Below are 229,648 nucleotides of genomic sequence, written 5' to 3'. Positions count from 1 at the left end.
TTTCCGGAAACGAGCGCACAGCGAGACGCCGCCCGGCTAGGCTCTTCGCCTTTTGCCGGACGGCGCCAACTAGCGTGTATCCGCCATCCTTTGAACAGGTGGGGTGAGTGGGGTCAGATGTGACCGTCCTCCAGCATTTCGGTCACAAGGGCGGCAATCTGGGACCTCTCGGACCGGTTGAGGGTGACGTGCGCAAAGAGCGGATGGCCCTTCAACTTCTCCACCACGGCGACGACTCCGTCATATCGGCCGACGCGCAGATTGTCCCTTTGTGCCACGTCATGGGTGAGAACAACCCGTGAATTGGCGCCGATTCGGGACAGAACGGTCAGCAGCACATTCCTTTCCAGCGACTGTGCCTCGTCCACGATCACGAAGGCGTCATGGAGGGAGCGGCCGCGGATGTGGGTGAGCGGCAGAACCTCCAGCATGCCGCGCGCGGTGACCTCTTCGATGACCTCGCGGCTGGTGACCGCGGAGAGCGTGTCGAAGACCGCCTGCGCCCAGGGACTCATCTTCTCGGACTCGGAGCCCGGCAGATAGCCGAGCTCCTGGCCGCCCACCGCGTACAGCGGCCGGAAGACCATCACCTTCTGGTGCTGACGCCGTTCGAGCACGGCCTCCAGACCCGCACAGAGCGCGAGCGCCGACTTGCCGGTGCCGGCCCGGCCGCCCATCGACACGATCCCGATGTCGGGGTCGAGCAGCAGATCCAGCGCGATGCGCTGTTCCGCGCTGCGGCCCTTGATGCCGAAGGCCTCCCGGTCACCGCGTACGAGACGGACGTTGCCCTCGGACGTCACGCGCCCGAGCGCCTTGCCGCGCTCCGACTGGATCGTCAGGCCCGTGTGCACCGGCAGTTCGGACACCTCGGGGACATAGGCGTGGCCGACGTCGAAGAGGACGTCCACCTGCTCGCCCGAGAGGGTCAGTTCGGACATTCCGGTCCAGCCGGAGGAGCCCGTGATGGCGAGCTCGGCGCGGTACTCCTCGGCGAGGAGTCCGACCGACGAGGCCTTGATCCTGAGCGGCAGGTCCTTCGACACGACCGTGACGTCGTACCCCTCGGCCTGCAGATTGCGGGCGACCGCGAGGATGCGGGAGTCGTTGTCCCCCAGGCGGTAGCCGCTGGGCAGCACGCTGGGGTCCGAGTGATTGAGCTCGACGCGTACGGTCCCGCCGAGGTCCCCGATCGGGATGGGGGCATCGAGGCGGCCGAACCGCACCCGGAATTCGTCGAGCAGGCGCAGTGCCTGCCGGGCGAAGTAGCCGAGTTCGGGATGGTGCCGCTTGGCCTCCAGCTCCGTGACCACGACGATCGGAAGCACGACCTCGTGCTCGTCGAAGCGGTTCAGGGCATTGGGATCGGCCAGCAGGACGCTGGTGTCGAGAACATAGGTGCGCCGGTCTGGCATACGGCGCTTTGTGCTGGTCACCACGGAAGGACGTACCCCCTCGGATGAGGTCGGGGAGCGACGGAGAGGAGCTGGACCGGTTCTGGCCGCGATGCGCGGGCCGAGAACCGGCCCTCCGTCTCGTCCGTACTGACCGCACGGTCGGGCTGGTGCAAAGGGCCTCCCGGGCGGACGGCCCCGTGCCGTCCGCTGAGATCCGACGCCCGTGGTTCGGGCATCGACCTGGAAGGCTTATGCCCTCGAACACGCCACGCCATGCCACGGCATATGACGGCGCGTTCGTTAACTCCTGATGACGTACGGTCCCGGGGTGCCGGTGGGGTCAGCCACCGTAACGGCGGTGTCGCGCCGCGTAGTCGCGCAGGGCACGCAGGAAGTCGACCTTGCGGAACGCCGGCCAGAAGACTTCGCAGAAGTAGTACTCGGAGTGGGCCGTCTGCCAGAGCATGAATCCGGACAGCCGCTGCTCGCCGCTGGTGCGGATCACGAGGTCGGGGTCGGGCTGGTCGCCGGTGTAGAGGTGCTTGCCGATGAGGTCGACGTCCACGGCGTCGGCGAGGTCCTCGATCGAGGTGCCCTTCTCATGGGCGTCGAGGAGCATCGAGCGGACGGCGTCGGCGATCTCCTGGCGGCCGCCGTAGCCGATGGCGACGTTGACGAGTATCCCGTCGACGTGCGCCGTGGACTCCTCGGCCTCCTTGAGGACCGTCTGCATCTGCGCGGGCAGGATGTCCGGCGTGCCCACGTGGTGCACCCGCCAGCGGCCGTCGGCGGCGAGGGTGCGGACGACGCCCTCGATGATGCCGAGCAGCGGGACGAGCTCTTCCGCCGGGCGGTCGAAGTTGTCCGTGGACAACAGCCACAGGGTGACGACCTCGACATCGGTCTCGGAGCACCAGCCGAGGAACTCCTCGATCTTCTCGCCGCCGGCCTGGTGTCCCTGGACGGTGGTGGAACCCGCCGCCTTCGCCCAGCGCCGGTTGCCGTCCATGATGACCCCGATGTGCTTGGGCACCTGGTCGTGGTCGAGGTGGCCTTCCACCCTGCGTGCATAGAACCTGACCAGCAGACGGCGCAGGTTGTCGCGCAAGGTCACGTGTTGTCAGCCCCTCCGTGCGGATCAGACAGGTGCCGCGGAGGGCAGTTCCTGTCCGTATGGCGGTCCCCCGGAGGCGAAGCCTACCCCCGGAAAACCAGGGCGTTGCTATGGGGTGTCAGCGGCCTGTCGTAGTTTCCTGTGCATGAACGACATGCCTGTATACCGCGCCACAACGGAGCGGTACGACTCGATGGAATACCGGCGTACGGGCCGCAGCGGTCTCAAGCTGCCCGCCGTCTCGCTCGGCCTGTGGCACAACTTCGGCGACGACCGCTCGCTGGACTCCCAGCGCGCGATCCTGCGCCGCGCCTTCGACCTGGGCGTCACGCACTTCGACCTCGCGAACAACTACGGCCCGCCGGCCGGCTCCGCGGAGCTCAACTTCGGCAAGCTGCTGAAGCAGGACTTCGCGCCGTACCGGGACGAACTGCTCATCTCGACCAAGGCGGGCTACCTCATGCACCCCGGCCCGTACGGCGAGTGGGGCTCCCGCAAGTACCTGCTGTCGTCCCTGGACGCCTCGCTGAAGCGGATGGGCGTCGACTACGTGGACATCTTCTACTCGCACCGCTTCGACCCGCACACTCCGCTGGAGGAGACGATGGGCGCGCTCGCGTCCGCCGTCCAGCAGGGCAAGGCGCTGTACGTGGGTGTGTCGTCGTACAGCAGCGAGCAGACCGCCGAGGCGGCGCGGATCCTCACCGAGATGGGCGTACGTCCGCTGATCCACCAGCCCTCGTACTCGATGATCAACCGCTGGACCGAGGACGACGCCCTGCTCGACACGCTGGAGGCGGCCGGAATGGGCTGCATCTCCTTCGTGCCGCTCGCGCAGGGCCTGCTGACGGGCAAGTACCTCAAGGGCATCCCGGAGGGTTCGCGCGCCACGCAGGGCAAGTCGCTGGACCCGGACCTGCTGAGCGAGGAGGTCGTACGGCGGCTGAACGGGCTGAACGACATCGCGGCCCGCCGCGGTCAGTCCCTCGCCCAGCTCGCGCTCACCTGGGTGCTGCGCGACGAGCGGATGACCTCCGCGCTCATCGGCGCGTCCAGCGTGGCGCAGCTGGAGGAGAACGTGGCGGCGCTGGCGGCGCCGAAGCTCACGGACGAGGAGCTGGAGGAGATCGACACGTTCGCGGTGTCGACGCCGGGCACGAACATCTGGGCCGGCCGGAGCTGAGACCGGCCGGTGACCCGGCCATCACCACCGGCCGCCGGTCGGCGCTGAGTCACCGGGGCCGGTGCCGGTCGGGGCCCGTGGGGCTGGGGGCGCACGGGGGCGCCCGTCGGGCCACCGCGTGCGGGCAGAAAAAACGGGCCGGTCCGTGGGGGGGAGACGGACCGGCCCGAGGGGGGGTTTCCACCATAACCCTTCGTAAGTGATGCTGCGTGCATCGGCGTGCCACAACTACTCTCCGGAGTCGCCCGACAACGCCCCGATGGGCGTGGAAGCGCCGATTCAGGCCCTGATCATGGCTGAATCACAGCTGATTCCAAGGGAATCGCGGAGGATCTGGAGAGATCTGATGGGTTTGCGCCCGATTGAGTTTTTCCTCGCCGACCCGCCCGGACGTACTCCAGGCGGGTGACCCGCGCGCCGAACGTCCGCTTGACGCCGCCGCTAACTTCGCAGCCATGGCCACGTTCACCACCCCCGGGACGCCCGATCCGGTGCCACTGGAAGTCGCCGGCTCGGCGCGCGCCCGGCGGCGCGGACTGCTGGGCCGCGACGGAATCGAGGGCGCGCTTCTGCTGGGACCGGCGAGCTCGGTGCACACCCTGGGGATGCGGTTCGCGATCGACGTCGCCTATCTGGACCGGAAGTCGCGGGTCCTGGCGGTGCGGACGATGCGTCCGGGCCGGGTGGGGCTGCCACGCCCGCGCGCCCGCCGGGTCCTGGAGGCGGAGGCCGGGGCGATGGAGCGCTGGGGTGTGCGGCGCGGGGTGCGGGTGACCGTCCACGGCGCGTGACGCCACGTCAGAAAACGGACGCAGCACCGCGCAGCCCCCTCCACTGCGCGGTGCCACACGCGCAGCTTTGCTCACGCGAATTACCTTGGTCCGAACTTACGTGAGGTGAACAGCCCAGGCGAGTGGATCTCGATAACGATGTGGAAACCCCGTGAAGATGTGCGCCATGACATCTGGCACACGTCCGTCATACGGACGGCCATCTCACACAGAGGGCGCCCCATTGGGGTGTTTTCGGTCAATCGTTCCGTGGCTTGCTCGCCTCGATCAGGAAGCGGGTGCTGTGGGCGACGAACGGGCCCTTCGCCTCGATCCGCTCGTGCAGGGCGCGGAGCCGGGGCCGGTACTCGTCGACGGTGAAGCCGGGGACCATCCAGATCACCTTGCGCAGGAAGTGGACGACGGCTCCGATGTCGTGGAACTCGATACGGAGCCGCTCCGAGCGGAGGTCGACGACGTCGAGCCCGGCGGCTTCGGCGGCGGCGCGGGCGCGGTCGGGGTGGCGGCCGTTCCTGGCCTCCTCCGGCTGCGGGCCCAGGAAGTACTCCACGAGCTCGAAGACGCTCGCCGGACCGACCTGCTGGGAGAAGTAGCGGCCGCCCGGGCGCAGTACGCGGGCGACCTCGTGCCAGTCCGTATGGACCGGGTGCCGACTGGTGACCAGGTCGAACGCCTCGTCCGCGAACGGCAGCGGCGCGTCCTCCGGGGAGGCGACGACCACGGCGCCGCGCGGGTGGAGCAGAGCGGTGGCCCTGGCGACATTCGCCGGCCAGCCCTCCGTGGCGACGGTGAGCGGAGGCAACCGCGGGGCGGAGCCGAGGACTTCGCCGCCGCCGGTCTGGATGTCGAGCGCGGCGGACGCGCGGGCCAGCCGCTCCCCCATCGCCCGCGCGTACCCCCACGAGGGCCGCTCCTCGGTGGCCCGGCCCTCGAACCACGAGAAGTCCCAGCCGTCGACGGACACGGCCTCGGCTTCGGCGACGAGGTCTTCGAAGGTGCGGGTGGTGGCCATGGGCGGATCTTCTCAACTCCCGCCGAGGGGAGGCGAGGCATTTCCCTTCGGCCGGCATGTGCCTTCGGCGGGCATTGTCGGTGCCCGCTGCTACGTTCCGCCCATGACGACGAATCCAAGGGTTGTCCAGGTGCCGTACACCGGGAGCGAGAAGGAGATTCTGCACGCGAGCCTCCACCGGCATCGGGACGCGGTGCTGTGGAAGCTGGACGGCCTCGACGACGAACAGGTACGACGGGTGATGACCCCGTCGGGCACAAGTCTGCTGGGCCTGGTGAAGCATCTCGCGTCCGTCGAGTACAGCTGGTTCTGCTCGACCTTCGGGAGGGAGGTCGAGCCCTTGTGGTTCGACCCGTTCGCCGGGGAGGACATGAGCGCGGGGCCCGGCGAGACGACGGCCCGGATCGTCGAGTTCTACGGCCGCGCCCGCGCCGCCGCCGACCGCACCATCTCCGAACTGTCGCTCGACGACCTGGGCACGTCGTGGGACGGCAGGACGGTCTCCCTGCGCTGGGTCCTGATCCACATGATCGAGGAGACGGCGCGGCACGCGGGGCACATGGACATCGTGCGGGAGCTGATCGACGGGGGGACGGGGGATCACCGGCCCGGGTGATCGGGTCCGGGTCGCCGAGGCTGCCGGTGATCGGGGCGCTGGGGCAGATACGGGAACACCAGGCGGTACGCGGCCTCCGCCGTCGGGGCGTCGAGGAGACCGTCGACGGTCAGGCACCGCCGTGCCGGCGCGGCCGAGCCGTCACCGCCCTGGTTGCCGAGCTCGGGCGGGGAGTGGAGCGCGGCCCAGATGTTCATCAGCAGCACGCTGAACGCGGCGAGCGGGGCGTCGGCTGGGCCCTCGCGGCGGGCCCAGCGCGCGCCGATCTGCCCTCCGACGCGCGGGACGTCCTCGATGCCCGTCCAGTACGTGTCCGGGGCGGCGTACAGCACATGGCGGACGTGGGTGTGGATGAGGGCGCTGCTGCACAGCAGGCAGGGTTCGAGCGTGGTGTAGAGCCGGAGGTTCTCGTAGCGGCGGCCGGCGGGCAGCTGTGCGAGGGCGTTGATCTCGGCGTGGGCGATCGCGGTGCCGACCAGTTGGCCGGGCGGGGCGGTGGATTCCTGGCTGCGGTTGCGTCCGGTGGCGACGACCTCGCCGTCCCCGTCGAGGAGTACGGCGCCGATGGGGCGGCTGCCGGCGCCGAAGGCCTCCCAGGCGAGGTCGAAGGGGAGGCGCCAGGGGGTGGGGAGGGCAGGCGTGGTCATGAGTTGAGTACGAGCATGACGTGCTCCTCGTCCCCGTGGTGTACCGTCCCGGAGCGCTCGAAGCCGTGCCGTTCCAGGAGGCGTATCGAGGCGGTGTTGCCGGTGAACACCTCGGCGTACAGGGGCCGTTTCTTCTCGGCGGGCAGAAAGAGGGCGAGGGCCCGGGTGCCGATGCCGCGGCCCCAGTAGGGACGGCCGAACCAGTACCCGATGAAGCGCTGCCCGTCCTCCCACCAGGCGACGATGTTCCCGGCCGGTTCGCCGTCGACGGTGACCGTCTGCACGAAGCCGGTGCTGTTGCCGAGGACCCGCGTGACCCAGTGGGTCATGAAGGCCTCGCGTTCCCGGGAGGGGAACCTCGAACGCCGCACCGCCTCCGGGTCCAGCTGGTGCTGGTAGAACGGCTCCAGGTCGGCTTCGGCCACATCCCTCAGACGTACGTCCTCATCCATGCTCACCGAGTCTGGCACCGCCCACTGACACTCACCGTCCACCAGCTTCAGGGGACCAGGGGACGCACCTCTTCAGCCACGAACCGTACGAACCCCTCGGGATCCGGTTCGTCGGCGGTGGGCTGGAGGACGACGGTGTCGGCCCCGGCGTCCACGAGGCGCTGGACGGCCTTGGCGACGGCACCCGCGTCACCGGCGACGCCGTGCTCCGGGACCGGATCCTCGCCGTTGGCCTCGATCTCGGCGCGCAGCCGGGCGGCGGCGTCGGGCCCGGTGGTGGTGTGGAGGTAGACGACCACGCGATGCCGGTCGGTCCTGCCCGCCGCCTCCCGCCCCTCGTCGATGAGTTGGCGGGCCCGCCGTACGCCCTCGGGCGCGGTGGAGGCGGTGAGGATGGTGCCGTCGGCGGCTTCGCCGGACAGCCGGAGCGTACGGGGCCCGGTGGCGCCGGTGAGGACCTCGGGAGCCCCGGCCGGCGGCCAGTCGAGGGCGACCTCGTCGAGCTTCACGTACCGTCCGCTGACGGTGACCCGCTCGCCCCGCAGCAGCGCGCGCAACGCGTCGAGGTGTTCGCGCAGCAACGTCACGGGTGACTCGGCCCGCGCCCCGACCTGCCCCATCCAGTCCTGTACGCCGTGGCCCACGCCCACGGTGGCCCGCCCCGGGAACAGCCGGTGCAGCGTGGCGGCCTCCATCGCGGTGACGGCGACGTTGCGCAGCGGAACGGGCAGGAGTCCCACCCCGACCTTCAGCCGTTCGGTCCAGGCGAGCGCGGCCGCCGCGGCGGAGATCCCCCCTTCGAGGAAGCAGTCCTCCCACAGCCACAGCTCTTCGAGGCCGGAGTCCTCCGCCGCACGCGCGAGGGCGCGCAGTCGCTCGGGAGGCAGTTGGGGCCGGAACACAACGCCGAGAGCAGTCATAGGGCCTTCCTACCGACCGGCCGCCCGCCGGACAACTTCTTTACTCCTCAGCCCCGTTCACTCCTCGACCCCGTTGCCGGCACGCGCGTACCGCAGCTGCGCGACACCGTTGCCGAAGACCCGGGCCTCGACGAGCCGGAGCCGCGTCAGGGCGTCCGTCTCCGGGAAGAGCGGCTTGCCACGTCCGATCAGCACGGGATGGACGTACACCCAGAACTCATCGACGAGATCGTGCCGCATGAACTCGGCGGCGAGATCGGCCCCGCCGAGCCCCAGATCCCCGCCGGGCTGCTCCTTCAGGGCCCGGATCTCCTCGGGCACGACCTCCCGCACGATGGTGGTGTGCCCATCGGCGTGGTGCAGCGTCCGCGAGAACACCACCTTGGGGATGTTCCGCCAGATCTCGGCGAACTCGACCACCTCGGGCGTGCTCTCCGGGTCCTTGTCGGCCGTCGGCCAGTACCCGGCCAGCAGCTCGTACGTCACCCGGCCCTGTAGCAGGGCGCCCAGCTTCCGGATCTCCCTGTTGAAGTGTCCGTGCAGCTCGGCGTCGACCTGATGCCAGTCGATCTCGCGGTTCGGGCCCTCGATGTATCCGTCAAGAGACACCGACATCATCAGGATGATCTTTCGCATGACGGACCTCGCCGATGTCGTCTCGTAGGCAGGGGCACAAAAGGGTGTGCCCAGTCAACCAGGATCCGGCGAACCGGCCGACGGGATACGCTGAGGACCACTGCGCTGTTCGTGTGAAGTTCCGTGCGTGGGGGGAAAGTTGAGCGAGCACGACGTCGGGTCCGGGGGCGGGACAGCCGTGACGGACACACGGGCCGTCCCACTGGTCTCCCGGCAGTAGCCGCGGTCCGGCCCCGATGGCACGAAAGAGAGCGCTCCTGATCGGAGCGAGCGACTACGACGCGCCCGGGATCGCGCCCCTGCCCTTCATCCCGGACGACATGGCCGCACTCGGCGAGGCGCTCGAACGGCGCGGCTTCGAAGTGAGCATCCCGAGACCCAAGCGGCAGGTCGGCACCACCTTCGTCAATGTCGAGATGGGCCGTTTCCTCAGGAGGGCCCGGGCCGGCGACTCACTGCTCGCCTGCTTCAGCGGCCATGGCGTGCACGCCGAGGGACAGGACTACTTCGTTCCCGAGGACGCGCATCTGGAGCTCGAACCCTTCGAGCAGGGCTGTGTCGCCATCGACTGGAAGCGTGACCTGGAGAGATCGCTCGCCGAACACATCGTGATCCTGGTCGACGCCTGCCGGGAGGGAATCGAGCGGGACTCCCAGGGCCTCACGGGCCTCACGAGCTGGGGACGCCGCAAGGTCGACCGTGAGCTGCGGCGCAAGGTCGCGTACGTGTACGCCTGCTCCCCCGGCCAGCTGGCCCGGTTCGTGACCCCGGGCGACCAGGTCCGCGACGGAGTCGACTGCGGCACCCGGCCCGGCGAGTCCTTCAGCCTCTTCTCGCGTGCGGTGCGGGACGTACTGCTGCGCCATCCGGGCGCGCTGGACCTGGGCGGCTTCAAGGAGAACGTCCAGGACCGCATCGAGGATCTGCACCGCGGCTACGGCAAGATGAGCCATCTGCAGCAGTTGCGCGTGGTGGTGTACGCGGCCGGGGACCAGGGCGAGTTCCCGATCGTCGACCCACTGCCCGGCGTCGGGGCCGAGCCCGTGCCGCACCCCTCGCCGGGTGCCTCCGCCGGGCCCGTGGCTGCCGCTGCCGTGGTGTCCGACACCATGTCCGCCGTCGCCGAGCCCGAGGTGGAGCCGGGTGTCCGGCTCGCCCGGGCCCTCTACCGGTTCCAGCTCCACCACGAGACGGAGCCGCTGCTCGACTTCGCCGCCACGGGTCCGGCCCGTGATGTCGTGCAGCTGGCGGACGTGGTGCCCGCGCCGGTCCAGGAACAGATCTGGGACGCGTGCGCGCTGCTCCGGCCCGGGCCCGCGTGGTGCGAGCTGCGGCGGGCGCTGCACCGTGCCGGGCGCCCCGAAATCGAACAGCGCGTCCTTGAGACCGCGTTGCGGAGCCGTCTTCCGGACGAGCTGTTCCTCGGCATGGCCGCGGACGACGTGCACGACGTACTGACCCGCGCCGCGAGAACGTACGACGCACCCGCCACCGTGAAACTGGTGGAGAGCCTTCATGGCCATGGCCTCGGACAAGAGGCCGGGCAGCTTCTGTACGCGGCCGTACGGGAAGCGACCGACGCGTTGCCTCCCCTGCTGGCGGCGTTGCGGTCGGCCGGGCTGATGCGCGGTGCGGAGCGGGTGCTGACGCACTGCGGCCTGCACCATCCGGCGCGGCTGCTGCCCGGCCTGGTGGCCGCGCTGGAGGCCGCGGGAAGCGGCACGGCCGATCACGGGCGGCTGTTGACCGCGATCGCCGCCCGGCCGACGGCAAGTCTCCTGCGCTGCCTGGCGGACCTGCGGACCGACGGCCGCGGCGAGGACGCCCTCGGGGTACTGGCCCGTGCGGCGGCCCGGGGCCCGGCCGAGGTGGCCCGGCTGGTTCAGGCCCTGCTCGACAGCGGCGCCGACTCTGACGCGGCTCTCGTCCTCGACACCGCGGCCGGATGCCTCTCCGTGCCCCGGCTGACCGACCTCGTACGTCTGTTGCACCAGGACGCGTCCGACGGCGGTGCCGCCTCGCTCGTCCTGCTGCAGGCCGCCGTCCGGAGGCGCGGGTTCACGGACTTCGTCCGGCTGGTCCGCGAACTCGCCGCCCGGTGGCTGGACAGGGAGGCCAGGACGGCGCTCGCCGTGTGGACCAGACTCCGCCCGCCGGACGAACTGCCCCCGCTGGTCTCGGCGTTGTCCAGGAGCGGCCACGACGTCGAGGCGGGGCATCTGCTGGCCACGGTCGCCACACGTCGTTCACCGCGGGCGGTGGCCACCGCGTACGCGGCCCTGCGTCGCGCGGAGCTGCCCTCGCAGGCGAGGCGGCTGGTCGCGCTGGTCCTCGGCCAACGGCCGGACGACGATCTGCCCGCGGTGCTCCAGGCCCTGTGTGAAGCCGGGGCCGGGACCGAGATCCACAGCTTGGTGTCCGCCGTGGCCCTGGACCCGTACCGATCGGCCTTCGACGTGGTGCCCGTACTCCTCGCGATCTCCGCCGCCGGTCTGGACTGCCATGCGGTGACGGAGTCGGCTGCGCTGCGGCGTCCCGCGGCCGACCTGCCGCTGCTGCTGCGGGCGCTGCGCGAGGGCGGGGCGGACACCCTCCTCCGGCAACTGCGGCAGGCCGTGGCGGCAGGACGCCCGGCCGAAGCGTTCTCCGACCTCGTCCTGACCCTGCATGCCACCGGGGAAGCCGCGGAGTTGCGGGCACTGCTCGGGATCGCGGCCACCCTTCGCCCCTCCGGGGACCTTCCCGTGCTGATCAGCACGCTCTACGAGAACGAGGCGACCGAGGCCGCGCAGACCCTGCGGAACGCCGCCGCCCACAGTCTTCCCGCCGTACAGCTGAGCGCCCTCGTCGTGTCCCTGGTGCGGAACGGTCGGACCCGGGACGTGGACGCCCTGCTCCCCCTGGTGAGCGAACAACGCCCGGTCGACGTAGTGGTCTCCCTCGTCGGCGAACTGAACGCCGCCGGAATCCCGAAGACCGCCGAACACCTCACCCTGCACGCGGTCGAACTGCGTCCGCTGGCCGACATCGCGGCCCTGGTCACGTCCTTGCGCACGGCGGGGCTCGACATCGCCGCCGACCGCGCGCTCGCCGCTCTCGGAACCGGCCGCCCGTCGGCCCAGACCATCGACGCGGTACGCGCGCTGCGCGGGGGCCGGAGGGACGATATGCCGGAGCTCCTGCGCGGCGCCGTCCTGTCCAGGAAGGCCGGAGCGGTGCGCCTGCTGGTGGAGGCACTGCGCGAAGCGGGACTCGCCGACGAGGCACGGATGACCGTCGTCGTCGCCGCGGAGACCTGCGATCCGGACTCCCTGGGACGGCTCGTGGGGAAGCTGAACGGTGCCGGTCTCCGTGATGACGTCATGCTCGCCGCGGACGTGGCGGCCGAGTTCCGGCCGATCACCGACGTGACGGACATCCTGTACGTCCTGTTCGGCTTCGGTCTGCAGGACGCCGCCCACAGGTTGCTCTTCACCGCGACCCGCCGTCGTGGCGCCGCCGATCTGGTCCTCCTGCTGAGCCGGCTGGACGACGAGAGCGCTCCGCGAGGCTGGGCCCTGGACAGCGTGGGACAGCGCAGCCCGGTCGCCACCATGGCCAAGGTCGTGCAGACACTGCTCGCGCGAGGTCGTGCCGAGGACGCCAGGAGGATCCTGTTCACGGCCTTCGACGCCCGCCCACCCACCGGTCTGCCCCCACTGCTCCGCAAACTCGGTATGACGGAATACGGACCCGCCTCCACACACGGGTCCGCCTCCGAGCTGACCGCCTCCGCATGGAAGGCATTCGAGTCGGTGCTGCCGCGTCGATCCCTGACCCTGGTCATGGGGTGGGAGCACGTCCTGCACGACGCCCGTCTGGACGAGGCCGCCTCCGTGGTCCTCTCGCACGCCGCCCAGCGGCCGGCGAAGGAACTGACGAGAGTCCTCAGTGCGCCGGAGTCCGGCAAGTGGGAGGCGGGCGGGCGACGTCTGATGGAGCGGGTCGCCCAGACCGGCCGCTTGGGCCAAGTGCTGGAAGAGTGGCGCGCCGAGGCTTCCCCGTCCGACTTCCAGAACGCGCTGGACCAGGCCGCCGAGTACCTGCTCCTGGGGACGCTGGCCGTGGGCTCATCGCCGCACCGGGACCTACAGGTCTGGGCCATGCAGCGCTGCCCCGTCGAGGAGCTGGTGCCGGCCCTGGCGGAGGCCGTACGGAAGTCGTACCACCTCGAGCCGGGCGTGCTGGAGCTGCTCGCCGTGCACCGGCAGCCCGGTGACGTAGTGCGCCTGGTGGACGACCTGCTCGCCGGGGGACTCGCCGGGCAGGCGCAGAGCCTCCTCACCGACATCGGGCTCTGGTACCCGCCGGAGGCGGTGGCCGCCCTGCTGCAAGAGCTGGACACGGCGCGGGCGCGCGAAGACATCGGTCACGTCATCGCCGGAATCGCCACGCCCGAGGCAAAGGCCGGACGGACACCTGCCCAGGTGATCCTGGCTCTGCACCGCCGCGGGCTGTCCTCGTACGACGACGAGATCCTGAACGCCGTCGCCGAAGATCCCGGCAATCACGGCCGGTTGCCAGGGTATGCGCGTGACCTGTTCCTGGCGGGTCTCTCGGCCGAGGCGGATCTGACCGTGACCCGGTACCTCGAACGATGTCCCGACAGCAAGCTGGTGGCCGCCTTCAAGGAGATGGGCGCGCCCGGGCTGCCACGCCTCTGGGTTTCCCGGCACGCGCACTTCGTGGCCGCGACGCGAACATTGCCCGTCATCCGCGAGGTCCTGCTCGCCTTGTGCGCGGAGGGCCATTTCGGCTGGGCGTCCAGGCTCATGTTCTCGGTCAGGCAGCTTCGCTCCGCCCAAGAAGCGGCCGAACTCGACCTGGCCCTCGCAGCCTCCGGCCATCGCACCCACCTGGACAACGCGGGCACCCTGAACGTGGCGCCCGATGCCCCTCGCCGCCGCGCCTTCAGCAAGTTCCGGCGAGGGGACTGAGGGCGGGCTCGGCTCTGGGTCCCGGACGACTCCCCAAGGCCGGCAAGGCAGACCACTTGCTCTGACCGCAGCCCCGCGACCGCCCAACACTTGCTCCGCGTCAACCGGTCCTGCCCTCGGCAGGACCAGACAGAGGCGGGGGGCGGCGGTGGAGTTCCCCCCGTTTCTGATCCGATGGTGTTCTGGCCACCCACCGCTGGAAAGGCAGCGATCAACGGTTGATGGACTGGATCTCCTGCACGTTCATGTTCTGGGTGGTCTCGAAGGTGCCGTCCGGAAGGTCGCCCTTCGCCCCGCCGGACCCCTCCCAGGAGATCTGCCAAGTGATCGACGCCGTCAGCTGGTACGGCTTGCCGTTCGTCGCCCGCTGGTAGGTGATGCCGCACGGCGGAGTCTTGTCGGCGTCGCCCTTGGTGTACGGGGTGCCGATGGAGCCGTCGTCGTTGATCTTGCAGTCGCCGGAGGCCGGGGAGGTCTCGGCGTCGTCCGTCCCGGGATTCAGGTGCAGCGCAACCGGCTTCGCGGTGGTCTCCGCCCACACTCCCGCGTCCGCCAGCTCGGCGCGGACCTTGACCTCTTTGAAGGTGCCCTTGTCCAGCCACACCCAAGTGGGCAGGTTCACGGTGGACTTGGTCGCGGGCTTCAGCTCGACCTCGGTCTCGGGGACCTTGATCTTGTCGTAGGCGTAGGCGGCGAGGACGTCGGGCGTGGGGGCGTGCTTGTCATCGGGGAGAGTGTTGGCGTTCTGCCAGAACAGGGTGCGTTCGCAGTCGTAGGCATCGATGTCGTTCGTCATGTTCTTGTTGATCACCCCGCGCCAGAACATGCCGTCCTTGCCCAGGTTGTAGTTCTTGTAGCCGTCCCCACTGCCGGCCGAAGCCTGGCCCTTCTCGTAGTGGCTCACCATCAGCTCCTCGCCCCAGCTGAGCGAGGGAGTGACGCGCACCAGATCCCCGCCCTTCTTGAGCTGGTCCACGCCGTTCTTCAGCTGCTGGGGCGTCGCTACCGGCTCGTACCAGCACGCCGGGGGCTGCCAGTTGGGATCCACCGGGGCAAGCGCCTTGGGGGAGCTGCCGGATGTACTGCCGCTTTCCTGCGTGACCTTGATGCGGGTGGCGCCGGCTTCCGCAGTGAGCATGTTGCCCGAGGACCCGCCCGAAGGGCCCTGCGGAGGCTTGGTGGGTGCCGCGTCGTCGCCTTCGCCGTAGCCGTACGCACCGGTGGCAGACGTCAGAAGCGCGATGACCGTCGCGGGCAACAGGCAGAGGCACCTGCCTGCCCCCCTCACTGCCCGCACGCTCCCCGCTCGGTCTCCACCGACCTGGTCTGCCACACGCCCCGAGAGCTCTTCTCCAGCGTGGTGCGGTACTGAAGGTAGGGGCTCGTGCCGTCAGGCGTGCCTTCCTCCTTCCCCGTCTTACGGTTCTTGGTGGACGCCTTGCCTTCGTCCACGCAGTAGAAGAGCACGCCCAACCCGGTGCTGTTCAGGCGGACCTGGGAGTCGAAGACTCGGACCGTGCCGATCAGGCTGTCGTCGGTCTTCACATAGCCCTTGATCCACTTGCGGGAGGTTTCCAGGGCGACACCCTCGTTGTAGAAGGTCACGTAGTCGGCGTCAGCGTCGGCTTCGATGATGGCCGCGTGGTTCGCCCGCAGCTCTTCCTTGCCGTCATCCAAGATCGCCTGCAGCTTCGAGTCACTGTTCGTCCAGCCCTCGAAGTTCATCGTGAAGGTCGAAGGGAGCGAGATCTCCGGCCGCTTCACCCCGTCCGACGAGGCCGAAGCGCTGGCCGAAGCCGAAGCCTTCCCGCCTCCTTGGTCCGCCCCCTTGATCTTGTCCGAGGACGAATCGTCGCCTCCCCCCGAGCCACAGGCGGTCAGCAGTAGGGCTGCGGATGCAGTGAGCGCGGCTGTCACGAGCCGGGCGGGGCGGTTCACTCTGTGCTCCCGTTGGTGTGGGGGGTAACTCAAGCGAACCAACGCTATCCAAGGGGCGTCTGAGGACACCAGGCGGGTCTCCGACAAGATCGCACCAACCACCGCAGGGTTTAAGCGAATTAGGCCGGATTGACCCGCACGCCATGTGACGAAGCAGCACGCATCGAGCGATCGACGACCAACTCTCGGTCATCACAGACGATCGACTGCGGCTACACCGTTTGCCGTCGCATACCTCGCCCGGCGGGTTACCGCGGTCACGTCCCGTGGCGTGGTGCAGCCAACCAAGGATGACGAAGGCCCAGGGCTCGGGGACTCCAACAAGCGCCACAAGCCCAGTGATTGGCAGATTTGTTCCACGCCCAGCCCCGTCCACCTGCCGCTTTCGGCTTCCCCAGTGGAACAGATCCGCCAATCACCCCCACACCACCTGGAGGGCCTTCGGACGAGCCCGGACAGGATCGCCACACCAACCCCCAGGCCGGCCCGCACCGACGAGCCCATACGCTCCTGCCCACTTGACAAAAACGCCTACATATCAGGATCTCGCGATCCGCGGCATGGAGCGATGCGCTGACCTGCGCGGCCGCCTCCTGTCTCACGAGCCGACCTGCAAGATCAGTCTCACTTTGCTGCCAGATCCCCAGCGGCCCAGAGTGCGCTCACGGGCAGCACGTGGACCCTGTCGTCCAAGGTGCAGCTCTGCGTGCCCGGATTGAGCACGACCCGCCGACGAAGGAGCCGCTATGCGCCCGTCGCAGGCCTCCAGCACCAGATCGGCCTCGACCTTGTCGTGCGTACGGAAGTGATCCGGGATGACAGGGTCGTCGAGCCGGCCGACCTGCCGCAGCGCTTCGTCGACGATGAAGGTCAGCGGTAGCTGCCCGCGAACCCGGCGCCCCGGCGACGGTCTCAACGTCGGACTGGTGCCGCCATGCTTGCGAGTGCGTCGACGGCTTGCTGGAACTGGCGGCGCCAGCGTGAGGCGAGCATCGGCTTGGTGAGTCCGATGACTGTGCCGTCGAATACCTCGGTATTGCCGATCCGGGTTCCCCCGCCGGCTCGCGCGGTGAAGGTCCACAGATGGCAGGACCGCACGCCGTTGGCGTCGCCGGACCAGGAGGCACGGTGGGCGGACTCGGCGATGTCGACGGTGACGTGGTCGGTGGTGGTCCCGGCAGGAAAACCGAGGCGGAGAGTCTGGTCGAAGGTCGCGCCCGCTGCGAATCCGGGCGGTCCGGTCCACTCGGTGGCCTGGTGCAACGGCGACCAGGACGGCCAGTTGCCCAGGTCGCTCCAGAGTGCCCAGACGTCGTGCGGGTCGGCTGGGGTGTCGGCTGTCGCGGCGACGACAAGCGTCTTCCAGCCGGGTCGGGCTACACCGATCCCCTCCAGGCAGAACTGGACATCCTGATGGGTGGATGGGTTCTGGCTCGGCATGCTTGATTCTCCTCAGATACAGTATCCTGGAGTGCAGATACAGCATCTTGGACATGGAGGCATCGCGTTGTCAACGGATCCAGCAGAGGCGGTCAGTGCGACGTTGGCGGCGAATCTGCGGGCGGGAAGAAGAGAGCGCGGCTGGCGCTTGGAAGACCTCGCCTCCCGCAGCGGTGTGAGCCGCGGCATGCTCCAGCAGATCGAAACCGGTCAGACCAATCCCAGCATCGCGACGGTCGCCCGCATCTGCGCCACACTCGGGATCTCCATCGGAGAGCTCGTCGAGCCGCCGGAAGATCTCGGCCGGGTGACCACCGCCGCCGACATCGACGTACGGCGAGCCGGCCGTGCCAGCGAGGCGAGGCTGCTCATCAACGATGGACAAGCGCCGTTCGTCGAGCTGTGGGATTTCGTCATCGCGCCGAACGACGAGATCAGCTCGCACGCCCATCCCACCGGCACCCGCGAGTTGATCCACCTGCACGAAGGAGAACTGGTCGTGGAAGTCGGCGGGGCCGCGTTCCACGTCGCGGAAGGCGGGTCCGTACGCATCCGGGGCGACCGAGCCCACGTGTACCGAAACCCGACCGCTCAGCCGGTCCGCCTGACCATGACCGTGGTCTACTCCGGCAACCAAGACCCGCGCTACGCCCGGCCCGCCACCTGACCACGTCCCACGTCGCAACAGCCCACGCTGCCGTGCGGGCGGCATCTTGGGGCCTGGACGGCGGCAGCATAAGTGCCGCCGCCGTGCAATTCTCGCTGAGATCACGCAGCGAGTTTTGAGACCCTACCCCTGGGTCTCAGCTCTGCGTACCGCCGCTCGACGCCCCGCGAGGGAACGTCACCTCCACCCGGCGGTTCTTCCTGCGGCCCTGCTCCGAGGTGTTGTCGGCGATGGGGTAGTCCTCGCTGTAGCCGCGTACCTCGAAGGTGATGTCCGTCGAGCCGAGGGCGGAGGCCAGTTGGTCGTGGACCGCCTCCGCGCGCTTCTTGGAGAGGGTCAGGCCGTGGGCGTACGAGCCGAGGTTGTCGGTGAAGCCGAAGACTCGGACGGTCGTCGCGTTCTGGGCCTTGATCTCGTCCGCGATCGCCTGGATACGGGAACGGGCGTCCGGGTTCAGCTTCGAGCTGTCCTTGGGGAACAGCACCTCTGCTTGCAGCGCGAACGTCACATCCGAGTTGGTGTCCTCGCGGCGCTCCTCGCCGCCCAGGTCCTCCACCACCGACTTGATGTCCAGGACCTTGGCGGGGGCGAGGGTGGCGCCGTCGGCGAGTTTGAGGCCGGGGCTGGTGGCGTCGACTTCCGGGGGCGGGGATGTCGTCACGCTGCCCGGGGGTGCGCTCGGGTCGTCGTCCGCGTACGCCGGTGCGCCGGGGAAGCCGAGGGTGAGCAGTACGACTACGGCTGTGAGCGTTGTCGTGGTGGTGCGGCGGGGTTGGGCCATGGGTCAGCCCTCGGAGATTTCGATCGAGGCGGGGGGCATGGAGCCGACTTGGAAGTCGACCTTGGTGGTGTCGGAGGGCGGGGCGGGGAATTGGGCGAACCATTGGGTGGTTTGGCCCTCGCGGATGCCACCGTCGAACCTCGTGCAGAGACACCGGCCTTCGGTGTCACGGAGGACCAGGTACTTCTTCTTGCCCGTTTGGTCGACCAGGCTGGCTCCTGCCATGGAGCCGCCGTTCTTCGCCAACTCGCGCTCGTCACCCCGCCAGTTGCCCATGGCCAGCGCGGAACCCGTGCTGTTCGTCACCGTCCCCTCGACGGTGACGAAACCGCCTTCGTCGCGCTTGGCGGACGAGACCGAAAGTGTGATGCCGTTCTCCCCCTTGACCTCGGCCAGAACCGTGTTCGTTTCAGGTGCCTTTGAATCCCTCTCACCTGTTGCACTAGCACGCGCAGAAGGAGTCGAGGACGAGCCATTGCCAGAGTTGTCCTCGTCGCCCCCGCCGCAGCCGGCCACGGCGAAAAGCAACGCAGTAGTGATCGCCACTGTGGACAGCGCCCTGCGGCCCTTCATGGTGCGCCGGAGATCCATCGGTACGGCTTCCTCTCACTCGGCCAGATGCACAGAGAACAGCACGGACGCGTCAGGAAGGTCGTCCGAATTGAAATCTTCGGGATCGATGTCGACGGGATCGCCACCGCAGTTCAGCTCCACGAGCTTCTTGGGGTCCGCGTCCTGGGCAAAGGTGCAGCGCGGCTCGATGACGGCCGTGGCATGGGCCTTGGCGTGCTGGGCCTCCGTGCCAGGGATGATCGAGTCACCGACGGTGTAATTGGTTTCGATCGCCACCCGATAGCCCGGAAACCCACTCACGGTGGTGAGCTCAGCGCCGCCCTGAACCGTCGAGTCGTTCTCGGCGGCCAGCTGCTCGGCCGCCGCCGTAGCTCCCGCGCCCTTGAACAGGTCGCCATCGAGCCAGTCCAACCATTGATCGTCCTTGCCGATGGCCCCCGCCAGGCCCGTCATCAACTCGTCGCGGGAGTCCTGCGCGGCCGCCAACGCCGCAGCGTCCGCCGCGGATTGAGCTCCATTGCGGGCGGACGCTGCTTGGGCGAATGCGAAGAAGGCGAACGCGGCGAAGAGCAGGATCCCCGTCAGCCATATGTAGATGGGGAGGGTCTGCCCTCGGTCGTTCGCCAGGTGCGCGAAGGTCAGCCGCCGATCACGTCGTTCACGGCATTGAGGATCGCGTTGGAGATGAGGCCGTCCAGTCCGAGCCCGTCGATCAACGTGAAGATCCCCGCAATGATGATCATCAGCCCCGCATACTCCACGAACCCCGCCCCCGCGTCCCGCCCACGCCCCCGCATCCGAGAGACAACAGTCCGCTTCCACCCACTGAACCCGCTCATCGTCACAACCCTCCCACCCGACGCCACCACCAACCCGAGCACCGTACGTGAGAACACCCTCACTCCGGGTGGGCCCAGGGACCCAACTTCTCGTTCTCGTAGGCGGAGTCACCGGCTCCACCCCTCGCGGGTCGTGCCCAGCCAGTGGGCGATCGCTTCACTGCGTGAGGAACTGTGCAGCTTTGCGAAGATGCGGTTGATGTGGTTCTTGACGGTCTTCTCGCTGATGAAGCAGGTGGCGGCGATTTGGCGGTTGTTCATGCCGGCCGCGATGAGGTCCATCACCTCCACCTCCCTTGAACTCAGGCCGAAGTCGGGCTGGTTGGGGGTGCGGCGGTGGAGTCCCGCCGCGTGTACGGGTCGAGCCTTTGACGACTGTGCCATAAATGGTTGCAGATGCGAAGAGGTTTCGTTCGGTTCGTACGAAACTCCGAGTGAATTCATGACAGTTGGCCGCCCGTGGCGCAGGGCGCGCACCGCCGTGATCAGTTCGGCGGCCGTGAACTCGCCGTGGACCAGGTAGCCGGACGCACCTCGGCGCAGGGCCTCCGCCACGACCTCGGGTTCACGGCTGTACGTCAGCATCATCACGGGGGCCAGGCGGGCCAGTTCGGGCAAGGCGGTCAGGCCGTCGGTGCCGGGCATGCGGACGTCGAGGAGGACGACGTCCGGGGTGAGGCGGACGGCCGAGGCCACGGCTTCCTCGCCGTCCGCCGCCGCTGCGACTACCTCGATGTCCGGGTGGCCGCCGAGCAGCGCGGTCAGGCCGGCCCGGACGACCGGGTTGTCGTCGGCCACGAGTACACGCAGGGGCGGGCCGGTAAGTGCCTGGTCAGGCATGTGCGGCCTCCTCTTGGGGGGTGTGGGGAGCGTGGGGAGTGGAGGGTGCGCGGGGGTGGGCCAAGGGGACCGAGACGGCTACCTCGGCGCCGCCTTGGGGGGACGGGTTCAGGTGGATGTGTCCGCCCAAGGAGGCGGCTCGTTCCGTCATGCCCAGCAGGCCGAAGTGGCCGGTTTTCGTCGCGTCGGTCAGGGTCACTTCGGGTGGGAGGCCCACGCCGTCGTCCTGGATCCTCACCGTGAACTCGGTGTCGGAGACGTTCAGTTCCACCGTGACCTGTGTCGCGCCTGCGTGACGGTGGGCGTTCTCCAGGGCCTCGGACACGATCGCCAAGACGTGGTGGGCCGTGGTGCGGGGGACAGTGGGGTGGTCGCCCTCGTGGATCAGGGTCGTGGGGAGGTGTGTGCGGGACTCGAACTCCCCCGCACAGGCCGCCAGTTCGGAGAGCACATCCCCGTGGGGGCTCGTGAGGTCCGTGTGGCGCCGCAGGTCCGAGAGCAGGGCTCGGGACTCCGTCGCCGCTCTGCGCGCCGCGCCCGCCACCACCGTCGCCTGACGTTTGAGGGTGTGCGGGTCCTGCTCGTCCGCCGACGCGGCCAGTGCCTCCGCCGCCAGAGCCAGGCCGTGCAGCGTCTTCGCCACCGAGTCGTGCATCTCGCGGGCCAGGCGGGCCCGTTCGGACTCCACGGCCTCCGCTACGGCCAGACGGGAGTTCGCCTCGGACAGGGCCTGGCTGGCCGTGCCGAAGCGGAACATCAGGTTGCGCAGGGTTACGCCGATGATGCCGGCGCCGATGCAGAAGCCCGCGATGAGGAGGGTGTTCGCGCCTGCCCCTGGGCGGTGGTCCCATGCCCTGAACACCGTCAGGAGCACGATCAGCTGTATGCCGGTGAAGACTCCGGAGCCTCGCCAGCCGTACAGCAGGCCCGCGAGGAGGGGGGTGCAGACCGTTGCGTAGGCGAGGGGGGACGCCGGGGATGCGGTCAGGAGCAGGATCGCGCCGAAGGTCAGGTCCACCGCCATCAGGGTCGGGTGGGCGAGGAGGCGGGGGCCGAAGCGGTCCCAGTCCCTGAGCATGGCGTACGAGCCCATGACACCGAGGACGGCCGCGGCGAGGACCGCGTAGCGGGGTGGGCCGTCCGTCGCGTTCGACATCGCGAAGGGCGCGCCTACGGCGATGGCCGCGAGGCGGACCGCGAAGGCCTGGCGGCAGAGGGCCTGGAGCGCGTTGAGCTGGAGGCGGACGCTGCCGGGGGCGGGAGCGTCGTCCGCCAGGTATCCGGCGTCGCCGCCCTGGGGCCAGCCTGCGCTGGCCTGTGTTCCCGGGTGTCCGGCGCCTGCGTGACCGTCGGGGTGGTGGCGCTCGCCTGTGCTTGCAGGGTGCCGCTGTGCCCACCCGTACCGCGGCCGCTGAGGCGGGCGCCGCAGCCGTGGCGGCCGGGACAGCCACGGCCAGTGGATTCCGCGGCCTCTCATCATCGGCCCAGGATCGAGCCGAAGTTCGTTCCCGAGCCCAGGAACATTCCCGTCGCGATCAGGATCATCGTGGCCGGGAGCATGAAGACGAGGGTCACCATGGTCGCCTTGGGGATGGTCTTCGCGGCGCGGCGGCGGGCGTTCTGGGCGTCCGTTCTGCGCATGTCCGTGGCCAGTTGGATGAGGGTCTCGGCGATCGGGGAGCCGAGCTCCTCGCCCTGTTGCAGGGCCGACACGAACTGGGCCACCTGCTCGGAGGAGTTCCGCTTGCGGAGCTCGTCGAAGGCCTGGCGGCGGCTGACGCCCATGTCCATCTGGCGGAGGGTGATGCGCAGTTCGTCCGCCCAGGGGCCCTCGTACTTCTCGGCGACCCGGTCCAGGGCCTGGCGGAAGCCGAGGCCCGCCGAGACCACGACCGCCAGCACGTCCAGGAAGTCCGGCAGTGTGCGGTCGATGACCTCCTTGCGTTCCCGGACGGCCTGCCAGATGGCGGCGTCGGCGGCGAGCAGGCCGAAGGCGAACGCTAGGGCGGAGAAGAGGAGTTGGCCGTTGGAGAGGAAGATGAAGGCGAGTACGACGCCGAAGATGCCGTACACCGCTCGGCGGGCGGCGTAGCGGTTCAGCGTCAGCCCGCCCGGGTTGCCCGCCATGTCGATGCGGCGGCGTTTGGCGTCCACGTTGCGGGGGCCCATCAGGCGCAGGACCGTGGGAGCGAAGCGCATGCCTAGGCGGTCGACGGCCGAGTCCGCCTTGGAGACGCGGGAGCCGCCGACCTCCAGGGCGAGCTGGAGGTCGCTGGGGAGTTTGGCGTCGGCGCGGATCATGCGGATGCCCAGGAGGACGCCCGCGACAGCCGCGCCCATCAGGACGGCGAGCAGCAACGGCAGCAACGTAACCCCTCCCTCATACTTCGATCTTGCCGAGCCGGCGGATGACGAAGAAGCCGACGGTGTAGAGGCCGAGGGCCAGCAGGACCAGGCCCTGGCCGAGCGGGGAGCCGGTGACGCGGGCCAGGGCTCCCTCGTTCGAGGAGTTGATCAGCACCAGGGAGCCGATGCCCAGGAACGGGACTGTGAAGGCCGTCGCGTTCACCTCGGAGAGCATCGTGCGGACCTCGCGGCGGGTCTCCTTGCGGTCTTCCAGCGTCTGGGTGAGATTGCGCAGGGAACTCACGACCGAGCCGCCCGCCTTGTTGGCCAGGACGAGGGTCGTGACGAGGACGATCAGCTCGCGGGACGGGAGGCGTTCGGAGAGTTCGGAGAGGGCGTCGTCCACCGTGCGGCCCATGGTCAACTGGTCGGCCACGTGGGCCAGTTCCTCGCCCGCCGGGGCCTCCAGCTCCTCCGCCGCCATGGCCAGGGCCGTCCGTAGGGCCAGTCCCGCCGCCGTCGCGTTCGCCAGCAGGCGGGCCACGTCGGGGAGTTGGCTGATGAACGCCTCGATGCGTTTCTGGCGCTGCCAGTTGAGGAAGATGGCCGCGCTCCAGACGCCCAGGATCCCGGCGATCGGGCCGAAGAAGGGGGCCAGCGTCGCGGCCGCGATCAGCCACAGCGCCACGACCACCGCCGTGACGTAGGTGAAGAACTCCCCCGCCGTCACATCGAGTCCCGTAGCCGACAGCCGCAGATGGATCGTGCGGCCGAGGCGGGTGCGGCGCAGTCGGCGGTCGATGCCCGCGAAGCGGCGTACGCGGCCGGCCGCCGTGCGCAGGGGCCCGCCGCCGGAGAGGCGGTCGACGAGGGCCTGGCGCTGGGCGCGCCCCGAGGCGTACGCGTGGACGCCCGCGACGGCGAGTGTGCCGCCGAGGACGGTGGCGCCCAGGGCGAGGAGGGCCGGGTTGTTCATGGCTGCCTCCCTTCGGAGGTGAGGGACTCGGAGGTGAAGGACTCGGAGGTGAAGGACTCGGACGTGGGGCGCGTCGAAGTGCGGGGCTCGGAGGTGCGGGGCGTCATCCGATGGCCTGCCTCGTGTCGAGTACGTCTATGGCCTCCGCGACGCCGAAGGCGGGCGGCAGCGGTTCGTTGGCGACGTACAGCTTCTCCGCGATCTGGCGGGGGACGGGAAGGTGCTCGAAGTGGCCGCGGACGACACGGTCCGGGCCGACGGGGCGGGGCACGAAGCGGGTGACGGGTGTGACGCGGAACTGTTCGCGGCCGTGCGAGACGAGCAGCGCGATCTCCGTGACCTTGCGGGATCCGTCGGCGTGCCGGGAGAGCTGGACGACGACGTCGACCGCGGAGTTGATCTGGTCCTTGAGGGCCTCGAAGGGGATCTGGACCTCGGACATCGAGCCGAGGGTCTGGAGCCGCATCAGGGCGTCCTCGGCGGAGTTCGAGTGGACGGTGGCCAGGGAGCCGTCGTGGCCGGTCGACATGGCCTGGAGCATGTCGAGGGTCTCGCCGCCGCGGACCTCGCCGACGATGATGCGGTCGGGGCGCATGCGCAGGGAGTTGCGGACCAGGTCGCGGATGGTGATCTGGCCCTTGCCCTCCACGTTCGGGGGGCGGGATTCCAGGCGGATGACGTGCTCCTGCTGGAGCTGGAGTTCGGCCGAGTCCTCGATGGTGATGATGCGTTCGTGGGACGGGATGAGCCCGGAGAGGGCGTTGAGGAGCGTCGTTTTGCCAGAGCCCGTTCCGCCGCTGACGATGACGTTGAAGCGGGCCCGGACGAAGGCGGCGAGGAGCATGAGCATCTGCTCGTCGAGGGAGCCGAGGCCGATGAGCTCGGGGAGCGTGTACGCGCGGGGGAAGCGGCGGATCGTGAGCGTCGGGCCGGTGAGTGCGAGCGGCGGGATGATGACGTTGACGCGCTCGCCGGTGGGGAGGCGGGCGTCGACCATCGGGTTCGACTCGTCGACGCGACGGTTGACCGTCGAGACGATGCGTTCGATGGTCTGCATGAGCTGTTCGTTGGAGGCGAAGCGCAGGGGGAGCTGTTCCACGCGGCCGGCTCGCTCCACGAAGATCGAGTCCGGCCCGTTGACCATGATCTCGGTGATCGACGCGTCGGCGAGGAGGGGTTCGAGGACGCCGAGCCCGAGGGCTTCGTCCACGACCCGGCGGATCAGCTGGGAGCGTTCCGCGGAGGAGAGGACCGGGCCCTCGCGGCTGATGATGTGGCCGAGGACGCGCTCCAGGCGTACGCGGCGTTCGGCTGCCGCCAGGCTCGACATCTCGGCGAGGTCGATCTCTTCGAGGAGCTTGGCCCGGTAGACGGCGACGAGGTGTCCGTCCTCACGGGCCGGTCCCCCCTCGTCGGGGGCGGCGATACGGGAACGCAGGCTCATGGCTTCGGCTCCTCCCGGTCAGTCGTCGGTGGGCATGGTGGCGTGGCGGACTACGGTCACGGCGCCGAAGAGGGGGATGACGGAGGGGACTTTGACGGTGACGGTCGCGGTGGTGACGTCCGCGCCCTCGGGCGCCGACACGGCCGGGTCGAGCCAGCCGCTCACCGCCGCCTGTCCGGCCGCCGCGCCGTCGCCGCCCTGCGAGGCGACCCGTGCGGCGGCTCGCGCTCCGGAGCCCGCCTGATTGATGCCGTAGCCCACCAGGCCGAGCTGGATCGCGGCCATTCCGATGACCAGGAGGATGGGCAGGAATCCGGCGAACTCCAGGATGGAGACGCCGCGGTCGTCCCAGCGGCGGTTTCGCGGCGGCCGGGGCTCGCGGGTCGGCTTCGGCGACCGGGTCATCCGCCGTCCCCCTCCAGCGCCGCCCCCGCTTCCCCGCTCACATGCCACCCCGCGTCGAACCCCGGGAAGAACAGCGGTACGTCCACCTCGACGCTGGCCTTCATCACGGAACCCGCGGCGCCGCAGTTGATCGTGGCGCCCTTCCAGGCGCCGGGCAGGTGCTTGTCCCCCGCCGACGCGCACGCTCCCGCGACGTCGCCGTCGACGGCGTACGCCGCTGTGGCCGCGCGGGCCGCCTCGTCCGCCGCGTTTCCGGCCAACGAGTACGTGTAGCCGTACAGCACGCACTGCCAGAGGATCGACATCACGACCAGGAGGAGCGGGAACATGCCCGCGAATTCGAGGGTCACCGCTCCCCGGTCGCCGCCCCGGCGACGCAACGCCAGCGCTCCCCGGTCCGACGATGCCTTGCGACGGCGGCCGCCGCCCCCGCCTTCCTGGGCGACCACGAGTCCCAGCTCGCCCGCCAGCGCCCACAACGCCTGTTTCACCGTCGAGCGGGTGTCGAGGTCCTGGAGGCGGCCCGCGTCGACGACCGACTGGAGTTCCTTGAAGGCGGCGGGGACCGCGGAGCGGGCGACCTTGGTGCCGGTGACGCGTTCGACGAGGGAGGGCTGGATCTCCGTACCCCGCGCGAAACGGTTCACGACCGTCGTCGTCTCCTCCGCCTTGCGGATCTGGAGGCGGTCCCACATACGGACCATGCGCTTGGCGGCGCGGACGGCGACGACGTCCGGGGTGACCAGGAGCAGCGCCTGGTCGGCCATCTCCACGGCGGCGGCGGTCGCGGAGTTCATCTGGGAGCCGCAGTCGACGACCACCACGTCGTGGCGGGAGCGCAGGGCGGACAGCACCTGGCGGGCCACCCGGTCGGTGACCTCCTCGCCGCGTTCGCCCTCGCCGGGGGCCAGCAGCAGGCCGATGCCGCTGTCGTGGGTGTAGACGGCGTCCTGGAGCACCCGGGGGTTGATGTCGCTGATGCCCGCGAGGTCGGCGATCGACCTGCGGAACTGCACGTCGAGGTACGACGCGACGTCCCCGGACTGGAGATCGAGGTCCACCAGCGCCACCGAGCGGCCCGACGCCCCGGCCGCCAGGGCGAGTTGGACCGCCGTCACCGTCGCGCCGACGCCGCCCTTCGCGCCGGTCACCGTGACGACGGTGCCGCCGGGGCCCGCGTACAGCTCGGTCGTGCCGCTGACGAGGTGGCGGCGCATGCCGAGGGACCACGCGGCGGCGGCCTGGACGCGTTCGGCGAGGGCGTCGTAGCCCAGGGGCAGGCCGATGATGCCGCGGGCGCCGGAGTCCATGGCGCCGGTGAGGACGCCGGTGCTGGTGTCGGCGGTGATGAGGACGACACCGACCGCCGGGAAGCGCATGACCAGGTCGCGGATCAGGTCCAACGCCGGTACCGGGCCTATGCGTTCATGGACCAGGACCACCTCGGGCAGTTCGTCCAGGGACTCGGCGGCCAGCCTCGCCAGCGTGTCCAGCAGTGCCGTCGAGTCGGGAACGGGCGGGGCCGGTTCGGCGTCGGCGAGCTGGCTCAGCAGGGTGGTGAGCGCGCGGGCCGAGTCGATGTCGCCGACGGCGGGGAGGATGCGGATGGTCATCGGCACAGCCCCGTACGCGTCGGCCCCGTACGCGGCCATCGGCACCGCCCCGTAGGCGTGGACCTCATGCGCGGCCTCCTACTTGTCCTCGTCGAGGGTGTACGTACGGTCGCCGGGTGCGACGGCCGTGTCGGAGCCGCCCGCGACCAGGGCGAGCCGGACGTGTTCGGCGAACGACTCGGCGTACGCCACGCGTTGGGCGTCGGCGGTGTCGAGCGCGAAGGTGATGGGGACGGCCTGGGTGGCGCTGTTGCGTCGGTCGGAGCTGGACTGGCCGGGGTCGAGCGCGGTGAGCTTGCCGACGTCGATGACGCGGGCGTTCTCGACGATGACCTTGGACTGGTCGACGCCCTTGTTGTTCTCGGCCTTGAAGGTGGCGTAGATGTTGACCCGCGAACCGGGGTTGATCTTGCCCGCGACGCCCGTCGCCGCGTCGATCATGATCGCGATCTCCTGCTGCCCCGCGGCCAGTTCGGGCCGGTCCACGATCATGTCGGTCTGCAGCAGGGAGCCCTTCTCCAGCTGGGTGACGGCGATCTTGCCGCGGATCTGGGAGAGGCTGGTGACGGCGGTGGACGACAGCCAGCGCTTGGGCATCGAGATCTTCTCGAACTGGTCGGCCGACAGCTCCTTGTAGGGCGCGATGTCGCCCTTCAGACGGTACGCCGCCACCTCCGGGCCGACCTTGGAGTTCACGTCACGGATCACCGAGAGCACTCCGGCGAAGGCGCCCAGGGCGCACAGGGCCGAGAGGACCAGCAGGATGACGCCGCGGCGCTGGCGTGAGTTCATGACGCGGACAACCTCGTTCGTGGGGCGGGGACGGCGGGGTCGAGCGGTCGTGCCTGGTGTTGTTCAGCCGGCTGTTCAGCTTGTTGTGCTGCTTGTTGTTCAGCTGCGCGTAGGTGGCCTATGTGGCGCCCCGGGGCAGGGCGCGTACTGAGGAGACTGCCCGGGTGACGGTGGTCGGAAGCTCGTTCGACGACGGTGGTGGCGGAAGTGGCGCGGCGCAGAACCCGCAGCGGTCCCCGATGAGTTCGAGGCCGCACCAGTGGCACTCCTCCCGGCGTACGGACGAGACGAGCTGGTAGAGCACCGAGACGTCGTACAGCCCCGCGGCGAACTCGGCGAGCCGCGACGTGCCCCACCAGCGGGCCGACTCCTCCGGGAGCGGGACGGTCGCGACGCCCTGGGCCCGCCAGGCGGGCGCGAGCTCGGCGGTGACCCAGTCGGAGGGCGGCTGGCCCGCGGCGACGAGCAGCCGGGTGCCGAACTCGGGCCCGGGCAGCTCCTCCTGGCCGACCTTGATGAGCTGAGGTCGCGGATTGGCCAGTACGGCGAACTGGGCGCCCGGCACCCAGGACTTGGCGTGGGACTTCAGGGACACCGGGACCCGGTCGAGCTTGGCGACCGAGCCGAGCAGGGCGCCGGCGTAGATGTAGTGGGCGAGCAGCCGGGCGGAGGACGCGAGCACCCCGGGGCTGAAGTCGCAGACCGACAGCTGCCGCAACTGCTGGGCGAGCAGGGCGAGTCCGAGCGGCGGGAGGTCGATGCCGAGCAGGGCGATGCGGTCGCTCTCCAGAACGGAGCGGACGGTGTGCAGCCGCCGTGTCACGTCACCGGAGACGGAGGACGGATAGAGCGAGATGACATAGCCGTGCTGCTCGATGAGCGCGTGCATCCCGGTGAGGGAGCTTTCAAGGGTGTCGAGCGGCTGGACGACCGCCGGCGGGGTCTGCCGGTCATGCGGTGGGAGCACCAGGTCGGGACTGGTGACGGCTATCGCGGTCGGCACGCTGCACACACCCCGTTCGCTGCGGCGGGGTGGTCAACCACCGCCTCAGATCGTCCCTGTTTCGCCATGGACCGTCACAGATGGCCACAGATCGTCACTGTGACGTCCTCTTGCATCAGCACCATATCCACGGCATGCCCCGCTCAACACCGAATCTCCGAGATCAACTCACGGAAGGTGGGGGCGTGATCAACGGAGAGTGAGGCGAATATGCCACAACTCGACACCCCGGCAAGGAGGTTGAGTGCTCCAGAGGTCTTGACAACCGAATTGGTCTGGACCAACTTGTACATCCAACGGTGGCCACCGTTCCGCATCCCTCCCCTCCCTCCCTCACCTCTCCCACCCCTCCCGGAGGACCAGTGGACCGCGTCACACGTATGCCCAAACGGAGATGGGCCGGAGCCCTCGCCGCCATCGTCACCGCATCCGTCCTCTCCCTCACCGGCCTGGCGGGCCAGGCCCAGGCCGCGGACATCAACAACGCCAAGAACGGCGGCTACGAGTCGGGCCTGAGCAACTGGACGTGTTCCGCGAGCAGCGGTACGACCGTCTCCTCACCGGTGCACGGCGGCTCGGCCGCGCTGAAGGCCACGCCCGCCGGGCAGGACAACGCCCAGTGCACCCAGTCCGTCGCGGTCAAGCCCAGCTCGACGTACACGCTGAGCGCCTGGGTGCAGGGCGGGTACGCCTACCTCGGTGCGACGGGCACGGGCACGACGGACGTGTCGACCTGGACGCCCGACTCGTCCTCCTGGAAGCAGCTGACGACCACCTTCACCACGGGCGCGTCGACGACCTCGGTGACGGTGTACACGCACGGCTGGTACGCGCAGGCCGCCTACTACGCGGACGACCTGTCGGTGTACGGCCCCGACGGCGGCGGTGGCACCGACCCGGCCCCGACCGTCCCCGCGACCCCGGCCGGTCTGGCCGTCTCCTCCACGACGTCGTCGTCCGTCTCGCTCTCCTGGAACACGGTCTCGGGTGCGACCGGCTACAACGTCTACCAGGGCGGCACCAAGGTCCAGTCGGTGACGGGGACTTCGGCGACGGTCACCGGTCTGACCGCCTCGACCTCGTACTCCTTCCAGGTCACGGCGACCAACTCGGCCGGTGAGTCGGCGAAGTCGACGGCGGTCACCGGGACGACGACCGCGTCAAGCGGTGGTGGGGGCGGCGGGACGGTTCCCGCGCACGCCGTGACCGGCTACTGGCAGAACTTCAACAACGGCGCGACGGTCCAGACGATCGCCGCCGTGCAGTCCCAGTACGACATCATCGCGGTGGCCTTCGCGGACGCGACCTCAACACCCGGCGCGGTGAGCTTCACCCTCGACTCGGCCGGGCTCGGCGGCTACACCGTCGACCAGTTCAAGGCGGACATCAAGGCCAAGCAGGCCGCCGGCAAGAAGGTCATCATCTCCATCGGCGGCCAGAACGGCACGGTGTCGGTGAGCGACTCGGCGTCCGCGACCAACTTCGCCAACTCCGTCTACTCCCTGATGCAGACGTACGGCTTCGACGGCGTCGACATCGACCTGGAGAACGGCCTCAACGCGACGTACATGTCACAGGCCCTGCGGTCCCTCTCGTCGAAGGCCGGGTCGTCCCTCGTCATCACGATGGCCCCGCAGACCATCGACATGCAGTCCACGTCGAACACGTACTTCCAGACGGCCCTGAACATCAAGGACATCCTCACCGTCGTCAACATGCAGTACTACAACAGCGGTTCGATGCTCGGCTGCGACGGCAAGGTGTACTCGCAGGGCTCGGTCGACTTCCTGACCGCCCTCGCCTGCATCCAGCTGGAGGGCGGCCTCGACCCGTCCCAGGTGGGCCTCGGCCTCCCCGCCTCCACCAGCGGCGCGGGCAGCGGCTACGTCTCCCCGACGATCGTCAACAACGCCCTCGACTGCCTCGCCAAGGGCACCAACTGCGGCTCCTTCAAGCCGTCCAAGACCTACCCGACCCTGCGCGGCGCGATGACCTGGTCGACCAACTGGGACGCGTCGGCGGGCAACGCCTGGTCGAACTCGGTGGGTCCGCACGTGCACGCGCTGTAGGACGGCTCAGCTCCTCCTTCACCCCGCTTGCCGCATCCGCGGCGAGCGGGGTGAAACATTTCCGGGGGTCCAGTGCATCAATGAAGTGACGACGTCGGGAAGGCCGGGGGCAGCACATGAGACAGATCCGTGTGGACGGCTACGCGGAGTTCGCGGCGGCCCGCGCGGGACATCTGTACCGCTCGGCCTGTCTGCTCACCGGCGGCGACACCCATCTCGCCGAGGACCTCGTACAGGAGGCGCTCGGCAGGATGTACGTCAGCTGGGGACGGGTGTCCCGGAGTGACAACCCGGTGGCGTACGCGCAGACCGTGCTCACCCGTACGTTCCTCGCCCATCAGCGGCTGCGCAGCAGCAAGGAGCGGGCGACCGACGTGCTCCCGGAGGTCCCCGACCCGGGCAGCGCCGCCCGTGACACGCCCCTGCGGCTCACCCTGGTCGAGGCGCTGCGCCGGCTGCCCGCCAAGGACCGGGCCGTGGTCGTCCTGCGCTACTGGGAGGACCGCAGCATCGAGGAGACGGCCGACGTGCTGCACACCAGCTCGGCCGCCGTCCGCACCCGCTGCGTCCGCGCGCTGGCCAAGCTGCGGGCCCTGCTGGGCGACAGCCTCAGCGAACACGCGACGCCCTGATCGCTTCCGCTCTGCTTCCCGTCTTCTCCTTGCCTTCTTCCCGCTCCCCCTTCCGGCCTTCTGAAACGGTGGTTTGCCATGCATGTCGACGACTCCCCCGCCGAGGACTCCCGCTTCGAGGACCAGCTCGGCGAAGCCCTGCGGCACGCGGGCGGCGGCTTCGAGACCGACCGGCGGGCGCTGGCCGCCGCTGGGGAGGCGCGCGGCCGAAGGCTCCGGCTGCGCCGCCGGATGGCGGTCACCGGAAGCGTGGCCGGGCTCGCCCTGGTGGGTGTGGGCGGGGCGCTGCTGGTGCCCGGGGCGGACGGCGGGGAAGGGCAGGCTGCCGCGGGCCCGCCGAAGGTACGGTCCGGCGTCGACGCCGGCACTGACGCCGACGCCGACACGAACGGGGTGTCGGGTCCGGAGCTCCTCAAGATCCTCAAAGGGCTGCTCCCCGAGGGTGAGTTCAGCAAGGAGGAGGCCCGCCCGACCGACGCCCCCGTCGGCCCGTACGTCCATCTCGTCTACGACGACGGCCACGGAAAGGCTGCCGTCGAGGTCGGGATGGGCCGGATCGACCTGAGCGGCAAGGCCGATGAGTTGACCACCTGCCCGGACAAGAACCTGGTGGCGTACGACTCCTGCACGACGGCCCGACTTACCGACGGCTCCACGCTCATGATCTACCAGGGGTACGAGTACCCGGACCACCGCGAGGACACCAAGACCTGGTACGCGCAGCTCGTCACCCCGCAGGGGCAGCAGATCAGCGTGAACGAGTGGAACGCCGCCGCGGAGAAGGGCTCGCCCGTCACCAGGGCCAACCCCCCGCTGTCTCCGGCCCAGTTGAAGAACGTGGTCACGGCCAAGGCATGGCGCACGGCCGTCGACACCATCCCCGAGAGCCCGAAGGACACCCGGATGCCGAACGAGCGCCCTCAAGCCGACGGCAAGGCGGTCGAGTCCGCTCTCGTCGCGCTGCTCCCCAAGAGCGTCCAGGTGAAGGCGAAGGGCAGCCAGGAGAGCGAGTACGCGTACGTGGTCGTCGACGACGGCAAGGGCCGAAGCATGGTCCAGATCAATGTGCAGTCCGACATGTCCGACGTCGAGGACCAGCTCTTCGGCTCCGACGCGGAGACCCTGGCCGACGGCACCAAGGTCACGACACGCCAGGAGCCCGGCGAGAAGGGCGGCTCGGGGGTCGTGATGTGGACCGTCGACACCATCAGGACCGACGGTATGCGAGTGGTCGTCAGCGCCTTCAACTCCGGCAGCCAGGAGACCGACGCGACCCGCACCACCCCCGCGCTGACCATGAAGGAGCTGAGGACGATCGCGGTCAGCGGGAAGTGGCGGACGCTGTTGAAGTGACCGGTGACTGCCGCCGGATCTGGAAGAACTCCGACCACGGCTGGTCCCAGATCTGTTTCACGCACAGGACCAGGAAGAGCAGTCCGGCGATGGCAAGCATGGCGTTGCTCAGGAGGCCGTTTCGCCATTCCCTCGGGGTGCGGGAGGAGTTGAGGAGCCAGATCAGGGTGAGGGCGAGGAAGGGGAGGAAGGCCGCGCCCAGGACGCCGTACAGGATGACCAGGCGGAACGGCTGGCCCTGGAAGAGGAGCACGATGGGCGGGAAGGTCAGCCAGAGGAGGTAGGCGCGGAAGGGCCAGGACTTCTCGCGCGCACCCGAGGCGACCTCCTCGCCCGTGGCCCGGCCCCGCGACCGATAGCGCTCCACGAAGTCGGCGAACATCAGGCTCACGCCGTGCCAGACGCCGATGAGTGAGGTGAAGGAGGTCGCGAAGAAGCCGATCAGGAAGAACTTGGCGGTCGCCGTGCCGTACTCCGCCTCCAGGATGTCGCCGAGCTGGATGAGGCCCTGGTCGCCGCTCGCGATCGCCACATTCGCGGAGTGGAGCAGCTCCGCGCCGACGAAGAGCATGGCGATGACGAAGATGCCGGTGGTGGCGTACGCGACCCGGTTGTCGAGCCGCATCACCTTCATCCAGCCGGTGTTCGTCCAGCCCTTCGCGTTGACCCAATAGCCATACGCGGCAAGGGTGATGGTGCCGCCGACCCCGCCGATCAGGCCGAGCGTGTTGAGGACCGCGTCCTTCTCGTCGGGGAGGACGGGAAGCAGACCCGCGAAGGCGTGGCCGAGGTTCGGGGTGACGCGGATCGCCAGATAGACCGTGACCACGAACATCACGCCCACCAGCACGGTCATGACCTTCTCGAAGACCTCGTACTTGTTGAACCAGACGAAGACGAGGCCGACCAGCCCGCAGATGACCGCCCATGGCTTGATCGACCAGTCGGCCGGGAAGACGTCGGGGAACAGCGCCTGGAGCGGCAGCGCGCTCGACGACATCGCCGCCGCGCCGTAGACGAAGCCCCAGACGACCACGTAGACGACGAAGAAGTACGTGGTCCACCGGCCCAGACTCGCCCAGCCGTCGAAGAGGGTGCGGCCGGTGGACAGATGCCAGCGGCCGGCTGCCTCGGCCAGCGAGATCTTGACGACGCAGCCGATGACGGCGGCCCAGAGCAGGGTGTATCCGAAGTTGCTGCCCGCGATGAGGGTGGCGACGAGGTCACCGGCGCCGACGCCGGTCGCGGCGACGACGATGCCGGGGCCGATGTACTTCCAACTGGACTTGTGGGGGCGGGAGACGGCCTCCCCTGACACTGACTGCCCGGACTTCCCAGTGGTCTCCGTCATGCGGTTCAAGAAAGCGTAAAGGGAAGAGCGGCACAAGCGCGCATGCCGCCGCCCGGCCGATTTTCGGCCGGATCCCGCCATCGGCTCTTTGTCGTGTCTTGACCTGCTCATGCCATGGCCTCACGATGAGCGCCACACCCGCACCAGGCACGTCGCCATGAACCACCCCCCGCTCCACTCCCCACATTCCGGAGATCCCGGAATTCCTGGAGAAACAAGGAGACTTCATGCGACTTCGCATACGCGGCAGCGGCGCCGGCAGCCCGGACGGCAAAGGCAGAAGCGGGCGGCGCACCGCCGCTCTCGCCGTCCTCGCGGCCCTCGCCCTCGCGGCTCCCCTCACCGCCACGGCCACCGACGCCACGGCGAGCGGAGTGAAGGCCCCCGCGCCCTCGTCCGACGACATCAAGCAGTACGAGATCCACCAGAGCACAACTCCACTGACCCGTACGGCGATCCAGCAGGCCGGGGTCACCGTGGACGAGGCCGACGAGGAGACCGTCGTCGTATCCGGCCGCGCGGACCAGATCAAGAAGCTGCGCCAACAGGGCTATGACGTCTCACTGTTGGGCTCGGCACCGAACCGGGCGAGCAGCGCCGACGACGTACGGATCCTCGACTTCCCGACGGCGGACTCGAAGTACCACAACTACGCCGAGATGAACACGGAGATCGACCAGCGTCTCGCGGCGTACCCGAGCATCATGAGCAAGAAGGTGATCGGCAAGTCGTACCAGGGCCGGGACATCGTCGCCATCAAGGTCAGCGACAACGTCGCGACCGATGAGGCCGAGCCCGAGGTCCTCCTCACCTTCCACCAGCACGCCCGTGAGCACCTGACCGTCGAGATGGCGCTGTACCTGCTGCGCGAACTCGGCGCGGGCTACGGCTCCGACTCCCGCGTCACCAGCATGGTGAACAACCGCGAGATCTGGATCGTCCCGGACCTCAACCCCGACGGCGGCGAGTACGACATCGCGACGGGCTCGTACCGCTCGTGGCGCAAGAACCGTCAGCCCAACTCCGGTTCCTCGTACGTCGGTACGGACCTCAACCGGAACTGGAACTACAAGTGGGGCTGCTGCGGCGGTTCCTCGGGCTCCACGTCCTCCGAGACCTACCGCGGTACGTCCGCCGAGTCGGCGCCCGAGGTCAAGGTGGTCGCGGACTTCGTGCGCAGCCGGGTCGTCGGCGGCGCGCAGCAGATCAAGGCCGGGATCGACTTCCACACCTACAGCGAGCTCGTGCTGTGGCCCTTCGGGTACACCACCGCCGACACCGCGACCGGCATGACCGCGGACGACGCCGCCGCGTTCAAGGCCGTCGGCCAGAAGATGGCCGCCAGCAACGGGTACACCGCCGAGCAGTCCAGCGACCTGTACATCACCGACGGCTCGATCGACGACTATCTCTGGGGCTCCCAGAAGATCTTCGACTACACCTTCGAGATGTACCCGACGTCCAGCTCCGGCGGCGGCTTCTACCCGCCCGACGAGGTCATCGAGCGGGAGACCTCACGGAACCGGGATGCCGTGCTGCAGCTGCTGGAGAACGCGGACTGTATGTACCGGTCCATTGGTAAGGCGGCCCAGTACTGCAGTTAGGACTGGGGTGAATCGGTAGTCGGGGAACTGCGGGCCGGTTGTGGCTGGTCGCGCAGTTCCCCGCGCCCCTTACGGGGCGCTTTCCTCCGCGTCTTCGTCGAAGTAGGCGTCCAGTACCGCGTCCAGCTGGTTCTCCCACTCCTGGAAGCGGGAGCGGGACTTGGCCTCGATCTCGATCGGGTACCAGCGGCGGTCCGGCGTGTGCACCGTGATGGTGATCCGCTTCCCGAAGCGCGGGGACTCCGTCTCGACGGCGCCGATCTCCTCCCAGCGGAACTCCGCCGCCTGGTCGTCCAGACGCAGGTGTACGCCGCTGTGGTCGGCCTTGATCGAGGCGCGCCGGTCGGAGGCCTCGAAGACCGGACCGTCGGGGTCGGCCTCCGGTTCGGCTTCGGCCTCGGCTTCAGCTTCTGCCTCGACCTCGGTGTCACCCCCGGTCTCGTCCTCGGTCTCGGTCTCCTCCTGCTCGGAAGCCGTCTCCTCGGAGACGGCTTCCTCGACGTCGGCGTCCTCGACCACCGCGCCTTGCGGCTCCGCGCCTTCCGGCTCCGCGGGCACGGGTGACGTGAGCCCGGGGATGTATGCCGGGTTGACCGCGGCGGCGTCCAGGGGCTGACTCTTCGAACCTATGCGCTGCTCCACAGCGCGAAGTATGGTCGACGATCCTGTGTCAGCGACAGCCAGCCCCGGTTGCGGTTCGAAAACCGTGCAGTGGGACGGCTGAATACCGGTGTGCCTAAACGAAGAGGCTCAGCACCGCCGCGACCGCGAAGCCCACCACCGACAGCACCGTCTCCAGGACGGTCCAGGTCTTGAGGGTGTCGCGCTCGCTGATGCCGAAGTACTTGGCGACCATCCAGCTGCATCCATTGGCGCGCTCCGCGCGCGGGCGCCGTCGTTGACGTGCGAGGCGAAGACAGAGCCTCGAAGTAGGTGTTTTGGAGCTCTCTCCCGCGCAGGGCGAGAGATTCTCCCCTGGATCACTCCGGGAAGTTCGACAGCGCTCAGGTCTGCCTGACGACTGCCCTCCCGGCAGCCGCGGCGAGTACGAGACCCGCCTGGTCGATGTTGCGACTCGCGTTGAAGTCGGCGTTACCAGACCAGCCGCACTCGGGGTTTCGGCATGCGAACCGTGCCTGAGACTCGCGGCTACCAGGCGTGACAGCCCCGCACTCGGAACAGCGCAATGACGTTCCGGGCGCGGGCACCCTGACCAGAACACTGCCACGATCGTCGAGCTTGTACGCCAGCAGTTCGACGGTACGCCCCCACGCCTCGCCCGCGATCCTGCGGTTGAGCCCCGGCTTCTGTGCCACCTTGGCACCCGGCGAGTCGGGGTTTCCCCTTGCGGACTTGACCATGTTCACAACGCTGAGCTGTTCCACTGATACCAGCGCGTATTCCTCGGCGATAGCAGTCGTGGTCTTGTGCTGCCAGTCGAGCACCCGCCGCTTGGCTCTCGCACGCAGGTCCTTGATCCGGTCGTACACAGCGCGCAGCCTCTTCGAGACCCTCACGCCGGGCTTCCTGTACTGCTTTCGGTGCGCGGCCTCCCGCTGAACGCGCAGCAGCCGAGCATCTTCCTCCTTGGTCAGCCACGGCCCGTGCTCGTAAGCCCTGCCGTCGGAGAGAGCGAGGGGAACGGCTATACCCCGGTCGATGCCGACGTGCGAGTCGGCCCCGTTCCTGGATGCGGGCACCCGCCCCTCGCTCTCGGTGCGGAACGCGATGTGCCAGCCAAGCGCGTCCTTGACCAGACGCGCCCCGGTGATCCGGCCTGCAGGGCCGCCCCTGGTCACCCCGGGCAGGTCCCTCGTCCAGCGGAACCGCACTCGCCCGAGCTTCGGAATGTTCACCATCCCCCACCGCCTGTGCACGCGCGTCACGTGCAGATCCCGTCCCTGCGGGATGTCCACCGCCAGCACCGCACGGGAGCGGGACTTGTAGGACGGCGCTTCCGTCCTGCTCTCCCAGCAGTTCACCCACGCACGGTGGTACGCCTTCAATACAGCCTGCGCCGCTTGAGCCGGAAGCGCCGAAAGCCAGTCAACATTGGCTCGCGCCCAACGGATCTCACCGTCCATGTAGGCGAGAGGCGGGCGCCGGAAACGGTGAACAGCTCGTGCAGCAGGTTCCACAACGCCCTCGCGGCGTGGGCCTGCTCATCGAGGCAGGCCTCCTGCGCAGGCGTCAGAGCAAGACGCGTATGGCTGCCACGGTGGCGTGTCGCCCTCTCGCCCATGCTCCCCTCCAAGTGGTTCCGCTGATCAGATCAACGGAACAACCGCGGAAAGGTCACGGGTTCGAGCCCCGATCAGTCAGTCGAGCACTGCCAGGGCATCGATCTCGACCAACAGGCCCTTGGGCAGACCGACATACACCGTTGTCCGCGCGGCGGGAACTTGCGTGAGGCCCTGCTCCTCGAAGTATCGGTCATAAATCTCATTCAACTCGGCGAAGTGCCCGGTATCGGTCAGGTAAACGCGGATCATCATCGCGTCGTCCCAGGTGGCGCCGCCCTCTTCGAGGATCGCCCGGACGTTGGCGAGGGTCTGGAGGGTCTGCTCGCGCAGCGTCGGACCGGCGGGCGTGGGCGGCTTGCCCTCCTCCGCGGGCAGGAAGCCGACCTGTCCCGCGACCTGGAGGATGTTCCCCTTCTTCACGCCGTGCGAGAACTTGGCGGGCGGCGTGGTGTGGGTCTTGGGCGTGAGCGCGATCTTGTCCGTCATGGAGTGCTCATTTCTTCGGGTCTTCCTTCGTGGGGGACTTGCCGGAGTAGTCGCGGCTGATGGCGTCCGCCGTGCGGCGCACCAGCGGGAGCAGCGTGAGGAGTTCGTCGGCGGTGACGACGACGTTGGGCGCGGAGACCGACATGGCGGCGGCGACGCGTCCGTCGGCGCCACGGATGGGGGCGGCGACGCAGTTGATGGACTCCTCGTGGCCACCGAGGTCGGTGGCCCAGCCCTGTTCGCGCACCGTCGCCAGCTCCTTGAGGAAGGCGGGGGCGCTCGGGATCGAACGGGCCGTGTACATGGGGTAGTCGAGCTTCTCGGCGAGCACGCGGCGCTCGGCCTCGGGCAGATCGGCGAGCAGCAGCTTCGCCACCGCCGCGACGGTGATGGCGACCGGCTTCCCGATCCGCGAGTACATCCGCACCGGATACCGGCTCTCCACCTTGTCGATGTAGAGGACCTCGTTCTCCTCGTACACGGCGAGGTGGACGGTGTGCCCGCACTGCTCGTTGAGGCGTACGAGGTGGGGGTGGGCGATCTCCCGGACGTCCAGGTTCTCGACGGCCTCCTGGGCGAGGGCGAAGAGGCGGGCGCCGAGGCGGTAACGCTGGTCGGACTGGCGGTAGACGAGGCCGTGCTCGTGGAGCGTGCGCAGGAGGCGGAGCGCCGTGGACTTGTGGACGCCGAGGCGGTCGGCGACCTGCCCGAGGTCGGCGGGCCCCTCGGCGAGCAGCGGCAGGATGCTCAGCGCTCGGTCGACGGTCTGGCTCATGGCGTACGTACCTCCTCGTCGGCCCGCGTGACGGCTTCGGTCCAGCCGGGGCCGAGTCGAAGTCTCCCCCACGCGTCCTCGTCCAGGGCGGCCAGCCGGTCGGCGTGGTCGCGGGCGGGAGGTTCGGCGAGGTCACCGGGCACGGTGAGGGCGGCGGCGGCCATCAGGTGCCCGTGCCGCAGCCGGTCCCTGGCGGGCAGCCCCCGCAGGGTGGCGGAGAGGAACCCGGCGGCGAAGGCGTCGCCGGCGCCGACCGGGGCCACGACGTCGGTGTGCAGGGCGGGGGCGAAGATGACCGTGTCGCCGTCGAAGAGGGTGGCGCCCCGGGACCCCTGCTTCACGACCAGGGCCCGGGGTTCGGGCAGCGCGGCACGGAGAGCGGCCGGGCCGCCGGTGACCCCCCACGCCGCTTCGGCCTCGTCCTCGCCGACGAACACGATGTCGGCGCCGCGCGCGAGGTCGAGCAGGACGTGCGGTCCCGCGGTGTCACGCCACAGCCCCGGGCGGTGGTTGACGTCGAAGGAGACCAGCGGGCGGCCGGGCCGGCGCGCGGTGAGCTCGCGCATCAGGGCGAGACAGTCCTCGGAGAGCGCGGCGGTGATCCCGGACAGATGCAGCACGCGTCCCGCGCGGACGGTGTCCAGGTCCACGTTCTCCACCGCCATCGCGGAGGCGGCGGATCCGGCCCGGTAGTACGCGACCTCGTGGGCGTCGGTCGCCCGGTCGCCCGCCGTGCGGAAGTAGATGCCCGTCGGACGCGCCGGGTCCCGTCGCACGGCGGAGGTGTCGACGCCGTACGCGGCGATCGCCTCGACGAGGTGGTCGCCGAACCCGTCGGCGCCGACCCGGCCGACCCACCGCACGCTGTGCCCGGCCGAGGCGAGCACGCACGCCACGTTCGACTCCGCCCCGCCGATCCCCCGCTCGAACGACGGCACGTCGGCGAGGCGCCCCGGGCGGGACGGCAGGAACGTGACCATGGACTCGCCGAGCGCGACGACATCAAGCGTGCCGACATCGACAAAGTGGGGGGTCACGATGGCTGGGGCTCCTCGCTCTTGGGGCCAACGGCACCGTTGACCCTGCGTTGGCTGGGATGTTAGACAGCAGTAAGCGACATGCGCAATGACCGTTGCAGACAGTGCAACGCACGGCCAGCATGCGGGCAGCGCACCTCAACGCAACACACTTATCGCCACGCACTTCATCGCCGGCACTTCACCAAGGAGGCCCCATGGGCGCCGACACCGCCGCAGCACAGCTGGCCGCTCTCACGGCGGACCGCGTCGACCACCGCTTCAAGGGCCTCCCTCTGGACGCCGAGGGCCTCACCGTCGGCGAGCTGGCCGCCCAGCGCCGCAACCTCTTCACGGACGGCTTCACCACCCCCGTACTCGCCCTCTCCGCCGAGCGTCTGACGCACAACCTCGAACTGATGGAGACGTACGCGGCCCGCCACGGCCTCGCCTTCGCCCCGCACGGCAAGACCTCGATGGCCCCGCAGCTGTTCTGGAAGCAGATCGAGCACGGCGCCTGGGGCATCACGCTCGCGGTCCCCCACCAGGTGCGCGTGGCGAGGCGGTTCGGGATCGACCGGATCTTCCTCGCCAACGAGCTCGTCGACACGGCGGCCCTGAGCTGGATCGCCGCCGAGCTGACGGCGGACGAGAACTTCCGCTTCATCTGTTACGTCGACTCCGTACGCGGCGTCGAGCTGATGGACGCCGCGCTGCGCGGGACCTCCCGCCCCGTGGACGTCGTCGTCGAACTCGCCGCCGGTGAGGGCGCCCGCACCGGCGTCCGTACGGAGGCGGAGTGCGCGGCGGTCGCGGACGCGGTGGCCGGGGCGCAGACGCTCCGCCTGGTCGGTGTGGCGGGCTACGAGGGCGAGGTCCCGGGGGCGACCCCCGAGCGCGTCCACGACTGGCTGCGCCGGCTGACCTCCCTTGCGGCGGACTTCGACAAGGCGGGCCGGTTCACGGGCCTTGAGGAGATCGTGGTCAGCGCGGGCGGCAGCGCCTGGTTCGACGCGGTCGCCGACGTCTTCGCGGAGATCCCCGAACTCTCCGTTCCCGTACTGAAGTTGCTGCGCTCCGGCGCGTACGTCTCGCACGACGACGGCCACTACCGCAAGCTCACGCCCTTCACCCGCGTCCCTGAGGAGGGCGCCCTCCACCCCGCCTTCCGGCTCTGGGCCCAGGTCGTCTCCCGCCCCTCCCCCGAGCAGGCCTTCGCCAACGCGGGCAAGCGGGACGCGGCGTACGACCTGGACCTGCCGTTCGCCCAGGTAGTCCGCCGGGAGGGCGCCGAGCGCCCCGCGACGGGCATCAGCGTCACCGGCCTCTCCGACCAGCACGCCTGGCTCGGCACCACCGAGGAGGCGGACCTCCAGGTCGGCGACTGGCTCGGCATGGGCCTCTCCCACCCGTGCACGTCCTTCGACAAATGGCAGCTGATTCCCGTGGCCGAGGCGGACGGCACGGTCGTGGACTACATCCGCACGTTCTTCTAGGAGGCCTGGCGTGGAAGAGCTCGTCATCCGTGACGCGGACGTCGTGGACGGTTCCGGCGCACCCTCGTACCGCGCCGATGTGGTGGTCGGCGGCGGCAGGATCGTCTCGATCGTCAAGGAGGCCGCGGCGGCGGGCTGCCAGCGCCCCACCGCACGCCGGGAGCTGGACGCCGACGGGCTCGCCCTCGCCCCCGGTTTCATCGACATGCACGCGCACAGCGACCTCGCGCTGCTGAGGGACCCGGACCACAGCGCGAAGGCGGCGCAGGGGGTGACCCTCGAAGTCCTCGGCCAGGACGGCCTGTCGTACGCACCGGTGGACGACCGTACGCTCGCCGAGGTCCGCAGGGCGATCACCGGCTGGAACGGCGACGGCGACGACATCGACTTCAGCTGGCGGTCGGTCGGGGAGTACCTGGACCGCCTCGACCACGGCTTCGACGGCGAGGGCATCGCCGTGAACGCCGCGTATCTCGTCCCGCAGGGCACCGTGCGCATGCTCGCCGTCGGCTGGGAGGACCGCGAGGCGACGCCCCAGGAGCTGGACCGGATGCGGCAGTTGGTCGCGGACGGCCTGCGGGAGGGCGCCGTCGGCATGTCGTCCGGGCTGACGTACACCCCCGGGATGTACGCCAAGGACGCCGAACTCACCGAGCTGTGCAGGGTGGTCGCCGCGCACGGTGGCTACTACTGCCCGCACCACCGCTCGTACGGGGCGGGCGCCCTGGAGGCGTACGAGGAGATGGTGGCCCTCACCCGCGACGCCGGCTGCCCGCTCCACCTCGCCCACGCCACCATGAACTTCGGCGTGAACAAGGGGAAGGCCCCGGATCTGCTCGCCCTCCTGGACAAAGCGCTGGCGGAGGGCGCGGACATCACCCTCGACACCTATCCGTACACCCCTGGCTGCACGACCCTCGTGGCGATGCTGCCGAGCTGGGCGAGCGAGGGCGGTCCGGAGGCGATCCTGGCCCGCCTGGAGGACGACACGACGGCCGAGCGGATCCGGCACCACATGGAGGTCGTCGGCGCGGACGGCTGTCACGGCGTGCCCATCGAGTGGGACACGATCGAGATCTCGGGCGTCGGCGACCCGGCGCTCGCGCCCTACGTCGGCAGGACGGTCCAGGACTCCGCCGACCGGTGCGGCGAGGCCCCCTGGGTGACCGCCCGCCGTCTGCTCGTCGAGGACGGCCTGGGTCCGACGATCCTCCAGCACGTGGGCCACGAGGAGAACGTCCGGCAGATCATGCGCCACCCCGTGCACACGGGCGGCTCCGACGGCATCCTGCGGGGCGACAAACCGCACCCGCGGGCGTACGGCACCTTCCCCCGGTATCTCGGCCACTACGTACGGGAGTTGGGCGTCCTCTCGCTGGAGGAGTGCGTCGCCCATCTCACCGGCCGCCCCGCCGCCCGGCTGCGGCTGCCCGACCGCGGCCTGGTCCGTGAGGGCTACCGTGCCGATCTGGTCCTCTTCGACCCGGCCACGGTCGCCGCGGGTTCGACCTTCGAGGCGCCGCGCACGCTCCCGGCCGGTATCCCGCACGTCATCGTCGACGGCCGCTTCGTGATCGAGGACGGGCGCAGGACGGACGTACTGGCGGGGCGGGCGGTCCGCCGGACTCCGCGGTGACCGCCCGCCGCCGCACAGGAGTTACGGCTTGGGCAGGGTGCACCCGCTCGCGCTCAGGTTGAGCACGTTGCCGGTCGTGAAGCAGGCCGGGATCTGGTAGGTCTCCTCGGCGTAGTTGATGCCCTGGTGGATGGTGACGTTGCCGCTCGCGTCCACCTCGCAGGGGTTGTCCACGGTGCAGGTCTCGCCGTCCTCGTTGCCGGTGTTGTTGACGGCGACGACCTTGCCGGTGGACTGGTCGATGACGGGCGAGCCCGAGGTGCCGCCGATGGTGTTGCAGGCGGAGGTGTAGCGGATCGAGTCCTTCCAGGTCCAGTCGCCCTCCTTGAGGCGGTACACGAACCCGTCGATGTTGCAGTTGTAGAGCCGCTTCCAGTAGCCGGAGGCGACGGTGATGGCGGTGCCGGCGGTCGGGTGCGTGTCCTGCACGGTCAGCGGGCTGATGCCGTACGAGCTCTTGATCGTCGCGTAGGTGCTGGTGAGCTGGTAGATCGTGACGTCCGTGTCAGTCATCGTCGAGTACGCGACCTTGCTGGCGCGCAGCGTGGCGACCCGGGTGCCGGCCGAGTTGAGCAGGCCGAAGGTGCGGCTGGACGACTGGCCGACGATCACCTCACCGGGGTCCGGGAAGCCGGTCTCCAGGCAGTGACCGTTGGAGAGCACCAGCGCCGGGGCGGTGTCCAGGGAGTTCGGGAAGCGTATGACGGAGCCGGAGCAGTTGCTGAGCGCGACGGTCCCGGCGAGGTTGACGGCCTGGAGGGTCGGCGTCGCCGCCGCCTTGGTGTCCGCCTTGACCGCGGATGCCGACGCGGACGTCGACGCGGCTGCCGACTCGGGCGCGGGTGCCGCGACCGCGGGTGCCGCGCCCGCTCCGGCGATCACCAGAGCGAAGAGCGCGGCAACGAGAGGCTTTCTCATGTGGGGGTCCCCTCTTGCGACTTGGGTGACAGGAGATCTTCCGGTCACCTTCAGTTTTGTCATGCGCATTGTGAGGGGAGGGGGATTGGGGGGCAAGGAGTTGTTTTTGGCCTAGGGGGCGGCTTGTTCGAGTGCCCTGCCGGCGATCTGAAAGAGCGTCGGCCCGGTCGCGGGGAACCGGCGGCTACTTGGGCCGCTTTGTGGATCCCTGGCCGTGGCCGTTGGAGTTGCCGGGGCCGGCCCCGGCCTCGGCCCCGGCCGTGGTGGTGGCGGTCGCGGGAGCCGTGGACGCGGGGCCCGTCGAGGCGCTCGCGGACGCGGACGCGCCCGGGGAGGCGGAAGCGCTTCCCGCGCTCTCGGACGCGCGGGGCGACGTCGTGGGCTCGCTCGCCGAGGAGGTTCCCCCGGTCGAGGCGGAACCCTCCGTGGGTGCGGCGGCTCCCGTGGCGAGCCTCGGGGGCGGGGCCGTCCCCCCGGTCGTGCCGCCCGATCCGTTGGACGACCCGGAGTCGAACGCACCCGAGATCAGGACGGCGAGAAGGACGACGCACGCCGCCCCGCCGGCCACGGCGAGCCGGCGCAGCAGCCGGGCACGGCGCCGGCGCAGCAGCCGCTCGTGGCGGCCCTCGGGGTCGCCCGAGGGCTCGCCCGGGAGGATTTCGTACCCGCCGGGGACGGCTGCCTGCTCGATGGTGTCGTCGCCGTCACCACCCTCGGCACCGTCTTCGTAGCCCTTCTGCCAGCCATGCGCCTCAGCGGGGTCCATGTACGACTCATAGGCCGGGGGCGCCTCGCCGTCGCTCTGCGGGAGGTACACCCTCGGCCGGGCGTCGGGTTCGCCGTGCTGCCTGGACATGGGCGCGCATTGTAGAGACCGCAAGGGCTTGCGACGTAATGAGCGGACAAAACTGACGGAACCGGCACGTCTCACGTGGTGGAAAACACGCCCCGCCGAGCGTTACGCGGCCGTAAGCTCACGGACATGCAGGTGATCCAGTCCACGAAGCTCGCCAACGTCTGCTACGAGATCCGGGGTCCGGTTCTTGAGGAGGCGATGCGGCTTGAGGCGGCCGGACACCGCATCCTCAAGCTCAACACGGGCAACCCGGCCGCCTTCGGCTTCGAGTGCCCGCCCGAGATCCTTGAGGACATCCTCCGCAACGTCTCGTCGGCGCACGGCTACGGCGACGCGAAGGGCCTGCTCGCGGCCCGCCGGGCAGTGGTCATGCACAACCAGACCCTCGGCATCGAGACGGACGTCGAGCACGTCTTCATCGGCAACGGCGTCTCCGAGCTCATCGTCATGGCGATGCAGGGCCTGCTGGACGACGGCGACGAGGTGCTCGTACCGTCGCCGGACTATCCGCTGTGGACCGCCGCCGTGTCGCTCTCCGGCGGTACGGCCGTCCACTACCGCTGCGACGAGCAGTCCGACTGGATGCCCGACCTCGCGGACGTGGAGCGGAAGGTCACCGACCGCACCAAGGCCATCGTGATCATCAACCCGAACAATCCGACGGGTGCGGTGTACGACGACGCCATGCTGCGCGGGCTGACCGACATCGCCCGCCGCCACAACCTGCTGGTCTGCTCCGACGAGATCTACGACAAGATCCTTTACGACGGTGCCACCCACACGTCGACCGCCTCGATCGCCCCTGACCTGCTCACCCTCACCTTCAACGGCATGTCGAAGGCGTACCGGGTGGCGGGCTACCGGGTCGGCTGGATGGCGATCTCCGGCCCGCGCGCGCATGCGGACTCCTATATCGAGGGCCTGACGATCCTCGCGAACATGCGGCTGTGCGCGAACATGCCGGGCCAGCACGGGGTGGTCGCCGCGCTCAGCGGGCGCCAGACGATCAACGACCTGGTACTGCCGGGCGGGCGGCTGAAGGAGCAGCGGGATGTCGCCTACGAGCTGCTGACGCAGATCCCTGGCGTGAGCTGCGTGAAGCCGAAGGGGGCGCTGTACCTCTTCCCGCGCCTGGACCCGAAGGTCTTCAAGATCAAGGACGACCGGCGGATGGTCCTCGACCTGCTGCGCCGCGAGAAGATCATGGTCGTCCAGGGGACGGGCTTCAACTGGCCCGAGGCGGACCACTTCCGGGTGGTCACGCTGCCGACGGTCGGAGATCTGACCGACGCGGTGACCCGGATCGGGAACTTCCTGGACGGCTACAGCCAGCCGTGACCCTCACCCTGTGTGCGCGGGGCGGCCAGTTCTGCGACCAGGCTCAACTTTAGACGAAATCTAAGCTAGGATGGTTTCCTGTCAGCACAGGAGGCCATCCCAATGTACGAACCGATCCGCACCAAGTCGGTCCACACGATGGCCGGCACCGCCCCCTCCGACTTCCCCCACCGGTCGCGCGAGGAGGAGCTGGACATCCAGCTCGCCGGCCACCTCGCGGCACTGCTCGCCGTGACGGACGAGATCCGCTCACTCGCGCCCTCTCCCGCGCTGGACACGGCCGCAGAGCGGCTCGCGCAGCAGGTGGCCCGGCTGCGGGAGGGCGTCACCCCGGTCCGTCCCTCGGCCGCCGTCCACGAGCCGCAGCTCGTGACTCTCCACCAGCGGGCACACGCCCTCGCCGGCCGCGCCCTCGTCGTCGCGGCGTCCCGCGCGGACACGGCGGCCGCGATTCTGGCGGCCGAACAGATGGACGCCCACGCGTCCGCCGCCGGCTCCCGCGCACTCGCGTCCCACTGAGCCCCCGGGCTCCCCGAGCCCACGGCTCCCCCGTACGGCCCCGGTCCGCGCGCACCCACAGCGTCGTGCGGACCGGGTGCCACACACCGCCGGTCGACCTGGAGTGATGGGAGGCGCCGCCTCCGGTTGCGTACCGGGACCCCTCCGACACCCGCCGTTCACCCCGTGCGCCGGGGAATGTTGGAGTCCGGGAGCAAGCTCCCCGCTGTGAGACGCATCGCAGGGATCGTCCTGGCGGTCCTGCTGATCGGCGGCGTGGTAGCAGCCGTTGTCGCAGGCCGCGATGGTCAGGACAAGGGCACGGCAACGAAGACCGTGCAAGGAGTGATCGGATCGGAGAAGGCGGAGTTCTTCGCCGATCCCGACGTGGTGAAGGCCCTCGCTGCCAAGGGCTACACCGTGAAGACGGAGACCTCCGGGTCCTGGGCCATGGAGGGGCTCGACCTCAAGGGCTACGACTTCGCCTTCCCGTCCAGCCAGGCGCCGGCCGACGAGCTCGCCGACAAGTACCACGTACGGCAGCCCCTCCCCCGGCCCTTCTACTCGCCGCTCGTTGTCGTGGCTCATCGCAGCGCGGCCCAGGTACTCGCCGCCAACGGCCTCGCCACCGTCGACAGGAACACCGGCACGCTGAAGATGGCCGCCTACCTCGACGCGGCCCGGCACGACCGGACGTGGCAGCAGCTCAAGGGGGCCGACCAGCACGGCGAGTTGACCGGCACCCTCTACATCGCCACCACCGACCCGGACACCTCCAACTCGGGCGCCCTCTACCTCGCCGCCGCCTCGTACGTCGCCGACGGCGGACGCGTGGCCGCCGACACCGCCGCCGTCGAGCGCACCGCGCCCCTCATGCGCAAGCTCGTCAGCGTCCAGGGGGCCCAGCAGACCAGCACGGACGCGGAGTTCCGCGACTTCATCAGCGGGGCGGGCAACCCGCTCGTCCTCGTCTACGAGTCGCAGGTCGCCGCGCTGCTCGCCGAGGGCCAGGACACCGGCGACCTCACCGTCCTCTACCCGGACACCACGGCCAACAGCGACCACACCGTCGTACCGCTCACGCCTCAGGGCCGCGCGCTGGGTGAACTCCTCAGCAGCGACCCGACGTTGCGCAGGCTCGCCGTCCGGCACGGGTTCCGGCCGCAGGGTGCGACCGCCGAGTTCACGGCGGCGACCACCGGCCACACCGCCTATCTCAACCAGAAGCTGACCGGCGTCCGGCAGGCGCCCGTGCCCGCCTCCAAGGTGCTGCACGAGATGGCGCGCCGGGCCGGGAACTAGGGGGAACAGCACGTGACAACCGAAGACACCTTCACCCTCACGCCGCCCGAGGCCGTCGCCGCCGTGCCCCGTGAGAAGGCCGGCGGGCTCGTCCCGGTCGACCCGGCCGTGCGGGACGACATGGCGCGGCGCGCCGCCGAGTACGTCGGCGGGCTCGCCGCCCTCGACGCCCGCTCGCCCGAATTCGCCGGCAAGGTCGGGGAGATCGCCGGTCTGGGCGCGAGCGAGATGCGAGGCGCCGCCGCCCAGTCCAACCGCATGCTGGAGCGGACGATCCGCAGCCTGCCCGCCAAGGGCGACGACGCCCAGTCGCAGGTCGCGGGCTCGCTCGTCGAACTCCGCCGTGTGGTCGAGGACCTGGACCCGCGCGACCTGCCCGCGAGCAAGGGCCGGAAGTTCCTGTCCAGGCTGCCCGGCGGCAACAAGCTGCGCGACCACGTCGCCAAGTACGCCTCGGCGCAAGGCACGTTGAACAAGATCGTGGGCTCCCTGCGCGGCGGCCAGGACGAGCTCCGCCGGGACAACGCGGCGCTCCAGACCGAGCGCGTCCGACTCTGGGAGACGATGGGCAAGCTCCAGGAGTACGTCGTCCTGACCCAGGCCCTGGACACGGCGGTCGAGGAGCACATCGCCACGACGGAGGCGGCCGATGCCTCCCAGGCCGACACCCTCCGCGCCGACGTCCTCTTCCCCGTCCGCCAGAAGCACCAGGACCTGCTCACCCAGCTCGCCGTCTGCGCCCAGGGTTACCTGGCCATGGACGTGGTCCGGCGCAACAACGAAGAGCTCATCAAGGGCGTCGACCGCGCCGCCACCACCACGGTCTCGGCCCTGCGCATCTCGGTCATGCTCGCCTCCGCCCTCGACAACCAGCGCAAGGTCGTCGACCAGGTCAACGCCCTGCGCGGCACCACGGAGGACCTCATTCGCGGCAACGCCGAGATGCTCGCCACGCAGAGCGGCGAGATCCAGCGCATCGCCGCCGACCCGGCCGTCGGCGCCGAGACCCTCCGCACCGCCTTCCAGCAGATCTACCGCACCCTCGACGCGATCGACACGTACAAGGTCCAGGCGACCGAGGTCATGGCGACCACGGTGGAGTCCCTGACCGCGGAACTCCAGCACGCGAGCGCGTACTTGGAGCGCAGCCGGTCGCAGGGCGCCCTGGAAGGCGGGCTCGCATGAGACGACCTACGGCATGCGCCGTCGTGGCGCTGCTCGCCGTCACGGCGTGCACGGCACAGGAGGAGAAGAAGCCCGAGGGCAACGCCGCCCCCGAACCCGGCACCCTCCGCATCCTCGCCTCCAGCGAACTCAGCGACATGAAGCCGGTGCTGGACCGGATTCGCCAGGACACCGGCATCACCGTGAAGCCCACCTACATCGGCACCCTCGCCGCCGTCGACCTGGTCGCGCGGGGCAAGGCCGACGGCGCGTACGACGCGCTGTGGCTGTCGTCCAACGACTACCTGCATCTGCGCCCCGAAGCGGCGAAGAAGGTCGTGTCCGAGACCCCGGTAATGTCGAGCCCGGTGGCCATCGGGGTCAAGCGGGCGACCGTGGGCGCACTGGGATGGAAGCCGGACGACGTCACCTGGTCCCAGGTGGAGCAGGCGGTCGCGGACGGGAAACTGACGTACGGCATGACCGATCCGGCCCGTTCCAACTCCGGTTTCTCCACGCTGGTCTCGGTCGCCTCGGGTCTGTCCGGCGCCCAGTCGGCGCTCACCGACGCGGACGTGGACAAGGCGACACCGAAGCTGCGGGAGTTCTTCAAGGGACAGAAGCTGACGTCGGGGTCCTCGGGCTGGCTGGCGACGGCGTACGAGCGCCGCGGCACGGTGGACGCGCTGCTCAACTACGAGTCGGTCCTCAAGGGCATGAAGGGCCTGACGGTGATCCGGCCCCGCGACGGTGTCGTGACCGCCGACTATCCGCTCTCCTCTCTCGCGTCGACGTCGAAGGACACCCGCGAGACCGTCCGCCGCCTCACCGAGGCTCTGCGGACGCCGAAGGTGCAGGGCGAGATCACCCGTGACACGCATCGCCGTCCGGTCGTCGCCTCGGTGCCTCCGGCGGCGGGCCTCGACACGGGAAGGCGCCGCGAACTCCCCTTCCCCGGCAGCCGGTCCGTCGCCGACCGGCTCCTCGACTCGTACGAGAACAAGCTCCGCCGGCCGTCCAGGACCGTATACGTTCTCGACACCTCGGGCTCGATGGGCGGCGACCGTCTCAGCCGGCTGAAGAAGGCGCTCACCGATCTGACGGGCGACTTCCGCGACCGCGAGGAGGTGACGCTGATGCCGTTCGGATCGGCGGTCAAGAGCGTCCGCACGCATGTGGTGCGGCCCGAGGACCCGAAGGCCGGACTGGACGGCATCCGCGAGGACACCCGCGCGCTGAGCGCCGAGGGCCACACCGCGATCTATACGTCGCTGGAGAAGGCGTACGAGCATCTGGGCGCCGACGACGACACGTTCACGTCGATCGTGCTGATGACGGACGGCGAGAACACCTCGGGTGCGAGTCCGGCCGCCTTCGACGGCTTCTACGACCGGCTGCCGGGCGGGCAGCGGCAGATACCCGTCTTCCCGATCCTGTTCGGCGACTCCGACCGCGGCGAGCTCCAGCACATCGCCGACCTGACCGGCGGCCGTCTCTTCGACGCCCAGAAGGGCTCGCTCGACGGCGCCTTCGAGGAGATCCGTGGCTACCAGTAAGAGCCCGCTGAGGTATCTCGAATCCCGCAAGAACCTCACCGGCAGCGCCTGCGGGCTCGTCGGCCTCGCGCTGACCTTCACGGGGGTCGCGGGCGCGTACTGGCCCGTCGTCGTCGCCGGACTGTACGGCGCGGGCGCCCTGATCGCCCCGCCGGAGCGCCCGCCGCTGCCGGACTTCCCGGACCCGTCGGCCCAACTGGAGGAACTACGCGTCGACTTCGGCAAGCTGCGGGAGTATCTGGGCGGCGTCGAACTGCCCCCGGCGGCCGGCGGCCGGCTCACCGAGCTGACCGAACTCGTCGCCGCCCTGCTGGATCCCGGCTGGGTCGCCGAGGTGCTCGCCCAGGACCCGGAGGGCGTGCACACGCTGTCCCGTGCCGTACGGCAGGACATTCCGGAGGCCGTCGACACCTTCGTACGGACCAGGTGGTGGACCCGGCTGACCCCTGGCACCGAACCGCCGGAGCGCCATCTGGAGCGCCAACTCACCCTGCTGCACGAGGAGTCGGACCGGCTGGCCGTCTCGCTGCGGGAGACCGAGGCGCGGCGGCAGGAGTCGCACACGCGGTATCTGGAGGACCGGGGACGGTCGCACTAGCAGCTCAGCCGCCCCCGCTCCCCTGGACCGCGATGATCACCAGGATCACCAGCACCGCGATCACCAGGGCTATCTTCAGCGCCTTGGACCACGCCCCGCCCGTCGTCCCCTGCGGCGGCACGTCCGGCACGGGCACCGGTACCGGCCCGTTGAACACGTCGTGCCCCGTCACCGCCGCCCGTGTGCACCACGGGCAGGACGTCAGATGGGAGCCGTACGCGTGCAGCGGGCGGTTCTGGCAGACCCGTACGAGGGAGCGCTCCTTGTTGAGGGCGCGCAGCCAGGCCTCCGCCGGGGGGCGGGCGGCGGGGGCGTGCACACCGGGGCCGAAGGCGGCGCGGGCCAGGGTGAGGAGTTCGGGGGGCAGCACGGAGGGGTCGATGGTGCCGCGCGGGATGACGACCCGCTCGGGGCGGACGACGTAGGAACAGCTGGCGGCGATGTTGTCCTTGACGGTCGACTCGGAGGCGCTGTCGTGCGGGACGCCGCCGAAGGGGTGGTTGCCCGCGGTCAGCAGCTGGTAGACGAGGACGGCGAGGGCGAAGTCGTCGGTGGCGCGGGTGGCGGGGCCGCCGGCCTGGCGCTCGGGGGACGAGTAGTCGGTGGTGTGCATCAGACAGGGGAAGAGTTCCCCGGACACCGGATCGTTGAAGGCGATCGAGTCGCAGTCGAGGAAGGTGACGAAGCCGTTGGCGTCGACCACCACGTTGCTGCTGGAGAAGTCGCCGATGACGAGGTTGTCGTAGTGCATACGGGCGGTCATGAACGCGAGGTTCCAGGCGACGCCGAGCAGGAAGCGCCAGTCGGCCCGGTCGGCGAAGAGCTTGAGGCGCTGGGCGCGGGTGAACAGGCCGATCAGCTGGACGTGGTCGGGTTCGCCGAAGCGGCGCATGGCGTAGCCGAGGAACTCCCCCTGCGGGCCGCGGGCGATGGCGGTGGGCCAGGCCAGTTCGGGCGGCTGGGAGACGTCGGTGGGGCGGGCGGCCAGCGGTGACATGGTCAGCATCCGCATCAGCCGCCGCTCCTGTTCGAGGCCGGGCGGTTCGCGGTAGAGCTTGACGACGATCGTCTCGTCGCCGACGACCGGGAAGACGGCCGCCTGGCCGCCGCCCTTGAGCGGAAGCTCCGCGAGGGTGACGGGCTTGCCGTCCAGGAACACCGTGAGGCCGCTCATGGCCGCGCCTTGCGCACGGCCCGCAGCAGCGTCTTGTCGTCGGCGTTCAGAGCGGTGAGGCGGTCCGACCTCAGCAGGGTCGCGAGACCCTCGTGGGCGTTGTCGCTCACGGGCCCGGGAGCGTCGAGGGAGCGGAACACTGCGTCGACGAACGAGGTGTTCGGGGACGGCGCGCCGCTTCCGGCACGGTTGAGCGCGGCCTGCACGAGTCCGTCGGTGGACAGCAGCACCCCGTCGATCCCGTCGTCGGACACACAGTCGGTGTGCACCCAGCGGGACGCGTCCGCCGAGGTGAGGAAGACCGTCTCGTTGCTGTACTCGCTGGCCGCCCGCGTCTGCGGCAGCAGATGGAACTGCCGCTCCCCGTCCTCCACACCCGCCCGGAGTACGACGAAGCCGTCGCCCACGGTGAGATGGCCCAGCCAGCCCGGGGCGAGCACTACGACGGTGAGCGTGGTCGCGAAGTCCGCGGCGTCGGCCCCGGTCCGGTCCAGGAACACCTTGCTCACGTCGTGGAAGGCGTCTTCGAGCAGCTCGTGCACGGCCTCACCGGGATGGCAGTCCGCCGCGGCGGCTGCCCGGCGGGCGAAGTGCTCCGCGGCCAGTTCCACGGCGAGCCGCGAACCCTCCTCGGAACGCGGCCTGCTGCCCGCCCCGTCCGCCACCGCGAGGACCGCCACGGACGGCGACGCCGTGTACGCGCAGGCGTCCTGGCAGGGCAGTCCCTGGCGGCGGTGGCGATAGCCCTCGACGCTCATGCCGTGGATCCGCCACGGTGACTCCAGCTTCTCCACTCCGGCCATCGGTCAGGATTCCCAGGCCGGGCGCTGGGTCTTGAACTGGCTGAAGATCTTCTCGAAGACCTCGTCACCCGCGCCCTTCTGCTCGGCGTTCGCGCTCGCGGACATCATCTGGAGCAGCTCGCGGAACGGGAATCCCTGCAACCGGGCGTTGAACTTCGGCGCGAACGCCTGGAGCACCTGTTCGCCCATGTCGGTGATGCCGCCGACGCCTATCGCGTACAGCCGGAAGCGGCGGGCGCGCTGCTCGTCGGCGAGGACCGGGATCAACCGGTGCCAGGAGTCGGTGAGATGGCCGGTTCCGTCGGTCGGCAGACCATCCGTGACCAGGCAGATCTGCGGCCGGTAGTACTGGAGTCCGGAGGCCCGCAGCTCGGCCTTGCGGGCCGCGACGATGTGCATCGACAGCTCCAGCGCCTCCGTCATCAGCGTCACGCCGGCGGCGGTCAACTGCGGCGGCTGGAAGGTGTGCGCGGGCACGAAGGGGCTCACCGGGGCGCGCGGTGCGAGGAGTTGGGGTCCGCGCCAGGCGACGACGCCCTGGCCGCCGAAGGTGACCACGGCGACCTCGACGCTGTAGCTGAGGCTGACGTCGTCGTGCAGCTCCCGGGTCCACTCCATCAGCGCGTTGTTGAGCGCCTGGATGGGCTGTCCCGCCATGGAGCTCGACGTGTCGAGACAGAGCACGAGCGGCAGCCGCTGTGCGTTGTTCTCGAACTCGATGTCGGCGTACTCCGCCGGCATCGTGGGCGGGTATTCGCTGTGCATCTCTGTTTCTCCTGGTCTCAGGGCAGTTCAGGGCGTCTCGGAGCGTCTCGGGGCTCAGGGCCGGGTGCCTTTGGCGTGCCGTCCGGTGGTCGGCGGGAACGCGTACAGGACGTCGGAGTCCCGCTCGCGCGCGTCGGTGACGTCGACGAGTCCGCCGGGAGCCGGTGGCGGCCGCCCAGGCTCCGCCCACACCGCCCGGTACAGCACGCGGTCCAGCTCGACATAGCCCTGCGGGTGCAGTTCGGTGCGTACGACGGCGGAGCGCGCCGGCCCCGGTACGTTGCCGACCCGCCGCCCGTACCGGGGTGTCGGCGTCACCCTGAGGCGGGTGGTCGTCTCGTCGGGCGCGTGGGTGCGCGCGGCGGTGACGGGCACGGCGCCGACGCCCGGCGCGGCGAGCGCGCGGCGGGACAGGGTGCCCGCCGCGCTGGAGGAACGGCGGATCAGGAACAGGAGGACGGCGAGCAGGACGACGAGCACGACGCACAGGCCGGCGAGGAGCTGGGTCAGACCGTCCCAGCCCTTGCCGGAGGAACCTTCGTGGGATGGCTTGGAGGAGTGAGGCTTGATGGACGTCGGGGGCGAGGAGGGGGTGTTGCCATTGCCGTTGCCCTTGCCGTCTTTGGCCGCGACGGAGTACGCGTGGAGGGGCCGGTAGGCGCCCGGGTTCGCGGCGATCAGCTCACGGCCCGGCAGCGGGCCGGTGGCGAGCCGGGTGCACAGGTCCTTGGGATTCTTCAGGGCCTTGGGGCAGGCGTTGACGCTCTGCAGATCCTTCACGGCCTCGGGCGGCAGCTTGGCGATCTGTGCGTTCTCGGCCACCCAGCCGGTCTTCGCCAGCAGGAGCAGCACCGTTCCGCCCTCACCGGTCTGCGCGCCCGCCGGCACCTCGACGACGAGGTTGTCGCGCTTGTTCCATACGGTGCGCTCGACGTCCCTGCGGTTCTGACGGTCCCGCGCATCGCTGTCGAACTGCACCTGGCCGTCGAGCGTGACATGGACGGCACCCTTGTCGATCGTCTGGGACCAGCATTGGAGCCGCTCCTTGAAGGTGTCGCCGCACAAATCGTCGGCCGACGCCACCGCCCCCGCGGAAGCCGGCGCGACCGCCATTCCGAAAAGCACCGTGAGAAACAGCGAACGCCGCATGGGCAACCCCCCGTGACCTAAAGGCACACCCCCGTGGCCCTGAAAGGCACTCGCCCATAGTGGGGGCAACCGGCGTGCGCCCGGAAGGGGTTCGGGGCACACGACGGGTTTCACTTCTACAACTTGAATACCTGGTGGCAGCGGATGAACATCTGTCGCGCCCGTTCCACCCAATCACTGGCCAAAGCATCGAAATCCGCTTGTGTCATACGGCAGGTCAGCGGGAGATCGCAGACCCCGGCGAGACAGGGCCGTGGTCCTCGTACATCCCAGACGGACAACATGGGATTCAGTTGTTCGGTATTCCATGCGTTCGACGCCGCCGCGGCGACGGCCAGTTGATCCTGGCGCAGATAATGGCCGTCGGTCGCAAAGGCGACAAGAAGCCGTTTGGTGGTCATGAATCTCACCGTGACCATCCGTCCCGTTTCCTCCAGATCGAATTGCATGGACACGGAAACGGTGTCGGTCACGGTGTGGTAATTCCGCCGGCCGACCCAGTTCTGCACCAACTGCCGCCAGTGCGTGCCTACTTCGAGGATCTCGTGGCCCCGCCCACCGAGGGACCCCCGGCTGGGAACGGACTCAGGCGTCGCCACGGCCCACCGCCTCGGCGACCATCGCGTCGGTCAGCCCCGCGTCCAGCAGCGCCTGGGCGTGCAGCAGCAGACAGGAGGGCACGGACTCGCTGATGCCCTGCTTGCGGCGGTTCGCCAGCTCATGGGTGCGCACCTTGATGCTGTGGGCCACGGTGGGTGGCGGCCAGGACGCCGACTTGGGGGTCTGCTCCAGCAACTCGGCCAGCAGTTCGCCCAGTTGGGGCCGGTCCTCGGGACGCTTGGCCAGACAGTGGGCGATCAGCTCCCGCATGGCCTCGGGTACGCCGTCGAGTTCGGGTGCGGCGAGGACGACCCGGTAGCGCACGGCCTCCCCGCTGCCGTGCGGCGCGCGGCCCGTGAGGGCGTACACCAGGACTCCGCCGAGGGAGAAGACGTCGCTCGGCGGGCCCGCCTGTGCTCCCTTGATCTGCTCGGGGGACATGAACGGCGGGGTGCCGACCACGATGCCGGCCTGGGTGAGTCCGGGGGCGCCGTCGACGCGGGAGATCCCGAAGTCGATGACGCGGGGTCCGTCGGAGGCGAGGAGCACGTTCGCCGGTTTCAGGTCCCGGTGCACCACGCGGGCCGCGTGGATGGCCTGGAGCGCCTCGACCAGGCCCGCGCCGAGCCGTCGTACCTGCGGCTCGGGGAGCGGGCCGTCCGTGCGGACGGCTTCGGCGAGCGACGGTCCGGGCACGTACATGGTGGCCAGCCAGGGCAGGTCGGCCTCGGTGTCGGCGTCTATCACGGCCGCGGTGTACGCACCGCTGACCACCCGCGCCGCCGCGACCTCGCGCGCGAAGCGCTCTCTGAACTCGCCCTCCGCCGCGAGCTCGGGTCGCACCACCTTCACCGCGACCTCGCGCCCGGCCGGCGAACGGCCGAGATACACCCATCCCATGCCACCGGAGCCCAGCCGCCCCACGATGCGGTACGGGCCGATCTTCATGGGGTCACTGACGGGTGTCCGCACCCCGCTCACCTCGTTTCGGGGGTTCGTTGCAGGATGTCCCGAGTGTCCCGCGAAATGCCGCGCGCGGCAGAGGTGATGACGGAAATGAGGAGCGGGATTACGTACGTCCGCGCAGTTCCCCGCGCCCCTGAAGGGACGCGGGGAACTGCGCGAGCGACCAGTTGACCGTCACGCCCTACGCATCCGGGTCCCAGGCTATGAGCAGGTCGAAGTGGCGTCGGTCGCCGTCGAGCTTCAGGGAGTCCACCGGAAGACGGCCGTACAAGGCCAGAACCAGCTCGCTTGCTGTGCCCCGGAGGCAGGCGTCGGCCCCGTCCGGGTCCTCGCCGGCAGCGGTGGCGGGCAGCGTGGTGGCCCGCACGCCGTCGGCGGAGAGCGAGAGGCGCCAGGTTCGGCCCTCGGCGGCGTGGTAGTCGACGGCACAGGGCTCGTACGGCCAGGTGTACGGCCCTGCGCAGCAGGTGGACAGGAACTCGTCGACACCGTCGAGTGCCGCCTCGTCCGGCAGCGGCTGCGCGGAACCCAGGGCGGTCTGGGCGTCGTAGGTGTGCACCGCGGCCTCCTGGACCTGGTGCCGGGCGACGGCACCGCTGGTCTGCGGCGACTGCGACCCACCCCACCACGTCCAGCAGCCGCGATCCGGGCCGGACTCCCGCAGCGCGCTCAGCAATTGCTCCGTGGACTCGGCCGACCAGGCCAGCAGGGCCTCGCGCTCCCGGGGCGCGGCCGAGGCGTGCTCCGAAGAGGTCCCGGCCGGGGGAGCGTCGGCAGGCCCCGCGGCGACGGTGGCGGCCCATTTACGGTGCACCCCGCCCAGGTGCTGCACCAGATCCAGCAGCGTCCACTCGGGGCAGGTCGGCACCCGCACCTCAAGGCTGGGCGCGGCGGCGACCACGGCCCGGAACGCGACCGACCGTTCGTCGATCAGCCGCAGCAGGGCAGGGAACTCCAGAGCCTTTTCCACGCCGAGTGTCTATCACCGTGCTCCGACAACCGGACAGCGATTTTCACAGCCGCCGCGGCACCGGCCGTCAAGGGGCGCGGGGAACGGCGCAATCTTTTCAGCGGAGGTCTGGGGGCGCAGCCCCCAGGGATGGGACGGGTAGGGGCGGCGGGGGCGAGAAGCCTCCCGGCACCCGGGCCACCGCGGCCGGTCGTGATGACATCGCAGGTCAGGGCAAGTCGGACCGGCCGCGGAGTTTGGTTGGGGCTAGCCCAGGCGCTGCACCAGCGCGCGGTACTCGTCCCACAGCTCCGTCGGCGTGTGATCGCCGAAGGTGTTGAGGTGCTCGGGCACCAGCGCGGCCTCCTCCCGCCACACGTCCTTGTCGACCGTGAGGAGGAAGTCCAGGTCGGACTCGGACAGTTCGAGACCCTTGGTGTCGAGGGCGCCCTTGGCCGGCAGGATGCCGATCGGGGTCTCGACGCCCTCGGCACGGCCGTCCAGGCGGTCCACGATCCACTTCAGGACACGGCTGTTCTCACCGAAGCCCGGCCACACGAACTTGCCCGCGTCGTTCTTGCGGAACCAGTTCACGTAGTAGATCTTCGGGAGCTTCGCCTGGTCCTTGTCCTTGGCGACGTCGATCCAGTGACCCATGTAGTCGCCCATGTTGTAGCCGCAGAACGGCAGCATGGCGAACGGGTCGCGGCGCAGCTCGCCGACCTTGCCCTCGGCGGCGGCGGTCTTCTCGGAGGCGACGTTCGCCCCGAGGAAGACACCGTGGTTCCAGTCGAAGGACTCGGTCACCAGCGGGACCGCGGTGGCACGACGGCCGCCGAAGAGGATCGCCGAGATCGGCACGCCCTTGGGGTCCTCCCACTCGGGCGCGATGATCGGGCACTGCGAGGCGGGCACGGTGAAGCGGGCGTTGGGGTGCGCGGCGGGCGTACCGGACTCCGGCGTCCAGTCGTTGCCCTTCCAGTCGGTCAGGTGGGCCGGAGTCTCCTCCGTCATGCCCTCCCACCAGATGTCGTTGTCGTCGGTCAGCGCGACGTTGGTGAAGACGGAGTTGCCCCACAGCGTCTTCATCGCGTTGGCGTTGGTGTGCTCACCGGTGCCGGGCGCTACGCCGAAGAAACCGGCCTCGGGGTTGATCGCGTACAGCTGGCCGTCCTCGCCGAACCGCATCCACGCGATGTCGTCACCGATCGTCTCGACGGTCCAGCCGGAGACGGTGGGCTCCAGCATGGCGAGGTTCGTCTTGCCGCAGGCGCTCGGGAAGGCGGCGGCGACGTACTTCGACCCACCCTGCGGCGGCGTGAGCTTGAGGATCAGCATGTGCTCGGCGAGCCAGCCCTCGTCGCGCGCCATGACGGAGGCGATGCGCAGGGCGTAGCACTTCTTGCCGAGCAGCGCGTTGCCGCCGTAGCCCGAGCCGTACGACCAGATCTCGCGGGTCTCGGGGAAGTGCGAGATGTACTTCGTGGAGTTGCACGGCCACGGCACATCCGCCTCGCCCTCGGCCAGCGGCGCTCCGAGCGTGTGCACGGCACGCACGAAGAAGCCGTCGGTGCCGAGCTCGTCGAGGACGGGCTGTCCCATGCGGGTCATGGTGCGCATGGACACGGCGACGTAGGCGGAGTCGGTGATCTCGACGCCTATCGCGGAGAGGTCCGAGCCGAGGGGGCCCATGCAGAACGGGACGACGTACATCGTCCGGCCCTTCATCGAGCCACGGAAGACGCCCTGCTCACCGGTGAAGATCTCCCGCATCTCGGCGGGGGCCTTCCAGTGGTTGGTCGGGCCCGCGTCCTCCTCCTTCTCGGAGCAGATGAACGTCCGGTCCTCGACCCGCGCGACATCGGTCGGGTCGGAAGCGGCGTAGTACGAGTTGGGGCGCTTGATCGGATCGAGCTTCTTGAAGGTGCCCTTGAGGACGAGCTCCTCGCTCAGTCGCTCGTATTCGGCCTCGGATCCGTCACACCAGACCACGCTGTCCGGCTGGGTCAGTTCGACGATCTCGTTGACCCACGAGATCAGTTCCTTGTGCTGGGTGGGGACCGTGATGGGAGCCGCGATGTCGCGCGCCACGATTGCTCCTAAATGAAGGGTTTTGTTGTTGTGCCCCGTGGGGGCCGTGACCCGGATGCTTCACGAAGGTGGATCTCTGGCGCTCATCCGGTGCCAACCGCACTCATATGATCATCCGACGGGTCCGCCCATATGTCCAGAGGGCTTCACAGCTGAGCGGAGTGAGCATCACCACGTGTATCCGTGATTCTTTGCGTCCACGTTGGGTTCAGCTGAAGGATTCTTTGCGCTAGCGCCGCCTTGCGCGACACTCGTGAGAGCATGGCCACTCTTGGCTGTTCAGTGCGCCGTACTGACACGTAACTTACGGTTCCGTAGGTAGGATTCCGCCTATGACTGCGTCCGTCCCCGACGCGCCCCCGGACGAGCCGGCCGCCGGCCGCGGTCCCGGCGCGCTCCCCCAGCCGCATCCGGTCAAGCCCAAGCTGCGCGGCTGGCTGCATCTCGGCATGTTTCCGGCCGTGCTCATCTCCGGCCTGGTGCTCACCGCGCTCGCGTCCTCGACCCGCGGCCGCATCGCGTGCGGGATCTTCGCCCTGACGGCCTGCCTGCTGTTCGGGGTGAGCGCGCTCTACCACCGCGGCAACTGGAGCCCGCGCATGGACGGCGTACTGCGCAGACTCGACCACGCGAACATCTTCCTGATCATCGCGGGCACCTACACCCCGCTGACGATGCTGCTGCTCCCGGGGGCCAAGGGACAGTGGCTCCTGTGGAGCATCTGGGCCGCGGCGGCGGCCGGCATCGCCTTCCGGGTGTTCTGGGTCGGCGCCCCGCGCTGGCTCTACACCCCCTGCTACATAGCGATGGGCTGGGCGGCGGTCTTCTTCCTCCCGGACTTCATGCGCACGGGCGGCATCGCCGTCCTCGTCCTGGTGATCGTCGGCGGTCTGCTCTACAGCGCGGGCGGCGTGATCTACGGGATCAAGCGCCCCAACCCGTCACCGCACTGGTTCGGCTTCCACGAGGTCTTCCACTCGCTCACCCTCGCGGCGTTCGTCGTGCACTACGTCGGGATCTCGCTGGTGGCCTACCAGCACGGATAACCCCCTCCCACCAGCTTCTTTCCAGGGCCGCGGCTTACGAGCCGCGGCCCTTTGCCATGTCTTGAAAGCGCCTCCCCATTGACAGACACCATCTTTTGAGAGCTACTCTCATTTCATGGTTACTGTCACTCAGGACGATGCCGTACGGCGCGACCCCCGCCGCTGGTGGGCCCTCGGGGCCCTGGTCGCGAGCATGCTCACGCTCGGCTTCGACACAACGATCCTCAACGTGGCCCTGCCGACGATGGCGGGCCGGCTCGGCGCCACCACCGGCCAGCAGCAGTGGATGGCGGACGCGTATGTGATCGTCTTCGCGGCCCTCATGCTCCCGGCGGGACTGCTCGGCGACCGGTTCGGGCGGCGGCGGATGCTGGTCGTCGGACTCGGCATCTTCCTCGCCGGTTCCGTGATGGGCTCCCTGGCCGGCGACGTGAACTGGGTCATCGCGGCCCGCACGGTGATGGGCGTCGGCGCCGCGCTGGTCATGCCGCTCGCCCTGTCCGTGCTGCCCTCGCTCTTCGGACCCGACGAGCGCACCAAGGCCGTCGGCATCATCTCGGCCGCCTCGTCGCTCGGTCTGCCGCTCGGCCCGATCATCGGCGGCTGGCTGCTCAACCACTTCTGGTGGGGCTCGGTCTTCCTGGTCAACGTCCCGATGGCCGCGATCGGCATCGCCGCCTGCGTGTTCCTGCTGCCCGAGACCCGCGACCCCGCCTCCCCCAAGGTCGACACCCTCTCCACCGCGCTCACCGCGGCCGGGCTCGGCGCCCTCATCTACGCGATCATCGAGGCACCCGGCCGCGGCTGGGGCGACCCGCTGATCGTGGGCATGCTCGGCGCGGCCGTGGTCCTGATCGCCGCCCTGGTGCTGCGCGAGCGTCGCGTGGAACGCCCCATGCTCGACATGACACTGCTCAGCCACCGCGGGTTCCTGTTCAACACCCTCGCGGCGACCCTGGTGATGTTCGTCCTGTCCGGCCTGCTGTTCGTGCTGCCGCCGTACCTCCAGGCGGTGCTCGGCCACGACGCCCTCGGCACCGGCGTCCGGCTGCTGCCGATGATGGGCGGTCTGATCGTCGCGGCCCGGGCCGCCCAACCCGTCGTCGCCCGGTTCGGTTCCCGTGCGGTGGTCAGCGCGGGACTGGTGGTGCTGGCCTTCGCCGCACTGCTCGGCAGCCGTACGACGGTCGACTCGGGCTACGGCTTCACCGCGCTGTGGCTGTCGATCACCGGCTTCGGCTTCGGTTTCTCGGTCGTCCCCGCGATGGACGGCGCCCTCGGCGCCCTGCCCCGCGACCGGGCGGGCAGCGGCTCCGGGCTCCTCATGACGATGCGCCAGGTCGGCAGCGCGATCGGCATCGCCCTCCTCGGCAGCCTGCTGGCGAGCACCTTCCGCGACCGCCTCGACGTCACCGGTCTGCCCGCGAAGGCGGCCGACACCGCCGGGCAGTCCGTGGTCGCGGCGCACATCGTCGCCCAGAAGGCGGGCTCGGCCGATCTCGTGGCCTCCGCGAACAGCGCGTACGTCCACGGCATGAGCCTGGTCCTGGTGGTGTGCGGCATCGCGGCCCTCGTCACCGCCCTGCTGGCCGCCGCGTTCCTCCCCAACACTCCGGTCGCGCACGCCACTGAGGAGGACGAGGACCCGGCCATGGCCACGGTTCCGGCGGATGCCGGAGAATAAGCATCATGACGGCCGCACGAACCTCCACCCCCGCCGACCGCCCCCAGCTGGGACTCCGCGAGCGGAAGAAGATCAAGACCCGCGAGGCCATCCGCACCGCGACCTACGGACTGGTCATGGAGCAGGGGTACGACGCGACGACGATCGAGCAGATCGCCGAGCGCGCCGAGGTGTCGCCGTCGACCGTCTTCCGCTACTTCCCCACCAAGGAGGACATCGTCCTCACGGACGAGTTCGACCCGCTCATCATGGAGGAGGTGCGGGCCCGGCCCGCCGACGAGCCCTGGCCGGACACCATCCGGTATGTGATGCGGAAGGCCGCCCAGGTCGGCATCGAGGAGGACGCCGAGGTGGCCCGGCTGCGGACCCATCTGCTGGCCCAGGTCCCGGCGGTGCGCTCTCGGATGATGGAGAGCATGTCGGTCACCGGCAGCATGCTCTGCCAGGCCATCGGCGAGCGCACCGGCCGGGACCCGGAGAGCCTGGAGGTGCGGGTCTACGCGATGTCCTTCATCGGCGGCCTGATGGAGACCTCCCTGTACTGGGCCGAGAACGGCCACCAGGACGACTTCCTGAACCTCATCGACCGCACCATGGACGTCCTGGAACACGGCCTCCCCACCGAAAAGCCCTGAGGCAGGGGCCCTGCCCCGTGGCATCCTGACCCGGTGAACGGACCCGAGATCCACGTCGACTTCGCCCCCGAGCTGACGGTGTTCGTCCCGAACGACCGCCGCCGGGGCGCCACCGCCCTCGTCACCGACGGCGTCTCGACCCTCGGCCATGTCGTCGAGTCGCTCGGCGTCCCGCTGACGGAGGCCGGCGCCCTGGTCGTGGACGGCCGTCAGGTGCCGTTCTCGCACATCCCGGCGGCCGGCGAGTCGGTGGAGGTGCGCGCGGTCGAGCGCCCTCAGCAGGTCCCCGGCGCCCCGCTCCGCTTCCTCCTCGACGTCCACCTCGGCACCCTCGCCCGCCGGCTGCGGCTGCTGGGCGTCGACACGGCGTACGAGTCGACGGACATCGGCGACCCGGCCCTCGCCGCCCGCTCGGCGGCCGAGCGGCGCGTCATGCTCAGCCGCGACCGCGGACTGCTGCGCCGCCGCGAGCTGTGGGCGGGCGCGTTCGTCTACAGCACCCGGCCCGACGACCAACTCCGTGACGTACTGGGCCGGTTCGCGCCCGAGCTGAAGCCCTGGACGCGCTGTACGGCGTGCAACGGCCTGCTCGGGGAGGCCACGAAGGAACAGGTCGCGCACCAGTTGGAGGGCGGCACACAGCGGTCGTACGACGTGTTCGCCCAGTGCGGGGACTGCGGGCGCGCGTACTGGAAGGGCGCGCACCACGACCGCCTTGAGGCCATCGTGGAGCACGCCCTCGCCGAGTTCGGGAGCTGACTCAGGTCCAGGCCGTACCCGCACCAGTCAGCAGCCCCTTGAAGGTCACTTACGCTTCACCAGATCCTTCGCCCCGCAGGCCAGTCCGTCCTTGCTGGGGTCGAGACCCAGGGGATCGTCCTTGCCGTTGACCTTCAGGCGCCCGTAGTCGTTCTTCTTCAGCCAGGCGCAGCGGGAGGCCGTCGTCTTCTTCACGCCGTCCGGGAAGACGGTCGGCACGCAGACGTTGACCGTCCCGTAGTGGCGGTCGCAGCCGGAGATCGTGGTGCTCACCTTCTGCCCGGCGCGCTTCTTGCCCGCCTTCGTGACCGTGCCCTCCAGGGAGTCGGCGAAGGAGTGGACATGCGCCGACGCGGTGTCCGTGGCCAGCGCGGACGGGCCCTGGAGGTGCACCCACTTGGCCACCGACGGCACGCCGTTGGCGTCGACCGCGAAGAGCATGTACCAGCCGGGCGGTGCCAGGTTGGGGTTGCTCGTCACGTTCAGGTCGACGTTGTTGCCGTCGACGGACAGCGGCAGATCGACGTACCGCTGGTTCGGGTCGGAGGAGTGCGTCACCGCGGCGGGCCGGATCAGCTCCGCCTTCACGATGGGCCGGTCCACCGTGATCCGCTGCGTGTCCCCGTACACCCACTCGTTGTCGATCACCGAAGTGATCGCCGGGCGGGTGCCCTTGAGCAGGTAGGGCGGGGTGTAGATGGACACGTTGTGGTTCCAGGTGCCGTTGCCCGGGTTGTCGCCGGTCGCCATCACCCGGCCGTCGGGCAGCAGGAACGCGGAGGAGTGGTAGCCGCGGGCCTCCGGGTCGGCGGCCACCGGGTCGAACGTCGAGGACGCCGGGTCGAAGATCGACGCCTCGTAGACGGGGTTGGCACGGTTGTGCAGACCGCCGCCCGTCTCCAGGACCTTGCCGTCGGGCAGCAGTACGGCGGAGACGTACATCTTGCCCTGGTTGCCGGTCTCGGCCACCTTGCCGTTGCCCAGGTCCACCGTGCCCTGCGGGATCTGCGGGCCGACGGTGTACGCCGGGTTGGCGGCCTTGAGGTCGATGATGTCGGTCAGCCGGTTGGCGTCCGGGTTGGAGTCGATGTTGCCGCCGCCGAGCGTCAGCACCTTCTGGTCCTGGGCCGGGGGCAGCAGCACGCTGGCGGACTGGTCGCGTTCGTCCTTGTTCTGGAGTCCCGGGATCGCCGTCGTCGTGTTGGCGTCGTAGTCGTAGATCGCGGAACCGGTGCCCGGGGTGCCGTTGCCGAAGACATGGCTGCCCGAGTAGAAGAGGCGGCCGTCCTGCATCAGGATCATCGACGGGTACAGACCCCAGAACGACCAGGTCTGGTTGACCTTCCACAGCGGCAGCCACTGCTGCTCCGAGGCCGACCAGCGCTCGGCGGTCACCGAGCCGGAGGAGTCCTCGCGCAGCCCGCCGAACGAGATGATGTCACCGTTGCCCAGCTCGGTGGCGGACGGATACCAGTGGCCGTCGTTCAGGTCGTTGGTCTTGCTGTACGTCTCGGTGACCGGGTCGAAGATGTACGAGTCCTTGTACCCCTCGTACCCGTGCCCGCCCGCGACCGGGAACGCCTTGTTGCCGCTCATCACCAGCACCCGCCCGTCGGCGAGCTGGACGTGACCGGAGCAGAACATGTCCTTGGGCGTGGGGATCGTCTTGTACGTGCCGTTCACCGGGTCGTAGACCGCGCTGGTGAACGTGCCCGCGTCGAAGTTCTCCTCGCTGTTGCCGGACCCGGCGATCAGCAGGACCTTGCCGTTGTTGAGGACGACGGAGTGCATGGAGCGGACCGGGTTCTGCGTGGGCAGCACCGTCCACTTGCCGTTGGCGCACTCGTCGGCCGTGCCGGTGCAGGTGGCCGGCGGGATCGGGTCGGAGACCTGTTCCATCGTGTAGTCGTCGGTGGTCGCGGAGCCCGTGCCGTACACCGAGACACCCCAGGTGATGCGGTCCGTGCCCGCCGGAACGGCAGGGGTCCGGACGCTCGCCTGGGTGTAACTGCCCGCCATGTCCAGGGTCTTGAGGTCGGTCCAGTACTGCCAGCCGGCCGTCGTGTCGTGCCGGAAGAGCGTGATGGCGGCGTCGGGAGTCGTCGTCTTGTACCAGAGCCCGAGGTCGTACTGCTTGCCCGCGGTGACCGTCGGCGCGCAGGTGGCGGACTCCGTGATCAGCGCCTTGCGGTCGCCGTCGGCGCGCCGGGTCAGCGAGACCTTCATGGCCTTGCTGCCGGAGTGGGCGTCGGCGACGGTCGAGAAGGTGAAGTCGTTGTCGCCCCAGCCCGACTTCTCCCAGCAGTACGGCATGTCGTCGCTGCCGGCGGTCTCGAAGCCGGGGTTGGTGACGAGGTTGGCGGCGGACGCGGGCTGCGGCGAGACGAGCAGCAGTCCGGCGGCCAGGCCCGCCACGGCCAGTAGTGAGGTTCTCCGCCTTGGTCGTACCCGGTAGGTCACAGGGTTCTCCTTGTTGTGCGGCCGCGGCTCCCGCCCGCGTGCTTGCCGCTGCGGCGCGGCAGATAGACCAGCGCTTCGGTCCCCGCGAAGCGCAGGACGAAGGTCGTCACCAGGGCCAGTGCGGTGGCGGAGAGTGCGCCCATCCCGAAGCGGTCGACGAAGAGCGCGATCAGCGGAATGCGCAGCACCAGATCGGCGTTGGCGAGCAGCGCGAACCGGCCGGCACGGTCCCACCAGTGCCGGTGCCCCCGGCGTTCGCGGAAGAGGAGATGCTCGATGAGCAGGAAGTTCCAGGCCACCCCGAGCTGGTTGGCGAGGATCTCCGCCGGTACGTAGTGCATGCCGGCGGCGGTGAGCGCGTACAGGCCGAGCAGGTTCGGTACGAAGCCGGTGGCGCCGATCAGTCCGAAGACCACCATGCGGGCGACCGGCGAGGCGGTGCGCAGCCCGACGAGGTGGCGCAGGAACCGGAAGCCCTCCTGCGCGGTCGACTTGGACTCGCCCGCGAACCGGTCCTGGAAGACGAAGGGCACCTCGGTGACCTGACGGGGGCGGCTGCGCACGGCGAGTTCGAGGAGGATCTTGTAGCCGAGCGGCTGGAGGACGTCCGCGGTGACCGCGCTGCGGCGGATCGCGAAGAACCCGCTCATCGGGTCGCTGATGCCGCGCAGCTTGCGCGGGAAGAGCGTCTTGGTCAGCCAGGTCGCGCCGCGCGAGACGGCGATGCGGTAGCCGCCCGCGAGCCCTTCGCGGCTGCCGCCCTTGATGTAACGGCTGGCGACGACGAGCCCGGCGTGCGCGCGCTCACCGGAGGCGACCAACTCCGGTACCAGGGACGGCGGATGCTGGCAGTCGCCGTCCATGACGACGATCCAGTCGGAGCTCGCCGCCTTCAGCCCCTCCACGACCGCGCCGCCGAGCCCGCCCACGGGTTCGTCGCGGTGCAGCACGGTGACGGGGAACGGGCAGTCCTGCGCGGCCTGGGAGATCACCTGAGGGGTGTCGTCCGTGGAGTCGTCCACGAAGACGACCTCGCAGGGCAGGTGGGACGGCACCGCCTCCGTGATCTGGTGCAGCAGCTCGCGGATGTTCGCGGACTCGTTGAACGTCGGGACGACGATGGTGACGGCGCCCGGCTCCGGCACTGTATTTTCGCGCTCGGTTCGCCTCCGGGGCGTTCCAGCCGGTGTCGAGAGGGCGATCGTGCTCAACCCTTCGGGCCTCCGCGCGTTCGCCCTCTCGACACCGGCGCACCCCTTCGGCTCACTCGCGGTGGCGGCGCGTATGGCCGGATCGCCCAGCTCGTCCGGGACAGTGCTTTCGAAGCTTTCGAAGCTGGTCATCGACTGCCTCCGGAACTGGCCGTGGTGGTGGTGTCGTTGATGTGCCGGATCTCGATGCGGTCCGCGCCCTTGCCGAAGGTGGCGACCGGCGTCGAGTGCTCGATCGCGGCCTTGACGTTGGGCAGGTCGACCGCGTCGCGCCGTACCGTCGGGGAGGCGACGACGTAGTCGAGGTCGCGCCAGCCGCGCGGCATCGTCTTGGTCACCGCGGGGTCGAGGTCGGCCTTGTAGAACCAGATGACGCCGAGGCCGGGCTGGTATCCGTCGTGGACGAGGTCGAGCCAGAGCGCGTCGTCGACGAGGACCCGGGTGCTCCTGGGATCCTTCACCTCGGTCTTCAGCCACGCGGAGGCCGCCCGGTAGGGGGCGTTGGCGTCGGTGGTCATGGCGGTGTGGTCGCCGTCGTACCAGCGGGGCACGACATAGGCGCCCGCCGCCACCACGAGCACGGCCGCCAGCCCGCGGCGCGACCAGGTGACGTACGGCTTCTCCTCCTCGCTGCGCCACCTGCGCAGCACCGCGTGCGCGACGCTGGCGGTGCCGCCGGCGAGGACGAGGGCGAGGAACGGCAGCGCCTGGATGACGTACATCGCGGGCAGATAGCCGCTCGGCCGCAGCGCCACCAGGGCGAGGATCGCCACGGTGAACGCGGGTCCGGCGAGAGCGCGCGCGGTCACCGACCAGCGCCAGGTGACCAGGAGCAGCAGGGCGCCGACGAGGCCGCCGAGGGGCAGCACGCGGTCGTAGTACAGCCAGGAGTGCAGGACGCCGTACGAGCCGGTGCCCTGGTCGAGGATGAAGCCGGAGCCGGGGCGGCTCATCTGGTAGGCGATGCCGTCCCACAGCGACACATGGCCGGAGCCCGGGAACAACTCGCCCTTGAGCAGGGCGAAGAGCGGATACGCCATGCCGATCAGGGCACAGGCTGTGATGGCTCCGGTGAGCGCGAACTTGCGGGTGTCACGGTGGCCGTGGCGCCACATGGTGACCAGCAGTGCGGGCAGGATGACGAGCATCGTCTCCTTGGTGAGCACGGCCGCGGCGGCCGCGATGCCCGCACCGAAGTGGTGCCAGAGATGACGGCTCGGCGAGGCCGCCAGGCAGAACGCCAGCAGCATCCACATCACCGCGATGTTGTCCAGGAAGATCTCGCGCTGGAGGACGACCGACAGCGGCGAGAGCCCGAAGAGCAGCATCGCGAGCCCGGCCGCCCACTGCGGCAGCGAGAGACGGCGTGCGAGGACGTAGACGAGGACCGCGCTGATGGCACTGATCAGCAGCATCGCGACCCGCATCGAGCCGACGGTCATCAGCGACGGGCTGAGGTGCGCGGGGATCCAGGTCAGCGCGGCTATCTGGATCCAGCCGAGCGGCGGGTGGTCGTACCAGTACGTGTAGTGGGCCATGCCCTTGCCCTGCTGCACGGCCCACGCCTGGGCGAGATAGGTGCCCTCGTCGTCGCTGAGGGTGGGGTAGTCGGCGATGTTCCAGCCCTGGACGACGAGGATCGCCGCGAGGAGCACCGCGCACAGGATCAGATCCGAGCGCGAGCTGCGAAAACGCAGCACCGGAGTGGGGTTGGGGACGATTTTGGGCGCACGGGGCCGCTGCGCGGGGACCGTGGTGGTGGTCGCCGCGGGAAGAGTGGAGGTCACGCAGGAACGTCCTCTCGGATCACTTCGGTGAGATGCGCGCCGACATGACTGGTCAACTCCCAGTCATTGCGGCCCCGTTGCTCGCGCCATACGGCACGCACGGCCGCGCCCGCCAGCAGCACCTGGTAGAAGGGACCGCCGGCAATGAGCTTCAGGTAGTGGATGAAGCGGACTCGAAGCCCGTACTGCTTGCCGAAGTCATGCAGTCCGACGAGCTCGAAGACGAAGGTGACCAGGGCGGTCACGGCCGGCAGGAAGGTGATGAACGCGACGCCGACGGGCACGTCGAGGAAGAGCGCGATGGCCACGTTGAGCGGGATGACCACACCGGAGATGGCCTGGAGGTACGGCGTCATCAGTGTGTAGCGGGCGAGCAACCGCTGCCCGAAGCCGGGGAGTTGCTTCCAGTCCTTCTTCCGGTAGACCTGGAGGAAGCCCTGGTTCCACCGGGTGCGCTGCTTCATCAGCGACATCAGCGAGCCCGGGGTCTCCTCCCGGGTCACCATGTCGGAGTCGTACGCGACGACGACTTTCTTGCCGACACTGGAGAGCCGCACACCCAGGTCGCAGTCCTCGGCAAGGCAGTTGGGGTCCCAGCCGTCGGCTTCCCGCAGGACGTTCGTCCGCACGAAGACGGTGTTGCCGCCGAGCGGGATGAATCCCTTCTGCGCGTGCAGATGCAGCCGGGAGCGGAACCAGAAGAAGTACTCCAGGCAGTTGCGCAGGCTGTACCAGCTGGAGTTGAAGTTGATGAGCTGGACACCGCCCTGGACGACATCGGCGTCCGTGGTGCGGAACGCGTGGTCGACGTGGGCGAGCAGCTCGGGATGGACCTGGTCCTCGGCGTCGAAGACCCCGACCACATCGCCGCGACAGTGCGGCAGAGCCGTGTTCATGGCCTTCGGCTTGTTCTTCTTCTCGTGATGGTCGACGACGACACGGACGCGCGGGTCGCGCTCCTCGGCGCTCCGGGCCACCGCGGTGGTCTCCGGGTCGTCGTGGCCGACGATCACGATGATCTCGAAGTCGGTGTGGCTGGATTCCAGCAGCCGCTGGATGGTGTGGTCGAGCACGGCCTGCTCGTGCCGCGCGGGCAGCAGCAGCGAGAAGGACAGGCTCTCACCGCCGTCCGGACTGCTGAACCGGGTGGAAGCAAGCACCTCGGGCGTACGCCACGCGTGCATCTGCCACCACAAAGTGAAGGCTGCCATCCAGAACAAGGCCAGCGAAACGGCAGCGATGAAGACAGACGTGAGCACAGATCCCCCCAGATCCCCAAAAGCCCCCAGTCACGACGGTGAGTCACACCTGTCGCGTCAGGTTGCAGAGACTATGGGTGAACTGTGAAGCACGCGGGTTGCTCTGGTGAAGAGCGTGTTTCATCACGCTCGGTCGACTAACTGAACAATCTGAACACTGGTGGCGTTTGGGCCGGTTGGGGAACGGCCGTTTCAGCCGCTCAGCGCCGTGCCGAGCCGGTCGGGATCGGTCGTCGGGGTGTCACAAGTGAAGTTACGGCAGACATACGCGGCCGGTTTCCCGTTCACCAACGGTCGACCGGAAAGCAGCGGCAGCTCATCGCTCTCCGGCGCTCCCACGGCGACGACAGCACCCGGCGCGGTGGCCAGAAGTGCCGTACGGTGCAGGGCCTTTGTGGCCGGATCGTCGCCCGGCCCCACGATCGCGACCTCACGCGGCCCGTCCAGGAGCGCCTCGGCCACCGCCAGACCCCAGCCGATGAAGCGGGGCGCGCGCGGCCCGAGCGCCTTCACCACGCCCAACGCCCGCTCGGCGGCTGTGCGATGGGGTTGGGCGCCGGTCTGTGCGGCATAGCTCAGCAGCGCCCCGGCCGCCGCACTCCAGCCGGAGGGCGTGGCGTTGTCCGTCGGATCCTGCGGTCGGCGGATCAACTGCTCGGCGTCGCCCGCCGTGTCGTACAGCGCGCCCGACTCGGCATCCGTGAACTGCACGATCACGTGGTCGAGCAGGAACCCGGCGAATTCCAGCCAGACCCCTTCCCCCGTGACGGACGCGAGTGCGAGGAACCCCTCGGCGACATCCGCGTAGTCCTCCAACACCCCTGCGTTCGACCCGACTTGACCGTCCTTGCTGGTGCGGGACAGCCGTGCGCGATCGTCCATGTGCAGCCGTACGAGGAGGTCGGCGGCGCCGATCGCGGCGTCCACGAGGTCGGGGCGCTCGAAGTAGGCGCCGGTCTCCGCGAGGGCGGCGACGGCGAGCCCGTTCCAGGCGGCGACCACCTTGTCGTCGCGGCCGGGGGCGGGCCGCTCGGCACGCGCGGCGAGCAGCCGTGTGTGGATCGAGGCGATCCGGTCGGCGTCGAAAACGCCCTCGTGCTGCGGAAGCTGGAGGACGGAGGCCCCCTCTTCGAAGGTGCCCTTCTCCGTCACCCCGAAGTAATGGGCGGCGAGCCCGGCGTCCTCCTCGCCGAGCACTTCGCGGAGCTGCGCCGGCGTCCACACGTAGTACGCGCCCTCGACGTGCCTGCCGGTCCCGTCGTCGCTGTCGGCGTCGAGGGCGGAGGCGAACCCGCCCTCGTTGGTACGGAGTTCACGCACCATGAAGTCCGCGGTTTCGAGGGCGACACGGCGGGCGAGCTCGGAGCCGGTGGCACGCCAGAGGTGGGCGTACACCCTGCACAGCAGGGCGTTGTCGTACAGCATCTTCTCGAAGTGGGGTACCAGAGGTCCACCAGCCCTCGGCGTCAGTACGTACCGGTGGAACCCGCCTCCCACCTGGTCGTACAGGCTCGAACGGGCCATCGCGCCGCACAGCCCTTCTGCCATCTCCAGCGCGGCCACGGAGCCGGCCCGCGCGTGGTGGCGCAACAGGAACTCGATCACCATCGACGGCGGGAACTTGGTGTCTCCCTTGAACCAGCCGCTCGCGGGATCGATGTCCCGGGTCAGTTGGAGGAGGGCCAGGGCCTGGGTCTCCTCGGTGGGCGTCCCGGCGTCCCCGGTGCTCAGCTCCCGCCCGGCGAGGTCCCGCGTGATCTTCCCCGCGACTTCTCCCACCTCGTCCCGTCGGCTCGTCCAGGCGTTGTGCACGCCTTCGAGCACCTGGCGGAAGGACGGCATGCCATGGCGAGCCTCGGGCGGGAAGTACGTGCCGAAGTAGAAGGGCTCCCCGTCCGGCGTCATGAACACGGACATAGGCCAGCCGCCCTGCCCGGTGGCGGCTTGAACCGCCTCCATGTACACAGCGTCCACATCGGGACGCTCTTCACGGTCCACCTTGACGGACACGAAGTGCTCGTTCATGTACGCAGCCGTGTCGTGGTCCTCGAAGGACTCGTGCGCCATCACGTGACACCAGTGGCACGCGCTGTAGCCGACACTCAAGAACACGGGGACGTCGCGCCGCCGGGCCTTTTCGAACGCGTCGGTCTCCCATGGCCACCAGTCAACGGGGTTGTCCGCGTGCTGAAGGAGATACGGGGACGTGGCCTGCGCGAGTCGGTTGGGCATACCCCCATCCTTGCGCACCCACCTCCGCCCCGCCCATGCGCCACAGGGGCAGCGCACGAACGGGGCGGAGGGGTGCCGGCTCAGTGCTCGCGCGGCCGGACCGGCTGACGAATGTCGGCACTGCGCCACCACCACAGACCCCGGCAGGCGGGGAGGGTGAGCCCGAAGAACGCCCCGCACCGGGCGCACCACGGCAACCCGTTCTCCGGATCCGTGGGGCACTCGGCATCACAGCGGGGGCACTTCGGCACAGGACCTACTCTCAGGCGATCACGTCGTACTCTCCGGCCTTCACAGCGGCCGTCAGCCCACTGCGCGGCTGACATCGTGACGATGGTGTCCGGCCGGTCGCTGTCGCGCAACGCGACAATGCCGGGAACGTCTTCCATGACACAGGCCGGGCCTCACGGCGACGAATGATGAGCCGCGAACGGAGCACGTCCTTACGCAGCGTGGACGGGAACTCATACAAGGGCCGGAAAGGATTTCCTACGAGTCGGAACGGGCCACGGGCGAAACCGGACCGCACAACGACAGGGCCGCTATCTCCCTGCATGTAGCGGGCGGCATCCCAGTCCGCGAACGCCTGGGCGACAGCGGGGGGGAATGTGCTCCGTGAGTTCGTCCGGGGTTCCGACGAGCGCGGCTATCTCGCCTGCCACGAGGTCGGTGGAGTGGTAGTACACGGCGGGCCTCCCAGTCACAAAGAAGCCCCGAACAGACAGCCGGGGCAGCGGGTGAGCGGCAGGAAGCGCGAGCGGTGACGAAGTGACGAGGTGACCTTGAATCCGGGTTAGCCCTTATAGATAGTGTTTTTAGTTCTATGCATGGAACAGAACTAAACGTCATTCCGTCGCTTCGTCACCACGTAGAGGGGCAGCAGGCCCATCCGCGCAGTCCCAGCACGATCACGCCGGGCGTGTAGACGCCCTCACTCGGAGACTGGTGAGCAGATTGCCCATCGGGGCAATGCAAAAGGCCGGGCCCGAAGGCCCGGCCTTGCGCTTCGAACTCACTTCTTGATGGTTGTGTCCTTCTTCGACAGCCAGTCGAACTCAAGCCGTTCCAAGATCGGGGTGTGATCCCCCTGCCGTGCGGCGGGCTTGACCGTGATGCCCTTCTTTCCGAGGGCGCACTTCAGGAGCATCCGTTTGTCCGCCATGTCCGCCGCTTCCCATGCCTCACGCAGGGTGTCGATCTGGACGAGGGGCGAGAGGTCTGCCTCCGCGTCCAACGCCTCAAGGGTCGCGGCGGTGCTCTCGATAACGGCGCGCTGCCCTTCGCTCAGCTCCTCGAAGCGCTCTTCGTCCATCTTCCCGTACACGTAGAAGTCGTCTTCGAGCTTCCTCACACGCCGCTGGGCGGCCTCAAGGGCCTTCTGGGCCTCTTCCTTCTTCGCCTGCGTTTCGGGGTCCGCGAAGGCGAGCCACCGGCGGGCTATCTCGATGACCACCGGGTCACCCGGCTCAAGGGCCGTGATGTGGTGGATCCAAGCCTGTCCAACCGCGTGGTCGATGCGGTCGGCGAGGGTCACCACTCCCTCGCAGATCGACTTGCCCCGCGTCTGCCGGACCTCACACCGGTAGCGTCCGCCACGGTGGCTCATCGAGCCACCACACGGTTCAAGCTCCCCCGTGCCCTTCTTGTCCCGCATCCGCCCGCATCGGTAGCTCCCCGTCCCCAGGTACTTCGCTTCCGGCTTCCCCTTCGCCCACCGTTCATCGGTCCGTTCGGCGATGAGGGCCTTGATCTTGAACCACTCGCCCGGCGTCACAACCCCCTTGCCGCACATGACGACTTCGCCCTTCTCGTCGCGCAGGGGCTCGCCGTACCCCTCCCAACTGTCCAAGGGGTTACCGTGCTCGTCTGTCTTGCGCCGCCGGACCGGGACCATGCCCGCGAAGAGCGGGGACTGAGCCAGCTTGCTCACCGCCGTGGGCGACCAGGTGGCACCGCTCCGGGTGCGGTACCCCTCCTCATTGAGTTGGTGGGCCGTGTCCTTCGTCGTCTTCTTGTCGAGCAAGAGATCCGCCAGCCTGCGAGCTGTGCCGTACTCGTCGGGATGGGGTTCGACCTTGCCGCTTCCGGGGGCGCTGTAGAGGCCGAACGGGGGCCTGCCCGTTCCCCTGCGGCCTTCCGCCTTGTGCGAGTCATGGCCGATCTTCACGCGCTTCGCTATGTCCTTCGCTTCCTCCCTGGCGCGTTCGCTCAGGATCGCGAAGACCATGCGGCCGCCCTGTGATGAGTCCAGCCCTTCGGAAACGGAGACGAGCCGCGATTGCCGGCGGTCGAACTCGTCGAGCATCCGGCCCACCGCCCCCATGCCGCGCCGGTCGAAGCGGTCCGTCTTCCACACACCAAGCGTCTTGGACTTGCCGTCCATGATCGCTTGTGTGGCCTTCTCGAACTCCCTGCGCCGTACGTAGGTCTTGGAAGCCGAGAGTTGTTCAAACCAGACGTGCCGGATCTGAAGCCCGTTCGCTTGCGCCCAGCGCACCACGTCTCGCAGATGCCCCCGCAGCGTGGCCAGGTCTTCCTTCTTGTTGCTGCGTCGCAGGTAGGCATCCATGAGGCCGGACGGGTCCGCCGTCGCAGGCTTGTCCAATCCCAGGGTTTCCAGCTCCTCAGGGCTGAGCCCCAACCCGACGAGCGTCGCGTGATCCTCGCGCACCACAACCCCCTCTGTTCTCAGGGGAAATGGTACGGAAGTGATGGACCTTAGACAGGTACTTTCTTGAAGTGCGGCACGATCCACTCGCGGTCGACGGAGTAGCGGGCGAAGCCACCGCCGAGCTGGTCGTAGATGCCGCCGCGCGCCATCCGCTCGCAGGTGTCGGCGGCCATCTGGAGGGCACCCTCGGAGCCGGTCCGCGCGTGGTGGCACAGCAGGAACTCGATGACCATGGACGGCGGGAACTTGGGCGCCCCGCCGAATCCGCCGCGCGAGGCGTCGTACTCCCGGGTGAGCCCGAGCAGCGCTCCGGCGAGCTCCTCCTCGCCCGGTACCTGGTCGTCCCCGAAACTCATCTCCCGCTCGGCGAGATCCCGCACGATCTTCCCCGCGACCTCGGCGACCTCGTCCCGCCGGCCGGTCCAGGCGCTGTGCACGCCCTCCAGGACCTGCGGGAAGGAGGGCATGCCGTGGCGGGGCTCGGGCGGGAAGTACGTACCGAAGTAGAAGGGCTCGGCGTCCGGCGTGAGGAACACGGTCATGGGCCAGCCGCCCTGCCCGGTCGCCGCCTGCACGGCCTCCATGTAGACGGCGTCGACGTCCGGGCGTTCCTCGCGGTCGACCTTGACGTTGACGAAGTGCTCGTTCAGATACACGGCGGTCGCCTCGTCCTCGAAGGACTCGTGCGCCATGACGTGGCACCAGTGACAGCTGCTGTAGCCGACGCTGAGCAGGACCGGTTTATTGCTCTTGCGGGCCTCGTCGAAGGCCTCGGCCGACCAGGGCCACCAGTCGACGGGGTTGTCGGCGTGCTGGAGCAGATACGGGGACGTCTCATGGGCCGGTCGGTTCGCTCTTCCACTCCCCCACGGCGTCCGGGACGGCGTAGAAGCGCAGGTACACCTGGCGTGCCCCTTCGGGGGCATCTTCACGACGGTGGCCGTACCGGTCCAGGAGCGCGCGGTACTCGCGTACGAAGTCGACGAGTTCGTCCCTGGTCATCCAGTTGCCGGAGCGCTGGACCTGGGACCAGCCCTCGGGCCCCGCGTACTCCTTGTGGGCCCGGAGATAGAGCTCGGTGTCCATCTCGATCTTCAGGCGTGCCACGCCCTCGGCGGCGGCGTACTCCTCGGGGCGCATCGTGGCCGGATCGGGTGCGGTGTGGCTGAACGGGAGGGCCCGCCACCAGCGTTCACGGCCGCCCGACTTCTCCGGGATCTCCTCGATGAGGTGCTGCTCGGCGAGCTTGCGCAGGTGGTAGCTGGTCGTGCCGGAGCTCTCGCCGAGCTCCCTGGCGAGCACGGTGGAGTTCGCCTCGCCGTGCCGGCCCAGGTAGTCGAGGATGCGGCGGCGCAGGGGGTTGCCGAGGGACTTGTACAGGGCGGTGCGTTCGAGGCTGGTCAGCTCGGGGTCGGGCATGCGACCAGTATCCCCGGCACGCTTCATTCCACAGAGTGAGTTCTGCAAAATTTCCTTTGCAGAATTTCCTCTGCGGTTCTATCGTGGAGGCATGCGAACGAATCGTGCCGGAACGCATCGCGCCGGGATGCGGACCAAGTGGGCTCTCGTGCTGCTCGGCGCCACCGCCGTGGCGCTCGTGCCGTGGATGGTGCTCCTCGTGCGTACACTCCCGGCGAGCGCCGAGGTCCGGAACTGGCAGGTGGCCTGGGTGGGACTCGACGTGCTGATGGCGGCGGGCTGCGCGGCCACCGCCGCGCTGGGCCTGCGCGGCAGCCCGCACGCCCGGCTGACCGCGTCGGCGACGGCCTCGGTCGCGGTGCTCGACGCCTGGTTCGACATAACCACCGCGCAGCCGGGCGCCCCTCTCGTCCAGGCCCTGGCCTGCGCGGTGGCGGAGGCGGCGCTCGCCTGCGCGTGCGTGTTCCTCGCGCTGTCCAAGGGGCACGCGGTGCGTGAATGACCGGGGCGGCCCTGCCCGAATGATCGCCGGGCCTCTCGCCTTCACGACCCGCACGAAGGACACTCATAAGCAAGGGAGTTGCTGCCGGAGGGGGACGTGACATGCGGGACAGCCATCGGGCGGAGGCCGAGCGGCTGTTGGCCCGGGCCGTGGAGGAAGAGGTACGGCGCTCGGGGGGACGCCTCGACGGGGCTGTGCTGCTGTCGAGGGCACGGGCCGCGCTCGACGCCATGGGAGAGACGGCCGCCGAGGAGTACGGGGCCTATACGCGGGCCCTCGACGAGGCGGATGCGGAACGGCTGACGTTCGGACAGCGCTACGCCAAGGAGGGCGCCGGAACGTCCTTACTGGTCACGGCCGTTGCGGCGGTCGCGGCCGTCGCCGCGGACCTGGTGCTCGGTACGGGCGCGGGGACGGCGTTCGGCGCGGGCGCCACGGTGGCGGTGGTGGGCGCGGCGGCCACCGTGCTCAAGGTGACGGCCTCGCACCTGCCGGCCGCGAGCCGCCGCGCCGGCGCCCTGGGCCAGCCCGGCGGCGCCGAGCAGTTGCGCCTGCAGTGGCTGACGGCGCTGGAGGTGCGCGGCATCCGTCCGTTCCTCGACCAGCAGCGGGTGCTCAGCGCCTCCACGGGCGCGAAGCAGGGCGCACCCCAGCTGCGGCGCACCGACAAGAGCGCGGCGGCGCGGCGGCGCAGTGTCCTGGAGCAGTCCTTCGGCCAACTTCCCGAGCCGGAAGGCCCGTTCACGGGCCGCCGGGCCGAGATGTCGCGGGTCACGCAGTGGGTGCACGCGGCACGGGCGAGCACGGAGACGAAGCCGACAGTCGTGGTACTGCACGGCGCGCCCGGCTCCGGCCGCAGCACGCTGGCGATCCGGGCGGCGCACGATCTCAAGGACCAGTTCCGGGGCGCGTGCGTGGTGGACCTGCGCGGCGACAGCCCGGACGACCCGCCGCTGACCACCCGCGACGCACTGCTCCACCTCCTCAACCGCCTCGGCGCACCCCGCGAACAGCTCCTCTTCCGCGAGCGTTCCTCCCAGGACCAGCAGGTCAGGCGGCTGAGCGAGCTGTACCACCAGCATCTGACCGGGCTGCCGGTCACGATCGTCCTCGACGACGCGTCGGACGCCGAGCAGGTGCGGGTGCTCGTCCCCGAGCGCTCCGAGAGCCTGGTCCTGGTCACCGCCCGCAAACCGCTCGACCTGCCCGCCGACCTCCCCGCCTGGGTGCACCAGATGGCCGTCGAGGCGCTGGACGCGGGCGGCGCCGAGGAGCTGCTGAACGCGTCGGCGCAGGACGCCTCGGGCCCCTACGACGCCGAATCCTCCGACCGTGTACGGGAGTTGTGCGGCGGACTGCCCCTGGCCCTGCGCATCGCGGGTTCCTCCCTCGGCCCCCGTACCCCGCGCCAACTGGCCTCCGACCTGGCGGCTTACGGCCCGGTGGAACCGGTCGAGCGAGTCCTCTGGCTGCGCTACACGGACCAGTCGGACATGGCACGACGGCTCCTGCGCCGCCTGGCCCTCGCGGGCCGCGCCTCGCTGGGTACGGCCGCGGCGGCGTCCTTGCTGGCCACGGACGAGCCGGAGGCCACCCGCCACCTGACCGCCCTCTCCCGGGCGGGCCTCATCGACCACGTCCGCGGCAGCCGCTACCGCCTGCACGATCTCGTACGGGCCTTCGCCGGGGCCCGCCTCCTGGACGAGGAGGAGCCGTCCGAGCGTACGGCGGCACAGGAACGCCTGATCGTGAACTACGCGGAGCTGGCGGACTCGGTGATCCGCCTGGTGGACGGCAAGACGTCGACACGCGCGGATACGTCTTTTCAATCAAGCACAGTCGGGCCGCACGGCTTCACGTCTCTGGATGCCGCGCTCCGCTGGCTGGACGACGAGTCGAGCTTCATCACGGCGGCACTGCGGCAGGCGGAGGGCGTCAACCAGGCAGCCGTACTGAACCTGCTGGGCGCCCTGTGCGACTACTGCCTCCTGCGCGGCGACCTCTACCGCCTGGGCGAGATCAGCGAATTGACACAGGCCGTCGACCAGGGCCTGCTGGTCCGCTCGGTCCAGTGGCGCACGGGCATCGCGGCCCGCCAGCTGGGCGAACTGGACAAGGCCCGCACGACCCTCACCTCGGTGGTGGACCTCTACTTCGAGGCCCACCACGACGCGGGCGCCGCAAGGGCTCTCTGCTCCCTCGGCATCACCCTCCACCACCAGGGAAACCTCACCGAGGCGGCGGCCAAGCTCCAGGAGGCCATGGACCTCCAGGCCTCCCCCGACCTGGCGGCCGACCGCGCCTGGACGATGCACGCGCTCGCGGCGGTCGAGCGCGACCGGTCCCGGCTCGCCCGGGCCCTGGAACTCCTCACCCAGGCCCTGGTCCTGCACCGCGAGGGCGAGTCCGTGCACGGCGAGGCCTGGGCCCACTTCCAGCTCGGCCAGCTGGGCCTGCGCATGGGCGACGTACCGCGCGCGGAACGCGAGCTGCGCGAGGCCCTCGACCTGTACGGCCGCACCCGCGACGCCCGCGGCGAGGCCTGGGCCCTCACCCAGCTGGCCCGCGCCCGCCTCGTCGACGGCGACCCGTCCACCGCCGTCGCCGGCCTGCGCCAGGCGGCCTCCCGCCACCGCGAGAACGAGGACGCGCGCGGGGAGGCATGGACGGTCTACTACCTGGGCCAGGCCTTGGAGGAGACGGGCAACCTGGACCAGGCGGTGCGCGAACTGGAACGGTCGAGGACGATGTTCTCGCGGATGCGCGACGTGTACGGCTTGGCGTGCGCCCGCCACCACTCGGCCCGCGTCACCCGCGACCAGCGCGCGGCCCAGACCGGCTCCTTGCGCAACTCCGGCTTCGCCCGCCAGCTCCTGGTCGACGCCCGCGCCGACTTCCAGCGCATCGGCGTCGCCCACGGCGAGGCATGGACCTGCCTGGAGCTCGCGGTCGTGGACGCCGGAAACGCCCGTACCCAACAGGCCCTGACCCTCTGCGAGGAGGCGATCGCCCTCTTCACGTCGTACGGCGACCACCGGGGCGAGGACTGGGCCAAGTTCCTGAGGTGCACGCTCCTGCCGTACGCCGCCCCGGGCGGCTACGAGGTCGGCGCGGCGGTGGCCCAGGAGGAACTCGCCCAGCTCTCCCGCACCGGCCATGCGTCCCGGGACGCGAAGCTGGACGACTACATCGAGGCGTATCAGCTGTTGCTGGAGCGGGGGGTGGACCTGGACGCGGGGTGGCAGGCCTGGCGGTTGGGGATGGTGCCGGGGCGGCATGCCCGGGATGTGATGGGGGTGGCGGTCGGAGCCGGACGGGAGTGAAGGCCCGCGTTCCGGTGGTCGCGGGGGCGGCTACCTGGGAACGTGGAGCTGTTTCCGGTGCCGTACGGCCGCGACCGGTAACTGCCGTGCGCAGTGGGCGAATTGGGGGCTGCGATGGGTGACGTACTGCGGGGCCCTGGGCCTGTGCCGGAGCCTCCGGTGCCGTTCGTGGGGCGTGACGGGGAGGTTGCGCTCCTCGACGAACAGCTGTCTTTCGGCAGGCCTCCGACATCACGTTCAAAGGTGGTGGTCCTGCACGGGCCGGCCGGTGTCGGCAAGTCGGCGCTGGCGGCCGGGGTGGCCCGTGCGGTGGCCGGGTCCAGGGGACGACGGGTGCACTGGATCTCCGTGGGTGACACTCCCAGCGCCGAGACGGCGATACTCCGGCTCCTCGCCGAGCACGCGGCCCCTCGGCGGGAGATCGTGGCGGCGGCCCTCATGGAGGATGACCGGGCGTTCTCCGAGAGGCTGCGGCGGCAGTGCGCGGAGAACATCCGGGGCTCGGTCATCGTTCTCGACGACGTAGGACCGGAATACGGCCTCTCTCTGGTGCAGGCACTCGGCCCCGGCGGGAACCAAGTGATCATCACCTCCCGGCACCATGCACGCTGGGAAGACGCGAACACATACCAGCACGCCGTACGACCTCTCGACGCTCAGGACGCCCTACAGCTGGTCAAGCACGTGTCCCGCCCGGAACCCGAGGACGGCATCCGCTCCGCCGAAAACGAATTCGTCTCCGCCGCGCAGGGACTACCCGCCCTGCTGCGGATCGCCGGATTGATCCTGAGGCCGCCGTTCACTCCACCGCGCCTCCCCGTCAACACGCCGGCAGCACTATTCGCCCTCGCATGGGACCGACTCGACGTGGCCGAGAAGGACTTGCTGCAGCGGCTTGCGGTGTGGGGGCCCGGCGGACCCTTCACCCTCCGCAGCGTCGAGGCCCTGCTCTGGGAGAACGGCAGGCAGGCCGACGCGCAACGGATCCTGGACGGGCTGGCAAGGTACGGGCTGGTGCACGAGGTACGCGAGGGAGCATTCACCCTCCCGTCGCCGCTCGTCGACGCCGTGCCGCCGCTCATGTCGAGGTACGAGCTGTCCAGGTTGAAGGTTCGGGTGCCCGCCGACCTGCTGGCTGCTGCGCGCGACGCCGCCTGGGACACGGCGGGACTGCTCGACGGCCGGGACCAGCCGCCGCAGCACGACCAGCACGTGGTGTGGCTGACACCGGACGAACTCGCCGAGCACGTCGACGAGTTCATGGCCCTGCTGCCCAAGGGGCGCCCCGCCTCGCACGAGGAAGAGGGGCTCATCAACGCGCTGGCCACCCTGCTCGCCGTGCGCGGCGACGCCCACCGGCTCGTCGCTCTCCACCGGATCTCGGAGAGTGCCACGCGCCGCCCCCTGGGCTCGGCCGTCCGCCGTCTGGGCCTGTCCCGGCAAGCCTGGGTGCTGCTCCAGCACGACACCCCGGAGAACGTCGCGTACGAGGCAGCCGCCGCCTCGTACTGCACAGGCCAGCTGGCCGATGCTCTGGCGACGCTCGACCAGGCACCGCCTCCGGAGGGGGTCGACGCGGCGTGGCACGCGGTCGTCCGCGGCGCGTCACTGTGCGACCAGGGCAGGCCCGCGGAGTCGGAGAGGTTCCTGCTGGAGGCCGCCGAACTGCACCGAAGGGCAGGTTGCCCCCGTGGGCGCGGCTGGGCACTGCTGCACCTGGCACGCGCCTGTCTGCTGATAGGACAGACGCACCGGGCGGAGCACTCACTGGGCCAAGCCATACAGACGCTACGTTCCGCCGGGGACGAAGGCGGCGAGAACTGGGCGGCCACCGAGAGGATCCGGCTTCACCTGCTGCGCGGCCGCACCGACCTGGCTCTCGATACCGCGCAGCGCGCCCTCACCGCGCACGAAGAGACCGAGGACATCCGCGGTATGGGCTGGACCTGCCATTACTTGGGTCTGGTCCATGCCCGCAGAGGACAAGCGGATGACGCGCGCGTGGCACTGATGGCCGCCTCCGACCACTTCCGGGAGTGTGCGGACGACTTGGGCACGGCATGGACCCAGCACCGGCTGGCTCTGCTGGCCCCAGACGCACGGCCGTGGGACAAACTGTCCACATGCGTAAGCCTGTTCGAAGCGTCCGGTTGCCCACTCGGGCAGGCCTGGAGCGTCCTGGAGCTGGCCCTGCGCCGTCCGGGACTCGCCGCGGACAACTCCCTGCGTGCGGCCCAGCAGCTCTTCAACCAACTGAACGACCAAGCCGGCCTCGCCTGGACGGCCTCTATCCGTGCCTTGCAGAGGGAAGGGGTCGTCGATCCGACGGCTCCCCCGTGGCAGCTGCGGCGGGACACCAAGGGCCGTGACCTCATCGAGGAAGCCCTCGAAGAGTTCTGGCAGACGGCGTCCGCGAGCGACCATCACGCCGTTCCGCCGGTTCTGTTCCCCTGGCAAGACCCCGTCATCCCGCTCCGGGCCCGTGACATCGTCGGCGTCCGTGCCGAAGACACGAGGATGCCGCCGGTCCCGCTTCCCGTTCCAGCGAAGGCAGCCCTCCCCTCCACCCCCCACTGCCAAGTGCACCTCACCCTCCTCGACAACACCCCCTCCGTCGCCGCGACCGCCCGCCTCCTCCTGCGCGTGGTCCCGGACGACGACCACCCCTGGGCCGTGCCCGAGAGCGATCCCCCCTGGCTCACCGCCGTCGCCACCCCTCTCACCCCCGCCTCGGCCGACCCCCCCACTGCCCTCCTCCGTCCCTCCGAACACCAGGAACACGGCGCCGAGTTCGACTTCACCGCGCACCGCCCGGGCGTCCACGTCATCCGCTTCACCATCGCCCTCGAACGCACCGGAACGGTCCTCCAGCAGGTCGAGACGGAGCTGGAGATCCTCGACACGGACGCCCCGGGCGAGTTCGCGGCCCCGCACGCAGCGGCACGGCGGGGGCGGTAGGGGCACGATGAGCACAGAACTCCGGGTCCGGATCGTCCAGGACCCCAGTAACGGCTTCAGGACCCTGCCCGACGAGCTGACGCAGGGTCCCGACATCACCGTATGCCTCGATGTGCTGGCCGGTGACCGGATCAGAGCGCGGTTGTACGGGCCTGCTGTGCCGTCTCTGTACGGGACCGAGCACCGGGTGGACCTCTCCGTGCGGCCCGCCGAGGTGCGGGAGGGGGCGGCGCGGCTGTGCCGGCTGTGGAAGGAACTCCTCGTCGACCACCAGCCGTTGGCGACGGACGGCCGCCCCGCGCCCGGTGGTCCGGAACGCCCGTACGCCGCGCTCGTGGATCTGCGCGACCGGCCGACGGGCGAGTTGTACGACATCGTCGACGAACTCGCCCTCGTCGGCTCCGAGTTGCTGTTCGGCACGCTCCTCGGCGGCAACGATCCGCGCGTCGAGCGGTTCCGGGACTATCTGGCGGAAGCGCTGGCGGCCCGCGAGGGGCTGCGGGTCCGCTTCGACTCGGAGCTCCACGTGCCGTGGCCGATGGTGTGCCTGCGTCCCGAGGACGTGCCGGTGACGCGTCCGGTCTCGGGCCCGGACGCCCTGTTCCCGCTCTTCCTCGGCCACCGTCATCAGATCGAGCAGACCGGCGGCGCCTACCCCTGGCTCGGCGGCCGTCGCGAGGCGCCCGCCGTCCCCTCGGTCAGCCTCAATCACGACACCCGCGTCGACCGCAAGGGCCTCACACGGGCCGCAGAGGTGGCTGCGGTGCTGGCCAAGGACACCTCTTTCGTGGAGCGCACCACCCGCGCGGAGCTGGTGCGGGCGCTGGCGGACGGCGGCCTGTGCGAGCAGCTCATGTACTTCTGGTGCCACGGCCACTTCGTGTCCAACGGCTCCCAACCAGCCATCCTGGCCCTGAAGTTGACCGACCAGACGACCATCGACGCACAGACCGTACGGGAGCGGCGGCGCGGCTTCGGCGACGACAGCCCCTTCCAGCCGTTCGTCGTCCTCAACGCCTGCCACGCCGGAATACCCGAGGGCGGCGGCGACCTCGCCTTTCTCGGTCGCGCGCTGATCCATGCCGGTGCCCGAGGCGTGCTGGGCCCGCAGATCGAGATGCCGCAGGTTTTCGCGGCCGAGTACGCGCTGGAGTTCCTGAGCCGCTATCTGCGCGGCGCCGAGACCGCGGGCTCGGTCGCCCACGCCGTCGCCCGCCGCTTCGCGGACGAGCTGCGCAACCCGCTCGGTTTCGCCTACGCCCTGCACTGCGGCATGGACACCCGACTGGAGCGCGCCGCCCTGCCGACCGCCGACACCGGCCAGGAGGTCGCCGTATGAGCGCCCCCGCTCCCGCTGCCGCCGTACACACCGTCGACCTCGACTCCGACGGCTGGCCCCTGGAAGCGACTGCGCGCGGCCCCCGTCCCGTCCCGGCCGACCGGCTGCTCGACCACTTCGCCGAGGAGCTGGAGCCGCCGGACTGGGCCACGGATCTGCTGGTCTACGTACACGGCTGGCAGACCAGGCCGGACTCGGCGCTGTCGGCGGTGCAGCGGCTGCTGGCGCTGGCGACGAGCCAGCACGAGCGCCGCCGGGCGCTGTACCCGGAGCTCACGCCCTGGCGGCCCTGGACCGTGCTGGTCCGCTGGCCGTCCCGTTCGCTCCCGTCGCTCGGCGGCTACCGGCGCATCCGCGACCGGGCGCACGCCATGAGCACGGACGGCCACGCGGCCCGGGTCATCGGCCGGCTGCTCGGTTACCTGGACGCGCATCGCGCCGATCCGTCCGCGTCCGGCGTCCTCGCCAACCGCGACGGCCAGTATCTGCACCTCGTCGGGCACTCGTTCGGCTGCCGTTTCCTCTGCGAGGCGGTGCAGTGGGCGGCCGACGCACCGGGCGCCACGCTCGGCTGGAGCACGCCCGTACAGCCCGGCCGGCCCTTCACCGTCGACTCGATGCTGCTGTTGCAGATGGCGGCGCCGCGCGACGCGTTCACCGCCACCTTCACCGCCCTCGCCGAGGCCCCCCTGCGCGGCCCCGTCGTGGCGACCTACTCCCAGCACGACCGCGCCACCGGCTTCTGGCATCTGCGGGCCGAGAAGCGGGCGGGCATCGGGTACGCGGGGATCGGCACCGCGCCCGCGCCGGTGTCCGCCATCACGATGCGGGGCGTCGAGGAGCCGTATCCGCACGACGTCCTCGACCACCGCTTCGTCAGCGTCGACGCGAGCGAGGTGTACGTCCGTGGCAGCGGCCCGGCGGGCGCGCACTCCGACCATCTGCGGCCGGAGTCCGCGCACCTGCTGCTGTCGCTGGCGGACCACTCGCGCTGAGGCACGCCGACAGACGTGCGCACCAATGAACGGCTCGTACGGACGAGCCGTTCGTCGCGCGGTGGCTCAGCCCTTGGCGGGTGAGGCATTCCCGCCGGAGGCGGAGGCCGCGGCGGGACCGGAACCCGCACCGGCGCCCTTGCCGGAGGCCGCCGCGTCGTCCTCGGGGTCCTCCTCGAAGGTGACCTTGCCCATGTGCTTGCTCATGGACTTCATCAGGCCCCATACCGCCAGGGCCATCACCGCGAAGACGATGAAGCCGAGGACGCCGGGGGTGACCTTGTTCTGGTCGACCTCCTTGGCGAGGGGGACGAGCTGTGTCAGTGCCAGGCTTGCGCTCATGTCAGGCATTGTCGCGGATGCCCGCAAAGAGGTCGTCCTCGGGGAGGGAGGTATCGACGAGGGACTTCACGAGCTCGTACTCCTCGGTCGGCCAGACCTCCTTCTGGACCTCCATGGGGACCTTGAACCAGCCGCCCTCGGGGTCGATCTGCGTGGCGTGCGCGATCAGCGCCTTGTCGCGGATCTCGTAGAACTCGGCGCACGGGATGTGCGTGGTCAGCGTGCGCTCGGTGCGCTCGAACTCCGACCAGCGCTTCAGCCACTCCCCGTACGGCGACTCCAGGCCGCGGTCCAGCATGGCGTTGTGCAGCGCCTCGGTGCGCGGGCGGTTGAAGCCCTGGTTGTAGTAGAGCTTCTGCGGCTGGTACGCCGGGCCGAACTCCGACTCCGGGTACTTCTCGGCGTCCACCGCGCCCTCGAACGCCACCATCGAGATCTTGTGGGTCATGATGTGGTCGGGGTGCGGATAACCACCGTTCTCGTCATACGTGGTGATCACATGCGGGCGGAACGAGCGGATCTGCCTGACCAGCTCGCCGGCCGCCTTGTCCACGTCCTCAAGGGCGAAGCAGCCCTCGGGGAGCGGCGGCAGCGGGTCGCCCTCGGGCAGGCCGGAGTCCACGAAGCCGAGCCACTCCTGCTTGATGCCGAGGATCTCGCGGGCCTCGTCCATCTCCTTCTTGCGTACCTCGTGGATGTGCTCCTCGATGTACTTGTCGCCCTGAAGCTTCGGATTGAGGATGGAGCCGCGCTCCCCGCCCGTGCAGGTCACGACCAGCACGTCCACCCCCTCGGACACGTACTTCGCCATGGTGGCCGCGCCCTTGCTCGACTCGTCGTCGGGGTGGGCGTGCACGGCCATCAGTCGCAGCTGGTCAGTCAAGACTCAATCCTCAGTAAGTCGGCCATCGGCAAGTCGGCGCCCGGCGTCAATCGGCTTGATGGGCGGCTTCTATAGTGACGGAATCGGGGGGCGAATAATTCCGGGGTCCTGCCTCGTGGACCTCGCGGAGAGGACGATCATGAGTACGGTGCAACTGCCCGAGGGCCGGTACGGCCGCTCCGCGGACGAACGCGCCGACCGGAAGCTCAAGGTCGTCGGCAGTGTGCTGGGAGTGGCCCTGCTCGTGCTGGTGGGCTGGTTCGCCTACTACTACGTCGGCGGCAACAAGATCAGCGCCCAGGTCATCACCTTCAAGGCCGTCTCCGACAGCGCGGTCGAGGCGCACCTGGAGGTGCGCAAGGACACGGATGCGAGCGGTTACTGCACGGTCCGCTCCCAGAGTGCCGACGGCACCGAGGTGGGCCGCGCGGACTTCCGCTTCGACCAGCGCTCCTCTCGTATCGACAAGGTGGTTACCCTGCGTACGACGGCCCGGGGCTCCACGGCGGAGCTGCTCGGCTGCCACGCGGACTGAGCGGAATCGCGCAAACACGGAACGGGAACGGACATGGGCTGACATCACCCTCAGCACCTAGCCCCTGACCTGCATTGACGTAATTCTGATGACTTATGTCCTCCCCTCTGAGCCACTGAATTGTTAGGCTCGTGGTTTCGCCCACCTGTGGAGGAACATTCTTCTGGGTAGGGCGATGCTTTGTATTCCCAGTACCTACGAGGAGCACCTGTGACCCAGACCAGTGAGAGCGTCACCTGGCTGACCCAGGAGGCGTACAACCAGCTCAGGGCCGAGCTGGAGTACCTGTCTGGTCCTGCGCGCACGGAGATCGCCGGCAAGATCGCGGCCGCGCGCGAAGAGGGCGACCTGCGCGAGAACGGCGGGTACCACGCAGCCAAGGAAGAGCAGGGCAAGCAGGAGCTCCGTGTGCGCCAGCTGACCCAGCTCCTGGAGAACGCCAAGGTCGGCGAGGCTCCCGCGGCGGACGGCATGGTCGCGCCGGGCATGGTCGTCACCATCGCCTTCGACGGCGACGAGGACGACACCCTGGACTTCCTGCTGGCCTCGCGCGAGTACGCCAGCTCCGACATCGAGACGTACTCCCCGCAGTCCCCGCTGGGCTCCGGTGTGAACGGCAAGAAGGTCGGCGAGGACGCCCAGTACGAACTGCCCAACGGCAAGTTCGCCTCGGTGAAGATCCTCAAGGCCGAGCCGTACCAGGGCTGAGCCCAGGACCAGCGACTATGACGATGCCCCCGGCCGCGCGGCCGGGGGCATCGTCATACCCAGGTCACGATCGGCCGGTCATCGTCCTCACGCCGTCGCCGAGCGGTACTTGCGCACCGCCAGCGTCCTGAATATCAGCGTGATCAGAACCGAGTAGATCACCGAGGCCCAGATCGAGTGCTGCATGGGCCAGGCGTCCGACTTCGACTGCCCCGGGTTGCCGAAGAGCACCCGGCAGGCCTGCACCGTGGCACTGAACGGGTTCCAGTCCGCGATGTGCCGCAGCCATGGCGTCATGTTGCTGGAGTCCACGAACGCGTTCGAGATGAACGTGACCGGGAAGAGCCAGATCAGCCCGCCGGACGTGGCCGCCTCCGGCGTACGCACGGACAGGCCGATGAGCGCGCCGATCCAGGTGAACGCGTACCCGGACAGGAGCAGCAGGCCGAAGGCTCCGAGGACCTTGCCCGCGTTGGTGTCGCCGTCGGAGCCCACGCGCCAGCCGACGAGCAGGGCGACCACCGCGAGGACCAGCAGGGTCAGCGCGGTCTGTACGAGGTCCGCGAGTGTGCGCCCGGTCAGCACCGCGCCGCGCGCCATGGGCAGCGAGCGGAAGCGGTCGATGAGGCCCTTGTGCATGTCGTCGGCGATGCCCGCTCCGGCGCCCGCGGTGGCGAAGGTGACGGTCTGCGCGAAGATGCCGGCCATCAGGAAGTTGCGGTAGTCCTCGGGGCTGGTGCTGCCGCCGATCTTCATGGAGCCGCCGAAGACATAGCTGAACAGCACCACGAACATGATCGGCTGGATCAGTCCGAAGATCACCATCTCCGGGATCCGGGACATCCGGATCAGATTGCGCTTGGCGACGACCAGCGAGTCGCGGATGGACTGGCTGAACGGGTTCGAGGGCGCCGCGATCTGCACGGCATCGGTCACGGCACTCACTTGCCGGCCTCCTTCTGGCGCTTGGGACCCTTGCTGCCGCCCGCCACTCCGTTGCCCTCTTCCCGCTCCTCGGCCATGTGGCCCGTGAGCGAGAGGAAGACGTCGTCCAGGGTGGGGCGACGCAGGCCGATGTCGTCGATCTCGATGCCGCGGGTGTCCAGTTCGCGGATGACCTCCGCGAGGAGCTTGGCGCCGCCGGTGACGGGCACGGTGAGCTTGCGGGTGTGCTCCTCGACCTTGGTCTCGCCCTTGCCGAAGCCGCGCAACACCTCGGAAGCCGTCTCTATGTGCTCGCGCTCGTGCACGACGACCTCGACACGCTCGCCGCCGGTCTGCGCCTTCAGCTGGTCGGCGGTGCCGCGGGCTATGACGCGGCCGTGGTCGACGACGCAGATGTCGTGCGCGAGATGGTCGGCCTCTTCCAGGTACTGGGTGGTCAGCAGCAGCGTCGTACCGCCGGAGACCAGTTGCTTGATGACGTCCCACAACTGCTGGCGGTTGCGCGGGTCGAGGCCGGTCGTCGGCTCGTCCATGAACATCACCGGGGGCGAGACGACCAAGGCGGCCGCCAGGTCGAGCCGGCGGCGCATACCGCCCGAGTACGTCTTCGCGGTGCGGTCGGCGGCGTCGGCGAGGTGGAACTGCTCCAGGAGCTCGTCCGCCCGCACCTTCGCGGCCTTCGCCTTCATCTGGTAGAGCTGGCCGACCATTTGCAGGTTCTCGCGGCCGGTCAGGTACTCGTCGACCGCGGCGAACTGTCCGGAGAGGCCAACCCTGCGCCGGACCGCGTCGGGGTGTTTGAGTACGTCGATGCCCGCGACGACCGCCGTGCCGCTGTCGGGGCGCAGCAGGGTTGTCAGGCAGCGGACAGCGGTAGTCTTTCCCGCGCCGTTCGGCCCGAGCAGGCCCAGCACGGTGCCTTCCGGGACATCGAGATCGACGCCGTCCAGAGCCCTTACGTCACCGAAGGTCTTCACCAAGCCTTCGGCATAGATGGCGCCTGGCATGTGAGTTCTCCACGTCGTTGGGGATTTTCACGCAATGAGCAGCAAGAGACACACCGTAACGCGATGTATCGCGTTGCTCAACAGATTTTTCCACCCGGGACTGACAGTGGCCCTGACCTCAGTCGATGACCGTGTAACCCGCCTCGCGCAGCGCCAGGTTCACCTCGGCGCAGTGCTCGGGCCCCTTCGTCTCCAGGTGCAGCTCGACCTCCACCTCCGTGAGCCCGAGCCGTGGATCGGTCCGTACGTGGCTCACATCGAGGACGTTAGCGTCCGCCACTGACAACACCCCGAGAAGTGTGGCCAGGGCGCCGGGACGGTCGGTCAGCCGCAGCGTCACCGCAAGGTAGCGGCCACCCGCCGCCATGCCGTGCCGCAGGATGCGCTGCATCAGCAACGGGTCCACGTTCCCGCCCGAGAGCAGAGCCACCACCGGGCCCTCGAAGGCCCCGGGCTCGCGCAGCAGGGCCGCGACGGGGCTCGCGCCGGCCGGTTCGACGACCAGCTTGGCGCGCTCCAGACAGAGCAGCAGAGCGCTGGACAGATTGTCCTCGGAGACCGTGCGCACCTCGTCCACCAGCTCCTCGACAAGGCGGAACGGCACATCGCCGGGCCGTCCGACCTTGATGCCGTCGGCCATCGTCGCCGGGTTCTCGATCGACACCGGGCGCCCGGCCACCAGCGACGGCGGGTACGCCGCCGCCCCTTCCGCCTGCACACCGACGATCCGGACATCCGGACGCAGCGACTTCACCGCGAGCGCGACGCCCGCGGCCAGCCCGCCGCCGCCGATCCCGACGACGATGGTGCGCACCTCGGGGCACTGCTCCAGGATCTCCAGGCCGACCGTGCCCTGGCCCGCGATGATGTCGGGGTGGTCGAAGGGGTGGATGAACACCGCGCCCGTCTCGGCCGCGTACTCCTGCGCGGCGGCCAGCGTCTCGTCGACCACCTGTCCGTGCAGCCTCACCTCGGCGCCGTAGTCGCGTGTGGCCGCGATCTTCGGCAGCGGGGCGCCGGTGGGCATGAACACCGTGGAACGCACGCCGAGCAGCGCGGAGGCCAGGGCGACGCCCTGCGCGTGGTTTCCGGCGCTCGCGGCGACGACACCCGCGGCGCGCTCCTCGGGAAGCAGCCCCGCGATCCGCACATACGCGCCGCGCAGCTTGAACGAACCCGTGCGCTGGAGGTTCTCGCACTTGAAGTGGACCGGTGCGCCCACCAGCTGGGTCAGATACCTGCTGCCCTCCATCGCGGTCACCCGCGCCACACCCGTGAGCATCTTCTGCGCGCCACGTACGTCGTCGAGAGTCACGCTGGGAAAGGAGTCAGCCGTGCTGTAGCTCATGACCACCAGTCTCGCAGTTCACGCGGGTCCCCTCCTGGTGTGACCACGCTCCGAGACCGGTTTGCGCAGCGCCGGTACGACCCGCCTCCCAGCCGCGTACCCTGTCCCCCAACCCAGCTCCCCACGCATGAATTGAGCCCCCGGCCATGCCCACAACACCAGAAATGTCGATGGACATGACGACCGTCGGTGACACCGGTCTTCTCGACACGCTGCAGCACGAGGTCGCGGTGTTCGCGCGTCGTGCCGAACAGACCCGGCTCGGCGGGGTGGGGCAGGTGCGCAACTCCATGGACCGTGCCGCGTACCTGCTGCTCAACCGCCTCGACAAGGAAGGCCCGATGGGCGTCAAGGCGCTCGCCGCGAGCATGGGCATCGACTCCTCGACGGTCACCCGGCAAGTGGCCCCGCTGGTCGACACCGGGCTCGTCAAGCGCACGTCGCACCCCGAGGACGGGCGCGCGGTGGTGCTCCAGCTGTCGCCGCGCGGGCAGTCCCGGCTCGACGAAGTGCGCTCCTCCAGGCGTCAGTTGATGGCCGAGCTGACACACGACTGGGCGCCGGAGGAGCGCGAGGCGTTCTGCACGCTCCTCACGCGCTTCAACAGTGCCCTTTCCGCCCGCCAGGCCGCGCAGGGCATGCCGGTGTCGGAGCCGGAGCCGACTTCCTGAACTTCCGCGGGGCACTTCACCGTGTCCGCGGTCTCCACGCGCGCGTGGGCCACTTCCCGAGGCCCCGACCGCGCGAAGGCGGTTGCCCCGGGCTCCACGCACGGGTGGGCGATCTCCGGAGCGCGCGGGCGCCTTCCCGTGTCTCCACGCGCGGGTGGGTGATTTCCAGGATCGCGGTCCCCAGGCGCGCGGGTGACATCCCAGGACCTCCACGCGCGCGTAGGCCATCCGGCGCGGGCGGCCCATCGCGCGGGCACGGCTCGCCATGCGGCTCGCTGCCGGTTCCGCACGCGCGCGGAGATCTTTCCCCCGGCCTCCGCGTGCGACGTAAACCCTCCCCCTGTCTCCCCACGCGCGCGTGCATGTGCGCCGGACTCTTGACCGGAAGGCGGCGCCTGGCCTCATATGAGACCGGGTCCTTGTCGTACGCGGTGCGGCATGTCGTACGCGGCCGGGGCTCCGTTTCCCTCAGGGTCGCCGTCAGGCGGGAGGCGCGGTGCGAGAACGGCATGCGTCCCAAGGCGCCCGCCGGGCCCGGGAGTTCGAGGCGTTCGTCGCGGGCGCGGCCGGGCGGCTGCTGCATGCCGCCACGCTGCTCACGGCGGAGCCCCGGAACGCCAACCCGCGTGCCCGGCGCCTGCTGACGCTGGCCCTCGCCCACACGTACGCCTCCTGGGACCGGCTGCGCGGCGAGGACCCGTACGACTGCGCGCGCCAGCAGCTGGCCGTCCGCTTCGCGCGCGCGGCCTGGCACCAGTACGGGAGCTTCGGGCGGCTGCGGTTCCGCCCCTCCGCCGACACCGTCCTGGCGCGGCTCACACCCCAGGAGCGGCTGATTCTGGTCCTCAGGCTGTACGAGGGGGTCGCCGAGGAACAGACGGCGGCCCTGCTCGGGCTCCCCACGGAACGGGTCCGGGCGATCTGCGCCCGTGCGATGGCGACGCTGCTGCACCCGCCGCGGGGCCCGGCACCGACCAGGGTGGAGGTGGCACCTTCATGACTGCGCCCTCTCGGGGGACACCCCCCGGACCCCCGGCAGCGGAACCAAGCCGGACCGCTTGTCCGGCGCGCCCGGTGCTCCCGGTGCTCCCGGTGCTCCCGGTGCTCCCGGTGCTCCCGGTGCGAGGTGATCTTCCGTGAACCGGCCCGAGCGCGAGGCGGCCGTACGGCGGATGCTGGAGCAGGCGCCGCCCCCGGTGCCGCCCGACCTGTACGCGGACGTCGTACGCCGTGGCGGGCGCATGCTGCGCCGCAGGACGGTGGCGCGGCGCCTGATGTGGCTGCTGCTGTTCGCCGCGGCCGTCGCCTTCATCGTCTGGGCGTCGATGGCCCGTCCGTGGGTGGAGCCGCCGTCGGAGACGACTCCACCGCTGACGGGCTGGTAGGCCTGGCCTGCCGGGCGGCCTGCTTCCTGATGCCTAGCCGAGGGCCTGCTGGAGGTCCTGGAGCAGGTCGTCGACGTTCTCGATGCCTACGGAGAGACGTACGAGGTCGGCGGGGACCTCGAGCGCCGAACCGGCCGCCGACGCGTGTGTCATGCGTCCCGGGTGCTCGATCAGGGACTCGACACCGCCCAGAGACTCGCCGAGCGTGAACACCTTGGCGCGGTTGCAGACCTCGACGGCCGCCTCCTCGCCGCCCTCGACCTGGAAGGAGACCATGCCGCCGAACGCCTTCATCTGCTTGGCGGCGACCTCGTGACCCGGGTGCTCCGGGAGGCCCGGGTAGAGAACGCGCGTCACGCGCGCGTGACGGGTGAGCATCTCGGCGACCTTGCCGGCGTTCTCGCTGTGCCGGTCCATGCGCACGGAGAGCGTCTTGGTGCCGCGCAGCACCAGCCAGGAGTCGAAGGGCCCGGCGACCGCGCCCATCGCGTTCTGGTGGTACGCCAGCTCCTCGCCGAGCTCCTGGTCGCCGACGATCAGGGCACCGCCCACGACGTCCGAGTGGCCGCCCATGTACTTGGTCAGGGAGTGCACGACGACGTCCGCGCCGAGCGCGAGCGGCTGCTGGAGGTAGGGGGTCGCGAAGGTGTTGTCGACGACGAGCTTGGCGCCCGCCTCGCGCGCGATCTGCGCGACCGCGGCGATGTCGGTGATGCCGAGGAGGGGGTTGGAGGGCGTCTCGACCCAGACTGCCTTGGTCTTCGGGGTGAGGGCGGCTCGTACGGAGTCGGGGTCGCTGGTGTCGGCCACGGACCACTCCACGCCCCACCGGGAGACGACCTTCGCGAAGAGGCGGAACGTGCCGCCGTACGCGTCGTTGGGGATCACCACGTGGTCGCCGGGGCTGAGCAGCGTACGCAACAGGCAGTCCTCGGCCGCCAGTCCGGACGCGAACGCGAGGCCGCGGCGGCCGCCCTCAAGGGCGGCGAGGTTCTCTTCCAGGGCCGTCCTGGTGGGGTTGGCGCTGCGGCTGTACTCGTAACCGCCGCGCAGTCCGCCGACGCCGTCCTGCTTGTAGGTCGAGACCTGGTAGATCGGCGGGACGACCGCGCCGGTGAGGGGATCGGCGGTGTTGCCCGCGTGGATCGCGAGGGTCTCGAAGTGCTGACTGATGTGCCTGTCGCTCATGGGTCCCGAGCGTAGTGCGCCCGCGAGGTTGATGACGGCGTACGCCCTTCGCGAGGGCCTCCGGCCCGCCGGAACCGGCCTGAGTCCGACCGGGTTGGCCAATTGTCGGACCCGTCTGGTTCGCTTGAGGCATGGAGATTCTCTGGGTCCTGATGGCGCTGGCCATGTTCAGCCTGGTTCTGCTGCCGGTGCTGATGCGCAGGCGCGCCGGTATTCAGCAGGTCGCGCCCGGCGACCCGGACGCCGCGGACCCGGCGAACTACGGGTTTCTGCGGCAGGAGGAGCTGGACATCCGCATGCCGGGCCCGGACCACGACCTGCTGGACGTGCTGGACCTGGTGCAGCGCACACAGGACTACCGCGCCGCCTCGCAGCTGCTCGCGGGCACGGAAGTGGAGGGCGAGCGGCGCTGGCAGCGTGTGCAGGCCTTCGCGGGCGCCGCGTCGCTGGAGCTCCAGCAGCGCCCCGGCGGGGTCAGCGAGACCCCGGGCGGGCAGTGGCTGCGGGTGTGGCGGGCCGAGAAGCCCAAGGATGCGGGCAGCGCGGCGGTGCACGCGGAGTTCCTGGTGCAGCAGGCGTGGCGTACGTCGACGCCGGGGACGGACGAGTTCCGGATCATCATGGAGGAGGCGCGGGCGGCTTGCGGCGAGGCGGCCCTCCTCTCCCCCGGTGACCCGGTCCCGTACATCATCGAACTGTCGGTGGCCCGCGGACTCGCCTACCCCCAGCCGGAGTTCGAGAAGCTCTGGCTGAAGATCCTGGACCGCGCGCCGTCCCACATGGGAGCGCATCTGGCGGCCCTGCACTACTGGTGCGAGAAGTGGCACGGCTCGCGGGAGGTGGCGTACTCCTTCGCGGAGGCGGCGGCAGCGCGCGCCCCCCAAGGCTCCCTCCTCGCCGCGATGCCCCTCTTCGCGGTCTTCGAGCACCTCCCCGAGGTGAACCTGGTCCGCAGCTTCTACCAGAGCGAGGTCGTGACGAAGGCGGTCCACGGCGCGCTCTTCGCGGTCCACGCGGCCCGCCCCGACGACCCGATGCTGGCCCATGTCCGGCACCTCCTGGTCTTCTTCCTCGTCCGTAGCGAGCGCTGGTCGGAGGCGATGAACCAGCTGGTGCACGTGGACGGCCACGTGGGCGCGCTGCCCTGGACCCTCACCGCGGACCCGGCGGCCGACTACGCGATATACCGGGCGCTGGCGGTGGCGGGGTACGAGGCGAACGGTGGGAGCCCGGCGACGCTGTCGCACTGAGGCGGGGCACCGCCCGCCGCAGGCCGCTCCAGTGCGGGTCGGCCCTGCGCGGGCGCCTCCGCGCGGTTCGCCTCCGCCGTGGTGCGCCCGCATGATCAAGCCGCCGGAATTCCGGCCGGGTTTCCTACGTTGAACAGCACGGACCCCACCCCCCGGCCCCGTGCCCCCAGTAACCCCGTGGAGACCGCATGTTCCTGCACAGCCGTACACCGCAGCTCCCGACCCCCGAGCAGGCTCTGCGCGGCCGCCCCGAGCCGACCTTCACGGTCCCCGACCGCCACACGGTCCTCGGCACCCCGCTCCTCGGCCCCTACCCCGAGGGCCTGGAGATCGCCGACTTCGGCATGGGCTGCTTCTGGGGCGCCGAGCGCAAGTTCTGGCAGCTCCCGGCGGGCGTGTACACGACCCTGGTCGGCTACCAGGGCGGCTTCACCGAGCACCCCACGTACGAAGAGGCCTGCTCGGGCCTGACCGGCCACACGGAGGCGGTCCGCGTGGTCTACGACCCGTCCGTGGTGTCGTACGAGCGGCTCCTCCAGGTCTTCTGGGAGTCCCACAACCCGACCCAGGGCTTCCGCCAGGGCAACGACGTGGGCACCCAGTACCGCTCCGCCATCTACACCCACACTGCGGCCCAGGCCGCGACGGCGACCGCCTCCCGCGAGGCCTACCAGAAGGTCCTCACGGGCTCGGGCTACGGCACGATCACGACGGAGCTGCTCCCCGCTGAGGGGCGCACCTTCTATCCGGCGGAGGGGTACCACCAGCAGTACCTCGACAAGAACCCGGCGGGTTACTGCGGGATCGGCGGCACGGGCGTTTCGTGCCCGATCGGCGTGGCCAAGGCGGATGGCTGAGTCTCTCTCGCAGGACGCGACGAGGACGTTGAAGGCGCTGCTGACCGGCTCTGATCCGGTGAGCAGCGCGCTGCGCGCTCAGATCCCGCATACGCAGCCGGCGGGCACGTGCGGTTGCGGCTGCGTGACCGTCGACCTTGTGGTGGACCGTACGCAGGCGCCGTCGGCTCCGGTCCACGGCAATCCAGCTGCGGACGCCTGGTACGTCTTCCCGGAAGACGCCGGAGTGATGGTGTTCACGGAGGGCGGGTACCTCTCGCTCCTGGAGATCTACTCGGCTTCCGGCAAGCCGATCACCACATGGCCGGAGCCCCGTTTCGCGGAGCGCTGAGCGGCGGAGACCACGGCCGCGAACCCCTCACCCTGATCAAGCGAGAGCAAGCACCAGCAGTACCTTTCGGGCAGCAAAAACCCGGACGGGTACTGCGGGTTGGGACAAGCAGCCCGCGTAAGCCCAGGGAGCTGGGGAGAGCGGCCGTGGCACCGGCAACCCGCACGGTGCTGCGGCGGGCGCACTCCGTAGCCGTGAACGGCGGCCGGAAATCAGTGGCCGCCTGAACGGGCCGACCTCACGCTGTACGCCATGGAAGAACCGCAACGCAGGATCCGCGCGGCCTACGCGGAATCCACGATCACTGTCTACCAGGCGTACTCCCCGGAAATCGGCCTGCCCGCCGTCCGCGAGGGCCGTTTCCCCGCCGCGTGGAAACGGGACAGGATGACGTGGATCAAGCCGTCGTTCCTGTGGATGATGTACCGCTGCGGCTGGGGCACCAAGCCAGGGCAGGAGACCGTCCTGGCAGTCGAGATCAGCCGCGAGGGTTTCGAGTGGGCGTTGCGGCACGCGTGCCTGTCGAGCCACGTCCGCGGTGTCCATCCCGACCGAGCCACCTGGCAGCGCCAGTTGAAGCGTGCGCCCGCTCGCGTCCAGTGGGACCCCGAGCGCGACCTGCACCTGCAGCCCCTGCCGTACCGGTCCCTGCAACTCGGCCTCTCCGGCGAGGCCGTACGACGCTACGCGGACGAGTGGACGGTCTCCATCCGCGACGTGACCCCGCTCGCCCGTGAGGTGCATGCCCTCATCAGCGCCCAAGACCTGGACTCCGCCGCCCGACTGCTGCCCCAGGAACGCACATACCCGCTTGGAGACGAACTCCTTGCCCACCTACGGGGATGACGGACCGCTTCATTCAACAGCCGGCTGCGGCCGATGGGGCACATGGCAGTACAGGCCCGCCGGGTAGGGGGTCAAGCTGAGTACCCCGTTCGAAACCGACTGGGGGGCGTCCTGCGCGCCGGGCATCGCGTCGGTGCCGGAGGCATCGGAGCAGTGGCCGAACCAGCCCGAGTACAGCCCGGCCGGCCGTGGCACCGATCGTCATCGACGCGGTTCCACGGCCGGGTCGTCTTGCTGAGGCAGCGAACGTGGCCACCCCCATTCGATGCAGGCTGAGCGTCGCCATGCCACTCCTGCCGGACTGCCGGGCCGAAAGAAACGGGAGGGTCGCGAACGGAGACCGCGGGGAGGAACATCGGAGTCATGTAGGCAAGGTGGTGGCTATGGCGATGCCGTCGATGCATTTCAGCGAGAGTCCGGAGGATCCGTTCGCCCTCAGACGTGGCGCCTCGGCCGTGCTCGACGATCAAGGCACCGTGGTCGGCTGGAGCGCACGTGCACAGGAGCTGCTGGGCTATCCGGCCAAGGAAGTGATCGGACGGGCGTGGCAGGACCTCCTGGTGGACGCCCTTGACCTGCCTGTCGTGCGGTCCGTCGTCGTGGACGCCGTGAGGACGGGGGGCTGGTTCGGGGTCCTGCCCGTCCGACACCGCGACGGACGCCGGGTGGAGATGGGTTTCCGGGCCCGCGCGATCACTCGGGACGGGGACGGTCGGGAGTGGGTCCTGGTCGGAGCCCCCGCCGCGGAGGTCATTGCCTGGCAGCGGGACCGTGCGCTGCTGGACGGCCTCTACCGCCGGTCCCCGATCGGTCTGGTCACTTACGGCCCGGACAGCAGAGTGATTCGGGTCAACCGTGCGGTCGAGAAGGCAAGCGGTGTCCCGGCCGAGGCGCCGGTGGGCCGTCGCCCTCGCGAATTCATGGTCGACGAGGACGCGGGTCCGACCGAGGAGCGGGTACGGCACGTCCTGGAGACCGGCGAGCCGTTGATCTTCACGGAGCAGTCCGCCCGGGCACGCCACGATCCACGTCGGGAACGGATTGTGTCCGTCTCGGCGTTCCGGATGGAAGACCCCTCGGGCCGGATTCTCGGCGTGGCCGAGACGATCGAGGACGTGACCGACCGCCACCGGGCCCAACGCAGGCTCGCCCTGCTGAACGAGGCAAGCGCCCGGATCGGAACCTCGCTGGACGTGACACAGACCGCTCGGGAACTGGCCGAGGTGGCCGTCCACGGCCTGGCCGACTACTGCTCGGTGGATCTCCTCAAGCCAGTGACACTGGGTGACGATCCAGTTTCCGGTGCGTCGGGTCCGCTGCTCCGAGCTGCCCTCTCACCCCCAGAACCCCGCATCCCGTTCCAGGAAGGCGATGTGGTCCCGCTGCTTCCGGAATCTCCGCAGGCGCGGTGCCTGGTCGAGCGTCGCCCTATTCTTGAAGGACTGCTGTCCCTCCGCCCCGAGTGGTACGCCATGGACCGGCGGCGGGTCGAGATCGCCTTGGGTCTCGGAGTTCATTCGCTGATCGCGGCGCCTCTGGTTGCGCGCGGTCTGGTACTGGGCGTAGTGAGCCTGTGGCGATCGGGCCATTCGGAGCCTTTTGAGGACGACGATGCCGCCGTGGCCCAGGAGCTCTCCTCGCGTGCGGCCGTCTGCATAGACAACGCGCGCCGCTTCACCCAGCAGCAGAGCGCCGCCCTGACTCTGCAGCGCAGTCTGCTGCCGAGCGCGGCGTCCGACCTGCCGGCCGTCGAGGTGGCCTGCCGATACCTCCCAGCGAGCAGTGAACCGGGCATCGGCGGTGACTGGTTCGACGTGATCCCGTTGTCAGGGGCCCGGGTCGCCCTCGTTGTGGGAGACGTGGTCGGCCACGGGATCCACGCTGCGGCCTCGATGGGCCGCCTGCGCGCCGCCGTGCGCACCCTGGCCAGCCTCGACCTGGAACCGGACGAGGTGGTGGCGGGGCTGGACGATCTGGTCAGTCTGCTGGCCACCGAGCTGGAGGCGAACACCGACGGCAATGGGTCGGTGATCGAGCAGATGCTGGGGGCCACCTGCGTCTACGCGGTCTACGATCCGGTCTCCCAGCACTGCTCCCTGGCGCGCGCCGGCCACCCGGCACCGATGGTGACCACGCCGGACGGCCAGGTGACCATGCTCGACCTGCCCGCAGGCCCACCGCTCGGACTGGGCGGACTGCCGTTCGAGACGTACGACCTCGACCTCCCCGAGGGAAGCCTGCTCACGCTCTACACCAACGGTCTTCTGGAGGCGCGCAACGGCGACATCGACGCCGCGCTGGAGCACCTGCACGAATGCCTCACCCACTCCGCCGATCCCCTGGACAGCACCTGCCATGCCGTGGTCGAAGCGCTGCTGCCCAAGGAGCACCTCCCCATCGACGACATCGCGCTGCTCATCGCCCGTACCCGGGTGCTGCCCCCACAGAATGTCGCCACATGGCAGCTGCCCTTGGAAGCGACCTCCGCTGCCCGTGCCAGGGAGCTGACCACGGCGAAACTGACCGAATGGGGGCTGTCGGACCTGGCCTTCACCACCGAGCTGGTCGCCAGCGAGCTCGTCACCAACGCCTACCGGTACGCGGCCGGCCCCGTCACCCTGCGCCTCATCCGTACGCACTGCCTGATCTGTGAGGTGTCCGACACCAGCCACACTTCCCCTCACCTCCGACGGGCCCTCAGCACGGACGAGGGCGGCCGCGGGCTCTTCCTGGTCGCGCAGGTCACGGAGCGGTGGGGCACCCGCTACAGCCACGACGGCAAGACCGTTTGGACGGAGCAGCCTCTGCCGCACGCATGACCCGCGACGACGGGGCGTGTCTGTTTCACCAGGGGCTGTCGCGGCGGATCAAGTCGGCCTGCTCTGTGCGGCTGGCGTGGTCGGTGCCGCAGCGGGTACCTCTCGCTCCTGGAGATGTACTCGGCCACCACCGGACCGATCACCAGCTGGCCGGAGCCCCACTTCGCCGAGCACTGCACCGGGCGGCTCTCCCTCCCGCCGCCGAAGAGGTGACTCTCGCTCCCGTCGCCCAGGAACGCCCGCCCCGGGAGCCCCCGACCGCTCTCGCCGACACTCCCCCTCTAGGGTGCGGGAATGATCTCGCAGACCTATCTCTCCGAACTGTTCTCGCTGGACGGACGAGTCGCCGTGGTGACCGGTGGCAGTTCCGGCATCGGACGCGCCATCGCCGGGGCCCTGGCGCGTGCGGGGGCGAGTGTCGTGGTCGTGGCGCGCAAGGAGGCGGAACTGGCGGCTACGGTCGGCGAGTTGGCGGCGGACGGCTGTCGGGCGGGCTGGGTGAGCGCCGATCTGAGCACGCGGGACGGCGTGCGTGCGGCGGCCGAGGAGGCAGCCGGGGCATTCGGGGAGCCCGACATCCTCGTCAACTCCGCCGGTATCAACTTGCGTCCGCCGATGGGCGAGTTGGGCGACGAGGTGTGGGACACCACCATGGCGGTGAACCTGGAGGCGCCTTACCTGCTGGGCCAGCGGTTCGGGCCCGGTATGGCCGAACGGGGCTTCGGGCGGATCATCCACATCACCTCCCAGCAGGCGCATCGGGCGTTCGTCCAGAGCGGCGCCTACGGTGTCTCCAAGGGGGCGTTGGAGTCGCTGGCCCGTTCGCAGGCCGAGGCCTGGTCGCCGTACGGCGTCACGTGCAACACGCTGGTGCCGGGGTTCGTGATGACGCCGCTCAACGCGCGGCTGTCGTCCGATCCGGAGAAGGTGGCGGCGCTGGCCGCGCGCACGATGGTCGGGCGCAATGGTCTGGCCGAGGATTTCGAGGGCGCGGCGGTGTTCCTGGCGAGCCGCGCCTCCGCCTACGTCACCGGACAGTCGATCTTCGTCGACGGCGGCCTCTCCGTTCACTGAGCCCGCCGTCGGAGGGTTCCTTGCCTTCTGGGCCACCTCGGACGTCACCGTCTGCGCCGCCGGCCTGGTGGCCCGCACCCCGAATTACGGGCCCTGGAAACACCGAAGGCGCCGACCGGTCGTACGACCGGTCGGCGCCCGTCCACGCCAGAAGTACTGGCTGGATCGTTGCGGTGGTACTAGATCGTGGCGGTGTCGATCACGAAGCGGTAGCGGACGTCGCTCGCCAGCACCCGCTCGTACGCGTCGTTGATCTCGGACGCGCCGATCAGCTCGATCTCGGCGCCCAAGCCGTGCGCGGCGCAGAAGTCGAGCATCTCCTGGGTCTCCTGGATGCCGCCGATGCCGGAGCCCGCGAGGGTCTTGCGGCCGCCGATCACCGAGAAGAGGTTGAGGGAGACGGGCTCCTCGGGCGCGCCCACGTTCACGAACGCGCCGTCGGTCCTGAGCAGGGACAGGTAGGCGTCCAGGTCGAGCGGGGCGGACACGGTCGACAGGATCAGGTCGAAGGTGCCGCGCAGTTCCTTGAAGGTCGCCGGGTCGCTGGTGGCGTAGTAGTGGTCGGCGCCCAGCTTCAGGCCGTCCTCCTGCTTGCGCAGGGACTGGGAGAGGACGGTCACCTCGGCGCCCAGCGCGTGCGCGATCTTGACGCCCATGTGGCCGAGACCGCCCATGCCGAGGACGGCGACCTTCTTGCCGGGGCCGGCGTTCCAGTGCTTGAGCGGGGAGTACGTGGTGATGCCGGCGCAGAGCAGCGGCGCGGCCACGTCGAGGGAGAGGCCGTCGGGGATGCGGACGGTGAAGTTCTCGTCGACGACGATCTTCTCGGAGTAGCCGCCGTAGGTGGGCTCGCCGTCCTTGCCGACGGCGTTGTACGTCCCCACATTGCCGCCGGTGCAGTACTGCTCCAGGCCCGCCTTGCAGTTCTCGCACTCGCGGCAGGAGTCGACCATGCAGCCGACGCCCACGCGGTCGCCGACCTGGAACCTGGTGACGCCGGGGCCGACCTCGGAGACGATGCCGGCGATCTCGTGGCCCGGCACCATCGGGAAGATGGCCTCGCCCCAGCCCTCGCGGGCCTGGTGGATGTCGGAGTGGCAGATACCGGCGAACTTGATGTCGATCAGGACGTCGAACTCGCCGACCTCGCGACGCTCGATGGTGGTGCGCTCCAGCGGAGCCTTGGCGGCGGGAGCGGCGTACGCAGCAACAGTGGTCATGCCGGGGGTTCTCCTCAGGAGTGGTCTGTGCTGTGCCCGGCTGCCTTCGGTCGCTTCGGTCGGGCACAGCGTTCAGCCTGCCCCATGTCACAGGATTCACCCAGGCCACGGCTCTGCGTACGTCCGCTGGTCCTACTACTGACGGGGGCAGGCTTCTCTGCGTACGACCGTGAATACTGGTCGTATGGATGAACTGCCCTCCCAGGGCCCCGCGGGCGAGCCCGGGCTGCCGCTGGACCGGCGTGCCGAGCTCAGCGAGTTCCTGCGCACCCGCCGGGCCCGGCTGAAGCCGGAGGACGTGGGGCTGCCGGACTTCGGGCGGCACCGCCGGGTGCCCGGGCTGCGCCGCGAGGAGCTGGCGCAGCTGGCCGGGGTGTCCGTCGCGTACTACACGCGCCTTGAGCAGGGGAACGGGCGGAACGTGTCGGCGGAGGTGCTGGACGCGATCGCCCGCGCGCTGCGGCTCTCCGACGCCGAGCACGCGCATCTCACCCACCTCGCGAAGCCCAAGCAGCACAAGAAGAAGCAGACGTCTCGGCCGCAGCACGTACGGGGTGCCTTGCGGCAGCTGCTGGACACGTTGGACGGCGTCCCCGCATACATCACGGGGCAGCGGTCGGACATCCTCGTGTGGAACCGGATGGCCGCGGCCGTGTTCGGGGACTGGTCGGAGCTGGCTCCGCAGGAGCGGAACTGGGCGCGGATGGTGTTTCTCAAGCCCGAGTACCGCGATCTGTTTGTGGACTGGGAGCAGAAGGCGATCGACATCGTGTGTGCGTTGCGGATGGACGCGGGGTGCCATCCGGACGATCCTCGGCTGTCCGCGCTGGTGGGGGAGCTGTCCGTGAAGAGTGAGGACTTTCGGCGGTTGTGGGCGACGCATGACGTGAAGGAGAAGAGCCATGGGGTGAAGCGGTTGCGGCATCCTCTGGTGGGTGACCTTGCGCTCCAGTTCGAGTCGTTCCGGCTGACCGACGACAGCGAGCTGGCCCTGATCACGTATCACGCCGAGCCGGGCTCCGCCTCGGCGGACGCCCTCCGGCTGCTCGCCAGCTGGGGCACGGATGCGACCCGCGCCGGCGCGACGTCCCCTCAGTAGGGTTTCTTCGCCCCCGCCGCCCCTACCCGTCCCATCCTTCTGGGGCTCCGCCCCAGACCCCGTGGGCCGGTTCTTTGGCTGCGGGTGGGTGGGGGCTGGTCCACAAGATTGCGCAGTTCCCCGCGCCCCTTTTAGGGGCGCGGGGAACTGCGCAGTCTTTTAGGGGGGTCTGGGGGCGCAGCCCCCAGGGATGGGACGGGTAGGGGCGGCGGGGGCGAAAACAGCGAACGTACCCCTCACGGCTGGTACGGCGGTGCTGCCCCCCACGTCCACCTCGGTACCGGCTGCTCCCCCGGAGCCACCGCGTTCGGGCCGGAGAAGTAGACAGCCAGCCGCGTGCCCCACTCCGCGTACGCGACGAACGCGGAGCGGAACTCGGCGTCGGTGGGGAGGCCGGCGTCGTCGGCTGCGTCTTGGAGCAGGTTCACCCAGCGGCGGCGCTGGGCCTCGGTGATGCCCTTGCCCATGTGCTTGACGACCATGTGGCCGTGACCCCCCTGCGACTCGGAGTACGCGGCGGGGCCACCGAAGACCTCGCCGAGCCAGAGCGCGACATGGGCGGCATGTTCGGGGGCCAGGTCGGCGAAGAGGGGCGCGAGGAGGTCGTCCTTGAGGACCTTGTCGTAGAACGCCTCTGTGAGGCGGGTGAAGGCCTCGGCGCCGCCCGCCCAGGCGTAGAGGGTGGGGACGGACGCGCCCGTGCCACGCACCGCCGTCGGCTTGTAGTGGCGCATCTCCTCGATGCTGCCGATGTAGGGGCGGATCTCGGCGAGGAAGTCGGGGAAGAGCGGCGACTTCCGGAAGCCCTCCAGATGGTCCTCGGTCGAGGTCCACGTGATCCGCAGGGTGAAGTGCTCGAAGTCCTCCTCGCAGCGCGCGAGTTCGTAGTCGACGCACTGCGGGGCCGCGGCGAGCTGGGCGGCGGCCCGGGTGTAGGCGGCCAGGAACTCCGCCGACTGCTGCTCGGGAATCCGGTACCGGATGTATTCGACAGTCGAAACGGTCATGGCCCCAACCAAACACGGACGGCCCGCCGGAAGCTTTCCTTCCGGCGGGCCGTTCGCTATGGGCTCACTCCCTGTACTGGCTCACTTCCCGTAGTACGCGTTGTAGATCGAGATCGTCGACTTGTTCCCCTTCTTGTCGGCGATCTTGGCGTGGAACGAGATGCCCTTGCCCTTCGCCGGGTTCTTGAAGGTGATCTTGCCGTTCTTGACGTCGAGCTTGGTCCACGTCTGGCCGTAGTCGTACGACACGTACACGGCCAGGGACTTGAGGTTGGTGCCCGCGGCCGCGCCCTGGACGGTCACCGGGATGGTGACCTTCTGGTCGGCGGGGCCACGGCTGTCCAGGCCGAGGGACGCGCCGAAGCGGGCCGTGGAGATGGGCAGCTTCGCGTCGTCGACCTTCTTGGAGTGGAACGTCCAGCTCGCGTCGATCCGTGTGGAGGCCGCGGCCACCTTTACGGAACGCTTGATGGACGTGGTCAGCTTGTAGGCCGCGTCCGCGTCCGGCACCTTGAACTGGCCGCTGCCGTCCAGCGCGTCATCGTTCTCGGCGATCTTGGTGCCGTTGCGGTACAGAGTCGTCTTCACCGAGGTGTAGACGGACGAACCGGCGTGCGACTGGCCGTCGGCGAATATCGGGAGATACCCGCTGATGTACTTGCCGTTGCGGTAGACGCCGTAGAGGCTGCTGATCTTCGGGCCGAAGACACCGGTGTTGAACGTCTTCGTGTAGCTGTCGCCCGCCTTGAAGGTCTGCGGCTCGCCCAGGGTGTAGAAGGCCTCGGTGATCGGGAAGCCGTCGGCGTCCTTGCCGGCGTACTGCTCGAAGTCGAAGCTCCACTGGACCTTGTCACCGGTGGACACATGCAGCGTGCGGGTACCCGGCAGCTTCTGCTCGACGGCGAGCCCGAAGGAGAAGTCGTCGGGCAGGTAGCCGTACGCGCTCACGGCGCCCGTCTTGCCGGAGGCCGCGGCCCCCATGTTGGTCTTGACCGTGGCCAGTTCGCTCGCCTTGTAGTGCTTGACGTGCGCGCCCTGCAGCTTGGTGACCTTGCCGCCGGTGAACACGTCGTACTCGGCGTCGTCGCCCTTGGCCCACATACCCGACCAGCTCTGGGAGAGGCCGGAGGTGACCGCGGGGCCGACGTGCGCCACCCGCAGGGCCGCGAAGGAGTCCAGGCCGAGGCCCATACCGACGCCGGCGGGGTCGTACATGTACGAGACCATCGCCGACAGCGGCTTCGCCCCGGCGTCCGGCACCGTGATGTCGGCGGACTTGGCGGTGCGCTGGTCGATGGTCACCGTCTGGTTCTTGGTGACGGTCAGCTTGGGCTGGACGAGCCAGTCCACTCCGCCGTCGACCGAGGTGAGGTCCTTGACCAGCTGGGAGTTGAGGATGTAGGTGCCCTTGGGCACGCGGATGGTCTCGGTGCTCGCGGTGCCCTGCGAGAAGTAGTCCCGTCCGTTGCCGAGCCCCGCGTAGGCGTAGAGGTCGGTGAGGTGGATGGGCTGCTCACCGTCGCGCACGAGGTACTTCAGCTTGACGTCGTACGACTCCACCTCACGCTGTACCGCGGCAGCGGTCCGTACCGACTGGCCGCCGCCCGTGGCCGTCACGTACGCCGAGTACGCGCCGTCCGTGGTGCCGCCCAGCTTGGTGTTGACGGTGACGTCGACCGAGGCCTTGCCGCCTGCCGGGACCTTGACCGTCTTCGCGCCGAGCGTGAAGAAGCCCGAAGGAGCCGCCTGGCCCTTGGGGTTGGTGGCGGTCGCCGAGAGGGTCAGCGTGACGTCGGTCTTGCCGAGGTTGCGGTAGGTGAGCTGCTTGGTCGCCGGCTTGTCGTCGGTGTGCGGCCACTGCTGGATGCCGAAGCTCACCGAGTTCGGGTCGGCGATCACGGACTGCTTGATCGCCTTGTCGACGGCGATCCGGCCGGAACCCTGCTGGAACGGCGTGTACTTGCCGCCCTTGGCGGAGCCGGTCAGCGCGCCCTTGAGCTCGGCGAACGTCCAGTCCGGGTGCTCCTGCTTGAGGATCGCCGCCGCGCCCGCGACATGCGGGGTCGCCATCGACGTACCGGAGATCGTGAGATAGCCCGGGGGCTTCTCGCCGACTTCCTTGTCGATGAGGCTGCCCGGGGCCGCGGCCGCCGTGATGTCCACGCCGGGTGCGGTCACATCGGGCTTGATGGCGCCGTCGAGGCCGGGGCCGCGGCTGGAGAAGGAGGCCAGCTTGTCGTTGTCGTCGACCGCGCCGACGGTGAGCGCGTCGGCCGCGCTGCCCGGGGAGCCGATCGTCTGCTCGCCGAAGTCGCCGTCGTTGCCGGCGGCGATCGCGAAGAGGATGCCCTTCTCCTCGGAGAGCTTGTTGACCTCGGCTTCCAGCGGGTCGATCTCCGGGGTGTCACCGCCGCCCAGGCTGAGGTTGACGACGTCGGCGCCCTGGTCGGCGGCCCACTCCATGCCCGCGAGGATGGAGGAGTCGTCTCCGTAGCCGTCGTCGCTGAGGACCTTGCCGCTCAGGATCTTCGCGCCGGGCGCGACTCCCTTGTACTTGCCGCCCGACTTCGCACCCGTGCCCGCCGCGATCGAGGCGACGTGCGTGCCGTGGCCGAACTTGTCGGTCGCGTCGGCGGAGGTGGAGAAGTTCTTGGCGGCGATCACCTGGTTCTTGAGGTCCGGGTGGGTCGCGTCGACGCCGGTGTCGAGGACGGCGATCTTGACGCCCTTGCCGTCGTAACCGGCCGCCCACGCCTTGGGAGCACCGATCTGCGGCACCGACTTGTCGAGGCTCGCCTTGCGGACGCCGTCCAGCCAGACGTGCGCGATGCCGGAGGCCGTACTGCCGCCGTTGGTGACCGCCGACCAGAGCTCCGCCGCGTCCTGCTTCGGCGTGAGCACCGCGTCCGCGTTCAGCGACTTCAGGGTCCGGCGGAGTGTGCCCGCCTCGCGGACGTCGGCCTTGGCGGCCGTCGCGGCTCCCTTGTAACCGACGATCAGCTTCAGGCCCTGCTTCTGGGCCTTGCGGGTCGCCGCCTTGTTCAGCTCGGTGACGTCGAACAGCCGCTGGTCGAGCTTGCCGGTGGCTATCAGGCGCTGGGCGTCGGCCGGCACCACGAGGGTGTGGCCGTCCGCCTTGCGGACCATCACGGGTATGTGGGCGCGGCCCTTGGCGCGCTCGATGCCGACGACGCGGCCCTTCGCGTCGACGGCCACCCGGTCACCGGTGATCAGCGTGATGTGGTGCCGGGCCGTGAGCCCCGCCGCCTTGGCCGCGGAAGCGCTGCTCGCGTGCTCTGCCTTCGCGGACGCCGGGCTGGTCATTCCCGCCGCCAGTGCCACGGCAGCCGCCGTGGCGATGGTCGCCGCGCACGCTCTTTTCACTTGTTTGCGCAAGTCTCCCCCTGGAGATGAGGTCCGGGCGAATTCCCCATTCGTCCGGCCAGGGGACGTCCCGTACGCATGCGCGCACACCCCCCGGAATACGCAAGTATGCCCGGGGGGTGATCGACCGCTCAATAGAGAGGTGGCAGTGAAGAGTTGACGGAGTTGTTCCGCTACGCTCCCGCGCTCCCCCTTTTATGCTCCTTTATGCGCCCGCGTTCTCCTTGACGGTGATCTTGCCCTTGCGGATCGTCGCAAGCCTCGGGGCCTTCTTCGCGATCGCGGAATCGTGCGTGACCATGATGAAAGTGAGCCCGTGCTCCTTCCACATGGCTTCCAGTACGTCCATGATCTCGTCGCGCATGGATTCGTCGAGGTTGCCGGTCGGCTCGTCGGCGAGCAGCACCTTCGGCTGCTTGACCAGGGCGCGGGCGATGGCGACGCGCTGCTGCTGGCCGCCGGAGAGCTCGGCGGGCAGATGCCCGAGCCGCTCGGCCAGGCCCACCGACTCCAGTGCGGCGGCGGCCCGTTCGCGCCGTTCCTTCGCCTTCACCTTGAGGGGTACGAGGGCGGTCTCCACGTTCTCCTGCGCGGTGAGCGTGGGAATCAGGTTGAAGCTCTGAAAGACGAAACCGATGTTCTCACTGCGCACTTTGGTGAGCTTGGCCTCGGAAAGCTTCGCCATGTCCGTGCCGTCGAGTTCGACACTGCCCGCGGTGGGACGGTCGAGCCCGCCGAGCATCTGGAGAAGGGTCGATTTTCCGCCACCGGTGGGGCCCTGGATGACGAGCCGGTCGCCGTCCCCGATGGTCAGATCGATACCGGCGAGCGCATCGACCGTATCCTTGCCCCGCGTATAGCGCTTGGTGACGCCTCTGAGTTCGTACATCGTGCAACTCCTGTTTTGCGGAAGGGGGCTGGGCTTATTCGACGCGGCGCAGGGCGTCCGCGGGCCGCAGCCGGGAGGCACGCCAGCCGCCGAAGGCACCGGCGATCAGACCGCCCGCGACGGCGAGGGCGACCGCGACGGCGATGGTGTTGAGGCTGACGGGCGCGGTGAGCGCGACGTCGAGGGCCTTGGACGCGGTCTGCCGTGCGGGACCGCCGAAGCCGCCCCCGCCGGGACCGCCGGCCGCGCCACCGCCCGAACTCCCCACCTGGGCCGACAGGGTGGGGCTGATCTCGGTGACGATGTAGGCGCCCGCGAGGCCGAGCCCGATACCGAGCGCGCCGCCGACCAGACCGTTGACGATGGCCTCACCGACGACCTGGCGGGTCACCCGGCCCGACTTCCAGCCGAGCGCCTTGAGGGTGCCGAACTCGCGCACGCGGCGGGAGACGGCCGAGGAGGTGAGCAGACCGGCCACCAGGAACGCGGCCACGAGCACCGCGATGGAGAGCCACTTGCCCACGTTCGAGGCGAGGCTGGAGGCGGTCGACAGGGATCCGGAGACGGTGTCCGCGAGGTCCGCGGAGGTCGTCACGGTCGTACCCGAGATGTTCTTCTGGATGGTGCTCTTGACGCTGCTGATCTGCTGCGAGTCGGACGCCTTGACGTAGATCGTGGTGACCTTGTTCTTGGAGTCACTGATCGTCTGGGCCTGCTTGAGCGGGATGTAGAGGTTGGCCGCCGCGTCACCGCTGTCCGGCGTCGCGATGCCGATGACCTTGTACTTGACGCTCTTGATGGTGACGGTGCTGCCGAGCTTGAGCTTCTTCTCCTTGGCGTACGACTTGTCGGCGACGACGACCTTGGCGTTGGTCTCCGACGTCTTGAACGTACGACCGCTGGTGATCTTCGACGAGGTCAGCGGGCCGAGGGCCGGCTTGGTGACATCGGTGCCGTAGACCGAGTAGTTGTTGACGTCGAAGTTGGCGCCGCCGCCCTTGACGGTGCCCTCGGGCGAGGGCTGGACGCCGCCCTGGCGGCCCTGCTGGTCGCCGCTGCCGCTGTTCTGGTTCTGCTGGAACTGGCCCCGCGTGAACGAGCCGTTGACCTTGATGACCTGGAGGCTCAGCCCGCCGACGGAGTCCGCGACGCCCTTCTGGGTGTTGACCTTGGTGACGGTCGAGGAGGCCAGGGTCTGGAAGCCCTGGACCATGACGCGGTCGCTGCTCTGCTCCGAGTCGTCGCCGTTGTCCTGCGCGTCGAAGTTGAAGCGCGGGCGGTCGCTGCTGCTCGCGGCGGGCGCCGCGGCCTTGGTGACGGTCATGTCGGTACCCAGCCCGTACAGCGACTGAAGCACCTTGCCCTGGGCTTTCTCCATGCCCGAGGACACGGAACTGACCACGATGACCAGGGCGATGCCCAGGGCGAGCCCGGAGGCGACGACGAGGGCCGCCTTTCTGCGGCGGCGCAGTTCGCGCCTCAGGTAGGTGAAGAACATGGGCCGCAAGCTAGGTACGGCGCGTGATGATGGGATAAGGCCGAAATAAGAGAACGATGAGAAGGCTGTGGTTTACCAGTTGATTGAACTGTGCGCAGCCTCGGGTTGCTGTGCTCCGCATAGCAACCCGCACAAACGCGACGGCGGCGGCCCCCCGTGAAGGGGACCGCCGCCGTCGGAAGCGAGGCTGATGCGGAGGTGAAGCGGGGCTGATGCGAAATCAGACCGCCGAACCGGCCTTCCAGGCCGCCCAGTCCAGGTTCCAGCCGTTGAGGCCGTTGTCCGGGGCGATGGTCTTGTCGCCGGTGTTCTTGACGACCACGACGTCACCGATCAGCGAGTGGTTGTAGAACCACGCGGCAGGCGTGCTCGCGTCGTTGGCGCCCTTGGTGTCGGACAGGCCGACACAGCCGTGGCTGGTGTTCACCGCGCCGAAGATGGACTTGGCGCCCCAGTAGTTGCCGTGCACGAAGGTGCCGGAGTTCGACAGACGCATGGCGTGGGGTACGTCCTTGATGTCGTACTCGCCCTTGCCGTCGTCGTCGGTGAAGCCGACCGTCGCGCCGTTCATCCGGGTCTCCTTGAACTTCTCGGAGATCACCATCTGGCCCTCGTACGTCGTGTTCTCGGGCGAACCGGCGGAGATCGGGATGGTCTTGATGGTCTTGCCGTCCTGGGTGACCTTCATCGTCTTGGTCTTGGCGTCGACGATGGAGACCTGGTTGCGGCCGATCTTGAAAGTGACCGTCTTCTGCTGCACGCCGTAGACCCCGCTCGCGCCCTCGACGCCGTCGAGGTTGAGCTTGAGGGTGACGGTGGAGCCGCCGGTCCAGTAGTCGTCGGGGCGGAAGTCCAGGCGGTTGGCGCTGAACCAGTGGCCGACGACCTCCTGGCCGCTGGTCGAGGAGACGGTGATCCCCTTCTGCACGGCGGCCTTGTTCGTGATCGCCTTGTTGAAGTTGATCGAGACCGGCATGCCGACGCCGACGGTGGAGCCGTCCTCCGGCGTGAAGTTGCCTATGAAGCTGTTGGCCGGGGAGACCGTGGTGAACGACGCGTTCTCGTGGGCGGCGCGGCCCTCGGAGTCCTTGGCCTCGGCCGTGACCTTGTACGTGGTGGCGCGCTCGAGCTGGCCGGAGGGCTTCCAGCTCTTCTTGTCGGCGGATATCTGGCCGGCGACGGCGGTGCCGGACGCGGTCTGCATGGTGACGGACGTGAGCGTGCCCTTGCTCACGGTGACCGCCGCGGCGTTGTTGATGGAGGCGTTGTCGGAGCCGTCCTTGGGCGTGATCTTGATCAGGGCCTCGGAGGTCTTCTTGGCCGCGGCCTCGTCGACCTTGGCCTGCGACGTGCTGTCGCCGGCATCCGAGCCACTGGCCTTGTCGTCGCCTCCGCTGCACGCAGAGAGCACCAGCACCCCGCCGAGCAGTGCGGACGCGGCCATCAGGCCCTTGCGCCGCTTACTGTCCGTCATCACACGCTTCTCCATCGTCGCCGAATCCCCAAAAGACACGAGAGCCCCGTAAGAACAATCAACGCTACGACCGTTTCGTCCCGTTCCACATCCCTTGGATGTGTGGGGCACACCACGTCCAGGCAGGTGGACCGAGCGGTGCGGAGGTGGTCAGTGCGTCTCCTGAGACGACGAAACCCCGGACGGCGGTTGCCACCCGGGGTCACGATTTCCCCAAGCCGCGTCAGCCGAGTACGTCTTCCTCGTCGTCCTCGTCAGCATCATCCTCGTCGAGGTCCCAATCCGGCGAATCGGGGTCGTAGTCAATGGGCTCGCTGCTCCAGGAGGCCTGCGCGAGCTCGATCCCCGGCACCTCGCTGACCAGGTCGAACGGATCGATGAGATAGGCGAGGGCCTCGGCAGTGTCTTCCGTCACTGCGTTCTCGGCGTGCGTCCGTTCGTCGCCGGGCATGGCCGTGTCGTCGGCGATCCGGCGCAGCGCGGCCTTGGTGACGGCGTCGGCGTCGTCGACTTCCAGCACCAGTTCGACCCGAAGCCGTACAAACTGTGATGTCTCAGGAGTACTCATGGGACGGAGCGTACGACCCACAGGTTGCGCGACTTTCCCACGACCCGCGCCTTTCATTAGCATCGCCCCACACGGCCAATTCGCCAGCGCCACAAGGGGATCGATATTTCGTGTCCGCCGCACGTCGATCGTTGTTGACCGCCACCGCAGCAGGGACCCTCCTGGGGGCCCTGTGGTTCGTCCCGAGCGCCAACGCGACCCAGGACAAACCCACCCCGAGCGTCTCGGCGTCGACGTCCGCGACTACCGCGAACACCTCGACTTCCGCGACGACGACCACCAACGCGGTACAGGCGTCAACGGAGTCGAGCACGGAGTCGGGTGGCGACGACACTCAGCTCGCTGACACCGGAAGCGTCGACACGACGCCGTACGTCGTCGGCGGCACCCTCTTCCTCGGCGTGGGCGCCGGGTTCGTGACCTATTCGGTGCGCCGGGAGCGCACGATGGCCTACTGAGGTCGGTACGTCCGACCCGGCATACCCAGAATCCACGGGGAACCCATGCGTGACCTGACCGAGCTGACCGACGTCGAGGAACCTGCCTGGCCGCTGCTGTCCGAGGCACTCGCCTCCAGCGGGGTGTCCATGGAGGTACTGCCCGGCGACCCGGCCGAGGGCCGCTCGACCCTGCTCCAGCTGCAGATCACCGCGCGCTCCTGGCTGGGCGGCATGGTGCTCAACTGCGGTGGTGTGGTGCTGGACAGCGGGTGGCTGCGGATCTACGGCAGCCCGGGCGCCGGTGTGCCGACGGGGCTGCCGAGCGGGGCCACGGGCCTGCCGAGCCTCGCCGAGGTCAACGGGTTCCCCGAGCGGTTCGATCCGGCCTGGCGGCCCTTCAACGGGCTTGTGGTCGGCCATGACGTGCTCGGCGGGGTCTTCGTGCTGAACGGGCCCGACCCCGAGGCGGCGGGCCGTCCCGGACGTCCTGGCGAGATGGTGTACTTCGCGCCGGACTCGCTGCGGTGGGATGCCCTTGAGGTGGGCCATGGGGCCTGGCTCAACTGGCTTCTCACCGAGGGTACGGAGGCGTTCTACGACACCCTGCGGTGGCCCGGGTGGCGGGCCGAGTCCGGTGCGCTGACGGGGACGCAGGGGTTGTCGGTCGTGCCGTTCCTGTGGTCGGCGGAGGCTCGGCGGGACCTTCACTCGACGAGCCGGCGGGCGGTGCCGCTTGCGGAACTCCTGAGTCTGCACCGGGATTTCGCGTTGAAGCTCGACTCGGTGGATCCGGGGTTTTTCGGCCACCTGTGACGGGGCGGGGCCCTGCCGGGTTGTTGGCCGGGTGCGGGTCCGTCGTGGCTGGTCGCGCCCACGCGGCGGAGCCGCACATGTCACAGCCCCGCGCCCCTTTTCGGGGCGCGGGGCTGTGGCTGGGTCTCGCTAGGCTGCTCGGCGCCTGCGGCTCGCTGCGCCGGTGTCGCTGCGGCGGGCGTTGGTGCCGCCGGTGGTGCTGGAGCGGCGAGCGGCGGTGCCGCCGTTCGTCGTGCCGGCCGGGTTCGCGCCGCGACGGGACCGCTGCTGCTGACGGCCCTGGGACTCCGTGCCGCCGCCCGTGCCCGTACCCGAGACCGACGGGCGCCTGGCGCCGCCGCCGGTCGCGCGGCGGGGCTTGCTGGTGCGCTTCGGCTGTTCGGCGGGCTGGGGGACCTCGATGACGACCGGGACGCCGGAGGGCTCGCGGGCGCCGGTGATGCGGGTGAGTTCCTCGTCGCTGGACTTGACGCGGGCGGTGCGCGGGCTGATGCCGGCGTCCGCCATGAGGCGGGTCATCTCGCGCTTCTGCTCGGGCAGTACGAGGGTGACGACGCTGCCGGACTCACCGGCGCGGGCGGTACGGCCGCCGCGGTGCAGGTAGTCCTTGTGGTCGGTCGGCGGGTCGACGTTGACCACGAGGTCGAGGTCGTCGATGTGGATGCCGCGGGCCGCCACGTTGGTGGCCACCAGCGCGGTGACCTGACCGTTCTTGAACTGGTCGAGGGTGCGGTTGCGCTGCGGCTGGCTGCGCCCGCCGTGCAGCGCGGACGCCCGTACGCCGTTGGCGAGGAGCCGCTTGGTGAAGCGGTCGGCGCCGCGCTTGGTGTCGACGAAGAGGATGACGCGGCCGTCGCGGGCCGCGATCCGCAGGGCGACGGCCTTCTTGTCGGTCTCGTCGGCGACATGCAGCACGTGGTGCTCCATGGTGGTCACCGCGCCCGCGGAGGGGTCGACCGAGTGCACCACGGGGTCCGTCAGGAACATCCGCACGAGACGGTCGATGTTCTTGTCCAGCGTCGCCGAGAACAGCAGTCGCTGACCGCCCGGTTCGACCTGCTGGAGCAGCGCCACGACCTGCGGCATGAAGCCCATGTCGGCCATCTGGTCGGCCTCGTCGAGCACCGTGATCGCGACCTGGTCGAGGCGGCAGTCGCCCCGCTCGATGAGGTCCTTGAGCCGCCCGGGGGTGGCCACCAGCACCTCGGCGCCGCGGCGCAGCGTGCCGGACTGCCGGCTGATCGACATACCGCCGACGGCCGTGGCCACGCGCAGGTTCACGGCGGTCGCGTACGGCGTCAGCGCGTCGTTGACCTGCTGCGCGAGCTCACGCGTGGGGACCAGGACGAGGGCGAGCGGCGCCTTGGAGTCGGCGCGGCGGCCCGCGGTGCGCGCCAGCAGGGCGAGCCCGAAGGCGAGCGTCTTGCCGGAGCCGGTACGGCCCCGGCCGAGAACGTCGCGCCCGGCGAGGGAGTTGGGCAGGGTCGCGCCCTGGATCGGGAAGGGCTCGGTGACACCCTGGGCGGTGAGGGTCTTCGTCAGCGCGGCGGGCATGTCCAGCGCGTCGAAGGACTCGACGGCGGGCAGCGCGGGCGTAATGGTCTCGGGCAGCGAGAACTCCTGCGGCGGCGCGACCTTGCGGGCACCGCCCTTGCCGGCGCCCCGGCCGGTGTTCCGGCCCGCGCTCCTCGCGGAGCCGCCGGTCTTCGCGGAGCCGCCGGTCTGGGCGCCGCGCGCGTTTGCCGGCCGCTTACGGACGGGACGTTCGGATCGAGTCATGCTGGATCTGGATTTCCTTCCTGGGCCCCACGGACTGCACGCACAGCGCTCACCACATTCATGAGCAGTCACAGCACGAGCCGGGGCCCGCACCCGAAGGTGCGGGGCCCCGGCTCTGGAAAAGCGCGTCCCCGAAATCAGGCGGGGATGATGTTCTCCGCCTGCAGGCCCTTCTGGCCCTGGGCGACGTCGAACGAGACCTTCTGGCCCTCCAGCAGCTCACGGAAGCCGGAGCTGGCGATGTTGGAGTAGTGGGCGAAGACGTCGGGGCCGCCGCCGTCCTGCTCGATGAAGCCGAAGCCCTTTTCCGCGTTGAACCACTTCACGGTGCCAGTAGCCATAGTTTTTCTCCTGAATAGGTGAGGGTCCCATCCGGAGATGCACCGGGAAAGCCGGAGATGCCGGTAAAACAAAACGCGCCTGCGGAGGATTCCGATCAGGCGCACAAAGTAAATGGGTACCAAAAACGTATCAATGAGACAGTAGCACACTCCGGGCCGCCGCTGTGACAGCGGCGGCCCGGAGGTGCTCCGCTCAGGCCAGCGGTCCGGTCACCGGCTCCACCGCCGCGACCACGTGGCCGCCGCGCACGAAGGCGTCCGCCGCCTCCAGGTCCGGGGAGAGGAAGCGGTCCGGGCCGGGGCCCTGGACACCGGCCGCGCGGACGGCGTCGATGACCGCCTGCGACGCCGGGGCGGGGGTCAGACCCTCGCGCAGCTCGATCGCGCGGGTGGCGGCGTACAGCTCGATGGCGACGATCCGGGTGAGGTTGTCGACGGCGGTACGCAGCTTGCGCGCGGCCGACCACCCCATCGACACGTGGTCCTCCTGCATCGCGGAGGACGGGATGGAGTCCGCGGACGCCGGTACGGCGAGCCGCTTCATCTCGCTGACCAGCGCGGCCTGCGTGTACTGGGCGATCATCAGACCCGAGTCGACACCGGCGTCGTCCGCGAGGAACGGCGGCAGGCCGTGCGAGCGGTTCTTGTCGAGCAGCCGGTCGGTGCGGCGCTCGGCGATGGAGCCGAGGTCGGCGGCCGCGATGGCGAGGAAGTCGAGGACGTACGCGACCGGGGCGCCGTGGAAGTTGCCGTTCGACTCGACGCGGCCGTCGGGGAGGACGACCGGGTTGTCGACGGCGGAGGCGAGTTCGCGCTCGGCGACCGTGCGCGCGTGGGCGAGGGTGTCGCGGCCGGCGCCGGCGACCTGCGGGGCGCAGCGCACGGAGTAGGCGTCCTGGACGCGCGGGGCGCCGTCCTGGTGGTGCCCGGTGAGCTCCGAACCCTTCAGCACGGCCAGCATGTTGGCGGCCGCGGCGCTCTGCCCGGGGTGCGGGCGGATGGCGTGCAGCTCGGGGGCGAGGACCTTGTCCGTCCCGAGGAGGGCTTCGAGGGAGAGCGCGGCCGTCACATCGGCGGACTTGTAGAGCTGCTCCAGGTCGGCGAGGGCCATGACCAGCATGCCGAGCATGCCGTCGGTGCCGTTGAGAAGGGCGAGGCCCTCCTTCTCGCGGAGCTCGACGGGCGCGATGCCGGCCTCGGCGAGCAGCTCGCCCGCGGGCCGTACGACACCGTCCGGGCCCTCGGCGTCGCCCTCGCCCATGAGCGTGAGCGCACAGTGGGACAGCGGCGCCAGGTCCCCGGAGCAGCCGAGGGAGCCGTACTCGTGGACGACCGGGGTGATCCCGGCGTTGAGGATGTCCGCCATGGTCTGCGCGACCTCGGGCCGTACGCCCGTGTGCCCCGAGCAGACGGTCTTGAGCCGCAGGAACATCAGCGCGCGAACAACCTCGCGCTCCACGCGCGGGCCCATCCCGGCCGCGTGCGAGCGGACGATGTTGCGCTGCAGCTGGGCGCGCAGCTCCGGGCTGATGTGCCGGGTCGCGAGGGCGCCGAAACCGGTGGAGACGCCGTAGACGGGCTCCGGCTTGGCCGCCAGCGCGTCCACGATCTCGCGGGCCGCGGCGAGGGCCGCCACCGCCTCGTCGGAGAGTTCGATCCGGGCGCCGTCGCGCGCCACGGCGAGAACGTCGGACGCGGTCACCCCGGACGTCCCCACCACCACAGTGTGCATATCCATATTCAGGAGCGTACGCAGTGAATTCGATGATGTCACTAGTGGGTGGCCGGTTTACCCCTTACTTCGACGTACGTCACACAGGGCGCCCACTCCGCGTCCGTCACGGGCGGCGCGCACGGCGTCCGACGCCCCTCACGGGCTGAGCTCATGTCGTCCACGGAAGCGGCGGCGCTCCCCTTCCGTGGGCGACGGCGCGTCCGCGAGGCGTACGACCGGGTCGTCGGGGCCCTCGCGCCCGGCGACCACGGGCTTCGCCGCACGCACGGCCTTGGCCTGGTACTGCGCGGCGTCGGCCAGCCGGAACAGCCGGCGGGCGGACCGCACGGGCCCGATCGGATCCTCGGTCGAGGCGACCCCGCACGCCACGCCTTCCCCCAGCTCCAACTCGGCGGCGCGGCGACAGAGTTCATCGGCGATACGGACGACCTCGTCCGCCGCCGGGCCCACCGCCAGCAGACAGAACTCGTCACCGCCGAGACGCGCGGCGAGGGTGCCCGGAAGCATGGCCCCGCACAGGGACAGCACCGACCCGAACCGTTCGAGCAGCCGGTCGCCGACCGCGTGCCCCTGGGTGTCGTTGACGCGCTTGAGCCCGTTGAGGTCGCAGACGACGAGACTTACGACGACCGCGTCCTTCTTGTGCCGCTCGACGGCCTCGTCGAGGCGTACGTCCACGGCACGGCGGTTGGCGAGCCCGGTGAGCGCGTCGGTGAACGCGAGGCGCCGGGCCTCCTCCAGGCGCTCGGTCTGGGCGATCCCGGCCGCGACCACGGAGGCGAGGACGGTCGCGAAGTCGGCGTCGGCCCGCTCGAAGACCGGGGCACCGGTCGGCCGGGCCACATACAGCTCGCCCCACGCGCGGCCGTGCAGCACGATCGGCGCGACGACGCAGCAGCCGCGCCCTCGCCGGCGCAGCGCGGCAACACGCTGATGGCAGTACCCGGCACCGCCTCCCGCCGGGCCGTCCGCCGTCTCCACCCAGGCGTTGGGCTCACCGCCGCCCGCCCACCGCTCGTGCAGAAACTCGGTGATCTCCGGGAACTGGTGCACCGGGTAGGCCTCCCCGTCCGGGAACTCGTCCTCGTCCGGGGCCCGCTCGCCGACATTGGCGAGCACCCGCAGCCGGCCCAGTTCGCGCTCCCACACGGAGAGCGCGGCGAAGCTTCCGGCCAGCGCATGACACGCGCCGAGCGCGGCGGCCCGCCACGACTCGCGCGGGGTGCGCGCCGCCGCCATCCCCTGCGACAGCTCCACCACAGCCCTCAGCCGTCTGTCCTCACCCATCACTCCAGGCTAGGTAAAACTGTGGCATTTCGGGACATTGATGCGGCGAACAGGGGTCCGAGGCGGTGGTTCGGGTGAGGTTGCGTCTCGGCTGCGGGTGGGTGGGGGCTGGCCGCGCAGTTCCCCGCGCCCCTAAAAGATTGCGCAGTTCCCCGCGCCCCTTAAGGGGCGCGGGGAACTGCGCGAGCAACCCCCACCCACCCGCAGCCAACTGTTAAGGGGCGCGGGGAACGGCGCAATCTTTAGGGGGGTCTGGGGGCGCAGCCCCCAAGGATGGGACGGGTAGGGGCGGCGGGGGCGAAGAACGCCTACTCCCCAGGCCACCGCGGCGCACGCTTCTCGTTGAACGCCGCCACCCCCTCCGCCCGGTCCCCCGAGAAGGCCACGGAACGCCAGGCGGCATCCTCGACCTCAAGACCCGCACGCAGATCGAGCCCCTGCCCAAGCCGCAGCGCACGCTTGGCCGCCCGCAGCCCGACGGGCGAGTTCGCGGCGATGCGGGCACCGAGAGCGAGGGCCTCCGCCCGGTCCTCGCCCTCCTCCACCAGCTCGTCCACGAGACCCAACTCCCGAGCCTCGGCGGCCTCCAGACGCCGCGCCGAGAAGATGAGCTCGGCCGCGCGAGCGGCACCGACCCGGCGGGGCAGCAGCTGCGTACCACCCCCTCCCGGGATCACCCCGACGGACACCTCGGGCAACCCGACGACCGCCGTACGGTCGGCCACGATCAGGTCGCACGACAGCGCCAGCTCGAACCCGCCGCCCAGCGCGAAGCCGTGCACGGCGGCGACGGTCGGCATCGGCAGCTCCAGAACACCGGTGTACGCGGCCCGCGCCACCGGGCGCTGCCGCACCAGATCGGCGTCGGTGAAGGAGTTGCGCTCCTTCAGGTCGGCACCGACACAGAAGGCACGCTCGTGGGTGGAGGTCAGCACGACCACCCGTACGTCACGGTCGGCGGCGAGCGCCCCGCAGGCGGCGGCGATCGACCGGGCCATGTCCGTGGACACCGCGTTCATGGCCTTGGGCCGGTCGAGGGCGAGCTCCGCGACGTACTCGTGCCGCCGTACGGCGACGAACTCCCCGAACCGCCGCTCGTCCCCTTGCTCCGCCATGACACCCTCCCGATGACTGGTTAACGCGGGTTAACTTCCGACGCCTCCGATCATCGCAGCCGACGCCGCCCGACGAAACCCGTCCCCTCGCCCCGCACATCCCCGTTCGGGTGACATCCCGCCCAACTCCATTCCGCCACCCCCAAACCGCACATAACCTGCGCACCGCCGCAGCGCGTTCGGGGGGCGCGGGCACATTGGGGAGGGACGACCATGACGAACCGACAGACGACGCAGGCCACGAAGACCCGGCCGGAGCCGCGACGCACACCCCAAGGGGGCGCGTCGACGGAGCCCAAGGCGGTGGACGGCACATGGGCGGATCTCACGACGACCGGCGACGACCGACTCACCGGACCGGCCGCCAGCGGCAACGGCAGCGGCAGCGGCAGCGGCAGCGAGCGACTCGCCACTCCGACCGGCGGGGACGCAGGGGCCGGCCCGGCAACGGCGACTTCGCCGTCCGCGAGCGGGTCAGCCGCCTACGACGGGGCGGCAAGGCGCCGCACGCCGAGCAGGCCTGCACCTACGCCTATGCCCGCCACATCCGCCGAGCGCACTCCCGCAAGCGGTCCGGCGCCCGCGTGGGCCACGAGCGCCGCGGAACCGGTGCCCGCCGCGTCCGCATCACGCTCCGACGGCGCGACCCCCGCTCCCCTCTGGCAGCGCCCCGTCAGGGGGCGGCATCGCAGGCCCCGGCCGCGGCGGGTGCTGTTCGCCGTGGGTGGACTCGCGCTCGCCGCCGGGGTGTTGAGCCTCGTACGGATGACGCCGGAGTCGATGATCGGGGGTGGGGGGAGCGCGGAGGCCGAGCCGACCGGGGCGACCGTCACGGACGCGGCCGGCGACACCGTCACCACCGTCGAGGCCGTGCCCTCCGCCACACGTCCGGTGGCCGCCACGGCGACGGCGGTCATGGGCGGGGCCGGCTCGACGCCGACGCCGGGCGTGAGCCTCGCACCGACGACGCCTCCGACGACCGCGGGCCCCGCGTCGATCCCGTCGGCTCACAGAAGCGCCCCCGCGGCCCCGGCGCCGGACGCGACCGGCATTCCCACCGCTCCCATGGCCACGCCACCGCCCCCGGCCGAGACCACGCCCGCCGCGACGCATCCCGCCCCCGGCGCGACCACCCACGCCCCGGCCCCGGGACCCGGCGCACCGGGCGTGTGCGTGCCGATCGTCGGGATCTGCGTGAACGACCTGACGGCGCCGCTGGGCCTCCGCTAGACAGCTGGACGGCTGGACGGCTGGAAAGTCTGGGCAGACGACAGGAAACCTAGGCCTCGGCGTCCCTGCGGGCGAGCAGCCAGGGTTCGATCACGCCGAGGCCGCGGACCGGGCGCTGCCACATCGGCTGGAGGGCGAAGCGGTAGGAGGGCGGTTCCTCGCCCTCCTTCTCCGCGGCGGCCGCGGCTTCGGCGGCCTCCGCCTCGGAGGCGGGGGCGTCACCGGTGTGGATCAGTTCCTCCGCGAAGGCGCCGTCCACCAGGACCGCGTCGCGTGGCGCTATCGAGGTGAGGCGGCTCGCCAGGTTCACGGTCGTACCGAACACATCACCCATTCGAGTGGTGACCGTGCCGAAGGCGATGCCGACGCGCAGTTCCGGCATCGTCTCGTCGTTCGCCATGGTCTCGATCAGGCGCAGCGCGATCTCGGCGGCGATACCGGCGTCGTCCGCCGAGTACAGGACCTCGTCGCCCAGGGTCTTGATGAGACGGCCCCCGTGCGCGGCCACCAGGTCCGCGGCCGTGGTCTCGAAGGCCTCGACGAGCTCGCCGAGCTCCTCTTCCTCCATGCGGCGGGTCAGCCGCGTGAACCCGACCAGGTCCGCGAAGCCGACGGCGAGACGGCGGTCGACCATTTCGGCGTCGTCCGCCGCCTGTACGACCCGTCCGGTCGCGGCGGCGAGCTGGCGCCGCCAGACGTAGACGAGGAACTCCTCCAGCTCGGGCAGGAGCAGCTCGATCAGGGGGTACGTCACCTCGGTGCGCGTCATTCCCGGTTCCGGGGGCTCGGTCAGCCCCTCCAGGAACGAATCGATCTGCCACTCGGCCAGGCGGGCGGTGGTCTGGCCGGTGGAGCGCGCCACCTGCACGGCCATGGCCTCGCTCAGCAGGCCCGCCTCGACGAGACCGGCGAGGCGGCGCAGGGCGAGGACGTCCGCTTCCGTCAGCGCCTTGGCCTGGCCGATGTCGGCGAAGCCCATGGCGCGCCAGAAGCGGGAGGCCAGTTCCATGGAGACGCCTGCGCTGCGGGCGGCCTGGAACGGGGTGTAGCGGCGTTCGGCGCCGAGGATGAGCCCTTCCAGGCGGAGCGCCAGCGGGTCTTCTTCGGAGTCCGGGTCGGGGTGTGCGTCCAGGCGGGTGTTCGCGTCGGGGCGAGGGTCGGGGCGGCGGTCGTAGCGGCTGTCCGGGCCGGCGTCGGGGCGTGCGTCCGGGCGGGTGGGGGGCGCGTCGGTGACCGACCCGGCGGTACGGGGCGACTCGCCGTCGGGGGCGGGGTGGGAACCCGTGTCGGAGCCGGTGTCGTCGACGGTCACGCCTGCTGCCCTTCCGATCTGCCGCGGTCAGGTATCGACCGCGGTCAACTCTACGGCAGGTGTGCGCTGGCTCACTCCTGACGCCTGCGCCGAGGCAACCAGGTTTTTTCGCCCCCGCCGCCCCTGCCCGTCCCATCCTTCTGGGGCTCCGCCCCAGACCCCGTGGGCCGGTTCCTTGGCTGCGGGTGGGTGGGGGCTGGTCCACAAGATTGCGCAGTTCCCCGCGCCCCGTTCAGGGGCGCGGGGAACTGCGCGAGCAACCCCCACCGGCCCGCAGGGGCGCAGCCCCCAGGAACGGGACGGGACGGGCAGGGGCGGCGGGGGCGAAGAAACCGGGGGCTACGCCGGGCGGAGGTGGATCACGTCCCCCGCGCCCACCGGCTGCTGTACGCCCTCCTCCGTGGCGATGACCAGGCGGCCGGAACCGTCCACCGCCACCGCCTCCCCCGTGAGGGACCCCCCGCCGGGCAGCTCGGCCCGGACCGCGCGGCCGAGCGTCGCGCATCCGGCGGCGTAGGTGTCCTGGAGGCCGGACGCGGCGGGATCGCCCCCGGCGGCGCGCCAGCGCTCGTACCACTGCTCCAGGGAGCGGAGCACGGCACGCAGCACGGTGTCACGGTCAGTGGTCGCCGCCCCCGCGAGCGCCAGCGACCCCGCCCCGGGAACGGGGAGCTCGTCCTCGCGGAGCGTGACGTTGATGCCGATGCCGACCACCACCGCGTCGGTGCCCGCCCGTTCCGCGAGGATGCCGCCCGCCTTGCGTTCCTCGCCGCCCACGGTCACCAGCAGGTCATTGGGCCACTTGAGTGCCGTATCGACGCCGGCGGCCCGCGAGAGCCCCGTCGCGACGGCCACGCCGGTGAGCAGCGGCAGCCAGCCCCAGCGCTCGACGGGAACCGGGGTGGGCTTGAGCAGGACGGAGAAGAAGAGGCCGGAGCGGGCGGGCGCCGTCCACTGGCGGTCCAGGCGGCCGCGCCCGGCGTTCTGTTCCTCGGCGACGAAGACGACCCCTTCGTCGGCGTTCTGCTCCGTGGCCAGGGCGACCAGGTCGGAGTTGGTGGACCCGGTGCGCTGCACCACGTCGATATCGCGCCAGAGCCCGTCCTCACGGACCAGCGCTCTGCGCAAGGAGGCCGCGTTCAGCGGCGGACGGTCCAGGTCGGACCAGCGATTGTCGTTCGCGTCTGAAGCATCTCGCGGCGTCATGCAACCCACCCTAGGTGTGGTAAACGCCGCACTGCCGAACAGTAGGCACGCCACTACGCTACGGATGAGTAGCAAGCCCCCAGCAAGCCCCCCTTCTGAGCACCTCACCCTCACGTCCCCTTAGATCAGGCAGGGAGCCGCATCCCGATGTCCGAGCCGGAACAGCTGCAACACCCCGACATCCACACCACCGCGGGCAAGCTCGCGGACTTGCAGCGCCGCATCCAAGAAGCGACGCACGCCGGCTCGGAGCGCGCCGTCGAAAAGCAGCACGCCAAGGGCAAGTTGACGGCCCGTGAGCGCATCGAGCTGCTGATGGACGAAGGGTCCTTCGTCGAGTTCGACGAGTTCGCACAGCACCGGTCGACCGACTTCGGGCTGGAGAACAACCGCCCGTACGGCGACGGTGTCGTCACCGGCTACGGCACGGTCGACGGCCGCCCCGTCGCCGTGTTCTCGCAGGACTTCACCGTCTTCGGCGGCGCCCTCGGCGAGGTCTTCGGCCAGAAGATCATGAAGGTGATGGACTTCGCGCTGAAGACCGGCTGTCCGGTCATCGGTATCAACGACTCCGGTGGCGCCCGTATCCAGGAGGGTGTCAGCGCCCTCGGGATGTATGGGGAGATCTTCCGCCGGAACACCCATGCGTCCGGCGTGATTCCGCAGATCTCGCTCGTCGTCGGGCCCTGCGCGGGCGGCGCCGTGTACTCCCCCGCGATCACCGACTTCACGGTCATGGTCGACCAGACCTCGCACATGTTCATCACCGGCCCTGACGTCATCAAGACGGTCACCGGCGAGGACGTCGGCTTCGAGGAGCTGGGCGGCGCCCGTACGCACAACGCGGTGTCGGGCGTGGCCCATCACATGGCGGGTGACGAGAAGGACGCCATCGAGTACGTCAAGCAGTTGCTGTCGTACCTGCCGTCCAACAACCTCAGCGAGCCCCCGGTGTTCCCGGAGGAGGCGGACCTCACCCTCACCGACGAGGACCGCGAGCTGGACACGATCGTGCCGGACAGCGCGAACCAGCCGTACGACATGCACACGGTGATCGAACACGTCCTGGACGACGCCGAGTTCTTCGAGACGCAGGCACTGTTCGCGCCGAACATCCTCACCGGCTTCGGACGGGTCGAGGGTCACCCCGTCGGCATCGTCGCCAACCAGCCGATGCAGTTCGCCGGCTGCCTCGACATCGACGCCTCCGAGAAGGCCGCCCGCTTCGTGCGGACCTGCGACGCCTTCAACGTTCCCGTCATCACCTTCGTGGACGTGCCCGGCTTCCTCCCGGGCGTCGACCAGGAGCACACCGGCATCATCCGCCGCGGCGCCAAGCTGATCTACGCGTACGCCGAGGCCACCGTCCCCCTCATCACCGTCATCACCCGCAAGGCCTTCGGCGGCGCGTACGACGTCATGGGCTCCAAGCACCTCGGCGCCGACCTCAACCTGGCCTGGCCGACGGCCCAGATCGCGGTGATGGGCGCACAGGGCGCGGTGAACATCCTGCACCGCCGCACCATCGCGGCCGCCGAGGACCAGGAGGCGACCCGGGCCCGGCTGATCCAGGAGTACGAGGACACGCTGCTGAACCCGTACACGGCGGCGGAGCGCGGCTACATCGACGGCGTGATCATGCCGTCCCAGACCCGCTCCCACGTCGTCCGCGGTCTGCGTCAACTGCGTACGAAGCGGGAATCACTGCCTCCGAAGAAGCACGGCAACATCCCGCTGTAGACCCCTGTAGACCCGGATCCTGGGAGCAGACATGACGATCAAGGTCGTACGGGGCAATCCGACCCCGGAGGAGCTGGCCGCCGCACTGGCGGTGGTCAGGGCGCGCGCCGCGACGGCGGTCTCCACCCCGTCCGGCGCGCCGCACGAGCCGGACGCCTGGGCGGACCCGGCCCGGGTGGCCATGAGCCGCGTACCGGCCCCGGGCCCGAAGGCCTGGAGCCGCACGTACTGGCCCGGCTAGAGCAGTTCCGCCAGGGCTTCGGCCATCACCGCGTACCCCGCGTCGTTCGGGTGCAGGTGATCGCCGAAGTCGTACGCCGGGTGCAGCCGGTCCGGGTCTCCCGGATCGGCCAGCACGCGGTCGAGGTCCACCACGGCGTCCCACTCCCCCGAGCCGCGGATCCACTCGTTCACCTCGTGGCTCACCTTCGCCGCGTGCTCGCCCCAGTGGTCGGAGCCGCCGAAGGGCAGCAGGGTGGACCCGATCACGCGTAGCCCCCTCGCGCGCGCCTGCCGTATCAACTCCCGGTAGCCGTCGATGAGTTCATCGGCCTCCAGCACCGGCGCGGGCTTGTACGTCGGCTGTTCGTCCGTCTCGCTGAAGCCGATGTCGTTGAGGCCCTGGAGCACCACGAGGGTGTCCACGCCGGGGTGGTCGAGGACGTCGCGCCCGAGGCGGTGGACGCCCTTCTCGCCGTACCAGGCCGAGTCGTTGAGCAGCAGATTCCCGCCGATGCCCGTATTGAGCACGGGCCGCCCGGTGCGTTCGGCGAGCGCGTCGGACCAGCGGCGGTTCGCGCCCGGGGTCGAGCCGAAGCCGTCGGTGAGGGAGTCCCCGAAGAGCGCGACGGCGTCCGTACGGCCGCCCGTGTCGACCTCGACGGCCGAGAGGACGTACCAGGACTCGGTGGCCTCGCCGAAGCCCCTCCCGTCGATGTCGTCGAGGCGGTTCCCCTCCCCGCGGTAGCTGGTCGCGAAGGCCTGCGCGTGGAAGGTCGCGGGCCCGGTGGCGGTGTCGAAGTGGAGGGTGACGGTCACCGACTCCAGGGATTCCAGAGCGAGTTCGACCGGGTCGCTGACGACGAGCCCGCGTGCCGGGATCTCGGCATGGGCGACCCCCTCGAAGGTGAGCCGCCGCACCGAGTCCGCCTCGACGGCGGCCCCTTCTCCCGTACGGGCCACGGTGGCGCCCGCGATCCGCAGCGGCGAGGTGCCGTACGTGTGGGAGAGCCGGACACGGAGCCGGTCGCCGCCCGCGGTCAGGCGGGCGACCTGGCGCAGCGACTGGCGCCAGAAGCCCTCGCGCGACCAGTTGGGGGTGAAGCCTTCGCTGGGGAGCTGGGGCGATGCGGTCCAGGCGGTGGTGAACACGACAGTTCCCTCCCTAAAAGGGACCAGAGTTCCTTTAGCTGACCTCATGACCGTAGCAGGCGCGCGGACACTAAAGAAACCTCAGACCCATTTACACAGGACGTGCGCAAGTTGAGTACGCGTACTCAGGCGCGCGACCCCCTCGCCGCCGCACGATCGAAGACATGCTGTGGTCCGACCCGGAGAACGAGCCCCCCAAGGAACTCCGCGACATGCAGGACATGTTGCGGCGCCTGGGCGTTCTCATGGCCCTGGCCATGGTGCTCGCGATGATCGTGCTCGGCATCATGTGAACCGGTGGCCCGTGTCGGGTGATCCGGCGGTACGGCGGGGCCGATCGGCGCCGATACCCTGACCGCATGACCGATCAGCCGCGCCGCCGTCTCGTGCTCGCCTCGCAGTCCCCCGCCCGGCTCAACCTGCTGCGGCAGGCCGGACTCGCCCCCGAGGTGATCGTGAGCGGGGTCGACGAGGACGCCGTGACCGCGCCCACCCCCGCCGAACTCGCGCTCGCGCTGGCCGAGGCGAAAGCCTCCGTCGTGGCGGCGAAGCCCGAGGTCCAGGGCGCACTGGTGATCGGCTGCGACTCGGTGCTGGACCTGGACGGCGAGGCGCTCGGCAAGCCCGCCGACGCGGAGGAGGCCACCGCCCGTTGGAAGTCGATGCGCGGCCGGGCGGGCACACTGCAGACGGGCCACTGCGTCTACGACACGGCGGCCAAGCGCTATGTCGCCGGGGTCGCCTCCACGGTGGTCCGCTTCGGCGACCCGACCGACGCCGAGATCGCCGCGTACGTCGCCTCGGGCGAACCCCTCTACGTGGCGGGCGCGTTCACCCTCGACGGCCGCTCGGCCCCGTTCATCGAGGGCATCGACGGCGACCACGGCAATGTCATCGGGATCTCGCTGCCGCTGGTGCGCCGTCTGCTGGCCGAACTGGGGATCGGCATCACGGAGTTGTGGGCGCCGCCGGAGAAGTGATCAGGAGAACGATCAGGACGCCGACGGGGCCGGCGGAGCGGCGATCGGGGCTCCCCCTCCGGTGTCGCCGTTCTTGCCGCCCTCGGGGTCCTCGCCGTCCCCGGGCGCGGCGTCGGCGGGACCGGCGGCCTCCCGGCGGTCGTACGCCATCAGCGTGAACACGATCAGCCCGAGTACCACCATCATGAAGGCGAACGCGCCCCAGCCCACCAGGCCCACCGTGAACGCGCCGAGCATGCCGTGCACCACGGCGGCGCTGATGAGCAGGACGCGGCCGACGACACGCGGGGCGCGGTCGCGCAGGCCGACCAGCAGGGCGGCAAGGCCGCACGCCGCGAAGTAGAGGCCGAAGACCACCCCTCCGACCTTCGACGAGACGGACATCATGTCCGAGTCGAGACCTGCCAGGGACATGTCCTGACGGTCGACGACGACGCCGAGGAACCAGTTCAGCAACCCGATGCCGAGCGCCTCCACGAAGAGCACGATCGCCGCCACCCACGCCACCGGTCTGCGTACCACCGGTCCCCACCCACTTCCGAGTGCTGTTACCCCAAGTACGTTCGAGACATCCCGAACGCTACTAACGGGTAAAGCGCGGGACAAGTGTTCTGCCAAGGGCAAAGAATCATTGGGCCATTCGTAGGGACTCCACAAAGAATCGTTGTGGGGCGCAGCACGGAGGGACAGAGACCTTGACCACATCGGAGGGCTAGGGTTCAGGGAAGGATTCCTGCGTGCCGTGGTGCGACAAGGGATTTTGAGGGTCCGGCGAGCCTCGCATCACGCTCCGTGTGGGCAAGCTCACCACTGGGGACGGGTCGAAAGGTCGTGTCGGCAGTCCCTAAACTCGGCTTGTTTCAAGGAGGGAGCCATCGTGCGCAAGGTGCTCATCGCCAACCGTGGCGAAATCGCTGTCCGCGTGGCCCGGGCGTGCCGGGATGCCGGGATCGCGAGCGTTGCCGTGTATGCGGAACCGGACCGGGACGCTCTGCATGTCCGTGCGGCGGACGAGGCGTTCGCGTTGGGCGGTGACACCCCGGCCACCAGTTACCTGGACATCGCCAAGGTGCTGCAGGCCGCCAAGGATGCGGGGGCGGACGCGATCCACCCCGGGTACGGCTTCCTGTCCGAGAACGCCGACTTCGCCCAGGCCGTTCTCGACGCCGGGCTGATCTGGATCGGCCCGCCCCCGCAGGCCATCCGTGACCTGGGTGACAAGGTCGCCGCCCGGCACATCGCCCAGCGCGCCGGCGCCCCGCTGGTCGCGGGCACCCCCGACCCGGTCTCCGGCGCGGAGGAAGTCGTCGCGTTCGCCGAGCAGCACGGCCTGCCGATCGCGATCAAGGCCGCGTTCGGCGGTGGCGGGCGCGGCCTGAAGGTCGCCCGCACCCTCGAAGAAGTCCCCGAACTGTATGAGTCCGCGGTCCGCGAGGCCGTTGCCGCGTTCGGCCGGGGCGAGTGCTTCGTCGAGCGCTACCTCGACAAGCCCCGCCACGTGGAGACCCAGTGCCTGGCCGACTCCCACGGCAACGTCGTCGTCGTCTCCACCCGTGACTGCTCGCTGCAGCGCCGCCACCAGAAGCTGGTCGAGGAGGCCCCCGCCCCCTTCCTGTCCGATGCGCAGGTCGCCGAGCTGTACGCGTCCTCCAAGGCCATCCTGAAGGAGGCCGGCTACGTCGGCGCGGGCACGGTGGAGTTCCTCGTCGGCATGGACGGCACGATCTCCTTCCTGGAGGTCAACACCCGCCTGCAGGTCGAACACCCCGTCACCGAGGAAGTCGCCGGACTCGACCTGGTCCGCGAAATGTTCCGCATCGCCGACGGCGAGGAACTCGGCTACGGCGACCCCGAACTGCGCGGCCACTCCATCGAGTTCCGCATCAACGGCGAAGACCCCGGCCGCGGCTTCCTGCCCGCCCCGGGCACCGTCACCGCCTTCGCCCCGCCGTCCGGCCCGGGGGTCCGCCTGGACGCGGGTGTGGAGTCCGGCAGCGTGATCGGCCCGGCCTGGGACTCCCTGCTCGCCAAGCTGATCGTCACCGGCGCCACCCGCGAACAGGCCCTCCAGCGCGCCGCCCGCGCCCTGGCCGAGTTCCAGGTGGAGGGCATGGCCACCGCCATCCCCTTCCACCGCGCGGTCGTCACCGACCCGGCCTTCGCCCCCGAACTGGGCGGCTCGGACGCGCCGTTCACGGTCCACACCCGCTGGATCGAGACCGAGTTCGTCAACGAGATCCCCGCCTTCACGACCTCCGTGGACACCGAGGCCGAGGAGGAGCCGGGCCGCGAGACGGTGGTCGTCGAGGTCGGCGGCAAGCGTCTGGAGGTCTCGCTGCCGGTCTCGCTGGGCATGTCGCTGGCCCGTACCGGGCTTGCCGCCGGTGCCAAGCCCAAGCGCCGCGCGGCCAAGAAGTCCGGTCCGGTCGCTTCCGGCGACACCCTCGCCTCGCCGATGCAGGGCACCATCGTCAAGGTCGCCGTCGAGGAAGGTCAGGAAGTCAAGGAAGGCGACCTGATCGTCGTCCTGGAAGCCATGAAGATGGAACAGCCGCTGAACGCCCACCGTTCCGGCACCATCAAGGGCCTGTCCGCGGAGGTCGGCGCGTCCGTCACCTCCGGCGCCGCGATCTGCGAAATCAAGGACTGATCACTCAGTTCTCTGTGTGACACCCGAAGCGCCCGGCGGACTGGAGCAGTCAGTCCGCCGGGCGCTTCGTTCTTCCCCCGTCCCCCGTGGCTATGCGGTACGCACCCAGCCGATGCCCTGCCGGATGATGACCAGGCCCGCCACCCCGAAGGCGATGCCCATCATCACGAAGGAGAGGACGGTGACGGGCATGATGCCGCCCGCGTAACCGACGACGTTGAGCGGCATCGACAGGATCAGCACCCAGGCCGCCCAGGGCGCGATCACCCGGCCCCGCAGCAGCGCCACCCCGAGCAGGATCGCGCCCACGACATGCGCGAACACGAAGTAGAGGGTCGGCACACCGACCACCGGCAGCTCGAACGTGCCGTCCCCGATCTTGGCCAGCACCGACTGGCTCACGCCCTTGTGGAGCCCGCCGAGCGCGATCACGTCCAGTGACGGCGTCACGGATATCGCCAGCACTCCGGTGCCGAGCAGGAGCATCCCCCACAGCCCGAGCTTCGGCGAGTACCGCATGGCCAGCAGCCCCACGACGACCGTGCCGGCCACGAGAGCGATCGTCCCCAGTACCCAGCCCCAGACGGTGAGTTCGGTGAGCGACCGGTGGTCGGCGATCTGGTTGATCATCTCCTTGTTGGAGTCGGCGGTCCCGTACGGAATGAGCGCTATGGCGGCCGCGAACAGCAGCGGGCCGAGCGCCGCCGTGACCGCCATGATCCTGCGGCCTGTACTGGCCCCCGAAGCGGTGGCTTCGGCAACGGTGTGTGCGCGTGACGGCGTCGCGGTCATCAGGGTCCCCCTTGGCAGCCCGTCCCTGGTCGGAACGTCCTGCGTCCAGTGAAGCGACCGGACCTGGCCGATGACCATCCGTCAATTCTGACCGGTCGCGACATGTCGTGTCCTCGCGTGCCGGAGGGCGGGCCGTGTCAGGGCCGTGCCGACGGTCAGTCGTCGAGCAGCCCCAGGTCCCTGCCGCGCCGCAGCAGCGCCGCCGTGTGCCCGGCCTCCAGCTTCCGGTGCAGGGACGCGATATAGCCGCGTACGGTCGCCGCCGAGAGCCCCATCCTGTTCGCCGCCTCCGTGGCCGTACGCCCGCTGTCGAGGTGCACCAGGGTCCGGTGCTCCTGCTCGGTCACGCCGAACAGCCGGGCGGCGGCGCGCCCTTGGGCGAGGTCGCGGAGCAGCAGGAGCGTGGGGAGCCCGGGCGCGGTCGTGGGCAGCGGCCGTACCTCGACATGGCGTACGGCGAAGGGCACGGTCCCGGCCATGCGGGGGTCCTCGCGTACAAGGGGCAGCAGGGCGGCGGCCGCCGCGTTGAGGGCGTACGGGTGTCCGTGCTCGTCGAGGGCGGCGACGCCGCGGCCCTGGCTGCCGACCAGTTCCAGGGCGACGGCGGAGAGGGCGATCAGGCGCTCGCGCTCGGCCAGGTGGCGTTCCGCCGCCGCGAGTTGGAGCTGCGCGAAGCCGAGGAGGTCGCGTTCCCTCTCGTTGAAGTCGCTGCCGCTGCGGACGAGGGCGTACCCCTTGACGATCGCGGTGTCCGAGCCGCCCGAGGCGACGAGGTGCCGGCGCATCCCGAAGGGCCGGAAGTCCAGGTTGAAGCAGTGGGTGCGCTGCCACTGCCGGTCCCCGGCCACGTCGCTGACCTTCCAGGCCTCGGGGGTCGGCGTCTGGAGCATGACTTCGGTCAGCGGGTGGTCCAGGGGATGGTTGTAGATCACCATCGGGTCCTCGTGGAAGGAACCCTCGGGATGGGAGAGGGCGGCGAGGCCTGTTGTCAGGGAGTCGGCCGAGAGCCGGTACCACTGGCCCGCGTCGCAGGGGATCAGCTCCATCAGCGCCAGCAGCGCGCGCTCCCGCAACTCCTCGACGGATCCGGCCTCTTCGGCCTCCCGGACGAGCCGCAGCACGCGCAGCCCGTCCGCACCGCTGATCTCCATGCACACTCTCCCGGCGCTGCTCCCGCCAAGGGACGTACTGAGGGACGTACTGAAGAACGAACCGAGAACGAACTAAGGCACGTACGGGAAAAGGGGCGTACCAGATCAAGATACGGCTTTCCCCCTGCCCGGGAAGGCCGTTCGGCAGCCCCCGACGGCACGGTGAACCGCGGCCGCGAGGCAGAAGTGGGCAGGTGAATGCCATGGTGGGCGCGACCGCACGGGAGAGAGCGGGGGCGCCCGGGCCCCCGGAGAACCCCGGGGCGCGGCGCGCCCTACGTGCCGACGCCCGGCGCAGCCCCGCGCGGAACGCGCAGCGGCGGTTCGGACCTCGCGCGGTGTGGCGGCCCGGTGCGCGAGAGGCGGGCAGGGCGGACAGGACGGGCAGCGCCCTGCTGCCGCGTGCGCGGGAGGCGGGCGCTGTACGCCCCGGCGTGTCGACGGCAGCCTCGGCCCGGCCTCAGCTCAGCGGGTTTCCGGCCGGCGGCTCCGGCTCAGCGGCGGCGGAGGTCCGCCACCCGTGCGCGCTCGCCCTGGGGCTGTTCGCCCAGGACCGTAGCGCTGCGCAGCTGGGGCCCCGCACCCGGTACCACCTGGCCGCGGCGCGGCCCGGGGAGCGGTACGTCCCGGCGTGGCTGGCGCCCCGCCGGGACGGGATCGCCTCCCGCGCCGCCGGATGCGGATGACCCGGCCACCGCGATCTGTACGCCCTGGTCGGCCAAGGCCTGCAGTTCGGTGACCGCGCGGTCGTCGTGCGGGGGCGGCTCGTCCGTGACCAGGCGGGTGATCAAGTCGGTCGGCACCGTCTGGAACATGGTGTCCGTGCCGAGCTTGGTGTGGTCGGCGAGGACGACGACCTCCGCGGCGGCCTGCACCAACGCGCGGTCGACCGAGGCCGACAGCATGTTGGACGTGGAGAGCCCGCGCTCGGCGGTGAGCCCACTGCCCGACAGGAAGGCCCGGGAGACGCGCAGCCCCTGGAGGGACTGCTCGGCGCCGGAGCCGACCAGGGCGTAGTTGGAACCGCGCAGGGTGCCGCCGGTCATCACGACCTCGACGCGGTTGGCATGGGCCAGCGCCTGTGCCACCAGAAGGGAGTTGGTGACGACGGTCAGCCCGGGCACCCGCGCGAGCCGGCGAGCCAGCTCCTGCGTGGTGGTGCCCGCCCCCACCACAATGGCCTCGCCCTCTTCGACGAGACCCGCGGCGAGATCGGCGATGGCCGTCTTCTCGGCGGTCGCGAGATGCGATTTCTGCGGAAAGCCGGACTCCCGCGTAAACCCGCCCGGCAATACCGCACCGCCATGCCGGCGGTCGAGGAGTCCTTCTGCCTCCAGTGCGCGCACGTCCCGCCGTACGGTCACTTCGGAGGTCTGGACGACGCGGGCGAGCTCACGGAGCGACACGGCTCCATTCGCTCGCACCATTTCGAGGATCAATTGGCGACGTTCTGCAGCGAACACGAAACTGACAGTAACCCCAACGACCGTCTGCTTTCAGCAGTTTGCGCCGAATAACAGAAGTTGTTCGCATGGCAGGGCGCGAAGTGGTATACGCGCCTACTCGCGCCGCCTATGCCGTACGAATGGTCGACAACTCCCTGTGACCAGCGGAGAGTCGCCGGAAACCGTCAGCCTTCGCCCGTGGCCTTCCGGGTGTGCAACTGCCGGGCGACCTCGGCGATCGAGCCCGACAGGGAGGGATACACGGTGAACGCGTTCGCGATCTGTTCGACCGTCAGATTGTTGTCGACCGCGATCGAGATCGGATGGATCAGCTCCGAAGCGCGCGGGGAGACGACCACGCCACCCACGACGATGCCGGTGCCGGGACGGCAGAAGATCTTGACGAAGCCGTCGCGGATGCCCTGCATCTTGGCGCGCGGGTTGCGCAGCAGCGGCAGCTTGACGACCCGGGCGTCGATCTTGCCCGCGTCGACGTCGGCCTGCGAGTAGCCGACGGTGGCGATCTCGGGGTCGGTGAAGACGTTCGAGGAGACCGTCTTGAGGTTCAGCGGGGCCACCGCGTCGCCCAGGAAGTGGTACATGGCGATACGTCCCTGCATCGCCGCGACGGACGCGAGGGCGAAGACACCGGTCACGTCACCGGCCGCGTACACACCGGGAGCGGTGGTCCTGGAGACCTTGTCGGTCCAGATGTGCCCGGAGTCCCTGACCTTGACGCCGGCCTCCTCCAGACCCATCCCGCTGCTGTTCGGGATGGCGCCGACGGCCATCAGGCAGTGCGAACCGGAGATGACCCGGCCGTCGGAGAGCGTGACCTCGACGCGGTCGCCGACCCGCTTGGCGGACTCGGCGCGGGAGCGGGCCATGACGTTCATGCCGCGGCGCCGGAAGACGTCCTCCAGGACGGCGGCGGCGTCCGGGTCCTCTCCGGGCAGCACGCGGTCGCGGGACGAGACGAGGGTCACCTTCGACCCGAGCGCCTGGTAGGCACCGGCGAACTCGGCACCGGTGACACCGGAACCGACGACGATGAGTTCCTCGGGCAGCTCGTCGAGGTCGTAGACCTGGGTCCAGTTCAGGATCCGCTCGCCGTCGGGCTGCGCGTCGGGCAGCTCACGCGGGTGGCCGCCGGTCGCGATGAGCACGGCATCGGCGGTGAGCGTCTCCTCGGTGCCGTCCACGGCACGGACGACGACCTTGCGCGAGCCGTCCAGCCCCTGCATGCCTTCGAGCCGGCCGCGACCGCGCAGGACGCGCGCGCCGGCCCGGGTCACGGAGGCCGTGATGTCGTGCGACTGCGCGAGCGCGAGCCGCTTCACACGCCGGTTGACCTTGCCGAGGTCGACCCCTACCACCCGGGCGGCCTGCTCCATGGGCGGGGTGTCGTCGGCGACGATGATCCCCAGTTCCTCGTACGACGAGTCGAAGGTGGTCATCACCTCGGCCGTAGCGATAAGGGTCTTCGACGGCACGCAGTCGGTGAGCACCGACGCCCCGCCCAGACCGTCGCAGTCGACGACGGTCACCTCCGCGCCGAGCTGCGCGGCGACCAGCGCCGCCTCGTACCCGCCGGGTCCGCCACCAATGATCACGATCCGAGTCACGTACTCCATTGTCCCGCACGCTTCAAGGTGCTTCCGCCCAGGGGGGCACCGGGCGTGCATCCGAGCTCCTTCTGTTACGCAAGAGACGTACGTGTCGCTGCCGTACCCTCGACCCCATGTCGCTCTACGCCGCGTACGCCGGCAATCTCGACCCGCGGCTCATGACACGCCGCGCTCCCCACTCGCCGCTGCGCGCCACGGGCTGGCTGAACGGCTGGCGGCTGACCTTCGGGGGCGAGCACATGGGCTGGGAGGGCGCGCTCGCGACGATCGTCGAGGCACCGCGCTCCCAGGTCTTCGTGACGCTGTACGACATCGCACCCCTGGACGAGGACTCCATGGACCGCTGGGAGGGTGTGGGCCTCGACATCTACCGCCGGATGCGCGTACGCGTGCACACGCTGGAGGGAGAGGAGCCGGCGTGGGTGTACGTACTCAATGGGTACGAGGGCGGACTGCCCTCCGCGCGGTACCTCGGTGAGATCGCGGACGCGGCGGAGTCGGCGGGGGCACCGCACGACTATGTGATGGAGCTGCGCAAGCGCCCCTGCTGAACCGGACATGAACCAGGCATGAGCCAGGACGGACCCGAGGGAAAGCCGGCAAGCCGGAATGCCCCCGCCGTGGGGGCGCCCCGGGAATCCTCCGTCTCCAACCAAGGGTCCCCTTTGTTGGAAACGACAAGACAACGATCGCAAGACCGTGAGCTCTGTCATCTACGCGCGTAGGCCTGGACCAGCTACGCTCATGCGCGTGAACGCATCTCTTCTTCCGGACGACATCCAGGGCGACCCCTACGCCGCCGCCGACGCCGCCGCCTCGCGCCTGCGCGAACTCACGGGCGCCGAGACCCACGACGTCGCCCTCGTGATGGGCTCCGGCTGGGCGCCGGCCGTGGACGCTCTCGGCTCCCCCGACGCCGAGTTCCAGGTCACCGAGCTGCCCGGGTTCCCCCCGCCGGCGGTGGAGGGCCACGGCGGCAAGGTCCGCTCGTACAAGATCGGCGACAAGCGGGCCCTGGTCTTCCTGGGCCGCACCCACTACTACGAGGGCCGCGGGGTCGCCGCCGTCGCGCACGGCGTGCGTACCGCCGTCGCCGCGGGCTGCAAGACCATCGTGCTCACCAACGGCTGCGGCGGTCTGCGCGAGGGCATGCGCCCCGGGCAGCCGGTGCTGATCAGCGACCACATCAACCTGACGGCCACGTCGCCGATCGTGGGCGCGAACTTCGTGGACCTGACGGACCTCTACTCCCCTCGCCTGCGCGCCCTGTGCAAGGAGATCGACGGGACGCTGGAGGAGGGCGTGTACGCGCAGTTCCCCGGCCCGCACTACGAGACGCCGGCCGAGATCCGGATGGCCCGGGTCATCGGGGCGGACCTCGTCGGGATGTCGACCACCCTTGAGGCCATCGCCGCGCGTGAGGCCGGTGCCGAGGTGCTCGGTATCTCCCTCGTCACCAACCTCGCCGCCGGCATGACGGGCGAGCCCCTCAACCACGAGGAGGTCCTCCAGGCCGGCCGCGACTCCGCCGCCCGCATGGGCGAACTCCTGACCAAGGTCCTGGACCGCCTGTAGGACTTTCCTCGCCCCCGCCGCCCCTACCCGTCCCATCCGTTCCTGGGGGCTGCGCCCCCCAGACCCCCCTAAAAGATTGCGCAGTTCCCCGCGCCCCTTTTAGGGGCGCGGGGAACTGCGCAATCTTTTGGACCGGCCCCCACCCACCCGCAGCCAACACACAACCGAACGGGGTCGAAGGGGCAGAGCCCCTGGGGGATGGGACGGGTGGGGGCGGCGGGGGCGAGGAAAACCGGGTACACAGCAACGTACGAACGAAGAGAGAGGTGCACCCGAGGTGCAGGACGAACTCATCGCACGGGCCAAGGCGTGGCTGGCCGAGGACCCCGACGCGGAAACCCGTGACGAACTCGCCAAGCTCATCGACGCCGAGGCCCTGCCCGAGCTCGCCGCCCGCTTCAGCGGCACCCTCCAGTTCGGCACCGCCGGCCTGAGAGGCGAACTCGGCGCGGGCCCCATGCGCATGAACCGCTCCGTCGTCATCCGCGCCGCCGCCGGCCTCGCCGCGTACCTGAAGAGCAAGGGCGAGACGAACGGCCTCGTCGTCATCGGCTACGACGCCCGCCACAAGTCCGCGGACTTCGCCCGCGACACCGCGGCCGTGATGACCGGCGCCGGCCTCAGGGCAGCCGTACTCCCCCGCCCGCTCCCCACCCCCGTCCTCGCCTACGCCATAAGGCACCTCGGCGCGGCGGCCGGCGTGGAGGTCACCGCCAGCCACAACCCGCCCCGCGACAACGGCTACAAGGTCTACCTCGGCGACGGTTCGCAGATCGTGCCCCCGGCGGACGCCGAGATCGCGGCGGAGATCGACGCGGTGCGCGCACTCGCCGACGTACCGCGCCCGGACTCCGGCTGGGAAACCCTCGACGAGGGCGTCCTGGAGGCCTACCTGGCCCGTACGGACGCCGTACTGGCGCGGGGCTCCGCCCGCACCGCCCGCACCGTCTACACGGCGATGCACGGCGTCGGCAAGGACGTGCTGCTCGCGGCGTTCGCCCGGGCCGGGTTCCCCGCCCCCGTCCTCGTCGCCGAACAGGCCGAACCCGACCCGGACTTCCCCACCGTCGCGTTCCCCAACCCGGAAGAGCCCGGCGCGATGGACCTCGCCTTCGCGAAGGCCCGCGAGACCGGCCCGGACCTGATCATCGCCAACGACCCGGACGCCGACCGTTGCGCCGTGGCCGTGAAGGCCGGCGCCGACTGGCGGATGCTGCGCGGCGACGAGGTCGGCGCGCTGCTCGCCGAGCATCTGGTCCGGCGGGGCGCGCGCGGTACGTTCGCCGAGTCGATCGTGTCCTCCTCCCTGCTCGGCCGGATCGCCGGGAAGGCGGGGCTGCCGTACGAGGAGACCCTCACCGGCTTCAAGTGGATCGCCCGCGTGGAGGGGCTGCGCTACGGGTACGAGGAGGCGCTGGGCTACTGCGTCGACCCGGACGGCGTACGCGACAAGGACGGCATCACCGCCGCCCTCCTCATCACCGAGCTCGCCTCCGAACTGAAGGAGGAGGGGCGCACCCTCCTGGACCTCCTCGACGACATCGCCGTCGAGTACGGCCTGCACGCCACCGACCAGCTCTCGGTCCGCGTCGAGGACCTGTCGGTCATCGCGAACGCCATGCGGCGGCTGCGCGAACAGCCGCCCACCGAGCTCGCGGGTCTGGCGATCACGAAGTCCGAGGACCTGACCAAGGGCACGGACAAGCTCCCGCCGACGGACGGTCTGCGCTACACGCTGGACGGCGCCCGCGTCATCGTCCGCCCGAGCGGCACGGAGCCGAAGCTGAAGTGCTACCTGGAGGTCGTGGTGCCCGTGGGCACCCACGACGACCTCCCGGCGGCCCACGCGAAGGCCACCGAGCTGCTGACGGCGATCAAGCGGGACCTGTCGGCCGCGGCCGGCATCTGAAACCGCTGACACGCTGACACCGCCCGGGTGGGCCGATCGCCGTCGAGCAGACGGCGACGGGCCCACCCGGAGCGAACCCTTCTCCGCCGCCCTTACGGGTGATTTCCGCACGGCAGTTGACGCAGCGCTCCCGTGCGCGACCACGTGACCGAGGAACGGTTACCGGTAGCGCACACCGAGTCCCAGGAGCTGCCGCGTGCCCTCGACCGCTTCCCGGCCGACATCCACCCCACCCGCGAACGCCCCGAGCGGACTCGTCCCGAACATCCGGCGCCCGCCGCGGGACGCCACCCCCGCCGCCAGACTCCTGGCCCATCTGCGCCGCGCGGCCCCCGCGCTCCTGGCCTACGCGGCCGTACGCGTCACCGGCCTGCTCCTGCTCACCCTGTGGGCCCACCGGCAGCACCACGGCCTCTGGCCGATCCTGGCGACGGAGTGGGACGCGGCCTGGTACCTGGGCATCGCCGACCACGGCTACACGCACCACCTGGGCACCGCCTACGACGCGAACAACCTCGCCTTCTTCCCGCTCTACCCCCTCCTGGTCAAGACGGTCGCGGTGCTGACGCCGGGCACCCGGGCGACGACGGGCCTGATGATCGCGGTCGCGGGCTCCTTCCTCGCCGCGTGGGGGATCCACTCGGTGGGCAGCCATCTGCACGGCCGCCGTGTGGGCGTGCTGCTGACCGTCCTGTGGGCGGCGCTCCCGGTGGGCCTGGTCGAGTGGATGGGCTACACGGAGTCCCTGTTCACGGCGTTCGCCGCGTGGGCGCTGTACGCGGTGCTCACCGGCCGCTGGCTGTGGGCGGGTTCCCTGGCCGCGCTGTCGGGGCTGACCCGCCCGACGGGCATCGCGGTGGCGGCCGCGGTCACCGTGACGGCCCTGCTCTCCCTCCGCCGCGGCTTCACGGCACGCGCCCTCGCGGCCGCCGCCCTCGCCCCGGCCGGCTGGCTCGCCTACGTCGGCTGGGTGGGCCTGCGCCTGGGCCGCTGGGACGGCTACTTCGCCGTTCAGCGGCTGTGGCACAACGAGTGGGACGGCGGCGTGGAGACCGTGCGCCGGCTGCGGGAGGTCCTGGCGGACGACTCGACGCCCGAGCTGTTCCTGGTGATGGTGACCGTGACGCTGCTCGCGTCGATGGCGCTGTACGTCCTCTCCGCGTGGGACCGCCAGCCGCTCCCCCTGCTCGTCTTCACCGGGGTCCTGCTCCTGATCGTCCTGGGCAGCGGCGGCGTGTACTTCCCCCGCGCCCGCTTCCTCCTCCCCGGCTTCCCCCTGCTGCTCCCGCCGGCCCTGTACCTCGCCCGCGCCTCCCGCCGCTTCCGGACACTCGCCCTCACGGCCGCGGTACTGGGCTCGGCGTACTGCAGCGCGTACATGGTTCTGGTGTGGCCGAGCGCGCCCTGACGACGGGGGCAGGCCCCGGCCTGGCTACGGAAGCAGGACGAGCAACGCCACCCAGACGAGGCCGCCCACCACGGCCACCGGCCACAACGGCCGGCCCAGCTCCCGCTCACCGCTGTCGCCGGCCGGCCGCAGTGCCGGGTCCTGCCACATGGCGGTGATCTGGGCGGCCGCCTTCTCGTACGGGTGGATCAGGCCCATCTTCCGCTCCAGCCAGGGCCAGCGGGGGCCGAAGGCCGACCACTCCGGGAAGGTCGCGCGGTGGCTGTCGATCTTCAGGTGGTTGCGCTTGCACTGGACGATCCGTATGTGGTCCCAGGCGATGTGGTGCGTGCGGCGCAGCCCGTTGAACCACAGCCCCGCGCTGTCCGCGGTGATGCGCCAGGCGACCCATGGGGGCAGCATCCAGACGCCGAAGGCGCCGAGAGCGATGCCGATGCCGTACCGCCACAGTCCGGTCTCGCCCCAGAAGAAGTGCGCGCCCCACACGACGATGGCGACGGCGGACAGCCAGTCCGGCCAGCCCGCGCGCCACCGCCGTACCGGCTCGGCACTCTCCCGCACCGCCGCGCTCGCCGCCGCACTCCGCTCCTCGTACGCGGCATCGCGCGCCGCGAGGGCCTTCTCCTTGGCGGTACGACGGCGCACGGCCGCCTCCGAGAGGGGCCGCACGACTCCGGTCGACCACTCGACGACCGGGGGCTCGCCCGGTTCCTCGGCAGCGCTGACGACAAGGACCTCGGCGCCGTCGTAAGGGACTCCGTAGAGGAGGGCTTCGCGGAGGGGCCCGGGGGCCGGGTCGTCGTCTTCGAGCTCGTCGAGGAGTCTTTCCAGCTCCTCGTCTTCCATGTCGTCGTCATGGTCGTGATCGTGATCGTCGGTGAACTCGCGCAGCGGGACGACGAAGAGCGGTCGCCGTGCCTTCCAGTCGTCGGCGGCGTACACCTCCGTGCAGACGTCCTCGTTGTCGCGGATCCGCACACGCAGTACGGGCACGGACGTACGGCGGAGGAGCCTGGCCCTTCGGCGGCCCAGCAGGCCGGAGAGGACGACGGTCAGCCCCAGACCGAGGACGAAGCAGCCCCCCATCCGCACGCCCTGCCGGTCCTGGGCGGCGTCCGGGAGACCCGAGAGCGCGAGCACGACGGCGCCGAGCACGGCCAGCAGGAGCCCGGCCCACAGCAGGAACGTCCCGCGCTCCAGCCGCTTGGCCGCGCCCGGCAGCGGGGCGGTCACACCGTCGGCCGCGTTCAGGGCCGCGCGGCGCTGCCGCGTCCTGGCCCGCAGCCGTACGAGGGCGGACGCCCAGGACAGGGCCAGCGCCACGGCCGGCGGAATCGCCCACGGGAGCCCGGGCCGCTCGGCCGCCAGGGCGACGACCAGGGCGGGCGTCGAGACGAGAACGACCTCCGGCAGCTGCATCATCCACACCATGTGGAGTGCGAGCAGCGCGGCGAGGTACGGGGACATGTCCGCGCCGAACAGCCAGAGGAAGGCCGAGGCCAAGGCGAGGGCGGGCACGCTCAGGAGGTGAACCGACAGGACGCGTATCGGCACCCAGCGCGGCGGCAGCGCCTCCGTCCACCGCCGGGCCGACTCGCCGTCCCAGGAACGGCAGCCGTCGGGAACGGCGGAGGCGGGCAGCCGCAGCGGCCCCTCAAGACTCGTACTCATCGATGCGTCGCTTCCCGGACAGGCGGGCGGGAGGTGTGGTGCTGCCCCCGTAATTAGCCGAGAAGCCTGTGAATCGTACGAGGGCCCCGTCAGCCCACCGCGAGCAAGATGGCCAGCAGGATCGCCCCCGCGGCCGCGGGCGCCATCACCTCGTACGCCCATCGCACACTGACCTCGCCCTGCGCGCTCTCCTCGGAAGCCCTGGCCTCGGCCAGCTCACGCAGGTCGTCCATGATCTGGTCGGTCTGGGCGCGGCTCGACGCGGCGGAGCCGGGGGTCGAACGGCCGAACGAGGACGCGCGGCCACCGCCCGGGCCCGACGTGGCGCCCCGCGCCTGCTGCTTGGCCACCTTCTTGCGGGCGCGCAGCGAGACGGGGACCGCCCACAGCTGGTACTTCCTGCCGGAGGTGTCGACGACCTCGTTGGAGTAGCTCGAGCGCAGGGAGGCGACCTGGCCCCAGGGCAGCGCGATGACGCGGAACGGGTTGCGGATGCGCAGCCGGTTCTCGTTCGCGTAGACCGCGGGGCGCAGGGTGAAGGCGGAAACCAGCGGGACGATGAGGATCAGCGAAGCGAGTGCCAGCCAGGGGGTGCGGCCCTCTCCCGAGGCCAGCGCGTCGATGCCGAGCCAGCCCGCGAGGACGAGCAGCAGTGCGCCGCCCGCGATACCGGCGGGAGACCGGTAGATCCGGTCCTTCGACTCGGGTCGCGAGGCGTCCGGTACGGGTGGCTGGTGATCCGGGGTGGTCATGGCCCCGATTCTGCCGGACGCCCGCGGCGGGCTCCTTCTGGGGCTCCGCCCCAGACCCCGTGGGCCGGTTCGTCGGGTGCGGGTGGGTGGGGGCGCGCCTAAAAGATCGCGCAGTTCCCCGCGCCCCTTAAGGGGCGCCCCCACCCACCCGCAGCCAAAGAACCCACCGCACCCCCGGGGGTGTACAGCCGCTACGCGCGTAGATATGCTCGGCTGGTGACCATGCCCACCACTGCACCCGCTGCACACGCACTCACGGACGTGACCGCGTCCGACAGCACGCTGCGCCGCTTCCTTCACGGGCTCCCCGGCGTAGACGCGGTCGGCCTGGAGGCGCGCGCCGCCTCGCTCGGCACCCGTTCCATCAAGACCACCGCGAAGGCGTACGCCATCGACCTCGCCATCTCGATGGTCGACCTGACGACGCTGGAAGGCGCGGACACCCCGGGCAAGGTCCGGGCACTCGGCGCCAAGGCGGTCCACCCGGACCCGACCGACCGCACGACGCCCACCACGGCCGCAGTCTGTGTCTATCCCGACATGGTCGCCACCGCCAAGGCCGCCGTCGCCGGCTCCGGCGTGAAGGTCGCCTCCGTCGCCACCGCGTTCCCGGCCGGCCGCGCCGCGCTGGACGTGAAGCTGGCCGACGTGCGCGACGCCGTCGCCGCGGGCGCCGACGAGATCGACATGGTCATCGACCGCGGGGCGTTCCTCGCGGGCAACTACATGAAGGTGTACGACGAGATCGTCGCCGTGAAGCAGGCCTCCGGGGCGGCGCGCCTCAAGGTCATCTTCGAGACCGGCGAGTTGTCCACGTACGACAACATCCGGCGGGCCTCCTGGCTCGGCATGCTGGCCGGTGCGGACTTCATCAAGACCTCGACCGGAAAGGTCGCCGTCAACGCGACCCCGTCCAACACGCTCCTCATGCTGGAGGCGGTCCGCGACTTCCGCGCCCAGACCGGCATCCAGGTCGGCGTGAAGCCGGCCGGCGGCATCCGCACCACCAAGGACGCCATCAAGTTCCTGGTCGTGGTGAACGAGACGGCGGGCGAGGACTGGCTGGACAACCACTGGTTCCGCTTCGGCGCGTCCTCGCTCCTCAACGACCTGCTGATGCAGCGTCAGAAGCTGGCCACCGGCCGCTACTCCGGCCCCGACTACGTGACGGTGGACTGATCCATCATGGCTTCCGCATTTGAGTACGCACCGGCGCCCGAGTCCCGCTCCGTCGTCGACATCGCCCCCTCCTACGGGCTCTTCATCGACGGCGAGTTCACCGAGGCCGCCGACGGCAAGGTCTTCAAGACCGTCTCCCCCTCCACCGAAGAGGTCCTCTCCGAGGTCGCCCAGGCGGGCGCCGAGGACGTCGACCGTGCCGTCAAGGCCGCCCGCAAGGCCTTCGAGAAGTGGTCGGCGCTGCCCGGCTCCGAGCGCGCCAAGTACCTGTTCCGCATCGCCCGGATCATCCAGGAGCGCTCCCGCGAGCTCGCCGTCCTGGAGACCCTGGACAACGGCAAGCCCATCAAGGAGACGAGGGACGCCGACCTCCCCCTCGTAGCCGCGCACTTCTTCTACTACGCGGGCTGGGCGGACAAGCTCGACCACGCGGGCTTCGGCGCGAACCCGCGGCCGCTGGGCGTCGCCGGCCAGGTCATCCCCTGGAACTTCCCCCTGCTGATGCTGGCGTGGAAGATCGCCCCGGCCCTGGCCACCGGCAACACGGTCGTCCTCAAGCCCGCCGAGACGACCCCCCTCTCCGCCCTGTTCTTCGCGGACATCTGCCGCCAGGCCGGCCTCCCCAAGGGCGTCGTCAACATCCTTCCGGGATACGGCGACACGGGCGCCGCGCTCGTCGAGCACCCCGACGTCAACAAGGTGGCGTTCACCGGCTCCACCGCCGTCGGCAAGGCGATCGCCCGCCAGGTCGCGGGCACGCACAAGAAGGTCACCCTCGAACTCGGCGGCAAGGGCGCGAACATCGTCTTCGACGACGCCCCCATCGACCAGGCGGTGGAGGGGATCGTCACCGGGATCTTCTTCAACCAGGGCCAGGTCTGCTGCGCGGGCAGCCGCCTCCTCGTACAGGAGTCGATCCACGACGAGTTGCTGGACTCGCTCAAGCGGCGGCTCTCGACCCTGCGCCTCGGCGACCCGCTCGACAAGAACACGGACATCGGCGCGATCAACTCCGCCGAGCAGCTGTCCCGTATCACCTCGCTCGTCGAGGCGGGCGAGGCCGAGGGCGCCGAGCGCTGGTCCCCGGCCTGCGAACTCCCCTCCTCCGGCTACTGGTTCGCCCCGACGCTCTTCACGAACGTCACCCAGGCGCACACCATCGCCCGCGACGAGATCTTCGGCCCGGTGCTGTCCGTCCTCACCTTCCGCACCCCGGACGAGGCCGTCGCCAAGGCCAACAACAGCCAGTACGGCCTGTCCGCCGGCATCTGGACCGAGAAGGGCTCCCGGATCCTGGCCGTCGCGAGCAAGCTCCGCGCGGGCGTCATCTGGTCCAACACGTTCAACAAGTTCGACCCGACCTCGCCGTTCGGCGGTTACAAGGAGTCGGGCTTCGGCCGCGAGGGCGGTCGCCACGGCCTGGAGGCGTACCTCGATGTCTGAGCAGAATCGTCTGAGCGTCTTCAAGACCTACAAGCTGTACGTCGGGGGCAAGTTCCCCCGCAGCGAGAGCGGCCGGGTGTACGAGGTGACGGACTCCAAGGGCAAGTGGCTGGCCAACGCGCCCCTCTCCTCCCGCAAGGACGCCCGTGACGCGGTGGTCGCCGCCCGCAAGGCGTTCGGCGGCTGGTCCGGCGCGACGGCGTACAACCGCGGCCAGATCCTCTACCGCGTCGCCGAGATGCTGGAGGGCCGCAAGGACCAGTTCGTACGGGAGGTCGCCGACGCCGAGGGGCTGTCGAAGTCCAAGGCCGGCGCTGTCGTCGACGCGGCGATCGACCGCTGGGTCTGGTACGCGGGCTGGACCGACAAGATCGCCCAGGTCGTGGGCGGCGGCAATCCGGTGGCGGGCCCGTTCTTCAACCTGTCCTCCCCGGAGCCGACGGGCGTCGTCACCGTCCTCGCCCCTCAGGAGTCGTCGTTCCTGGGTCTGGTCTCGGTGATCGCCCCCGTGATCGCCACCGGCAACACGGTGATCGTGATCGCGAGCGAGAAGTCCCCGCTCCCGGCGCTGTCGCTGGGCGAGGTGCTGGCGACCTCCGACCTGCCCGGTGGAGTCGTCAACGTCCTCTCGGGCAAGACCGCCGAGATCGCGGCACCCCTCGCCGCACACCAGGACGTCAACGCGATCGACCTCGCCGGCGCCGACGACGTGCTGGCGAAGGAGCTGGAGATCGCGGCGGCCGACAACCTGAAGCGCGTTCTTCGTCCACAGCCTGTGGATTATTCGGAGACCCCCGGCATCGAGCGCCTCACGGCCTTCCTTGAGACGAAGACGGTCTGGCACCCGACGGGTTCCCTGGGCGCTTCCGGGTCGTCCTACTGAGGTTTCGGGGCCCCGATCAGTGTCCCCGGGGCCCCGTTCACGGGAGAGCCGCGCTTCCCCTCCGTCCAGGGGGAGCGCGGCTCTCTCATGTCACCGCCCGGTTCAGTGCAGCAGCCCCGCCGCCTGCCCCAGCACCGGGATGCTGCCCACCGACGGCGCCTGCGCCAGCGGACCCGTCAGGGCCTGCGAGGTGAGCGGCTTGAAGTCGGCGAGCTGGGTGCCGACGCCGTTGTCGAGCGGGTCGACCCCGGTGCCCGCCAGCGGATTGGGCTTGAGGGCCTCGATGGGACCGGTGACGTAACCCACTGTGCCGGTGAGGGCCTGGAGGCCCGCCTGCGGGTCGATGTTGCCCATCGAGGTGGGCCGGGTGCGCATGACGTCCAGGACGGGGTCCGTGTCCGCGACGGCCGGAGCGGCCGTGGCCGCACCGGCAGCGACCACACCGACCGCGGCGGCGATGCGCGCGGTCGTGCGGGCCATGGTGGTCAGCTGGGCTGCGTGTCGCGCCATCAGGTTTTCCTCTTCGGAGTCTTCGGGGAGCGGAGGGCAACTGGAGTGACACGCAGAGTAGTTGAACCGGCCCGACTTCAGGGCCGTTCGGGCGGCGGATTCGCCTGTGCGGGTCAACAGACATATCAGCGCCAGTCGCGGACAGATCAGCGCCGGCGGACCGCGTGGCCCCAGGGCAGGTCCCGAAGGAGGGGATAATGTCCTGGACGCGTCCGATGAGTGGCGAAACCTGGTCGATTCACAGAAGGTACAGAGAATTGGGTTCCCATCCCCCGATACCCACCCGCGTGGTGCTGCTCTGCGGCCCCTCCGGCTCTGGAAAGTCCCTTCTCGCGGCCGATTCCGGGCTGCCCGTGCTCCGCCTCGACGACTTCTACAAGGAGGGCACGGACCCGACGCTGCCGCAGGTGGAGGGCAGCGCGGACATCGACTGGGACCACCCGCTGTCCTGGGACGCCGACACGGCGGTCGCCGCGATCGAGGAGCTGTGCCGTACGGGGCGTACGACCATCCCCGTGTACGACATCTCGCTGAGCGCCCGTACCGGCACGGAGTCGCTGCGCATCGAGCGGACCCCGCTGTTCATCGCGGAGGGCATCTTCGCCGCCGAGATCGTCGAGCGCTGCCGCGAGTTGGGGGTGCTGGCCGACGCGCTGTGTCTGTCGCGCGGCCCGGTCACCACGTTCCGCCGCCGCTTCCTGCGGGATCTGAAGGAGGGCCGCAAGTCGGTGCCCTTCCTGCTGCGCCGCGGCTGGCGACTGATGCGCGCCGAGCGCTCCATCGTGGCCCGTCAGGCCTCCCTGGGCGCCCACCCCTGCGACAAGGACGAGGCCCTGGGCCGCCTGACCGCAGCGGCCGCCGGACGCCGCGCGGCTCCGCGCACCACGGCGGCGTAGCCGGGTAGGCAGACAACGAGAAAGGTCCAGGCGGACCCCCCGTCCGCCTGGACCTTTCTCGTTTCCCCCGTGCTCCCCCAAGGTCCCCCGTGACCCCGTTGGTTCCCCCCGGTACTGCTCCCCCGTATTAGCGGTACTGCCGGTACTGCCTGTACTGCATTCCCCTTGTTGCCCCGTTCCCCCCAGACCTTCAGGCGACAAGCTCCCCGAAGGACTCCTCCTCGTCACGTCCGAAGCTGAGGACCTCGTCCTCGCGCATCCGGCGCAACGACCGCCAGATGCTCGACTTCACCGTGCCGACACTGATGTCGAGGATCTCCGCGATCTCCGGGTCGGTGCGGCCCTCGTAGTAACGAAGGACCAGCATCGTGCGCTGGAGTTCGGGCAGCCGGGCGAGCGCCTGCCACAGCACGGCGCGCAGCTCGGTGCCGCGCATCGCGTCCGTGTCACCGGGCGTCTCCGGCAGTTCCTCGGTCGGGTACTCGTTCAGCTTGCGGCGGCGCCACGCGCTGATGTGCAGATTGGTCATGGTGCGGCGGAGGTAGCCCCCGACCGCGGCCTTGTCGCTGATCCGGTCCCACGCCTTGTACGTCGAGAACAGCGCGCTCTGCAGCAGGTCTTCGGCCTCGAAGCGGTCACCGGTCAGGTGGTAGGCGGTTGCGTACAGGGAGGCGCGGCGCTCCTGGACGTAGGCGGTGAACTCCGCCTCCGACACCGAGCGACGCTCCCCCGTGACCTCCCCGTACGCGGCTCCCCCGTGAGCCCGGTCCCCCGTACCGTTTTCCCCCGTGTGTGCGTCAACCACCGTCATGTACGCGGTGTGCTGACGCCCGGCGCCGCGAGCGCACCCCCGCCCGCTCACGGCACCGGACTTCTCCGTGCCCCGGGTGACGTCGTGGAGCCGCGTGACAACTGCAACTGCGCTAGTGCTGGTGCTGTGCAGCGTGTTCATCTCGCGCCCCCCGTCGTGGAGTCCCGGTTCTTCGGTTCGTTCTGCGTGCTGTGCTTGTTCTGCTTGTTCCGCGGTGCTTCCTTGCTTGTGTCGAAAAGCTTGCCTGGGCCACTTCATGGCCGTGTCCGCCGACTGTCACAGACCTGTCACAGGGCCCATCCGCGGGCGCGCCACAGCACGATCACAGAGAAGAGCGATACGACTACGCAGATGACCACTCGGGGCCCCACTTCCGTGCGGGAGGGGCCCTCCTTCTGTGCGAGAGATGGGTGGGAGCGCTCCAACGGTCGATACCCGGCCATGACATGGGCCAGAATGACGTCCGTGCCTTCCCTGTTGCTGATCGAGGACGACGACGCCATCCGGACGGCCCTGGAGCTCTCACTGACGCGCCAGGGACACCGCGTGGCCACCGCTGCCACCGGTGAGGACGGTCTGAAGCTGTTGCGCGAGCAGCGGCCCGATCTGATCGTCCTCGACGTGATGCTGCCCGGCATCGACGGATTCGAGGTGTGCCGGCGCATCCGGCGCACCGACCAGCTGCCGATCATTCTGCTGACCGCGCGCAGCGACGACATCGACGTCGTGGTCGGGCTCGAGTCCGGCGCCGACGACTATGTCGTCAAGCCCGTGCAGGGCCGGGTGCTCGACGCCCGGATCCGTGCCGTGCTGCGGCGCGGTGAGCGCGAGGCGAACGACTCGGCGACGTTCGGCTCGCTGGTCATCGACCGTGCCGCGATGACGGTCACCAAGAACGGCGAGGATCTGCAACTGACACCCACCGAGCTGCGGTTGCTCCTGGAGCTGAGCCGCCGGCCCGGACAGGCGCTGTCCCGCCAGCAGTTGCTGCGTCTGGTGTGGGAGCACGACTACCTCGGCGACTCGCGTCTGGTCGACGCCTGTGTGCAGCGCCTGCGCGCGAAGGTCGAGGACGTGCCGTCCTCGCCCACCCTGATCCGCACGGTGCGCGGCGTCGGCTACCGGCTGGACAATCCTCAGTGACCAAACCGCACGACAAGCTCCGCGGCTGGGCCGCGGCGCGCAAGGCGATCCTGTCCGGTCTGCGCTTCACCAGCCTGCGGCTGCGGCTGGTCGTGGTGTTCGGCCTCGTCGCCCTCACGGCCGCCGTCTCGGCGTCGGGCATCGCGTACTGGCTCAACCGCGAGGCCGTGCTGACGCGTACGCAGGACGCGGTGCTGCGCGACTTCCAGCAGGAGATGCGCAACCACGCGAGCATGCTGCCGGAGAATCCCGCGCAGGACGAACTCCAGCGCACGGCCGGTCAGATGGCCAACAGCAGCCAGCGCTTCAGCGTGCTCCTGGTCGCCCAGGACCCCAACGGCAAGACCGTCGTCGGCAACTCCGCGCTGGACACCTTCACGCTGGAGGACGTACCCAAGTCCCTCCAGAAGGCGGTGAACAGGAAGCAGCCGCTCACCTCCAACAACAAGTCGGCGTACCACCTGTACTGGCAGCGGATCACCGACCACGACAAGCCGTACCTGGTGGGCGGCGCGAAGGTGATCGGCGGCACGACGACCGGTTACATGCTCAAGTCCCTGGAGCCGGAGGCCAAAGACCTCAACTCCCTTGCCTGGTCACTCGGTATCGCGACCGGCCTCGCCCTGATCGGCTCGGCGCTGCTCGCGCAGGCCGCCGCGACCACGGTCCTCAAGCCGGTCCACCGCCTCGGCATCGCGGCCCGCCGCCTCGGCGAGGGCAAGCTGGACACCCGGCTGCGGGTATCGGGTACGGACGAACTCGCCGACCTCTCCCGTACGTTCAACCACACGGCGGAGGCCCTCGAAAAACGCGTGGCCGACATGAGCGCGAGGGACGAGGCATCCCGTCGCTTCGTCGCCGACATGTCGCACGAACTCCGTACGCCACTGACCGCGATCACCGCCGTGACGGAGATCCTGGAAGAGGAACTGGACGCGGAGACCGGCAGCGTCGACCCGATGATCGAGCCGGCCGTACGCCTGGTCGTCAGCGAGACCCGCCGCCTCAACGACCTGGTCGAGAACCTGATGGAGGTCACCCGCTTCGACGCGGGCACCGCCCGTCTCGTCCTCGACGACGTGGACATCGCCGACCAGATCACCGCATGCATCGACGCTCGCGCCTGGCTGGACGCGGTGGACCTGGACGCCGAGCGCGGCGTCATGGTGCGCCTCGACCCGCGCCGCCTGGACGTGATCCTGGCGAACCTGATCGGCAACGCGCTCAAGCACGGCGGTTCGCCGGTACGGGTCTCGGTGCGCCAGGAGGCCGACGCCCTGGTCATCGAGGTCCAGGACCACGGTCCCGGCATCCCCGAGGACGTCCTCCCGCACGTCTTCGACCGCTTCTACAAGGCGAGCGCGTCCCGCCCCCGCTCCGAGGGCAGCGGCCTCGGCCTGTCCATCGCCCTGGAGAACGCGCACATCCACGGCGGCGAGATCACGGCGGCCAACACGCCGAAGGGGGGCGCGGTCTTCACGCTGCGGCTGCCTCAGGACGCGTCGGAACTGATCGCCGACGACGCGCGCGACGAGAACGGGAACGGGAACTGCACGGGGGGCACCGCCGGATGACCATCGCACGACCTCTCCGTCCACGGGGTGTACGGCCCTGGCTGGCCGTCCCGCTGCTCGCCGTGCTGCTCGCGGGCTGCGGCATCCGTTCCACCCAGGTACCGACGGACTTCGGCCCGGCGCCCTCCCTCGTCCCCTGCGCCCTCTCGGGCCCGGACATCTCCACCCAGTCCTCCCGGGGCGTTCCCGTCCAGGTCTTCCTGCTGTGTTCCGCGCAGCTCGTGACCGTCGACCGCTCGGTGCGTATTCCGGACGGTACGGCGGAGGCGGCGCGGCGGGTTCTGGTGGCTCAGGGGCTTCTCGACGAGCTCGCCGAGACGCCCTCCGCCACGGAGCGGCAGGGTGGGTACACGACGAACGTGCGTGGCGGCATGACGGTCAGCGGGCCCAGCGACAAGGACCCCGAGGACACCCTCCGGCTGAGCACCCCGCCCGAGAACCTCACGTCCGCCGCCCTGGCCCAGATCATCTGCACCTTCTCCGACTCTGCCGCGGCCCGCGACGACGGCTCCGTCATCCTCGGCGGCCCCGCCCCGTCCCCCCTCCGCAGCTACGAGTGCACCCCCGAGGTCCGCTCCGCCCCTGCCACGAAGTCCCCGCCATCGACGTCGGTGGACGGCTCGTAGCCTTTTTCGCCCCCGCCGCCCCTACCCGTCCCATCCCAGGGGCTCTGCCCCTTCGACCCCGTGGGTTGTGTTTCGGCTGCGGGCCGGTGGGAGCCGTTCGCGCAGTTCCCCGCGCCCCTTTTAGGGGCGCGGGGAACTGCGCAATCTTTTAGCGGGGGTCTGGGGGCGCAGCCCCCAGGGATGGGACGGGTAGGGGCGGCGGGGGCGAAGAACGCTGTCAGTGGGCCAGGGCCGGGTTGCGGCGGGACTGGGCTCGGGCCGCGTGGGAGCCGAACACCGTGATGGACACGACGCCGAGGACCGCGAGCAGACCGAGCGTCACCGTGCCCGCCCAGCCCCCCGAGTGGAACGCCACCGCCCCGAGCGTGCTGCCGGCACTGGACCCGACGTAGTACGCCGACTGATACAGCGCCGACGCCTGCGCCCGCCCCTCCTGCGCCGTGTGACTCACCGAGGAAGAAGCGACCGCGTGCCCCGCGAAGAAGCCCGCGGTGATCAGGACCAGACCGAGCAGGACCAGGATCAGCGAATCGGCCAGCGAGAGCAGCAGGCCCGAGGTCGTCGTGCCGCCCGCCAGGTAGAGGGAGCCGCGGCGGCCCAGACGGGCGACCAGCCGGCCCGCCGTCGACGCCGACACCGTACCGACGAGATAGACCAGGAAGACCGAGCCGATGATGCCCTGGGGAAGTGAGAACGGAGCCTCGGTCAGCCGGTAGCCGATGACCGTGTAGACCCCGCCGAACACCATCATGAACAGCGCACCGATCGCGTACAGCCGGCACAGCAGCGGATTCGCGAGGTGGCCGCGGACCGTCCGGGCCAGCACCCGCGGCCGCAGCGAGCCCGGCGTGAAGTGCCGGGGCGCCGGGAGGAGAAGCCGGAAGGCCACCGCGCAAGCCACCGCGATCAGCCCGATCGTGCCGAGGGCCACCCGCCAGCCCCACTCCTGCGCGACCCAGCCGGTGATGACCCGACCGCTCATCCCGCCGACGCTGTTGCCCGCGACGAAGAGACCGATCGCCGTGATCAGGGCCTTGGGGCGGACCTCCTCCGCCAGATACGCCGTCGCCGACGCCGGAAGCCCGGCCAGCGCCGCGCCCTGCACCGCCCGCAGCGCGACCAGCGCGCCGATCGACGGGGCGAAGGGGACCAGCAGACCGACGGTCACGGCGATCACCAGGGACGCCGTCATCAACGTACGCCGTCCGAAACGCTCCGACAGCGCGCTCATCGGGAGGACGAAGAGCGCCAGCGCACCCGTCGCGGCCGACACCGTCCAGCTCGCCTCGCTCGCGCTGACCCCGAAGTCCGAGGAAACGAGCGGCAGGAGGGCCTGCGTGGAGTAAAGAAGCGCGAAGGTCGCGACACCCGCGAGGAAGAGGGCGAAACTCATCCGGCGGTAGCCAGGCCCGCCCGGGGTCATACGGGAGTCGGCATCGCTGATGGCGGTGGAAGCGGCGGCGGAAACGGACGGGACGGCGCCCACGGTGGTGGACGCCTCGGTACTGGCGGAAGGCATGTCTCGAACCTAAGGACCCCACCGCTCATCCGTCCAATGCATGGAATCGCCATAATCGTTCCCATGGTGCATCAGCAGAGGTCAGAAGCTCACCTGTCACCGTCCAGTGACACAGAAGACAGCGCGCGCATGTCGAGGTTGCTAGCCCCGCGCCTCGCGTACTTCGCCGGCGTCGCCCGCACCGAGCACGTCACGCGGGCCGCGCAGGAGATGCAGGTCCCGCAGTCCACGCTGTCGCGGGCCATGGTCCGCCTCGAACAGGACCTGGGCGTCGACCTGTTCGCACGCAGAGGGCGGACCGTCTCGCTCACGGCCGCGGGGCGTACGTTCCTCTCCTCCGTCGAGCGTGCCCTCGCCGAGATCGAGCGCGCCGCCGACGAGGTACGCGCCGACGCCGACCCGGCCACCGGCAAGGTCGCGTTCGGCTTTCTGCACACCATGGGTTCGGAGACCGTCCCCGGCCTGATCCGCGCCTTCCGCGCCGATCACCCCCGGGTCCGCTTCAGCCTCGTCCAGAACTACGGCGAGGCGATGCTGGAGCGGCTCCGCTCGGGCGAGTTGGACCTGTGCCTCACCTCGCCCGTGCCGGACGCACCCGACCTGGTGGGCCGCCGCCTCGACGAGCAGAAACTCCGCCTCGTCGTACCGGCCGACCACCGCCTCGCCGCCCGCAAACGCATCCGCCTGGCCGAAGCCGCCGACGAGACCTTCGTGACCCTGGAACCCGGCTACGGCATGCGCCGCATCACCGACGATCTCTGCCAGGAGGCAGGCTTCAAGCCCCGCATCGCCTTCGAGGGCGAGGAGGCCGAGACCCTACGAGGCCTCGTGGCCGCCGGCCTCGGAGTCGCCCTCCTGCCCCCGCCGGCCGTCGCCCGACCAGGAGTTGTGGAGCTCACGGTCACGGCCCCGCGAGCAGCACGCGAAATCGGCGTGGCGTGGCTGGACGGCCACCCGGACACCCCACCAGTAGCTGCCTTCAAGAGGTTCCTACTGTCCAGGAGGGGGCATCTGCTCCCGGACTGACGGTGCCAGGAGCGCCCCTTCAGGGGCGCGGGGAACTGCGCGACAAACCCCCACTCACCCGCAGACAACACACAACCTACCGACGCAAAGCTTTCCCGAACCCAGAGGCGAGCGGCATCCGCAACCCCAACGGCGGCGGAGCCGCAAGCGCATCCTCAAGCGGGCGGGACAGAGTCCTGCCAAACAACGTGCCCATCACGAAGTCCTCCGCCAGCGCATGCACTTCGCTCCGGTGCTGATACAGCCCATGTCCGTCGGAGTGAACCTCGAACCGGCAGATGTCCCGGTTCGCCTTCTTCGCCCGCGCCGCGAGCCGGAAGGACAACTCCGGGTCGGTGCGCTCGTCGTTCGTGCCGTGCACGATCAGGACCCGTCGCCCGGCCAGCTGTTTCACCGGTTCGGGTGGCGCCGCCATGTCCTCCTCGGGCAGCCAAGGGGCCAGCGCCAGTACGGAGTTGACAGCCGTGTGACCGCCCGCGCGCAGCGCCGCCCGGCCGCCCATGTCCACTCCGGCCAGGCATATCGGAACGTCTCCGTAGCGGCGTACGACCTCGTCGGCGGCCCACGACGCGTCGCGCGCCAGATGCGCCTCGCTGCCGTTCCAGCCCCGGAACCGGTAGTGCACCACGTGGGTGACCAGGCCTTCCGCGTGTCCCGCGCGGGTGAGGCGGCGCCCCAACGCGCGTACGGAGGCGGTTGCCATCATGGGGGACGGTCTTCGGGCGGAGGTCTCCTCGCCGCCCGGGAGCAGCAGAACCACTCCGTTGACCGTCGTCGGCTCCGGGCCGAGCGCCCTCCCCAGCCGGGCCCTGCGAACCGGCGTCGCTTGCTGTGCCATGACAGAACAGTGTCAGAAGCGTCGGTGTACGCCACCCGTCCGCACGGTCACCGTTACATATCGACGGATCCGTCCAACAGGAGATCTACGCGCGTAGGGCGTACAGTGCGAAAATGACGAGCCAGATCCCGAACACCCCGAGCTCGGAACAGATCCGCCGGGCACCCAAGGTCCTGCTGCACGATCACCTCGACGGGGGCCTGCGCCCCGGGACGATCGTCGAACTCGCCCAGGAAACGGGCTACTCCAGCCTCCCCGAGACAGATCCCGACAAGCTCGGCATCTGGTTCCGCGAGGCCGCGGACTCCGGTTCCCTGGAGCGGTACCTGGAGACGTTCGCCCACACCTGTGCCGTCATGCAGACCCGTGACGCCCTCGTCCGGGTCGCCGCCGAGTGCGCCGAGGACCTCGCCGAGGACGGTGTCGTCTACGCCGAGGTCCGGTACGCCCCCGAGCAGCACCTGGAAGCCGGGCTCACCCTCGAAGAGGTCGTCGAGGCGGTCAACGAGGGCTTCAGGGAAGGGGAACGGCGGGCCCGGGAGAGCGGCCACCGGATCCGGATCGGTGCACTGCTCACCGCCATGCGGCACGCGGCGCGCGCCCTGGAGATCGCGGAACTCGCCAACCGGTACCGGGACTTGGGTGTCGTCGGCTTCGACATCGCCGGTGCCGAGGCCGGCTTCCCGCCCACCCGGCACCTCGACGCGTTCGAGTACCTCAAGCGCGAGAACAACCACTTCACCATCCACGCCGGTGAGGCCTTCGGGCTGCCGTCCATCTGGCAGGCGCTCCAGTGGTGCGGCGCCGACCGGCTCGGCCACGGCGTGCGGATCATCGACGACATCCAGGTCCTCGAGGACGGCTCGGTGAAGCTCGGCCGGCTCGCCTCCTACGTGCGCGACAAGCGCATCCCGCTGGAGCTGTGCCCCAGCTCGAACCTCCAGACCGGCGCCGCCGACTCCTATGCCGCCCATCCGATCGGGCTGCTGCGGCGGCTGCATTTCCGGGCGACCGTGAATACGGATAATCGGCTCATGTCGGGGACCAGTATGAGTCGCGAATTCGAGCACCTTGTCGAGGCATTCGATTACACGCTCGACGACATGCAGTGGTTCTCGGTCAATGCTATGAAGTCAGCATTCATTCCTTTCGATGAACGACTGGCGATGATCAATGACGTCATCAAGCCTGGATATGCCGAGCTGAAGTCCGAATGGCTGTTCCAGCAGACCGCTTCCACCAGCGGCTCCATGGGGGATCACGCCTGATCGGAGGGGTCGGGAAGCGGTCGGGTCTTCACTCATTCTCCATGACTCGACCGCTTTTTGATGTTTGCGGAGGGTGGCTTTGCATGTTTACGGTTTTGGACCGCTCACCTCCCCGTCTCACGGATCCAAGGACGCATTCAAAATGAAGCAGTCTGCTGCCAAGACCCTCGGTGTCGCCGCTCTCGGTGCCGCCTTCGCCGCCGTTGGCGCGGGTGCCGCGAACGCCGCGCCGGCGGTGCCGGACACCTCCACTGCGCTGGACACCGTCACCCACACGCTGCCGGCGGAGAACGTCGCCAAGGCGCTGCCCGGTGCCGGTGAGGCGCTCGCCGCGGGCCAGGGCGCGCTCGGCACGGGTGTGGCCGCGGCCCAGCCGGCCGCCACGAAGCTGCTCGCCGACGGGCCGGCCGCGCCCGTGGCCGGGCTGCTCGGCGGGCTGCCGCTGCAGGGGCTGCCGACGCACGGTCTGCCGGTGAACGGGCTGCCGCTCGGCTGAGGCCTCTGTCCGACGAACGCCGGTGGGGCGCACCCTGGTTGGGGTGCGCCCCACCGGCGCGTTCAGCTGCGGGAGCCGGAGCCGTGCCTTACCAGGCCGTGCGGGCCTTGTCCTCGGACGGGAACAGGATCCACAGGGCTATGTACAGCAGGAACTGCGGGCCCGGGAGCAGGCAGGAGATCACGAAGATCACGCGCATCGTGGTCGCGGAGGTGCCGAAGCGCCGTGCCAGCGCTGCGCACACTCCGCCGATCATGCGGCCGTTGGTGGGGCGGGCAAGGGCGGTCATGGTGGCTCCTTCGCGAACCGTGGTTGAAGGCCGGTGAGTCCGGCTGAGTTGACTTGATCGATGCCTTCATCGCATTCGTCATCGCGTTCGTCATCGCGGTCTTCGCCGATGTCGATGTTGTCTGCGGTGTCGTCTTCGATGTCGTCTTCGATGTCTTCAACGCTACGGGGACGAAGTGGGCCAAGCGTCGCTCTACGGTGCGATCCCGACCCTGGGAATCGTCGGGGTCCGACCCTGAGCCGCGTCCTCCCGGGGGAGGGCCGCGCGGCGTCGGGTCTCGGCCCGGCGGCGTAGCCCGGCCCTGAGGGCGGGCACGATCGCCAGGTGTGCGAGGGCCACGCCGACCGTGTTGAGCAGCAGTGAGTCGACGTCCACCACCTGGCCGGGGACGCCGGTCTGCAGGAGTTCGATGCCCAGTGAGAGCAGGGCGCCCGCGGCGACCGTGCGGAGGAGGGAGCCGAGGGGGGAGGCGGCGAGCTTGCCGCCCGCCATGGGGAGCAGGACGCCCAGCGGGGCGAGGAGGCCCAGACCCTCTGCGATGCGGCGGGCCGCCTCCTGTGGGCCCAGCGCGAGGTCGGCTCTGATGCCGGCGAACGGCCGCAGGTTGGCGGCGCTCACCCAGGGGACGTCCAGGGGGCGCAGTGTGATCCAGGCGACGAGCGCGAGGTGTGCGACGAGGAGGACACCTCCTGCCACACGGACGCGGGTCACGGCGCTGCCGCCGTCTGAGCCTTGACGCTGCACGCCCCCCAAGACGCGGGCTCCGGCACGATCGGTTCCGGCTGGGAGGTTTTCGCCCCCACCGCCCCTACCCGTCCCATCCCTTCCTGGGGGCTGCGCCCCCAGACCGCCCTAAAAGATTGCGCAGTTCCCCGCGCCCCTTTTAGGGGCGCGGGGAACTGCGCGACCAGCCCCGACCCACCCGCAGTCAAAGAACCGGCCTACGGGGTCTGGGGCGGAGCCCCAGAAGGATGGGACGGGTAGGGGCGGCGGGGGCGAAGGAACTGGTCGGTGACAACCGTCTGACCTGCGGATTTTGTTACTCGGGGCGCCATTGTCAGTGGGCTGCGGTAGCTTCCGGAGTGCTGGCGTGAAGGCGGAAAGAGCCACAGGGGTGGGTTGGCTATGAGCGACGGTACGGCGACGACGACAGACCTGGATGTACGGCTGGAGAAGCACCGGGTCGAACTGACCGGGTACTGCTACCGGATGCTCGGCTCGTCCTTCGAGGCCGAGGACGCGGTGCAGGACACGATGGTCCGCGCCTGGCGCAGCTACGACAAGTTCGAGGGCCGCTCGTCCATGCGGTCCTGGCTGTACCGGATCGCGACGAACGTGTGTCTGGACATGTTGAACGCGGGAAACAAAAGGGCTCGCCCCATGGACCTCACCGCTCCCTCCCCGCTGGCCCAGGCCGCCCTCACCCCCCGCCCGGACAACACCTGGCTGGAGCCGATGCCCGACGCCCGCGTGCTGCCCACGGTCACCGACCCGGCCGAGGCGGCGGTCGCGAAGGAGTCGGTGCGCCTCGCCTTCATGGCCGCCCTGCAGCAACTGCCGCCCAAGCAGCGCGCCGTGCTCATCCTGCGCGAAGTCCTCGCCTGGAAGGCGAGCGAGGTGGCCGAGCTGCTGGGCACCTCGGTCGCGTCGGTGAACAGTGCGCTGCAGCGGGCCCGCGCCACCCTCGCGGAGAGCGACGGCACGGAGGCCGCCACCTCCGACCCGCTCGACGAGGAGCAGCAGAAGCTCCTGGAGCGCTATGTCGCCGCGTTCGAGGGGTACGACATGACGGCGCTGACCGCGCTGCTCCACGAGGACGCGATCATGACGATGCCGCCGTTCGACCTGTGGCTGCGCGGCACGGACGACATCACCGGCTTCATGACGACACTCGGCGCCGCCTGCGCGGGCTCCCGCCTGGTGCCGGTCGAGGTCAATGGTCTGCCGGGATTCGCCCAGTACAAGCCGGACGAGGAAGCGGGCGGCTACATCCCGTGGGCCGTCCAGGTGCTGGAGATCTCAAAGGGCCGCATCACCGGGTTCCACTGCTTCCTGGACACCGCCCGCTGGTTCCCGCTCTTCGGCCTGCCCCTCCGGCTCGAAGCGGAGACCGACCAGGTCCAGTAGGGCGCGCAGTGCCGGGTCCGGGTTCCGCAGGCGTATCCGGCCTCCGGCCCTCCGTGCCGCCAGCTCCAGTCTCGCCAGTACGTCGACGGCGGCGAGACCGGGCGGCCCGATCCCCGCGACATCGCAGACGACGAACCCGGCCCCGGTCGTCTCCAGCCGCGCCCGCACGTCGTCGCAGAGCCGCGGCACCTCGTCACGGGTGACGGGTCCGGGCAGTACGAGTATGTCGGGTACGTCGGGTGTCGTGGCGTCCACAGTCAGTAGACCGGCCGGGGGCGCGGAACTCATCGGGGGCGTGGCCAACGTCCGTACAGGATCACTGGTACCTCCAGAATCACCAGTCCCTCCAGGATCACCAGGATCACATTGACCTGCGCCCGGCCTTCCCGGTTGGGTTGGGTGTATGCCACACGAATCAGCACCTCCCGCGATACCTGACGGCTTCATCCGCGCCCAGGACGAGGAGGCTCCGTGCAGGGTGTGCTGACCGGATTCGCCGTCATCGCCGTCGTCATCGGGGTCGGTTACGTCATCGGGCGGCGCGGCTATCTCGGGGACAACGGGCGGGAGGTGCTGACGAAGCTCGCCTTCCATGTGGCGTCGCCCGCGCTGCTGTTCACGACGCTCGCACAGGCCGACCTGTCGGTGATCTTCTCCAGCCGGCTCCTGGTCACCGCGATGAGTACGGCCGCGGCGGCCGGGGTCTTCGTCGCGGTGGGTGTCGTACGCGGCTGGGGCGTGGGGCGGACGACGATCGGCGCGCTGTGCTCCAGTTACGTCAACTCGGGCAACCTGGGCATCCCGATCGCCGTGTATGTGCTCGGTGACGCCTCGCTGGTGGCGCCCGTGCTGCTGTTCCAGCAGATCATGGTCACGCCCATCGCCCTCACGGTCCTGGACCTGTCCACGAAGGGCGAGAGGCGCCCGCTGTGGCAGCGGCTGATTACGCCGTTGCGCAATCCCATCGCCGTCGGCTCGCTCAGCGGGGTCGCGGTGTCGGCGACCGGTCTGACCGTGCCGGGGCCGATCCTCGACCCGCTCAAGCTGATCGGGGGCATGTCGGTGCCCGCGGTGCTGCTGGCGTTCGGCATCTCGCTGTGCGGCAGCAGCCTGCCGGGGCGCGGATCCGACCGGTACCCGGTGCTGCTCTCCGTCGTGCTGAAGTCGGTGGGCCAGCCGCTGGCCGCCTGGGCGCTGGCCGTCGGCGTGTTCGGGCTGCGGGGTGCGCCCCTGCTCGACGTCGTGGTCACCTCGGCCCTGCCCGCCGCGCAGAACCTGTTCACCTACGCCTCGCGCTACCGGGTCGGCGAGACCCTGGCCCGGGAGTCGATCCTGCTGTCGACGATGCTGGCCGTGCCCGTGCTGGTGGTCATCGCTGCCGTGCTGGGCTGAACGCGTCGCCAACGCGCGAGGGACCGGCGCCGTGAAAGCGCCGGTCCCTGTCATGCGTCATGAGCCATGAGTCATGAGCCATGCGTCATGAGTCATGCGTCCTGTCCGTACGGCTCCGGATCAGGCGATCCGGTCCAGCACGATCGGGCTCGCCTTGAAGTCCGTGCCCGCGGCCGCGACGTCGTACGAACCCTCGACCGCCTGGAGGGCGTACTCGAAGCGCTCCGGGGTGTCCGTGTGGAGGGTGAGGAGGGGCTGGCCCGCCGTCACCGTGTCGCCCGGCTTGGCGTGCAGTTCGACGCCCGCTCCGGCCTGCACCGGGTCCTCCTTGCGGGCGCGTCCGGCGCCGAGGCGCCAGGCGGCGATGCCGATGTCGTACGCGTCCAGGCGGGTCAGGACACCCGACGAGGAAGCCGTCACCACGTGCTGCTCGCGCGCGGTGGGCAGTTCGGCGTCCGGGTCGCCGCCCTGCGCGGCGATCATGCGGCGCCACACGTCCATCGCGGAGCCGTCGGCGAGTGCCTTCGCCGGGTCGGCGTCCTTCACGCCCGCCGCGTCGAGCATCTCGCGCGCGAGGGCGATGGTGAGGTCGACGACGTCGGAGGGGCCGCCGCCCGCCAGCACCTCGACGGACTCCCGTACTTCGAGGGCGTTGCCGGCCGTCAGGCCCAGCGGGGTCGACATGTCGGTCAGCAGCGCGACCGTCTTCACGCCGTGGTCCGTGCCCAGGCCCACCATCGTGGAGGCCAGTTCGCGGGCGTCCTCGATGGTCTTCATGAAGGCGCCGGAGCCGACCTTCACGTCCAGGACCAGGGAGCCCGTGCCCTCGGCGATCTTCTTGGACATGATGGAGGAGGCGATCAGCGGGATCGCCTCGACCGTGCCGGTCACGTCCCGCAGCGCGTACAGCTTCTTGTCCGCGGGGGCCAGGCCGTCGCCCGCCGCGCAGATCACCGCGCCCGTGGTGTCGAGGACGTGCAGCATCTCCTCGTTCGACAGGAGCGCGCGCCAGCCGGGGATCGACTCCAGCTTGTCCAGCGTGCCGCCGGTGTGGCCGAGGCCACGGCCCGACAGCTGCGGGACCGCCGCGCCGCAGGCGGCCACGAGGGGCGCCAGCGGGAGCGTGATCTTGTCGCCGACGCCGCCCGTGGAGTGCTTGTCGGCGGTCGGGCGGGACAGGGACGAGAAGTCCATGCGCTCGCCGGAGGCGATCATGGCGGCGGTCCAGCGGGCGATCTCACGGCGGTTCATGCCGTTGAGCAGGATCGCCATGTTGAGGGCGGCCATCTGGTAGTCGGCGACCTCGCCGCGGGTGTACGCGTCGATGACCCAGTCGATCTGCTCGTCGCTGAGTTCAGCGCGGTCCCGCTTGGCGCGGATGACGGAGACAGCGTCCATGGCCATGGCTTTCCTTCCGAAAGATGAGCGGCCCCTCCCTGAACACAGTGGATCAGGAGGGGCCGCACGGCGTTACTTGGTGAGATGGTCCGGCCCGAAGGCCTGCGGCAGCATCTCGGAGAGCGGCAGGATTCCGGCCGGGGTCTCCAGGAGCAGGTCGGGGCCGCCGAACTCGAAGAGCAGCTGGCGGCAGCGCCCGCACGGGACGAGGATCTCGCCCCGTCCGTCGACGCAGGTGAAGTGCGTCAGACGGCCGCCCCCGGTGTTCTGCAGCTGGGAGACCAGGCCGCACTCGGCGCACAGCCCGAGCCCGTACGAGGCGTTCTCGACGTTGCAGCCGGAGACGGTCCGGCCGTCGTCGACGAGGGCCGCGACACCGACCGGGTACTGCGAGTAGGGGGCGTACGCGCGGGACATGGCCGCACGCGCCACCTCCCTCAGCGCCTCCCAGTCGACGGTCGCGGAACCCGCGTCGGCGGACGTCACTTGCCCTGTCCCTTCCGGTACGGCAGGCCGTCGGCCTTCGGCATCCGCAGATGCTGTGCGGACAGCGAGAGGACGAGCAGGGTCACGACGTACGGCGTGGCGCTCACGAACTGCTGCGGGACCTCGTCCGTGGTGAGGTACCAGACGAACATCAGCGCCGAGACCGCGGCCGTGATCAGCGCCGGGACGGTGCGCTTCTTCCACAGCAGGTAGGCCACGCCGAAGACCAGCAGGATCGCCAGCAGCAGGATCAGCGCGTGCACGTTGGTGGCGCCGCCGCGCAGGTTGAGGCTGTCGGTGTAGCCGAACAGGCCCGCGCCGAGGGCGAGGCCGCCCGGCATCCAGTTGCCGAAGATCATCGCGGCGAGACCGATGTAACCGCGGCCCGCGGTCTGGCCGTCCAGGTACACGTTCGACGCCACGATCGACAGGAAGGCACCGCCGAGACCGGCGAAGCCGCCCGAGATGATCACGGCGACATACTTGTACTTGTAGACGTTCACGCCGAGGGATTCGGCGGCCACCGGGTTCTCACCACAGGAGCGCAGACGCAGGCCGAAGGACGTGCGCCACAGCACCCACCAGGTGGCGGGGACCAGGGCCACCGCGACGACGGTGAGCGGCGACAGGTCGGTGACCAGTCCGCCGAGCAGACCCGCGATGTCCGAGACCAGGAACCAGTGCTTCTGGTTGAGCGTGTCGAGCCAGCTGGACAGCCCCGGGATGTCGAAGGTGCCGAGCGAATCGATCGGCGGGGACTGCTTGGAGGAGCCCTGCGGCGCGTTCTCGAAGGTGAACTTGGAGAGGTAGCGGGTGGTGCCGAGCGCCAGGATGTTGATGGCCACACCGGAGACGATGTGGTTGACGTTGAAGGTCACGGTGGCGATGGCGTGCAGGACGGCGCCCAGGGCACCGCCGATGATGCCGAAGGCGACACCGGTCCACGGGCCCCACTGGTAGCCCGCCCAGGCACCGAACCAAGTGCCGAGGATCATCATGCCCTCAAGCCCGATGTTGACGACGCCCGCGCGCTCGGACCACAGACCGCCGAGGCCCGCGAGGCCGATCGGCACCGCGAGACGCAGCGCCGTGGACATCTGTCCGGTGGAGGTGATGCCGTCGGCGCCGGTGATCAGGCGGACGATCGACGTCAGGATCAGTACACCCGCGATGATCAGCAGGAGTACCGGGAGCGAGAATCGGCGGCTGCCCTTGCCGGGCTGCTGCGCCTGCGGCTTGGCGACGGTCGCGGTGCTCATCGGGCAGCCACCTCCTTCGGGGAGTTGTTGTTGGCGGCGGCCGCGGCCAGTTCCTCACCGACCCGCTTCTGCTGTCGGCGCAGGCCCCAGACGCGTACGGCCTCGTACGAGATGACGACCGCGAAGACGATCAGGCCCTGCATGATCGTGGCGATCTCCTTGTCGTACGCCACCGGGGTCGCGTAGTCGAGGGCGGGAGACGCCTTGTCGAGGAAGGCCCACAGGAGGGCGGCGAGCGCGATGCCGCCCGGGTTGTTGCGGCCCAGCAGCGCGATGCCGATGGCGACGAAGCCGAGGCCGGCCGGGAAGCTCAGGCTGTAGGTGTGCGCGTCGCCGAGGAGCAGCGGCAGGCCCGAGAAGCCCGCGACCGCGCCGGAGATCAGCATCGCGGTGAGGATCATGCGCTTGGCGTCGACACCGGAGGCCGCGGCGGCGGACTCGGAGGCGCCGGTGGCGCGCAGGTCGAAGCCGAAGCGGGTGCGGTTGAGGGCGATCCAGAACAGGACTCCCGCGAGGATCGCGATGAAGACCATGCCGTAGAGCTCGCCGACGTCCGTGCCGAGGTTGATGCCGGGGAACCAGCCGGACTTCTTCATGATGCCGGTGGTGTTGTTGTTGCCGACCTGCTGGCCCCAGATGTTCTCGGCGGTGAGATAGCCGATGAGGCTGGTGGCGATCGCGTTGAGCATGATCGTCGAGACGACCTCGCTCACACCGCGGGTGACCTTCAGAACGCCCGCGATACCGGCCCAGAAGGCGCCGGTGGCCATCGCGACGATCATCAGCACGGGGATCTGGAGGAAGCCCGGCAGCGCGAGGTGCGCGCCGACCACCGCGGTCATCATCGCGCCGAGGCGGTACTGGCCGTCGACGCCGATGTTGAACAGGTTCATGCGGAAGCCGATGGCCACGCCGAGTGCGGCGATGTAGTACATCGACGCCTGGTTGACGATCAGCACCTGGACGTCGGAGTACGTCGCCTGCTGAAGCATCAGGGAGTACGGCTCGAACGGATTCTTCCCCGAGGCGAGCAGCACGACCGAGGTCAGTGCGATCGCCGCGACGAGGGCGATGACCGGGCCGGCCACCGCGAGGAGCACCCGCTCCTTGTCGAACTTCTTCATCGGGCCTCGTCCTCCGGGGCGGCGCTTTCCGCTACGTGCTCCAGGTGTCCGGAGGCGGCGCCGGTCATGGCCGAGCCGAGTTCCTCCGGGGTGATGGTCGCCGGGTCGGCGTCCGCCACGAGCCTGCCGTTGTAGATCACCCGGAGGGTGTCCGACAGGCCGATCAGCTCGTCCAGGTCGGCCGAGATCAGCAGAACGGCCAGGCCTTCGCGGCGGGCCTCGCGGATCTGGTCCCAGATCGCGGCCTGCGCGCCGACGTCCACACCGCGGGTGGGGTGGGCGGCGATCAGGAAGCGCGGCTTGTGGCTCATCTCGCGGCCGACGATCAGCTTCTGCTGGTTGCCGCCGGACAGGGAGGCGGCGGTGACGTCGATGCCGGGCGTGCGGACGTCGTACTGCTCGACGATCCGGCGCGTGTCCTCCTGGGCGCCCTTGATGTCGAGCCAGACGCCCTTCGCGTTGGGCTTCTCGGTGACGTGACCGAGGATGCGGTTCTCCCAGAGCGGGGCTTCCAGCAGCAGGCCGTGGCGGTGGCGGTCCTCGGGGATGTAGCCGATGCCCTGCTCGCGGCGCTTGCGGGTGGCCCAGCCGGTGATCTCCTCGCCGAGGAAGGAGATGGAGCCGGAGTCGGCGCGCTTGAGACCGATCAGCGCGTCGATGAGTTCGGTCTGGCCGTTGCCCTCGACGCCGGCGATGCCCATGACCTCGCCCGCGTGGATGGTGAAGGTGACGTCGTCGAGGACGCGCTTCACGGTGGCGGCGGTCTCGGCCGTGGTCTCCGTGAGCAGACCGGTGGATGACGGCTCGTCGAACTCGCCGAGGGAGGCGCCGCCGCTCGCGTAGGCGGTGAGGGCCTCGACCTGGATGACGGGCTTGTCCGTGACCGTCGACTCGGCGGTCTCCGGGGTGGGCAGTTCGCTGCCGACCATCATCTCGGCGAGCTGACGCGGGGTGGTCTTGGAGGGGACGGCCGTACCCACCGTCGTACCGCGTCGGATGACCGTGATCTCGTCGGCGACCGACAGGACCTCGCCCAGCTTGTGCGAGATGAAGATGACGGCGAGGCCCTCGGACTTGAGCTCGCGCAGGTTGTCGAAGAGTGCGTCGACCTCCTGCGGTACGAGTACGGCCGTGGGCTCGTCCAGGATCAGGGTGCGGGCGCCGCGGAAGAGGACCTTGAGGATCTCCACGCGCTGACGCTCGGCGACACCGAGGTTCTCGACCAGGACGTCCGGGCGGACGTTCAGCCCGTACCGGTCGGAGATCTCCTTGATCTTCTTCCGGGCGCCGCCACCGATGCCGTGCAGCTTCTCGCTGCCGAGCACCACGTTCTCCAGCACCGTGAGGTTGTCCGCGAGCATGAAGTGCTGGTGGACCATGCCGATGCCGCGCACGATGGCGTCGCCGGGCGAGGAGAAGGTGACCTGCTCGCCTTCGATGACGATCGTGCCCTCGTCCGGCTTCTGCATGCCGTAGAGGATCTTCATCAGCGTCGACTTGCCCGCACCGTTCTCGCCGACGAGGGCGTGGACGGTGCCTTTCCGGACACTGAGGTGGATGTCGTGGTTGGCCACCACACCGGGGAAACGCTTGGTGATCCCCGCCAGCTCGACCGCGGTCGACTGCGCGGTGAGCGGAGGGCTGCTGGACGCGTCGATGGCGCACTCTCCTTGGAAAAGGGGCCTATCTACGCGCGTAGCGCCCCTGCTTTAAATAGTGCTCGGCCCGACCGAGGCTGATCCGCCTCGATCCGATCCGAGCATTCTGCCGCGCGAACGGGGCGCGGGGAGTCATCCTCCCCACACCCCGTTCCGTGGCCGTAACGCTGCCATTACAGCGTTGCCCTTGGCCATGGTTTCGACGTCTGGTTATCACCTGGTGATGCACTGGGTGCCGCGCCGGGTGACATGCCCCTGACCCTGGCCGGGATCAAGGTCTCGTTCAGGAGGTCTTGACCGTGATGGAGCCGTCCTTGATGCCCGCCTCGGCCTTCTTCAGCGCGGCCTGGAGGTCGGCGTTGTTCTTGAAGACCGGGTTCGAGTCGGCCAGGCCGACACCGCCGGTGGCGAGGCTCGCGCGGACCACACCGGTCTCGGGCTTGCCGTCCTTCACGGACTTGGCGAGGTTGTAGACCGCGCCGGCGACGTCCTTGGTGGCCGAGGTCAGGATGTAGTCCTTGTACTTGGCCAGCGCGTCCTGCTTGTACTGGTCGGAGTCGACACCGATCGCCCAGATCTTGTGCTCGGCAGCCGTCTGGATGACGCCCTGGCCGGAGAGGCCCGCGGCGGCGTAGACGACGTCGGCGCCCTTCTCGATCTGACCCTCGGCGGCGTCCTTGCCCTTGTCGGGGCTGGAGAAGCCACCCTCCTGAGCCGTCTCGGTCAGGTACTGCTTCTCGATCTTGATCTTCGGGTTGACCGACTGGGCACCCTGGACGTAACCGGCCTCGAACTTGTGGATCAGCGGGATGTTAACGCCGCCGATGAAGCCGATGTGGTCCTTCTTGGTGGCCTTGGCCGCGGCCACGCCCGCCAGGTAGGAGGCCTGCTCCTCGTGGAAGACCATGTCGGCGATGTTCGACGCCTTGTCCTGCTCGTCGTCGATGACACCGAAGGTGACCTTCGGGTACTTCGCCGCGACCTCCTTGACGGCCGGCGCGTAGACGTAGCCGACGCCGATCACCGGGTTGTAGCCCGCCTTGGCAAGGTTCTCCAGGCGCTGCACCTTGTCCGCGTTCGACTCGCCGTCCTGCGGCTCGATGTCACGGCTGGTGTACTTGAACTCCGTGTCGGCCTTCTTGATACCCGCGAACGCGGCGTCGTTGAAGGACTGGTCGCCCTTGCCGCCGATGTCGTAGGCGAGGCCGATGCCCTTGGCACCGCTGCCGCTCGACGAGGTCGAGGCATCGGTGGACGAGCCGCCACAGGCGGAGAGGGCAACAGCGAGGGATGCGGTTGCAACGCCCGCAACCGCGATTCGGGACACCCGGCGCATGGAACGTGACTCCTTTGTGCAAGCGCCCAAACCAGGCGCTGGTTCCGCCGCAGCGTAACGCGCGTAGACCAGACGGAAAACCCCTTCTGTCCGGTCCGTTACCGAGCTGTGGCCACAGACTGCCCACAGCGTACGGACAGTGGCCGGGGGCTTGCGGGAGGCAAGGGGGTGTTCCTGGGGCTGCGCCCCAGACCCCGGGGTGGGTTGTTCGTCGGCTGCGGGTGGGTGGGGGCTGGTCGCGCAGTTCCCCGCGCCCCTGAAGGCTCGGGGCTGCGCCCCGTCGCCCCCGCCCCCGCCCCGCCCCTGAAGGCTCGGGGCTGCGCCCCGTCGCCGCCGGCCCGCCTCGGGTTCTTTCAGGGGCGCGGGGAACTGCGCGGCCGGCCCCCACCGGCCCGCGGACAAAGAACCGGCCTGCGGGGTCTGGGGCGGAGCCCCAGGAACGGGATGGGACGGGTAGGGGCGGCGGGGGCGAGGAACCCGGCGCAGGCGGACGCACGCGGCCGCGGGAGTGAAGCCAGAGCTTCACTCCCGCGGCCGTGTGGCTGGTGCTCAGGCGGTCACTTGGTGTTGACGGTGATCTTGCCGTCGATGATGTCCTGCTTGGCCTTGTCGACCGCGGCGACGACGTCGGTCATGGCCTTGTACTTCGGGTTGGTGTCCGCGAAGCCGACACCGTCGTTGGCGAGACCGCCGCGGACCACGCCAGTCTTCGGCTTGCCCTCGTACACGGACTTCACGAGGTCGTAGACCGCGCCACCGACGTTCTTCAGCGCCGAACCGAGGATGTAGTCCTTGTACTTGGCGAGCGCCGACTGCGAGTACTGGTCGGAGTCGACACCGATCGCCCAGACCTTCTTGCCCGCAGCCTCGGAGATCACGCCCTGGCCGGAGAGACCGGCCGCGTGGTAGAGAACGTCGGCGCCGGCCTCGATCTGACCGGCCGCCGCGTCCTTGCCCTTGTCAGGGCTGGAGAAGCCACCCTCCTGAGCCGTCTCGGTCAGGTACTGCTTCTCGATCTTGATCTTCGGGTTGACCGACTGGGCACCCTGGACGAAGCCCGCCTCGAACTTGTGGATCAGCGGAATGTTCACACCGCCGATGAAGCCGATGTGGTCCTTCTTCGTCGTCTTGGCCGCAGCGACACCCGCCAGGTAGGAGGCCTGCTCCTCGTGGAAGACCATGTCGGCGACGTTCGACGCCTTGTCCTGCTCGTCGTCGATGATGCCGAAGGTGACCTTCGGGTACTTCGCCGCAACCTCCTTGACGGCCGGCGCGTAGACGAAGCCGACACCGATCACCGGGTTGTAGCCCGCCTTGGCGAGCTGCTCCAGGCGCTGCACCTTGTCGGCGTTGGACTCGCCGTCCTGCGGCTCGATGTCACGGCCGCCGATCTTGAACTCCGTCTCAGCCTTCTGGAAACCGGCGTACGCGGCGTCGTTGAAGGACTGGTCGCCCTTGCCGCCGATGTCGTACGCGAGGCCGATGCCCTTGCCCGTGTACTTGCCGGAGCTGTCGGAGGAGGTGGAACCTCCACTGTCCTTGCTGGTGCCGCAGCCGGCCGCGGCGAGAGCGACGACCGCTGCGGTCACCGCGACTTGGGAGAACCTGGTCCTCCGAGAGATCAGACGCACAACAAGCACCCTTCATCCCCACGGCACCGTCACCGGACCGCATCCCCAATTCGCCGTCACCGCAGCGATTTCGGCGCACAGTAACGCGCGTAGACGGGGAGGGGAACGGGGTTTCTCCGGGCCGTTATCGAACCGTGCCGCCACCGGGTTACGTTTGCGCGCCACCGGTTACGGACCAGTGACGCAAGCGGACGAAGAGGTACCAATCGGGGCATCAATCAAGCCACCGATCGGTATCCTCCGGCCACCTCACGCACACGACGTGGCGTCCGGCCGCTCAGCCCGCCGCGTCCAGCAGCGCCGCCGCCGTGAACATCTCGACCCCCACCGTGATGGCGTACTCGTCCGCGTCGAAGTCACCCCGGTGCAGGTCACGGGTGGTGCGGTCGCCCGGCGTCCGTACACCGAGGCGGGCCATCGCGCCGGGCACATGCTCCAGGTACCAGGAGAAGTCCTCGCCGCCGAGGCTCTGTTCGGTGTCCTCGATGGAGTGCGCGCCGCGCCGGGCGGTCATGGCGTCGCGGAGGAGGTCCGTGACGGCCGGGTCGTTGACTACCGGCGGGACGCCCCGGATGTAGTTGATCTCGGACTTGGCGCGGTAGAGATTCGCGATCTCGTCGATCGCCGCGTGCACCAGGTCGGGTGCGGCCCGCCAGGCGTCGAGGTCCAGGCAGCGTACGGTCCCGGACAGCTCGGCGTGCTGCGGGATGACATTGCAGGCGTGCCCCGACTCGATCCGTCCCCAGGTGACCGCGAGGCCGCTGCGGGCGTCGACACGCCGGGCGACCAGCGCCGGTACGTCGGTGACGACCCGCGCGGCGGCCGTGACGAGGTCGGTGGTGAGGTGGGGGCGCGCGGTGTGACCGCCCGCGCCGTCGAGTGAGACTTCGAGCCGGTCGCACGCCGAGGTGATGGCGCCGTGCCGCAGACCGATGCGCCCAGCATCCACCTTCGGGTCGCAGTGCACGCCGACGATCCGCCCGACACCGTCGAGGACACCCGACTCGATCGCGTCGGGGGCGCCGCCCGGCAGCACCTCCTCCGCGGGCTGGAAAATCAGCCGTACGGGATGCTTCAGCTGCCCCTCGCGGTGCAGCTCGGCGAGGACGAGCCCGGCGCCGAGGACGACCGTGGTGTGGATGTCGTGGCCGCAGGCGTGGGCGCGGTCGGGCACGGTCGAGCGGTAGGCGCACTCGGTCTTCGTGTCCGGGATGGGCAGTGCGTCGATGTCGGCGCGCAGCGCGAGCATGGGCCGTGCGCCGTCCCGGTCGCCGATGTCACAGATGAGGCCGGTCCCGGTGTCCAGGACGTGCGGCTTCAGGCCCGCCTGCTCCAGGCGCGCCTTGAGCGCCGCCGTGGTGCGGAACTCCTGGTTGCCGAGCTCCGGGTGCATGTGCAAGTCACGTCGGAACGCCACGAGTTCGGCGCGCAGTGCCTCGGGCAGCGCGCCGGGGAGCGACGGTTCCCCGGGGAGATCGGCCTCGGACTCTCGGGACATCAGTTGGTTCACCCTCTGAAGGGTAGGGCGATCGGGCGGCCAACTAACCCACGATCAACAAAACTTCAGCCCGTTAGGGGAAGAAAATATGGCCGCGCGGCGCATAGGTATCTACGGGGATGGGTAAACTCGCCCGCCTTTCCGAGCGATTGGATCTTGAACCGGTCCGCCGGGGATCGCCCACGGATCACGCATCACGGATCCGCAGGGTGAACGCCCGGAATGCCCGAGCCCATTCCCGTACGTCATGTCCACCGTGTACTACTCCATGTCCACCGTCTCACAGCACACCCGCTGGATTCCGGAACCATCACCGCCATGCGGCTGTTTCGAAACGGACCGTGACCGGCGGCCGGTGGACGGGCATTCTTCGGCCATGGAGGCATGCGGATGCGGGGAGGACCAGATCCCCTGGATGCTGGCGAAGTTCGGGCTGCTCGGGACGGCTTCCCTGGTCCTCGGCGGTCTCGCGGTGATGATCCTCGCGGGCTGGGCACTGGGCACGGTGGTCTGGCTGCTGCGCCGCCGCGAGCCCACCGGACCCGGGACCGCGCCGGTTGGGGCCCCGGTCGGCGCGGCGCCGGACGAGGCCGACGGCTTCGCGGGCTTCACCTGGCGTACGGCGGACTAGGCCCGGCGCTCAGCCGAAGCGGCCCGCCACATAGTCCGCGGTGCGCTGGTCCTCGGGGGTGCCGAAGATGTGCTCGGTGGGGCCGTGCTCGACGATGCCGCCCGGGGTGCCCTGTTCGGCGAGGAAGAACGCGCACTGCTGGGAGACGCGGGCCGCCTGCTGCATGTTGTGGGTGACGATCACGACGGTCACCTGCCCCGCGAGTTCGTGGATGGTCTCCTCGACCCTCCGGGTGGACGTGGGGTCGAGCGCCGAGCAGGGTTCGTCCATCAGCAGCACCCGGGGGCGTACGGCGAGGGCGCGGGCGATGCACAGGCGCTGCTGCTGACCGCCGGAGAGCGCGCCGCCGGGCTGCCGCAGCCGGTCCCGTACCTCCTTCCACAGGCCGGCCCGGGTCAGGCTCTCCTCGACCAGCTCGTCCTTCTCGCGGCGGCTCACACGCGTGCCCGTCAGGCGCAGGCCCGCCACGACGTTGTCGTAGATCGACATGGCGGGGAACGGGTTGGGCTTCTGGAAGACCATGCCGATACGGCGCCGGGCGTCCGTCAGCCGGCGTTGCGGGGCGTAGACGTCCTCGCCGTCGAAGAGCACCTCGCCGCCCATCGCGGCCGTGGGGATCAGCTCGTGCATCCGGTTGAGCGTGCGCAGGAACGTCGACTTGCCGCAGCCGGACGGGCCGATCAGGGCGGTGACCTGCCCGGCGGGCATGGTGAGGGAGACCCGCTCCAGCACCTGGTGGCTGCCGAACCAGGCGGAGACGGCCCGGGCTTCGAGCGTGGCGGGGGCCGCGGGCGGACCGGACACCGGGGGCGCACCGGCGGGGACGGGCGGCAGGACGGCGGTGTCGGTCAGGGCGGTACCCACGCCGGCCGCCTCCGGCTCGGTCGGGGCGGTCTCTGTGGCGGCGCTGTCACGCGCGGCGGTCGCATCGGTCACGTCGGTCACGTCGGGCACCTCATGGCGGGGTCGGGTCGGTCGGTCGGTCGGTCGGGGGGTTCACGGCGGGACTCGGCCGCGGGGTCACATCAGGTTGGGCAGCAGTTCGGTGGTGCGGACGGCAACCTGGAGACCCAGGACCGCGACGACGGGGGCGAACACGATCCAGGTCTGGTGGCGGCCCCAGCGGTGCCAGGCCCACACGGCGGCGACCGCGACGGCCAGCAGCGCCTGGAGCCACATCACCAGCGGCCACGGCACGCCGGAGGGGCGGGCCAGCGGCTGCTCGGACTCCGGGAGCGTGCCCGAGCGGATGACGGCCGCCGGGGTCTGGGCGGGCGCGGAGATCAGGTCGGCGTCGACGCGCAGGACGCCGCCGGGCATGAAACCCGGGCCGGTGGCGGTGACCAGGACCAGCCGGCCCTTGTTGGCGGCCAAGGTGGCGGGCGCCGGGTCGCCGGCCCGTCGTACGCCGAAGACCTGGTACTTCGCCTTGCCCTGGCCGGTGGTCACGGTGAACGTGTCGCCCGCGGCGAGTTCGTCGAGGCGGCCGAAGGGACCGCCGTACGCCGCCGCGCGGCCCATCAGCACGCTGGTGCCGGTCTGACCGGGCAGCGGGGTGTCCCGGCGGTGGCCGGGGCCGTCGGTGAGGACGGTGGAGTCGGTGCCCTCCAGGACGACCTGGTGCACATGGACGGCGGGGATGTCGATGAGCGCGACCGGTGTGCCGGGCGCGAGCAGATCGCCCTGCTGGTCGGTCTGTGCCACCGGGGCGGTGCCCAGGGCGAGTTGGGCGCGGAGTTCGTCGAACGCGGCGTGCTGGGCGGCCCGTTCCTGGATGCCGCTGACGAGCAGCAGCTGCGCGGTGAGGCCGAGCAGCAGGGCGGCCAGGGTGAGCAGGCCGCCCCGGGCGAGGTGCCGCACGGCGGTGACACCCAGAACGCGCGGCCGCGGCGCGGGCGTTGCGAGCGTGGTCTGTACGGCGACCGTCACGGCGGCGCGTCTCCTTCAGTGATGTCAGCGATATCGGTGATGTCGGTGATGTCGGTGATGTCAGTGGTGGGGACCGTCGGGGAGACCGCCGTCGCGGCCTCCCCGACAGGTCGTGCGTCAGGTGGACTTGATGGTGAAGTTCGCGCTGCTCTTCGAGTTCACCGTCGAGGAGCCCACGTAGTACGCGTGCAGGGTGTGCGTGCCGCGGGCCAGCTTGGGGAGGGTGATGGTCACCTTCCCGCCGCTCAGGGTGCCGGTGGCGAGGATGTGGGAGCCCTCGTAGATACGGACCGTGCCGGCCGGCGTGGTGCCGGTCGCGGACACCTTGACGGTGACCTTGGCCTGGCTGGTGTGGCTGATCGTGCCGGGCGCGGTGGGGCTGACGGTCGGGGTCGCCTTGGTGATCTTCAGGCTGGCGGTGGTCTTCGACGTGAGGAGCTTGCCGTTGCCCCCGTACGACACCGAGAGGGAGTGCGTGGCGACCTTGAGGTGGGTGGACAGGCTGACGGTGGCCTTGCCGGTGCTGTCGAGCGTGCCCGTGCCGAGGGTGGTGGTGCCCTCCTTCACGGTGACCGTGCCGGTCGGGACGACGCCGTGCGTGTCGGCGACGGTGACGACGACCTTCGGGGTCTTGCCGTAGGCGGTCGTCGCGGTGGTGGCCTTCGTCGTGGTGGTGTACTTGACGATGCCGGTCCAGGAGGCGGCGGCGCCGCTGCCGTTGAGGTTGGCGGCGGAGACCGTGGCCGTGTAGGTGCCGAGGGCCAGACCGGTGAACGAGTACGACGTGCTGGTGGCCGGGACGTCCTTGGTGGCCACGACGGCGCCGTCCGAACCGGTCAGCGTCACGCGGTAGTCGGTGACCGGGAGAGCGGTGGCGGCCGGAGCGGTCCAGCTGAGCTTGACGCTCGCGTCGCCGCGGGTCGCCTTCAGGACGGGCGCGGCGGGCACCGAGGTGTCGACACCCGACTCCTCCAGGCCGCCGAGCTTGGCGTGCTTGGCCGGGTTGACCGAGCCGTTGTACGACTCGTTCATGAAGCCGAACGAGGCGATGACGGCCTCGGCGGTGTCGGAGGCGAGGGCCGCCTCATGCGTGCCGTTGGTGACGAAGACGTCGTAGAGCGCCTTGTCGAAGAAGACGCCGGTGGGGTCGATCGCCCGGCTCGGGACGACGTTGTAGACGTCGCGGCCGAAGGTGGCGTTCTCGTAGTAGCCGCCGACCGGGGTGAGCTTGCCGTTCACCGTGGTCACCGGGCTGGTGGCGCCGGTGTCGCCGGGCAGCTGCACGCTCGCCAGGTGCGCGCCGGCGGCGGCCGCGGTGGTGCTGTGGTCGGGGGCGACGTCGTTGATCTGGGCGATCCAGCTGCCCACGGAGAACGGCACGAGGGCGCCGTCCTGGGTGAGGGCGTCGTTGGCCTGGTTCTCCTGGACGGCCGGGACGTTCGGGGAGAGCGTGGCGTCGGTGAGGCCGATCGCGGCGAGGAAGAACTTGCGGGTGCCGGAGCCGCTCTGCGGGATCTGCGGGTGCACGGTCTGGCCGTTCACCTCGGTCAGCGAGCCCGAGTAGATGTCGTGCAGCTGGTCGACCGTGAGCGTGTTCAGGGCCGAGCCGCGGACCGCCACGCCGACCGCGTCCCGCGCGAACGGGATGTAGGTGAAGGCGGTGCCGGAGGTGCTCGGACCGCTGGAGGAGCGGGCGAAGTCGACCTGGCCCTTGATGGAGACACCGGAGCTGTCGGGGAACTTGTCGCCGGTCAGCGACATGCTGAGGGCGAGACGGCCCTTGCCGGAGCCGTTGGGGCGCAGGAAGGACGGGCCGCCCGTGCGGGTCTGGATGTTCGAGGTGGTGGAGCCGGTGACGGGCTCGATCGCGTCGTACGAGGCGAGGCCGGCGTCACCCGCCTTCACCGCGGTGGTGGCGTAGCTCTTGCCGTTGACCTCGTCGCCGGCGAGGGCGTTGAGCACGTCCTGGGTGGTGTCGGAACCCACGCCGACGAGCTGGCGGAAGGTCCCGGCGGGGGTGGGGTCGGCGGACGCCGGGCTCGCGAGAACCAGGGTGCCGGACACCACGGCGGCGGCGACCATGGCCGCCGTCAGGCGCGTTCTGCGCATCGAGAGTCTCCTGGGGAGTTGGTGCGTCTGGGCTCCCCCGTGCTCGGGCGAAGTCGAGAGCGCGGGGGCGGATCTGGCAGGGTGGTGCGGGCCGTCCGCCCCGACTGCCTTTCGGGGCGGGCGGCCGTCTGTGGGGAGCACCGGGCACTGGTGGCCCGCGCTCCGGCCCGGAGCGTCGGCCCGTGCGGGCGTCGGCTCCGGGAAGGGGCTCAGCCCCGGCCGGGTGGCAGCAGCCTGCGCAGCCGTTCCGGCAGGGTGAGCGCGGGGATGGTCACGCCGCGGCCGCCGGGGAGCGGGATCCGCAGCGGCAGCCTGAGACGGCGGCCGCCGGCGAAGGGCGCCCCGATGCCGGCCACGGCGCCGAGCGCGGCACCGACCGGGACCGCGTACCGCAGTGAGTTGGCCGGGTCGTCGGGCGTGGTGCCCAGCGCGGTGGTCTGTACGGCCTTGCCGCCGTCGTAGGAGGGCTTGTCGCTCGGCGTCGCGCTGGTGGCCGCGCTCGGCGTCGCACTGCTGTCGCCGCCCGTGGAGCCTCCGATCGAGCCGCCGGAGACGCTGCCGCCCGATCCTCCGCCGGAGCCGAGGGAGTCGCTGCCGCCACTGCCGCCCGTGCCGCCGCCGCTCGATCCGCCGTCGGAGCCGCCGTCCGAGCTGCCGTCGGAGGAGGAGGCGGAGGCGGAGGGCGCGGTGTAGTGGACGAGGGCGTCGGCGGCGTCGGTCGCCTTGGTGCGCAGGGCCGTGGAGAGCGGGGCGTAGCCGACCGGGAGGCGGCCCGGGTCGGCGCCGCTGGTCTGCCCGTCGCCGGCCGCGTACCGCAGCAGGGCGGCGTAGTCCTTGCGGGCGGCCGCATCGATCTTGGCGGGGCGTACGGCCGCGTAGACCAGCTCGGCGAGCGGGTAGGCGCCCTTCGCGGTGGCCTTGGCCGGGGTGATCTCGGGGGCTCCGGTGCCGGTGGCGCTCGTGGCGGCCGCGGTCAGGGACGCCGTGCTCGGTGCCACGAACTTTCCGGCGGTGTTGCGCAGCCGGGCGGTCTGCAGGCCGTACCGCTCGGCGGAGGCCGCGTCGGTCACGGTGATCACGAACCGCGAGCCGACCGTCTGCGGACCGGGGCTCTTGAAGGCGGGCGGGTTGGCGAGCGCGTCCCAGCTCGACTTCCACAGTGTGTCGGCGCGCCGGGTGTGCAGGGCGCCGGAGTGCATGTCCTCCACGTAGGGGTGGAAGTCGGTCATGCACTGCTTGATGGTGGCGTCGGTGCCCGGCGGGACCGTGCACCAGGGGTCGCTCTTGGGGTAGTCGTCGGTGGTGGCGGGGTCGAAGGCGGCGCCGGTCGGGTTCAGGTCGGCGCTGCTGCTGTAGTACGGGTTGACGCGCATGCCCCAGTCGTCGGAGACACCGGCGAGGAAGCCGCGGGCCTCCTTGTCCGCGAGGATCCACTGCCACAGTGCGCGGGCCGAGTCGCTGTGGCCGAGCGAGGTGATCAGGTCGGTGTCGGTGGCCGGGGTCTCGGAGACCGACAGATCGGCGAACTCCGGGTTGAGCGCGATGAATTCGGGGTCGCTCGCCAGGCCCGCCGGGTTGCTCTTCGCCCAGCCGTATCCGGTGGCGGTGTTGTCCCCGAGCACTGCCCCCCAGGGCGAGTTGCGGTACGACTCGGTGAGCAGCTTGGCGACCAGGCGCGGGGTGAGGTCGATGGAGTCGACCTTGGTTCCGGCGAGTTGTCGGATGGAGTCGGGGGCGCCGGCCTTGGGTCTGCGTTCGACGGTGAAGCCGATGACGGCTCCGGAGAGCGCGACGGGCGCGTACACGGTCGTGTCGGAGGGCGCCGTCGTGCCCGTGTCGGCGCCGAGCGCCCGGGTGGTGAAGGCGAGCCCGGAGGAGCCGTCGTTGGAGAGCCGGGCCCGGGTGTCGGGCTCACCGAGCTCGGTGTAGCCGTACACCGTGCCGGTCGGGCACAGGGCCGCCTGCCAGCTGGTCATGGCGTCGGCGGCGAGTTCGCTGCCGGTGGTGGCGCGCTCGTCGGCGCCGAGGGCGCAGTTGGTGCCGACCGGGTTGAAGTCGAGCTTGACGGCGATGCGGTTCTTCCAGTTGGTGGAGGAGACCGGGGAGCCCGCGTTGACCTGGCTGGTGTCCGCGTACGGCGTTCCGTCGAGGTCGAGGTGGCCCTGCGGGACGATCACCAGCCAGCAGGAGCGGGGCGCGGTGGTGCCGTTCTCGGTGACCGGGGTGCCGCAGCCCAGGTGCGGGGCCTCGTTGGCGGTCTGTACCTCGAAGAACTCCTTGCCCCTGCCGTCGGCGCCGGTGCGCGCGAAGTCGACCTCGTTGGTGGTGTTGTGGTTGAACAGGGCGTTGTTCTGGGTGCCGGTGGTGATCACCGTGCCGTCGACGGACTTGAAGGGCACCTCGCCCTGTCCGAACGCGCCGCCGGCGCCGTAGCGGTCGTCCTGCCCGTAGTTGGTGGGGGCGGCGCTGTAGGTGATTTTGCGGGTGTCGTCGTAGTCGTTTCCGGGCCAGCTGCCCCGGTCGGTGGTCGGCGAGGCACCGTACTGGCACTGGGTGCGCGAGGGGCCCGGGTTGTCCGGCACGGTGCCGTCGTCGTCGCCCCAGCACTGCATGATCTGTACGAAGTCGGTGTTGAACGACGTACCCGCGAAGGTGGTCGGGGTGCCGCCTGACCAGGAGACCGTGACCGCCTGGCTGGTGAGGCGGGTGGTCTGGCCGACCGTGAACTTCATGTCCTTGAACTCGCCGCGCCCCGAGACGGTCACGGCGGAGCCGGTGGCATCCGCGCCGCTCGCGGCGGTCGCGGGCGCCGCGGCCTGCGCCACGCCGAGACCGGCGAGCGCGCCGACAGCGGCTCCGGCGACGATACGCAGCAGCAGGCGTCGTACGCGGTTCATGGCACGCGTCCTCCCTTGGCGGTTCAACTCGCCTGCCGTTCCTGGGTGGTTCAACTCGCCTGTCGTTCCTCGGCGGTTCACCGGGAACTGCCGTCCGTGCTGTCCTTGCCGCCGTTGCCCTGGCCGCTGCCGGCGCGCCCGGCGATGGCCCGGGAGACCGCGGCGGGCAGCAGCACGAGCCCGAGCACCATGAACCCGGCGAGCAGCATCAGCGTCTGCGTACTGGTCCAGCCACTGCTGCCGGCCACGGCGACCGGCTGGGCGAGGGCGATCGTGCCGTCCGCCGCGGTGCCACTGCCGCCGCCGGAGCCTGGGGAGCCCGAGCCCGAGCCGGCCCCGCCGCCGGAGCCGGGCGACAGGGTCTGCCCGGTGTCCGGGTCGATCACGGGCTGGGCGCTGCCGCCGGTACCGCCGCCCGCGATTCCGGTGCCTCCGCCTCCCGAACTCCCGCCGCTCGTACCGCCGTTCACGGATCCGCCCGACGTGCCGCCGCTGCTCGTACCGCCCGTGGAGCCCGAACCCCCGGAGCTGCCGCCGGCCTTGGCGCCGCCGCTGCCCGTGGTGCAGGGCGGGGCGCCCTTCTTGTCGCAGGCCGCCGGGTAGGGCGCGGTCTCGGCGAGCTTGTTGCGCCCGTCGGAGGAGAAGGTCGGGTTGTTGCAGCCCTTGATGTTGATGTTCTGGGCCTGCACGCCCGGGATGCGGCGGATCTGCTCGAAGCCCGCCTTCACCAGGTTGATCGGCAGCGGCGAGTAGCCGAGCGAGGGCGCCTGCTGCTGGCCCTGGCACATGAAGTAGTACGAGAACGCGCCGAGCGTCTTGCCCTTGGCCTTGGTGAAGGTGCCCTGCACCTTCAGGGGCAGGATCATGTACGAGTAGCTGGACAGCGGGTAGTTGCGCTTGTCGCTGTCGTTGTAGACGCCGTCGAGCTTCTGGGTGAGGTAGTCCGCGGAGCTCTTGTCGGTGTTGATCCGCGCCTTGAGCAGCGAGACGGCGACGTTCTGCGGGGTCGGCTCGGTGTAGTAGCCCGCGTGGTTGAGGACCTTGGCGACCGGATAGTGGGCGTTGAGCGCGTACGAGTAGTTGACGTAACCGATCGCACCCTCGCCGTAGTTCTGGGCGACATAGCCCGCCACGCCGAGGTCGCCGGACTGGGCGATCATGCCGGACACGGTCGGGTAGTACGAGGTCTGTCCGCAGGCCCCGGAGCGGCCGACCTTGCGGCAGTACGCCTGCCACAGCGACGCGTGCTGGTTGGCCATCCACATCGTGAACTGGGCGGTGGAGCCCGAGCCGTCGGAGCGGACGACGGGGACGATGGTGCGGTGCGGCAGTTGCAGGCCCGGGTTGTCGGCCTTGATCACCGGGTCGTCCCAGGTCTTGATCGCCCCGGTGAAGATCTTGGTGACGACGTCGCCGGAGAGCCGCAGGTTGGTGACCCGCTTGCCGTTGACGGTCAGGTGGTACATGAAGACGGTGCCGCCGGCCACGATCGGCATGTAGGCGTACGACCCCGACGCGGGCCGTTCGGCGGCCGAGCCGTCGGTCGGGTGGGTCTGGAACGGGATGTCCGAGACCGCGAAGTCGACTGTGCCGCTGAGGAATTGGCGGCGGCCGTCGGAGGAGCCGGTGCCGGCGTAGCTGATCCGCATGCCGTACTGGTTGACGGCGCGGCGCCACTCGTCGACGGCGTTCTCCGCCCAGGTGGAGCCGGCCCCGGCGATCGGGGTGTAGCCGTCGGCCGCGGCGGGTGCCGCCGCGGGTCCGGCCAGCAGCCCGGCGATCACGCCGAGCAGCGCGCCGAGTGTGCCCAGGGCACGCAGGCGCCGAAGAGCGGTGGTGAGGTGGCTGCGCATCAGTCGTTCTCTCCGGTGGCGGTGGGTGCGGCTGGAGCGGTGGTGGGGGCGAACAGGGACAGCCCGGGAGCGTGCAGTTCGTCGAAGCGGGCCACGTCGCGGCGCGAGGCGCGGGCCGTGCGGCGCGCCTGGCGCTTCGTCTGGTGGCCGGGGCCGCGGCCGCCGATCACCCGGGCGATCACGAACAGCACCAGGACCAGAGCCATGAGTACGGCCGCCGCGCCGAAACCGCGGGCGATCATCGCGGGCTCCGGCGACTTGACGAAGTTGAAGACCGCGAGCGGCAGCGACACCATCGGCCCGCTCGTCGGATCGGCGTTGAGCGCGGCCGTGAAGCCGGCGGTGAGCAGCACGGGCGAGGTCTCTCCGATACCGCGCGCCGTGCCGAGGATGACGGCCGTGGCGAGTCCGGAGCGGGCGGTGGGCAGGATGACGTGCCAGACCGTGCGCCAGCGGGGCGCCCCGAGCGCTTCGGCCGCTTCGGTCAGGGTTCCCGGCACCAGCCTCAGCACCACGTCGGCGGCGCGGATCACGATCGGCAGCATCATCACGCTGATCGCGAAGCCCGCCGCGAGGCCCGACTTCTGCATGCCGAGGCCGAGGATCCAGGTGGCGTACACCATCAGGCCCGCGACGATCGACGGCAGCGCGGTCATCGCCTCGACGATGGTGCGGACGAACCGGGAGAAGCGGCCCGGGATCTGGTTCAGGTAGACCGCGCAGGCCAGGCCCAGCGGGACGGTGATCGCGAGCGCGATGGCGGTCATGGTGAGCGTGCCGAGCATCGCGTGCGCGATACCGCCGTGGGTGAGCGGGTCGAGGGGGCCCGAGGCCTGCATGTCCTGGGTGAAGAAGTTGCCGTGCGACAGGGCCTCCCGGCCGCGCCAGGCCGTGAAGCCGACGACGAGGAAGAGCGCCGAGAACAGCAGCGTGGCCGCCGTCCACAGCACGACCGTCATCACCCGGTCGCGGACGGCCTGGCCGTCCTCCTCCAGTCCGGTGAGCACCGCGTAGATCGCCAGGAAGGCGACATAGGTGGTGACCGTGAAGCCCAATCCGCCCGAGAACGGGGCGAGTTGACCGAACAGCAGGACGCTGACGCAGAATCCGGAGGCGGCGGCGCCGCACAGGGACAGCACCCCGGAGCGGCTGACGCCACCGATACGGCGCGGCCGGTCGGGCGGCAGCGCGGGCTCGGGTGCGAGGGCCTCGGCTGCCGGGGCGGCCGGGGCGGTGGTTTCTTCTACGACGGTTACGGCGGTCATCTCATGCCTCGCTCTCTGCGCCGGACCGGGAGCGGGCCACAACGGAGGAGGCGGTGAAGTTGACCGCCAGGGTGAGCAGGAACAGCGTCAGGCCCGCCGCCATCAGCGCCGACATGCCGAAGGGCGAGGCGTCGCCGTAGTGCAGGGCGATCAGCGAGGAGACCGAGTTCGAGCCGGTCTGCAGGATGTGCGGCTGGATGACGAACACCGGCGAGATGATCAGGTAGACCGCGATGGTCTCGCCGAGCGCCCGGCCGAGCCCCAGCATCGTGCCGCCGATGATGCCGCCCTTGCCGTACGGCAGGACGACCGCGCGGATCATTCCCCAGCGGGTCGCGCCGAGCGCGTACGCGCCCTCGCGTTCGCCGGCCGGGGCCTGCGAGAAGACCTCGCGCATGACCGAGCACTGGATCGGCGCCACCATCAGGGCGACGACGATTCCGGCGACGAAGGTGGAAGCCGTGTAGACGCTCTCGGAGGCCAGCGGCTCGCCCGGCTGGGCGCCGTCCACGGTGAACAGGGGGATCCAGCCGAACCAGGTGGACAGCCAGCGCGACAGGCCGATCACATGCTGCTGGAAGAAGAACAGGCCCCACAGCCCGTACACCACGGAGGGGACGGCCGCCATCAGGTCGACCATCGTCACCAGGGTGCGGCGCAGTCTGGGTGGAGCCACGTCGGTGATGAACAGGGCGGTTCCGACGGCCAGCGGCATGGAGATCGACACTGCGACGAGGGCGATCAGAACGGTGCCGGTCATGACGGCCGCGATACCGAAGTTGTGGACGTCCGGCTGCCATTCGGCGGTGGTGAGGAAGGCGAAGCCCCTGGCGCGCAGCGCCTGACCGGCCCTCAGGAGCAGGAAGAGCCCTACCCCCGCCATGACGGCGAGGACGGCGACACCGGTGGCCGTCAGCTGATACCGGAAGATCCGGTCACCGAGACCTCGGGCCGAGTTCAGCCGCCGGGGAACGGGTCTTTCGGACTCCGGCCGGTCGGCGACCGCAGTACCGGTCCCCTGTCTGCCGGACTCCGGTCTGCCGGACTCCGGTCTGTCGGACTCCTCTTGCGCGGACGCCACGTGCGGTCCCCCCGTTCCGGAAACGGAATCAGAGCGCGGCGGCCGGACGGCGCCACGCGGGGAGATTCAATGGCCGGATCATGTCGGTCCCACGCGCGATCTGTGGCCGAGTGACGAACAACGTATGTCTGTTCGGTGCGCGGCCTGTGGAGGATGCGCGAAGACCGGGGCGGAGACACACGAAGAGCCCGGCGGGCCGCCGGGCTCTTGAATGACTCGGACGATCCGGCGGTGTCTAGACCGCCGTGACCGCCGACAGCCGGGTCACGTCCCGGGCCGTTCCCGTGACGCCCGACAGGAACCCCTGCGCCCGCGGAGAGGCGTTTTCGGTCAGCCAGGTCGGGTCGATGTCGCAGACGGCGACGCGGACCTCGGTGCCGACCAGGGCCAGCGGGAGGGTGTGGACGACCGTCGACGGGAAGCTCAGGATCGTACGGCCGATGGGGCCGCGGCGGGCGATCAGCTCCAGGGGCAGGTCGGGGCGGACGATTTCGAGGCCCGTCTCGACGGCCAGCCGGTGCAGCTTGTCGGTGCTCTCGCGACGGTGGGCGAAGTAGCGGGTCGCGCCGTGCGCCCCCGCGAGGCTCTTGACCGCCGCCAGGTAGCGGTCCGGGTCGACCACGCCCGTCTCGACGAGCGAGGTGCCGACCAGGTCGGCGCCCTTGGTGATGCGGGGCGGGCCGAAGCGGGCGCGGGTCCAGGAGAAGTCGTTGGCGGTGATGCGGACGCCGTCCGGGGCCGAGTCGATCGGCATGGAGGAGAAGACCTCGACGGTACGGCGGCCGGTCGGGGTGAGACGGCGGCGGGCCGAGGCCGAGACCGGCGCGAAGAGCACGTCGCGCGCACCGGGGCGGCCACCGCGCCGGTGCCAGCGCACCAGACGCTCACCGCGGGCGAGCTGGGCGACGAACTCCATCGTCGCCGTGCCGTCGTCGACGACGACCAGGTCCTGAGCCTTGGTGATCGTCAGCAGGAGCTGTACGTAGCGGGAGAACGGGTCCCCCATGACGATGCGCCGGGCCTTGCGCAGCAGCGGGGCCAGTCCCCCGATGGTGTGGAAGGGGGCCGTGGTGCCGCCGCGCGCCTCCTCCCAGCGGACCTGGTGACCCTCGTCGCGGGCCAGCTCCGCCATACGGCGCAGCTGGCCGCGGGTCATCGGGTCGTTGGGCGAGAGGACGACGAGGGTGAACCCCGCGCCGGACGCCGGGTCATACGTCCCCGAGGACCCCGCGCCGGACGCCGGCTCGGCGGCCCCGGAGGGTCCCGCACCGGGCGCCGTCGCACTGTGGGCGTGGGTGTGCGCCCACTCCAGCACGTTGAGCAGCTGTACCGGACTCTCGACGAAGGCGAGAGTGTGGGAGCCGGCGGAACCGGCGCGGGGGCTCATCGACGTACGACCGTCCCGTCGTAAGGAATTCAGGGCGTTCAGACCGCGACCGGCTCGCCCGCGGCCGCGGCGATCTCCGCCTCGGCGACGACGCCCGTGACGCGGCGCAGCTTCTTCATGGGGCCGAGCTCGGACTCGTAGACCTTCTTGACGCCGTCACCGAGGGAGGCCTCGATGGTGCGGATGTCGCGGACCAGGCGGGTCAGGCCCTGCGGCTCGACCGAGGCGGCCTGGTCGGAGCCCCACATGGCGCGGTCGAGGGTGATGTGACGCTCGACGAAGGTGGCGCCGAGGGCGACCGCGGCGAGCGTGGTCTGCAGGCCCGTCTCGTGGCCGGAGTAGCCGATCGGAACGTTCGGGTACTCACCCTGGAGGGTGTTGATGACGCGGAGGTTCAGCTCGTCCGCCTTCGCCGGGTACGTCGAAGTGGCGTGGCAGAGCAGGATGTTGTCCGAGCCGAGGACCTCGACCGCGTGGCGGATCTGCTTCGGGGTCGACATGCCGGTGGAGAGGATGACCGTGCGGCCGGTGGCGCGGAGCGAGCGCAGGAGCTCGTCGTCCGTGAGGGACGCGGACGCGACCTTGTGGGCCGGGACGTCGAACTTCTCCAGGAAGGCGACGGCCTCGGTGTCCCACGGGGAGGCGAACCAGTCGATGCCCTTCTCCTTGGAGTACTCGTCGATCTGGCGGTACTCGTCCTCACCGAACTCCACACGGTGGCGGTAGTCGATGTAGGTCATGCGGCCCCAGGGGGTGTCGCGCTCGATGTCCCACTGGTCGCGCGGGGTGCAGATCTCCGGGGTGCGCTTCTGGAACTTGACGGCGTCGCAGCCGGCCTCGGCGGCGGCGTCGATCAGCTTGAAGGCGTTCTCGAGCTCGCCGTTGTGGTTGATGCCGATCTCGCCGACGACGTAGACGGGGTGGCCCGGGCCGGCGGTCTTCGAACCGAACGTGCGCAGACGGGAGTTGGTGCTCATGATGGAGACGTTCCTTACTTGTCGAGGGAGTCGAGAGAAGGGCCGAGGATCCAGCTGGCGATCTCTCGGATCGCGCCGTCGCCACCGGGGACGGTGGTGACCGCGCGTGCGGCGCCGCGCACGACGTCGTGGGCGCTCGCGACCGCCACGGGCCAGCCCACGAGGGCGAAGCACGGGAGGTCGTTGACGTCGTTGCCGACGTAGAGCACGCGCTCAGGCGCGATGCCCTGCTCCTCGCACCACTGCTTCAGTGCGAGGTCCTTGCGGTCGATGCCGTGCAGGACCGGGAGCTTGAGCTTCCGGGCCCGGGCGGCGACCACCGGGTTCTGTTCCGAGGACAGGATCAGCATCGTCAGCCCGCTCTTGCGGAGGGCGGCGATACCGAGTCCGTCTCCGCGGTGCACGGAGACGAACTCCCGTCCCTCGGAGTCGATCAGCACCCTGTCGTCGGTCTGGGTGCCGTCGAAGTCGAGGACGACCGCGTCGATGTCGGCGGCGGTCGGGAGGGCGCCGGGCCGGTTCGCGTCGAAGAGCGGCGCGAGGGCCCGGGCACGGGCGAGGTCGTGCGGGTCGTCGATCTCCAGCACGCGGGCCGGGTCGGTGCGCACCAGCTCCGTACGACCGAAGAAGCGGTGCTGGTGCTCGCGCAGGCCCGCCGCGTCCATGGCGTACGCGGCGCCGGTCTCCAGCAGGTCCTGGGGGCGGTCCTGGCGGCGCGGGCGGAACGACTTGTCGTGGTTGACGCCGTAACCGCCGTCCGTGGCGGTGGAGTTGGCGACCTTGGTCGAGCCCCCGACCTCGGAGGTGCGCGCGGTGTCGACGACCGCCGGGTCGTCGTCCGCGTCCCGCCAGATGAACCCGTGGAACGGCGCCACCGTCAGCGCGGTGTCGGCGCCGTTCTCCACGACCGCGCCCGCGACCCCGTCGATGTCCTCGCGGACGATGAACGGGCTGGTGCACTGGACCAGCAGGACCACGTCGACCGGGGAGCCGTGCAGCGCCTCGTGGGCGTCCATGGCATGCAGGACGGCGGCCTCGGAGGTGGCGGTGTCGCCAGCGATGGCAGCGGGGCGCAGCACGACCTCGGCGCCGGCCTCACGGGCGGCGGCGGCGATCGCCTGGTCGTCCGTGGAGACCACGACGTCCGTGACGAGCCGGGTGGCGCGGCACTCGCGCACCGCGCGGGCCACCAGCGGCACACCGCCGACGGGGAGGAGGTTCTTCGCGGGCACGCCCTTGGAGCCGCCGCGCGCGGGGATCACCGCGAGCACGCGGCGCACCGGCGCCGCTTGGCCCGCTTCCGGGTTGGTCATGCGCTGTTCTCCTTGACGAGGAAGGCGAGAAAGGCGTGGGGGGCGGGGGCTTCCGGGGGTGTCGGGACCGCCGGGGCCCTGGGCGGCGGCGCTCACAGCTCCCCCATCCGCCGGATCACCGGCGCCACGCGCTGGACGCCGTGGCGGTAGGCGCCGCGGGCCGCCCGGCGCACGATCTGCCGTACGGGGCTGGGCTCCTTGTCCGCCGCGGGCGCGCCGGGCAGCGGGCTGCCGTCCGGGCCGAGGTGGTGGCGGGCGAGGATGCCGGGCAGATAGCCGGGCGCGGTGACGGGCGTGTAGTAGGGGGCGAGGGCCGGGAGTCCGGGCGCCTCCAGCAGTTCGCTGATGCGGAACCGCGCCACGTCGAAGGCCGTCTCGTACGACCCGTCGGCGGCGACGCCCTGCCGGGCCACCCACGCCACGTCGGACACCGGCCGGTACCCGTCGTCGAGCTGGTCCCAGGAGGCGAGGCAGCCGGAGCCCACGAAGTGGTGGTTGCCGAGCGCCTCGCGCACCCCGAGGTCGCTCAGGACGACGGTGGGGATACGGCGGTGCAGGGACTCCAGGGCCGCCGTGGAGCTGATGGTGACCAGCAGGTCGGTGCGGTCGAGGACCTCGCCCATGTGCCCGTAGACCAGGCGGAAGTTGGCGGGCGGGTCGGCCTTCTGCACCAGCTTCTGGTAGGGCAGCTCCTCGATGTGCGTGGTGTGTTCGCCCGGCTTGGAGCGCAGCTTCAGCAGGACCTCGCGGTCCGGGTGCAGCCGTGCGTGCCGGATCAGCCGGTTCAGCAGATACGTGCGGTCCTTGCGGCTCTCCGGTACGGAGGGCTGGGCGGCGAAGACGACCGTGTACGGGTCGTGCCCCCCGGCGGGGTACGCCGTGCCGCCCAGGAAGGGCAGCGCGACCTCGGTCACCGACCCGGCGTCGGCGCCGACCCCCTCGTACACGGCCCGGAAACGGTCCGCGTCTTGGCGGGAGTTGGCGAGGACGAGGTCCGCGCCGTGCCGCAGCAGCAGCCCGTCGGCGAGCTTCTCGTAGACGACGCCGACATAGCCGGTGACGACCACGGGCCGCTTCGTCCGCCCGTCCCAGGCGCGGGCCAGCCCGTGCAGCATCGCCTGGACGGCGCCGCCGACGAGGGCGAGGACCAGGACGTCGTACTGCTCCTTCGCCATGTCGCGCAGGAATTCGACGGCGGTGACCTCGCGGAGGGAATCCGCGCGGACGCCGACTTCTTCGAGCTGGCGGGCGGTGGGGGTGGCACGGCCGCGCAGGAGGTATCCGTCGAGGTGGATGTCCGATTCGACAGGAGAGATACGGTTCGCGGTGAGCGAACCCCATTTCCACCGGGTATCGGAGTCCGCCAGGACGGCGACCCGCAGGGACTTCGTGGTACTTGCTGGCACGTCCAAGACGCTAGAAAGCGATGTGGAGTTGCGGCCCAACCTGAATGCAACAAAGGGTTAACAGCACGTCGACGAATGGCGAATCGGGCCGCTTACGCACAGGAAAAAAGCCTGGTTCACAGCTTCGCCACGCGCCGTTCACCTGGCATCAAGCCGCCGGTCAAGACGAATGCCGGGCCGCCGCCTAACGTCACGTGGGTGGTCAAGCTCTCCGTCATCGTGCCGTTCTACAACGTGCAGCAATACGCGCCCGACACTCTGAAGAGCCTGCGTGCGAACGCGCGGGCGGACTTCGAATTCATTCTCGTCGACGACTGTTCGCGCGACGAGACACCGGACATCCTCGCGCGCGCGGAGCGCGAGCTCCCGGGCGCGGTGTATGTCAGACATGAGAAGAATGGAGGACTGGCGACCGCGCGCAACACAGGCATCGACGCGGCACGCGGCGAGTACCTCACGTTCCTCGACGGGGACGACTGGCTCGCCCCCGGCTATTACGAGCAACTCCTGGGCTCCATCGAGGACTTGGGCTGCGACTTCGTCCGTACGGACCATGTCCAGTGCACCGCCCGCGCCCGCACCATCCACCGTGTTCCGCAGGGCCGGCGGGGTGTGGTGATGAATCCACGCGACGCGATCCTGCCCGCCGACCGGTCCACCTCCGTCGACTACGCCTACGCCTGGGCGGGCATCTACCACCGCCGGCTGGTCGACCGCGGACTCCTGCACTTCACCCATGGACTGCGTACGGCCGAGGACCGGCCGTGGATCTGGAAACTGCACCGGGAGGCGGAATCCTTCGCCACGGTGGGGCTGCTCGGCGTGTTCTACCGGCGTGGCGTAGCCTCCTCTCTCACCCAGATCGGCGACGTACGCCAGCTCGATTTCATTCGCGCGTTCGATCAGGTCGTGGCGGAAACCGCCGAGGATCGTGACGCGGAAAAACTCCTGCCCAAAGCCGTGCGCACATATTGCGCGATTATTTCCCATCACCTGGGATCCATCGAAAGGTTCGAGCCAGCGGTGGCACGGAAACTCAAGTCCATGAGCGCCGTCGCCCTGCGGCGTATGCCGCAGGACGTGCTCGACGACGCCCTCGACTCGATGGACATCCAGCGCGCCACCCGGCTGCGCCGGCTGCGCCGCCGTCCCGCCGCCACGGGGGTGGCCGCGTGACCACCCAGATCTTCCTGGCGTCCACGCTGTACGGAACGGCCACGCTCGCCGCCGCCCTGGACACCGAGTGTTTCGCGCCCGCCGACCGGCGCATCCTGCTCGTCTCCAACAACGCGGCGACACCCGAGACGACGTCCGGCGTGGACGACATGCCCGGCTTCGAGCAGCTGCGCGGCCGCTTCGACGACGTGATCTCCTGGAACGAGACCATCTCCCCCTTCCACCCCGGCGGTTGGGCCCCGCGGCTCGACGACGTACCCCTGTGGGAGCGGCATCTGCGGCTCGCCTGGAACCTCGGCGACGACGACATCGAGCTGGCCGTCGAGTCGATCCAGGTGAACCCGGCGCTCGGCGTCGCGCAGATCTTCACCGGCGCGCCCGTCACCGTCTACGCGGACGGCCTGATGAGCTACGGCCCCACCCGCAACAAGATCGACCCGCTGGTCGGCACCCGGGTGACCCGCCTGCTCCACCTGGACCTGGTCCCCGGCCTCACGCCCCTGCTCCTCACGGAGTTCGACGTCGAGCCGGAGATCGTGCCGACGGACGCGTTCGTGAAGGTGCTCGCCGAACTCGTGGACACCGGCGACACGTTGCCCGCCATCGACGAACCGGCACTTCTCCTCGGCCAGTACCTCTCCGCGCTGGACATCCTCACCGCCGAGGAGGAGGAGAACCTCCACGTACGGATGCTGAAGGGCGCCCTCGCCCTCGGCCACACCCGCGTGGTGTTCAAGCCGCACCCCTCGGCCCCGGCCCGCTGGTCGCGCCTGCTGGAGAAGGAGGCCGAGAAGCTCGGCGCCGACCTCACGGTGCTCGACACCCCGGTCCTCGCCGAGGTGCTCTACCAGCGGATGCGCCCCGCCCTGGTCGTCGGCTGCTTCTCCACCGCGCTGCTCACGGCGTCCGCGCTGTACGGCCTGCCGGTCGCCCGCATCGGCACCGGGTCGCTCCTCGACCGTCTCACGCCGTACGAGAACAGCAACCGCATCCCCGTGACGATCGTGGACGCCCTGCTGCCCGAGCTGACGGACGAGGCGGCGGTCGCCGAGCAGCGGCACGGCATGGATGTGGCGGGCCTGACCGAGCTCGTGCGCGCCGTGGGCTTCGCGATGCAGCCGAAGATCTACCCGCGGCTGCGCGGTGCCGCCGAGCGCTACCTCTCCCAGCATCTGACACAGCACAACTGGCGCTACTTCAAGCGCCGCCGCCTCACTTCGCTGGCCCTGCCCGGCGCCGTACCGGCCCAACTCGCCTTCATCCCGCGCAACGCGACCGTACGCCGCGTCGCACGCACGGCGCGTGCGCTGCGCCGGGGGGCCAAGCGCTGACGACGATCGCCGGACCGCCGTACCGCCGATCGCCGCGCCCCCGTCCCACTCCACTCCGGGACGGGGGCTTCGCGTTGCCCGGATCCCGCCGGCCGCTCGGCGCCCCCGATAGGGACTCCGAGTGCCGCCGCGGCGTCGACACGCCGGGAGGTCCTTCGTCCTGGGGACATCCGCCAGGCATGTGTAGAGAACCAGACATCTGCGGGTATGCGTCCCAGGCCCGTCGCGCCCCTGCGCCGTGACGTCGCGCCCCCCACGCCCCCAGCTGAGAAGGTCCCGCGATGAACGCGTCCGACCAGACGTTGGCAGCGACAGGCTCGCCCCTCACGCCGACCACCACGCTTCGTCCGCCGGCCACCTCTCGCACTCCTCCCGCCCCCGCCCCGGCCGGCCGCGAGGACCGGCTGCGCTCACTGGACGGACTGCGTCTGCTGGCCGCCCTGTTCGTCTGCCTCTACCACTTCGCCGGGAGGGGCGGGACGATCGCCGGCTCCTGGCACCAGTCCCCCGGCCGGCTGTTCCCGAGCCTGTCGCTCGCGGCGGTCTACGGCTGTCTCGGCGTGCAGTTCTTCTTCGTCATCAGCGGCTTCGTGATCTGCATGAGCAGTTGGGGCCGGACCCTGGGCGACTTCTTCCGCTCCCGGGTCGCCCGTCTCTACCCGGCGTACTGGACCGCGCTGATCCTGGTCACCGTGGCGGCCTGCGCGCTCCCGGTCGTCCTGCGTCCGCTCGGCCTCGACGCGTTCCTCGTCAACCTGACGCTGCTGCAACAGCCGATGGGCGTACCCCGGGTCCTGGGGGTGTGCTGGACGCTGTGGGCGGAGGTCCGCTTCTACGCGCTGTTCGCGCTGTGCGTGGTCCGGCGGGGCGTCACCTACCGCCGGGTGGTGCTGTTCTGCTGTGGGTGGACCCTGGCCTGCGCCCTCGCCCGGGTCGCCGGCAGCCCGCTGACCGACGAGCTGGTGATGCCCGGGCACGCCCCCTTCTTCATCGGCGGCCTGGCGCTCTACCTCGTGCACCGCTTCGGGAGCGACCCACTGCTGTGGGGCATCGTCGGTGTCTCCTGGCTGCTGGGACAGCACCAGGCGACGACAGCACTGTGGCACCCGGGCGCACAGGGCGACTTCCACCGCGATCCCTACGTCATCCTGCTCATCGTCACCCTCGCCTTCGCCGCCGTGGCGGCAGTGGCCATGGGCTGGACACGCTGGGCGAACTGGCACTGGCTGACGGTGGCGGGGGCGCTGACGTACCCCTTCTACCTGGTGCACGAGCACCTGGGCTGGTTCGCCATCCGCCTGCTCCACCGCGACCTCGGCCTGCCCGCGTATCCGACACTCACGCTCAGTGTGCTGAGCCTGCTGGCCCTGTCCTGGCTGATCCACCACTTCGTGGAAAGACCGTTCGGGCCACGGCTGAAGCGGGCGCTCGCGGTACGGCCGGCACGGTGACGGGCGGCCGGGGAAGTGACCCCGGGCCGCCGCGCGCGATGGATCAGATCCAGTACTGCTCGTTCTCACCGTTGCAGGTGTAGATGACGAGCTTGGTGCTGTTCGCGGTGCCGGCGGCGTAGGTGGAGAGGCACTTGCCGCTCTTGGCGTTGACGAGCTGACCGGATGAGTAGTTCCATCTCTGCTCGTCGCCGTTGTTGCAGTCGTAGATGATGACCAGCGTGTTGTTGGCCGTGCCCGCGGCGTAGGTGGAAAGGCACTTGCCGCTCTTGTCGTTGACCAGACGGCCCTGGCTGTCGTGCTCCCACAACTGCTCGAAACTGCCGTTGCAGTCGTAGACGATGGCCGCGGTGTTGTTCGTCGTCCCGGCGGCGTAGGTGGACATACAGGTATTGCTCTTGCTGTTGACCCACGTGAAGTAGTCGAGCGCCGTGGCGGAAGCCTGTGTCGAACCGAAGGAGAGGCCGGCGGCCACCGCCGCGCCGGCCACCAGAGCTGTACGGATCTTCGTCCTGCTCACACGTGCCCCCAATTTCCGTCGCAGACGGGATTTCCGTCATACGGGATTCCTGAGCAGCTCCTGCCACATGTGACACCGGAGCCACGGGGAAGATCTTGGCATGTGCAGCACCAGTGACGACTCCTGGTTATCGGCCCACGTCAGGTGAATCCAGAAGGAAGCAAAGACGAAAGTGAGGTATCCGTTCCGCGTTCCCCCGGGGGCGACGGAAGCGGCATGCCTGCACATGACATGCACGTAACCCGCGCATGCCCGAATAGCGAGACATGCGAGGTGGCCGAAAGCGGCCCGGGGTCCCCTCGATGAAGCCTCCCATGACGGACACCTGAAAACACCCGCCCATAAGACGGGAATTGGCCTGGCATTCACCTTGTCGCGGGTTTGCCATTCCTTCTCCGGGCAGGCTCCGAACAGCTCTTGACCGGCCCATAGGCATCTCATAGGTTCCTGGACCTGTCGGCCAGGCCTCGTCCGCACAAGGGAGTGCTCTCTCCTCATGACCGCCACACAAGGCGCCACCCGCCCGCCCCGCCGGCTCGACGACGTTCCCGGCTGGTTTCCCGTTCTCGACCAGATGCTCTTCGAGTGGTTCCTGGACCGCCAGGAGTCATCGGGAATGCGGGGTGATCTGCTGGAAGTCGGTGTGTACATGGGCAAGAGCGCGATATTCCTCGGCCGTCATCTCCAGGCCGCCGAGCGGTACACGGTGTGCGACCTCTTCGAGGGCTCCGCCCCGGACGACGCCAACAAGGCGGAGTCGACAAAGTCGTACGGCGCGCTCACCCGACAGGCCTTCGAGGAGAACTACCTCTCCTTCCACGATGAGCTGCCCCGCGTACTCCAGGGCCCCAGCAGCGTGGTGCCGGCGGAGGTCGCCGCCGGGACCTGCCGGTTCGTCCACATCGATGCCTCGCACCTCTACGAGCACGTGTACGGCGACATCGGCGCCGCCCGCGACGCGCTGCTGCCCGGCGGAGTCGTCGTCCTGGACGACTTCCGCTCGGAACACACGCCCGGCGTCTCCGTGGCCGCCTGGGAGGCGGTGCTCACCAGGGGTCTGCGCCCGATCTGCCTGAGCACGCAGAAGCTGTACGGGACCTGGGACGATCCCGGCCCCGTCCAGGAGGAGCTGCTGGCGGCGGTGCGCGAACGCGAGGACTGCCATCTGAGCGTCCAGCAGGCAGCCGGACACCGCATAGTCCGCCTCAAGTCCAAGAAGGGCATGCGGGCACCGGCGTTCTCGCCGTCGCGGTACGCGAACGGGGCCGAACCCACCGCGGACCGAGCCCCCACCAGGCCGGACACGTCCACCGCCCGAGGCCGCAGCCGCACCCGTCGCATCGCCGCCGACCTGCTGCCGCCCGTCCTCACCCGCGCGATCCGCGGCGCCCGCCGGTCGGCCAACCACATCGGCTGACCGACCGTACCGAGGGGCCCCGCCTGGATGCTGCCGACAGCATCTCCCGGCAGCCCCTCCGTACGGCCTTGCGGAAGAGCCTGGCCGGCTGGGGAGCGGCCGACATCGAGGATGCGGCGCTCGTCGCGCTCTCCGAGTTGATGGCCAATGCCGTACGGCACGCTCACGGCACTCGCGCCGGGACCTCGAGACCCGTTTCCTCCGGCCTGCGAACGGAGCCGTACGCATCGAAGTGCACGACACCGCGGCCGACAGGTCTGGGCCGAACCGAACACGCCCCCACAGACACCGGCGCCGTCGTCGGACTCGCCGCTCAGCCGACCCCGTACCGCCCTTCGATCCCCGCGACCACCAGAGCCAGCCCCTCCTCGAAGTGCCGGTCGTAGTCGGCGAAGATCTCCGCGCCCGCCTGGGCCGACAAGGGAAAGTCGGCCATCAGGCGGGCGCGTTGCTCGGTGTCGTACCCCTCGCGGCGCTCGCCCGGCAGGGGCTGGACGCCCTGTTCCTCGGTGACGAAGCCGAGTGTGTAGAGGTACGCGGTCGACGTGGCCCGCACCGCCTGAGCCAGCGTGAACCCGGCCTCCGTGAACAGCCGCAGGGTCCGCTCCATCTCGACGGCGTGCAGGGTGCCGGTGAAGCGTGAGCCGCTGAAGACCTTGGCGCCGTCGCGGTAGCTCAGCAGCGCGGTGCGCAGTCCGCGGGCGGACGTCAGGAGCCGTTCCTGCCAGGTGGTGTCGAGGGCGGGCTCCTGGCCCGCGACCATCCGCCGGTACATCTCCGTCGCCATCTCGTCGAGCAGCGCCTGCTTGTCCTTGAAGTGCCAGTACAGAGCCGGCGCCTTGACGTCCAGCTCCTTGGCGATGGCGCGCAGGGTCAGGCCCTCCAGGCCTGCCTCGTTCAGCAGCTTCAGGGCGGTGTCCGCGACCCGTTTGCGGTCGAGGGGCGCTCGTCGTTCCGTACTCACACTTGACACCTTAACAGCGTTAAGGGCACGCTCATGAGCGACGGCACTTAACAGCGTTAAGGAGAGAGTGAGCGATGACTGTGGACACGGACGTCCTGATCGTCGGCGCGGGCCCGACCGGCCTCGCCCTCGGCATCGACCTGGCCCGGCGCGGGGTGGCCGCGCTCGTCGTGGAGCGGGCCGACAGGCTGTTCCCCGGGTCGCGCGGCAAGGGGATCCAGCCACGCACGATGGAGGTCTTCGACGACCTCGGGGTGCTGGACGCGATCCGCGCGGCGGGCGGTGACTACCCGGTCGGGATGATCTGGCGGGACGGCGAGCGGGTCGGTGAACACCGGATGTTCGACCCGGCCGAGGCCGGCGACGACTCGCCGTACGCGCAGCCGTGGATGGTGCCGCAGTGGCGTACGCAGGAGATCCTGTTCGCGCGGCTGGCGGAGCTCGGAGGGCGGGTCGAGTTCGGGCGGGAGGTCGTCGGTCTCGCGCAGGACGAGGACGGTGTGACCGTGGAGTTCGCCTCCGGCGCGCCCGTCCGCGCCCGGTACGCCGTCGCCGCCGACGGGGGCCGCTCGGCGGTGCGCCGCGCGCTCGGGATCGGTATGGCCGGGGAGGCCGATATGACCATGGCCCCGAACCCGATGCTGGTGGCGGACGTCCGGATCACCGGGCTCGACCGCGACAACTGGCATGTCTTCCCGCCGTCCGACAGCGAGGGCTTCCTCGCGATCTGCCCACTGGCGGGGACGGCGGACTTCCAGATCGCGGCCCAGTTCGCGGAGGGTACCGACGTCGACCTCTCCCTCGACGGCATCCGCAAGGTCGTCGCCGCCCGCTCGCACCTGTCCCCCGACGCCCTGACGGAGGTGCGCTGGGCCTCGGACTTCCGGCCGCGGGCCGCGCTGGCGGACCGCTTCCGCGCCGGGCGGGTGTTCCTCGCCGGGGACGCGGCGCACGTCCACTCCCCCGCCGGGGGCCAGGGCCTCAACACCAGCGTCCAGGACGCGTACAACCTCGGCTGGAAGCTCGGCGCGGTGCTGCGCGACGGGGCTCCCGAGTCCCTCCTCGACTCCTACGAGGAGGAGCGGCTGCCCGTCGCCGCGGACATGCTCGGCCTCTCCACCCGGGTCCACCGGGGCGAGGCCCGCCGCGGCACCGCCACGCGGCAGCTCGGCCTCGGCTACCGGAGTTCCTCACTCGCGGTGGAGACCCGTACGGGCCTGTCGGAGGCCTCGCTCCGGGCGGGCGATCGCGCACCCGACGGCGCCCACGACGGCGCACGCCTCTTCGACACGTTCCGGGGGCCGCACTGGACCCTGCTGACGGTCGGCACGGGCGCGGGCGCGGGCACGGGCACAAGCTCGGGCACGAGCCTACCGTCGCTCTCCGCCGTCCGCACGCTGCGGATTCCCTCGCGGGAGGCGTACGGGAGCGGGGTCTTCCTCGTACGACCGGACGGTTACGTCGGCTGGGCGGGCGAGACGACGGAGGGGCTGACGGAGTACGCGACGGGCGTCGGCCTCCGCCACACCCAGCCCGGCTAGGCGGCGCTCGCGAGCGTGAGCTTCACGGCGAAGCCGAGGAAGAGGGCGCCCGCGGCGGTCGTGGCCCCCGCGGAGAGGCGCTTGCGCCTGCGGAAGGCCGCCGCCAGCTTCGTGCCGCTGAATATCAGCGCGGTCAGGTACAGGAAGCTCGCGAGCTGGGCGAAGGCGCCGAGGACGACGAAGGAGAGGGCCGGGTAGGCATACCCCGGGTCCACGAACTGCACGAAGAAGGCGACGAAGAACAGGATCGCCTTCGGGTTGAACAGGCTGATCACGAAGGCGCGCCGGTAGGGCCGCTCCTCGGCGGCCGCCTCGGACTCCACGGCCTCCGCGACCCGCTCCCGCCGGGTCCGCCACATCTCCCACGCCGCCCGCAGCATCCCGACCGCCAGCCACGTCAGATACCCGGCTCCGGCGTACTTCACGATCCCGAACAGCACCGCGTTCGCCTGCAACAGCGAGGCGACTCCTGCCGCGGAGAGGGTCATCAGCACGGTGTCGCCGCACCAGACTCCGGCGGCGGCCGTGTACCCGGCGCGCACACCCCGGCGGGCGGCGACCGACAGCACGTAGAGGGAGTTCGGACCGGGGAGCAGGACGATCAGGACGAGGCCTGCGAGATAGGTGGGGAGATCAATGACACCGAGCATGAAAGCGAGTGTCGCACGGGAGTACGACACTCCCTCTTGGGGTGTCGCCCGGCGAGACGGGCGATCGGCGGGTGAGCATGCGGCTCACAGATCGAAGGAGGGACCGTCGTCGAAGCCCGGGAGGTCGATCGACTCGTCAGGGAGCTCCGTCGACTTCTCGTAGAGCTCGGTTGGCGGGGCGTAGAGCCCGACATGGTCCTCGAGCGGCTCCATCGGCTCGTACGTGAGCGGCTGGTTCTTGTCGATCTCACGGTGGCGCAGCCATTCCGCGATCCCCTGCGTCTGCATGAAGTCCTTGGCCGCCTCCGCCTCCAGCTCCTTCTGCTCGGCCTTCTCGCGCATGCCCCGGACCGCGTCACTCAGCATCGTGACGGTCTTGCCGATCACCGACGTCGGCATCATGTGGATGAGGAAGCCGCCGATCACGCACCGGGCCGCGCCGGCCGCCAGGCTGTTGTCGCTCTTGAGGTCGGCGTGGACCCCCTGCAGCAAGGCTGCGTCGATGTCCCCGTGCAGGGCCGTGATGACCACCGATGCCGCGTCGTAGACGGTGGCGCCCCCGGGCTCCAGGGGACACGTCAGGGCGATGACCGAGTCCTCGCCCGCACCGATTTCATGGAACGTGATCGCGAGGTGCTTGGTCTTCTCGTTGACCCTCTCGATGGTCAGCGGAGGCTCCATGCCCTCGATCACGGCCAGCGCGTTGTCGAGGACCTGCTTCTCGTTGGCGAGCGGACCGACGTCGACGGCCAGCCCCTTGAGGTCCAGCCCTGGCTTCTCGCGCATCCCGCCCAGGAGGGGCTTCGACAGGATGATCTCGTTGTCGATGGACCGGTCGCCGGGCGGCTCCAACGGCGGACGAACCTGCTCGATCTTCCTCGTCGGGCGCTCGATCCTCCGACCCGGCCTTTCCCGTCCGAACTCCATCCGAACCTCCCCGAAGCAACGGGCCGCCATGTCTCCCTAAGACGCCTCGGCCCGCCCCCGGGTTCCCTCAAAAGCGCTGCTCAGAAGGCGTCCGACGGCACATACGTCCCCCAGACCCCCCGCAGCGCATTGCACACCTCGCCCACCGTCGCCCGGGCCCGCAGCGCGTCCTTCATCGGATACAGCACGTTGTCCGTGCCCTCCGCCGCCTTCTTCAGGTCGGCCAGCGCGGCGTCCACCGCCGACTGGTCCCGCTCCGCGCGGAGCTTCGCGAGGCGTTCGGCCTGCTGGGCCTCGATGGCCGGGTCGACGCGGAGGGGCTCGTACGGCTCCTCCTCGTCGAGCTGGAAGCGGTTGACGCCCACGACCACCCGCTCGCCGGAGTCGGTCTCCTGGGCGATGCGGTAGGCGCTGCGCTCGATCTCGGACTTCTGGAAGCCGTGCTCGATGGCGTTGACCGCGCCGCCCAACTCCTCGACCCTGTCCATGAGTTCGAGGGTCGCCGCCTCGACGTCGTCGGTCATCTTCTCGATGACGTACGAGCCCGCGAAGGGGTCCACCGTGGCGGTGACATCGGTCTCGTAGGCCAGAACCTGCTGGGTACGGAGGGCCAGGCGGGCGCTCTTGTCCGTCGGGAGCGCGATCGCCTCGTCGAAGGAGTTGGTGTGCAGGGACTGCGTGCCGCCGAGCACCGCTCCCAGGCCCTGGACGGCGACGCGCACCAGGTTCACCTCGGGCTGCTGCGCCGTCAGCTGCACGCCCGCCGTCTGCGTGTGGAAGCGCAGCATCAGCGACTTGGGGTTCTTGGCGCCGAACTCGTCCTTCATCACCCGGGCCCAGATGCGGCGGGCCGCGCGGAACTTGGCGACCTCCTCCAGGATCGTCGTACGGGCGACGAAGAAGAAGGAGAGGCGGGGGGCGAAGTCGTCGACGTCCATCCCGGCCGCTACCGCCGTCCGCACGTACTCGATGCCGTCGGCGAGCGTGAACGCGATCTCCTGTGCGGGGGACGCGCCCGCCTCCGCCATGTGGTAGCCGGAGATCGAGATCGTGTTCCACTTCGGGATCTCGGTATTGCAGTACTTGAAGATGTCCGCGATCAGCCGGAGGGAGGGCTTGGGCGGGAAGATGTACGTGCCCCGTGCGATGTACTCCTTGAGTACGTCGTTCTGGATCGTGCCCGTCAGCTGGTCCGCCGGGACGCCCTGCTCCTCGCCGACCAGTTGGTACATCAGCAGGAGCAGCGCCGCGGGCGCGTTGATCGTCATCGACGTCGAGACCTTGTCCAGCGGAATCCCGCCGAACAGGATCCGCATGTCCTCGACCGAGTCGATCGCCACGCCGACCTTGCCGACCTCACCGTGCGCGATCGCGGCATCGGAGTCGTGGCCCATCTGGGTGGGCAGGTCGAAGGCGACCGACAGACCGTGGGTGCCGTTGGCGATCAGCTGCTTGTAGCGGGCGTTCGACTCCACGGCCGTACCGAAGCCGGCGTACTGCCGCATCGTCCACGGACGGCCCGTGTACATCGACGGGTAGACGCCGCGGGTGAAGGGGTACGAGCCCGGCGCGCCCAGCTGCTCAGCCGGGTCCCAGCCCTCCAGGGTCTCCGGCCCGTAGACCGGCTCGATGGGCAGACCAGACTCGGATTCGCGCGCCATTGCTGTGCCTCCCGCTGAAGCTACTCACTAGTAGGATCCGACTCTCGCGACGGACTGTAGCGGCGGCCGTGCGCCCGGTGGAGTGGCCCATCCTGGGACCTTGCTCACAGACCGGTTCACCGACCTGTTCCGCGGACCTGTTCACTGTTTCGCTCTCCACCATGCCGCCTGGTTCGCAACCGGTCACGCCCGGGGAGCATCTCAGGTGACACAACGGCACAACGGGGGTCCGGATGCGTACGACAGGTACTACTGCAGGTATGAAGAGATCGCTGGCCGCCCTCGCGGTTCTCGCCGCGGTGAGCGGCTGTACGGCACAGGCCGTGGACGCCGACGGGAAGGCTCCGCCGGCCGTGCGGACCGACGGTTCGACCAGCCCCACGCCCACGACGACGGCCAAGGACAAGGACGACAAGCCCGCCCCCGCCGCCGCCAAGGTCCTGTGGTCCTCCGGCGACAAGGGCACGGACGTCCGCGAGGTGCAGGCCCGGCTGCACCAGGTCGCCTGGCTCATCACCGCGCCGACGGGGACGTACGACTCCGCGACGGCCTCCGCCGTAAAGGGCTTCCAGGGCAAGCGCGGGCTGCCGCAGACCGGCGAACTGGACGCCGTCACCTGGGAGCGGCTGAAGAAGATGACGCACAAGCCGGCCCAGTGGGAGCTGTACCCGTATGGCGGGCAGCCGGCCGCGCAGCCGGACCCGCGCTGTATGACGGGCCGCGTGCTGTGCGTCAGCAAGACGAGCCGCACGCTGCGCTGGATGATCGACGGGAAGACGGTCTCGACGATGGACGTGCGGTTCGGCTCGCAGTACACGCCGACCCGCGAAGGTGTGTTCAGCGTCTACTTCAAGTCGCGCTACCACGTGTCGACGATCTACCACACGTCCATGCCGTACGCGATGTTCTTCAGCGGCGGCCAGGCGGTCCACTTCTCCTCGGACTTCGCGGCCCGCGGCTACTACGGCGCCTCGCACGGCTGCGTCAACGTCCGGGACGAGGGGAAGATCGCGGCGCTGTTCGCGCAGGTCCGCACGGGTGACAAGGTCGTCGTCTACTGGTGACGGACCCGGCGCGGAGCGGAGAAGGAGAGCGGAGCGGGAGAGTGGGGCGCGGGCGGGACCGGGGGAACGTGTCCCGCCCGCGCCAATGTGCACCGAGCCATGGGTACGGGGGGAACCCCGGCTCAGCGCGACGGCCGATGACCAGTCGGCTCACCCCTTACTGCGTCACGGCGGCCGAAAACGTCACACCCGGGCCGAAGAAAGTTCCAAGAAATACGAAACCGCAGGTCAGAGCCGCGTCAGAGACAGGCCGGAGAGGTGCTGTGCGCGGTTCAGTGGCCGGTGAGCAGCGCCAGAGCGCTGTACGTCGGGGACGGCGTCGGAGTCGCGACCGTCTTCCTCGGCAGCAGCGGGCTCAGGGCCGACGCTGAGGGCGACGGGGTGAGGATGCCGCCGTTGCCGCGGTGGTCGTTGCCGCCCGGCAGTATGTGGTTGCCGTCGTCGTCACCACCCTGGCCCCCCTGATCACTTTGATCGCTCTGGTCCGAGCCCTGCCCCGACCCCTGGTTGCCGCCGTTCGTGTCCCCGTTGCCGCTCTGGCCGTCGCCGGAGCCGCCTTGGGTCTGCCCCAGGATTCCGTGGCAGTACGACTTCACCCGGCTGCCGCCGCCCGCGGCGTCCTCCAGGACGCGCCGGCGGCCGGCCGCCAGGTCCTTGCCGTCGAGGACGTCGCGGCAGTACGAGCGGGTCCTGGTCCACCACGCGGCCGAGCGATCCGCGTCCCCCGTCTTGCCCGAGCCCGGCTGCCCGCTCGCGGCGGTGCCACCGGATGCCTCGTCGCTCGCGGAGCCCTCGTCGGCCGGGCCGCTCGTGCTGCCGTCGGGCATCGGGGACTGGGAGCCGTCGGTCTTGGAGGCTCCGGGCGACGGCGAGACGAGCGGCCGTTCCGGTGTTCCGGCGGCCGTGACCGAGGCAGCGGGGCCCGGTCTGTCGTTACGGAACGGAGTCGGCAGCACTCCGGTTCCGGCCGCGACGGCGACCCCGCCGATCATCCCGGCGGCCAGCGCCGCGGCGATCCCGAAGCGCGTGGGGCGACCCCAACGGGCCCGGCGACCACCCGGCACCGGGCGTCCGAGACGTACCAGACCGGCGTCGGAGGCATGGGCGGCGGGACGCGTCAGACCGCGTCGGCCGAGCTGCGCCTGCTCGCCGTTCTTGCCCGTGCGCGCTCTGCGGAACTCGGCCAACGCGGCGGCCTCGCCGGGGAGTTCGGTGCTGGTCAGCGCCGTTTCGGCGGCCAGTGCACCAAGGGCGTCGGCGAGTCGGTCCGCCTGGTCGCGGGTGTCGGCGTCGACGGCTTCCAGCGGCTCTCCGCGCAACAAACGCTCCGCGGCATCGCGGTCCAGCCACCTGTACTGCTCGTCGGCCATCACATGTCCTTCTGCGTCCGCGAACGCGTATGCGTCACACCCGCGGACGTCACCGCGCGTATGCGCGATCCTCTTTGTGGGGGAACGGCGCCGAGCGCGCCGGCGGATTCCGGATCCTCGCCGAGCAGCTCCGCGAGCCGCTTCAGACCTCGGTGCGCCGCCGTGCGGACCGCGCCGGGGCGCTTGCCCAGGGTCTCGGCCGCGGTCTTGGCGTCGAGGCCGACGACCACACGGAGCACCACGGCCTCCGCCTGGTCCTGCGGGAGCTGGGCGATGAGCGAGAGGGTGCTGTCGGTGGCCAGCGCCTCGATCGCCTCACCCGCGGTGTCGGACTCGGCGGCCTTGCCGGTCAGTTCGGTCTCGTCGCCGCCTATCGCGGGGCGGCGCCCGCGCATCCGTATGTGGTCGAGGGCGCGATTGCGGGCGATCCGGGCGGCCCAGCCGCGGAACCGGTCCGCGTCGCCGCTGAACCGCTCCAGGTCACGGGCGATCTGCAGCCAGGCCTCGGACGTGACGTCCTCCGCGTCCGGGTCGCCGACCAGCGTCCGTACGTATCCGAGCAGCCGTGGGTGCACCGCGCGGTACACAGTCCGGAACGCGGTCTCGTCCCCGTCCTGTGCAGCAAGCACCGCGGCGGTCAGCTCCGCGTCGTCCCCCAGCACCCGCGCGCGCCTCTCCCTGCGCCTCAGCCGGCGCCGCTTTCGCGGACCGGGTCCTCGCCGCCGTGGTTCGTCAATCGATGGTTGCGGTCCCGAGACCGCAAGTGGTTGCGGTGGTCATGCATCTTCCGCACCCGGCGCGAATGGCACGTTACGACGTGAAACCGCTCCCCGTCCATGTCCGTACAACATGCAACTACCTCGTGACGGAGCGAGGTGTGACACAAAACGCAGCCGTGGCGCTGTAGAGAGTACGGGCCGCCGCGCGGCCCGTGCCGCGCGACGGCCGGGGCCTCTCCTGTGGGGGGTGGCGGCCCCGGCCGTTGCCATCGGCGAGGAGGGGCGGGCGTACGTCGGGTACGCCGAAGGGTCCCAGCGGGTACGCGGAAGGGCCCCGAAGGGCCCTCGGAACTCTCGTCGCTTCGACTTCTCTACTGCTTGCCCCTGGACTTCGTCGGCTTCGGCGTCGGTGACGACGGCGAGGTGGCCGCGGACGTGGCGGCCGGGCTCGGCGTGCTGTCCGCCTTCTTCGTGTTCGTGTCCGTGGGCTCGGTGTCCTCACCCAACTGCTCGGCGCAGTACGCCGCGACGTTGCCCTCGCCGCCCGCGGCGGTGATCAGCCGCTGCCAGGCCGTCGAGTTCAGGGCACTGCCCCGGCCCTTGACGTTCTCGTACGCGCGGCAGTGGGCCTCGGTGTCCTGAGCCTCGGAGGGGCGGGCGGAAGGGCCGGCCTGCGCGGGGGCGGAGGAACCGGAACCCGCGGGCCCCGTGGGCTCGACGGCGGACCGGTCGGGGGCGCTGCTGGACGGCTGGTTCCTGCTCCCGCCCCGGTCGTCCGTGTCGTCGTCGGACGACGAACCGATGGCCGCGACGGCGACCCCGCCCAGCGTCACGCTCGCCAGCAGCACGGCGAGCGTGGCCTTCAGCGAGCGGCCCACCCGCCGCTGCTCGCGCGGCCGCCAGTCGTCCCGCCGCCGGGTGCGCGCGGCGTGCGCGCCGCCGTCCCGCGCGGTACGGAAGGCCGCGACGGCCTGCGCCTCGGCCTCGGCGTCGTGCGCCCCGCCGCGCATCACGGCGGCGAGCAGCACCTCCAGGGCGGGCTCTTCACTCGCGGAACCCGACGGGTGCGCGACCCGACGGCCGGAGTTCCCGCCGTCGCTGTCTCGTTCACCCATGTCCGGTTCCCTCTCTGCCCGACGGCTTCCTGCCGTTCGTCGACTTCTTGCCGTTCATCTCGACTCCCCCAGCGTCTGGGGTCCTTCATCCGTCACACCCTCGGCGCGGAGCAGCCGCGCGAGGTTCTTCAGCCCGCGGTGCGAGGCGGTGCGCACCGCGCCCGGGCGCTTGCCCAGCACCCGCGCCGCCGCCGGCCCGTCGAGGCCGACCACCACCCGCAGCAGCACGGCCTCGGCCTGGTCGCGCGGCAGCCGCGCGACCAGCTCCAGGGCGTACTCCGTGGAGAGGGTCTCCAGCGCCTGGTCGTGCGTGCTGTGTCTGCCGGGCAGCTCCAGTACGTCCTGTTCGATCGCGGTCCCCCGGGGCCGTACCTTCAGCCGCCGAAGATGGTCCAGCGCCCGGTGCCGGGCGATGGTCGCGGTCCAGCCGCGGAACCCCGCCCCGTCACCCCGGAAGCGTCCGAGGTCCCGCGCGATCTCCAGCCACGCGTCGGACGCCACGTCCTCCGCGTCGTCGCCGACGATTCCGCGCAGATACCCGAGCAGTCCGGGCTGCACGATCCGGTACGCGACCGCGAAGGCGGCCTCGTCACCCTCCTGCGCCCGCGCGACGGCCACGCCCAGCTCCCCGTCGTACGCTTGCACGCGGCGGGGTTCCCCTCCCTGGCCCAACACTGTCCTCGTTCGCACCGAGTTCGCCCGAAATCAACACCGATCGACACGGTCTGCCGTGTCGCCGCCCCCATGGTCATCAGCGTCGGGCCTCACAGAAATGTCACAGTGCATCAGGAACCCTTGCCGCCTCACGCGGACCGGCTCTCACAGGCGGGCCGCGGGGCCGTTCGCCCATGCAGTTGCAGATACAAGGTCCGTACGGACTCCAGCTCGCCCGCCTCGAAGCGCTTCACGACCTTGCCGAGCGGGTTCCACGCGCGTCCGTCGGGCATCCGTACGCCGACGGGCTGGCCGAACAGCTCCCGCTGACCGGCGTCGAACTCGACCCACTGGGCCCCGGCGCGCCGCACGAGCACCTCGCCTGCGTAGGCGCCGAGCCCGAACAGCACCTGCTGGACGCTGCCGCGGTCGGGGCTTCCCTTCCGCAGGCCGTCGACGATGAAGTCGACCACCCGCAGGCTGTTCACGGAGTAGTCCAGTGGCAGCCGGTTGCGCGCGGTGGCCTGCCGCACGAACAGCTCCGCGTGCCGCCGCATCCGCAGCTCGGCCGATGCCTGTTCCGCCATGAGTCCCCACCCCCTGGTCGCCATGCGTCCGGGGCGCGGTCACGTCCCGGTCCACCAGTCCCAGCGGAACAAGGACGTGGGACATCACATGTGGCTGGAGTGACATGTGTCATGCGAAGAGTTTCTCGAGTTCGTACAACCATTCACCCAATTCAAGCGTCCGCCCGCATTTCCCGAGCGAGCGGTTTGATAGCCGATGCGGCATGTGCGAGAAATGCCATTCGAATGGAAGTGCGACAGTGCGGCGTGTTATCACCGGTGCCAACTGCCCACTCCCGCACACCATTTGGAGGTCCGCATGCCCCTGAGGCACCCGCTGGCGGTACTCGCTCTGGCCGCCGCGACCGTGATCGCCGTCGCACCCCACGCGAGCGCGTCGGCCGACACCGTCAGTGCGCGCACCGCTGTCGCCTCGAAGCCCACCCAAGCGGTCCAGTACGTGCAGGACTCGCTCTACGCCGCCGGAGACTCCGGCTGTCTGCACCGCCGCGCCAACGCCGACGGCTCGCCCGGCCCGTACACCTGGCGCGGCTACGACGGGACCGAGCGGACGCTCGACACCTACAGCGGCGCGCTTCCGGGCGAGTACGGGTACTACGGCACCGGCAGCGACACCGTCCTCGCCTCGGAGCAGTACGCCGGCGGACAGGCCCGGTTGCTGAACCCGGCGACCGGCGCGGCGATCGACGTCACCGTGCCCGACGGGCAGTACGTCGCCGCCGCCTTCGGCTCCACGCTGATCACGCAGGAGTACAACGAGGTGTGGCAGGCCGTCCGCCTGCACGTCCTGCGGGTGTCGGACACCGGAGCGATCGTCAGCGACCTTCCGGTGGACCCGCCCGGAAGCCAGTTCTTCCACAAGGAGCAGACGGTGCTCGCGGGGGACGACAACTCCGCGCTCATCCGGTTCCGGCACGCGACGGCCATCGGGGTGCTCGACCTCACCACCGGCGCGATCACCGAGGTCAGCACCCACGCCACGGACGACGACCCGCTCCGGCTCCAGGCGGCGCTCTCCCCCACGCACATCGCCGTCTACCACGAGGGCGCGGCCCAGGCCCGGGTCGTACGGCGCGACGACCCGGCCGGCGCGCAGACCGCGGTGACCGTGCCGCAGTCGTCGACCGGCACCGCGTTCGTCGGCCTGGCCGGCGAGTGGCTGCTCACGTCCTACCGGCCGCCGTACGGGACGGCTCCGGGCCCCGGCGGACCGCTGCTGGCCACTCCGCTGGAGGGTGGCGCGCCGAGCACGCTGCTGGAGTCCGCCGAGCCGCAGATCGCGCAGGTCCCGGACGGTGGGGCGGTCGTCGTGGGCCCGTCGGCCGACGGCACGTGGACCGCGCAGCGCGTCACGGTGGCGCCGAGCGGGAAGCTCGCGCTTCAGGTTCTCTGACCTGAGGCCGGTGGGCGCGCCCCCTTGGGAGTTCGGGGCGCGCCCAGGGCTCGGCACTTCGTACGCCACGCCTCACCGGGACGGTGAACGCTCTCTTCGCCGTACGCCACGGTCAACTCACGCCCGCCGGAAGGCGGATGCCCCCGTCGAACACCCCGCGGTTCTCCTCACGCACATTCTGGCTGTAGGCGATGGTCCGCCCCTGGTAAGGGATCAGGAAGCTGCACTCGAAACGGTGGGAGGTGATCCGGAAGGTCTTCGCGTCGAGGACGAGCACCTCGTCGAGACGGTTCAGCAGAATCTGTTCCTCGCCCGCAGTGACCCCGGCCTTGCGGAGCTGCGCGAGGGTGGGTTCCAGTTCCCGTGCCGCCTTCTCGACGGCGGGACGGTTCTTGACCTCGGCCAACCGCCTTGATCTGACCTGCACTTGCAGCCGCACATTGCCATCCGCCTTGACCACCTCGACGGCCCCTTCGCCCGCCTTGGCGTAACTCTCGAACGCCTCAAGGGCGTCCACAGGGTCCTCCACCTTGTTGGCGATGTCCGGGTCGGAGACGGGCCCCTTCTTCCACCCGGCGCCCGCCCCGCCCTCCCTCACATAGCCGACTCCCCCGACGACAAAGACCTCTTCGGGCTTGCCCGCCTCCTTGCTGACGATGGTCCCCGTCGAGTGAAGGGCTTCGGGATCCCGGGTCCGCCGCACCGTGGACGTATAGGAAGCGGCACTCGTCTGCCCCTGCAGTACGAGCCCCTCGTTCCCCTTCACCGCGAAGGTCCACCCGCTCTCGGCGTCCATCGCCTTCCCGGCACGCCCGAGGAATTCCCCGGGCGTCCTGGGCGCCGCGGGCAGCCGCTCCCTCTTCGCGTCAGGGGTCGCCCGGACCGCGGAATCCACCGAATCCGCGCCCTTCGCCGACTCCCCCGCCCCGCCCCCGGCGGAACAGCCGACCAGCACCACGCACAGCGGGACACCGGCCAACGCCGCGCGTCCCAAGCAAGCTCTCATGTCCTGGATCTCCCGTGCCGTATGAAGGGGCCCGGTTATACATGAGCTCGGGGCGCGGTCGCGATCGTACGGACATTCAGGGCAAACGCCATCGCCAGGCGACCCGACGCCACCACCCCGGCACGGACCGAGGCCTCAGCGCGCGCGTCCCTGCGACGCCGCAGTGCCACCGCATCCTCGCAGCTCAGAGCCGAGGGACGTCCCTCGGCGTCCCTGGGACGACGGCGGCTCTGGCACACCCCCGCCGCCCCTTCGAGAGTGGAAATCGGCCCCGGGACGGTCCCGGGTCCAAGGGGGACGAACGTGAGACGTCGAGTGTGCCAACAGGGCAACTGCGACAGGATCTACGCACGACCCGATACTCGGCTGCGGCCGGGCATCGGCAGCTATCGCGGGTTCCGGTTGACCGGTGGGGTGCCGCAGCAGCGGCTGGTGGTGCCGAGGGGGACGGTGTCCCTGCTGATCGGTTTCGGGGGTGAGCTACGGGTCGGCCACCCGGGCCGGCACGGCGACACGGCCCCGGCCGACTCCCGGCACCGCTCGGTGGTGTCCGGTCTGCACAGCCGCGCCCGCGTCATCGGGCACGCGGGCGATCTCCAGGGTGTGGAGATCACCCTCGCCCCATGGGCCGCCCACCGTCTCCTCGGCGACACCGCCCTCGGTGAACTGGCGGACACCGTGACCGACCCCGCCGAGGTGCTCGGACCGCGCTTCCGCCGTCTCGGCGAGGCCCTGGAAGCCGCGCCCGAGTGGCAGGAACGCTTCGCGATACTGGACCGCGCCCTGCTGGGCTGGACGGCCGCCGCGGGCGCGTCCCGTACGCCGTCGGCGCCCGTCCTGAACGCGTGGGACACCCTCACCCGTACCGCCGGAACGATCCGCATCAGCGAGCTGGCCGCCAGGACGGGATGGGGGCTGAAGCACCTGGAGACCCGGTTCCGCGAGCAGATCGGGCTCACCCCCAAACGGCTCGCCCGGGTGCTGCGGCTGAACCGCGCGATCCGGATGCTGAGCGCGGGCAGCAGGCCCAGCGACGCCGCCCTCGCGTGCGGGCTGTACGACCAGTCGCATCTCACCCGCGAGTTCAAGGCGATGACGGGGATGCCTCCGGGCCGGTTCCTGGCCGCCAGGGCGAACACGAGTGTGTGGATGGCCGGCTGAGCTGAACCGAACGGAAGATCACCGCTGCTCGATTTCGTCCAATACAGGGTCGCGGGGCGCATGTCAGTCTTCCGTCCGCACGGCCTGACCAGGCCGATCGCACCGCTCGCCTTCCTTCAGGAGCAACCGATGAAGAAGTCCCTGGCCGCTCTCGCGGCTGCCGGTGTCGCCACGGCCTCACTGCTCGCCGCCGCCCCGACGGCGTCCGCCTCCGGGTGCGTCTCCACCACCCTCACGACCGGCCTGTACTCGCCCTACACGGTGGCGTACAAGGCGGCCAGCGGCTGCCGGGACCTGAACCTCACCTACGCCCACGACAACGACGGCCGGGGCGCCGAGTGGTACGAGGGGTGGTACAAGAACTCCTCCGGCGCGTGGACCGAGGGCGCGTCCGGATACCACTACATCTACGACGGTTCGTACTCCCTCGGCTCGATCGTCCTGGTCTCCGACCTCACCAGCGGCCGTGCGTTCGGTGTCACCAGCTGGAACGAGAGCGGCGACACCGTCGTCATCACGCACTGACATCGCGGCTGTCCGTGGGCTCCGCACCTGGCGGCGCCCGCGGACAGTCCCTCGACATCCTGAAACGTCCTGGAGGTACCGCGAACCATGTCTCGCACCGCTCGATGCGCGCACGGCCGCGGCCGTCCGCTCCTCGCCCTGCTGGCCATCATCATTCTCCCCGCCATGAGCGGGTGTTCGAGCCCGGGGGACGCACCGGAGGCGCCGCGGGGGGCGACTTCGGTGCGTCCCGCGGCTGTGTCGTACGCCGTGCCGGCAGACGTCACCTCCATGGTGCTGCCAGTGACCGGCGAGGAGTCCCGTGGGACACAAGGCCTGGATGCCCTCGGCAGGTTGGCCGCCGCCTGGGCGATCAACGGCTGTGCACGGAAGCACGGCGAGACCGTGCCGGATGCGCCGCCTCCCCTGTTCATCCGCTCCAGCGATCTGCCCGACCTGGCATTCCTCCGGGTCCATGGCTTCGACGATGGCCACCTCGTCCCCGGTGCGCCGCCCACGGCGCACCCGGGCGACGCGCCCGCCACACCGAGCCCGGTACTCCAGGGGTGCCTGACCGAAGGACGCGCCGTCGCACGGGACTTCCAGGGGGTCTACGCCCCGCTGCAGTCCGAGTGGATGCGACAGGTCTCGTCTCTCGGCCACGAAACCGAGGTGCGGCGGGCCTACCGCGGCTTCGCGGACTGCGTCGCCGAACACGATCTGGATGCCAAGGACGAAAACGCCTTCTTCGCGCTGGTCGACAAGCGCCAGCAAGTCGGCGACTCCGCCGGAAGCCGCAAGCTGGCCGGCGTATACGCCACCTGCATGAAGCCCGTGGAAGCCGTCCGGGAACCCCTGCGCAAACAGCTCAGCCGGGAGTTCCGGGCCGCACACGCCGCGGAGATCGCGAAGGTGCGGTCGGAACTCCCGAAGAAGATCCACGAGCTGGAGAAGCGCTATCGGATCCGGATCTCGTTCCCGAAGCTGTGAGCGCCCGCCATGAGATCGGAGCCCGGGATCAGTGCTCCTCCTGGCTCGGGATGAAACGCCCCGTGCAACTGTGCGGGCCGTCCTTGGGCAGCGCCGCGCAGACCCATACGGAGCCGTGGTCGGGGGCGGCGATCAGGGGCGAGTACACGTCCCTGTCGAAGTGCACGACATCCGCGGCGGCCGCGCCGTCCGAGTTGTTGATGACGACGGTGGCACCGACCTCCGCGAAGGAGATGCGGCCCCACGCCGCCTTGCAGGCCCTGCTGTAGCGGAGTTCGATCACCAGGTCCTTGGGGATCGCTCCGGTGCGTACGGTGACCGCGTCGGCTCCGCAGTTCATCTTCTTCGGGTCCTTGCCCTCACAGGCCTTGCCCGTGCAGCCGGTTGCCGGGCCGGCGGTCTCCACCGGGCGCGCCGCGGCCTGCGGCTTCGCCTCCCCGAACGTCCCGGCGGCGAAGGCCAGGGCGACGGCGCCGAAGGCCAGGGTCAGCGCGAGTGCGGCCGGGGCCCAGAAGACGGGGCGGCGCCAGAGGGGGCGCGGAATGGTTTCTGCAACGTCCGCGTGGCCGTCGGCCGGAGTCTCCGTCGAGCTCTCGGTCGAGCTCTCGGCGGCCGGCGTCAACCGTTCCTCGTCCGCCCGGTCCCACAGGTCCAGGAACGGCTCCGGATCCGTCTCGCACAGCCGGGCGATGCTCTCCACGGCCGCCCGGGGCGGGAACTGCTTGCCGTTCACCCACCGTTCCCACGACGACTTCGCGTAATGGGTCCGCTCACTGAGCCGGGCAAAGCTGAGCCCGGAATCCTTCTTCAACGAGAGCAGCTCCGCCGCCAGCCGCTCGGCCGACGCCATGGATGCGCTGCTCACACCCCCTGCACGGTCCACTTGGTCCCGCACTCCCACGTCTACTCATGCTCATGCCAGTCATGAACGCGCTCATCCTAAGACGCCGCGAGAACCGCCTTCTGTGTGCTGCCTGCATGTTTCCTGTGGCACCTCCAGCCCTCGGTGGCCCGCCGGAACCAAGGGCTGTCCCGACGTCGCGAGTCGTTGGGCAGCTGCTCGGGATTGCCGACACCGGTGAACTCGAGGTCGACTTCGAGGCGCGACCGTGGATCGGTGCCACGACGTACGGCGCGGCCTGCGCGTGACGGGCGACGGCACGCCGGACCTCGCGCTCGGCGGCGACGGCGAGAACGCGGGCGACGGGACGGTCCTGACGCTCAACGGCGGGCCCGGCGGAGTCGTGACGGAGAGCGGCGCCTACTGCGGACCGGACGTGATCCCGCGCAACCCGGGCGTGATGTACAGCGCATCCGCCTGACGTGATGTTTTGCGTTTGCTGTGCGCTTGGTAAGCAGGCCCCCCTGTGACGGGTGGGGCTCTTGTTAACCATTTCTAGGGGTGGGGCAGTTGAGTCGCAGGACGACCCATGCGTACAAACCGCTGAGTCTGAAGCGGAGGGCGTGGATCACGGTAGGGGCGGTCGTACTCGGAGGCGCGGGCATCGTCACGTACGCCGTCGCGAATCCGTCGTCGGATCCGGCGGACAAGGCGGCCGGTTCACGCAAGGCCGCAACGCACACACTGAAACTCAAGGACGAGGGGTCGGGCCGCAAGGGGCTTCCCCAGCAGGCCACCGACCGCTTCAGCGCCGTCCTGCTGACCTGGAGCGACCCGGACGCGAAGCCGAAGGGCACGCCCGAGGTGCGCTACCGCGCGCTGGAGACCGGCAAGTGGTCGGGCTGGCAGAAGCTGCCGGACGACCCGTTCTCGGCGGATGGCAAGGAAGCCGAGCGGGCCGGAACGCGCGGCGGCACCGCGTCCGTGTGGACCGGCGACGCGGACGGCGTCCAGGTGCGCGTGATCGGCGCCGACGGCACGGCGGCGAAGGGCCAGCCGGGCGGGATGGACGTCAGGCTGCTCGACCCCGGCACCGACCCCGTCACCAAGGGGCACGGCACGGAGCCCGCCGCGTACACCCTCCCGGTGGAGGAGACGACCCCCGCGGCCACGGACACGGCGACGCCGACCGACCCGGCGACCACCGACTCGCCGGCACCGACCGACCCGGCGACCACGGACACGGCGACGCCGACCGACTCGCCGGTCCCGACCGACACCGCGTCGCCCACCGACACGGCACCGGCCACCACGGAGCCCCCGAGCCCGACGCCCTCCCCCTCGGACACCGTCCCGGCTCCCCGCCCCTCGACGGTCGTCAAGCCGCCGGTCATCACGCAGGCGGAGTGGGGCGCGTCCACCGACTACGACGGCACCCCCGAGTACGGCACCGAGATCAAGGCGGCCGTCGTCCACCACACGGGCGTCGACAGCGACAACAAGCTGTCCTGCGGTGAGTCCCGGGCCCGGCTGCGCACCATCCAGCAGGAGCACTTCTCCCGCGGCTTCTTCGACATCGGCTACAACTTCGTCGTCGACAGGTGCGGCCAGATCTTCGAGGGCCGCAGCGGCGGCATGGACCTCCCGGTGATCGGCGCGCACGACGTCGGCTTCAACACCAACACGGTCGGCATCTCGTACATAGGCAACTACGAGACCGCCAAGCCGAGCCGGGCCGGCCTGGAGGCGATATCCCGGATCGTCGCCTGGAAGTTCGGCATGTACGGCGTCGACCCGAACGGCAAGGTCACGCTGGTGTCCGGCAGCGCCAAGGGCCAGGACGGCAACCTCGTCGACAAGGGCACGTCGATCACGCTCCCGACGGTCTTCGGCCACCGCGACACCAACGCGACCGCCTGCCCCGGCGCCAACCTCTACCCGAAGCTCGCCGAGATCCGCCGGTACGCGGCGAGCGCCGGCAAGAACTCCGCGATCCCGACGGCCGACTTCAACCGTGACGGCGTCAGCGACCTCGTCGCCGGTACGCCCAAGGCATCGGGCGGCGTCGGCAGCGTGACCCTGGTCCCGGGCGGCCTGAACGGCCCGGTCCCCGCGTCGAAGGTGTCGCTCACCCAGAACAGCGCGGGCGTCCCCGGCTCCTCCGAGGCGGGCGACAACTGGGGCGCCGCCACCGCGTGGGGCGATGTCAACGGCGACGGCTACGCGGACCTCGCGGTCGGCGCACCCGGCGAGGACGACACCAGTGGCAACACGGACCGGGGTTCCGTGACGGTCCTGTACGGTCCGGCGCTCAACACCGGTTTCTCGTATGCCACTTCGACGGTCACCGCGGCCGGCGCCAAGCTCGGCTCGGCCGTCACGGCCGGCGACTTCAACGCGGACGGCAAGGCGGACGTCTTCGCCGCGGGCACCGGCAACGGCGGCAGCTGGAACGTCCGCCTGACCGGCGGCGCCACCCAGACCGGCACCCTCACCGCCTCGACGAGCGCGATCGCGTACGCCGACGCCACCACCGGCGACTTCAACCGGGACGGCTACGCGGACGTGGCCCTCAACTACCGTGACGCGGGCGGCATCGGCCGGGTCACCTGGTTCAAGGGCGGCGCGTCGGGCCTCACGAAGGTGTCCACCCTCAGCGTCAAGGGCGGCCGTTCGATCGCTGCCGGTGACGTGAACGGCAACGGCTACGACGACCTCGTCATCGGTCAGCCGTACACCTCCGAGTCCGGCGCCGTCTCCGGCGGCCAGGTCACCATGGTCCCCGGCACCGCCACCGGCTTCACGACCACCGGTATGACGACGATCCAGCAGGACACCACGGGTGTTCCGGGCAGCAACGAGTCCGGCGACGCACTGGGGTCTTCCGTCTCCGTCGGCGACTACAACCTCGACGGTTACGCGGACGTCGTCGCGGGCGCCCCGAACGAGGACATCACGCGGGACTCGGTCAATCGCTCCAACGCGGGCACCGCCCTGCTCCTGAAGGGCAGTTCCACGGGCCTCACCGGCTCCGGCGCGATCGCTGTCTCGCAGGACACCTCGGGCGTCCCCGGCAACACCGAGACCGACGACAAGCTGGGCTCGGCCGTCTCCCTGACCGACCTGTCCGGGTACGGGCGCACCGACCTGATCCTCGGCACCGAGGGCGAGGACGGCGGCGACGGCATCCTGCTGTACGTGCCCAGCAACAGCACGGGGCTCGGCCTGACCCAGGGCGCGGTCTACAGCAAGACGCAGCTCGGTACGCCGACGGGGGCGCACCTGGGGCAGACGCTGGCGCCGTAAGTGTGACAGCCCCGGCGCCGGGTGCGCTGGAGGGGTGTGGGTGGTTTCGGCCACGGCCGGAAAGCGTCCACACCCCCTCCGGCCCTCCCGCCGGGCCGCTCCGACTCCCCCCGGGACCGCTGCGGCGGGAGGGCCACACGGCCGGGACCTTGTGCGGTGGCACAAGGCCCCGGCCGTTACGCGTTTCCGGGGTCCGCGGAGTCAGCTGGTGCTCTCCACCGGCTCCGGCACCGGTGCCGCCCGCTCCTCCGGCACCGGCACCCGGTGCGCGTCCACCACGAGCGCGGCGATCAGCGCCGCCAGCAGCAGCGAGCCCATGGCCCACCAGGTGGCGACGTTGAAGCCGTGGACGGCGGCGCGGGAGGCCAGGGCGCGGCGGTCGACACCGGGCCCGGCGTGCGCGGTCGCGTAGCGGGTCGTCACGCTCGCGGCGATCGTGTTCAGCAGCGCCGTACCGATCGAACCGCCCACCTGCTGGGCGGTGTTGAAGGTGGCGGAGGCCGCGCCCGAGTCCCGCGGGGCGACGCTTCCGGTGGCCAGGGAGACGCACGTCATCATCGCGGTGCCCATGCCGAGGCCGAGCATCAGCATGCCGGGCAGGACGTGGGAGGCGTACGCGGGCTCCACGCCGACCTGCGCGATGATCGCCAGCGCGCCGGCGGCCAGCAGCAGTCCGGGGACGATCAGGGTGCGCGGCGGGACCCGGTGGAGCAGCCGGGCCGCGATCTGCGTCGAGCCGGTGATCATGCCGACGGTGATGGGGAGATAGGCGAGCCCGGTCTTCAGCGGCGAGTACCCGAGGACGCGCTGGAAGTAGTACGTGAGGAAGAGGAAGACGCCGAACATCCCGATCGTGACGAAGAGGATGGTCAGGAACGCCCCCACGCGCTGCCGGTCCTTCACCACCGACATCGGCAGCAGCGGCACCCGTGCCCGGGTCTGCCACAGCCCGAAGAGGCCGAGCAGGACGACCCCGGCGGCGAGCAGCCCGAGGACCAGAGCGTCGCCCCAACTCCGCGACTCCGCCTCGGAGAAGCCGTACACCAGCGAGAGCATTCCGGCCGAGCCGAGCAGCGCGCCCGGCACGTCGAGGCGCGCGTCCTCGCGGCGGCCGCCGCTGTCGAGCAGCACCCACGCTCCGGCGAACGCGACGATCGCGATCGGGACATTGACGTACAGGCACCAGCGCCAGTCCAGGTACTCGGTGAGGAGGCCGCCCGCGAGCAGCCCGATCGCCGCGCCCGCGCCGACGATCGCGCCGAACACACCGAAGGCCTTGCCGCGTTCCCTGGGATCGGTGAACGTCGTGGTGAGCAGCGCCAGGGCGGCGGGGGCGAGCAGCGCCGCGAACACGCCTTGGAGGGCGCGCGCCCCGAACAGCATCCCGGAGCCGGTCGCCGCACCTCCCAGCGCGGACGCGGCGGCGAATCCCAACAGCCCGGTCATGAAGGCGAGTTTGCGCCCGGCGAGGTCGCCGACCCGGCCGCCGAGCAGCAGCAGTCCGCCGAAGGCCAGCGTGTACGCCGTGATCACCCACTGCCGGTTCCCGTCCGACATGTTCAGGTCGGTCTGGGCGGACGGCAGGGCGATGTTCACGATGGTCATGTCGAGGATGACCATCAGCTGCGCGAGCGCGATGACAACCAGCGCCCACCAACGGCGGTTCTCGGCCACGAGGCCTCCCGGGTCCGGCAATTGCCCCCATGTTCACTCCGGAGCCCACCGTTTGGGAACGGTCGCGTACCTTAAGAGCCGGTAATTTCGGCCAAGAACGGTCAGCGCATGGCCTCCCGGCACAACAACCGCAGCGAACCGTCACCCGCGTAACAGCGGCGGGCCTCCTCCACCGGGTCCCACAGGCGTCCGTCGGGGGTGCGCAGCCAGTGCTCGCCGCCGGTCTCCCACCACTCCGCGCCCGTGTGCCGCGCGACGACCTCACCGGCGTACGCGCCGAAGCCGCGCAGCACGGTCCCGACGGCGTCGTACGGCGCCCCGTCCCGGCGTATCTCCTCGATCATCCGGTCGAGGCGCCACAAGCTCTGCGCCGAGTAGTCGAGGCGCAGCCGGGCGCCCTCACGCATCGTCGCGACCGCGTCCGCGGCCCAGCGCACGGGCTTGGTCGCGGCTGAGGGTCTGGTTGCTTGAGTTGCGTTCACACTCGGAAGAGCGTGCTCCGGGCGGGATTCGTCACGCGTCAGCAGGAGAGTTCGCGACACCGGCTCAGGACCGCCATCTCCCTCCCAGGACGCTCACAGGAACCCCTCAGCCCATCTGGTTTACGCCTTACCCCGCGCCCTCCGGGACACCACGGCCCTCAGCACCCGCCGCCCCTCCGTCGACAGGTCCAGGGCCGGCCTGAGTCCGCCCGCGCCGCGGCCCGCGAGCAGCTCCAGGATGGCGACCTGGCGGCGCAGTTCGGCGGCGACGAGCGGCGACATGCCGTCCGTACGGCCCTCGCGACGGGCCGTCACACAGGACTCGGCGTCGTCGGCGTGGTCGAGGTGCCGGTGGACCTGGAGGGCGGCGACGGAACAGGCGTCGGCCCAGAGGCGCAGTTCGACGGCAGTGAGCTCGGCGGGGACGGCGTCGAGCATGCGGCGGGTGAGTACGGCGGCCTTGTCCTCGTCGGTCACGGCCGGCTCGGGGACGTCGGCGTCCAGCTTGGCGCGCGCCTGCTCCAGGCGTTCGCCCCACGCGCTCCCTTCCGCCAGGCTCGCCCACAGGGGCCGCAGGATGTCGTCGTCGCCGCCCAGCAGAGGGAGGCACCGATCCAAACAAGCCAGACCGCTCGCCGCCAGACCTCGCTCGTCGGCCTGAGCGATCAGTTCCACCAGGCTCATCACGTCTCCCTAAAAATCCCTCGACAGGGCGCCTCTTCCCTAACGGAGCCCGCACTTCCCCTTACTGCGTGCAACGGTCCAGGAGTGTCACAGCGGCACCACGCCGAGCCGGTCGAGCAGCCGGAAGAAGAGGTTTTCGGCCAACGGGTCGGGGTCCGCGTTCAGTACGTCGAGGAGGGGCTGGGCGGCCACGGTGTGCCCGGCTTCGGCGGCCCAGGCGACGGCCCGGTCGGCGGCGTCGGCCGGTTCGAGGAAGTAGTCGTCGACGCCGAGTTCGTCCTCGCCGCCGACGTACCCGGCCATCGCCTCCCGCGCCAGACACGCCGTCCACACACCGCTGTGCGGCGCGGCCGCCTCGACGGCCACGCAGTCGCTGTCCATGACGTACCCGAAGAGCGCGGGCGCGCCGGTCTCCCGGGCGAGCGTGCTCATCTTCCCGATGTCGCCGTCGCCGCCCGGGCACTCCCACACCTGCCACCCGCCGGGCGCCAGGGTGCGCCGCTCCATGCCCCGGGCGCCCGCCAGCGCGTCCAGCTCCGCGAGCGGCCGCTCGCTTCTGCCCACCACGTAGTACCCCCAGTAGCCCATGCCCGTTCCCCCCGGTGTCTCGGTTCGGCGGCTCGCGCCGAATACACCACAGGGGTGCGGGAGTTGGCCAGGGAAACGGACGAATCGGTCCGCGCCAGACGGGTACGTCCATGCCGGACGGGTGCGTCCGCCTCAGACGGCCACGCGGGCGGCGGGGCCGCGCAGGGCCTTCTCGTTCTGCATGCGGGTGAGGCGCCGTACGAACATGACCGCGAGGACGGAGGACGTGATCCACAGGACCTCGGAGACCCCCATCAGGCCGAGGGCCGACCGTAGTTCGGCCGGCGCCTCGGCGCGCCGTATGGACTGGCTGGACAGCCGGTCGGTGACGGCGGCGGCCGCCCAGAGGGACCACCAGGAGTTGAGGAGGTAGTGCGGCGACGAGGGCATCCGCGACCCGTCCTCCAGGGACAGCGTCGGCAGCGGCGCGCTCGCGTCCCAGACGTCGGCGGCGATCCGGCGCGGGATCCACAGGTTCGCCACCGGCACGAACCAGCCCCAGATCGCCCAGCCGCGGCGCATCCGCTGGTCCTGCGGCCCGAACACCTCGGCGTTCACCCGCACCCGGTGGAACCAGCAGATGAAGACGACGGCGGTGGCGATCTCCAGGATGAACTGCAGCCGGCCCGCGAGGGTGAGGAGCCGGTCCGCGTCGTCCAGCTTCTCGCCGGAGGTCTCCTGGTACGCACCGTCGGAAACGGCGCTGAGGATGTCGTACGACGGGAGGATCGCGTACAGGGCGAAGAGCCCGGCCGCCGCCGACACGACGAGCATGACGACCGTGGCCTGCCCGAGGCCGACGGGCGAGCGCAGTTGGGCGGGGGTCCCCGACGAGCTCCCCGGCCGGAGGTCGGCCGTCGCGACGATACAGACGTCGCAGAGGCCGTCCCCAGCCGTCGCTTCGACGCGCCGGCAATGAGTGCAGAGCATGGCTGAGGGACCCCCCACGGGTTCAGGAACGGAAAGCCGGGCGCGCCCCTCCCCAGGGCCTCACGCTCGGCACGCGGAACATACGGTTCTGCGCACCCGCCCGTCCAGCCCATTCAGCCCGGCAGATCCACCCGCCTTCAGCCCAGCTGGTCCGCAAGCCCCCTGAAGTCCGCCCAGGACAGCGCCGGTTTGCGCGGATCCCACAGCTTCTGCACCGTCGCGCGCAGCGGCATACGGATCCCCGCCGCCACCTGCTCCTGGGTCTGCGCGCCCGAGCGATCGCACCAGACGGCGAAGGTCCCGCCGAGGATCTGCCCGTCGTACTTCGCGGGGACCGCCGCCGTGCCGCGCAGGACGAGCGGGGTCCACTGCTCGTAGATGCGCTGCCCGGTCGGATAGACGAAGGTCTGCGGCTGCCCGAGGACGTAATAGAGGAACTCGTCGTTGTAGTTGATGAGCTTGCGCCCCGCGCTCAGATACTCGACCGGCGGCCGGGCCCCGATCTCCTTGCCCGTCCAGTACGCCACCTGCAGAGCGCCGTCGGCCTGGACCGTGCCCCCGCGGAAGAACCCGTCGTTCCACGCCCGCGGGGTCCGGTCGTGCCCGCGCACCACCTCGGCGCGGTCGTTGAGCCAGCCGGTCGCCAGGTCGGCGACGGTCGCGCCCGCGCCGTAGGTGTTCTTGGCCGCGGTGGCCAGCTGCGGGAACGACGCCTGTGGGTTCGCCACCGTCAGCGCCTGGTACTCGTCGCCGCCGATATGCCAGTAGGCGCCGGGAAAAAGCTGCGCGTACTCGTCGAGCAGGTCGTCGATCAGGTCCGCGGCGGCGGGCTTGGAGATGTCGACGGCCCCGCGTGTGGCGACCCCCGACACATTGCGCAACTGGAGTTCGGGGTGCGCGGCGAGGACAGCGCCCAGATGGCCGGGCGAGTCGATCTCGGGGACGACGGTGATGTGCCGGGCGGCCGCCAGGGCGATGATCTTGCGGACCTCGGCCTTGCTGAGGTGCGGCTGCGACACGATCTCGGGGTGCGTGTCCGACTGGATACGGAAGCCCTGGTCGTCGGAGAAGTGCAGCCCGAGCTGGTTGAATTTCAGGTCGCCCAGCTCCCGGACCCGGTCCTCGATCCAGCCCGCCGTGAAGTGCTTGCGCGCGATGTCGAGCATGAACCCGCGCTGCGGCTTGGCGGGCCGGTCGCGTACGACGCCCTCGGGCGCCGTGGAGGCCCCGTGCACCTCCTGCTTGAGGGTGCGCGTGCCGTAGAAGACGCCCGCGTCGTCGGGGGCGGTGATGGTGACCCGCCGGTTCTTGACGGTCAGGGTGTACGACTCCGGTCCCGCGGTCCCGTCGTCGAGGCCGAGCTCGACATCGCCGTCCCTGGCATCCGTCTGCCCCGCGTACGTCAGCTTGAGCTCCCCGGCGAGCAGCCGCCCCTCGTCGGCGAGGCTCGCGTCGTCCACGACCACGCGGGCGCCGGCCGCGGGGCGCCAGCCGGGACCCCGGGCCGGGGTGTGCTGACGTACGGCGGGAATGGTGCGCGGGGTCCGGGACAGCGGGTACGTCCGGGTCGGCGAGGGGGAGGAAGAGGGAGTGGCCTTGGGTGAGCCGGCGGGCGAGGTCGCCGACGTGGCGGCCGACGGCACCCGCGCCCCCGTCGGCGCGCCGTCGTCGCCGGAGGGCCACACCGCGACGGCCACCGCTGTGGCGGCCCCCGCCGCAGCCACGCCCGCCACGGCCATCACCGCCCACGGCCTGCGCCGCCCGGACGCCCGCCGCCTTCCCGTGCTCACCGCATCACGCCCCTGACTTCGCCGTTCGAGGTCCACTTCAGGTCGTACATGTGCCGCACAGCTGCCGCACATCCCTCGGCGAACCTAAGCCCCCGTCCCCACCTTCACCGTCCACCACACGTTCTGAAACTCTCCCGTGCGGGTGAAATTCGGGCATCCGTCGGACAGCTCCTGACACTCCTCGATAGCGTGAGCGGCACAACTCTCACTTCTTCCCCTGCCGAATCACACGTACCGAGTCCGCGAGATGCTCATCCAGGCGTCACCGGATCCGGATCCCACATCCCACCGCCGAGGACCCACGCTGCCTTCGCACCGTCTCCCACGCCTCCCCGGCCAGGTCGCCCTCCCCGAGCAGAAGAGCGCGGCGCCGTCCCCGGCCCGCCTGGAGCGGTTCAACTCCGCGCCCGCCGACGCGGTCGCGCGCACCCTCCTCACCTGCTGCCGCAGCCTGCGCTGGGCCCACCGCCTGGCCGACCACCGGCCCTACCCGGACCTGGACGCGCTGCTCGCCGCGGCCGACGAGGCGGCGTACGACCTGACCCCCGCCGATGTCGCCGAGGCGCTGGCCGGCGAGTCCCTCACGCTGCTCCCGGACGGCGCGTACTCCGCAGCCCACACCGCACTGAGCGCCGCGCACGCCGCGTACGAAAGCCGCTTCGGGCATGTGTTCGTGATCTGCCTGGACGACTTCGCCCCGGCGGAAGCCCTGGACCAGGTACTCGCCGGCATCCGATCACGATTGACAAACGATCCGGAGGAGGAACGGATCATCACGGCGGAGGAGCTGCGCCGCCTGGCGAAGGGCCGCCTGGCCCGTCTGGTGCGACGCGCCTACGCGCCCCTTTAGAGGCGCGAGGAACTGCGCGAGCAACCACTACGAACCCGCACCCGCCCATCCACCGCGCCCGTAATAGCCCGAACGTGCCTGATTGATTGCCAGTTTGATCACATAGATAGGGCCGCTGTAAGCGTTCCGACAAGTCGTCGCTACGATGGCCGGGGCCGGTGGACCGTACCCGGCCGGGCCCGTCCGACACCGAAGCCGGCGCGGCCCCAATCCCCGCTCCCGGAGGGTTTTCCGTGCCGGCTGGAACGCTGTACCGCGGCCGGGAAGGAATGTGGTCCTGGGTGGCTCATCGAGTCACCGGCGTCCTCATCTTCTTCTTCCTGTTCGTACACGTGCTGGACACCGCTCTCGTCCGTGTCTCCCCCGAGGACTACGACAAGGTCGTGTCCACGTACAAGACGCCGATCGTCGCGCTGCTGGAGTACGGCCTCGTCGCCGCCATCCTCTTCCACGCGCTCAACGGCCTGCGTGTCATCGCCGTCGACTTCTGGTCGAAGGGACCGCGCTACCAGAAGCAGATGCTCTGGTCCGTCGTAGGTATCTGGGTCGTGCTGATGATCGGGGCCCTGTACCCCGTCCTCGGTCACGCATTCCGCGAAGTCTTCGGGAGCTGACGCAGATGTCCACCACTGAAACCGCCGCCTCCGGCATCGGACCGGTCGAGGGCGCGGGCGAGTTCTCGTCGTACAGCGTCGACAACCCGGCCCCCCTCATCGAGGCCCCGCGCAAGCGCACCAAGAAGACCCCGAAGTCGACCCGCGGCAACTTCGAGATGTACGGCTGGCTCTTCATGCGCCTGTCCGGCATCGTCCTGGTCGTCCTGGTCATCGGCCACCTGCTCATCCAGCTCGTCCTGGACGGCGGCGTCTCCAAGATCGGCTTCGCCTTCGTGGCCGGCCGCTGGGCGTCCCCCTGGTGGCAGGCCTGGGACCTCGCGATGCTGTGGCTCGCCATGCTGCACGGCGCCAACGGCCTGCGTACGGTCATCAACGACTACGCGGAGCGCGCGAACACGCGCCTGTGGCTGAAGGGCCTGCTGTACACCGCCACGGTGTTCACGATTCTGCTGGGCACGCTGGTGATCTTCACCTTCGACCCGAACATCCGCTAGGCACGGGGCTGAGGCAACCACTCATGAAGATCCACAAGTACGACACCGTCATCGTCGGCGCCGGCGGCGCCGGCATGCGCGCCGCCATCGAGGCGACGAAGCGCAGCCGCACCGCCGTGCTGACGAAGCTCTACCCCACCCGCTCCCACACGGGCGCCGCGCAGGGCGGCATGGCCGCCGCGCTGGCCAACGTGGAGGAGGACAACTGGGAGTGGCACACCTTCGACACCGTCAAGGGCGGTGACTACCTGGTCGACCAGGACGCCGCCGAGATCCTGGCGAAGGAGGCCATCGACTCGGTCCTCGACCTGGAGAAGATGGGCCTGCCCTTCAACCGGACGCCCGACGGGACGATCGACCAGCGCCGGTTCGGCGGTCACTCCCGCAACCACGGCGAGGCCCCGGTCCGCCGGTCCTGCTACGCCGCGGACCGCACCGGCCACATGATCCTCCAGACGCTGTACCAGAACTGCGTCAAGGAGGGTGTGGAGTTCTACAACGAGTTCTACGTCCTCGACCAGCTCATCACCGAGGTCGACGGCGTCAAGAAGTCGGCGGGCGTCGTCGCGTACGAGCTCGCGACCGGCGAGATCCACGTCTTCCAGGCGAAGGCCGTGATCTACGCGTCCGGCGGCACCGGCAAGTTCTTCAAGGTGACGTCCAACGCGCACACGCTGACGGGTGACGGCCAGGCGGCGGTCTACCGTCGCGGGCTGCCGCTGGAGGACATGGAGTTCTTCCAGTTCCACCCGACCGGCATCTGGCGCATGGGCATCCTGCTGACGGAGGGCGCCCGCGGTGAGGGCGGCATCCTCCGCAACAAGGACGGCGAGCGCTTCATGGAGAAGTACGCGCCGGTCATGAAGGACCTCGCGTCCCGTGACGTCGTCTCGCGCTCCATCTACACGGAGATCCGTGAGGGCCGCGGCTGCGGTCCCGAGGGCGACCACGTCTACCTCGACCTCACGCACCTCCCGCCGGAGCAGCTGGACGCCAAGCTCCCGGACATCACGGAGTTCGCGCGCACCTACCTCGGCATCGAGCCCTACACGGACCCGATCCCGATCCAGCCCACCGCGCACTACGCGATGGGCGGCATCCCGACGAACGTCCAGGGTGAGGTGCTGTCGGACAACACGACGGTGGTCCCCGGCCTGTACGCCGCCGGTGAGGTCGCCTGCGTATCCGTGCACGGCGCGAACCGTCTCGGCACGAACTCCCTCCTGGACATCAACGTCTTCGGGCGTCGTGCGGGCATCGCGGCCGCCGAGTACTCGGCGAAGGCCGACTACGTCGAGCTGCCCGAGGACCCGGCGTCGCAGGTCGTCTCGCAGGTCGAGCACCTGCGCAGCTCCACGGGTACCGAGCGGGTCGCCGAGATCCGCCGGGAGCTGCAGGAGTGCATGGACGCCAACGTCATGGTGTTCCGCACCGAGCAGACGATCAAGACGGCGGTCGAGAAGATCGCGGAGCTGCGCGAGCGCTACCGGAACGTCTCGATCCAGGACAAGGGCAAGCGGTTCAACACCGACCTCCTTGAGGCCATCGAGCTGGGCAACCTGCTCGACCTGGCCGAGGTCATGGCGGTGTCGGCCCTGGCTCGCAAGGAGTCCCGCGGCGGTCACTACCGCGAGGACTACCCGAGCCGCGACGACGTCAACTTCATGCGCCACACCATGGCGTACCGCGAGGTCGGCGACGACGGCACCGAGTCCATCCGTCTCGACTACAAGCCGGTCGTCCAGACCCGCTACCAGCCGATGGAGCGTAAGTACTGATGGCTACCCCGACTCTGGACAAGGAAGACGCGAAGCCCGAGGCGGGCTTCGCCGACTCCCCGTACATCACGGTCACCTTCCGCATCCGCCGCTTCAACTCCGAAGTCTCGGCGGAGGCGGCCTGGGAAGACTTCCAGCTGGAGATCGACCCCAAGGAGCGTGTCCTCGACGCCCTCCACAAGATCAAGTGGGACCAGGACGGCACTCTGACGTTCCGTCGCTCCTGCGCGCACGGCATCTGCGGCTCGGACGCCATGCGGATCAACGGCAAGAACCGCCTGGCGTGCAAGACCCTGATCAAGGACCTCAGCCCTGAGAAGCCGATCACGGTCGAGGCCATCAAGGGCCTGACGGTCCTGAAGGACCTCGTGGTCGACATGGACCCGTTCTTCCAGGCGTACCGCGACGTCATGCCCTTCCTCATCACCAAGGACACGAACGAGCCGACGCGCGAGCGTCTCCAGACGGCCGAGGACCGCGAGCGCTTCGACGACACCACGAAGTGCATCCTCTGCGCGGCGTGCACGTCCTCGTGCCCGGTCTTCTGGAACGACGGCCAGTACTTCGGTCCTGCCGCCATCGTCAACGCCCACCGCTTCATCTTCGACAGCCGTGACGAAGCCGGTGAGCAGCGCCTGGAGATCCTCAACGACAAGGACGGCGTGTGGCGCTGCCGCACGACGTTCAACTGCACGGACGCCTGCCCGCGCGGTATCGAGGTCACCAAGGCGATCCAGGAAGTGAAGCGGGCGCTGATCACTCGGCGCTTCTGACGTCTTTTCCTGCTGTACGTCGCTGTGGGCCCCGTTTCCCTTTGGGAGCGGGGCCCACTCGCGTACCGGGCCACGATCGGGTGAAGGGGATCGGCCACGACTCCTGGGGGATGTCCGGCCAACGATGATGCTCTCGACAACAGCCCAGAGGAGGCACGTGATGTCCGCAGCATCCGCCGAACGGCCCCACGGCGACCGTCAGCTGATCGCCGAGGCGAACCGTCTCGTGGACCGCAACCCGGGCTACCGCTTCGAGATCATCGGAGGCCAGATCCTCGCGGCCCCGCCCCGGGACGCCCCCCACGCCCGCGCGCTGACCAAGCTCATGCGCCCCTTCATCGCGGCCGGCGTCGATGGAGACGAGGCGGAGGTGCTCCAGGGCATCGGCTTGTGGCTGCCCACCGGCACCGAGGATTACGCCATCCCCGACCTCGCCATCGTCGACACCGACATCGAAGAGCACTACGTCGAGAACAACTGCTACGAGCCGGCATCCTTCCGCCTGGTCCTTGAGGTCACCTCCAGCAACTGGAAAGCCGACCTGCAAACCAAGGTCACGGCGTACGCCAACGCCATGGTGCCGATCTACGTCGTAGTCGACCGCAAGCACCAGCGCCTCCATGTCCTCACCGACCCGGGGGCCAACGAGTACAGCACCCACCAGGTCTACGCCCCAGGCCAGTCGGTCACCCTCCCCGACTCCATCGGCGCCAAGGTCACCCTCGACGTGACCGAGATCCTCGAAGCGGGTCGCCCGAAGCAGACCTCCTGATCACAGCTGACTCAGAATCGTCGGGTCAGTGATCTTCGTGTCGGCCGCCAGCATCATCGCCTTGCTCAGGATCACCGCCAGCACCCGATCGCCCTCGAACGGCAGATAACCGGTCCCCGGGGTGGCGGCGCCCGCCTTCGGAACGATGCACAGGTACTGATCGTTCGGGCTCATCAGGATGTTGCCCGAGCCGAGGTGGATCTTGTACGTGTGGCGCTCGCCCTTGACGTGCAGGAAGCGTCCTTCGAGCGTGCAGCGGTCGGCTATCGCGAGCCGGGGTATCAGGCGGTCGAGGAGCACGCGCCGCGTCTCGGCACTCTGGTTCAGCTCGCCGAAGCCGTACGACGTCCAGTACTCCTGGAAACGGCCGCCGGGGCCGCCGTCCTGCCAGGTCGGGTCGTTGCCGACGCTCGCGACTCCGACGAACAGGTCGACGTCACGCAGGACTTCGGAGAGGGCGAGGGGCGGGATCTCGGTGAGGGGCAGGGGCTCGACCGGGTCCTCCCCGTTCCGCAGCCACATGCTGTACTCGCCGCCGTAGCAGTGCGCCGAGTTCTCCGGAGCGTCGATGGGATAGAACCGCACCTGGTCGGTGCGCAGCCGCAGATAGCTGCCGGACTCGGTGGTGTCCTCGCCGTAGTGCTCGCCGTCGCCCTCGATCCAGTACTCGGCGCGCAGGCCCCACTGGGGCAGCTCGCGGGTGGCCGGCGGCGCCGAGTCGTCGACGCACAGCCGGAGCTTGTTGCGCCAGCCCCTGACCGCGGCGAGGGAGTGGAACTGGTGCTGGCGCAGGATGTGCGCCGCGAACCGGTTGGAGTAGGTGCCCGTGGTGCGCTCGGCGTCGGTGAGCAGATACACCTCGCGGTGGGCCTGCTTGAAGGGCTGGGTGACGGCGTGCCGCTCCAGCCAGTCGCGCCAGGCGACGACCTCGGCGGGTTCGCGGCCGACGGGGTGCCAGAGCTCGACTTCCGCACCGGAGTTCACCGGGTCGTCCGTGAGGGTGCGCAGCTCGCCGTCGGCGAACCCGACGGGCGTACCGTCGACGGTCCACAGGAGGCGGCGGGCGAGCGTGCCGACCAGCGGATGGTCCAGGTAGCGCTCGCGCCAGGTGCCGTACGCCCAGGTCCGCCGCGCGAGGAACTGCCGGTCGAGCCGCTCGCTCTGCGCCGACAGCATCTTGTCGATGTCCTTGACCGCGGCCTTGAGCTCCTTGAGCTCGTCGGCATGGTCGCGCTTCACGGCGGCGGGGACACTCTTGACTGCCTTCCCGGCGACGTTGCGCCAGCTGAGCACCACTCTGGGTCCCTGGACGTCGATCAGGGCGGTGATCTCCCCGAACCGGTGCTCGGCGCGGCCGACCTCGGTGAGGCCGTAGGCGGGGACGGCTAGTTCCTCGATCTCCTCGCGGCTGAGGTGCATCGCCTCGGCGCGGGCGTCCAGTGCGGAGTTGAGCAGTTTCAGGGTGCCCTTGTACGTGACGCGGGTGGCGAGACGGGCCAGTTCGGCGAGGGCTGCCTCGCTCTCGATCCTTGCCAGGGCGAAGACCCCGGCGTTGGCGACCTTGGGGTTCACCGGTCCGAGACCCGCGACCTTGCGCAGCGCCGTCTCGACGAGGGAGCCGAGGGCGCGGGCGGTTTCGGCGTGCGCGGGCAGGAAGGAGAGCAGCCAGGCGAGCCCGCGGAGTGCGTTGGCGTTGTACGGGTCGAACGTGTCGTTCGGGTTCGGGCCGTAGGAGGTGAGCAACGGGCGCGTACGGAGCTTGCCCACCAGCCGCAGCCAGGGCAGCAGCCGCTCGCGCACCTCATGCGGGCCGAGGGCGTCGACAAGCGTCCGGCCGGTCCGCTCCCACTTCGCGGAGGGACGGGCGGCGTTGGCGGTGGCCG

The 229,648-nt window shown here is 70.1% G+C and carries 200 protein-coding genes and 3 pseudogenes (1 of these 203 only partly in view); 82 read left to right on the top strand and 121 right to left on the bottom strand.

Going from position 1 to position 229,648, the window contains the following annotated elements:
- Positions 1-113: 113 nt before the first annotated feature.
- Positions 114-1,439 (bottom strand): PhoH family protein, encoded by a 1,326-nt coding sequence (locus AB5J50_RS32185; RefSeq protein WP_369261700.1) that lies wholly within the window; start codon positions 1,437-1,439, stop codon positions 114-116.
- Between the two features lie 298 nt (positions 1,440-1,737).
- Positions 1,738-2,511: an isoprenyl transferase gene (locus AB5J50_RS32180; RefSeq protein ID WP_369261698.1), complete on the bottom strand. Its 774-nt coding sequence runs from the start codon at positions 2,509-2,511 to the stop codon at positions 1,738-1,740.
- 145 nt (positions 2,512-2,656) lie between these two features.
- On the opposite strand from AB5J50_RS32180, the gene mgrA reads away from it, so the two are divergent.
- Together mgrA and AB5J50_RS32170 are read left to right on the top strand one after the other, a co-directional pair.
- Positions 2,657-3,694: an L-glyceraldehyde 3-phosphate reductase gene (mgrA, locus tag AB5J50_RS32175; protein WP_369261696.1), complete on the top strand. Its 1,038-nt coding sequence runs from the start codon at positions 2,657-2,659 to the stop codon at positions 3,692-3,694.
- A 455-nt stretch (positions 3,695-4,149) separates the two neighbouring features.
- The gene (locus AB5J50_RS32170) at positions 4,150-4,485 is read left to right on the top strand and encodes a DUF192 domain-containing protein (RefSeq protein WP_369261694.1); all 336 of its coding nucleotides are present in this window, start codon (positions 4,150-4,152) and stop codon (positions 4,483-4,485) included.
- Positions 4,486-4,723: 238 nt separating this feature from the next.
- Here the strand turns inward: AB5J50_RS32170 and AB5J50_RS32165 are convergent, their stop codons facing one another.
- A complete protein-coding gene (locus AB5J50_RS32165) occupies positions 4,724-5,497 on the bottom strand; it encodes a class I SAM-dependent methyltransferase (RefSeq protein WP_369261693.1) in 774 nt (257 codons plus the stop codon).
- Positions 5,498-5,600: 103 nt separating this feature from the next.
- Here AB5J50_RS32165 and AB5J50_RS32160 point away from each other — a divergent pair, with 103 nt between their 5' ends.
- Complete coding sequence (locus AB5J50_RS32160; protein ID WP_369261691.1) at positions 5,601-6,113, top strand: DinB family protein; 513 nt, start codon at positions 5,601-5,603, stop codon at positions 6,111-6,113.
- On the opposite strand, the gene AB5J50_RS32155 is transcribed toward AB5J50_RS32160, so the two are convergent.
- From AB5J50_RS32155 to AB5J50_RS32140, 4 genes are read right to left on the bottom strand one after another with little or no spacing between them, the layout of a single operon-like run.
- Positions 6,098-6,760: a nucleoside deaminase gene (locus tag AB5J50_RS32155; protein ID WP_369261689.1), complete on the bottom strand. Its 663-nt coding sequence runs from the start codon at positions 6,758-6,760 to the stop codon at positions 6,098-6,100. The two genes, AB5J50_RS32160 and AB5J50_RS32155, sit on opposite strands and share 16 nt — an antisense overlap.
- On the bottom strand, positions 6,757-7,212 hold the full coding sequence (locus AB5J50_RS32150; RefSeq protein WP_369261687.1) for a GNAT family N-acetyltransferase: 456 nt from the start codon (positions 7,210-7,212) through the stop codon (positions 6,757-6,759). Before AB5J50_RS32150 ends, AB5J50_RS32155 begins: the two co-directional genes overlap by 4 nt.
- 47 nt (positions 7,213-7,259) lie before the next feature.
- The gene (locus tag AB5J50_RS32145; protein ID WP_327431344.1) at positions 7,260-8,132 is read right to left on the bottom strand and encodes an LLM class flavin-dependent oxidoreductase; all 873 of its coding nucleotides are present in this window, start codon (positions 8,130-8,132) and stop codon (positions 7,260-7,262) included.
- Between the two features lie 57 nt (positions 8,133-8,189).
- Positions 8,190-8,768 carry a dihydrofolate reductase family protein gene (locus AB5J50_RS32140; RefSeq protein ID WP_369261685.1) on the bottom strand — a complete coding sequence of 193 codons (579 nt, stop codon included), beginning with the start codon at positions 8,766-8,768 and terminating at the stop codon, positions 8,190-8,192.
- A gap of 236 nt (positions 8,769-9,004) precedes the next feature.
- Between AB5J50_RS32140 and AB5J50_RS32135 the strand changes: the two genes are divergently transcribed.
- Positions 9,005-13,744 (top strand): caspase family protein, encoded by a 4,740-nt coding sequence (locus AB5J50_RS32135; RefSeq protein ID WP_369261683.1) that lies wholly within the window; start codon positions 9,005-9,007, stop codon positions 13,742-13,744.
- A 211-nt stretch (positions 13,745-13,955) separates the two neighbouring features.
- Here the strand turns inward: AB5J50_RS32135 and AB5J50_RS32130 are convergent, their stop codons facing one another.
- Both AB5J50_RS32130 and AB5J50_RS32125 read right to left on the bottom strand, forming a co-directional pair.
- Positions 13,956-15,041, bottom strand: coding sequence for a hypothetical protein (locus AB5J50_RS32130; RefSeq protein WP_369261681.1), 1,086 nt, complete (start codon positions 15,039-15,041; stop codon positions 13,956-13,958).
- Entirely contained in the window at positions 15,029-15,682 is a 654-nt protein-coding gene (locus AB5J50_RS32125; RefSeq protein ID WP_369261680.1) for a hypothetical protein, read from the bottom strand. The genes AB5J50_RS32130 and AB5J50_RS32125 overlap by 13 nt, the downstream gene beginning before the upstream one ends.
- A 706-nt stretch (positions 15,683-16,388) precedes the next feature.
- Between AB5J50_RS32125 and AB5J50_RS32120 the strand changes: the two genes are divergently transcribed.
- The gene (locus AB5J50_RS32120) at positions 16,389-16,562 is read left to right on the top strand and encodes a hypothetical protein (protein WP_369261678.1); all 174 of its coding nucleotides are present in this window, start codon (positions 16,389-16,391) and stop codon (positions 16,560-16,562) included.
- 32 nt (positions 16,563-16,594) lie between these two features.
- On the opposite strand, the gene AB5J50_RS32115 is transcribed toward AB5J50_RS32120, so the two are convergent.
- Complete coding sequence (locus tag AB5J50_RS32115) at positions 16,595-17,122, bottom strand: SRPBCC family protein (RefSeq protein ID WP_369261677.1); 528 nt, start codon at positions 17,120-17,122, stop codon at positions 16,595-16,597.
- Here AB5J50_RS32115 and AB5J50_RS32110 point away from each other — a divergent pair.
- Positions 17,121-17,789, top strand: a complete 669-nt coding sequence (locus AB5J50_RS32110) for a helix-turn-helix domain-containing protein (protein ID WP_369261675.1) — start codon at positions 17,121-17,123, stop codon at positions 17,787-17,789. The two genes, AB5J50_RS32115 and AB5J50_RS32110, sit on opposite strands and share 2 nt — an antisense overlap.
- 136 nt (positions 17,790-17,925) lie before the next feature.
- Here the strand turns inward: AB5J50_RS32110 and AB5J50_RS32105 are convergent, their stop codons facing one another.
- The 13 genes from AB5J50_RS32105 to AB5J50_RS32045 form a co-directional block, all read right to left on the bottom strand.
- Entirely contained in the window at positions 17,926-18,570 is a 645-nt protein-coding gene (locus tag AB5J50_RS32105) for an OmpA family protein (protein WP_369261673.1), read from the bottom strand.
- A gap of 3 nt (positions 18,571-18,573) precedes the next feature.
- Positions 18,574-19,161 carry a hypothetical protein gene (locus tag AB5J50_RS32100; protein WP_369261671.1) on the bottom strand — a complete coding sequence of 196 codons (588 nt, stop codon included), beginning with the start codon at positions 19,159-19,161 and terminating at the stop codon, positions 18,574-18,576.
- 15 nt (positions 19,162-19,176) lie between these two features.
- Entirely contained in the window at positions 19,177-19,770 is a 594-nt protein-coding gene (locus tag AB5J50_RS32095) for a pilus assembly protein TadG-related protein (RefSeq protein ID WP_369265575.1), read from the bottom strand.
- Positions 19,771-19,781: 11 nt separating this feature from the next.
- A complete protein-coding gene (locus AB5J50_RS32090) occupies positions 19,782-19,982 on the bottom strand; it encodes a hypothetical protein (RefSeq protein ID WP_369261669.1) in 201 nt (66 codons plus the stop codon).
- A 108-nt stretch (positions 19,983-20,090) separates the two neighbouring features.
- Positions 20,091-20,822, bottom strand: a complete 732-nt coding sequence (locus tag AB5J50_RS32085; RefSeq protein WP_369261668.1) for a response regulator — start codon at positions 20,820-20,822, stop codon at positions 20,091-20,093.
- Positions 20,815-22,302, bottom strand: coding sequence for a sensor histidine kinase (locus tag AB5J50_RS32080; protein ID WP_369261666.1), 1,488 nt, complete (start codon positions 22,300-22,302; stop codon positions 20,815-20,817). The genes AB5J50_RS32085 and AB5J50_RS32080 overlap by 8 nt, the downstream gene beginning before the upstream one ends.
- The gene (locus AB5J50_RS32075; RefSeq protein ID WP_369265574.1) at positions 22,299-23,162 is read right to left on the bottom strand and encodes a DUF5936 domain-containing protein; all 864 of its coding nucleotides are present in this window, start codon (positions 23,160-23,162) and stop codon (positions 22,299-22,301) included. Before AB5J50_RS32075 ends, AB5J50_RS32080 begins: the two co-directional genes overlap by 4 nt.
- Positions 23,163-23,202: 40 nt before the next feature.
- Positions 23,203-24,144, bottom strand: coding sequence for a type II secretion system F family protein (locus tag AB5J50_RS32070; protein WP_369261664.1), 942 nt, complete (start codon positions 24,142-24,144; stop codon positions 23,203-23,205).
- Between the two features lie 103 nt (positions 24,145-24,247).
- Entirely contained in the window at positions 24,248-25,588 is a 1,341-nt protein-coding gene (locus tag AB5J50_RS32065; RefSeq protein WP_327431331.1) for a CpaF family protein, read from the bottom strand.
- A gap of 18 nt (positions 25,589-25,606) precedes the next feature.
- Entirely contained in the window at positions 25,607-25,993 is a 387-nt protein-coding gene (locus tag AB5J50_RS32060) for a TadE/TadG family type IV pilus assembly protein (protein WP_369261662.1), read from the bottom strand.
- Positions 25,990-27,606, bottom strand: coding sequence for a CpaE family protein (locus AB5J50_RS32055; RefSeq protein ID WP_369265573.1), 1,617 nt, complete (start codon positions 27,604-27,606; stop codon positions 25,990-25,992). The genes AB5J50_RS32060 and AB5J50_RS32055 overlap by 4 nt, the downstream gene beginning before the upstream one ends.
- 78 nt (positions 27,607-27,684) lie before the next feature.
- A complete protein-coding gene (gene cpaB, locus AB5J50_RS32050; RefSeq protein WP_369261660.1) occupies positions 27,685-28,398 on the bottom strand; it encodes a Flp pilus assembly protein CpaB in 714 nt (237 codons plus the stop codon).
- A 118-nt stretch (positions 28,399-28,516) separates the two neighbouring features.
- The gene (locus AB5J50_RS32045; RefSeq protein WP_369261659.1) at positions 28,517-29,401 is read right to left on the bottom strand and encodes a hypothetical protein; all 885 of its coding nucleotides are present in this window, start codon (positions 29,399-29,401) and stop codon (positions 28,517-28,519) included.
- Positions 29,402-29,781: 380 nt separating this feature from the next.
- Between AB5J50_RS32045 and AB5J50_RS32040 the strand changes: the two genes are divergently transcribed.
- The 3 genes from AB5J50_RS32040 to AB5J50_RS32030 all read left to right on the top strand — a co-directional run bounded on the left by AB5J50_RS32040 (position 29,782) and on the right by AB5J50_RS32030 (position 33,455).
- Positions 29,782-31,470 carry a chitinase gene (locus AB5J50_RS32040; protein WP_369261658.1) on the top strand — a complete coding sequence of 563 codons (1,689 nt, stop codon included), beginning with the start codon at positions 29,782-29,784 and terminating at the stop codon, positions 31,468-31,470.
- 116 nt (positions 31,471-31,586) lie between these two features.
- Positions 31,587-32,102: a SigE family RNA polymerase sigma factor gene (locus tag AB5J50_RS32035; protein WP_369261656.1), complete on the top strand. Its 516-nt coding sequence runs from the start codon at positions 31,587-31,589 to the stop codon at positions 32,100-32,102.
- Between the two features lie 78 nt (positions 32,103-32,180).
- Positions 32,181-33,455 carry a hypothetical protein gene (locus AB5J50_RS32030; RefSeq protein WP_369261654.1) on the top strand — a complete coding sequence of 425 codons (1,275 nt, stop codon included), beginning with the start codon at positions 32,181-32,183 and terminating at the stop codon, positions 33,453-33,455.
- On the opposite strand, the gene AB5J50_RS32025 is transcribed toward AB5J50_RS32030, so the two are convergent.
- The gene (locus AB5J50_RS32025) at positions 33,424-34,806 is read right to left on the bottom strand and encodes an Nramp family divalent metal transporter (protein ID WP_369261652.1); all 1,383 of its coding nucleotides are present in this window, start codon (positions 34,804-34,806) and stop codon (positions 33,424-33,426) included. The two genes, AB5J50_RS32030 and AB5J50_RS32025, sit on opposite strands and share 32 nt — an antisense overlap.
- 227 nt (positions 34,807-35,033) lie before the next feature.
- Here AB5J50_RS32025 and AB5J50_RS32020 point away from each other — a divergent pair, with 227 nt between their 5' ends.
- Positions 35,034-36,410: a M14 family metallopeptidase gene (locus AB5J50_RS32020; protein WP_369261651.1), complete on the top strand. Its 1,377-nt coding sequence runs from the start codon at positions 35,034-35,036 to the stop codon at positions 36,408-36,410.
- Between the two features lie 69 nt (positions 36,411-36,479).
- Here AB5J50_RS32020 and AB5J50_RS32015 read toward each other — a convergent pair whose 3' ends face one another.
- The 6 genes and pseudogenes from AB5J50_RS32015 to AB5J50_RS31990 form a co-directional block, all read right to left on the bottom strand.
- Entirely contained in the window at positions 36,480-37,052 is a 573-nt protein-coding gene (locus tag AB5J50_RS32015) for a hypothetical protein (RefSeq protein ID WP_369261649.1), read from the bottom strand.
- 94 nt (positions 37,053-37,146) lie between these two features.
- Positions 37,147-37,334 (bottom strand): annotated as a pseudogene (locus AB5J50_RS32010) (hypothetical protein); the annotation flags it as partial.
- Between the two features lie 80 nt (positions 37,335-37,414).
- Positions 37,415-38,494 carry an RNA-guided endonuclease InsQ/TnpB family protein gene (locus AB5J50_RS32005; protein WP_369261647.1) on the bottom strand — a complete coding sequence of 360 codons (1,080 nt, stop codon included), beginning with the start codon at positions 38,492-38,494 and terminating at the stop codon, positions 37,415-37,417.
- Between the two features lie 234 nt (positions 38,495-38,728).
- Positions 38,729-39,139 (bottom strand): RidA family protein, encoded by a 411-nt coding sequence (locus AB5J50_RS32000; protein ID WP_369261645.1) that lies wholly within the window; start codon positions 39,137-39,139, stop codon positions 38,729-38,731.
- A 7-nt stretch (positions 39,140-39,146) separates the two neighbouring features.
- Positions 39,147-39,914, bottom strand: coding sequence for an IclR family transcriptional regulator (locus AB5J50_RS31995; protein ID WP_369261644.1), 768 nt, complete (start codon positions 39,912-39,914; stop codon positions 39,147-39,149).
- Positions 39,911-40,951, bottom strand: coding sequence for a sugar kinase (locus AB5J50_RS31990; RefSeq protein ID WP_369261642.1), 1,041 nt, complete (start codon positions 40,949-40,951; stop codon positions 39,911-39,913). Before AB5J50_RS31990 ends, AB5J50_RS31995 begins: the two co-directional genes overlap by 4 nt.
- Before the next feature lie 197 nt (positions 40,952-41,148).
- Between AB5J50_RS31990 and AB5J50_RS31985 the strand changes: the two genes are divergently transcribed.
- Together AB5J50_RS31985 and AB5J50_RS31980 are read left to right on the top strand one after the other, a co-directional pair.
- A complete protein-coding gene (locus tag AB5J50_RS31985) occupies positions 41,149-42,426 on the top strand; it encodes an amino acid deaminase (RefSeq protein ID WP_369261640.1) in 1,278 nt (425 codons plus the stop codon).
- 10 nt (positions 42,427-42,436) lie between these two features.
- Positions 42,437-44,062, top strand: coding sequence for an amidohydrolase family protein (locus AB5J50_RS31980; RefSeq protein WP_369261638.1), 1,626 nt, complete (start codon positions 42,437-42,439; stop codon positions 44,060-44,062).
- A gap of 21 nt (positions 44,063-44,083) precedes the next feature.
- Here AB5J50_RS31980 and AB5J50_RS31975 read toward each other — a convergent pair whose 3' ends face one another.
- Together AB5J50_RS31975 and AB5J50_RS31970 are read right to left on the bottom strand one after the other, a co-directional pair.
- Positions 44,084-44,980: a serine protease gene (locus AB5J50_RS31975; RefSeq protein WP_369261637.1), complete on the bottom strand. Its 897-nt coding sequence runs from the start codon at positions 44,978-44,980 to the stop codon at positions 44,084-44,086.
- A 184-nt stretch (positions 44,981-45,164) separates the two neighbouring features.
- Complete coding sequence (locus tag AB5J50_RS31970; protein WP_369261635.1) at positions 45,165-45,836, bottom strand: hypothetical protein; 672 nt, start codon at positions 45,834-45,836, stop codon at positions 45,165-45,167.
- A 126-nt stretch (positions 45,837-45,962) separates the two neighbouring features.
- Here AB5J50_RS31970 and AB5J50_RS31965 point away from each other — a divergent pair, with 126 nt between their 5' ends.
- The 6 genes from AB5J50_RS31965 (at position 45,963) to AB5J50_RS31940 (ending at position 52,292) form a co-directional block, all read left to right on the top strand.
- The gene (locus tag AB5J50_RS31965; protein ID WP_369261633.1) at positions 45,963-47,174 is read left to right on the top strand and encodes a pyridoxal phosphate-dependent aminotransferase; all 1,212 of its coding nucleotides are present in this window, start codon (positions 45,963-45,965) and stop codon (positions 47,172-47,174) included.
- Positions 47,175-47,276: 102 nt separating this feature from the next.
- Entirely contained in the window at positions 47,277-47,693 is a 417-nt protein-coding gene (locus tag AB5J50_RS31960) for a hypothetical protein (protein WP_369261631.1), read from the top strand.
- A gap of 207 nt (positions 47,694-47,900) precedes the next feature.
- Entirely contained in the window at positions 47,901-48,974 is a 1,074-nt protein-coding gene (locus AB5J50_RS31955; protein ID WP_369261629.1) for a substrate-binding domain-containing protein, read from the top strand.
- A 12-nt stretch (positions 48,975-48,986) separates the two neighbouring features.
- Positions 48,987-50,159, top strand: a complete 1,173-nt coding sequence (locus AB5J50_RS31950) for a toxic anion resistance protein (protein ID WP_369261627.1) — start codon at positions 48,987-48,989, stop codon at positions 50,157-50,159.
- A complete protein-coding gene (locus AB5J50_RS31945; RefSeq protein WP_369261626.1) occupies positions 50,156-51,694 on the top strand; it encodes a substrate-binding domain-containing protein in 1,539 nt (512 codons plus the stop codon). The genes AB5J50_RS31950 and AB5J50_RS31945 overlap by 4 nt, the downstream gene beginning before the upstream one ends.
- Complete coding sequence (locus tag AB5J50_RS31940) at positions 51,681-52,292, top strand: hypothetical protein (RefSeq protein ID WP_369261624.1); 612 nt, start codon at positions 51,681-51,683, stop codon at positions 52,290-52,292. Before AB5J50_RS31945 ends, AB5J50_RS31940 begins: the two co-directional genes overlap by 14 nt.
- A 4-nt stretch (positions 52,293-52,296) precedes the next feature.
- Here the strand turns inward: AB5J50_RS31940 and AB5J50_RS31935 are convergent, their stop codons facing one another.
- The 8 genes from AB5J50_RS31935 to AB5J50_RS31900 all read right to left on the bottom strand — a co-directional run bounded on the left by AB5J50_RS31935 (position 52,297) and on the right by AB5J50_RS31900 (position 60,789).
- Entirely contained in the window at positions 52,297-53,466 is a 1,170-nt protein-coding gene (locus AB5J50_RS31935; RefSeq protein ID WP_369261622.1) for a hypothetical protein, read from the bottom strand.
- On the bottom strand, positions 53,463-54,269 hold the full coding sequence (locus AB5J50_RS31930) for a PP2C family serine/threonine-protein phosphatase (protein WP_369261621.1): 807 nt from the start codon (positions 54,267-54,269) through the stop codon (positions 53,463-53,465). The genes AB5J50_RS31935 and AB5J50_RS31930 overlap by 4 nt, the downstream gene beginning before the upstream one ends.
- A 3-nt stretch (positions 54,270-54,272) precedes the next feature.
- The gene (locus tag AB5J50_RS31925) at positions 54,273-55,034 is read right to left on the bottom strand and encodes a hypothetical protein (RefSeq protein WP_369261620.1); all 762 of its coding nucleotides are present in this window, start codon (positions 55,032-55,034) and stop codon (positions 54,273-54,275) included.
- A 54-nt stretch (positions 55,035-55,088) separates the two neighbouring features.
- Positions 55,089-56,147 (bottom strand): hypothetical protein, encoded by a 1,059-nt coding sequence (locus AB5J50_RS31920; RefSeq protein WP_369261619.1) that lies wholly within the window; start codon positions 56,145-56,147, stop codon positions 55,089-55,091.
- A 152-nt stretch (positions 56,148-56,299) separates the two neighbouring features.
- Positions 56,300-56,656 carry a hypothetical protein gene (locus AB5J50_RS31915; RefSeq protein ID WP_369261618.1) on the bottom strand — a complete coding sequence of 119 codons (357 nt, stop codon included), beginning with the start codon at positions 56,654-56,656 and terminating at the stop codon, positions 56,300-56,302.
- A gap of 112 nt (positions 56,657-56,768) precedes the next feature.
- The gene (locus tag AB5J50_RS31910; RefSeq protein ID WP_369261616.1) at positions 56,769-57,755 is read right to left on the bottom strand and encodes a serine/threonine-protein kinase; all 987 of its coding nucleotides are present in this window, start codon (positions 57,753-57,755) and stop codon (positions 56,769-56,771) included.
- A gap of 175 nt (positions 57,756-57,930) precedes the next feature.
- Entirely contained in the window at positions 57,931-58,719 is a 789-nt protein-coding gene (locus tag AB5J50_RS31905; protein WP_369261614.1) for a maleylpyruvate isomerase family mycothiol-dependent enzyme, read from the bottom strand.
- A 246-nt stretch (positions 58,720-58,965) separates the two neighbouring features.
- Positions 58,966-60,789, bottom strand: coding sequence for a phosphoenolpyruvate carboxykinase (GTP) (locus AB5J50_RS31900; RefSeq protein ID WP_369261612.1), 1,824 nt, complete (start codon positions 60,787-60,789; stop codon positions 58,966-58,968).
- A 332-nt stretch (positions 60,790-61,121) separates the two neighbouring features.
- Here AB5J50_RS31900 and AB5J50_RS31895 point away from each other — a divergent pair, with 332 nt between their 5' ends.
- The 4 genes from AB5J50_RS31895 (at position 61,122) to AB5J50_RS31880 (ending at position 64,913) form a co-directional block, all read left to right on the top strand.
- The gene (locus AB5J50_RS31895; RefSeq protein ID WP_369261611.1) at positions 61,122-61,835 is read left to right on the top strand and encodes a hemolysin III family protein; all 714 of its coding nucleotides are present in this window, start codon (positions 61,122-61,124) and stop codon (positions 61,833-61,835) included.
- Between the two features lie 115 nt (positions 61,836-61,950).
- Entirely contained in the window at positions 61,951-63,519 is a 1,569-nt protein-coding gene (locus AB5J50_RS31890) for an MFS transporter (protein ID WP_369261610.1), read from the top strand.
- A gap of 5 nt (positions 63,520-63,524) precedes the next feature.
- Entirely contained in the window at positions 63,525-64,154 is a 630-nt protein-coding gene (locus tag AB5J50_RS31885) for a TetR/AcrR family transcriptional regulator (RefSeq protein ID WP_369261608.1), read from the top strand.
- A 33-nt stretch (positions 64,155-64,187) separates the two neighbouring features.
- Positions 64,188-64,913, top strand: coding sequence for a Mut7-C RNAse domain-containing protein (locus tag AB5J50_RS31880; RefSeq protein ID WP_327431284.1), 726 nt, complete (start codon positions 64,188-64,190; stop codon positions 64,911-64,913).
- A 45-nt stretch (positions 64,914-64,958) separates the two neighbouring features.
- Here AB5J50_RS31880 and AB5J50_RS31875 read toward each other — a convergent pair whose 3' ends face one another.
- The 8 genes and pseudogenes from AB5J50_RS31875 to AB5J50_RS31840 all read right to left on the bottom strand — a co-directional run bounded on the left by AB5J50_RS31875 (position 64,959) and on the right by AB5J50_RS31840 (position 77,952).
- Positions 64,959-67,226 (bottom strand): galactose oxidase-like domain-containing protein, encoded by a 2,268-nt coding sequence (locus AB5J50_RS31875; RefSeq protein ID WP_369265572.1) that lies wholly within the window; start codon positions 67,224-67,226, stop codon positions 64,959-64,961.
- A 143-nt stretch (positions 67,227-67,369) separates the two neighbouring features.
- Complete coding sequence (locus AB5J50_RS31870; protein WP_369261606.1) at positions 67,370-68,518, bottom strand: glycosyltransferase; 1,149 nt, start codon at positions 68,516-68,518, stop codon at positions 67,370-67,372.
- A 194-nt stretch (positions 68,519-68,712) separates the two neighbouring features.
- Positions 68,713-70,371: an ArnT family glycosyltransferase gene (locus AB5J50_RS31865; protein ID WP_369261604.1), complete on the bottom strand. Its 1,659-nt coding sequence runs from the start codon at positions 70,369-70,371 to the stop codon at positions 68,713-68,715.
- Positions 70,368-71,630 (bottom strand): glycosyltransferase, encoded by a 1,263-nt coding sequence (locus tag AB5J50_RS31860; protein ID WP_327431281.1) that lies wholly within the window; start codon positions 71,628-71,630, stop codon positions 70,368-70,370. The genes AB5J50_RS31865 and AB5J50_RS31860 overlap by 4 nt, the downstream gene beginning before the upstream one ends.
- A 192-nt stretch (positions 71,631-71,822) precedes the next feature.
- On the bottom strand, positions 71,823-73,862 hold the full coding sequence (locus AB5J50_RS31855; protein ID WP_369261602.1) for a thioredoxin domain-containing protein: 2,040 nt from the start codon (positions 73,860-73,862) through the stop codon (positions 71,823-71,825).
- A 1,012-nt stretch (positions 73,863-74,874) separates the two neighbouring features.
- Positions 74,875-76,431 carry a recombinase family protein gene (locus tag AB5J50_RS31850; protein ID WP_369265571.1) on the bottom strand — a complete coding sequence of 519 codons (1,557 nt, stop codon included), beginning with the start codon at positions 76,429-76,431 and terminating at the stop codon, positions 74,875-74,877.
- A 158-nt stretch (positions 76,432-76,589) separates the two neighbouring features.
- Positions 76,590-77,354, bottom strand: a pseudogene (locus AB5J50_RS31845) (thioredoxin domain-containing protein); the annotation flags it as partial.
- A gap of 13 nt (positions 77,355-77,367) precedes the next feature.
- Positions 77,368-77,952, bottom strand: a complete 585-nt coding sequence (locus tag AB5J50_RS31840) for an ArsR/SmtB family transcription factor (RefSeq protein WP_369261600.1) — start codon at positions 77,950-77,952, stop codon at positions 77,368-77,370.
- A gap of 91 nt (positions 77,953-78,043) precedes the next feature.
- Between AB5J50_RS31840 and AB5J50_RS31835 the strand changes: the two genes are divergently transcribed.
- The 5 genes from AB5J50_RS31835 to AB5J50_RS31815 all read left to right on the top strand — a co-directional run bounded on the left by AB5J50_RS31835 (position 78,044) and on the right by AB5J50_RS31815 (position 87,069).
- Positions 78,044-78,454 (top strand): hypothetical protein, encoded by a 411-nt coding sequence (locus AB5J50_RS31835; RefSeq protein ID WP_369261598.1) that lies wholly within the window; start codon positions 78,044-78,046, stop codon positions 78,452-78,454.
- 101 nt (positions 78,455-78,555) lie between these two features.
- A complete protein-coding gene (locus AB5J50_RS31830; RefSeq protein ID WP_369261596.1) occupies positions 78,556-81,777 on the top strand; it encodes a tetratricopeptide repeat protein in 3,222 nt (1,073 codons plus the stop codon).
- Positions 81,778-81,891: 114 nt separating this feature from the next.
- Positions 81,892-84,735, top strand: a complete 2,844-nt coding sequence (locus tag AB5J50_RS31825; RefSeq protein WP_369261594.1) for an NB-ARC domain-containing protein — start codon at positions 81,892-81,894, stop codon at positions 84,733-84,735.
- 7 nt (positions 84,736-84,742) lie between these two features.
- A complete protein-coding gene (locus AB5J50_RS31820) occupies positions 84,743-86,074 on the top strand; it encodes a CHAT domain-containing protein (RefSeq protein WP_369261592.1) in 1,332 nt (443 codons plus the stop codon).
- Entirely contained in the window at positions 86,071-87,069 is a 999-nt protein-coding gene (locus AB5J50_RS31815) for a hypothetical protein (protein ID WP_369261590.1), read from the top strand. Before AB5J50_RS31820 ends, AB5J50_RS31815 begins: the two co-directional genes overlap by 4 nt.
- Before the next feature lie 66 nt (positions 87,070-87,135).
- Here the strand turns inward: AB5J50_RS31815 and AB5J50_RS31810 are convergent, their stop codons facing one another.
- Positions 87,136-87,411, bottom strand: a complete 276-nt coding sequence (locus tag AB5J50_RS31810; protein ID WP_369261588.1) for a hypothetical protein — start codon at positions 87,409-87,411, stop codon at positions 87,136-87,138.
- Position 87,412: 1 nt separating this feature from the next.
- A complete protein-coding gene (gene mca, locus AB5J50_RS31805; protein WP_369265570.1) occupies positions 87,413-88,273 on the bottom strand; it encodes a mycothiol conjugate amidase Mca in 861 nt (286 codons plus the stop codon).
- Positions 88,274-88,433: 160 nt separating this feature from the next.
- Here mca and AB5J50_RS31800 point away from each other — a divergent pair, with 160 nt between their 5' ends.
- Both AB5J50_RS31800 and greA read left to right on the top strand, forming a co-directional pair.
- Positions 88,434-88,829: a DUF4307 domain-containing protein gene (locus tag AB5J50_RS31800; RefSeq protein ID WP_369261587.1), complete on the top strand. Its 396-nt coding sequence runs from the start codon at positions 88,434-88,436 to the stop codon at positions 88,827-88,829.
- Positions 88,830-89,039: 210 nt separating this feature from the next.
- Positions 89,040-89,537, top strand: coding sequence for a transcription elongation factor GreA (greA, locus tag AB5J50_RS31795; RefSeq protein ID WP_327431265.1), 498 nt, complete (start codon positions 89,040-89,042; stop codon positions 89,535-89,537).
- Positions 89,538-89,624: 87 nt separating this feature from the next.
- Here greA and AB5J50_RS31790 read toward each other — a convergent pair whose 3' ends face one another.
- The 3 genes from AB5J50_RS31790 to ilvA form a co-directional block, all read right to left on the bottom strand.
- Positions 89,625-90,482 (bottom strand): ABC transporter permease, encoded by an 858-nt coding sequence (locus tag AB5J50_RS31790; RefSeq protein ID WP_369261585.1) that lies wholly within the window; start codon positions 90,480-90,482, stop codon positions 89,625-89,627.
- Complete coding sequence (locus AB5J50_RS31785) at positions 90,479-91,489, bottom strand: ATP-binding cassette domain-containing protein (RefSeq protein WP_369261583.1); 1,011 nt, start codon at positions 91,487-91,489, stop codon at positions 90,479-90,481. Before AB5J50_RS31785 ends, AB5J50_RS31790 begins: the two co-directional genes overlap by 4 nt.
- 118 nt (positions 91,490-91,607) lie before the next feature.
- Positions 91,608-92,837 carry a threonine ammonia-lyase gene (gene ilvA / locus AB5J50_RS31780; RefSeq protein ID WP_369261581.1) on the bottom strand — a complete coding sequence of 410 codons (1,230 nt, stop codon included), beginning with the start codon at positions 92,835-92,837 and terminating at the stop codon, positions 91,608-91,610.
- Between the two features lie 164 nt (positions 92,838-93,001).
- Between ilvA and AB5J50_RS31775 the strand changes: the two genes are divergently transcribed.
- The 3 genes from AB5J50_RS31775 to AB5J50_RS31765 all read left to right on the top strand — a co-directional run bounded on the left by AB5J50_RS31775 (position 93,002) and on the right by AB5J50_RS31765 (position 94,893).
- Positions 93,002-93,508 (top strand): MarR family transcriptional regulator, encoded by a 507-nt coding sequence (locus AB5J50_RS31775; RefSeq protein WP_330306949.1) that lies wholly within the window; start codon positions 93,002-93,004, stop codon positions 93,506-93,508.
- Between the two features lie 496 nt (positions 93,509-94,004).
- Complete coding sequence (locus tag AB5J50_RS31770) at positions 94,005-94,508, top strand: sigma factor-like helix-turn-helix DNA-binding protein (RefSeq protein WP_369261579.1); 504 nt, start codon at positions 94,005-94,007, stop codon at positions 94,506-94,508.
- A 136-nt stretch (positions 94,509-94,644) separates the two neighbouring features.
- Positions 94,645-94,893: a hypothetical protein gene (locus tag AB5J50_RS31765; RefSeq protein WP_327431259.1), complete on the top strand. Its 249-nt coding sequence runs from the start codon at positions 94,645-94,647 to the stop codon at positions 94,891-94,893.
- Between the two features lie 33 nt (positions 94,894-94,926).
- Here AB5J50_RS31765 and AB5J50_RS31760 read toward each other — a convergent pair whose 3' ends face one another.
- Positions 94,927-96,081 (bottom strand): cystathionine gamma-synthase, encoded by a 1,155-nt coding sequence (locus tag AB5J50_RS31760; protein WP_327431258.1) that lies wholly within the window; start codon positions 96,079-96,081, stop codon positions 94,927-94,929.
- A 131-nt stretch (positions 96,082-96,212) separates the two neighbouring features.
- On the opposite strand from AB5J50_RS31760, the gene AB5J50_RS31755 reads away from it, so the two are divergent.
- The 6 genes from AB5J50_RS31755 to AB5J50_RS31730 all read left to right on the top strand — a co-directional run bounded on the left by AB5J50_RS31755 (position 96,213) and on the right by AB5J50_RS31730 (position 103,258).
- A complete protein-coding gene (locus tag AB5J50_RS31755; protein ID WP_369261577.1) occupies positions 96,213-97,331 on the top strand; it encodes a hypothetical protein in 1,119 nt (372 codons plus the stop codon).
- A gap of 188 nt (positions 97,332-97,519) precedes the next feature.
- Positions 97,520-98,188, top strand: coding sequence for a peptide-methionine (S)-S-oxide reductase MsrA (gene msrA / locus AB5J50_RS31750; protein WP_369261575.1), 669 nt, complete (start codon positions 97,520-97,522; stop codon positions 98,186-98,188).
- A complete protein-coding gene (locus AB5J50_RS31745) occupies positions 98,181-98,519 on the top strand; it encodes a hypothetical protein (protein WP_369261573.1) in 339 nt (112 codons plus the stop codon). The genes msrA and AB5J50_RS31745 overlap by 8 nt, the downstream gene beginning before the upstream one ends.
- A 252-nt stretch (positions 98,520-98,771) precedes the next feature.
- Positions 98,772-99,365 carry a DUF4291 domain-containing protein gene (locus tag AB5J50_RS31740; RefSeq protein WP_369261572.1) on the top strand — a complete coding sequence of 198 codons (594 nt, stop codon included), beginning with the start codon at positions 98,772-98,774 and terminating at the stop codon, positions 99,363-99,365.
- A 383-nt stretch (positions 99,366-99,748) separates the two neighbouring features.
- The gene (locus AB5J50_RS31735) at positions 99,749-102,184 is read left to right on the top strand and encodes a SpoIIE family protein phosphatase (protein ID WP_369261571.1); all 2,436 of its coding nucleotides are present in this window, start codon (positions 99,749-99,751) and stop codon (positions 102,182-102,184) included.
- A gap of 294 nt (positions 102,185-102,478) precedes the next feature.
- Positions 102,479-103,258: an SDR family NAD(P)-dependent oxidoreductase gene (locus AB5J50_RS31730; protein WP_369261570.1), complete on the top strand. Its 780-nt coding sequence runs from the start codon at positions 102,479-102,481 to the stop codon at positions 103,256-103,258.
- A 179-nt stretch (positions 103,259-103,437) separates the two neighbouring features.
- Here the strand turns inward: AB5J50_RS31730 and AB5J50_RS31725 are convergent, their stop codons facing one another.
- The gene (locus tag AB5J50_RS31725; protein WP_369261569.1) at positions 103,438-104,478 is read right to left on the bottom strand and encodes an NAD(P)-dependent alcohol dehydrogenase; all 1,041 of its coding nucleotides are present in this window, start codon (positions 104,476-104,478) and stop codon (positions 103,438-103,440) included.
- Positions 104,479-104,662: 184 nt separating this feature from the next.
- Here AB5J50_RS31725 and AB5J50_RS31720 point away from each other — a divergent pair, with 184 nt between their 5' ends.
- Positions 104,663-105,577, top strand: a complete 915-nt coding sequence (locus tag AB5J50_RS31720; protein WP_369261567.1) for a helix-turn-helix domain-containing protein — start codon at positions 104,663-104,665, stop codon at positions 105,575-105,577.
- A gap of 236 nt (positions 105,578-105,813) precedes the next feature.
- Here the strand turns inward: AB5J50_RS31720 and AB5J50_RS31715 are convergent, their stop codons facing one another.
- The 6 genes from AB5J50_RS31715 to AB5J50_RS31690 form a co-directional block, all read right to left on the bottom strand.
- Entirely contained in the window at positions 105,814-106,584 is a 771-nt protein-coding gene (locus tag AB5J50_RS31715; RefSeq protein WP_369261565.1) for a group II truncated hemoglobin, read from the bottom strand.
- Between the two features lie 81 nt (positions 106,585-106,665).
- Complete coding sequence (locus AB5J50_RS31710; protein ID WP_369261563.1) at positions 106,666-109,968, bottom strand: S8 family serine peptidase; 3,303 nt, start codon at positions 109,966-109,968, stop codon at positions 106,666-106,668.
- Positions 109,969-110,173: 205 nt separating this feature from the next.
- A complete protein-coding gene (locus tag AB5J50_RS31705) occupies positions 110,174-110,857 on the bottom strand; it encodes an ABC transporter ATP-binding protein (protein ID WP_327431243.1) in 684 nt (227 codons plus the stop codon).
- Between the two features lie 34 nt (positions 110,858-110,891).
- Positions 110,892-112,355 (bottom strand): ABC transporter permease, encoded by a 1,464-nt coding sequence (locus AB5J50_RS31700; RefSeq protein WP_369261561.1) that lies wholly within the window; start codon positions 112,353-112,355, stop codon positions 110,892-110,894.
- A 220-nt stretch (positions 112,356-112,575) separates the two neighbouring features.
- A complete protein-coding gene (locus AB5J50_RS31695) occupies positions 112,576-113,844 on the bottom strand; it encodes an Ig-like domain-containing protein (RefSeq protein ID WP_369261559.1) in 1,269 nt (422 codons plus the stop codon).
- 208 nt (positions 113,845-114,052) lie between these two features.
- Positions 114,053-114,397 carry a hypothetical protein gene (locus tag AB5J50_RS31690; RefSeq protein ID WP_327431240.1) on the bottom strand — a complete coding sequence of 115 codons (345 nt, stop codon included), beginning with the start codon at positions 114,395-114,397 and terminating at the stop codon, positions 114,053-114,055.
- A gap of 110 nt (positions 114,398-114,507) precedes the next feature.
- Here AB5J50_RS31690 and AB5J50_RS31685 point away from each other — a divergent pair, with 110 nt between their 5' ends.
- Together AB5J50_RS31685 and AB5J50_RS31680 are read left to right on the top strand one after the other, a co-directional pair.
- Complete coding sequence (locus AB5J50_RS31685) at positions 114,508-114,855, top strand: hypothetical protein (protein ID WP_369261558.1); 348 nt, start codon at positions 114,508-114,510, stop codon at positions 114,853-114,855.
- 45 nt (positions 114,856-114,900) lie between these two features.
- Positions 114,901-115,650 carry a DUF2625 family protein gene (locus AB5J50_RS31680; protein WP_369261556.1) on the top strand — a complete coding sequence of 250 codons (750 nt, stop codon included), beginning with the start codon at positions 114,901-114,903 and terminating at the stop codon, positions 115,648-115,650.
- Between the two features lie 129 nt (positions 115,651-115,779).
- On the opposite strand, the gene AB5J50_RS31675 is transcribed toward AB5J50_RS31680, so the two are convergent.
- The 5 genes from AB5J50_RS31675 to AB5J50_RS31655 all read right to left on the bottom strand — a co-directional run bounded on the left by AB5J50_RS31675 (position 115,780) and on the right by AB5J50_RS31655 (position 121,907).
- Positions 115,780-117,429 (bottom strand): DEAD/DEAH box helicase, encoded by a 1,650-nt coding sequence (locus tag AB5J50_RS31675; RefSeq protein WP_369261555.1) that lies wholly within the window; start codon positions 117,427-117,429, stop codon positions 115,780-115,782.
- Between the two features lie 137 nt (positions 117,430-117,566).
- Complete coding sequence (locus tag AB5J50_RS31670; RefSeq protein WP_054234742.1) at positions 117,567-117,770, bottom strand: cold-shock protein; 204 nt, start codon at positions 117,768-117,770, stop codon at positions 117,567-117,569.
- 193 nt (positions 117,771-117,963) lie between these two features.
- The gene (gene hutH / locus AB5J50_RS31665) at positions 117,964-119,502 is read right to left on the bottom strand and encodes a histidine ammonia-lyase (protein ID WP_327435183.1); all 1,539 of its coding nucleotides are present in this window, start codon (positions 119,500-119,502) and stop codon (positions 117,964-117,966) included.
- Between the two features lie 138 nt (positions 119,503-119,640).
- A complete protein-coding gene (locus AB5J50_RS31660) occupies positions 119,641-120,792 on the bottom strand; it encodes a diguanylate cyclase (protein ID WP_369261554.1) in 1,152 nt (383 codons plus the stop codon).
- Positions 120,793-121,100: 308 nt separating this feature from the next.
- A complete protein-coding gene (locus AB5J50_RS31655) occupies positions 121,101-121,907 on the bottom strand; it encodes an enoyl-CoA hydratase/isomerase family protein (protein WP_369261552.1) in 807 nt (268 codons plus the stop codon).
- 213 nt (positions 121,908-122,120) lie between these two features.
- Between AB5J50_RS31655 and AB5J50_RS31650 the strand changes: the two genes are divergently transcribed.
- Entirely contained in the window at positions 122,121-123,137 is a 1,017-nt protein-coding gene (locus AB5J50_RS31650) for a hypothetical protein (RefSeq protein WP_369261550.1), read from the top strand.
- A gap of 49 nt (positions 123,138-123,186) precedes the next feature.
- Here the strand turns inward: AB5J50_RS31650 and AB5J50_RS31645 are convergent, their stop codons facing one another.
- Together AB5J50_RS31645 and AB5J50_RS31640 are read right to left on the bottom strand one after the other, a co-directional pair.
- Positions 123,187-124,269: an adenylate/guanylate cyclase domain-containing protein gene (locus tag AB5J50_RS31645; protein ID WP_327435182.1), complete on the bottom strand. Its 1,083-nt coding sequence runs from the start codon at positions 124,267-124,269 to the stop codon at positions 123,187-123,189.
- Between the two features lie 519 nt (positions 124,270-124,788).
- The gene (locus tag AB5J50_RS31640; RefSeq protein ID WP_369261548.1) at positions 124,789-125,655 is read right to left on the bottom strand and encodes a biotin--[acetyl-CoA-carboxylase] ligase; all 867 of its coding nucleotides are present in this window, start codon (positions 125,653-125,655) and stop codon (positions 124,789-124,791) included.
- Between the two features lie 147 nt (positions 125,656-125,802).
- On the opposite strand from AB5J50_RS31640, the gene AB5J50_RS31635 reads away from it, so the two are divergent.
- Together AB5J50_RS31635 and AB5J50_RS31630 are read left to right on the top strand one after the other, a co-directional pair.
- Entirely contained in the window at positions 125,803-127,395 is a 1,593-nt protein-coding gene (locus AB5J50_RS31635; RefSeq protein WP_327431232.1) for an acyl-CoA carboxylase subunit beta, read from the top strand.
- A gap of 31 nt (positions 127,396-127,426) precedes the next feature.
- The gene (locus AB5J50_RS31630) at positions 127,427-127,636 is read left to right on the top strand and encodes an acyl-CoA carboxylase epsilon subunit (protein ID WP_327431231.1); all 210 of its coding nucleotides are present in this window, start codon (positions 127,427-127,429) and stop codon (positions 127,634-127,636) included.
- Here AB5J50_RS31630 and AB5J50_RS31625 read toward each other — a convergent pair.
- Complete coding sequence (locus tag AB5J50_RS31625; RefSeq protein WP_369261546.1) at positions 127,633-128,766, bottom strand: SGNH/GDSL hydrolase family protein; 1,134 nt, start codon at positions 128,764-128,766, stop codon at positions 127,633-127,635. The genes AB5J50_RS31630 and AB5J50_RS31625 overlap by 4 nt on opposite strands.
- A 164-nt stretch (positions 128,767-128,930) precedes the next feature.
- Here AB5J50_RS31625 and mmpB point away from each other — a divergent pair, with 164 nt between their 5' ends.
- Together mmpB and AB5J50_RS31615 are read left to right on the top strand one after the other, a co-directional pair.
- Entirely contained in the window at positions 128,931-129,059 is a 129-nt protein-coding gene (mmpB, locus tag AB5J50_RS31620) for a morphogenic membrane protein MmpB (protein WP_327431229.1), read from the top strand.
- Between the two features lie 66 nt (positions 129,060-129,125).
- Complete coding sequence (locus AB5J50_RS31615; RefSeq protein WP_327431228.1) at positions 129,126-129,746, top strand: nucleoside triphosphate pyrophosphatase; 621 nt, start codon at positions 129,126-129,128, stop codon at positions 129,744-129,746.
- A gap of 12 nt (positions 129,747-129,758) precedes the next feature.
- Here the strand turns inward: AB5J50_RS31615 and AB5J50_RS31610 are convergent, their stop codons facing one another.
- Positions 129,759-130,268, bottom strand: coding sequence for a hypothetical protein (locus tag AB5J50_RS31610; protein WP_369261544.1), 510 nt, complete (start codon positions 130,266-130,268; stop codon positions 129,759-129,761).
- Between the two features lie 355 nt (positions 130,269-130,623).
- Between AB5J50_RS31610 and AB5J50_RS31605 the strand changes: the two genes are divergently transcribed.
- On the top strand, positions 130,624-132,396 hold the full coding sequence (locus AB5J50_RS31605; protein ID WP_369261543.1) for a biotin carboxylase N-terminal domain-containing protein: 1,773 nt from the start codon (positions 130,624-130,626) through the stop codon (positions 132,394-132,396).
- A gap of 90 nt (positions 132,397-132,486) precedes the next feature.
- Here the strand turns inward: AB5J50_RS31605 and AB5J50_RS31600 are convergent, their stop codons facing one another.
- The 4 genes and pseudogenes from AB5J50_RS31600 to AB5J50_RS31585 all read right to left on the bottom strand — a co-directional run.
- Positions 132,487-133,188, bottom strand: coding sequence for a hypothetical protein (locus tag AB5J50_RS31600; protein WP_369261541.1), 702 nt, complete (start codon positions 133,186-133,188; stop codon positions 132,487-132,489).
- Between the two features lie 155 nt (positions 133,189-133,343).
- Entirely contained in the window at positions 133,344-134,339 is a 996-nt protein-coding gene (locus AB5J50_RS31595) for a helix-turn-helix transcriptional regulator (protein ID WP_369261539.1), read from the bottom strand.
- 494 nt (positions 134,340-134,833) lie between these two features.
- Entirely contained in the window at positions 134,834-135,802 is a 969-nt protein-coding gene (locus tag AB5J50_RS31590; RefSeq protein WP_327431223.1) for a DeoR/GlpR family DNA-binding transcription regulator, read from the bottom strand.
- 167 nt (positions 135,803-135,969) lie between these two features.
- Positions 135,970-137,475 (bottom strand): annotated as a pseudogene (locus tag AB5J50_RS31585) (NAD(P)H-quinone dehydrogenase); the annotation flags it as partial.
- A 50-nt stretch (positions 137,476-137,525) separates the two neighbouring features.
- Between AB5J50_RS31585 and AB5J50_RS31580 the strand changes: the two are divergent.
- The 4 genes from AB5J50_RS31580 to AB5J50_RS31565 all read left to right on the top strand — a co-directional run bounded on the left by AB5J50_RS31580 (position 137,526) and on the right by AB5J50_RS31565 (position 142,304).
- Entirely contained in the window at positions 137,526-137,963 is a 438-nt protein-coding gene (locus tag AB5J50_RS31580; protein WP_330306915.1) for a gamma-glutamylcyclotransferase, read from the top strand.
- Positions 137,964-138,162: 199 nt separating this feature from the next.
- Entirely contained in the window at positions 138,163-138,987 is an 825-nt protein-coding gene (locus AB5J50_RS31575) for a purine-nucleoside phosphorylase (protein WP_327431221.1), read from the top strand.
- Between the two features lie 277 nt (positions 138,988-139,264).
- Positions 139,265-140,896 (top strand): phospho-sugar mutase, encoded by a 1,632-nt coding sequence (locus tag AB5J50_RS31570; RefSeq protein ID WP_369261537.1) that lies wholly within the window; start codon positions 139,265-139,267, stop codon positions 140,894-140,896.
- Between the two features lie 265 nt (positions 140,897-141,161).
- Complete coding sequence (locus tag AB5J50_RS31565) at positions 141,162-142,304, top strand: hypothetical protein (RefSeq protein ID WP_369265569.1); 1,143 nt, start codon at positions 141,162-141,164, stop codon at positions 142,302-142,304.
- A 24-nt stretch (positions 142,305-142,328) separates the two neighbouring features.
- Here the strand turns inward: AB5J50_RS31565 and AB5J50_RS31560 are convergent, their stop codons facing one another.
- Both AB5J50_RS31560 and AB5J50_RS31555 read right to left on the bottom strand, forming a co-directional pair.
- Entirely contained in the window at positions 142,329-143,975 is a 1,647-nt protein-coding gene (locus AB5J50_RS31560; RefSeq protein ID WP_369261536.1) for a hypothetical protein, read from the bottom strand.
- An 89-nt stretch (positions 143,976-144,064) separates the two neighbouring features.
- Positions 144,065-144,727: a PH domain-containing protein gene (locus tag AB5J50_RS31555; protein WP_369261535.1), complete on the bottom strand. Its 663-nt coding sequence runs from the start codon at positions 144,725-144,727 to the stop codon at positions 144,065-144,067.
- 216 nt (positions 144,728-144,943) lie between these two features.
- Between AB5J50_RS31555 and deoC the strand changes: the two genes are divergently transcribed.
- Genes deoC through AB5J50_RS31540 form a run of 3 tightly spaced genes read left to right on the top strand, consistent with a single transcriptional unit; the run spans position 144,944 to position 148,232 of the window.
- On the top strand, positions 144,944-145,906 hold the full coding sequence (gene deoC / locus AB5J50_RS31550) for a deoxyribose-phosphate aldolase (protein WP_327431217.1): 963 nt from the start codon (positions 144,944-144,946) through the stop codon (positions 145,904-145,906).
- 6 nt (positions 145,907-145,912) lie between these two features.
- Positions 145,913-147,349 carry an aldehyde dehydrogenase family protein gene (locus AB5J50_RS31545; RefSeq protein ID WP_369261534.1) on the top strand — a complete coding sequence of 479 codons (1,437 nt, stop codon included), beginning with the start codon at positions 145,913-145,915 and terminating at the stop codon, positions 147,347-147,349.
- On the top strand, positions 147,342-148,232 hold the full coding sequence (locus AB5J50_RS31540) for an aldehyde dehydrogenase (protein ID WP_369261533.1): 891 nt from the start codon (positions 147,342-147,344) through the stop codon (positions 148,230-148,232). Before AB5J50_RS31545 ends, AB5J50_RS31540 begins: the two co-directional genes overlap by 8 nt.
- 102 nt (positions 148,233-148,334) lie before the next feature.
- Here the strand turns inward: AB5J50_RS31540 and AB5J50_RS31535 are convergent, their stop codons facing one another.
- The gene (locus AB5J50_RS31535; RefSeq protein ID WP_327431214.1) at positions 148,335-148,742 is read right to left on the bottom strand and encodes a hypothetical protein; all 408 of its coding nucleotides are present in this window, start codon (positions 148,740-148,742) and stop codon (positions 148,335-148,337) included.
- Between the two features lie 257 nt (positions 148,743-148,999).
- Here AB5J50_RS31535 and AB5J50_RS31530 point away from each other — a divergent pair, with 257 nt between their 5' ends.
- Positions 149,000-149,638, top strand: coding sequence for a uridine kinase (locus tag AB5J50_RS31530; RefSeq protein WP_327431213.1), 639 nt, complete (start codon positions 149,000-149,002; stop codon positions 149,636-149,638).
- 190 nt (positions 149,639-149,828) lie between these two features.
- On the opposite strand, the gene AB5J50_RS31525 is transcribed toward AB5J50_RS31530, so the two are convergent.
- Positions 149,829-150,590 carry a SigE family RNA polymerase sigma factor gene (locus AB5J50_RS31525; RefSeq protein WP_369261532.1) on the bottom strand — a complete coding sequence of 254 codons (762 nt, stop codon included), beginning with the start codon at positions 150,588-150,590 and terminating at the stop codon, positions 149,829-149,831.
- A 324-nt stretch (positions 150,591-150,914) separates the two neighbouring features.
- Here AB5J50_RS31525 and afsQ1 point away from each other — a divergent pair, with 324 nt between their 5' ends.
- From afsQ1 to AB5J50_RS31510, 3 genes are read left to right on the top strand one after another with little or no spacing between them, the layout of a single operon-like run.
- Complete coding sequence (gene afsQ1, locus AB5J50_RS31520) at positions 150,915-151,592, top strand: two-component system response regulator AfsQ1 (protein ID WP_099505496.1); 678 nt, start codon at positions 150,915-150,917, stop codon at positions 151,590-151,592.
- Positions 151,589-153,166 (top strand): ATP-binding protein, encoded by a 1,578-nt coding sequence (locus tag AB5J50_RS31515; protein ID WP_369261530.1) that lies wholly within the window; start codon positions 151,589-151,591, stop codon positions 153,164-153,166. The genes afsQ1 and AB5J50_RS31515 overlap by 4 nt, the downstream gene beginning before the upstream one ends.
- Complete coding sequence (locus AB5J50_RS31510) at positions 153,163-153,792, top strand: hypothetical protein (RefSeq protein ID WP_369261529.1); 630 nt, start codon at positions 153,163-153,165, stop codon at positions 153,790-153,792. The genes AB5J50_RS31515 and AB5J50_RS31510 overlap by 4 nt, the downstream gene beginning before the upstream one ends.
- Before the next feature lie 217 nt (positions 153,793-154,009).
- Here AB5J50_RS31510 and AB5J50_RS31505 read toward each other — a convergent pair whose 3' ends face one another.
- Positions 154,010-155,311, bottom strand: coding sequence for an MFS transporter (locus AB5J50_RS31505; protein ID WP_369261528.1), 1,302 nt, complete (start codon positions 155,309-155,311; stop codon positions 154,010-154,012).
- 63 nt (positions 155,312-155,374) lie between these two features.
- Here AB5J50_RS31505 and AB5J50_RS31500 point away from each other — a divergent pair, with 63 nt between their 5' ends.
- Positions 155,375-156,337, top strand: coding sequence for a LysR substrate-binding domain-containing protein (locus AB5J50_RS31500; protein ID WP_369261526.1), 963 nt, complete (start codon positions 155,375-155,377; stop codon positions 156,335-156,337).
- A 76-nt stretch (positions 156,338-156,413) separates the two neighbouring features.
- Here the strand turns inward: AB5J50_RS31500 and AB5J50_RS31495 are convergent, their stop codons facing one another.
- Positions 156,414-157,175 carry an alpha/beta hydrolase family protein gene (locus AB5J50_RS31495; RefSeq protein ID WP_369261524.1) on the bottom strand — a complete coding sequence of 254 codons (762 nt, stop codon included), beginning with the start codon at positions 157,173-157,175 and terminating at the stop codon, positions 156,414-156,416.
- A 113-nt stretch (positions 157,176-157,288) separates the two neighbouring features.
- Here AB5J50_RS31495 and AB5J50_RS31490 point away from each other — a divergent pair, with 113 nt between their 5' ends.
- Positions 157,289-158,443 (top strand): adenosine deaminase, encoded by a 1,155-nt coding sequence (locus AB5J50_RS31490; RefSeq protein WP_369261522.1) that lies wholly within the window; start codon positions 157,289-157,291, stop codon positions 158,441-158,443.
- Positions 158,444-158,585: 142 nt separating this feature from the next.
- A complete protein-coding gene (locus AB5J50_RS31485; RefSeq protein ID WP_369261521.1) occupies positions 158,586-158,939 on the top strand; it encodes an ATP-binding protein in 354 nt (117 codons plus the stop codon).
- 88 nt (positions 158,940-159,027) lie between these two features.
- On the opposite strand, the gene AB5J50_RS31480 is transcribed toward AB5J50_RS31485, so the two are convergent.
- On the bottom strand, positions 159,028-159,228 hold the full coding sequence (locus AB5J50_RS31480; protein ID WP_327431204.1) for a PspC domain-containing protein: 201 nt from the start codon (positions 159,226-159,228) through the stop codon (positions 159,028-159,030).
- A gap of 192 nt (positions 159,229-159,420) precedes the next feature.
- On the bottom strand, positions 159,421-159,972 hold the full coding sequence (locus tag AB5J50_RS31475; RefSeq protein ID WP_327431203.1) for a VanZ family protein: 552 nt from the start codon (positions 159,970-159,972) through the stop codon (positions 159,421-159,423).
- A gap of 381 nt (positions 159,973-160,353) precedes the next feature.
- Here AB5J50_RS31475 and AB5J50_RS31470 point away from each other — a divergent pair, with 381 nt between their 5' ends.
- Positions 160,354-161,355, top strand: coding sequence for a sigma-70 family RNA polymerase sigma factor (locus AB5J50_RS31470; RefSeq protein ID WP_369261520.1), 1,002 nt, complete (start codon positions 160,354-160,356; stop codon positions 161,353-161,355).
- On the opposite strand, the gene AB5J50_RS31465 is transcribed toward AB5J50_RS31470, so the two are convergent.
- On the bottom strand, positions 161,248-161,643 hold the full coding sequence (locus AB5J50_RS31465; RefSeq protein WP_369261519.1) for an STAS domain-containing protein: 396 nt from the start codon (positions 161,641-161,643) through the stop codon (positions 161,248-161,250). The genes AB5J50_RS31470 and AB5J50_RS31465 overlap by 108 nt on opposite strands.
- 183 nt (positions 161,644-161,826) lie before the next feature.
- Between AB5J50_RS31465 and AB5J50_RS31460 the strand changes: the two genes are divergently transcribed.
- Positions 161,827-162,747, top strand: a complete 921-nt coding sequence (locus tag AB5J50_RS31460) for an AEC family transporter (RefSeq protein WP_330306896.1) — start codon at positions 161,827-161,829, stop codon at positions 162,745-162,747.
- Between the two features lie 120 nt (positions 162,748-162,867).
- Here AB5J50_RS31460 and AB5J50_RS31455 read toward each other — a convergent pair whose 3' ends face one another.
- From AB5J50_RS31455 to AB5J50_RS31420, 8 genes are all read right to left on the bottom strand, one after another.
- A complete protein-coding gene (locus AB5J50_RS31455; RefSeq protein WP_327431198.1) occupies positions 162,868-164,151 on the bottom strand; it encodes a thymidine phosphorylase in 1,284 nt (427 codons plus the stop codon).
- Positions 164,152-164,217: 66 nt separating this feature from the next.
- Positions 164,218-164,631, bottom strand: coding sequence for a cytidine deaminase (locus tag AB5J50_RS31450; protein ID WP_369261518.1), 414 nt, complete (start codon positions 164,629-164,631; stop codon positions 164,218-164,220).
- Positions 164,628-165,890, bottom strand: coding sequence for an ABC transporter permease (locus AB5J50_RS31445; protein ID WP_369261517.1), 1,263 nt, complete (start codon positions 165,888-165,890; stop codon positions 164,628-164,630). The genes AB5J50_RS31450 and AB5J50_RS31445 overlap by 4 nt, the downstream gene beginning before the upstream one ends.
- The gene (locus tag AB5J50_RS31440) at positions 165,887-167,014 is read right to left on the bottom strand and encodes an ABC transporter permease (RefSeq protein WP_327431195.1); all 1,128 of its coding nucleotides are present in this window, start codon (positions 167,012-167,014) and stop codon (positions 165,887-165,889) included. The genes AB5J50_RS31445 and AB5J50_RS31440 overlap by 4 nt, the downstream gene beginning before the upstream one ends.
- Positions 167,011-168,672 (bottom strand): ABC transporter ATP-binding protein, encoded by a 1,662-nt coding sequence (locus tag AB5J50_RS31435; protein ID WP_369265568.1) that lies wholly within the window; start codon positions 168,670-168,672, stop codon positions 167,011-167,013. Before AB5J50_RS31435 ends, AB5J50_RS31440 begins: the two co-directional genes overlap by 4 nt.
- Positions 168,673-168,955: 283 nt before the next feature.
- Positions 168,956-170,008, bottom strand: a complete 1,053-nt coding sequence (locus AB5J50_RS31430) for a BMP family protein (protein WP_369261515.1) — start codon at positions 170,006-170,008, stop codon at positions 168,956-168,958.
- A 557-nt stretch (positions 170,009-170,565) separates the two neighbouring features.
- Positions 170,566-171,597: a BMP family protein gene (locus AB5J50_RS31425; RefSeq protein ID WP_369261514.1), complete on the bottom strand. Its 1,032-nt coding sequence runs from the start codon at positions 171,595-171,597 to the stop codon at positions 170,566-170,568.
- Positions 171,598-171,916: 319 nt separating this feature from the next.
- Complete coding sequence (locus AB5J50_RS31420) at positions 171,917-173,137, bottom strand: amidohydrolase (RefSeq protein ID WP_369265567.1); 1,221 nt, start codon at positions 173,135-173,137, stop codon at positions 171,917-171,919.
- A 376-nt stretch (positions 173,138-173,513) separates the two neighbouring features.
- Between AB5J50_RS31420 and AB5J50_RS31415 the strand changes: the two genes are divergently transcribed.
- Positions 173,514-173,768, top strand: coding sequence for a hypothetical protein (locus tag AB5J50_RS31415; RefSeq protein WP_369261513.1), 255 nt, complete (start codon positions 173,514-173,516; stop codon positions 173,766-173,768).
- Positions 173,769-173,777: 9 nt separating this feature from the next.
- On the opposite strand, the gene pstB is transcribed toward AB5J50_RS31415, so the two are convergent.
- The 11 genes from pstB to AB5J50_RS31360 all read right to left on the bottom strand — a co-directional run bounded on the left by pstB (position 173,778) and on the right by AB5J50_RS31360 (position 189,985).
- Positions 173,778-174,572, bottom strand: coding sequence for a phosphate ABC transporter ATP-binding protein PstB (pstB, locus tag AB5J50_RS31410; RefSeq protein WP_369265566.1), 795 nt, complete (start codon positions 174,570-174,572; stop codon positions 173,778-173,780).
- Positions 174,573-174,788: 216 nt separating this feature from the next.
- A complete protein-coding gene (locus AB5J50_RS31405; RefSeq protein WP_369261512.1) occupies positions 174,789-175,697 on the bottom strand; it encodes a sortase in 909 nt (302 codons plus the stop codon).
- Between the two features lie 117 nt (positions 175,698-175,814).
- Positions 175,815-177,806: an Ig-like domain repeat protein gene (locus AB5J50_RS31400; RefSeq protein ID WP_369261510.1), complete on the bottom strand. Its 1,992-nt coding sequence runs from the start codon at positions 177,804-177,806 to the stop codon at positions 175,815-175,817.
- A gap of 209 nt (positions 177,807-178,015) precedes the next feature.
- Complete coding sequence (locus tag AB5J50_RS31395; RefSeq protein ID WP_369261509.1) at positions 178,016-180,703, bottom strand: hypothetical protein; 2,688 nt, start codon at positions 180,701-180,703, stop codon at positions 178,016-178,018.
- Positions 180,704-180,780: 77 nt separating this feature from the next.
- Entirely contained in the window at positions 180,781-182,556 is a 1,776-nt protein-coding gene (locus AB5J50_RS31390) for a substrate-binding domain-containing protein (protein WP_369261508.1), read from the bottom strand.
- Positions 182,556-183,821, bottom strand: coding sequence for a phosphate ABC transporter permease PstA (gene pstA, locus AB5J50_RS31385; RefSeq protein ID WP_369261507.1), 1,266 nt, complete (start codon positions 183,819-183,821; stop codon positions 182,556-182,558). The genes AB5J50_RS31390 and pstA overlap by 1 nt, the downstream gene beginning before the upstream one ends.
- 1 nt (position 183,822) lies before the next feature.
- The gene (gene pstC, locus AB5J50_RS31380) at positions 183,823-184,902 is read right to left on the bottom strand and encodes a phosphate ABC transporter permease subunit PstC (RefSeq protein ID WP_369261506.1); all 1,080 of its coding nucleotides are present in this window, start codon (positions 184,900-184,902) and stop codon (positions 183,823-183,825) included.
- 235 nt (positions 184,903-185,137) lie between these two features.
- A complete protein-coding gene (locus AB5J50_RS31375; RefSeq protein WP_369261505.1) occupies positions 185,138-186,289 on the bottom strand; it encodes a hypothetical protein in 1,152 nt (383 codons plus the stop codon).
- A 38-nt stretch (positions 186,290-186,327) separates the two neighbouring features.
- Positions 186,328-187,266 carry an N-acetylneuraminate synthase family protein gene (locus tag AB5J50_RS31370; protein ID WP_327431189.1) on the bottom strand — a complete coding sequence of 313 codons (939 nt, stop codon included), beginning with the start codon at positions 187,264-187,266 and terminating at the stop codon, positions 186,328-186,330.
- Positions 187,267-187,280: 14 nt separating this feature from the next.
- Positions 187,281-188,579, bottom strand: coding sequence for an NTP transferase domain-containing protein (locus tag AB5J50_RS31365; protein ID WP_369261504.1), 1,299 nt, complete (start codon positions 188,577-188,579; stop codon positions 187,281-187,283).
- A gap of 92 nt (positions 188,580-188,671) precedes the next feature.
- Positions 188,672-189,985 carry a DUF6716 putative glycosyltransferase gene (locus tag AB5J50_RS31360; protein WP_369261503.1) on the bottom strand — a complete coding sequence of 438 codons (1,314 nt, stop codon included), beginning with the start codon at positions 189,983-189,985 and terminating at the stop codon, positions 188,672-188,674.
- 198 nt (positions 189,986-190,183) lie between these two features.
- Here AB5J50_RS31360 and AB5J50_RS31355 point away from each other — a divergent pair, with 198 nt between their 5' ends.
- The 3 genes from AB5J50_RS31355 to AB5J50_RS31345 all read left to right on the top strand — a co-directional run bounded on the left by AB5J50_RS31355 (position 190,184) and on the right by AB5J50_RS31345 (position 193,943).
- The gene (locus AB5J50_RS31355) at positions 190,184-191,161 is read left to right on the top strand and encodes a glycosyltransferase family 2 protein (RefSeq protein ID WP_369261502.1); all 978 of its coding nucleotides are present in this window, start codon (positions 190,184-190,186) and stop codon (positions 191,159-191,161) included.
- A complete protein-coding gene (locus tag AB5J50_RS31350) occupies positions 191,158-192,492 on the top strand; it encodes an alpha-2,8-polysialyltransferase family protein (RefSeq protein WP_369261501.1) in 1,335 nt (444 codons plus the stop codon). Before AB5J50_RS31355 ends, AB5J50_RS31350 begins: the two co-directional genes overlap by 4 nt.
- A 281-nt stretch (positions 192,493-192,773) precedes the next feature.
- Positions 192,774-193,943 carry an acyltransferase family protein gene (locus AB5J50_RS31345; RefSeq protein WP_369261499.1) on the top strand — a complete coding sequence of 390 codons (1,170 nt, stop codon included), beginning with the start codon at positions 192,774-192,776 and terminating at the stop codon, positions 193,941-193,943.
- A gap of 43 nt (positions 193,944-193,986) precedes the next feature.
- On the opposite strand, the gene AB5J50_RS31340 is transcribed toward AB5J50_RS31345, so the two are convergent.
- Positions 193,987-194,463, bottom strand: coding sequence for an RICIN domain-containing protein (locus AB5J50_RS31340; RefSeq protein WP_369261497.1), 477 nt, complete (start codon positions 194,461-194,463; stop codon positions 193,987-193,989).
- A gap of 496 nt (positions 194,464-194,959) precedes the next feature.
- Here AB5J50_RS31340 and AB5J50_RS31335 point away from each other — a divergent pair, with 496 nt between their 5' ends.
- A complete protein-coding gene (locus AB5J50_RS31335; RefSeq protein WP_369261495.1) occupies positions 194,960-195,880 on the top strand; it encodes a class I SAM-dependent methyltransferase in 921 nt (306 codons plus the stop codon).
- Positions 195,881-196,193: 313 nt separating this feature from the next.
- Here AB5J50_RS31335 and AB5J50_RS31330 read toward each other — a convergent pair whose 3' ends face one another.
- The gene (locus tag AB5J50_RS31330; RefSeq protein WP_369261493.1) at positions 196,194-196,844 is read right to left on the bottom strand and encodes a TetR/AcrR family transcriptional regulator C-terminal domain-containing protein; all 651 of its coding nucleotides are present in this window, start codon (positions 196,842-196,844) and stop codon (positions 196,194-196,196) included.
- 74 nt (positions 196,845-196,918) lie between these two features.
- Between AB5J50_RS31330 and AB5J50_RS31325 the strand changes: the two genes are divergently transcribed.
- Complete coding sequence (locus tag AB5J50_RS31325) at positions 196,919-198,385, top strand: FAD-dependent oxidoreductase (protein WP_369261491.1); 1,467 nt, start codon at positions 196,919-196,921, stop codon at positions 198,383-198,385.
- On the opposite strand, the gene leuE is transcribed toward AB5J50_RS31325, so the two are convergent.
- The 3 genes from leuE to AB5J50_RS31310 form a co-directional block, all read right to left on the bottom strand.
- Positions 198,382-199,035, bottom strand: coding sequence for a leucine efflux protein LeuE (leuE, locus tag AB5J50_RS31320; protein ID WP_369261490.1), 654 nt, complete (start codon positions 199,033-199,035; stop codon positions 198,382-198,384). The genes AB5J50_RS31325 and leuE overlap by 4 nt on opposite strands.
- A gap of 84 nt (positions 199,036-199,119) precedes the next feature.
- Entirely contained in the window at positions 199,120-199,962 is an 843-nt protein-coding gene (locus AB5J50_RS31315; protein WP_369261488.1) for a hypothetical protein, read from the bottom strand.
- A gap of 80 nt (positions 199,963-200,042) precedes the next feature.
- Positions 200,043-201,623, bottom strand: coding sequence for a methylmalonyl-CoA mutase (locus tag AB5J50_RS31310; RefSeq protein WP_369261486.1), 1,581 nt, complete (start codon positions 201,621-201,623; stop codon positions 200,043-200,045).
- Positions 201,624-201,883: 260 nt separating this feature from the next.
- On the opposite strand from AB5J50_RS31310, the gene AB5J50_RS31305 reads away from it, so the two are divergent.
- A complete protein-coding gene (locus AB5J50_RS31305) occupies positions 201,884-202,687 on the top strand; it encodes a L,D-transpeptidase family protein (RefSeq protein ID WP_369261484.1) in 804 nt (267 codons plus the stop codon).
- A 272-nt stretch (positions 202,688-202,959) separates the two neighbouring features.
- Here the strand turns inward: AB5J50_RS31305 and AB5J50_RS31300 are convergent, their stop codons facing one another.
- The 5 genes from AB5J50_RS31300 to AB5J50_RS31280 all read right to left on the bottom strand — a co-directional run bounded on the left by AB5J50_RS31300 (position 202,960) and on the right by AB5J50_RS31280 (position 207,132).
- The gene (locus AB5J50_RS31300) at positions 202,960-204,057 is read right to left on the bottom strand and encodes a hypothetical protein (RefSeq protein ID WP_369261483.1); all 1,098 of its coding nucleotides are present in this window, start codon (positions 204,055-204,057) and stop codon (positions 202,960-202,962) included.
- A complete protein-coding gene (locus tag AB5J50_RS31295; protein ID WP_327431176.1) occupies positions 204,057-204,719 on the bottom strand; it encodes an RNA polymerase sigma factor in 663 nt (220 codons plus the stop codon). Before AB5J50_RS31295 ends, AB5J50_RS31300 begins: the two co-directional genes overlap by 1 nt.
- A gap of 428 nt (positions 204,720-205,147) precedes the next feature.
- A complete protein-coding gene (locus AB5J50_RS31290) occupies positions 205,148-205,891 on the bottom strand; it encodes a hypothetical protein (RefSeq protein ID WP_369261482.1) in 744 nt (247 codons plus the stop codon).
- Between the two features lie 54 nt (positions 205,892-205,945).
- Complete coding sequence (locus AB5J50_RS31285; protein ID WP_369261481.1) at positions 205,946-206,563, bottom strand: RNA polymerase sigma factor; 618 nt, start codon at positions 206,561-206,563, stop codon at positions 205,946-205,948.
- Between the two features lie 131 nt (positions 206,564-206,694).
- On the bottom strand, positions 206,695-207,132 hold the full coding sequence (locus AB5J50_RS31280; protein WP_369261479.1) for a hypothetical protein: 438 nt from the start codon (positions 207,130-207,132) through the stop codon (positions 206,695-206,697).
- A gap of 298 nt (positions 207,133-207,430) precedes the next feature.
- Here AB5J50_RS31280 and AB5J50_RS31275 point away from each other — a divergent pair, with 298 nt between their 5' ends.
- Positions 207,431-208,525, top strand: a complete 1,095-nt coding sequence (locus tag AB5J50_RS31275) for a hypothetical protein (protein WP_369261477.1) — start codon at positions 207,431-207,433, stop codon at positions 208,523-208,525.
- A gap of 112 nt (positions 208,526-208,637) precedes the next feature.
- On the opposite strand, the gene AB5J50_RS31270 is transcribed toward AB5J50_RS31275, so the two are convergent.
- A complete protein-coding gene (locus tag AB5J50_RS31270; RefSeq protein WP_369261476.1) occupies positions 208,638-209,531 on the bottom strand; it encodes a hypothetical protein in 894 nt (297 codons plus the stop codon).
- A gap of 303 nt (positions 209,532-209,834) precedes the next feature.
- On the opposite strand from AB5J50_RS31270, the gene AB5J50_RS31265 reads away from it, so the two are divergent.
- From AB5J50_RS31265 to AB5J50_RS31255, 3 genes are all read left to right on the top strand, one after another.
- Complete coding sequence (locus tag AB5J50_RS31265; protein ID WP_369261474.1) at positions 209,835-210,692, top strand: helix-turn-helix domain-containing protein; 858 nt, start codon at positions 209,835-209,837, stop codon at positions 210,690-210,692.
- Between the two features lie 129 nt (positions 210,693-210,821).
- Entirely contained in the window at positions 210,822-211,217 is a 396-nt protein-coding gene (locus tag AB5J50_RS31260) for a hypothetical protein (protein WP_369261472.1), read from the top strand.
- 87 nt (positions 211,218-211,304) lie between these two features.
- Positions 211,305-212,186 carry a hypothetical protein gene (locus AB5J50_RS31255; protein WP_369261471.1) on the top strand — a complete coding sequence of 294 codons (882 nt, stop codon included), beginning with the start codon at positions 211,305-211,307 and terminating at the stop codon, positions 212,184-212,186.
- A 28-nt stretch (positions 212,187-212,214) separates the two neighbouring features.
- Here the strand turns inward: AB5J50_RS31255 and AB5J50_RS31250 are convergent, their stop codons facing one another.
- Positions 212,215-213,051 carry a DUF2690 domain-containing protein gene (locus AB5J50_RS31250; protein ID WP_369261470.1) on the bottom strand — a complete coding sequence of 279 codons (837 nt, stop codon included), beginning with the start codon at positions 213,049-213,051 and terminating at the stop codon, positions 212,215-212,217.
- A 244-nt stretch (positions 213,052-213,295) separates the two neighbouring features.
- Here AB5J50_RS31250 and AB5J50_RS31245 point away from each other — a divergent pair, with 244 nt between their 5' ends.
- Complete coding sequence (locus tag AB5J50_RS31245; RefSeq protein WP_369261469.1) at positions 213,296-213,508, top strand: hypothetical protein; 213 nt, start codon at positions 213,296-213,298, stop codon at positions 213,506-213,508.
- An 89-nt stretch (positions 213,509-213,597) separates the two neighbouring features.
- Positions 213,598-216,333, top strand: coding sequence for an FG-GAP-like repeat-containing protein (locus AB5J50_RS31240; protein WP_369261468.1), 2,736 nt, complete (start codon positions 213,598-213,600; stop codon positions 216,331-216,333).
- Between the two features lie 201 nt (positions 216,334-216,534).
- On the opposite strand, the gene AB5J50_RS31235 is transcribed toward AB5J50_RS31240, so the two are convergent.
- From AB5J50_RS31235 to AB5J50_RS31210, 6 genes are all read right to left on the bottom strand, one after another.
- Positions 216,535-218,007: a DHA2 family efflux MFS transporter permease subunit gene (locus AB5J50_RS31235; RefSeq protein WP_369261466.1), complete on the bottom strand. Its 1,473-nt coding sequence runs from the start codon at positions 218,005-218,007 to the stop codon at positions 216,535-216,537.
- A gap of 101 nt (positions 218,008-218,108) precedes the next feature.
- Positions 218,109-218,489, bottom strand: a complete 381-nt coding sequence (locus AB5J50_RS31230; protein WP_327431164.1) for a hypothetical protein — start codon at positions 218,487-218,489, stop codon at positions 218,109-218,111.
- 120 nt (positions 218,490-218,609) lie between these two features.
- Positions 218,610-219,173 carry a hypothetical protein gene (locus tag AB5J50_RS31225; RefSeq protein ID WP_369261465.1) on the bottom strand — a complete coding sequence of 188 codons (564 nt, stop codon included), beginning with the start codon at positions 219,171-219,173 and terminating at the stop codon, positions 218,610-218,612.
- Positions 219,174-219,260: 87 nt separating this feature from the next.
- The gene (locus AB5J50_RS31220) at positions 219,261-219,761 is read right to left on the bottom strand and encodes a hypothetical protein (RefSeq protein WP_369261464.1); all 501 of its coding nucleotides are present in this window, start codon (positions 219,759-219,761) and stop codon (positions 219,261-219,263) included.
- Positions 219,762-219,893: 132 nt separating this feature from the next.
- On the bottom strand, positions 219,894-220,691 hold the full coding sequence (locus tag AB5J50_RS31215; protein WP_369261463.1) for a DUF4328 domain-containing protein: 798 nt from the start codon (positions 220,689-220,691) through the stop codon (positions 219,894-219,896).
- A gap of 137 nt (positions 220,692-220,828) precedes the next feature.
- Positions 220,829-222,430, bottom strand: a complete 1,602-nt coding sequence (locus tag AB5J50_RS31210; RefSeq protein WP_369265565.1) for a family 20 glycosylhydrolase — start codon at positions 222,428-222,430, stop codon at positions 220,829-220,831.
- A 298-nt stretch (positions 222,431-222,728) separates the two neighbouring features.
- Between AB5J50_RS31210 and AB5J50_RS31205 the strand changes: the two genes are divergently transcribed.
- From AB5J50_RS31205 to AB5J50_RS31180, 6 genes are all read left to right on the top strand, one after another.
- On the top strand, positions 222,729-223,331 hold the full coding sequence (locus AB5J50_RS31205; protein WP_369261462.1) for a 2-oxo-4-hydroxy-4-carboxy-5-ureidoimidazoline decarboxylase: 603 nt from the start codon (positions 222,729-222,731) through the stop codon (positions 223,329-223,331).
- Between the two features lie 233 nt (positions 223,332-223,564).
- Positions 223,565-223,945 carry a succinate dehydrogenase, cytochrome b556 subunit gene (gene sdhC, locus AB5J50_RS31200; protein ID WP_369261461.1) on the top strand — a complete coding sequence of 127 codons (381 nt, stop codon included), beginning with the start codon at positions 223,565-223,567 and terminating at the stop codon, positions 223,943-223,945.
- Positions 223,946-223,950: 5 nt separating this feature from the next.
- Complete coding sequence (locus tag AB5J50_RS31195) at positions 223,951-224,442, top strand: succinate dehydrogenase hydrophobic membrane anchor subunit (protein WP_369261460.1); 492 nt, start codon at positions 223,951-223,953, stop codon at positions 224,440-224,442.
- Between the two features lie 23 nt (positions 224,443-224,465).
- Positions 224,466-226,220, top strand: a complete 1,755-nt coding sequence (gene sdhA / locus AB5J50_RS31190) for a succinate dehydrogenase flavoprotein subunit (RefSeq protein WP_369261459.1) — start codon at positions 224,466-224,468, stop codon at positions 226,218-226,220.
- Positions 226,220-226,993: a succinate dehydrogenase iron-sulfur subunit gene (locus AB5J50_RS31185; RefSeq protein WP_327431157.1), complete on the top strand. Its 774-nt coding sequence runs from the start codon at positions 226,220-226,222 to the stop codon at positions 226,991-226,993. Before sdhA ends, AB5J50_RS31185 begins: the two co-directional genes overlap by 1 nt.
- 160 nt (positions 226,994-227,153) lie before the next feature.
- Positions 227,154-227,765 (top strand): Uma2 family endonuclease, encoded by a 612-nt coding sequence (locus AB5J50_RS31180; RefSeq protein ID WP_369261458.1) that lies wholly within the window; start codon positions 227,154-227,156, stop codon positions 227,763-227,765.
- On the opposite strand, the gene AB5J50_RS31175 is transcribed toward AB5J50_RS31180, so the two are convergent.
- Positions 227,766-229,648: the 3' portion of a DUF4132 domain-containing protein gene (locus AB5J50_RS31175; protein ID WP_369261457.1), read on the bottom strand. 616 nt of this gene lie beyond the right edge of the window; the window shows 1,883 of its 2,499 coding nt (coding positions 617-2,499); its start codon lies off the right edge, out of view — the gene reads right to left on this strand; the stop codon is at positions 227,766-227,768.

The sequence above is a fragment of the Streptomyces sp. R35 genome, from assembly GCF_041053035.1.
Classification (GTDB): domain Bacteria; phylum Actinomycetota; class Actinomycetes; order Streptomycetales; family Streptomycetaceae; genus Streptomyces; species Streptomyces lutosisoli.
The sequence above is the reverse complement of the archived record's forward strand: the minus strand, read 5'-3'. Positions and strand labels throughout refer to the sequence as shown.

Coding starts and splice junctions, on each gene's coding strand:
- mgrA (WP_369261696.1), top strand. CDS start 2,657: ATGAACGACATGCCTGTATACCGCGCCACAACGGAGCGGTACGACTCG.
- AB5J50_RS32170 (WP_369261694.1), top strand. CDS start 4,150: ATGGCCACGTTCACCACCCCCGGGACGCCCGATCCGGTGCCACTGGAA.
- AB5J50_RS32165 (WP_369261693.1), bottom strand. CDS start 5,497: ATGGCCACCACCCGCACCTTCGAAGACCTCGTCGCCGAAGCCGAGGCC.
- AB5J50_RS32160 (WP_369261691.1), top strand. CDS start 5,601: ATGACGACGAATCCAAGGGTTGTCCAGGTGCCGTACACCGGGAGCGAG.
- AB5J50_RS32155 (WP_369261689.1), bottom strand. CDS start 6,760: ATGACCACGCCTGCCCTCCCCACCCCCTGGCGCCTCCCCTTCGACCTC.
- AB5J50_RS32150 (WP_369261687.1), bottom strand. CDS start 7,212: ATGGATGAGGACGTACGTCTGAGGGATGTGGCCGAAGCCGACCTGGAG.
- AB5J50_RS32145 (WP_327431344.1), bottom strand. CDS start 8,132: ATGACTGCTCTCGGCGTTGTGTTCCGGCCCCAACTGCCTCCCGAGCGA.
- AB5J50_RS32140 (WP_369261685.1), bottom strand. CDS start 8,768: ATGCGAAAGATCATCCTGATGATGTCGGTGTCTCTTGACGGATACATC.
- AB5J50_RS32135 (WP_369261683.1), top strand. CDS start 9,005: ATGGCACGAAAGAGAGCGCTCCTGATCGGAGCGAGCGACTACGACGCG.
- AB5J50_RS32110 (WP_369261675.1), top strand. CDS start 17,121: ATGCTTGATTCTCCTCAGATACAGTATCCTGGAGTGCAGATACAGCAT.
- AB5J50_RS32115 (WP_369261677.1), bottom strand. CDS start 17,122: ATGCCGAGCCAGAACCCATCCACCCATCAGGATGTCCAGTTCTGCCTG.
- AB5J50_RS32105 (WP_369261673.1), bottom strand. CDS start 18,570: ATGGCCCAACCCCGCCGCACCACCACGACAACGCTCACAGCCGTAGTC.
- AB5J50_RS32100 (WP_369261671.1), bottom strand. CDS start 19,161: ATGGATCTCCGGCGCACCATGAAGGGCCGCAGGGCGCTGTCCACAGTG.
- AB5J50_RS32090 (WP_369261669.1), bottom strand. CDS start 19,982: ATGAGCGGGTTCAGTGGGTGGAAGCGGACTGTTGTCTCTCGGATGCGG.
- AB5J50_RS32085 (WP_369261668.1), bottom strand. CDS start 20,822: ATGCCTGACCAGGCACTTACCGGCCCGCCCCTGCGTGTACTCGTGGCC.
- AB5J50_RS32080 (WP_369261666.1), bottom strand. CDS start 22,302: ATGATGAGAGGCCGCGGAATCCACTGGCCGTGGCTGTCCCGGCCGCCA.
- AB5J50_RS32075 (WP_369265574.1), bottom strand. CDS start 23,162: ATGGGCGCGGCTGTCGCGGGCGTCCTCCTGGGCATCCGCATGATCCGC.
- AB5J50_RS32070 (WP_369261664.1), bottom strand. CDS start 24,144: ATGAACAACCCGGCCCTCCTCGCCCTGGGCGCCACCGTCCTCGGCGGC.
- AB5J50_RS32065 (WP_327431331.1), bottom strand. CDS start 25,588: ATGAGCCTGCGTTCCCGTATCGCCGCCCCCGACGAGGGGGGACCGGCC.
- AB5J50_RS32060 (WP_369261662.1), bottom strand. CDS start 25,993: ATGACCCGGTCGCCGAAGCCGACCCGCGAGCCCCGGCCGCCGCGAAAC.
- AB5J50_RS32055 (WP_369265573.1), bottom strand. CDS start 27,606: ATGACCATCCGCATCCTCCCCGCCGTCGGCGACATCGACTCGGCCCGC.
- cpaB (WP_369261660.1), bottom strand. CDS start 28,398: ATGAACTCACGCCAGCGCCGCGGCGTCATCCTGCTGGTCCTCTCGGCC.
- AB5J50_RS32040 (WP_369261658.1), top strand. CDS start 29,782: ATGCCCAAACGGAGATGGGCCGGAGCCCTCGCCGCCATCGTCACCGCA.
- AB5J50_RS32035 (WP_369261656.1), top strand. CDS start 31,587: ATGAGACAGATCCGTGTGGACGGCTACGCGGAGTTCGCGGCGGCCCGC.
- AB5J50_RS32030 (WP_369261654.1), top strand. CDS start 32,181: ATGCATGTCGACGACTCCCCCGCCGAGGACTCCCGCTTCGAGGACCAG.
- AB5J50_RS32025 (WP_369261652.1), bottom strand. CDS start 34,806: ATGACGGAGACCACTGGGAAGTCCGGGCAGTCAGTGTCAGGGGAGGCC.
- AB5J50_RS32020 (WP_369261651.1), top strand. CDS start 35,034: ATGCGACTTCGCATACGCGGCAGCGGCGCCGGCAGCCCGGACGGCAAA.
- AB5J50_RS32005 (WP_369261647.1), bottom strand. CDS start 38,494: ATGGACGGTGAGATCCGTTGGGCGCGAGCCAATGTTGACTGGCTTTCG.
- AB5J50_RS32000 (WP_369261645.1), bottom strand. CDS start 39,139: ATGACGGACAAGATCGCGCTCACGCCCAAGACCCACACCACGCCGCCC.
- AB5J50_RS31995 (WP_369261644.1), bottom strand. CDS start 39,914: ATGAGCCAGACCGTCGACCGAGCGCTGAGCATCCTGCCGCTGCTCGCC.
- AB5J50_RS31985 (WP_369261640.1), top strand. CDS start 41,149: ATGGGCGCCGACACCGCCGCAGCACAGCTGGCCGCTCTCACGGCGGAC.
- AB5J50_RS31975 (WP_369261637.1), bottom strand. CDS start 44,980: ATGAGAAAGCCTCTCGTTGCCGCGCTCTTCGCTCTGGTGATCGCCGGA.
- AB5J50_RS31970 (WP_369261635.1), bottom strand. CDS start 45,836: ATGTCCAGGCAGCACGGCGAACCCGACGCCCGGCCGAGGGTGTACCTC.
- AB5J50_RS31965 (WP_369261633.1), top strand. CDS start 45,963: ATGCAGGTGATCCAGTCCACGAAGCTCGCCAACGTCTGCTACGAGATC.
- AB5J50_RS31960 (WP_369261631.1), top strand. CDS start 47,277: ATGTACGAACCGATCCGCACCAAGTCGGTCCACACGATGGCCGGCACC.
- AB5J50_RS31945 (WP_369261626.1), top strand. CDS start 50,156: ATGAGACGACCTACGGCATGCGCCGTCGTGGCGCTGCTCGCCGTCACG.
- AB5J50_RS31935 (WP_369261622.1), bottom strand. CDS start 53,466: ATGAGCGGCCTCACGGTGTTCCTGGACGGCAAGCCCGTCACCCTCGCG.
- AB5J50_RS31930 (WP_369261621.1), bottom strand. CDS start 54,269: ATGGCCGGAGTGGAGAAGCTGGAGTCACCGTGGCGGATCCACGGCATG.
- AB5J50_RS31925 (WP_369261620.1), bottom strand. CDS start 55,034: ATGCACAGCGAATACCCGCCCACGATGCCGGCGGAGTACGCCGACATC.
- AB5J50_RS31920 (WP_369261619.1), bottom strand. CDS start 56,147: ATGGCGGTCGCGCCGGCTTCCGCGGGGGCGGTGGCGTCGGCCGACGAT.
- AB5J50_RS31895 (WP_369261611.1), top strand. CDS start 61,122: ATGACTGCGTCCGTCCCCGACGCGCCCCCGGACGAGCCGGCCGCCGGC.
- AB5J50_RS31890 (WP_369261610.1), top strand. CDS start 61,951: ATGGTTACTGTCACTCAGGACGATGCCGTACGGCGCGACCCCCGCCGC.
- AB5J50_RS31885 (WP_369261608.1), top strand. CDS start 63,525: ATGACGGCCGCACGAACCTCCACCCCCGCCGACCGCCCCCAGCTGGGA.
- AB5J50_RS31875 (WP_369265572.1), bottom strand. CDS start 67,226: ATGCCGTACTGCTGGGAGAAGTCGGGCTGGGGCGACAACGACTTCACC.
- AB5J50_RS31855 (WP_369261602.1), bottom strand. CDS start 73,862: ATGCCCAACCGACTCGCGCAGGCCACGTCCCCGTATCTCCTTCAGCAC.
- AB5J50_RS31850 (WP_369265571.1), bottom strand. CDS start 76,431: ATGGATGCCTACCTGCGACGCAGCAACAAGAAGGAAGACCTGGCCACG.
- AB5J50_RS31840 (WP_369261600.1), bottom strand. CDS start 77,952: ATGCCCGACCCCGAGCTGACCAGCCTCGAACGCACCGCCCTGTACAAG.
- AB5J50_RS31835 (WP_369261598.1), top strand. CDS start 78,044: ATGCGAACGAATCGTGCCGGAACGCATCGCGCCGGGATGCGGACCAAG.
- AB5J50_RS31830 (WP_369261596.1), top strand. CDS start 78,556: ATGCGGGACAGCCATCGGGCGGAGGCCGAGCGGCTGTTGGCCCGGGCC.
- AB5J50_RS31825 (WP_369261594.1), top strand. CDS start 81,892: ATGGGTGACGTACTGCGGGGCCCTGGGCCTGTGCCGGAGCCTCCGGTG.
- AB5J50_RS31820 (WP_369261592.1), top strand. CDS start 84,743: ATGAGCACAGAACTCCGGGTCCGGATCGTCCAGGACCCCAGTAACGGC.
- AB5J50_RS31815 (WP_369261590.1), top strand. CDS start 86,071: ATGAGCGCCCCCGCTCCCGCTGCCGCCGTACACACCGTCGACCTCGAC.
- AB5J50_RS31810 (WP_369261588.1), bottom strand. CDS start 87,411: ATGAGCGCAAGCCTGGCACTGACACAGCTCGTCCCCCTCGCCAAGGAG.
- mca (WP_369265570.1), bottom strand. CDS start 88,273: ATGGCCGTGCACGCCCACCCCGACGACGAGTCGAGCAAGGGCGCGGCC.
- AB5J50_RS31800 (WP_369261587.1), top strand. CDS start 88,434: ATGAGTACGGTGCAACTGCCCGAGGGCCGGTACGGCCGCTCCGCGGAC.
- AB5J50_RS31785 (WP_369261583.1), bottom strand. CDS start 91,489: ATGCCAGGCGCCATCTATGCCGAAGGCTTGGTGAAGACCTTCGGTGAC.
- ilvA (WP_369261581.1), bottom strand. CDS start 92,837: ATGAGCTACAGCACGGCTGACTCCTTTCCCAGCGTGACTCTCGACGAC.
- AB5J50_RS31775 (WP_330306949.1), top strand. CDS start 93,002: ATGTCGATGGACATGACGACCGTCGGTGACACCGGTCTTCTCGACACG.
- AB5J50_RS31760 (WP_327431258.1), bottom strand. CDS start 96,081: ATGAGCGACAGGCACATCAGTCAGCACTTCGAGACCCTCGCGATCCAC.
- AB5J50_RS31755 (WP_369261577.1), top strand. CDS start 96,213: ATGGAGATTCTCTGGGTCCTGATGGCGCTGGCCATGTTCAGCCTGGTT.
- msrA (WP_369261575.1), top strand. CDS start 97,520: ATGTTCCTGCACAGCCGTACACCGCAGCTCCCGACCCCCGAGCAGGCT.
- AB5J50_RS31745 (WP_369261573.1), top strand. CDS start 98,181: ATGGCTGAGTCTCTCTCGCAGGACGCGACGAGGACGTTGAAGGCGCTG.
- AB5J50_RS31740 (WP_369261572.1), top strand. CDS start 98,772: ATGGAAGAACCGCAACGCAGGATCCGCGCGGCCTACGCGGAATCCACG.
- AB5J50_RS31735 (WP_369261571.1), top strand. CDS start 99,749: ATGGCGATGCCGTCGATGCATTTCAGCGAGAGTCCGGAGGATCCGTTC.
- AB5J50_RS31730 (WP_369261570.1), top strand. CDS start 102,479: ATGATCTCGCAGACCTATCTCTCCGAACTGTTCTCGCTGGACGGACGA.
- AB5J50_RS31725 (WP_369261569.1), bottom strand. CDS start 104,478: ATGACCACTGTTGCTGCGTACGCCGCTCCCGCCGCCAAGGCTCCGCTG.
- AB5J50_RS31720 (WP_369261567.1), top strand. CDS start 104,663: ATGGATGAACTGCCCTCCCAGGGCCCCGCGGGCGAGCCCGGGCTGCCG.
- AB5J50_RS31715 (WP_369261565.1), bottom strand. CDS start 106,584: ATGACCGTTTCGACTGTCGAATACATCCGGTACCGGATTCCCGAGCAG.
- AB5J50_RS31705 (WP_327431243.1), bottom strand. CDS start 110,857: ATGTACGAACTCAGAGGCGTCACCAAGCGCTATACGCGGGGCAAGGAT.
- AB5J50_RS31700 (WP_369261561.1), bottom strand. CDS start 112,355: ATGTTCTTCACCTACCTGAGGCGCGAACTGCGCCGCCGCAGAAAGGCG.
- AB5J50_RS31695 (WP_369261559.1), bottom strand. CDS start 113,844: ATGGAGAAGCGTGTGATGACGGACAGTAAGCGGCGCAAGGGCCTGATG.
- AB5J50_RS31690 (WP_327431240.1), bottom strand. CDS start 114,397: ATGAGTACTCCTGAGACATCACAGTTTGTACGGCTTCGGGTCGAACTG.
- AB5J50_RS31680 (WP_369261556.1), top strand. CDS start 114,901: ATGCGTGACCTGACCGAGCTGACCGACGTCGAGGAACCTGCCTGGCCG.
- AB5J50_RS31675 (WP_369261555.1), bottom strand. CDS start 117,429: ATGACTCGATCCGAACGTCCCGTCCGTAAGCGGCCGGCAAACGCGCGC.
- AB5J50_RS31670 (WP_054234742.1), bottom strand. CDS start 117,770: ATGGCTACTGGCACCGTGAAGTGGTTCAACGCGGAAAAGGGCTTCGGC.
- hutH (WP_327435183.1), bottom strand. CDS start 119,502: ATGCACACTGTGGTGGTGGGGACGTCCGGGGTGACCGCGTCCGACGTT.
- AB5J50_RS31660 (WP_369261554.1), bottom strand. CDS start 120,792: ATGGGTGAGGACAGACGGCTGAGGGCTGTGGTGGAGCTGTCGCAGGGG.
- AB5J50_RS31655 (WP_369261552.1), bottom strand. CDS start 121,907: ATGGCGGAGCAAGGGGACGAGCGGCGGTTCGGGGAGTTCGTCGCCGTA.
- AB5J50_RS31650 (WP_369261550.1), top strand. CDS start 122,121: ATGACGAACCGACAGACGACGCAGGCCACGAAGACCCGGCCGGAGCCG.
- AB5J50_RS31640 (WP_369261548.1), bottom strand. CDS start 125,655: ATGACGCCGCGAGATGCTTCAGACGCGAACGACAATCGCTGGTCCGAC.
- AB5J50_RS31635 (WP_327431232.1), top strand. CDS start 125,803: ATGTCCGAGCCGGAACAGCTGCAACACCCCGACATCCACACCACCGCG.
- AB5J50_RS31630 (WP_327431231.1), top strand. CDS start 127,427: ATGACGATCAAGGTCGTACGGGGCAATCCGACCCCGGAGGAGCTGGCC.
- mmpB (WP_327431229.1), top strand. CDS start 128,931: ATGCTGTGGTCCGACCCGGAGAACGAGCCCCCCAAGGAACTCCGCGAC.
- AB5J50_RS31615 (WP_327431228.1), top strand. CDS start 129,126: ATGACCGATCAGCCGCGCCGCCGTCTCGTGCTCGCCTCGCAGTCCCCC.
- AB5J50_RS31600 (WP_369261541.1), bottom strand. CDS start 133,188: ATGACCGCGACGCCGTCACGCGCACACACCGTTGCCGAAGCCACCGCT.
- AB5J50_RS31595 (WP_369261539.1), bottom strand. CDS start 134,339: ATGGAGATCAGCGGTGCGGACGGGCTGCGCGTGCTGCGGCTCGTCCGG.
- AB5J50_RS31580 (WP_330306915.1), top strand. CDS start 137,526: ATGTCGCTCTACGCCGCGTACGCCGGCAATCTCGACCCGCGGCTCATG.
- AB5J50_RS31560 (WP_369261536.1), bottom strand. CDS start 143,975: ATGAGTACGAGTCTTGAGGGGCCGCTGCGGCTGCCCGCCTCCGCCGTT.
- AB5J50_RS31555 (WP_369261535.1), bottom strand. CDS start 144,727: ATGACCACCCCGGATCACCAGCCACCCGTACCGGACGCCTCGCGACCC.
- AB5J50_RS31545 (WP_369261534.1), top strand. CDS start 145,913: ATGGCTTCCGCATTTGAGTACGCACCGGCGCCCGAGTCCCGCTCCGTC.
- AB5J50_RS31540 (WP_369261533.1), top strand. CDS start 147,342: ATGTCTGAGCAGAATCGTCTGAGCGTCTTCAAGACCTACAAGCTGTAC.
- AB5J50_RS31535 (WP_327431214.1), bottom strand. CDS start 148,742: ATGGCGCGACACGCAGCCCAGCTGACCACCATGGCCCGCACGACCGCG.
- AB5J50_RS31525 (WP_369261532.1), bottom strand. CDS start 150,590: ATGAACACGCTGCACAGCACCAGCACTAGCGCAGTTGCAGTTGTCACG.
- AB5J50_RS31510 (WP_369261529.1), top strand. CDS start 153,163: ATGACCATCGCACGACCTCTCCGTCCACGGGGTGTACGGCCCTGGCTG.
- AB5J50_RS31505 (WP_369261528.1), bottom strand. CDS start 155,311: ATGCCTTCCGCCAGTACCGAGGCGTCCACCACCGTGGGCGCCGTCCCG.
- AB5J50_RS31500 (WP_369261526.1), top strand. CDS start 155,375: ATGGTGCATCAGCAGAGGTCAGAAGCTCACCTGTCACCGTCCAGTGAC.
- AB5J50_RS31495 (WP_369261524.1), bottom strand. CDS start 157,175: ATGGCACAGCAAGCGACGCCGGTTCGCAGGGCCCGGCTGGGGAGGGCG.
- AB5J50_RS31490 (WP_369261522.1), top strand. CDS start 157,289: ATGACGAGCCAGATCCCGAACACCCCGAGCTCGGAACAGATCCGCCGG.
- AB5J50_RS31485 (WP_369261521.1), top strand. CDS start 158,586: ATGAAGCAGTCTGCTGCCAAGACCCTCGGTGTCGCCGCTCTCGGTGCC.
- AB5J50_RS31480 (WP_327431204.1), bottom strand. CDS start 159,228: ATGACCGCCCTTGCCCGCCCCACCAACGGCCGCATGATCGGCGGAGTG.
- AB5J50_RS31470 (WP_369261520.1), top strand. CDS start 160,354: ATGAGCGACGGTACGGCGACGACGACAGACCTGGATGTACGGCTGGAG.
- AB5J50_RS31465 (WP_369261519.1), bottom strand. CDS start 161,643: ATGAGTTCCGCGCCCCCGGCCGGTCTACTGACTGTGGACGCCACGACA.
- AB5J50_RS31455 (WP_327431198.1), bottom strand. CDS start 164,151: ATGGCCATGGACGCTGTCTCCGTCATCCGCGCCAAGCGGGACCGCGCT.
- AB5J50_RS31445 (WP_369261517.1), bottom strand. CDS start 165,890: ATGAGCACCGCGACCGTCGCCAAGCCGCAGGCGCAGCAGCCCGGCAAG.
- AB5J50_RS31440 (WP_327431195.1), bottom strand. CDS start 167,014: ATGAAGAAGTTCGACAAGGAGCGGGTGCTCCTCGCGGTGGCCGGCCCG.
- AB5J50_RS31430 (WP_369261515.1), bottom strand. CDS start 170,008: ATGCGCCGGGTGTCCCGAATCGCGGTTGCGGGCGTTGCAACCGCATCC.
- AB5J50_RS31420 (WP_369265567.1), bottom strand. CDS start 173,137: ATGTCCCGAGAGTCCGAGGCCGATCTCCCCGGGGAACCGTCGCTCCCC.
- AB5J50_RS31415 (WP_369261513.1), top strand. CDS start 173,514: ATGGAGGCATGCGGATGCGGGGAGGACCAGATCCCCTGGATGCTGGCG.
- AB5J50_RS31400 (WP_369261510.1), bottom strand. CDS start 177,806: ATGCGCAGAACGCGCCTGACGGCGGCCATGGTCGCCGCCGCCGTGGTG.
- AB5J50_RS31395 (WP_369261509.1), bottom strand. CDS start 180,703: ATGAACCGCGTACGACGCCTGCTGCTGCGTATCGTCGCCGGAGCCGCT.
- AB5J50_RS31390 (WP_369261508.1), bottom strand. CDS start 182,556: ATGCGCAGCCACCTCACCACCGCTCTTCGGCGCCTGCGTGCCCTGGGC.
- pstA (WP_369261507.1), bottom strand. CDS start 183,821: ATGACCGCCGTAACCGTCGTAGAAGAAACCACCGCCCCGGCCGCCCCG.
- AB5J50_RS31375 (WP_369261505.1), bottom strand. CDS start 186,289: ATGAGCCCCCGCGCCGGTTCCGCCGGCTCCCACACTCTCGCCTTCGTC.
- AB5J50_RS31370 (WP_327431189.1), bottom strand. CDS start 187,266: ATGAGCACCAACTCCCGTCTGCGCACGTTCGGTTCGAAGACCGCCGGC.
- AB5J50_RS31365 (WP_369261504.1), bottom strand. CDS start 188,579: ATGACCAACCCGGAAGCGGGCCAAGCGGCGCCGGTGCGCCGCGTGCTC.
- AB5J50_RS31345 (WP_369261499.1), top strand. CDS start 192,774: ATGAACGCGTCCGACCAGACGTTGGCAGCGACAGGCTCGCCCCTCACG.
- AB5J50_RS31335 (WP_369261495.1), top strand. CDS start 194,960: ATGACCGCCACACAAGGCGCCACCCGCCCGCCCCGCCGGCTCGACGAC.
- AB5J50_RS31325 (WP_369261491.1), top strand. CDS start 196,919: ATGACTGTGGACACGGACGTCCTGATCGTCGGCGCGGGCCCGACCGGC.
- leuE (WP_369261490.1), bottom strand. CDS start 199,035: ATGCTCGGTGTCATTGATCTCCCCACCTATCTCGCAGGCCTCGTCCTG.
- AB5J50_RS31315 (WP_369261488.1), bottom strand. CDS start 199,962: ATGGAGTTCGGACGGGAAAGGCCGGGTCGGAGGATCGAGCGCCCGACG.
- AB5J50_RS31310 (WP_369261486.1), bottom strand. CDS start 201,623: ATGGCGCGCGAATCCGAGTCTGGTCTGCCCATCGAGCCGGTCTACGGG.
- AB5J50_RS31305 (WP_369261484.1), top strand. CDS start 201,884: ATGAAGAGATCGCTGGCCGCCCTCGCGGTTCTCGCCGCGGTGAGCGGC.
- AB5J50_RS31300 (WP_369261483.1), bottom strand. CDS start 204,057: ATGGCCGACGAGCAGTACAGGTGGCTGGACCGCGATGCCGCGGAGCGT.
- AB5J50_RS31290 (WP_369261482.1), bottom strand. CDS start 205,891: ATGGGTGAACGAGACAGCGACGGCGGGAACTCCGGCCGTCGGGTCGCG.
- AB5J50_RS31280 (WP_369261479.1), bottom strand. CDS start 207,132: ATGGCGGAACAGGCATCGGCCGAGCTGCGGATGCGGCGGCACGCGGAG.
- AB5J50_RS31275 (WP_369261477.1), top strand. CDS start 207,431: ATGCCCCTGAGGCACCCGCTGGCGGTACTCGCTCTGGCCGCCGCGACC.
- AB5J50_RS31270 (WP_369261476.1), bottom strand. CDS start 209,531: ATGAGAGCTTGCTTGGGACGCGCGGCGTTGGCCGGTGTCCCGCTGTGC.
- AB5J50_RS31260 (WP_369261472.1), top strand. CDS start 210,822: ATGAAGAAGTCCCTGGCCGCTCTCGCGGCTGCCGGTGTCGCCACGGCC.
- AB5J50_RS31255 (WP_369261471.1), top strand. CDS start 211,305: ATGTCTCGCACCGCTCGATGCGCGCACGGCCGCGGCCGTCCGCTCCTC.
- AB5J50_RS31225 (WP_369261465.1), bottom strand. CDS start 219,173: ATGAGCCTGGTGGAACTGATCGCTCAGGCCGACGAGCGAGGTCTGGCG.
- AB5J50_RS31220 (WP_369261464.1), bottom strand. CDS start 219,761: ATGGGCTACTGGGGGTACTACGTGGTGGGCAGAAGCGAGCGGCCGCTC.
- AB5J50_RS31215 (WP_369261463.1), bottom strand. CDS start 220,691: ATGCTCTGCACTCATTGCCGGCGCGTCGAAGCGACGGCTGGGGACGGC.
- AB5J50_RS31210 (WP_369265565.1), bottom strand. CDS start 222,430: ATGGCCGTGGCGGGCGTGGCTGCGGCGGGGGCCGCCACAGCGGTGGCC.
- AB5J50_RS31205 (WP_369261462.1), top strand. CDS start 222,729: ATGCTCATCCAGGCGTCACCGGATCCGGATCCCACATCCCACCGCCGA.
- AB5J50_RS31195 (WP_369261460.1), top strand. CDS start 223,951: ATGTCCACCACTGAAACCGCCGCCTCCGGCATCGGACCGGTCGAGGGC.
- sdhA (WP_369261459.1), top strand. CDS start 224,466: ATGAAGATCCACAAGTACGACACCGTCATCGTCGGCGCCGGCGGCGCC.
- AB5J50_RS31185 (WP_327431157.1), top strand. CDS start 226,220: ATGGCTACCCCGACTCTGGACAAGGAAGACGCGAAGCCCGAGGCGGGC.
- AB5J50_RS31180 (WP_369261458.1), top strand. CDS start 227,154: ATGTCCGCAGCATCCGCCGAACGGCCCCACGGCGACCGTCAGCTGATC.